The sequence below is a fragment of the Paenibacillus sp. FSL K6-1318 genome (assembly GCF_037976905.1).
GTDB lineage: Bacteria > Bacillota > Bacilli > Paenibacillales > Paenibacillaceae > Paenibacillus > Paenibacillus amylolyticus_A.
On the sequence record NZ_CP150270.1, the window covers coordinates 3948744 to 4179429 of the forward strand.

Genomic DNA, 230686 nt, shown 5'->3' on the forward strand with positions numbered 1-230686 from the left:
AAACCCGCCACGATGTGCCCGAGGATTATGTTCAACTTATAAGAAATCCATATTACCTTGAGGCGATAGAATTCATCAATGAAAATTCAAAAAATGTAGTAGACTTTGAATACATTAATTAGAAAAATATAAAAGAGCAGTGAGGTTATCCCTCCTGCTCTATTTTTGTACCCTAAACTCAAACCGATCACGGGAAATGTCTACTCCCTGCCAACGATAAGCTAGCAGGGCCTTTAGTTTCTTTGTACCCATAAGATATTACGAATCCTCAAGGACGTGTCAAACTGATACGTTGGATTGGGAGATAAAAATCCTATTTATATTTATAGTTACCGTATCTTCTAGACATGCTCTAACACCCTATTTAAGGAATGATTCATCTCTCACATGCAACTCCATCTACATCACGATCAAGTTTCCTACTGTACCCTGGTTCTCCCTCATAGATTGGATCTGCCCCAGCTGCTCTTACCGCAGTACAGTTCTTGTAGTATACCTCGGATGATGGTTTAGGGACAGTCTCCTTTTTCGGAGTCGATGTTGTTGATTTAGTCGTGCTGGAGCTACTACGGGATTCTGTTTTTTTGGTTATCGTTTCTTGCCTTTCAGCAGTGAATTTATTAGCTGCGGCCACATCAAATCCATCCTCTTGTACGTAATTCTCAATGCTCCAGATTCCAATCCTGATTTTGAGCTTTCACCTGGATCTTTTCAAACTGGTCTACATGCTTTACGTTAGGTGGATATATGTAAGCGACTCGGGCATAGTCTTTTTCCAACAACAGCTCATTTAACATCTTATCTCCTACCCAGGCATACACCAGAAGGCGGCCGTACTTGTCACGCTCAGATACATCTAGTTCCAAAGTGAGATTCCCTTTTTTCAATTGAGCCAATGTAAAATTAGATGCTTCTTTGGCGAACGGTTGAACTGGGGTTCCTTGTTTAACATTCTCAGGCGTGTCCACCAGTAGCAATCGTACCTTCTCTTCTTTACCATCAAGTAATACTTTGAAGGTGTCACCATCTGTACCTTCGATAAAGTTCACTGGAATTCGGTCTGTCTTTTTTTCCGGTATAAGTCTCTTCTTCAGACTTGTCATTAACATCAGCAGTAGTGGCTACTACCTCTTGGATTTCATTTAAAGTTGCGGATGGTACCGTATTGTTATCTTTTACAGCAGCACTTGACGCTGGTTCATTTTTTGCCATTTGATTCGGCTCATTTGGAGCAGACATAACTGCTACAAAGGTAATAGAAAGAAGCCAGATAATAAGAACAGTGCAATTGAACCTTTGCTAAGTTTATTTGACATTTTCTTTTTGGAACTAAACTTTCTGTAACCGAAATAAGCCAATATCAGAGCTAAAATAAGCGGAGCAAAGTCGCCTGTGATCTGAATGGCTGCCCCGAACAAAAATAACCCTAATAGGCTCCATAACACAATTTTCTTCATTTTATCCTCCCATGATTTTAGTAGCAGGATAAATATACCATGTAGTATTTTCTAATTCTATCACTATAGCTTACGTTAACTTGAATGTTATCTTAATCGGATGACATGCCAGCAGCAAGGATTTCCCTGAATACACGTGGCTGCCTAGAACAAGATCATCCGATTTGATCAAGCCTGATAGTTTGCTTTTACCTTCGTAATTCTCTTGCTTTGATTCTCATCATCTATAACCTCAACAAAGCGCACTAAATATTTCACTAGCATATTCGCCCCTCCAAAACAAGAACATTCATTTGCTTTTATCTATCAAATGCGAATGTAGGTTCGATATACCATGAAAAAAATACCCATTCGAAAAGACTAGGCATTGTAGTTTCTAAGACGAATATCGTCCAAAGAAAATTCATTACCTTTAATATCAATTAAAGTAAGTCGAGCTGAGTACGAATTAATCCTGTCGGTGACCTTAGAAAATTGGACATTAGATGGTATCTGGAATTTCAAATTAACTCTTTTTGCATCATTTTCTGATATCTTTAGTAAATCACCTTGACTTAATGTCTCCCAATCTCCAGAGACTCCTTGTATCCGGAAAGCTGTAAGTGCAAATCTTGAAAACTCTTCATCATTGATATATATCACTAAGCTTCCAGCTGTAACAATATTTAATCTTGAGCCTGTATTAATAATATTTATTAAGCCATTCCAAGAAGTTTCATGTCGACTTGACTGAGGCATTATTAGAAGAGTATCCCCGCCGACAAAAAGTTCTAGACGATAAGGAGGAATTACAATTTTTTCACGTTCAGCATACATTTGGTCAAGATCGTATTTGTCTGCGGCTCGTGTTCTGGTTCCTTTCCGGACAGGAATGAACATTTCTCTCTGCTTCTTGTCTTCTCTAAGCATGTGCGGCTTATTATAAGAATGAGGAATATGAACAACTATAATATTTTTGTTCTGCACCTGAATTTCAAAAAACTCTACCGTAAAAGGCTCTAATACTTTGCGGTTAATTATATTTGCTAAGTTTGCAAAATCAGTCGGAGCTATAGTGTGGTGTAACTCACCAGTTTGGCCATCGATCCCTACTATAATATTTCCAGCACCGTATTGTGAATTTGCCATAATAGTTAAATCTTTCGCAAACTCGACTTTACCATCGTCTGTCGATACATTCCAGAATTCACGCTTTAACTCTATTGTTGGGTTTTCATACTGTGCTCCAGATTGAATTTGTTGACTAATATTCTCAATTCTATCAGCACTAAAGCTTTGGTCTCTTTCAGACATATAGCAACTCCTAATTATAAATTTTCATTCAATTTATTATACACAATTACATTAAATGATTGCTGATCCTTTAAGTCACAGGCAATTAAGAGCAGAACACGTTGAGTAATTAAATTATATATAAACAAAACAGTCCTGATAACCTCATCGGTCATCAGGACTGTTCACCTCTTAACTTTGTTCGTCTGACTTTGTATTTGCACTCCCATTATTCTTAGAGTCAATTACATTTCTTGCTTCGGTGTATTCTTCATGTAATTGGTCAAACAGTTTTTTATATGACTCGTAATCCTCTAATTTTAACTCTTCATTCCCCTCCATATATAATCTAATGTCTCTTTCTAATTTGAATAGCTTATTAACATTTATCCTCTCGTGTATAGCCCTCTCACGATAAGTTTTAAAAGCTTCCCAAGTATTAATTGCCGTTAACAAGGCGCTTAATGCGATGGCTGCATTCTTTCCATAATCACCCAAAAAAACTCCAATCGCCTTTCATGTTTAATCTAAAAGGCGCGTTATTAAACGAAGATGCTCCAGCTGCAATGCCCTTAGTGTTGATTTGTACAATGTCCTCACCATTTCCGATTAACATGGAAACAAAGTTACCAAGTTGGCCTATAACCTGCTCCGCAACAACACCTCTAGCTGTTATAACAGCACGTATTGACTTCCAACCATCTGTAGATATCCCTATCCCTTTAGATGTCAGTCTGACTTGTTCCAGTGGATTTGTTTTCTCTTGAGCCAATATCCCGCCTTCTGGTGGATAGATGAGTTCAGTTTTTACTGTTGTTGATGTCAAAGACTGCTTGTTTTGCAAATGATTCAAAAACATCCGTCCGGATCTTCCCGTTTGAAAATAGGTTGTTCGTGATATTCTTATTCCGCTCAAGGTCACTGATAATATCATCGTAGTCCCTCAAGTTCAGATTGGAGATCGTTGGTTCAGCATGCTTGTCCAAACTGTATGGATACTCTGTCAGTTCAGTGATACGAGCTTTCAATCGGTTCATACCCATGTCCGGGTCGATACGCATGACATCATCACCTAAATGAGGTTTAGGTTCAGTGTGATCGATTTTGAACAAGTCTGCCGTGGATATAGTTGCCTCCAGAGAAACAACCTCTTGCTCAAGCAGCGTCTTACGTGTAGCCTTCAGCAAGTCCTCTGCTTCCTCAATATCCTGTTCGATGATCTCTCCATCGTAAAATGGAACCGAATCACTCGCCCAGTACTGTGCAAAAGTAGATATGAGATAATTGACCGCCAGCTTTCCATTCACAATTGCTCCAGGTACGCTCGATAGTAGACTGCGCTCCAGGTCAGTCAATAAGGATGCATCCATACCGATGAATGTCCGACCATCCTTCATTTGAGCATACATCCGGGTAACAAGGGACTCCCCTTTGTCCTTGAAGGAACTGGATACGATGTTTTTCTTGAACCTATACTGCAAGCCATTATCAGATCCGATTCTCTTCTTGAGGTTAATTGTCAGGTTCAACCTCACATTCGTACATCTCTACAATTCGGTTCAGGGCTTCAAGACAAGTTCCCCGTCCGAAATCCTTAACGTCATGTAAATCAAACGTATCGTGGATAACGAATGTGAATCTACCGCCTGTAGCTTTTGTAATTAACTCCGTTAGTTCGTTGAGATGTACGCCATAAGCTTCATCAATATATGACGAGTACGGAAACTTGAAGTCATTCAGTTTGAATATAATGTGGTTGCAATAGATTGAAGCCATCAGCTTCCGACCTTCACGTGACCGGCTCCTGGACTGAATGACATAAAATTGGCCACGCTCATCTTGAACGTGGCCTTTGATTGCTATTTTTTCGCGGTAATCATCTGAGGTCATTGGGACCATAAATGTTACCTCGTAGTCACTGTTAATGCGTCTTCTTCGTTGTATATCTGAACTATCAACCAACGTACCTACACGCCGGATGTTTTTATCAAACACTTTCATTGTCGGGTCAGGCATATCACACCTCAATTAATACAGGAATTTGTCTCTATGTGTAACACGGATCAGAACGTTTCTAACTGTTTCAGGATCTGTCCATGTGAGATTGTTTTCTCCAAGATTTAAGTCAAAGAAATCACCTTCAAGTAAATGTGAAGCATTCACTCCGTTTTTCGTGATTTTATACGTATTGGCATCAATTATAACTTGGTCACCTGGTTTGAATGGGCCGGTGAACTCAAGAAATTCCACGTGGTACCGACTCCCCTTAGCGACTGTCCCAAAACCAACTTCCATTACAGCCCGTTTGGTAATCCTCTCGAATGAAATCCGCCTTGGTGCCAGCAGCTACATCCATAACAGCCGCAAAAGAGATTTCACGAACAAAATCCCCTGCCGCTCCCGCATTGACATCCATAACCGCCGAACCCGTCATTTCCATCGTTGCCGCAGCGACAGCAGAACCAGATATGTCAGCAACTGCCCTGCCAAAGACGAATACGGATATTTGGCGGTTAAAGGTCATACGGTTAAAAGCTCCTCGGTTAAACACGACCTTAGCCCCTTTCATAAATCCATGGCATTAAAAAACACCTTCCAAAACGGAGCATGTTTTTTAGGAAGATATTTAGTTTTGATTCATCAATTTCAAAAGCCCACTTCCCTGGCTTAATACATTAATTCAAATGCAAGAAACCCTCGAATATCTTCGAGGGCTATTATCTCATTTTACTAGGGCGTGTCTTCAAACTCAAGCAAGCCACACCATAATGGATGCCAAGGCCAAAAAAGACTTAAATGTACACGCTAATTTATCATAACGAGTCGCTAAACGACGATAATTCTTTACTTTATTAAAAAAGCATTCCACCAAATGGCGCTCTTTGTAGACATCCCGATCATATTTTAGGGTCATTCGGCGATTTTTCTTTCCGGGAATCACCCGTATGGCCTGTTGTTCCTTCAAAAAGGCCCGAATGGCATTCGTATCATACGCTCGGTCGGCCAGGACTTGCTTCCGGGTCAGTTTCATGCTTTTAAGGATGTTGAAACCTTGGACGGAGTCATGCGCTTCGCCTCCGGTCAAGTCGAAGCGAAGTGGATTTCCTAACGCGTCAACTACCGCATGAATTTTCGTACTTAATCCACCTCGGGAACGTCCGATCGCTTGCTTGCTTTGCCCCCTTTTGCGCCTGATCCATGCTGGTGAACTCGCTCAATCGTGGCGTCAATCATTACACTTTCCTCGTCAGAATCTAGGGAAACATGTTTTAGTACTTCATCCCAAATACCCGCTTGCTGCCAGCGTCGAAAGCGGGTATAGACGGATTTCCAATTGGGGAAGTGGTCTGGTATATCACGCCAAGGGGCACCTGAACGAGCTACCCATAGCATTGCGTTTAACATGATCCGATTGTCCACTGCGGGACGTCCTCCTTGTGGTTTTCGTTCAGGTGGAAACAAATCTTGAATTAGCTGCCATTGTCTTTCGTGAATTTCGTATCGTGTATTCATTTAATATAATTAACCCATCTATTACCATTTAATCAGTTTGAAGACACGCCCTAGTATGCATCCAATATAAATGTATACTGACCTTGAGCGATGAATTCCGTAGAGTCAATTACAGCATAAACTGTTGCGCGCCTTCTGGAACATAAAGATTCTAATGTACGCGTATAATCTAGATGTTACAGTACCATCCTTATGAACCATTTCGATTTCCATTCTAAATTTTATATTTTGTCCTTGTCGTTGTAGATAACAAGTTTGAATCTGCCAGCTCTGGTGTTGGTCCAGTTATACCAATCTTTATCACTGATATCCGAAAGAAATAGACTATAATTACTTGGAATGTATTATAGGGCGTTCTCTCTAGTATCAGCGATCCCAGCACGGTAGGTCTAACATCCGAACCATCTGCAAATACTGAAGCAGAAATCGAAAACATTATAATAAGAGCGAGCAATGAAGTCAACGTCTTTTTTAAATTCATATTATTCCACCTTTACTGTCTTATAGAAATCAGTCGATTAGAGTAATTAAAAATATATAATTATATTAGGGATATATTGAAATATTGAATCTGTGCTGACTTAAACAATTGCTCTAAGCTTTCAAGAGTGCGTTGTCCTGCGCCAAAACTTCCACTTGTTTACTGAGCGCTGGACGGGTTCCAGCGGAGTCTCTGTATCTACTCGTTCAGGATAAGTAAGCAGCGGTTCCAGCGTGTCCAAATCAATCTGAGTAATAACCCCGCCCTCTGCATAATCTGCTGTAAATTCACCGTATTCCAGCTTAATCATACCAACCGTTTCTGGTACACTTTCCTTCAATTCGAAATATGCTGCGAAATCTTGTTCCTGTGTTGTCTCCACGACATCTCCAGTTCGTTCACCTGTGTTTAATATTACATTTCCTGTTTGTTTTTCGTAGTAAACCCTCATTCCAATCTGCATAATTATCCCCCTTATACTTTAAATGCTTCCCAACTTACATTTACCGAACTGCTGAATACGGGGAGTCTAAAGGAATTGTCTGTCATAGCAAACCCGGTAGATGGTAGGGTTGTTCCACTGAATTCATGGACACGAACGAAACCTCGGTTGGGCACTTCATTTACTTCTGCACCTACAGTAATATAATTGAAATTTGTACCTCCAACTGTCGGTGCACCATTCTTAGTAGCGTAATCATAAGTTCCCATGGAAACATAAATGAAATTACCAGAACCGTAAAAAAATTTAAGAATAACGCGATTAGGTCTGAATCCTAAACCTGTTACAGTAATATAAAAATAAGTATCTTGAAATCCAGTTATAGGATACATCCAAGAAGAGGATGAAGTAGAATTTCCAGAAGCGTATGAAGCACCTGCTGATAAAGTTATTGGAAAATCATATATACCAGGATTTAAATTTTGTGCTGCTCCGTTCGGGACGATAATTGTAGGCGATGTATTCCTTGTTATGAGTTTCCCGGTTAATAAGCCCGTGTCCGTTCCGATTGTCTTAGTTGACCTGACATCCCCTGCTACTGCAGTTCCATACTCCCCCCCTTCACCCTGTAAGATAAAATTTGTGCCATTGTAAACCAGCGAATATACCGAGTTCACCCGAAATGCATTGGAAGCAATGGCGCTACCGTTTGATTTAAGGACGCTTTTAGCACCAAGTCCGTTTACGTTAATGGTTACTGCACCAGTATTAGCAACGTTAATTTTGATCGTGATTCTAAGGCCATCTACATATGCTGTGGGTGCAGGAGTAAGAGTAACTAAATATGCATTTCCACTATTAGTGGTTGTTCCGTATCCATTACGATTATTGATGATCCCTTGCGCTGATTGAGCTGCCGTCATAACCTCTCCAAGTGCCTTTTCAGTTGGCGCTTCGGATTCGGATATTCCGTTTGTTTTGTTCGATAACTTCACTTTACCTTTCTGAGTTAACGATGCATCCGGAATGTCCAATTCATTTACTAATTCTAGTAATGTCCCAACTTCCTCGCGGGTAGCTACTCCCTCATCAATCTTCTCAAAGATGGCATTAATACCTACTCGACTTACACTTTCATTTCCCAAAGGCAACGGTAGTTTCAATTGGCATGTTTAATTCCTCCATTTTGTTATTATTATGTCTATACGATCTAGCTCATAAGTTGTTAAATGGTCTGAAATCAGACATAAAAATAGCGCTCCGATGTCGGAACGCCTGTTGCACGATTTTCCCGTTTTGCTCCATGTCTGCATTGCTTTCACCCAGATCATATTTTCAACTTCTTAAGGTTTGTAAACTTTTGAATCTGAGTTGCTACTTTCAGGCTAAAAATTTAGATATGTCGGAAGTCTCATTTTACTAGTCAATAATGTAAAATACACGATTTCTTAATCTTGATCTTAAATGTAAACACCAAAAAATAATTCTATCTCCCCATGTCATTATTGCGATAAGTGGGTAATATGTTTTAGACAACTAATTTTTGGAGGATGATACATAATGAAAAAATTAATTGCAGGTCTTACTATTGGAATGCTCATCGGCTCAGCAACTCTGGCTTCAGCAGCCACCGCACCTTCTATTAAGGCAACACTAACAAAATACAACATTGTTCTTGGCGGTCAAGTTCAACAACTTTCAGCTAACCAAATCATCTATAAAGGGAATACCTACATTCAATTGCGTGAAGCTGGTTCATTATTCGGATATAACGCTAGCTTCAAAAATAAAACTATAACCTTCACCACAAAAGATGGTAACCTTAACAACTGGATATCACTTGCTGACTTTTCTTCTAAAACCGGCTATGAAGTTGAACCCCAAGAAGAAAACGAGAATATTTACGACGTGATCAACAACAAAACTAAGTTATTCTCCGTGAATGCAACTGGACTAAAAGAACATGAACATAAATCTGTAGCCACTTCCAAAGGTAAGACAGTAACTTTCACTAAATATAAAGGTTCCATTTTACTGGATCGCGCTGAACTAATAGCTGCTGGCCTAATTAAGTAAAAATGGAAAGGGCTGAGATTCACCTCAGCCCTCTTTTTTGTTTAAATCAAGTCATTAAAACCTAAATTATTTTCTGGATCGCTTCTTCGGATCGCTTCTTTAACATCTATATTCTGATTCAATGCCTCAGATATAACCTCTCCAAACATTTCAATAAAATTATCTCGGGGTATAGCCATTACATATTCAGGACTAGTTTTAAGCAGTAACTCGTTTTGGTTTATTGTTTGAAAATTATTGTCTATCCACTCATCCATTCCATTTCAACTTACTTTCTTATGCTACTGATGTAGCAAAGAATCTGGATATCGTAGCAGATGAACCAGTATTATTTGGATGCTTCCATCTGCTGCAGATACTACCCAAGCCGCGTTAGACCATCCAGTAATTTTCTGTGCCATTATAGCGGATCGACCAACCACCTCCTGTATAACCGCCAAGGTTAGCAGATATTTGAGCGCACTGTTTTCCGTTTAGGTTAGCATACACTTTGGCTCCATTGCCCAATGAAACATTACTTGACTCTTGAACAGTCCTTCCGGCTTCGTAAGTCGATACAACCTTACCACTACCGTTATGATAACCCGCCGGGATTGTATAACTATCGTTTTGAAAGGTAAGATTTTTCGTTCCGATGCTACCCTGGTTTACCATCGTTCCAGAAACAATCCCTTCATCTGTACCGATCGTTTTTCCCGACAAAACATCGGACGCTACCGCCGTCCCATACTCACCCCCTTCACCCTGTAAGATAAAAGCCGTTCCGTTATAGACAAATGAATATACTGAGTTTGCCTGTAACGCATTGGCGGTCATGTCACTACCATTTGATTTCAGCACACTTTTGGCGCCAAGCCCGTTCACGTTTATGGACACTGGACCAGTATTCGCGGCGTTAATCTTAACCGTAATTCTTAGACCGTCCACATAAGCAACCGGTGCCGGAGTTAGTGCGACCGTATAGACATTTCCGCTATTCGTTGTTGTTCCGTAACCGTCTCTATTATTGATGATGGCTTGTGCAGCTAATCCAATATCATAAGCATTCTTAACAGCCTTTGGCGTTGCCACTTCTGTATCGCTACTTGATCCAGTAGCATTGGAGAGTTGCACAATCCCCTTTTGTGTTAGGGATGCATCCTGTGGCGCAGGGATGTTGCCCAAACGATTATCCAAGTCCTCAATGTTGGCCTTGAATGTGTTGTGATCATAAGCCGAGAAAAGTCGGGCAACCCTTGTCCCTGCTCCCCATGACTGAGCTACTCCTTCAAACGCTCTGGTTACACCTGTAAGCACATTCCCTGTCTTCTCGGTATACAGGTATTGTTTCTGCGTTTTCGTTAGCTGGATCAAGCACCAGTTGGTTAGGCGCAGGAGGTAATACCGAACCGTCCAGCACCGTGAAACTGGTCTGAGTATCGTCAATGTCTGTCGCCAGCTCCGTCTGCCTACTATTGACAGCTGCCGGATACATTGTTTCAATCATCGTTTATACCTCCTTAGTTCAACCGGATCTCCACTTAACCCGCCAGGAATTTAAAAATGTCGTTATTTAGAATGCTCCGTGGTGTTTCGAGCGTTCCGAAATATGCTTTCTTTCGATTCGGATTCTGTTTCCTGCTCACAAATTTATCACCACTTTCATGTAATTGAGTTGGAATTCCTATTTAAGGTCAGTAATAGTCAAACGTTACGAATCAAAATAAGCCTCCGTCTGAATCGCAGGCTGTTGCGCTGTGCTCATATCCACTAAATAATGTAAGTTGAGTGAAACATAAAGGTAATTCTGTTTCACTCATTTAGAGCATAAAAAACGTGTTTCTTCATCTAATATCCTCATCTCATTTAAATGAGTGCACTAAACGGTAATTTATGTTTCACTCATATCACCTTAATTTCAGAATTGCTCTGTCCATCATGTCCTGAGTTAACCCAATATAGTCTAAAGTCTCTCTTGGATCAATGTGTCCGAACATCTGCATTAGTAACGCTAAATTCTCTGGATCGTCCATATAAAGACGGTATGCCCAGGTCTTTCGTAGTGAGTGAACGCCTATATCTTTTAATTTGATTTCACGAGCCGCTTCGCTCAGGAAACGATATGCAGTGGTCCGATCAATCGGCTGTCTACGCATTCGACTTACTGTCTTAACTTGTCGACTGGGAAATAGACAATCATTGGAGAACATGTCGGCTGTGTAGTCATCCAGATCTGATCGAATACTTGGATGAATGATAAACGTTTTGGCATGCTTGTTCTTTTGCTCAACCATGCTTATGTGAGTTCCCTTGGTTTGCCACACCCTAAGACTCAGCAAGTCAGAAACGCGAAGCCCGCTGTATATACCCATGCAAAAAAATAAGTAATTGCGCATACTCCTTATATAGAAGTATTCCTTCATTCCATCAATAACACGTTCATCGCGGATCGGCTGTACCTTTCTCATTTAGTCACCTTCTCTGGATTATGATTCAACTTCCAGCAGCGCGGCACAATACACAACTGCACAACTCCTGTCCATGTTCCCAAGCAACAGCCCCGACATTGCTCTAGTTGTTTGTCAGAAACCCTCAGAATATCCGGTTCGTTTTTGCTGTAAAAATGGCCATCCATACTCTTCCCTCCAATACAAAAAGGCCGCTCAAAAGAGCGACCTTCTTATTTACGTTATTATATGGATTTAAGATAACATGTTTTTAATTCAGGATTACTTCGTTTTTCTGGACAAGGATAATTTAAGGAATAGTTTAATAACCACAATATGCTAGTCTCCCATTCTATTAACCACCATCCATCCCTCTATTCAAGCGTGCATTAAACCTTGGTTCAAATGTCATATCTCAGCCCTCAGAAATATTACCATTGTCCTACAATAAGTAATACGATAGAATTACAATTGGTAAATATTGAGTTAGGAGAGAGAAAATAATGAATAAAAAGATTTCAGGATCAAAAGGATTTATTGCAGGTTTTGTAGCAGCTGGAATGCTGTTTGGAGCGACTGCATTAGCTGCGAGTAATTCAGTAACAGTTGATATCGCAAACCTCAAGTTTATGTTTAACAATGTAGAAAAAAAACAGGCAGCAGGAGAAGTAAGTTTCATTTATAAGGGTACTACATATGTCCCTCTACGGTTTGTAAGTGAAGGTCTAGGTGAGAAAGTGGAGTATGACGGTAAAAACAAAGCTATATGGGTTGGTAAACGTGATGGCTATGGTATCAGTTTGACTTCCAAGGATTATGCACGTTTTGATGCCTATAGTGATCGTATGTGGTTCAATGAATCCGATAAAACGTTGACAGGGACGGAATACAGAAATAACATTCTCACAAGGGTTGACGCTGGATGGAAAGATGAGAAGGTTACATCGGTTGAGTACAACCTCGACGGAAAATATAAACGTCTGACGGCTTTCGCGGGAATTGAGGATAAATACAAAAATACTTCAGGAGAGTACACAGTTACTTTCTATGGTGACGGAGAAGTCATTAAGTCATATGAAGGTTTGAAGGGCGGAGATCATGCGGTACCTGTAGATATTAATCTGGAGGGTGTACTGAAACTGAAAATTGAGTTCAGTGCAAAGAGTGATTATGCAAACATTTTAATTGGTGAGCCGAAGTTGTATCAGTAATGATAAAACATCCAGTCAATGAACCGACTGGATGTATTTCTTTTTATCGACCCACTCAAGCAATCTCCATCCCAAGGATTTTCATCTCGGAATCAGTAAGCCTATTTCTCCTTCGTTATTCCGCCCTCTTCCATAGTCAATTGTTACAAAATCTAAGGTTCGATTGAATTTTAAACTGTTAGCTATATTAGCTATAGCTCTGCGCCTTTTATCTGCAAACTAGTAGCTGCAATTCCGTGAACGTCCTTGCGATATCCTTTTTCCATGTATTCTTGAGCTTTCAAATATTTCTTGCCTTCCAGGAAAAGCAGCCTCGCTGCTACACCTTCGTGTAGATCTTTTAAGTTATTTATAGCGAATCGGACGTTGTTGGAAATAAATACGTAAAGCTCATAGTTGGCGTGCCGCTTGTCCTTCATGATAACAGCATTTGCCTTTATATCAGCTGTCAGTTCATGGCCTGATTCGCGCTTCGCAACCGCCCCTTCCGCAGACAACAACTCATAAGCTGACATTCCGTTTTCAATTTGCTCTAGCGCGAATTCATAGTTTTGTATAATGTCCATCATGCCTACATATTTTCCGAGTAACCACTTGGTTTTGCGGATATCCACTTCATCCACGTCCGAGAAAAAGTTTAACTGAATGATCTTATTAGTATCATCAATATCTTTTTGCTTAGGAGCGGCAACTACTATTTCTTCTGTGCTCGTGCCGTTCCCTCCCGTGTTTCCCACTTCGCCTTCTCATTCATAAATTCCAAGCACCTATTCTGAAACCACTCAAGCAATCGTTTTGTTTCGTCCCGTTCAGCCGCAATACTTGCATTGATCTCTGTCATTTCTTTCATTGCTTGGTCACGTTCTTTAATGGCTTCAATCAAATCCTCTGGAGCTACGCCTTCCCACTAATTTATCAAACCAGCGATACGGTTGTTCATTCCACCACCAACTTCCCTATATCCCGCAGATCTGCTTTACTTTTGGCCCTTGTGAACGAGTTAAGATAGACAATCTTTTTCATGGCTTGTTTAGTCTCAAACATCACCTTTTTTCTTTCGCCTGGTGACAGGTCATGGCTGGACGCTTGGTAAAGTCTGCTCTGAGCCTTCAGCCCATCTAACAGTGACGCCTGGATAGCAACTGCATCGTCATATGTTAACCCAAACTGTCTCATTGCTTATCCGCTCCTTCCTCAACCAAAATTTCAGGGTTTTCGTAGATATTCCCGATCACTTCTCCGTCTTCTATATATCCCAAATGCAAGCCCATTAACGGCTCTTTTCCTCTAAATAACTGGAACATGCCGCCGTACAACCTCACGACTAGATTTTCGGGAAATCGGCCGCTGGTCGTTTGTCTTGAAGCGCTTAATGAGTCATTAAACGATATCGTCCATAGGCTATTCCTCTTTCTTTTTACGACCGTAGGTTTTCTTTTTGTCTTTTTTAGCGTCCCAAAACATTGCTTCCAAATGCAGGCAAATACGAAAGACAGGCAAATCAGTTTGCAATTAAGTTACTGACAGCTACAATCGAACCAGAACTTGGCAAAACGAAAGAACAGTTACTAAGACGCTGCTCTATTCCAGCCGAACTACATAGCTTTTTGTAATCTTGCGCTTCCACCGTTGCAAGACGGTTTAACATATATAAAAACAGAACATGCGTTCGCATTGAGGTAGAATTATGGAAAGTTTCAAGAAATTAAAAAGTGGCTGAAGATATCGGTTAAAGTACACCGATCCATTCACTCAACAACAAAAGGAAAAATCAGAGGCTGGTTTTCGAACTAAACCAGAAGCCGAGTTGGCTGCTGCAGAATATCTAAAACAGCTAAAGCAAGGGTTCGAACAGACAGACATTCCTCTGGTCGATTACATTCGGAATTGGATAGATAACTATAAGAAAGGTGTTGTAAGAAAGAATACGATAAAACTACATGAAAACAACCTAAACACCCATATCCAACCTTATTTTAAGCGTCTTATGCTTCAGGATTCGAAACCAGATATGTATCAAGTCTTTTTGGACTCTTTATTTAAAAAGGGACTCAGCAAGCGCACGGTCGAGATCATCAACTCCACTGTATACCCAGCCATAGAGCATGCGTTGATTCAAGGGAAAATATTACGAAATCCATGTAAAGGTTCAATTATTAAAGGAGAGCACAAAAAGAAGACGATCCAATTCATTGATTCAAAGGGCATTCCCAAATTTCTTCATACGGCTCGAGGTGATGCGTACATTTATTGGATTTTCTTCAAAGTGCTCATTGAAACGGGTTTACGAAAAGGCGAGGCTGCTGCTCTCAGGTGGTCGGATATCAATTTCAAAGAAAAGACGATCCGCGTGGATGAAACACTCGATTTTCAAGCCGCAGACGAGGATGAACTTTTCGGAGATACAAAAACCAAAAAATCTACACGCACCATTAGCGTAAGTAACGGCATCATAAATGACTTGAGGTACCATGCTTCATGGCAGAATCAAAATAAGATCAATTTAGGGGAGTAAATGTACAGACACGATTTAAATCTGGTCTTGTGCAGGAATGATGGTAGTCCGATGCCTAAATCTAGTTTATTTAATGCTTCGAAGAGAATTTTAAGAAAAGCTGGTTTAAGTGAGGATTTAACAATTCATTCTTTGAGACATACCTATGCCGTGATCATGCTTGAAGCTGGGGCTGATATAAAATTTGTACAAGAGCAGCTTGGGCATGGCAGTGTGCAAATTACATACGATGTGTATGCTCATATTTCTAAAAAGCTAGAAAAGCGGAACATTGATAAGTATGAAGAGTACACTTCCCGTATTTTTGGATCAGAAAATCAAAAACCGGGGACGTTTGGGGGACGCAACCTCAATAGAAGTGCAATTCCCTCAAAACGTCCCCCGGCTCATTCCTTCAAAACCCCGTAGTTACAAGGTTTTTTCGATTAATACAAAGTAATATATTGATCGCGTTCCCATTGGTGGACTTGTGTACGGTACATATCCCACTCAATTTCTTTCAGCTCATAGAAGTGAGCCAAGGCGTGGTCGCCGAGAGCATCACAGATGACTTCGCTGCGGATCAATTCATTCAATGCTTCTTTCAGGTCAGCTGGCAAGCTTGGAATGCCTTCTTCCACGCGCTCTTCTTCTGACATGATGTAGATGTTACGGTCAATTGGAGCTGGTAAGGAAAGCTCACGTTTGATTCCGTCCAGACCTGCTTTCAACAAAACAGCCAAAGCCAGGTAAGGGTTAGCAGCCGGATCCGGGTTACGAACTTCAACACGTGTACTTAGGCCACGGGAAGCTGGAATACGGATCATTGGGCTACGGTTACTAGCAGACCATGCTACATAGCAAGGCGCTTCATAACCAGGTACAAGACGTTTGTATGAGTTCACAGTTGGGTTAGTAATTGCTGCAAATGCACGCGCATGCTTGAGCGTTCCAGCCATAAAGTGACGTGCAGTTTTGCTCAGACCCAGCTCGTCCGACTCGTCAACGAATGCATTCTCATTGCCTTTGAACAAGGATTGGTTACAGTGCATACCGGATCCGTTCATACCAAACAGTGGTTTCGGCATAAAGGTAGCATGTAGACCATGCTGACGTGCAATCGTTTTAACAACGAGTTTGAACGTTTGGATCTGGTCTGCTGCTTTCAGAGCATCAGCATATTTAAAGTCGATCTCATGCTGACCCGGAGCTACCTCATGGTGGGAAGCTTCGATCTCAAAGCCCATTTCTTCAAGTGTGATAACGATGTCACGACGACAGTTTTCACCAAGATCCGTAGGCGCAAGGTCGAAATATCCACCTTGGTCATTCAGTTCGTTAGTCGGGTTTCCTTTTTCGTCTGTTTTGAACAAGAAGAACTCTGGTTCAGGACCGACGTTGAAGGAAGTGAATCCCATTTCTTCGGCTTCCTTCAGATTACGTTTCAAGATGCCACGCGGATCTCCTGGGAACGGATTACCATCCGGAAGATACACGTCACAAATCAGGCGTGCAACACGGTTCTCTGCAACCCATGGGAAAATAAGCCAAGAATCTAGATCTGGATAGAGGTACATGTCGGACTCTTCAATACGTACATAACCTTCAATGGAAGATCCATCGAACATCATTTTGTTATCCAGAGCCTTAGTCAACTGGCTCACAGGAATCTCAACGTTTTTGATAGCTCCAAGCAAATCAGTAAATTGCAATCGAATGAATCGTACGTTTTCTTCTTTCGAAATGCGGAGAATGTCTTCTTTTGTATAACTCACTATAACCTCTCCCTTTCTTATCTGCGTATTTGGCTTGCCTGTTATATTTGTACATTAGAAAGTTCCACGGGTCAAGGAGTCTCACACCAAAAGTGCATGTTTTCCCCTCACTCGCCAAGTTATGCGAATTTACTTTTTATTAAAGAATCGGGAAAGCTCTCCCTGAATGAGAGATACTTGTCCAGGTCTCTTACCTGATACCAGCTGCTGCTTCAGCAAGCGATGCAACTGCGTATCGGACAGCTCTCTGCGTTTGACTTCAGTATCTGGCGTGATAACTGTAGCTTCCTCAGATTCTTTCGAAACAGGATTCATCACTTGTTTGATCCCCGCGATGTTAACTCCTTTTTCAATCAAAGCCTTGATCTCTAGCAATCTCTCAACGTCATTAAAAGAGAACAAACGTTGATTACCTGACGTTCTCGCAGGAACGATCAAGCTGTGCTGCTCATAATAACGAATCTGACGTGCAGACAGATCCGTAAGTTTCATTACAATACCAATCGGGAATAAGGCCATATTTCTGCGAATTTCATCACCCATGTTCATCAACCTTCCAGTCATCTATTCTTCACCCTATTGTACATTTAGTTGTTACCAAGTGTCAATGATGTGTTAGATAAACTCACAATAATTTACGATCTTTCATGGTTTGTAACGCCATTAAAACGCCATATTTGACATGAGAGTACGTTAATCCGCCTTGCATATACCCGATATACGGCTCCCGAATAGGTGCATCGGCTGACAATTCCAGACTTCCGCCCTGAATAAACGTACCTGCCGCCATAATGACAGGATGCTCATAACCAGGCATGTCCCAAGGTTCAGGAACCACATGGCTATCTACAGCCGCTGCACGCTGAATCCCCTGCACGAAGGCGATCAGATGCTCGGCAGAGCTGAACTGCACAGCCTGGATCAGATCTGTGCGAGTTTCATTCCAAGCAGGTTTGGTTACAAATCCGGATTGAGCAAACATCGCGGCAGCAAACGTACTTCCTTTGATAGCTTGTCCTACAATTGTCGGAGCCATGTAAAGTCCTTGGTAGATGCCACGTGTTGTCCCCAGCATGGCTCCCACCTCTCCCCCAATTCCTGGGGCTGTCAGACGATAAGCTGCCAACTGTACGTACTGTTCCTTCCCACATATGTATCCACCGGTTTCCGCAATGCCTCCACCAGGATTCTTGATCAGTGACCCGGCCATCAGATCAACTCCGACTTCTGTCGGTTCACGTTCCTCTGTGAATTCACCGTAACAATTATCTACGAATACGATAACATCTTCTTTCAGCGCTTTAACACGTGTAACCATCTCAGCGATCTCAGCAACGCAGAAGGAGGAGCGCCAGTCATAACCGCGTGAACGTTGAATCCCAATGACTTTTGTAGCCGGTTTGATGCTCTTCTCAACTGCTGCCCAGTCCACTCCACCTTCTGCAGTTAAAGCCGTCTCACGGTAACCGATGCCAAAATCGCGTAACGAACCTGTACCATCGCCGGGTTTGCCAATTACTTTATGCAATGTGTCATAAGGCTTACCAGTGATGTACAATAATTCGTCACCTGGGCGCAACACGCCAAAGAGAGCTGTACTAATCGTATGTGTACCTGAAGCAAAATGAGGACGTACCAACGCGGCTTCCGCGCCGAACACATCAGCATATACTTCATCAAGCACTTCACGCCCACGATCGTTATACGCATAACCTGTTGAACCTGCAAAATGAAAATCGCTTACTTTTCGCTGTTGGAAAGCATTAATGACCTTCCATTGATTGTGATCTGTGATCCGATCAATCTGTTGAAGTTGTCCTTCAATCTGACGCTCCACTTGATGTTGAAGATCAGATATTTCTGAATCAAAACTTACCATCTTACTTCATTCCCCTTCATAGCACGAATCTGACGTTGAATATCTATTATTGTGTCAACTTATCACATCAATATGTCATGAATATTACAATTCAATGAATTCTTCAAGCATATAACCAAATTTCTCATATTCACCTTTTTGCAATTCAACTTCATAAATCACATCATTCTCTTCAAAGCTGGTATCCACGACATCACCAATTTTGTAAAGTACCGACGTAAGATCACCACGTTCTGCCGGAATACGGAAGCGCTTCGTGTCACCTGTCAGCTCTGTCTGAATTAATTCACGGATTTTAAGCAGATCTTCCGAGTCCAATGCGCTTACTTTAATATGGCCTTTATCCAATGGAAGCATCTCAAGCTGTTCAGGAGTACATGCATCTTTCTTGTTATAGAGCACTAACTGTGGCTTGTCCCCTGAACCAAGTTCTTGCAGAATCGTATTAACCGTCCGCATCTGATCTTCACGCATAGCTGATGAAGCATCCACAACATGCAGGATGAGATCTGCTTCATTCACTTCCTCAAGCGTTGCACGGAATGCTGCAATCAGATCATGCGGGAGATTTTGAATAAATCCTACCGTGTCGGTAAGTACGATTTCTTTACCACTTGGAAGTTCCATCGTGCGTGATGTTGGATCCAGTGTAGCGAATAGCTGATCTTGAATATACACATCTGCAGCAGTTAACTGCTTGAGCAAGGTTGATTTGCCAGCATTGGTATAACCAACAAGGGCCACCTGAACAATACCTGTCTTTTTGCGGCGTTCTCGATGCAACTTACGATGACGTGTCAGTTCTTCCAGATGACGTTTCAGATCATCGATGCGACCACGGATGTGACGACGGTCCGTCTCCAGCTTACTTTCACCCGGACCTCTTGTTCCGATTCCCCCGCCCAGTCTGGAAAGGTTCTTACCATGACCCGACAAACGTGGCAGCAAATAGCTATGCTGAGCCAATTCCACTTGAATGATACCTTCTCTGGTGTTGGCACGTTGTGCAAAGATGTCCAAGATCAATTGGGTACGGTCGATAATTTTGAGATCCAGCGTTTCTTCAAGATTACGAACTTGTGCACCTGACAATTCCTGATCAAAAATGGCTGTAGTTGCTCCGAGTTCCTCCGCGATCGCACGAAGTTCTTCCACCTTACCTTTACCAATGAACCATTTGGTATCACGCTTTTCCCTGTTCTGAGAAAGTACACTCAGCACTTCCACTCCAGCTGTTTCCGCAAGTTTTACCAGTTCCTCTAAAGAGTACTCCGGATTGATACCTGTACGTTTTACATCATCCGTAACAAGACTCACCAAAACGGCGCGATCTTTTTTGACCATATCTGTATCATGTGTGCCATTTGTCATGTATATGTTCACTCCCTCTTATTACTAATCCGTTGATTTGATCGTCATTGCCATGAATATGCCATGGCATGCCTTAAGCCGAACCGGTTGGCCCGGCCGGCTGGTGTAAAAACTATATTATCGCTTACTTTCGCTCAAAGTTCAAATCCTCTGTACGGATTGTCATCAGCTCCAGTTTACCTGGACTGCCTTCCGTATATTGTTCCAATAATCGAACCGCCTGATGCCTGATCGAACGCTCAATGGCATTACGAACGTATCTGGCGTTACTGAACGCATGCAGTGAATCATTTTTTTCCTGAAGCAAATGTTGCTTCAACTTGAGTATGGTCTGTGGCATTAGAATATAATCACGCTCTTTGGCCATAATCTCAGAGATTTGAATCAACTGATCAATGCTATAGTCTGGAAACTCTACCTGAATGGGAAAGCGGGAAGGTAACCCGGGATTCGTCTGGAGAAAAAAATCAATCTCTTCCGAGTAACCGGCAAGAATCAGTATAAACTGATTTTTATTGTCTTCCATGGACTTTACAAGCGTATCAATGGCTTCCTTGCCAAAATCCTTCTCACCACCGCGGGCCAAACTGTATGCTTCATCAATGAACAATATCCCACCGAGTGCCTTCTTAACCAGATCTCTTGTTTTCTGCGCCGTGTGACCGATATATTCTCCAACGAGATCCGCACGCTCTACTTCAATAAGATGTCCTTTACTCAACACACCCATCTTCTGAAAAAGTTTCGCAACAATTCTGGCTACAGTTGTCTTACCGGTCCCCGGATTACCTTTGAAGATCATATGATACACGTGCGCGCCACTAAGTAAGCCTGCTTCGGTACGCATTTGAGCAATCTGTAAGAAAGCATAGATTTCAAATACCAGATCTTTGATATTTTCAAGTCCAACCAGTTGCTCCAATTCACCCTGTATCTCCTGGAAGTGCGCATGTTTGGTTATACTCTTAGCCGCCTGTACTGCCGCTGCTTCGTCTTTGACCAACATCTGAGGTTCCTGGTTACGCAATACAATATTAATTTGTCTGGATGGTCTGCCTCCCGGTTGCTCTCCTGCAGCCATGACCCGTCCGTTCATTCGCCATCACCTCTATTTTATCGGGCTGAACTCTCCTGATTATTAATGTATTCTATCAGGTGCTCCAATATTAGAAGGATCATGAAGAATTCTAAGGCTAGGTACATGTCTTAAATCTGAATGTTTTTTCGAAACTCTCCGTTCTCAAACAAACTCTGCCTGTGCTTCAGCGATAACTGAAAGTACGGGAATACATGTGCATCAATGGCATGCAGCAGTTCCTTTGCCGTCTTGTTCGCCAAGTCATAATCACCTGTCGTAATATGCTTCCGTGAGAGTGCATCTTCAAGCTCATCTTCATCCAGCAAAAATACTTCTCCATCTTTCAACACAACGACATCCAGATACAGGTCATCAAACCAAGGAACACCTTGATCGGTTATGCCCTGACTACGGCATGTATCAATGTACCATTCCACAATCCGTTCCTGATCGTCGAACATCGCCGTAACTACAAAGTGTTCTCCCTTCGGATAGTATTGCAGCCAGGAATAACCTTTATCTGCGATACAGAAGGTACTGCCTCCATATGTTTTCCACAGAGGTTCTTTCAAATCCTGTATGGTGTACAACGTAATATAACCTGTGAAAATTTTGGATTGAACGAACCGGCATGTGAATTGTCGGTTCGTAATCCGGCGCCAGTTCGCGCGGTCCCCGAATTTCCGTTTCATACGAACCCCTCTTTGCCGACTACAGGCCCGTGACCTGCTCTCATATTGGTGAACAATGTAATAACGTCCGCATGATGGCTTCCAGCGCTCTGGACCCGCCTTGCACAACGTATTACGAATAGTTACAGCTTACCATATTTAAGGTATACACTCAAAATCAAGCTTTGTCCCATCGATTCATTAAATGAGCTTCTATTACAGATGGTTCCGTATCACACAAAAAAACTGCTTCACCGGGTTTCCGGGAAGCAGTTTTTTCAATGTAGCTTAATGTAGCTATTTAGTGATTCAATGGCTTAGCCGCCAGTTCCAGCTTGAGAATCTGCAGGTGCATCTGTGCCCCCAGTATCCCCACTCGTTCCGCTGTCCGGGGTTACAACTTCGCCAGGCGTCGTTACGGACCCATCATCGGAACCTTCACCGGTACTGCCTGGATCTGTTGTTCCCTGACCAGGTGGAGTCGTATTTCCTCCCCCAGGTTGACCGTTTCCTTGACCAGATCCGCCGTTATTACCATTGTTACCATTGTTTCCGTTATTGCCATTACCATTTCCGTTGTTGCCATTTTCATTACCGTTACCGTTATTGCCATTCGAGTTGCCATTATCCGGTGAACCATTGTCCGGATTCTCTGTACCAGGCTGCTCAGGGTCTATCTCTGTCCCAGGGTCTATGCCAGGATCAGGTTCCTCCGGTGGTACTTCCTGCGCTTCAATCATCAGAGAGATGGTGTTGGAAGGATCCGTCTCCATTCCTGATGCCGAGTCGTAGGCTGTCACATAGTACTCATAGGTCAGACCAGGCAACGCACTTAAATCTTGTGCACTGGTCGCGCCTACTGCATCTATGAGATGAGTAAACTGCGCTTCAGAGGTTTCTTTACGATACACCCGATATTGTGTGCTCCCGTCACCTGTTCCAGTCCAACTAAGTGAAACGGTTTGAGCAGTTGGATCATATGATCCACTCAGACCACTAACGGACAGAGCTGGCTGTTCTGGTTCTTCTACTGGCGGAGGTGCCTGCCCTCCAGCCGGTGTTTTGAATTGCTTCACGGGAACGCCTTTCATCGCATCTCCCATGACTTTGGCAAAGAAAGCTGCCGACAGCTTACTGCTGTTCTTAAGCATATGATTCGCATCCGGATTGTCATAGCCCATCCAGACTGCGGCGGTCCATTCCGGTGTGTATCCAACGAACCATACATCACGGTTGGCACTGTTGCCAGAGATGCCACTTTGAACAGTTCCTGTTTTACCCGCTACCGGACGATCCAGACGTGCTGAACGTCCCGTACCGTCATTAACAACGTTCTGTAGCATCTGTGTAAGCTGATACGCATTTTGCTCACTCATGACACGCGTTGTGTCCGAGTTATCGTGTTTGTACGTGGTTTTGCCTGCGCTATCCTTAATTTCCTTAATAGAATAGGCTGCTCGGTATTCTCCAAGGTTAGCAAATGCACTATAGGCTTGCGCCATTTCCAGTGTATTTGTACCTTTACTCAGACCACCGAGGGCAATCGCCAGGTTTTTGTCTTCATCTGTCAGCTGTATGCCTACACTCTTGGCAAAATTAATGCCTGTGTTAACACCTATTTTATCAAGTAGCCAAACCGCAGGAATATTTTCCGACTTCGTAATGGCTTCCGTCATACTGATCGTTGAAGAATATCCATGCAAGTTACCAGGACAATAGTTACCAAAACATTGTTTCGCATTACTCAGCGAGGAGTTCGCACTGTAATTTCCTGATTCTAGAGCCGGTGCATAAGACACAATCGGTTTAAAAGCTGAACCAGGTTGTCTTCGACTCTGCGTTACACGGCTATAACCTTTGGTCTGATAATCCCGTCCACCCAGGAGGGCAACGAGGCTACCATTCTCATGGTTCATGATAACCATGGAGCCTTGAACCTGTTGATCATCTTTGCTTGCCTCGAACAGACTATCATCCGTGAAGGCAGTTTCCATGGCTGTTTGAGCCTGAGCATCCATGGTTGTATAGATTTTGTATCCACCGATATTCAGATCATCTTCCGTTTTGCCTGTTACACGTTCAGCTTCACGGAGCACATAATCAATAAAGGCTTGATATTTCTGATCTTTTTCTGGTCGCTTGTAGTTATAGTTAATCTCTTTTGCTTCATCCATCTCCGCCTTGGTAATGTAGCCTTGTTCATACATCAGCTGCAATACTACACCTCGGCGTGCTTTTGAATCGTTTGGATTGCTCACCGGATTATAAGCAGAAGGACCTTTCGGCATAGCTGCTAATGTGGCAATTTGCCACAACTTCAATCTATTGAGATCGGTAACTCCAAAATAAAATTCAGATGCTGCTTTAATGCCGTAACGCTGATGGCCGAAGAATATCCGGTTCAGGTACATCGTCAGGATCTCGTCTTTTGTGTACTTGCGCTCTAATGCCATGGCAATCGATACTTCTGTTGCTTTACGGAAGAACGTCTTGTCACGGGACAAGAACATGTTCTTGGCAAGCTGTTGGGTTAGTGTACTACCACCTTCCACCATGGAACGGGCCATGACGTCCTTAACCGCGGCACGCCCTATGGACCAGATATCCACGCCTTGGTGATCGTAGAATCGTTTATCCTCCGTTGCGACAAAGGCTTGCTTCAACAGTTCAGGAATATCATCTTCTTTGACGGGTTCCAGCTTCTGAATGGACAGCTCCCCCATTAATTGGCCATTGCGATCATATACTTTTGAAGTTTCATTAATTGTGGTTTTGTCCTTGTTGGCTTTGAGCAGATTTTCGCCACTCACCATAATAAATAAATATCCGCCAAGTGCACAGAATATGGCGATTGCCATTGTGAAAAACAGTGTCCATCCAACGCGTTTACCCGTAATTTTTTTCTTTTTAGAGGTCTTTGGCTTCGCTTTTTTGGGTGACTTGTTATTGTTGTTGCGATTGTTAGACCTCGACAACGGATCGTTTGGCATGTTACCTCCTGACTCCCTTTCGGTTGCATAATTTCTATTCGTCTGTAGGCTCAGGCATATATTAAACATATTTTGCCCGGAATGAAAAGAACAACCCTTTATTCAGGTTGCTCTGTTTCAATACCTATACTTGTAGACGAAATGGTTGGTGAAAAGGTTTCGTAATTTTTTTAAGCTTCGCCGCTGTTATCTTGCTGCATCAGCGATACGCTGCGTTGCGGCGTGAACGTGGAGATGGCATGCTTGTAGACCATTTGCTGGCGTCCGTCGCTGTCAATGACGATCGTAAAATTGTCAAATGCCTTGATCGTCCCGCGGATTTGGAAGCCGTTGGTCAGATAGACCGTAGCAGGAATATTCTCTTTCCGCAGTTGGTTCAAGAACGTATCTTGGATGTTGATGGACTTGTTCATTAGCCGTACCCCCATTGGTTCATTTGAATTCGTGTTCAAGTAATATTCAATATCGCTGAGTAGCTTTCGTGCTATTATATCATGAACAGTTTCATATAATCCACAAAAACCCCTTGTCTGCTATTTTGCACCCATTCTTGGCGTGGTGTACAACTAGAAGACTTATCCATTATACACCGCTTGCCAGATTTGCAAAAGAGGGACAAAATCTTCGTTTTTAAGCATACTCCTTGCTTGTTTAGCGAAGCGTAAATCCATTCCATCTGTTCTAGTGATAAGCAAAAACCTCTATCTTTTTAAACTTCAAAAGGTAGAGGTTTACATTCGCTGATCTAATCCAGGCATATGAGATCAATACTAATCATTGCTCAAATCAGTCAAATTTTCGTGTAATCAAGTCACTTACCTGATTGTAGTTTCCTTCAAAGTCTTCGGTATCCGTCATGTCCACCCATTCAATATCCTTCATATGGCGGAACCAGGAAAGCTGACGTTTGGCAAAACGCCGCGTATCTCTCTTCAACCACTCAACCGCCGCTTCCCAGCTCACTTCTCCTTGCAGGAACGCTGCAATTTCCTTATAACCCAGTCCTTGCATGGAAATATGACCTCTCGCCACTCCACGCTCCAACAGGGATTTCACCTCATCGACCAAACCTTGTTCGATCATCAGGTCAATCCGCTCTTCTACCCGGGCATACAACTTCTGACGATCCATTGTCAAACCAACAATAAGGAGGTCATAAGGCGACTCTTTCTTCTGTACTGCCAGCTGATCAGACCACTTCTCGCCTGTGAGGTGATGGATCTCAAGCGCACGTACAATTCGCCGCTGATCATTCGGATGCAGACGATCCGCACTAACTGGATCAACTTCCCTCAAACGATCATGAAGAGCCTGTGCTCCATGTTGCTCCGCAAAGCTGAATTGTTGCTCTCTGAATGCTTCATCCGAACCACTATCGGAAAATTGGAAGCCGTAACATACCGATTCCACATACAGACCGGTGCCACCTACAATAAAGGGCATTTTACCGCGTTCATGGATTTCACTAATCAATCGTGTGCAACTCTCCTGAAACTCGGCCACAGAGTACGGATACTCCGGTTCATGGATATCAATAAGATGATGGGGTACACCTTTCATTTCTTCAGATGTAATCTTGGCTGTTCCGATATCCATCTCACGATATACCTGCATCGAATCCCCTGAAATAATCTCACAATTAAATGCTTGGGCAAGCTCGATGCTCAATCTCGTTTTTCCAACTGCTGTTGGTCCAACCAGCACAAGCAGTTTAGGTTTTGGTTTAACTTCCGCTTTCAACATTAATCACTCCGTACAGGGTTTTTGCATTCGCCCGATCAAGTATTTCAAATCCGAGCCTGTCAAACTCCGCGCTGCCGCGCTTTTCTTTCATAACGACACGTTTACGGGCAACCCGTCTCGCTTCCATAATGCTCTGTTCGTGCAACGCATGAGCGTTCGCATAATCTCGCAAGGGCTGTATAGCACTCGAATCCATCATCGGCTCACGGAACATAGGGTCAAAATAAACGGTGTCACAGCTTCGATCCGGCATGGAACGCAGCAACTCAAGATGATCCACATGCCGCAGATCTATGCGCCGGAAAGCTTCATCCACCAAGGGCTGATTGCTCTTATAATGAGACATGCCCTCCAGCAACAGGGTATAGAGCGGTTGAGAACTTTCACATGCGATGACCCGTCCACTCTTACCAGCTGCAACCGAAAATACCAGCGCATCTGAACCGAGTCCAGCGGTACAATCAATAATCGTGTCCCCTTCAATGACCAAACCAGCTTCCAGCATCGGGTCGGGTTCCCCTCTTAGCACACGTTTAGCGCGAACAAATCCCATACTGGGGTGAAACTCAAGCTCCGTTGCATCCTTGCGAAACAGGCGCGCTCTGCCATTGAGCACGACCAGTATTTCATCAATACCATAATGTTCAATTAGTCTGGGTAAAGACGTTCTTTTGCGCGGTACGTAGGTACCTCCAGTCGTTTCGGCGAGCTTACGTGCACGCTCCACCTGAGAGGCAATCTCCTTGTCACCGGTTGTAATGTACATAATGTCCCCCTAAATAGCTACATCACTCGTTTAAATAATTTCTCTAGATCATACGTTGAAAATGAAATCACTATCGGTCGCCCATGCGGACACGTGTAGGGCTGTCGACATGAACCCAGACGCTGAATCAGCACTTCTGCCTCCTGATCCGTCAGCTTCTGGTTGGCTTTGATTGACGCCTTGCAGGAGCACATAATGGATGCAGCTTCCCTCATCTTGGCCACATCTATGCTGCGTTCGCTAAGAACCCATTCGGACATTTCTTCAATAATGTCTTTCTCGTCCCCTTTGGGGAACCAGAACGGGTGGGAACGCACACGGAACGTCTGTCCACCAAAATGCTCCAAATATACACCCGCCTGTTCGAACCAGGCCAGTCTTGTTTTCAGCTTTTCCGTCTCCGAAGGTGTGAACTCCAGCGTAATCGGCAGCAGTAACTCTTGTGAGGCCTGGGCAGGGTTACCGAATTTCTCGTAATAGTACTCATAATTGACGCGTTCATGAGCGGCATGCTGATCAATCAAATATAAACCTTGGTCATTTTGCGCGATCAAATACGTACCATGATGCTGTCCGATCAGACTCAGCTCCGGAAATGCCGGCATGGATGCATCCGATTTAATGGCAGCGGCCAGTTTGGTGGCATCAGGCAAACCTGAAGTTTTCCACGTCCGTTCATTTCTCGCAATCGAAGACGGGTTATACGATGAACGTGCTTCCCTAACCGGTGAATATACAGAGTCGGAGCGATACGTAGCTGGTGTGCCTTCAGCCAGAGATTTCTCTGCTGCTCCACGATCTCCACCATCTTGAGAAGAGAGGTCAGATTTGGAAAAAGTTTTGGTAGAGCTTGTACTTGAACTTGTACTTGAACTTGTACTTACATCCTTAGTGCCTTCTTGCACGTTAACGGATGTCTGCTCCCCGTCATGACTAGCAATCTGCTGCAAGATATCCCCGTTCCAACTCTCTAACTGCTCAGGGGGGTGTGTAATCTCAGGTGGAGCTTCGGGCAAAGGCACCGACTGCCCCTGTTCAGATACTGGTTGTCCTGTGGTCACATCCGCCGGAGCATCCAAATCCAGATCATCATCTTCCGCAGTCAACTTTAGTGATGCACTAGCAAGCTTTCCGAGTGGACCTTGTTGCCCATATCCTTCTGCATCAGATGCATCTTTCAAAGGACCCCTTGGAAAGAGGAATTGTTCCTGGATAAAGGAACTATCGTCTCCGCGTCGAATCTGCTGCTTTTTGACCTGTGGAATCAATACCTCCTGCCGGAGAATCCCCCGCAAAGTCGTCTCTATAAATTCATATAGTTCTGGTTCCTTGCTGAAGCGAACCTCCAATTTGGCAGGATGCACGTTCACATCCACAAGGGATGGGTGCATCTCCAACTGCACCACGACAAGCGGGAAGCGATTAATGGGCAGCAAGGTATGGTAAGCTTTGAGAATCGCCTGATTGAGACCGTAATTGCGAACAAATCGCCCATTAACAATCGTCGACATCCCACCACGGTTCGCTCGTGTCCATTCTGGCAGGCTGATCAGCCCGCTTACCCGGTAATCCAGACTTTCTCCCTGAATGGGAAGCATCGCTTTCGCTGCACTTGTCCCATAGATCGCTGCAACCACTTGCAGCAGATCGCCGTTACCCAACGTCTGAAGTAACACATTTTCATTATGGCGCAGTCGGAACGAAATGTTTGGATGAGACATCGCCATCCGGTATAGGACATCTGAAATGTGTCCCAGTTCCGTCTGGATCGTTTTCATATATTTGAGTCTGGCTGGCGTATTGTAAAATAGTTCTCTCACTGCAAAATCTGTACCTTGGGGTGAGGTTGCATCTTCATGAGATATAAGGTTCCCGCCTTCAATTACGATGCGGCGCCCCCGCCCGTCATTATCACTTGCGGATAACACCTCTACCTTGGACACTGCGGCAATACTCGCCAGGGCTTCGCCACGGAATCCAAGGCTTGTGATCTGGAACAAATCTCGGCCGTGGGCTATTTTACTGGTCGCATGACGATAAAAGGCAGTCTCCATATCCTCTGGCTCAATACCTGAACCATTGTCTTTGACACGAATACTGAGGAGTCCACCCTCTTCCACCGTGACTTCAATCTTCGTGGCGCCTGCATCCACCGAATTTTCGAGCAACTCTTTGACGACTGAAGCAGGTCGTTCGACCACCTCACCCGCCGCGATCTGGTTGGCAATATGTTCATCAAGCACATGTATTTTCGCCACAGGTTTTCCCCTCCCTTATACTCAGGATAATTGCTGTGCCTTCAATTTGAGATCATTCAATATCTGCATTGCCTGAAGAGGCGTCATATTCATGACGTCGATATCTTTCATCGTACGGATGAATTCTCGCGCTGGTTTATCCACCGCAACTACATCCGCTTTCGTTGCCACACTCGGCTCATCATCTCCAAAGATGGACAGTTGAACCACATCCGATTGGCTCGTACTGGACTGTACTTTGCTGCTGTTTGATTTCTTGGCATGTTGCTTCCCAACCGAATCTTCAATAGAAGATGTGTAATCTGTACTTTCCACAGTCTCATGCTCCCGAATCAATGGTGCTGAATCCGTGTGCTGGAATTCTACACCTTTGACCTTCAGGCCTGCTTCCTGCTTATCATTACCAATATACTCACTACCCACTGCTACCTGCGCAGCGGCATGCTCGAAGCCATGCAACAATCCATTCGCCCGCTCAATAATGCTATCAGGCAGACCTGCAAGGCGTGCACAATAGATACCATAACTGCTGCTGGCTGCCCCGGCAATCAATTTGCGCAGGAAATTAACTTTGTCACCACTCTCCTGTACCGCCATCGAGTAGTTGGCCAGCTTGTCCAGACTCTCCTCCAGATGAGCAAGTTCATGGAAATGAGTTGATACAAGAGCTTTACAGCCGATAATATCATGTACATATTCAATAACAGACTGAGCAATCGCCATACCTTCGCTGGTTGACGTTCCCCGTCCCAATTCATCGATAATGATCAGACTGCGTGGTGTCGCTTTGTCCGTCATGACCTGAATATCCGCCATCTCCACCATGAATGTGCTCTGTCCGCCAATGAGATCATCCGCGGCACCAATCCGTGTGAAAATGCGATCCATGATCGGCACTTCTGCTTGACCCGCAGGCACAAAACAACCTACTTGCGCCAAAATGGAGATTAAAGCGACCTGTCGCATATACGTACTCTTACCAGCCATATTCGGACCGGTAATCAGCAGAATACGTGCCTCTTCCTTGGTCATTGCCGTGTGATTGGCAATAAATGCACCATCTCGCATGACCGCCTCAACGACCGGATGACGTCCTTCTTCTACAACCAGATCATAACCGTCGGTCAACGTAGGCCGTACAAAGTTTCGCTCAGCACTGATCACCGCAAAAGATTGATATACATCTATTTCGGCTACCTGTTCGGCCAGCTTCTGCAATCTTGCAACCTCTTTGTTCAGCCGCTCGCGCAATTCTGCGAACAGTCCATACTCAATATCAACCATTTTGTCCTGAGCTTCGAGAATCAGTGTCTCTTTCTCCTTCAACTCCGGCGTAATATATCGTTCTGCATTGGCAAGTGTCTGTTTACGTTCATAACGTCCCTCTGGCAACGAGGACAGATTGGACTTGGTGATCTCGATATAATAACCAAACACTTTGTTATATCCAATCTTCAGCGATCGAATGCCTGTCGCCTCACGCTCTCGCGCTTCCAGCTCCGCAATCCACTGTTTCCCGTTGACCGAAGCCTCACGCAATTCATCCAGACGTGCATGATACCCTTCACGAATCAGACCTCCGTCCCTTACCGATACCGGCGGCTCATCCACAATGGCTTGCCCGATCGCTTCACGCAGATCATTGCAATCATCCATCGTTTCGGCAATATGCTGCAGTGTTGCAGAGGAAGATCCAGCGCAATGCTGGCGTAGCCCTGGAATTTTCTCGAGCGATGACTTGAGCGCATTCAGATCACGACCATTTGCATTACCAAAAGCAATCCGGCCTACCAAGCGCTCAAGATCATAGATGTCTTTGAGTTCTGCCCGCAGGTCCTCACGCAATATAAACTGGTTGTACAGTGTATCCACGGCTTCCAGACGCTCATTAATCTTCCCTTTTTGCAACAATGGCTTATCGACCCACCGACGCAGCATTCTCGCACCCATGGACGTCTCGGTCCGATCAAGCAACCAGAGCAATGAACCTTTCTTAGAACGCTCACGAACAGTTTCCACTAATTCCAGGTTTCGGCGGGTAAATGGGTCTAAAATCATGTAATGATCGGGCTCATACGTTGAAATCTGTGTTAACTGCCCAAGAGAACGTTTCTGAGTCTCACTCAGATAGGAGAAAAGACGTGCAATACACGCTTGACGTTCAGGCTCCAATCTTGCCCACACAGCCTCGCCAAACTGCTGACGGACCAGATCTTCCTTATTCTTTGTCCACGACGTGTAGACCACAGGGCGACCGATTGGAGATGCCTCGGCTTCTACCGTTTCAAGCAACGCTGCATCCCCTACAAGCTCCGATGGTTCATAGATTCCGATTTCATCCTTGAGCCATTCCTTGGAATAGGGTACTGATGTCACATACAATTCACCTGTTGAAAGATCACAAGCTGCAAGCGCCAGCGTATTTTGATTACCTGTAAGACAGACCATGTAGTTGTTGGACTTGTCCCCTAGCGTCTTTCCCTCCATCACCGTTCCGGGTGTAACCACACGTACAATTTCACGTCGTACCATGCCTTTAGTTACACTTGCATCTTCCATCTGTTCGCATATCGCGACTTTATATCCTTTTTCAATCAGACGCTGTATGTAATTGTCAGCCGAATGATAAGGTACACCGCACATCGGAATTTTGTCATCCGTGCCCCCATTACGTGCGGTCAGCGTGATCTCAAGTTCACGGGAAGCATTAATTGCATCCTCGAAGAACAGTTCATAGAAGTCACCCAGTCTAAAAAATAGAAAAGCATCTTGTGCTTCGGCTTTCACTTGCAAATATTGTTGAATCATTGGCGTATACTGAGCCATGATGAATATCCTCCATCCCGTTCCTATAATGTCAGGAAGAAACGCGCCCTGGAAGGACAATAAGACGGTCAGGCACTGTGTTTGCGCCTCCGCCTTATGTTTTGGCTATTCGCCTTTTCCTTCAAAGGTTGCTGCTCCATATCTTCCGTAGTAGCTTAGTACTCATAAAAGACTTGTTTCTTATTATATCAAAAAAATGTCCGTTCTTCATGAACCTGCCCGAATATTCCAGAGTTTGCGAATATCTCGGCTCTCATCCCAGGTTCTTCCCAGTTTTAATTGAAGGAGTAACGGTGACGCATACCGTTCATAACGTGCATATCCATCCAACCTCTTCAGATCATCTACCAGAGCTGGAATGTGTTCCTTGATCACTTCGCGTTTTCCTTCATAAAAAGCGGTATGAACCTCAGCTTTGGCCAACGGACGCTGCCGTAATTGAGTATACCCGCTCGCGATCAGACCTGCCAAGGCCACAACGCCTTTCGCAACAAGGGGCGACACAAGGAAACTGGGTAACGTACGATACTCAAACCCACCGTAGGATTTCAGGCGAAAATCACCAAGCGCTCCATAACGTGGCCGTCTCCCCGATCCACGCGGGTCTTGAAGAAATGCCAGCGGCAATGCCAGATAATTGTCCAGTGCACGGAGCAGTTCCCCGGTAAGATTCACGCCACTAAAATGAATATGACCGCCCAGAGGTAACCCTCGCTGTGGCATCCCGCCTGCCTGCCAGATGAGTGAGTGATCACTGATGCTGCGAGAGGCCGCTGCGAATGCCCTCATAAGATGAGCCAGTAACTCACGCGGCTCAGAGCTGGGTGCGGGCCGCAATTCGGCAATTGGGTATATGCGCCGGCCACCAATCGTCACGGAATCACAGCCTGCCATTCCTGTGCGTTCGAGAAATCTGGAGGCGGGTACAATTTTGGATTCTGGCATCTGTACCAGAAGAAACTCGGGGTCCATTCCAAGTATGGGAACGGGTCTGTGATTCCACTCCTCATCCAGCAGTTCCTGCTGCTGCTTCCAGCTTTCCCTGTAGGTAGCCGCAAGGTTGGTCACACCTTTCCAGGGGCACGGATCAATTGAAATCACGGCACAACCGCCGTTCCCAGAGGATTCCATCCCAACAGCTCCATGATCCAGTCCTAGCGTATACAGCGTTTTGATCGCAAGCCGTTCAACACGCTTGAACAAGGTTGAACTCGCTTCACGCTCCAACAGACTTTCCTGTGTCCCTCCCATGCCGCTAGTATCCTTACGCTTGATCCGGATCGCCTGCAGGCAGCTTATCTCTACGTCGTAGCGTACACGCAAACCTGGTTCACGTTTGCGCCGATCCTGTAGTGACAATACTTCTATGCCTGCCTGTTTCAACCGTTCTGTCCGTTGAGCAGAGGTCATATTTTCATATCGGCGTAGCGCTTCCTCCGCTTGTTCCATCACATTCATGACGTCCCCCCTCCCAGATCATGCAACTAAAATAAAAATAACCCCGCAATGCGGAGCCTTCCCGTGAAAGGTATTCCAGGCACATTGCGAGGCTCGTTACCACCCATTTTTCAATATTTAAGAAGAAAGAGGGCTTACGCCCTCTTCACCGCGCCTTCTGGCGCATAGGATACCTTAGGTTATCAAATACAGGCGTCAAACTCACAGCTCATCGTCGAGCAGATCGGGGTCGAGATCGTCATAATCTCCATCGCCACTGCCAAAGTCATAATCCTTGTCTTCGTAATCACCGCAACCATCTGTGCAGACCTTCACACAAACTTTAGTCTCGGCAACGAGTTCCACAGCGAATTCCCGTTCTACCCGGATAATTACACTGCTTCCACCTGCTGATACTGTGGCTTCCACACAACTAGGTTCCTGCGTTGCATCCGCAGACACCTCTACTGTGGAAGTCCGGTGTTTCGGGTCCAAATAGGACAAAGGCACATGTTCTACATACGACACCGTTTCTTTGGCTACATCCGTCTGCGAATTCTTGTCATAGGAATACCAAATGTTGATATCGTAAGTACCAATAACTTCAATTCCGTCACCCGCTGATACGGCTTCATATTGGTGGTTGATAATCCAAGCCCCCAGAATACTTGTCGGACCATTTGGCGGAGTCACGGTATGTGTTACGGTAGAGAACTTACGACCTTTGCCGCAGATCGCCTTCGTGATAATCTCTCTACATTGATGTTTATGACTCAATGACATCTTTAAACCTCCTCCATACAATCATTCACTACAAGTGTATGCAGGGCATTCGTCTAGGGTGACAACTATTTTCTATTATTCGTTTGTAGATTGGGACCGGTCCGAGATTGGGGACGGCGCTTTGTCCTTCTTCGCGACTTTCAGATACAGCGCGAGTTCACGGCACAGCTGGAGAATTGCGGAGCGAATCTCGAATTCTTCCCTTGTATCCGGCAACTCCATACGTCTGAATTCTTCTTGCACATCCGCAAGAAGTTTTTCAGTTCGTCCGGTGTAAGATTCAGTAAGCACATCCTGACTAAGCTGATCGAACAGCTCCGATACCATTTCCGCATGTGGCATCTTCTCATAGATCTGGGACACCAGATGCATCATGTGCTGGATGGAGTCCAGCTGCGTTTTGCGCATATAGAAGTAGACACTCCATTCCTCATTCGGATGAATCACCTGATTCTCCAGAGAACGCTTCGCTGCTTCGATGCCGCCCAGAATCGCTTTATCTGCTTCAATCAATTCTCTCCCTGCCCATGCTTCATTAGGATTACGCAGCGTCGCCGCAAATTCTTTGAAGATCTTCGAGAAAAGTTCATCGATTCGTTTGCGGATGCGCAGCATTTGTGGATCGGCTGCCGGCATATAAGCCAAGTTAACTGCCATTGCTGAACCAAGACCAATCAGCAGCAAAGCAATTTGCACGAGAATGACATGAATGTCCATCTCCCCACCGCCAAACACCCGAAACACCACGACTGAACCTGTTACAATGCCTTCCTTGAAGCCTACCCGAACAATTACCGGGAATGCGATCAATATGTATACTGCCAGCACCCAATAATGGAAGCCTAGAAAGTGAAAAAGTACACTTGCAAATAGAAGTCCAACTACTGAAGCAAAGAACCGCGCCGATATGGTGCGAATACTTCGTTTTCTTGTCACATCCACGCCAAGAATGGCAAGCAATCCCGCTGATGTTGGTCCCGGCAGGCGGCACCAATCCGCAATCAATACGGCCATTAATGCGGCAATTGCGGTTTTAATTACCCTAAAACCCATTTAACATTCCATCTCCTCTAAGCTGCAAAAAAGTTCTTAGCCAACTCGTCGCCTCATTCATTTATCATAACTAGTATGACTCATCCAACCGTAAACTAGACGACATCAACCGACATGCGCATGCATGCCGGTCACAGCAACACGCCCCGAATGAGGGACGCTGGCAAGTTAGATCGTTGCGACAGAACCTCAAGGCCCTCTTCTCCAATCATCGCATTCATTCCGGATCTGCGCGGAATATTCATACTAAATATGGTACTTGATTTTACGGTATCGGGCAACGTGACACCCCTTGTGAAATTGTATACATATTATAAACGTTCATAATACGAATAAAACACGGCCAAATCACCTGCGCCCAGCCAGCAATTTGCGCTCTGCATAGACGACAAGTTGATACATGGCTGTTGCAACTGCAGCAATAATTAACAGACTCGATAATACGAGCGTGAAGTTGAACACCTGGAATCCGTAAATAATCAGATACCCAAGCCCCTGTTTGGCGACCAGAAACTCACCCACGATTACACCTACCCAGGCCATACCTACGTTAACTTTCAAGGTTGATACAATCGCCGGAAAAGAAGCTGGCAACACGACTTTCGTAAAAATCTCGGAACGGTCTCCACCAAACGTACGAATGACTTTAATATAATTGGGATCGACTTCATTAAAACTGTTATACACGACTAACGTCGTGATAATGACCGTAATGGACAACGTGGTCATGACAATCGCTGTAAAACCCGCGCCGAACATAACGATAAAGATCGGGCCGAGAGCTACCTTTGGCATACTGTTGAACACAACCATGTAGGGGTCCAGCACTTTGGACAAAAAAGGAGACCACCAAATTAATACCGCAAGCAAGGTTCCCACCAGTGTTCCCAGCAAAAAACCAACTGCCGTTTCCCCTACGGTAACTCCTACATGTGCCCACAACTGACCGCTGGCGATGTCTTTACCGATCTGAGCAAAAATTTTACTTGGATAACTGAATAACAGTACATCAATCCAACGGAGTCTGCCCGCCAGTTCCCACAGCAAAAACATAGATACCAGCATGGATAACTGTACAGCAAGCACTTGATGTCGCCATCTGGCCACCTGCTGAATATGATTCCGATGCAGCTGCCCCATCCACTCGTCACGCTTTTCCTGCTTCGGATTCGTTTGATTCACGCGTCTCTCTCACCTCCCCCGGACTGGTCCAGTTCGCTCCATAACGCCTGAAACAGCTCATTGAATCCTTCTTGCTCCCTGGCGTGAAACGGCTGAGATTTGCGAATTCCATCGGGAATGATAAATTCACGACGAATACGACCCGGATTGCGATCCAGTACAATGACGCGGTCGCTGACCGCAATGGCTTCAGACAAGTCATGTGTGACGAGTACAGAGGTTTTGCCAAACTCTTTTAACGTATCCGAAACCAGATCTTCCAGTTGCAGCTTGGTTTGATAATCGAGTGCCGAGAACGGTTCATCCAACAATAAAATTCCCGGATCGGTTGCCAGCGTACGCACCAGGGCCACCCGCTGTCTCATCCCCCCTGAAAGCTCTGAAGGGTACTGATTCTCTGTCCCAGCCAAGCCCATACTTATCAGCAGTTCCCGTACACGTTCACGGCTGCGCTCATCCAGTCTGCCTGTCAATTCAAGTCCGATCAATGCATTATCCAGAATGGTCCGCCACGGAAACAGATAGTCCTGTTGAAGCATATAACCAATCTGTGCGGAGGGGCCGCCTACGAGCTTGCCTTTAATCTTGACCTCTCCTTGAGTAGGTGTGAGCAGACCGGCGATGATCGACAACAGTGTCGTTTTACCGCATCCGCTCGGTCCAACCAGACTGACGAACTCCCCTTTTTGGATCTCAAGACTCAAATCTTCAATCACCAATGAAGCTTCCCGCTCGCTCACGTAGACTTGAGAGATCCCTTCCAGTCGGATCACACTTTCGGATTCAGGCATTCTGCTCACTTCCTTTCCTGAATACCCATTACTTTGATTTCGTAGCTTCATCCGCAAAGGCATTATCCACAATTGCATTCATATCCACGCGTTCTTTCAGCTCGCCAGCGGCACTCATGACATCAAGCAAATTGTTCCACTCTTCCTCATCAATGATCGGGTCCGTTGCATAGCTGCCCTGTTCCTTATAACGGTTCACACTGCTGACCAAAATGGCTGGATCGATGTCTTTGAAGAAAGGAGTAATGACTTCAGCAATCTCTTCAGCCGTATGGGAATCCACCCATGCTTGCGCTTTGTGCAGACCGTTCGTAAACTTCTGTACGATATCCTTATTGTCGTTAAGATAGCTCTGTTTCGTCATGAAGACGGTGTAAGGCAGAAGACCACTTTCTGTTCCAAAAGATGCAACAACCTTGCCCCGACCTTCTTGTTCAAAGATGGATGCCTGGGGTTCAAACAATTGAACATAATCTCCCGTGCCTGAGGCGAAAGCAGACGCAATGTTAGCAAAGTCCACATTCTGAATCAGCTCCAGATCACTTTGCGGATCAATGCCATGTTTGTTGAGTGCGAACTCCCCTGCCATTTGTGGCATGCCGCCTTTACGCTGGCCGAGAAATGTGGAATCCCTCAGTTGCTCCCAATCGAAGCTGCCTTCCGGGTTGCGTGCGAACAGGAAAGTACCATCCGTCTGGGTGAGCTGAGCAAAGTTAATGACTGGATCTTCCGCTCCCTGCTGATAAACGTATATGGACGTCTCTGCACCTACCAACGCAATGTCCACTGAACCGGCGAGCAATGCCGCCATCGTTTTGTCACCGCCAGCAGTCGTCTGAATCTCCACCTCAAGTCCCTGCTCCTCAAAAAAACCTTGAGCCACGGCCACATACTCCGGTGCGTAAAATACCGAACGAGTCACTTCGCCAATCGTAATCTTGGCTTCATTGTCTTCCTTATTACAGCTGGTGAGTGCCACAATGATAATCAGCAGAATAACGATGCCCCGGACGAACCATGGCGTGTATTTCATGTTGTTTCCCTCCTTCACTGGTTTCAGCAGTTTCTCTCTATTATGGATATGCTGATGCCCAACAAAAGGTTAAGAACTTGAATGCAAAAAAGAGCCGGGCAATGATGCCCGACTCTTCAGCTCTTCGAAATGCTATTGTAATACGCTGTTTAAGCGATATTACAGCTTGTAAATCTCCGCATATTTAGCTTCCAGATAATCGGCTAGATAATCCGGATTCAATTCTTCACCCGTTACGGCAACAATCAATTCGGAAGGTGTGCGACTTTTGCCATATCGATAGATTTTGTCTGTAAGCCATTCCTTAATCGGAATCAGATTCCCTTCGGTAATATGGGTATCAAACTCCGGCATTTCCTTGCGCAATGTATGTAGAATTTGAGCTGCATACATATTACCCAGAGAATACGATGCAAAGTAACCGAAGTCGCCACCGGACCAGTGAACATCCTGAAGAACACCGTCTCCATCATTTGTTGGCATAATACCGAGGTATTCCTTGTATTTTGCATTCCAGGTTTCCGGCAGGTCCTTCACTTCCAAGCCATCGTTGAACAACATTTTCTCGATCTCATAACGGATAATAATGTGCAGGTTATAGGTCAGTTCATCGGCTTCAATCCGAATAAGTGAACTCTCCACCCGGTTGATTGCACGATAGAAATCTTCCAGTGCAACCTCGCTCAGTTGCGGGAAATGCTGCTGCAAATCTTTGTAATAGCGTGTCCAGAACGGCAGACTGCGACCAATCATATTTTCCCAAAGACGGGACTGGGATTCATGAATACCCATGGACGTTCCTTCTGCAAGAAGGGTACCCGCCAGACTGTCATCAATATTTTGCTCATACAGGGCATGTCCGCCCTCATGCAGTGAACTGAAGACTGCGCTTGCTACATCATCCTGCAAATAATGTGTGGTGATCCGCACATCACCCGGGTTAAGGCCCGTTGCAAAAGGATGAACACTCTCGTCCAATCGTCCAGCTTCAAAGTCATAGCCCATCTGTTGCAGGATGAACAGACTGAACTTTTCCTGCTGTTCAGTGTCAAACAACTGATTCAGGAACTCTGTATTGGGCTTGTTTTCTGAAGCATTGATTTTCTCTTGCAGAGGCACCAAACGTGCTTTGAGGCGGGCAAATACAGCATCTACTTTCTCAACGGTCAGATCCGGCTCATACATATCAAGCAACGTATCATAACGCGTATCCTTCACACCCCAATAATCAATAAACTCCTGTTTGAGCTTAACGATATCTGTCAGATAAGGTGAGAAGCCTGCGAAATCGCTGTTATGCTTGGCATCTTCCCATGCTGTTTCGGACTTAGCCGTGAGCACGGTATACGCTTGTACTTTCTCAGGTGGTACGGACTGACTGCGATCATATTCTTTCTTGCAATCCTCAACCAAACGACGATCTATATCTTCGAGTTGTTCCAATACTGCTGGAGTAGTTAATGCATCCAGGTACGTCTTCATGTCAGCAGAAGTTTGCAGCTTGAATGCCTCGGTGGACAACATACCTAGCGTCTCTGATCGAGTTGGAACGCCTTTTTTCGGCGCACCTGTGCGCAGATCCCAGTGAAGCAAACCAATGGCTTCATGATAGCTCTTAATTTTACGAGCCAAATTACGGAAGGATTCCAAATGTTCTAGTGTTTGTTTATCCATTGTTATCGTTCACCTCTTCAAAAAAAATGTTATACCCTATTGATGATACTTTTCCCATTGCGTATAATCAACTTTTAACAGAGGCAATTTGCATTATTCTCCTAAAAAGGTTGGAGTAATGTGATTTGCTGACCGTGATATACTAATAAAGCAAAGGCGCGTAGGACAAGCTGCATCAAATGCAAGTGGCCGTGCTCGTCGTATTGGATAACAGGAGGCAATGGACATGAACAACATTCAAGAGATTTTGGCTTACAACAAATCATTTGTCGAGACTAAAGAATACGAAAAGTATACGGCTGGCAAGTTTCCAACCAAAAAGATGGTTATCATCACTTGTATGGATACACGTTTGGTGGAAATGCTGCCCAAGGCCATGAATCTGAAGAACGGTGATGTGAAAATCATCAAAAACGCTGGCGCGATTATCTCTCAGCCTTTCGGTAGTGTAATGCGTAGTGTGCTTGTCGCCATCTATGAACTGGGTGCAGATGAAGTTCTGGTTGTTGGACATACGGAATGTGGTATGGCTTCCCTTCACGCAGAGACCATGATTGGACATATGGTTGAGCGTGGTGTATCGGAAGAAGTCATGACAACCCTGGAGAATTCTGGAATCCGTTTACAAAAGTGGTTGCGCGGGTTTGACAGCGTCGAAGAAGGGGTAAAACATACTGTGGAAGTGATCAAGAAGCATCCTCTACTTCCTCCCAATGTACCCGTCCACGGCATGGTTATCGATTCTGCTACAGGTGAGCTTGATCTTGTCGCTGAGGGGTATGGACAACAGGCATCTCTCTAAATGGTTTGGAGTGCGGACCTTATGGTTCGCACTTTTTTTGTCTAAATTGAGGCAGTTGTTCTGTCAGGTTGTCAAACCATACAGTTTCAGTGTACACTTTTATGAAAGCGGTCAAAGAAAGCAAATTTGTTTATTTTCTCTGACCCAGCCCTAATATTAAGGAGACATGTGCATGAACATACTTTCCTACGGATTGCTCGGGCTGCTTACCCGCGAGGAGTCATCGGGCTATGATCTGATGCTGAAGATTCAGCCGCATTGGCAGGCGAAGCACAGCCAGATCTACCCGCTCCTGTCCAAGATGGAAAACGATGAGTTATTGGCCTCCCGCTGGGTACAGCAGTCTGACAAACCGGACAAGAAAATGTACGCAGTTACGGAAAAAGGCATTGAAAAGCTCTTGGAATGGATGATTACTCCTGTTACCGCGCCCGTTACACGCGATGAATTTAATTTGCGTATCTTGTGTGTTGGCATTGCGGAAGATGGAAGCATGAGACGCATTCTAAATGAGCGTAAAAGCTGGTTTATGGAACGCATTCGTTATTTCGAGGATTTGAAATCACGTATACCTCTGGATAATCTTCGTGTAGGCAACCGAGATTTTGGAAGCTACATCCTGGTACAAAAAGGGTTAATGCATGCGCAAACAGGCCTGGAATGGTGTCATTGGGTTACCCAATTGCTTGATGGCCAAGCTGCAATTCAAGACCCAAGTCCAAGCGTTTCAGAAATTTAATAAAATTTGAAACGTTCCTGCAAGTTGACCGTATTACATGAGTAAGGCCCATTTTTGGGCGATTCAAACAAATTAATCGGGGGGTTACGATCTTTACAATGAAGAAAAAATTTGGAGTTAAACATCTAATGATGGTATTTATGGCCTTTACATTATTGTTCGCAACAGTGGGAGTAACGAATCCGGATTCTGCGGATGCAAGACGTGGTGGCGGATTCAAATCCGGTACGAAAAGTTATACTAACACACCTAAGAAATCCGACTCCAACAGTAACGTGAATCAATCCAATTCCGGTACTAACTCCGGTACTGGTGCAGCTGCAACTCGTGGTGGTGGATTCTTCGGCGGTGGCGGCGGCTTCATGAAAGGCATGATGCTTGGTGGTCTTGCTGGTATGATGTTTGGTGGATTGTTCGGTGGCATGGGCGCCCTGGGTAACATCCTTGGATTGCTCGTAAACGTTGCCGCAATTATGTTGATTGTTATGCTGGCTATGGCACTCTTCAGAGCCATCTCCAACCGTCGTAAACCTGCAGCGGATGGCCGTTATGACCGTCGCAATGATGATCGTGATGATGACCGTAACAGAAACGGACGGTACTAATCTCTATGGTTCTGAGCATGGATGAAATTGTGAATGCAATCTGTATTCATATGGCAGAACGTAAGGGTGTACGTCCAACCGATGTGAACGTAGAACTGAGCTGGGAAGAAGATACAGGTTATTCCGCTGAAGTTTGGATTCAAGGCCGCAGTCAATATCTGGTGGAGTCCAATATGATTGAAGCGATTCTTCGCTACCTGCACAGTGAATACAACATTCGGGCGTACCGTGAGAACGTGCGACTTGATCTGGATGAAGAGATCACAGCCATCGTTAATCAATAATATAGGTCAAGCAATAACGTTATACAAAAGACCGTCTCCGCTCTGTCGCTTGACAGAGATGGAAGACGGTCTTTTTGCTTCTGTATACGTGTGTGGTGTAGTCTGAAACGTTTCCGTATTTCGTTCTAATACTCAGACACTATGATTGGAGTTTAACCAGGCTGTAGTTCTTTTTACCTTTACGGATAATGATGAATTTACCGCCAATGGCATGCTCTGCCGACACCGTGAATTCAAGCTCCGTGATTTTCTCACCATTCATGGAAATTGCACCTTTGGTGACATCCTCACGCGCCTGGCGCTTCGATGGCTCCAGACCCAGATCCACGAGCCAGTCCACGATATTTTTCGCTTCGCCATCCGTTTCAAATGTTGGCATTTCCTTGAAACCCTGCTCGATTTCATCTGCTGTCAGGGAACGGATATCACCACTGAACAGCGCCGCTGTAATACGCTTAGCCTGTTCGAGCATTTCTTCGCCGTGAACGAATTTTGTCATTTCTTCCGCGAGTGCCTTCTGTGCTTCACGTTTATGTGGCTCTGTCTCTACCTTTTCAGCCAAAGCTTCAATTTCTTCTTTGCTCAGGAAGGTAAAGTATTTCAAGTATTTAATGACATCACGGTCATCTGTATTAGCCCAGAACTGGTAGAACTCAAATGGTGTCGTTTTGTTCGGATCAAGCCAGATTGCGCCGCCAGCTGTTTTACCGAATTTGGTTCCATCGGATTTGAGCATCAGCGGAATGGTCAGACCGTACGCTTTCGCTTCAGATCCTTCTTTTTTGCGGATCAAGTCGAGACCGCTCGTGATATTACCCCATTGATCAGAACCGCCGATTTGAAGCTGTACATCCTCGTTCTGGAACAGGTGCAAGTAGTCGAGTGATTGAAGAATCTGGTAGGAAAACTCGGTGAACGAGATTCCGCCTTCCAGTCTGCTCGCAACGACATCCTTGGCCAGCATCGTGTTGAGGTTAAAGTTTTTGCCATAGTCACGCAAGAATTCGATGACATTGATTTTGTGTGTCCAATCGTAGTTGTTCACCATACGGACCTGATTATCACCTTCAGTTACGAAGAGTTTCTTCATCTGTGCTGTCAGTGCATCCACATTCTCCTGCACCTGCTCCATTGTTTGCAAAGAACGCTCTGCCTGGCGTCCACTTGGATCACCAATCGTACCTGTAGCTCCACCAATCAGAATGACTGGACGATGTCCTGCCAGTTGAAAACGTTTGAGCATCATGAATGGAATGAGATGTCCGATATGCATGCTATCCCCCGTAGGGTCAACGCCGCAGTACAAGGAAACGGATTTCGTTTCAGTCAACTCACGCAGTCCCTCTGCATCTGTCTGCTGGTTAATGGCGTCACGCCACTGTAGTTCATCAATAATATTCATTCGTATAACCCCTTTTCTATCCTCAAGATTCAGTCATGATCTACGTTAAATTACAAAATTACACGCTGGAACGGCTTTTTTGGACACAAAAAAATCGCCTCCTTGTCTTCATTAGACACAGGGACGATTATCATAACCGTGGTACCACCCAAATTGCATGGACAACACGTGACCTTAACACGCTATCCATACCACTTTTGGCAATATATCGTTTGCCCTTCCGCTTGGCATTACCCAAGTACTCCAGAGTGTAATTCGCAGCCCTTGTATGTATCAGGTTCCATCAACCCCTGACTTTCTGTAACAGGGACAAAGCCGCTACTGCGCTCTATCAACGTGATTCATGTATTCAATTTATAGCAAGTATAGCCGAACGTTTGAGTCATTGCAAGGCCAAGTATGCAATCTTTCAACAGAGCTATGGATGCATAGTTAAAACCAGCTTATATAGTCATCATGTTCAATTTTCCGTGATAATAACCATAGGCCTTCTCCGCGATCTGATCCTCATTGCTCCAAAATTGCTGATCCAACGTATCTAAATGCTGCTCTTGTTCCGGTGTCAGAAATTTAGGAATATCCCACAGTTCAGTAAGCCGTTCATCCTCTTCCAGGTGCTCAATGCAGCCGTATGCTGATGTTACAATCTCCAACACTTGAGTCGCACCAATGGTATGTAATGCCCGTAACGCGTAACGGTATACCTCTTCCCCCCAGTTACAGAAAAACTGAATAAAACCACCATTAAAGACATCCGCCTCTAACAGCCATAAAGCAGCAATGTCCTGCTCGTTCGAAGTCAACGAAGCCCAGCCCTGTTCAGATTCATTCTTTTTTTCGACAAATAACACAGCATAGTCATACCATACATCATTAATATCTTGCTCGCTCACGTAACACACCTCATTTTATTTATTTCATGCCCTCTAACTCCTGACGTTTACCCGTCTGATGCCAATGTAAATACGGATCACCGATCTGCTGGAAGGCTTCCTGAGCACCCCTGTTTAGTTCCGTCATCACTTCATTTGTGTCGTTCAAATGCGTCTGTTTATTATCCACGCCATATCTTTCCAACAACCCCACATGCGTCGCGGTGAAAATAATATCCTCCAGCAGCCAATAGATGACCTCATCTGGCTGTTTCACCCGTTTCTCTAACGAGACGAGACCACGTTCGTATATTCGAACGATATACGTATCTTTTCCACACTCTACATAGGGGACACCATCCGATTTAAAGTTCTCAAACATACGGTTAACATAGTTCTGCATCTGTTCCCTACGGAAAGCTGTTCGCTCTAACAACTCTAAAAGGATCTCTGCCAGTTGTTGTTTGCTTAACATGTTGGACATCACCACACCTGCCAATATCAGTAAATCACTTCTTCTCTAATTATTACATGACAATCTCCGAATTCAATGCCAATGTTGGATATTAACGTCGATAACAGTGTGAAAAAATGAAAAAGCTGCCCAAGGCAGCCTCTTCTTCTTCTTTCATACTGTTCAATCAGGTCCCACAAAAAGTCTGATACGAAGTATTACATTGTGCTGGTAGTTCAGCATATTCAGCCTGTTCAGGTGAATGCTTGAATGGATCTGAAAGAACAGCCAAAAGCTTCTCCATCACGCTAAGATCTCCATGATTCTCTGCTCGCTCAAGCGCTTCTTCGACCCGATGATTGCGAGGAATGACGGCTGGATTGCTTGTTCTCATCAACTGCTTAGAGACTTCCTTCTCCCCTTGCTGACTATCCAATCTTGATTGCCAACGCGCATGCCATTCAGCAAATTCTGTCGTGCCAGACAACGTTGTCCCTTCCAACGTATCAAAGGTCAATGCCAGGAACGTATTTGTATAATCTGCTCCATGCTTCTCCATGAGTTCAAGAAGGTCCTTGATCAGGGCTTCATCTTCGGCCTCTTCATCTAACAAGCCCAGTTTGGAACGCATGCCCTTGAGCCAATGATAATGGTACAATTCAGAAAATTGCGCGATAGCATCCTGAGCGATTTGCACGGCCTGTTCTTCGTCTTCATGCAGCAGAGGTATAAGTGTCTCGGCAAAACGTGCCAAATTCCATCCACCAATATATGGTTGATTCCCATAAGCATAACGACCTTGTTTGTCAATAGAGCTAAATACGGTTGAAGGATTATAAGCATCCATAAAGGCACATGGCCCGTAATCAATAGTTTCTCCACTAATCGCCATATTGTCCGTGTTCATCACGCCATGAATGAAACCAACACGCTGCCACTGAGCTACGAGTGCCGCCTGCCGCTTAATTACTTCCTGAAGGAGCAGAAGATAGCGATTTTCCGCTTGAGCGACATCAGGAAAATGTCGATGTAACGTGTAATCAGCCAACGCCCGAAGATCATCAATAGACCCCCATCTGGCTGCGTACTGAAAGGTTGCTACTCGGATGTGACTGGAAGCCACACGGGTCAAGATAGCCCCAGGCCGTTCTGTTTCGCGAATAATGTTTTCTCCTGTTGATACCACAGCCAGACTGCGTGTCGTTGGGATACCCAGTGCATACATTGCCTCACTAATGATGTACTCACGCAACATGGGTCCAACAGCAGCTCGTCCATCCCCTCCACGGGAGTACGGTGTTCTACCTGAACCTTTCAGCTGGATATCCACTCGCTCGCCTTGTGGCGTAATCTGTTCTCCCAGCAGCAAAGCCCGTCCATCACCAAGCATGTTAAAATTGCCGAATTGATGTCCTGCATAAGCCTGCGCCAGAGGCTCGGCTCCTTCCGGAATCGAATTACCTGCAAAAATTTTTGCTCCTTCATCACTGTCAAGAGACTCCACATCCAGTCCTAAGCTGGATGCAAGCAGTCTATTGAAAATGATCAGCTTCGGTGATTCAACCGGAACCGCACCCTGACTTGTAAAAAAGGGTTGCGGTAGCTGCGCATAACTATTGTCCAAATTCCAGCCTTTGTTCAATGTTTCTTGTTGCATGGTGATCACAACTCCTTTTCTGTACCCAAGGGATAAACCCCAGGTTTTATTTTAGCCTTGTGAACCAATGCTCATTTATGTAGTCGCATGGAAATTCAATGTAGAGAACATCTAAAATGTTCTTGATGAAACTTTAGCATATTTGCATTCCTTTTGCATTCCTCTTAAGTAGTAACTTTGATAAACTGCCCACCTATCGTTCTTTCCGCACAAAAAAATCCAAGAGGTTCTTTGCAAGTGGAGTCATTGAATCTCATTCCACTGCCCAGAAAAAACCCCTTGGATCTGTTCCCTTTACCTATGCAACGCCGGATAATACAAGAATTACGTGTGCGCTTCCTGTGCCTGTACAGGCTGTACTGGCAAGCTCTTATTTTTGAAACCGAGGTTAAAGAAGACATTAAGCAGGATGGCTGATAAACTTCCGGTGATAATACCATCGCTCACAATAATACGAATGCTTTGGGGAAGCTGTGCAAACAGATCCGGTACAGCGGTAACACCAAGTCCAAGTGAAACGGAGCAAGCCACGATCAACAGATTGGATTGTTTGGCGAAATCGACGTTTTGCAGCATTTTGATCCCGGATGAGACGACCATTCCGAACAATACGACAGTCGCTCCACCTAATACAGCACTCGGAATAATCGTTGCAAAAGCAGCAACCTTGGGAATAAGTCCGAGAAAGACCAGAATGCCTCCGGCTGCAACCACCACATTAGTCGTTTTTACCTTGGAGAGCTGAACCAAACCGACATTCTGAGCAAAAGTATTGTATGGAAAGGCATTGAATATGCCACCTAGAACAAACGCAAGACCTTCTGCGCGATATCCCCGTGCCAAATCTTTTTCGTTGATCGGTTGATCACAAATTTTACTCAAAGCCATAAACACACCTGTTGATTCGATAATAACTACCGTACCTACAATGATCATTGTAATAATGGGGCCGATTTCGAAGGTTGGCCATCCAAAGTAGAAGGGTTGGGGCAAATGGAACCAGGAGGCTTCCTGTACAGCGGCAAAGTTCACTTTTCCCATGAAAGCTGCGATGAGGGTCCCCACGATAATACCCAGGAGAACAGCCAGGGATTTAACAAAACCACGAGCATATCGATTCAGAATAAGAATAAAAAGTAATACGCCAAAGGAAAGAGCCAAATTATCCAAGCTTCCGAAATTCTCGCTGTTTGCTCCACCCGCCATGTTTTTAATACCGGTTGGGATCAGTGCAAGACCGATGATGGTTACCACTGTACCTATCACGACTGGTGGAAAAAATTTGACAATTTTGCTGAAAAATACGGCAAAGATGACGATAAATAACCCGGCTGCAATGATCGACCCATAAATGGCGGGAATTCCGTATTGCGATCCAATCGCAATCATGGGTGTGACCGCTACAAAAGAGCTTCCGAGCACCGCTGGCAAACCTATACCCAGATACTTCCCTTTTCGCGCCTGAAGCCATGTTGCAATCCCGCACGTTAACAGGTCAATGGATACCAGATACGCCAACTGCTCTGCAGTCAAATTTAGTGCTCTGCCCACAAGCAAAGGTACCAGAATTGCTCCCGCATACATCGCGAGTACGTGCTGAACCCCCAGTGAAAAAATTCTCATCTTTTTGGTTTCTTTCATCCCACGTTGCCCCCCTGAAATTAGAATCAACCGAACCGCTGCAAAATCATGTTATGTTGATTCACATTATATAAACTATTCAGGGAAGTTCCATGATTCATAACATAGAATTGTTATAAGAGATAAAGAGCCCAACTAAAATTGGGCGTGTTGTACAAAGGGTAATCTCAAATCGTTTATATCGCGTCATATTATCTAACACTTTATATATTCTCAGCTTGTCCAGTTGAGAGGCTTGATGTTAAAACGCTGCTCCATAACCTCTCCGTTCTGATGAACCCTCTCCGTGAAAAACACTTCTTCTCTGGTCATCAGGACAACGGATGAAGCTCTGGTTCCATAGTCAAATTTTTCACTCTTAACAAATATGGGAGAAAGCAAACGTTCCCATTCCAATGGAACACCTGTATGGGGTAGAAGTTCATCCACTGAAGAATCTGCAATTTGCAGCAAACCTAATATTTGTTCTGTCAGGGTACCTTCGTCCTCCCCGTTGATGATTTTCTCCAGCCCTTCTTTCCCGCGTCTAACCTTGGGCCAATCCGTATTGATCAAGTGATTACTAATCCCGTATATTCCGGGTGTCAACTTCATCACAACGTTGCCCATATTAGAGTAATAATAGAGGTTGTCAGGATCACCTACCAACAAATTGTAGCCAGGATAATCATTGCGAATTTGCTTCGCATGTTGCGTATATTGCTCAGGTGTGGACGTGCCCTTTAAAAAATCAGCAACCAGATCTCCTCTTGAACCCTTGGCATGTACATCTTCATTCGGATCACGATAATTCGTAACAGCAGCCAGTCGTCCCCCTGTGGTTACGCCCATCCAAGTTCCCATTTTCGATAAATCCCGACCTGCCAATATTTGAGGGTGATCTTCCCAATAATGTGCTTGAGCCGTAGGTCTGTGATAGAATTCATCCCTATTTGATCCCAGAATAAGCGGATACTTTGGATGCATTTTATAAGCAAATAAAATCAAACACATGGAAATCTTCAACTCCTATATTCGTTAAACCTCTGATATCAGGGCTTTATATCGCATAATCAACTACAATGACATCTTCCACCCAACCATCCAGGGAAGCTACAAATGCCTGATGCGCAGGATGTGGACCATAGGCGCGCAATGCGTCCTGATCTTCAAATGTCACTCTCAACCCAATCGTATAACCTTGAATACGGTCCGTTTCTTCCGTTGCATTGATCCCTGCGGTCAACGCGACAATTCCCGGGATTTGTTCCTTCAACGCGAGCAATTGAGCCACCCATTCCTGTTGCTTGGCTAATGTGATTTTATCGTTAAATTTAAAAACAACCAAATGTTCAAACATCTTGTTATTCCTCCCATGTCCATTCGAATAGTAAATGTAATTTCGTTAAATGAAGTTAATTCAACAATTCCAATCCGCCCATCATATAGGGGACCACTCTGTTGGCTAATTCAGCAGGGGATTCCTGCCCGCCTTCAATGTTCCATCGATAGGTCAATCCATAGATCGACCAGCTTAGCATGGTTGCCGTAATTTTCAGCGTTTTGGGATCTACATCCCCCGCTACTTTGCTCATTAATTCAAGAAGGAATTGCTCCAGTTGAGTCTTGATGTTCTCTTCAATAATTGGTGCAACCGTCTCATATTTTTTGATGCATCCATTACTTGAGACGTGATAGTCACATAATGAAAGTATAAGCTGCTGTATGGTTTCGGCTGATAACCGGGCATCCGGGTCCACCCTTTTCGTTACATATTCCATAAAAGCATCCGATAACAAGGCTTCAAGCAGTGCATATTTATCCTGAAAATGGGCGTAGAATGTAGCCCTGTTAATTGTGGCTTGTTCCGTAATGTTTTGAATCGTAATGCTGTTGAAATTTTTAAGATTCAATTGGTTTAAAAACGCATCAAGAATTAATTGACGCGTGCGAATCACACGCGGATCATTCGAGTTTGGAGACAATACACCAGACATGTACCAATCCTCCTTTGTACACAAAATATTTGGTTAGACTCCTTCATTATAGATAAGTGTTATTTGTTCAACAAGTGAAAGTAAGTACAAAGACACCATACAATAATCAGTGTCTTTCGCTTAAGCAACAAAATGCTCCGATTGTTGGTTGAGCATGCCTATAGACCTTGTTAAGATTGCACTCGTACCACTTGAAGGTGCACAATAATGGAGGTGCTTAGTTTGAGTAATCAACAACATAACGTTATTTCTACGGAGTTTCTGTTTCAACCATACACGGTTAAAAAATTAACCCTGTCCTCGCGCATCATCATGTCCCCCATGGCTCGTGCCTTTTCCCCGGATGGTGTCCCAGGCCCCGATGTAGCTGCATACTATCGCCGACGCGCCGAGCATGGTGTTGGACTCATTATTACAGAAGGTGCGACGATTGAGCATCCATCAGCATCAAGTGAGCCTAGAATCCCTCATATGTATGGAGAAGCAGCTCTTCAAGGCTGGGCTGAAGTGGTCAAGCAAGTCCATGAAGCCGGCGGCAAGATTTTCCCGCAAGTTCTACATATGGGCATTGTCCGTCCTTCAGGATCTCAACCGCACCCGGAAGCCGCGTCGCTTAGTCCATCAGGACTCGATATGGAGGGTACTCAGGTAAGTGCACCTATGACGGAGGAAGAGATCACAACAGTGATTCAAGCTTATGCCGATGCAGCGGCCAATGCGCAAAGCATTGGTTTTGACGGAATTGAGCTTCACGGTGCGCACGGTTTTCTAATCGATCAGTTTTTCTGGAAAACGACGAATAACAGAACAGACCGCTACGGTGGCAACCTTGAGAAACGAACTCAATTCGCGGTTGAACTTGTTAAGGCAGTCCGTGCTGCGGTAGGCCCTGATTTCCCTATTGCCATGCGGATCTCCCAATGGAAGATGAATGATTATCAAGCCAGACTGTTCGACACACCCGAACAACTGGAACAATTCCTTCGTTTGCTGGTTGACGCTGGTGTAGATATCTTCCACTGCTCCACACGACGCTTCTGGGAGCCCGAGTTCGAAGGATCTGAGCTTGGATTTGCAGGTTGGGTACGGAAGCTGAGTGGTCAAACCACCATTACCGTCGGTTCTGTGGGTATGCCCGATGAACCTGAAGCAGGAGCAGATAAAGCAACACATCCAGGTATGAGCGAACTTATGATACGTTTCGATCAACAGGAATTTGATCTGGTGGCTGTGGGACGTGCGCTTCTTGGTGATCCTGCATGGGCTGCCAAAATGCGTGAAGGCCGTATATCTGAAATTCAGTCTTTTTCACCTGAAGCACTGGCTACGTTACACTAAGGACAATTCCTTATTGTTCCTGACATTTTTTTGTCCCATATATATAGGTTTGAACTCATGAATCAACTATACTAAGCAAAGGGCTCGCTTTCCCTCCGGGATTGCGGGTATTCTGTTTTGGAGTAACCCTGTCCGATCAGACACTTCGAGCAATAGCAATATCGTTCAAGAAAAAGCCTTCTTTACCTCCTATAATGACGTTAACATACCAGAAAGAAGGTGCATCATGACTCGGGAAGTTCGGACTGTGGTATTTGATACCGATCTACAGCTAGAAGCTTATCAATTTGAAGGCATCATGCAGAAATTCCCCAATCATTTTCATGACTATTATGTCATTGGATTTATTGAGCAAGGCAAGCGACACCTCGTCTGCAACAACGAAGAATATATTTTGAATAGTGGAGATATCATAGTCTTTAATCCACAGGACCCTCATGCCTGCGAACAGATCGACGGAAGCACCTTCGACTATCGCTGTATTAACGTCCAGCCTGAGGTCATGCGAGAGTATGTGAGAGAAATTACCGGACAAGCTTACTTGCCCCGGTTTACATCCCCTGTTCTCTACCAGAGTGAACTTGTTGGTTCCCTGCATGAGCTGCATCAGATGATTCTAGAGGAGCAATCGGATTTCTATAAGGAAGAATTGTTACTCTTTTTGCTAGATCAATTGCTGCGAGATTATTCGGATGCGGAACCACCTGTTTCCACACAGGACGTTACTACAGAGATAAGGCGCATATGTGATTACATAGAATCTCATTATATGGAGAGCATCTCGTTGAACGAGTTAGCCGACTTGACGGAGATGAGCAAGTATCACCTGCTGCGTTTATTCACTCGCCAGAAAGGGATATCCCCTTACCGTTATCTGGAGACGATTCGCATTAATCAAGCCAAACGACTGTTGGAACAAGGCCAGCTTCCGATTGAAGTGGCAGCACAGACAGGGTTTAGCGATCAAAGCCACTTTACGAATTTTTTCAAAAAACTGATTGGCCTGACGCCCAAGCAATACAGACGTATCTTCAATCATGATGTCGAGCCGAAACGAACCATCAATCATATCGTATGACGAGTCATCATAATACCAAAGTTTCTACCGGACATTTGCTTGCCTTGTTTACCATCTTGATCTGGGGAACTACTTTTGTCTCGACGAAGGTTCTGTTGATTGACTTTACTCCAGTGGAAATTCTATTTTTCCGCTTTCTGATCGGGTATTTGGTACTGTTGCTGATCTATCCACGTTCACTGCGGATCGCCTCATTCAGAGAAGAATGGCTATTTATCGGAGCAGGTCTATGCGGGGTGACGTTATATTTTCTCATTGAAAATGTAGCACTGGTGTACACAACAGCTTCCAATGTGGGTGTTATTGTCTCTATTGCCCCATTCTTCACTGCCGTGCTCGCACATTTCTTCCTGGATGGTGAGAAGTTAACGCGCCGCTTTATCATCGGATTCGGGATTGCCTTGAGCGGCATCCTACTCATCGCCCTGAACGGCAGTTTCGTTCTGCAACTGAATCCGGTAGGTGATCTGCTTGCTTTCATAGCACCTGCGGTATGGGCGATATACTCTGTATTGATGCGAAAAATTGGCGAGCTTCCCTATCACACCATCGGTGCCACACGCAAAGTGTTCTTCTATGGCTTAGTCTTGATACTGCCAGCTTTGTTCCTGTCTGACTTCCATTTGGATCTTGGCCGTTTTAAGAATATGACCAATCTCTCCAATTTCCTCTACCTCGGTCTGGGTGCCTCGGCTTTGTGTTTCGTAACCTGGAACCGAACCGTGAGTCTTCTTGGAGCTATTAAAGCGAGTGTATATATCTATCTGGTACCTGTTATTACAGTGGTGTCATCTGCGATCATTCTTCGGGAACAGATAACCTGGGTCATCCTGCTCGGGGCGTTCTTAACCTTATTCGGTTCTTACATTTCAGAGCGAACAGGAAACAAGCTCAACAGCAAAAACACTAATCCGCGCAGCGGTTAGTGTTTGCTTCATTTTTTACTCATTTTATCTCATTCAATTGAGACAGCAGAATCTCCAGTTCCTCTTGCTCCAAATGACGCCATTGCCCACGCTCCAGTTGATCCAGCGTAATATTCATAATTCGCACGCGCTCCAGCTTTAACACTCGATACCCCAAGGCTTTGCACATTCTGCGAATCTGCAGGTTGAGACCCTGTGTCAAAATAATACGAAATACGTCTTCACTTTGCCTATACACTTCGCAGGGCTTGGTCACCACGTCCAGAATTTCAACCCCTTCGGACATGAACTTTATAAATTCGTCTGTTACGGGTTTGTCTACGGTCACTACATATTCTTTATCATGGTTGTGCTCCGAACGCATCATTTTGTTCACAATTCCCCCATCATTCGTAAGCAAAATCAACCCTTCAGATGCCTTATCCAGCCTGCCTATCGCAAATATGCGAGAAGGATAATTTATATATTGAATGATGTTCCCCTCCACATGTTCTGCTGCTGTGCAGACAATACCGATGGGTTTATTCAGAGCAATATAGACAGGTTCGCTGTCATCACGAGGTATCTCCTTGCCATCAATGAGGACCACATCGTGAGGTTCAACTTCGGCCCCTTTTTCACATACCCTGCCATTGATCGTTATGCGTCCAGCTGCAATTAATCGGTTCGTTTCCCTGCGGGAGCAGAATCCCGTTTCACTTATGTATTTGTTAATTAACATGTGTCACCGCTTCTCATCTATAGTATTGCCACTAGTTCATTAAGTGCTGGTACGTTCATTCACTTCGTCTAATGAGTTAGTACCTTGTACTGATTTTCATTCCACATCATCTCACTTATAATGTAACGAAGCAATGGATTGTTATCCAAAAGTACATCAATAAGGCAAAAAGATATTGAGCAACCCCAAAAAAGTACGTTCTACACTCTATTGTTACTATGACACGAAGCGCGACATTACGAGAAAAGAAGGAGTTTTCCATGTACAACGTGACTCAAATTACAGTTGATCCTGATCATCCGAACCAAAACGCTGGTATGTGGATTGGCGGAGAACAGGCATACATTCAAGAATGGCCCCTCAATCCGGAAGGACAGCCCTTGTTACATCTATTCTCCATTGATTGCAAGAAACTCTTGCAGCATGTTCATATCCCTACTTTGCCAGCAGACATGTACATCTCGGTCTTCTCTACCTATTCGGCTACAGAATACTTTCTGGATCAGGTGACATACACAGGAGATGAGCTGGAATGGAACGAAAATATACTGGCCGGATGTACCTATGTATCCGTAACTTCACAACCGCACACTACTGTAGGTCCCGCAGAGTGCATCCCTTTAAGTGGAGTGCGTTTCTCTGAAACGTCATTAGCGGAGCAGGATTTCCCTGCCTTTTCGTTCTTCACCTCAACTTTACCCAACGGAATCAATGGAATCGATCATTTGTTAACTCATTATCAACTAATATGCCAGGTTTATTCCGCAGATTTTCCCGAGCCCTATCAGGACATATTGGGACTCTCTGATGCCAACGGTTATTTATTTTTGCGAAAAGGTCCTGCCTCTGCTGAAGCACCATTGGATGGACTATTTTTCGTACAGGCTTCTTAGGATCTGCTCCGAATTGAAAAATAAACAACCCAAACGGCCTCAATTCGTTAGAATTGGAGCTGTTTGGGCTTTGCTTGCTGCAATGTTTTCACAAGAATGCATCCTTCTAATCTGTCTAAACTGAAATATCCAGACTGCTACCCAGATTAGGGTGAGGAGCAGGTACTGACTTCAACATTTCCGCCATCTGCTGACCTTGCTGCTGCGCCATGTCTTTCGTAATCGACATCACTTGCAAGCTTGCCGATTGTACTACTGAAGCTTGGCTCATTGCCATTGATAATGCTGCAATATCCATGTTCTGCACTCCTTTCGCTGTCTGATCACATAGATGTACTTATTATATATCGGATAGTGAGGAGTAAATGTTGAACAAAGCAGATCAAGCAAATAATTACCTGTTATGGCTGTTAGCTTCATGCTATAGTTTTAAGGTGAAAAAAATTAAAGGAGAGACTTGTAATGAAGAGTTTTAAGAAATTGATCTTTATTTTTATTAGTTTTAGTTTACTTTTCGTATTACTTCCACCCCACACGTTAGCGGCTGGTAATCCTCTAACTGAGTCCTACCGTGATATTGAATACACTATTTTTATTGATGGAAAGCTTGCGAGTTCCAAAGATCAAGCATATCTAGCAGATAATGGTACCATCTACATTCCCATCAAAATGTTCAAACAAATCGGTTCACTTATTGCTATAGGAAATGGATTTGAAGTCAAAACCAAACGAAAGAAAGAACAAGTAAGTAAGAAAGATACCATTTTGTACAAAGGAATAACCTACATATCGTACGAGAAGTTTCTAAAAGTTTCCGGCTACTCAGGTAGTAATGAAGATGATTTAATGGTTGCATTTATGTGGGGAGACGAGGATGGGGCAACACGGACTAAGAAATTAAAGAACGGAGTCCTTAGTGTCCCCAAAGCATATCGTTCAGTTTTTGGAGAAAAAGTATATTCTTATGCACTAGATCAACCTGGCTGGATCGTCGGCATGACGCAACTTTATCAACTCACGGAAGTAACTATACAATCAGCAAATGGAAAGACCGTTACAGAATACATATATAAAGACATTGGATTTTCTAATTTTTGTTATTATTTTGATTACGAACATTTCATACATATCGCTTTTAAGGGGGGCGAATATTGGGCTAACAAAAATAATTTACCCTCTTCAAATCCACTTTATCATTTAGAAAAAATAAAAATCATTTCCGTTGATATTAAAAAAAATAATGTTATTGTGAAAGCCAAAAGAGCTAGTGGGAAGTCAATTACGTTCAAGTTGCCTGTTACAGACGATCCAAATGATTTTATTAATGGGTTGTTCTATGACAATGATCCTAAAAAAGATTACCCAGACTGGTCTTCAAACGTCTGGAAACTTATTAGTCAACATAAGATCAAATTAGGGATGACGTATGATCAAGTGTTATTTTCTTGGGGGAACCCAAATAGAACCAGTAACTCTACTAGTTCATTAGGTTCTATTGATATTTGGGTCTACGGAAATACCTACGTAACCTTTTACAATGGACAAATATATTCATGGTCCGATTACTAAACTTCGAGAGCAACTAGGTTGCTCTCTTTTTATTAGCTGTTCATTAGTGAATCCTTTAAGCACTACCCCTCAATCAACCCATACTTCACAAAACTGTGATACAATCCATCTTCCTCAACTGTTCCAGTAATATCATCTGCAATGACTTTCAGACCAGGCTTCGCATTACCCATGGCAATTCCGACGTTACAAAATTCCAGCATCTCAGCATCATTCATGCCATCGCCAATGGCGAATGTATCTTGCTGTGACATGCCCAGATGTTCCAGCAGATCAGCGATCGCAATCGCTTTGTGAATACCAGGGATCATCAGCTCACCACTTCCTTCACCAAAGATCGGTACGGTGCACTGAATGACTTCGAATTTGCCTTCAAACTCCTGCTTGATTCGCTCAAACGGGATCACCGAGCTCTCAAGAAAACACACCTTGTTAACGTCATCTTTATACAGATCCGCTTCTCCATACGTCAATCCGGCAATAAACGGGTGCGGTTTCAGCTCCTTCTTCTCTCTGGCTACAGGGTCGTTCTCCACATCGCCATAGATACGGCGTTCCAGGTGAGGTTGAAGATTGCTACTTGCATACAGAGCCGAATTGGATTCAAGGTAGAAGTCAATGCCGTGTTCATTGAAGAAATCGACCATGTGTCGAACATCTTCCGCTGTCACCCTTTTGTGATAAAGCACGTCCTTACCAAATTCCACATAGCCCCCACCTGCACCAATCAGACCGTCGAATCCAACATCCCAGATGGAATCATAGATTTCTGCTTTGGATCGACCTGTACACAAATAGAGCAGATGCCCATTTTCACGTGCCTGTTTGCAAGCTTTCTGTGCTGACAACGGAATACTTCCGTCATCGTCAACCAATGTGCCATCAATATCAATAAAAACAATTTTTCGCTTCGTTTCGTTCATCTGTGTAGCCCCCATCATGTATGTTGTCTATGTCTAATCGAGCGAGTGTCGATAGGCATTTTCCTTGTACAAAATTACCAATGGTCACTTACCTACCAACTTGTCCATATGTACGGTTTGCCAGTCATCCTCCTGTTCAGCAATAACCGTAAACCCTTGGCGTTTCCAAAAATCTACGGCTCCTGGCAAGAAGCGATGTGTATGCAGATAAAGTGTCGTATAGTGCATATCCTTTACTGCATTCTCCAGTTCATTTACCAGCATCGAACCAATGCCATATCTGCGGTATGCAGGATCCACATAACATTTCACTATTTCAGCTGCAGACTGAGCTTCATATCGTCCTTCCACGGCTTCAATGCGTCCATCATATGGCAAAATCCCAATAGACCCGACGATGCCCGCATCCCCCATCTGTGCAACAAGAAAGATCGCATCATCTGAGTCCAGATAATGTTCTCTGAACTGCTCGAAGTCTATAGGCAATCTTGTATGATCCATCATGGGAAATACTTCTCTACGTACACGCATGGCAAAATCAATGGTATCATGAACCTGCTGTTCCTGAACAGCTACTACTGTCGGTATAATCTGAAGTTGTGTCAAAAATTCCACATTCCTTATCCTCTATATTAGGAGCTAAGAATCCGCTCTCTTCATTTCATCTTACCGAATTTGTCCCGCCCTATCAATCTATCTACACTACAAACCAAATTGAAAGAGTGCCCGCGCATTCTGATAGAGTTCGCATACGATAAGGCGTGTCACAAACTATATTAGAGGGGGAACGCTCATGTGGTTATGGTTAGGTGCTTTTGCTATCATTATGCTAGCAATCGGATTTGCATATCGTTATCTGGACCATCGTGCAGAGAGCAAGTTTCATCCTCATGCTCCCAAGAAACTCTTAGTCAAATTCAAGGAAGGTACGACCTCAGATGAAATGCACACCTTTCATAAAAAAGGAAAATGTAAGGTCGCCGAAACTTATGAGGATTTAGGATGGTACCGTGTGGAATCTCGCAAAAAAATGCACCGGATGCTGAAACATTACAAAGATCATGAGTTAATTGAACATGTAGAGCCCAATTACCTCGTTGAGGCCTCTTTCACCCCTAATGATCCTTTCTTTCCTTACCAGTATAACCTGCCAAAAATCAATGCACCTGCTGCATGGGATATTACTCAGAGCAACAGCTCTGTCAAAATCGCCATTATCGATACCGGTGTACAGCTGAACCACCCTGAATTGGCCTCCAAGCTCCTCCCCGGTTACGATTATGTTGATTATGATAACATCCCTGAGGACGGGAACGGTCACGGCACCCATGTAGCTGGGATCGCTGCCTCCGTTACCAACAATGGTGTGGGTATCGCAGGTGTTGCACCACTCGCATCCATCGTTCCGCTCCGGGTACTGGATAACAATGGGCAAGGAACGGTAGGGAATGTCGGAAATGGGCTTGTCTATGCTGCCAATAACGGTGTACAAGTAGTTAACCTGAGCCTCGGTGGTCCGATGGGAGATGCTTTCCTTCAAGCTGCGGTACAGTATGCTTGGGATCGGGGAGCTGTGATTATTGCTGCAGCAGGTAACGACAACACATCATTCCCGATTGTACCTGCATCGTATCCTAACGTGATCGCTGTTGCTTCAACTAACCCTTCCGATCTCAAATCCAATTTCTCCAACTACGGCTCCTGGGTTGATATGGCTGCACCGGGGGATACCATATTATCCACATATCTAGGCGGTTCCTATGCCTACCTTAGCGGAACATCTATGGCTGCACCGCATGTGGCTGGAGCGGCTGCATTGCTCGCTGCACAGGGTAAAACGAATGCCCAGATACGGGATGCACTCTGTTTCGCTTCCGATCCGGTATCAGGCTCTGGCATCTACTGGACGTACGGACGACTCAATGCCTATCAGAGCTTGCAGGTACCATAATACACCTACTATCGCTCATGATTGCTCAAGGCATTTCCTTTCCATTATCACGAATAAAAAAAGAAGGGGCATCTGTAAGTGAGATGCTCCTTCTTTTGGTTAGAAAGTATTCCTTGTTAAACTTTTGCTGCCCAAAGCTCTATTTCAATTTTAATTTCTGGTAGACCTAACTCCGTAATATATCCAATCGTCATTGCAGGATAATCCGTACTAAATAATTGTCCCCACTCGGCATATAAGAAATCCCAATCGATTTTCTCGGTTGCCCATACGTTAACTTTGATAATATGTTCAGCATCTAAATGCTCCGATTCGAGCACTGTTTTAATATTATTAAATGTATTAGTGACTTGCTCATTCAGACTCTCTGGAAAAAGTCCACTACGATCTGCTCCAATTTGACCCGAAGTCACAAATAATTCTGCATTCCTCGGGATTCTTGTAATATGCGTGTACTGACCTACAGGAGCTGGCATATTGGCTGGATTTTTTCTAGTGATTTTGTCAATATTCATTTGGATTACCTCGTCATTCCTAAGATTTTTCTGCATTATTTCCTAGTTTTCTTCCGATTTTGGGCAGACCTCACCCTTGGAATAGATTCTAGAAAAAGACAGCAGTGGAGTATCCATATCCCGAAGATATAAACGCAAGTGATTTTTTCTTCATGAGTGGATGCTCCTCCCTTCTTAAGTGACAAGATTCTCTTGATTTATTTATTATATCTAAAGGTCATATCATGGGTCAAATTCATCCCTCATAAACAAGGAGCAATCCCGTAGTAACGAGACTGCTCTTTGTTTATTCTATAGCGTCGAACACCTTGTATCAGAAATATTGTGCACCATTACTCGCAATGACATCTTTGTACCAGTGAAAACTCTTCTTTTTCACTCTGCGAAGTGTGCCCGTACCATCATTATTTCTGTCTACATAGATATAGCCATAACGTTTCTTCATCTCTCCGGTACCCGCACTCACCAGGTCGATCGGTCCCCAGCTCGTGTAACCCAGAAGTTCTACCCCATCTTGAATCGCTTCAGCCATCTCGGCAAAATGACTATTTAAATACTCGATGCGATAGTCATCTTCAACAGAGTCATTGTCTAGCAACACATCGGTTGCCCCAAGTCCATTTTCTACGATAAACAAAGGTTTGCCATAGCGATCATATAGCTGATTACATGTAATGCGGAGTCCCTTAGGATCAATGGTCCATCCCCACTCGGATGCTTGCAGATACGGGTTCTTCACTGAACCAAATACATTGCCTTCTGTCGAATCCTTCAATATCTCAGGGTCCGTACTTGTACACCGGCTCGCATAGTAGCTAAAACCGATATAGTCGACCGTATTCTGCATCAAGATATCTGCATCTTCGGGTTGCATTTCAATCCGAATGTCATTTTCCCTAAAAAATCTTTTTGTATATCCCGGATATGCTCCCTTCGACTGCACGTCGATGAAGAAGAATGACTCGCGATCTTTCTCCATGGCTTTCCACACGTCATCCGGGTTAGAGCTGTATGGATAGACCATTCCAGCGGCTAACATACAGCCGATCTGTGCACCAGGAATAATCTCATGACAAGCCTTAACAGCAAGTGAACTTGCTACCAACTCATGATGTGCTGCCTGATACAGAACCTGTTCTTTGTCTTCACCATCCTGCAGAACAATGCCCGCTCCAATGTACGGAAGATGCAGCAACATGTTGATCTCATTAAACGTCATCCAGTACTTCACTTTGTTCTTGTATCGATTGAATAGCGTTGTCGCATATTTCTCAAAGAAACCGACCATCTTGCGATTCTTCCAACCGCCGTAAGTCTCAACCAGATGTACAGGTACATCGAAATGACAGATCGTCACGACAGGTTCTATATTGTATTTCAATAACTCATCGAAGACATCATCATAAAATTGTAAACCTGCTTCGTTCGGCTCTGCTTCATCGCCATTAGGGAAGATCCGTGCCCAGGCAACGGAAAGCCTGAGGCACTTGAATCCCATTTCTGCAAATAACGCAATATCTTCCTTATATCGATGATAGAAGTCAATGGCTTCATGGGAAGGATAGAATTCTCCTGCTTTGGGTTCATACGAATCCAGGTTACCCAGAGCAATATTCCATCGATTGGCACCAATCGGAATCAGATCTACGGTTGTTAAACCTTTACCACCTTCCAGATAAGCGCCTTCCAATTGATTCGCTGCGGTTGCTCCTCCCCAGAGAAAATTCTCCGGGAAGGCTGTAAACTTTTCATTCATTGAGGAGTTCCTCCTAAGCCATCTGTAATTTTAATTAGCTTAATACCGTGATTAATTTATCTTTCTCATGAACGGATGCATCTTTCGTTCCTACAACGTCCAGATATTTTGAAGTATTAGTGACAATGATCGGTGTAACCGTCTCATACCCTGCATCCTTAATCGCTTGCAGATCAAACTCAACAATCAGGTCACCTGCGTTAACACGGTCTCCGTCTTTCACATGTGTTGTAAAATGTTGACCTTTCAGTTTTACCGTATCCTGTCCAATATGGATCAGCATCTCTACACCATCATCGCTTACAAGACCAATGGCATGTTTGGTACGATATACGGTTTGTACAATACCGGTGATTGGAGATACCACTCTACCGCTGGTTGGACGAATCGCAATCCCTTTACCCATGTGCTCTCCTGCAAATGTTATGTCATTAATTTCTTTCAGTGCAACGACTTCACCAGCCATTGGGCTTACGATTTCGTATCTGCTATTCGGATTTGGATCAAGTACAGGTGCTGGAGCTGGTGTAGCTTCTACTTTGTCTTTGAATCCAAACACGTACGTCAAGACAAAACCAACGATGAATGCTACCAATACTGCAACGATGGACATATAGAATCCGGAATCAGGACCTGCTTCTTTGTTGATAAAGCTTGGAATACCGAAGATACCCAGTCCACCAAAGACGTAAAGCTTTGAGCCTGCCCATCCTAAAATACCACCACCGACAGCACCACCAATACAACTCATGATAAACGGCTTTTTCAACGGAAGAGTTACACCATAGATTGCCGGCTCAGTTACACCGAATATACCGGAAATAAACGCTGGAATGCTTAATGATTTCAACTTCGAATTTTTTGTTTTGAGCAGAACTGCAAGTACTGCACCCGTTTGGGCAAAGGAAGCGCCGAAGGACATTGCAAGAACTGGATCAGCCCCCGATGTACTTAAGTTCAGAAGCATAACCGGTACAAGTCCCCAGTGAAGTCCAAACAGTACTAGCACTTGCCAGAATCCGCCCAGAACCAAACCTGTAATAATTGGACTCAATTCATAGATACTTGTTGTACCTGCACCAACTAATTGACCTGCCCAAGTGGCAATTGGACCAATTACAATGAAGGTTACCGGAACAATCACGAGCAAAGTGAAGAATGGAACCAAAAATGTGCTAACGACTTTAGGAATGATGTTTTTGAAGAATCTTTCAATCTTAACAGCGAAGAACGTAGCAATAATGATCGGGATAACCGATGTTGAATACGTCATCAATATTACCGGGATACCTAAGAACGTAATGTGAATTGGTGATTCAAACAATGTACCTGTGAACAAAGTGTATAGTGGATCTCCTGCAGTCAAACCGGACAGCGTAGGATACACTAACGAAGCACCTATCGCCATACCCAGGAACGGTGAACCCCCAAATTTCTTGATTGCCGTGTATCCAAGGAAGATCGGGAAGAAGTAGAACAGTGAATCACCAAGTGCATTCAGCAAATGGTATGTTCCTGATGTATTTTCGATCCATCCAAATGCTACAAACATGGCTGTGAAACCTTTGATCATACCTGTTGCAGCCAGCAAACCGAGCAGAGGTGTGAACACACCGGAGATCATGTCGATAAATCGACTGAACAATCCAACTTTCTTGCCTGAGTTGTCTGCTTCCTCTTCAAACTGACCTTCGCTCGGGAAATTCCCCGCTTTAACGACTGCTTTATATACATCCGGCACTTCATTGCCGATAACGACTTGATATTGTCCACCACTTTGCATAACGGTAATAACACCTGGCAGATTTTTAAGTTCTTCTGTTTTGGCTACGCTTTCATTTTTCAGTTTAAACCGCAGTCTTGTTACACAATGGAATACACTGTTTACATTCTCACGACCACCTACACGTGTCAGAATATCCTTAGCCAATTGATCGTAGTTGCTCATTGTAATTCTCCCTCTCTAAGTAAACTCCCCATGCTTTTGAAACAAAGAAAACCTGAACTACTGAACATACACAACGTACCGGAACATCCGGAAATCAGTCGTGTTATTCAGCAATTCAGGTTTTGCCCTTAACGGTTGCAACCCTGTAAGGCTGTACACATTGGTATTCAGTTACTTCATTAACTAAAGTAAGTTGCAATCAATCTTGAGACCATGGTGGTCGGAATTGCCTGATTGAACAGTTACAACCCGATTGATGTATGCGCTTACTTCTTGAACTCATCATAGTACATCTGAACTACATTTGCAACACTTATTTTTATGACATTACAAAATAAATTTAAGCTGTCGAAAACGAGAAAAAGGACAACTTCAAAAGCATCGAAGTTGTCCCTGTATTACATTCTATTCTCATATAATTGCGCACTGAAGTAGAATTAACCAATAACCGTAATCAATTTATCCTTCTCTTGCACTTTACGATCTGTCGTACCAACCACGTCCAAATAATCAGCCGTATTGGTTACAATAATCGGTGTTACCGTCTCGTATCCCGCGTCAATAATGGCCTGCAGATCGAATTCAACGATCAGATCGCCAACATTCACACGATCCCCGTCCTTCACATGTGCAGTGAAATGCTGACCTTTAAGCTGTACCGTATCCTGACCGATATGGATCAGAATCTCTACACCTTGATCATCTACAAGACCAATCGCATGTTTGGTACGGTAAATCGTCTGTACAACACCATTAATCGGGGATACAACTCTCCCACTGGTTGGGCGAATAGCAATACCTTTACCCATATGTTCACCAGCAAATGTAGCATCATTAATTTCTTGCAAAGGAACCACATCACCCGTCATCGGGCTGGCAATTTCGTAACGATTATTGGGATTAGGCTCAAGTGCAGCCTTCTCTTCTTTTACCGGTTCCGGAGTCTGTTTGGCAGTTTCCGGATTAGCAGGATCTTTGAATCCTACGAAATAAACGAGAACAAAGCTGAGTACAAAAGCAATAACTGTGGCAATCATAGCCATCCAGAATTCATAGTTAATGCCTGCTGTCGGACTAATCAGCGCTGGAACACCGAAGATGCCTGAAGCAAACACAAACATTTTGGAACCAGCGAATCCAATAATACCACCAGCTACTGCAGAAGAAATACAACTCATAATAAATGGTTTTTTCAGTGGCAAAGTAAGACCATAGATAGCAGGCTCAGTTACACCGAAAATCCCGGACACAAAGGCAGGAACACCCAGTGATTTGAGTTTGGTATTTTTCGTTTTAAGCATGACGCCAAGAACAGCACCAATCTGAGCAAAGGAAGCTGCAAACATCATAGCCAGAATCGGATCTGCTTTCAGTGTGGACAGATTGAGCAGCATGATTGGTACGATACCCCAGTGTAACCCGAAGATAACCAATACTTGCCACAATCCACCAACAACAATACCTGTTACCAACGGACTCAAGTCATAGATGCCCGATACGCCCGCACCAATCAGCTGACTTGCCCATGTTGCAATTGGACCAATCAAGAGGAATGTTACTGGAACAACAATCAGAATCGTAAAGAATGGCGTGAGGAACGTTCTTACAACAGATGGGATGATCTTTTTGAAGAACGCTTCTACTTTTGCTCCAAAATAAGCTGCAATAATAATCGGAATTACAGATGAGGAATAACTCATCAAGATAACGGGAATGCCCAGGAACGTGATATGAATCGGTGATTCAAACAATGTGCCTGTAAATAGCGTATACAACGGTTCTCCACCGCTAAGACCGGATAAGGTCGGATATACAAGTGATGCTCCAATGGCCATCCCGAGGAATGGAGATCCACCGAATTTTTTCATTGCTGTGTAACCCAGGAAGATTGGGAAGAAGTAGAACAGACAGTCACCTGCAGCATTCAACAACTGATATGTCCCTGAAGCCGGGTCCAGCCATTCGAGAGAAGTAAACATGGACAGGAAACCTTTGATCATCCCTGTTGCAGCTAGCAAGCCGAGAATTGGTGTAAATACACCTGAGATCAAGTCGATAAACCGACCCAGAAGACTTTCTTTTTTACCGTAAGATTCAGACTCATCACTTGAGACCGGTTCATCCGCATTCATATTACCAACCTGTAGCAAGGCTTTATACACATCAGACACTTCGTTACCTACAACAACCTGATATTGTCCCCCGCTTTGCATTACCGTTATGACTCCGGGCAGATTTTTGAGATCGTCTGTTTTGGCATTACCGTCATTTTTTAATTTGAAACGAAGTCTGGTCGCACAGTGCACCACGCTGTTAATGTTCTGTTTACCACCAACGCCAGACAGAATGTCTTTAGCTAATTGCTCGTGTTTCATGAAGTTGTTTTCTTCCTTTCTGATTAAACACGGATTCGAAGCATATTGGAGAGAATAAAAAAACCTGAACATCTGAATGTATGGAACATCCGGTTAACGGTATGTTCTGTCATTCAATCGTTCAGGTTTTGCCCTAGTGGTTGCAACCCTGCAAGCTGATCTATGGGATTATTCAGAAGTTGCATTCACAACTCTCTCAATATGAATCGTTAAGTACATCATTTCTTCGTCAGTTAGTTGATACGTGTAGTTGCTTTCAATGAATTTCTTGATTTTTTCCGAGCACTTGTGTGCTGCCGGATATTTCTTCTGAATCATCAGGAACAATTCATCATCGTTGTTGCTCTTGTAATGTTTTCCCTTCACCAAACGTTGGGCGAAAAACTTCAAATGCGTCACAAAGCGATAGAATGTCAGTGAGTTCTCATCAAAATCAATCTTGAAATGATACTTGATGATCGTCAAGATTTCCTGCATGACCTGCGTCATACTCTTGATGTTGGGCATTTCCTCGTTCAAAGCTGCATTCACAAAGTGAAGTGCCATAAAACCGGCTTCGTCCTCGGGCAAGATCACACCAAACTGATCACAGATCATGTTGAGCGCTTCCATTCCGACTTCATATTCCTCTTTGTATAACTGCTTTGTCTCCCAGATTAAACCGTTGCGTATGGGCAGATTTTTGCGATACCGCTCAATGGCAAAGTGAATATGATCTGTGAGATGCAAGTAGATGCTCTCATTCAGTTTTTTGCCAAGTTTTAATTTGGCGTAAGCGATGATTTCCTCAGATACTTTCATGTATTCCAGCGGAATGCTTGAGATTAATGCCTTGAAGTTTTCCTGAATATCTTCATTCTGTAAAGTAAATATCTTGTCGATATGCTGCTCGGAAACCATATCACCCGCCCGCTTCTGATAAGCAATCCCCCGGCCAATGATAATAACTTCCTGCTCGTCATTCATTGCAACTACAGCATTATTGTTCAGCACCTTCTCGATTTTCACTTTATCACTCCAATATACAGAAAAAGACAAACCAATCCCTTTTCTCAAGGTATACGGCTTTGCCTGATTCAACAGTTACAACCCGATATGTTGTACGCGCTTCCCTCATAATATTACAAAATTCTACACAGTGCAACAAAAAGTTAATATCGAATTAGCATGACTCCCGATCTAGGTAAATATACTCACAGGAGTGATCAAAACAAGAATTATTTTACAGGAATTTATGTTTTATTGTTTTTGTTGTCTTTCTCCAGCTCCGCTTCAATTCTTCGGTTAATAATATCCATTTCTTCTGAACTCAAACGATCGACATCTTTAAATTGCTTATCCATCTCGTACTCTTTCGCCTCACCTGTATTCATTAGCCCCAGATGATTTTTGATGTCTCGGATATCTTCACGCATATGCATCGTCTGACGGTAATGATCTATGACAAGTGCGAAAACAATGCCCCCAGCCAAAATCGGACCGAATGGAATCAGATAACATAGAACAAGTCCTATGAGCAAAAATATTACAAAATACATGCGTAGTGCCCCTTTTATATAAAGCAACTAATCTGCTAAGTTAGACGTTTCTCCAATTACAAATTAAAGCGTTCCTGGATTAACTGTGCCACTTCATCCGGGCTCTTGTGCGTGTTATCAATCCTTATGTAGTGCTCATACATGATTTCTCCCGGTTCCGAGTTCAATCGATATTTCTTCATCGTATCAAGTAAATCTCGCTCAGACCACGCGACGTCACGTTTTGTTGGCTTATGTAACAGGCGATGCGGACTTTTATTGCGCTCTAGTCTTTCTGATGCATCAGCCTCCAGTTCCACATAACAGACCTGACCTCCATGAGATGCAAACAATTCGCTGATTTGACGAATATACTCTCCGTCTTGCTTCAGGTCAAAAGCCCATACAAATGTGAAAATCAGACCCGGCAGGTCGCTCTTCGCCACTTCTTCAAAAATCTCATGACGGAATAAATTCACCAGTCTTTTGCCTTGTGGTGTACCATAACTGAAATAAGGAGACACCAGTTCAATGGTCATATGGTTATGAAACAATTTTAGCTTCGTTATCTTCTCCAGTTCTTGCCCAACCGTCATTTTGCCCACAGCCTGTGGACCAAAAATAATCACCAATTTCATTCGATCACTCCTGACAAGGTAGTGTTCATTCCATTAATTCAATTTTATGGACATTAAACTCCATGATACCTTCTTTAGGGCAAATAAAAAAGAGGTTTCAAGTGATTCCCTCAACGCGTGAGGGCTTGAAATCTCTTATCTTAAATTACATATGTTTATTTATACTTACCGTCCGATCAGTACCCATCCCCACTTCATCCGGCGCAATCCCATCGCACAGATCCATGAGATCAGGAGTGCCACAATATAAGATAGAAGGATGCCCATGCTGAAGTGCCGAGCCAGCTCATCTGTGAATTCACGTCTCCAGAAGAGCAGTACGAGTGGATGCATTAAAAATACACCGAACGCCACTGTACCCAAAGAGTCCAGAACACGTGTAGCTTTACGAACCTCGGTATGTTTTCCAGTGCCGATTCGTTCACTGAAGATCAGCAGGAGCAAGCAGGCAGACAGCGTAAACAGATTTCGGAACAGGAACAGCACGGTATAGGCAACCACCGGGTATGCAGCGAAAGCGGTTTTGATATAAGCATTACCATAGATAAAAATGGCACCTCCGCTCAACAATGCAGCTATAAGCACATAACGGTGTGTATGCAGTTTCTTCAATGCCCACTCAAAGTTCAACCCAACCCATGCACCAAATCCGATCACGATCAGATAACTCGGTAGCAAACTGCCTGTTCGTTCGAAGTGAAACTGTAAATGCAACGCATAGAATATGGCCTGGGCAGCAATAAAGAATAATGGCAAGTACCGTTTAAACAGACGCTGGCGTGCAAGCGACAAAAGCCATGGAAACACGATATAGAACTGAAGAATAATCAGAAAAAAGTATAAGTGCGTATGAGCCGTTCCCATTACTAATTGTTTGGCAAATTGAACACCATGAGTCAAAGGTTCTTTGCCCGCAAGCAGCTGTTTAATGGCAAAATAGATAAGGGACCACACCACATAGGGTACAAATACATTAAATAAACGCTTCTTATAAAAAGCGAGCATCCAACCCTTCTCATTCACCTTGGAACTGTAGTTGTAGAATAAGACCAGGGATGACAGGAACAGAAACGCTGGAACGGCAAATTGTAAAAACGTGTTCCAGAAGTAATATACATCATGATCTAATGTATGCTTGGGGTAATGCGCAACTGCTGTTGAAGTAGCGTGGATAGCTACAACTGCCATGATCGCAAAAGCACGATAGAGATCCAGATACTCAATACGCCGGGGCCGATTAACCGGTTGATTCATAAGATAACCTCACTTGTGCCTGAAATGGGATGATAGTTTCCGGCCGCAATCCAGATTCTAGCTTCATTTTAATCAGCACGCGAGGGTAATACAATCATAATCCATATTATTTTCGTTAAATTACATCATTATTCTGCATTATTCGACATTCTCTATCCAGAATCGTTCAACAACGTTACCATTAGACTCCACATAGTCCACATCCTTGATGCCACCATTTCGAAGGATAACCCTTCTGGAGGGCTCATTAATCGCGTCGCATACGACTAATACTTTGGTGATTCCGAGTTCTCTCGTTTTCTCCAAAGACAACCTGAGAATTTCGGAACCATAGCCATTGTGCCGCTCCCCCGGACGAATGCCATAACCAATATGTCCTCCGCTATTGTATAGTCTGTCATTAAGCTCATGCCTTATATTCACGGCACCCACAATTTGATGACTCTCCGTTACCAGCCAGTATGTACTGTCTTTGACCCAGCCTTCCGGGATGTCGAGGCCTTGTTCATTACGCTGCAAAAATGCCAACATCTCGTCAAACGCATAGGGTTCTTTGGAAATGACCCAAGGTACCATCAATTCTCCACTTCTTACCCAGTCCTCATAAAATGCCAAATATGCTTCCTTATATGCTCGTGATGGTTTAATTAATCTAACGTGTTCTTTCCCCATGATCACTACATCCTCTCAACAGATATTGATACTGCCACGTTCTTTCCTCCTGAACACGCCGCTCTTGATCTTCGATCAAACAAGTTCGAAAAAGGACCTGCGTGTGTGCAGATCCTCTTCAAGTGTACATCTTACCGCTTATTCTATTATTATACGGACTCTGTCAATGTAGCCTCCTGAAAACCTTGTTCCCTCTTTGCAACCGTGTCCTTGTACGTGAATTGGTAACTTCCAGATCCCAGTGTGATTTCAACATCGTCTCCAATGCTGCGAATAACCTGAACTTCACTCACCTGATCCAACGGTTTCCCTTGCTCCAGAACGATCTGTGCACCTGCTCCAGGAAGACGTACCGTACCTCTTGTATTGGCAGGAATATGCACCCGTATCTCCATTTCCCCCGCCGCCAGCCTGTGCCAGCTTGAAGCAACTTGACCATACATCGTCTCCAAACTCGCTTCCACCCAATCCAGTCCTGGTCCGGGTTGCGGCTCGATATGAACCATTCGGAATCCTGGCTGATGTTCATCGGACCGAATGCCGGCAACATAACGATACAACCATTCCCCAATCGCACCGTACGCATAGTGGTTAAATGAGTTCATATCAGCACTCCAGAGACCGCCATCCTCTTTGATCCCATCCCAATGTTCCCAGACTGTCGTTGCGCCTTGAGTTACCTGATACAGCCAGGACGGGTAATCCTCTTGAAAAAGCAAGGTATAAGCCAGTTCGTGAAGTCCCACATCACTCAGTACCGGATTCAGATAAGGTGTGCCCACGAATCCTGTGGTAAGATGATTCCCCGCCTCTTTCACGAGTTTCGCCAATTGTTCCACTGCACGAGTTCGGGCAGTGACGTCCAGCAGGTCAAACTGGAGTGCAAGAACATGCGCTGTTTGCGTTGGAACAGCAATTTTCCCAGCTGGAGTCACGAATTCATTTCGAAACGCATGAACAATGTTCGTATGCAACTGCTTGTAATATTCAGCATCGTCAGTCTTTCCAAGTACCTCAGCCGCTTTTTGAGTTAACGAAACCGAATAGGCATAGAATGCAGTCGCCACATAGTCTGTGTCCGTTGCGCCGACATAACTATCAGGCTTGGAGTCCAGTCCCAGCCAATCGCCAAAGTGGAATCCCGTGTTCCACAGATACGGATTGTCACCCTGCCCGTGAATGTATTCAATCCATCGTTGCATGCTCCCATATTGCTCAGCCAGCAATCTAGCATCCCCATACATCTCATAGATGGTCCATGGACAGATGACGGCTGCATCACCCCAAGCGGCGGAGGAATGACTGGTGTCACCCCATCCTTCTGACGTGGAACTTCTCAGATCCGGAACGAAGAATGGGATACCTCCATCTGCTCCCTGGTCCGCTTCCAGATCTCGCAACCATTTGGTGAAGAAGGGAGCCGTGTTCATCAGGTAGGAGGACGTGCGGACAAACATCTGCGCATCACCCGTCCATCCGAGCCGTTCATCCCTCTGTGGACAGTCTGTCGGCACATCCAGGAAATTCCCCTTTTGCCCCCACAATATATTGTGATGCAGTTGGTTCACCAGTGGACTGGAGCATGAGAACTGACCTGTTGGCTCCATATTCGAGTGAAGTACTATTCCGGTGAATTCATCCAGACGAACGTGTTCCGGGAAGCCAACCAGCTTTACATAGCGAAAGCCTTGGAATGTAAAATGCGGTTCAAATGTTTCCACGCCATCCCCCTTGCACGTGTAGCGAATACACTGCTTGGCGGCGCGAAGATTATCGGTGTAGAAGTTGCCTTCATGATCCAAGATTTCAGCATGGTGAAGCTCAACCGTCTGACCCTCTTTACCTTGAATGCTGAATTTCACCCATCCCACCATATTCTGCCCCATGTCTAGTACACGATCTCCCTGTGGAGTTGTCAGCAAGGCAATTGGCTGTAGCTGTTCGACTTGGGTGACGGGTACGTTCTCCTGCGCAACGATGATATCTTTGGGATGCTCCAGTACGTTCACGGGTGACCAACTCACCTGAGAGGAATCCGACCAATCGGACTCCATTCGCGCATCATACGTCTCCCCCATATAGATGTCCGACATGCGAATGGCACTTGGAGCTGCCGTCCAATTCCCGTTAGATAAAATAGATTCCTCCGAACCATCTGCGTATTTTATCTGCAATTCCAGCAGCAATGCGGATGTTGCACCGAATATTTCCCGTTCTTTGTTCCAGCCAAGATATCCTCGGTACCAGCCATCTCCCAGATTAGCACCTAAAGTATTCTGTCCATGTTGGAGCATGTGAGTAACATCATAGGTTTGATATTGTAATCGCTTACGATAAGAGGTCCAGCCAGGTGTAAAATAATCTTCTCCTACTCTTGTGCTGTTCAGATGCAACTCGTATAATCCAAGTGCTGTTACATATATTCTGGCAGACGTAATCGATTTTTTCACATTAAACTGCTTGCGCATACGCGGGCATGACGTATCTCCATCAGCTGATGGTTGAGCTGTGATCCATTCTGCTCGCCACTTGTTATGACTATCCATAAGTCCCATCTCGAAATAAGCCGTTTCGGACCAACCGGAATCACTTCCTGCATCATCCCATGCCCGAATCCGGTAGTAATATCGCGTTCGCGGAGAAGGCTGAAAATGGTTTAATTCCACATGTATGGATTGATCCGTGCTTATCTCGCCAGAATCCCATCCAATCCCATCAAAATCTTCCGTCAAAGACAGCTGAATCTGGTAAGCGGATTGCATGCAGTTCCGACGATCGGACTGCAACTGCCAGCTTATTCTCGGTGATTTTACATCAAGGCCAATCGGATTAATTTTATACTCACAGCGAAGGTGACTAACGTTGAACATTAGCAAATCGTCCTTTCCATCTTGGCTTCCCATTCGGGGTTACGATATAATTATATCGAGCCTGTTGCCGTAAATACCCGGTAATCAGGACTATTTCATCCGGTATTTCAGCCATCTGTACGAGGAGGTTGCTTGTGAATTCATCTGTACAACTCATGAAAAGTGAGTACTTCCTGCATAATCATCTGCAGCTTTTCGTCAATCGTTGCTCTGAAGATTTTGTGCTTCCTTTTCACGCACATGATTTTATTGAGTATAGCTATGTTGCCGAAGGAAAGGGCTTTCATCATATCGGTGAAGATGTCATTCCGGTGACGAAGGGCATGCTGTTTGTCATTCCCGTCGGCGTTCCTCATGTTTTCCGTCCTGTGAGCACCAACGTAACCGAGCATCCGTTAATTCTATATAACTGCCTATTTAATGCTGAATTGATCCACACCCTGACATCCGTCATTCAGGAAAAAGAAATCATTCATCATCTGTTGGATCTGGCACAAAATCAAGTTCCTTATATATCCGTTGTGGATCACAACGACCGGATTGAAGAACTAATGGTGAAGCTGTACCGTGAATCCTCCGTTCCGGGAATCGGTTCGTCTACCATGTTATACACCCTGGTGAGCCAATTGGTATTGATGACCTACCGACAACTTTATCAAGAGGTTCAGGAAGAAGCGATTCATTCCACTGATTTTGAGTACATTCTTCACTATCTCAAACAACACGTGAGCGACCGAATCCGAATATCTGATCTGGTACGTGTATCAGGCTGGAGCGAAAAGCAAATTGGACGAATGTTTCTTCGGCATACCGGACAGACCTTTAGCGCCCACCTGCAACATCTCCGTATACAAAAAAGCTGTGAACTGCTTAAGAGTTCACGGCACAAAGTCAGCCTGATTGCCGAACTGGTCGGATATCGGGATATGGATTCATTTTATGCTGCATTCAAAAAAATAACAGGCGAAACACCTCTCGCCTATCGCAAAAAATCCAGAGCACAGCACTCTGGACAATAAGATTTACTTTCAGACACCAACAACCTGTAATACTTCATCTATGTAGGCCTTGGCCTCTTTCCATGAAGACATCAACGGAAAATTGTATCGTTCACGCTCCTGTATATTCCATGGATGCGGGATACATATGACTTTCTTGCCATCCTCATGCGCCGGAATCAAATTATGTGCTCCATCATCAATGAGCAGATCGAAACTGAGCAGATTTTTTCTTTTGCATGTAATAAACTGTTCTGCGGTTATAAAAGGCATATGCTGCTGAAGCCAGTTCCACTTCTCAACGACTGTTCTTGGTTCTGCTGCCGTAACGACAATGACATCATAAGCATCGTTCAGCTTTCGCATCTCATCTACTACATACTCGTCGAATAATTCCAATTCCTCGAACAGACCCGGCCGACCATAAAATACATCGTGCGTGCTCTCTGGATGACGCAAATGAGATGTATCCCAATGAATCATATCCTCATAGCGCAACGGATGGGTCGGGAAGCTGAGGTTGTTGTGATAAATAGCCCGCTTGACCAGATGACATATCGTGTCATCCATATCTACAGCAATAATAGGCTTCTTCATGGTTATCCCTCCCCTAATACGATCACAGTATACCATCCAGAATGTTATGAAGTCATCCTTTTTACATTACAGTGCAATAGTGTTGATGAATTCCTGCGAGATTATAGTAAAAAGGCGCCCCGGCGCCTCAATACCAGCTGCGCCTGGGGTGCCTATATAGTTGATCTATTCCAAGTTTTCGCCATTGGAGGCAATGACTTTTTGGTACCAGCCAAAGCTTTTTTTCTTATACCGATTCAATGTGCCTTGTCCGTTGTCATCCTGATCCACATAGATCACGCCATATCGCTTGGACATTTCCGAAGTGGATGCACTGATGATATCAATTGCTCCCCAGTTGGTATATCCCATCAGGTCCACACCATCCATAACGGCTTCTTTCATTTGTGTAATATGTTTTCTCAGATAATCAATCCGGTAATCATCGTTGATGGAACCGTCTGCTTCAACGGTATCTTTGGCACCAAGGCCGTTCTCCACCACAAACAATGGCAATTGATAACGGTCATACAGCTCTTTCAATGCAACGCGCAGACCGATCGGATCAAGCTGCCAGCCCCATTCCGTACGCTCCAGATTTGGGTTCTTGATCGTACTATACAGGTTGCCTCCAGTCACTCCATATTCCTCTGGATTAACTGCGGATACCAAGGATGTGTAATAACTGAACGAGATAAAATCAACTGTATGCTCACGCAGGATCTGCTCATCTCCTGGTTCCATGGCAATCGTAATCCCGTTCTCTGCCCAGTACCGAGCCATGAACGTTGGATAACTACCACGAACTTGTACATCCGTATGCAGCAGATTCAGCTGGTTATCGATCTGTGCTTGTAACACATCCTCTGGCTTCGACGTCGCCGGGTAGTGAATCATGCGCGCAAGCATACATCCGATCTGGAAGTTCGGGTTAATCTGACGCGCTTTTTCTGTTACTAGGCTACTAGCTATAAATTGATGATGAAGTGCCTGATAAGAAGCCTGCATCGTGTTCTCAACTCGGTCTTCAATAATACCGCCACCTGTGAACGGTTCAATAATCGTTGTGTTAATCTCATTAAACGTCAACCAGTATTTTACTTTGTCCTTGTATCGGTTCATCACTGTCTCGGCATATCTTACAAAATGTCCAATCACTTCGCGGCCAGCCCAGCCGTTATATTTCAGGACAAGCGCCATAGGCATCTCATAATGTGAGAGTGTTACAAGCGGTTCAATATCGTATTTACGGAGTTCATCGAACACTTCGTCATAGAAACGCAATCCTTCTTCATTCGGCTCGGCATCATAACCATTCGGGAAAATACGCGGCCAGTTGATGGACAGACGGAATGTCTTGAAGCCCAGCTCGGCGAACAGCGCAATATCCTCTTTGAAACGGTGGTAAAAATCAATCCCGTAACGTTTCGGATAACCTTCTGCACTGTGATGTGCCATGGCTTTCTCAACCGTTGCACTTGTAACATGCATCAGTTCTCTAAGGTTGGTGTAATCCTTTTTCTCAAAATATGGAACCATATCAGCCGTCGACCATCCTTTGCCGCCAGCGTCGAATCCACCTTCAGCCTGATTGGCGGCAATAGCGCCGCCCCATAGAAAACCTTCCGGAAACCCTTGTCGATTAATCATGCGAATCTCTCCTTCTTTTGTTGATATTGTTAGTCCTAAGACAGACTGTTTAGATTTCAGCTTTCAATACGTTTTCACCCATCGTGATTTCACCCAATTTCACAGGTAAAACCTCCTTGTAATCAGCCGTATTGGTAACAACCATAGCAGTTGTAATGTCGTATTCTTTTGCAATCTCGTCCAGTTCAAAAGTAAGTAACTTGTCTCCAGCCTGTACACGTGCTCCTGTAGCAACATGTGCATCGAAATACTGTCCACGCAGCTTCACCGTGTTAATTCCAACATGAATCAGCAATTCCATTCCGTTATCACTGCGGACAACGATCGCATGTTTCGTTTTGAACACATTCATGATGGTACCTGTCACTGGAGAAATCAATTCGCCTACCGTTGGAATAAATGCTACACCTTTACCCATCAATTCATCACCGAATGTTGGATCGTTGACTTCTTTGAGTGGAATCGATTTACCTGTCATCGGGGCAACGGCTACCGCATCACTTGTTGGTTCTGGAGCGCCCATGTCGTCCACGTTCACACTTGCAGCATCGCTGGAAGCTACTTTCGCTGGTGCTGTAGAAGCACCCGGTGAGAATTGAGCCAACGCCTCAGCGTCTCCTTCTTCTTCCTTGATACCGAATATTGTAGACATGATTGCACCCACCACAAAGGCCAAAATCATACCCCCAAAGGAATACCAGAAGGTTTGTCCGATCAGGGAAGGAAGTCCTGGGAGACCACCGTTACCCGCAAGCACATATGCTTTCGCACCAAAAGCAAGAGCAAATCCTCCACCCACTGCACTACCAATCATCGCTGCGGCAAATGGTTTTTTGTATTTCATGTTAACCCCGTACATAGCCGGCTCCGTTACACCCATGAGTGCGGTGAAGCTCGTTGACAATGCCACGGTTTTAAGTTTTTTATCTTTTGCCCGGAAGAATACGCCGAGTGTTGCACCAGCCTGACCCATATTGGAGATAAAGGTCAACGGCAAGAATTTATCAAAGCCCAGTGTAGCGATATTACTCAGGATAATCGGCACAAGTGCATAGTGCATTCCTGTCATAATAATGAGCGCCATCGCGCCGCCCAGAACAATACCTGCAATCAATCCGCCTTCATTCAGCAGCCAGTTGATGCCGCCGGACAATCCGCTACCAACAAATGTACCCAATGGCCCGATCGCAATCAGCGTTACCGGAACCATAACAAGCAAGGTAATCAGTGGCACAAGCAATAGCTTGAGCGCAGCAGGGATAACGCGGTCAACCCATTTCTCAACATAGGACATCAACCATACAGCAAGAAGAATCGGGATAACCGATGAAGCATAACTTACAGCCGTAACCGGGATTCCCAAAAATCCAACCGATTCACCGCTAGATAGCAATGCTGTCATGTCTGGATACATCAGTGCCGTACCTAGTGCAATCGCAACAAACGGGTTACTTCCGAATTTACGAGCAGCGCTGACTGCAATCAGTAAAGGCAGGTAGTGGAATACGCCGTCACCAATGGCTGAAAGAATACGATACGTATCCGTTCCGGCTGACATCCAACTCAAGGACACGAACAGGGCCAGTAATCCTTTGAGCATACCTGCCGCGGTAATCGCTGGAAGCATTGGAGCAAAGACGCCCGCGATTGTTTCAAAAATCTTCAGCACGACATTTTGTTTTTTATCCGACTTTGGCTCTTTATTTTCTGTAGTTTGCTGGATTGCCGGATGTTCCTTCACCATGGCATCGAATACTTTTGCCACGTCATTACCGATAATGACTTGGAATTGATCGCCGGAAATATTCGTTCCCATGACCTTATCCAATTTCTTGAGTGAGCCATTATCGACTTTATCGTTATTCTTCAAATCAAAGCGTAGTCGAGTAACGCAGTGATACACCGAGTTAATATTGTTTGTTCCCCCAACGGCTTTGATGATTTCCTGTGCCGTTTCCTGATGTTTCATGATGTTTTCCTCCTCATTTTTCCAATAAAAAATACCCGAACGAATATAGCGCACATTGATGGCGCCATCTCATTCGGGTATTGCCTGATTGAACAGTAACAAGCCCATAGGATATCCAGTTGTGATTTCATTCTATTGCGTGGACTTTATACGTCCCGCTTGGTTTTCATCAGACGTTCCAGATGGAGCGTTAGATATAACTGCTCAGAGTGAGTCATGTCATACTGATAGTTCTTATGGATAAAAGTCTCGATCTTGCCAATACATTTGAATGTCTCCGGATAGTTTTTCCGAACCACTTCATATAAATACTCCTCGGCATCATCATGTGAAGAATGGGTAATGACACGCTGACAGAAATATTTCAAATGGGTAATGAAGCGGAAATAGTTGACGCTATCTTCATCCAATTCGACGTTGAAGTGATATTTGATGATATTCATAATCTCCTGCAACAGCTGCATCAGATGAGTGACATCGTTCATGGAATCATTGACTTCCGCATTGATGAAATGCAAAGCAATATTACAGATTTCATCTTTGGGGAACTCAATATCCAGTCTTTCCTTCAGCAAGGTCAGTGCTTCTCTGGCCACATCGTACTCCGCCTTATAGAAGTGCTGAACTTCCCAAGAAAGTGGATTACGAGTAATCATTCCTTTTTCCAAGCGTTGAACGGCAAAGTGAATGTGATCAGATAGCGAGACATAGATCCCGTCACTGATGGTTTTGTTCAGTTGCGTTCGTGCCAGTGTCACAATATCATCTGTTGCCTGCAGAATCTCAATAGGCACTTCAGCTACGATGGATTTAAATTTCTCATAGATCGATGCATCCTGAAGACGGAATACCTTCTCAATCCGCTCTTCATCAATCTCATCGCCTGCTTTGAACTTAAATCCGATACCCCGGCCGAGGATCAGCAGTTCCTGATTTTTGTCATCCACGGTACTGACAATATTGTTATTAAATATCTGTTTAATAATCATTCTGGACCCACCTGGTTTTTTTTGAGGATTAAAAAAGGGCAAAACCAAAACAGAAATAATAAAATCATTTCCATAGTGGTTTTGCCCGCATTACCGGTAACAAGCCTCGGATCTAATTTATCATAACCTGAAAACGGTGTCAACCAAAATTACTGCTAATGCTATTCCACTTCGTTCCCTTACATGCGTCATTTTCCTAAGCTTCCACGTTTCAGGGCACATATGTTTTAATATTCACATGTTGATGCAGTTTCAAACGGCGTCATCCAACAACTCATCACTTGCTTTGAACAAAAAAAGGCCCTTCTATCGAAGGGCCCTCTCTATTATTGTTGGAACGTCACATTAATCTGTACAATCTCCGAACGACTGCTTGTGCGAATCGGAGGTCCCCAGAAGCCAAATCCCGACGTTACGATGGAGTGCATGGAGCCTTTTTGCAGATAACCCCAATCATTCTCGTAAATAGCCTGTGTGATGAACTGGGCCGGTGCGATCTGACCACGGTGGGTGTGACCAGATACGACCAGATCTACATTGTTTTGCTCCGCAATATCCAGATCATACGGCTGGTGATCCATCATAAGTACTGGTTGGCTCAAGTCCGTATTTTGCATTAATGTGGCTACTTCTGCACGATCCTTCTCTGTGCGATCTTTCCGTCCAATGAGGGTAATCTTGTCATCCAGGACAATCTTGTCATCGTACAAAACTTGCATGTTGCTCTTCTCCAGCGCAGCAATCAGATCTTCAATCGGACCATCGAACTTATCGTGATTTCCGAGTGAAGCATAGACGCCGTATGGAGCCTGAATATCACTGATAATGTCGGCAATTCCGCTATTGAGGTACATATCCAGATTGTCATCAATGATATCTCCAGGATACAGCACCAGATCCGGCTTCAGAGCATTAATCTCCTCCACCATTCGTTTGGCATGGGCAGGCCCAGACAGTAGTCCGAAGTGCATATCGGCAGCCATGACAATGTTAAGCTTGTCCACACCTTCTACTTTTTTATCAATCTGAATGTTATACGTTCTCACAACCGGGCTGTAGGCGTTGAAAATTCCATAACCCATTGTGGACACCAACAGCACCAGAGTAACAACTCCTGCCCACTTCTGTGTATGATGTCTAGGAATACGGGTTAATCTCAACAGCCACATCGTCAGATGAACGATTGGCAGGATCAGCAATAACAACGAGAAGATCGCCAGCCAGTAAGAACCGATGATACTAAGAAACGAAATGCTTCCAAATACTCGTGCCAGAATGAAGGAAACGGCAAGGAACACAAGCGCTATGATATAAAACCACCGGAATCTGGCGGACACGACAGGTTTCATCCAACTCCACCCGCTCCAGCCTATGTAGAACACTAATAAACCGTATACGACCAAAAACAATATACCCGCTAATACAAACATGCCCGGTCTAACCTCCACGTCAATAAGTTGTATTCTGAATTTTCATAACGGATGTAGGTCCGTCTGAACAAGTATAACGTAGTTGAAGGGTCAGATCATCTGTTTGCCAAACCCAGATTCGTACATTTTATTACAATTTGATAATATTCAAATTCGAACCATTAACGAGAAAAAGCACCCTTGCAGGTACCATGAAGTTAAATTCATGAATGACTGCAAGAATGCTATATATTCGGAACTGATATTACTCGTTAGTGTCCATCCACTGGAAGTGGAATGAACCTTCTTTGTCCACACGTTTGAATGTGTGAGCACCGAAGTAGTCACGTTGTGCTTGCAGCAAGTTCGCTGGCAAACGCTCTGTACGGTAGCTGTCGTAGTAAGACAGTGCGCTGGAGAATCCAGGTACCGGAATACCTTGTTTTACAGCAGCCGCTACAACTTCACGCCATGCACCTTGATATGACTCAACGATGTTTTGGAAGTATGGATCCAAGAGCAGGTTTTTCAGTGCTGCATCTTTGTCATACGCTTCTTTGATGTTTTGCAGGAACTGCGAACGGATGATGCAGCCGCCGCGGAAGATCATGGCAATGTTGCCGTATTTCAGATCCCAACCATACTCATCGGAAGCTGCACGCATTTGTGCGAATCCTTGAGCGTAGGATACGATTTTACTTGCAAATAGCGCTTTACGAACGTTCTCGATGAACGCTTTTTTGTCGCCAGAGAATGCTTCAGTTGCTGGTCCATTAAGGATTTTGCTAGCTGCTACACGCTCGTCCTTCATGGCAGACAGGAAACGGGAGAATACGGATTCCGTGATCATGGACAATGGTACGCCGAGATCCAGCGCGCTTTGGCTTGTCCATTTACCTGTTCCTTTTTGTCCAGCCGCGTCCAGAATAACGTCAACCATTGGTTTACCCGTTTCAGGATCGTATTTGGAGAAGATATCTGCCGTGATTTCGATCAGGTAGCTGTCCAGCTCCCCTTGATTCCACTCGGTGAAGATCTCATGCAACTCTTCAACGGAAACGTTCAATACGGATTTGAGCAGGTGGTAAGCTTCACCAATCAACTGCATATCTCCGTATTCGATACCGTTATGCACCATTTTTACATAGTGTCCGGCACCGTCTGGTCCGATATATGTGCTGCAAGCGTCATCGCCAACTTTGGCGGAGATCGCTGTCAGGATCGGTTCTACCAACTGATAAGCACTTTCCTGACCGCCTGGCATGATAGCTGGGCCTTTCAGTGCGCCTTCTTCACCACCGGATACACCTGCGCCGATGAAGCGGAAACCTTTTTCTTCCAGCTCTTTACTGCGACGTTGTGTGTCAGGGAAGTAAGCATTACCTCCGTCGATAATGATGTCCCCTTGATCCAGATGAGGAAGCAGTTGCTCGATGGTTGCATCTGTCGCTTTACCCGCTTGCACCATAATCAAAATTTTACGCGGAGACTCCAGGGACTCTACGAATTCTTCAATGGTGAACGCGCCTGTCAGGTTTTTACCTTCTGCTTCTTTCAGAAGATCGTTCGTTTTCTCCGGGGAACGGTTAAATACCGCTACCGAGAAACCTTTGCTTTCAATATTCAAAGCCAAGTTTTTACCCATTACTGCCAAACCAATAACACCAATCTGTTGTTTACTCATTATGTCCTCCCAATACTCCATTATTTATATAGTAAGTTGAAACGAATGAATGGTTATAGATTATTGTACTGTTTTTTTCCAGTCCGCTGCAAATTTGTCCATACCTTGATCTGTCAGTGGGTGTTTGGAGATTTGTTCAATGACGGAGAATGGAACAGTAGCGATATGTGCTCCCGCCATTGCTACACGTGTAACGTGATCCGGATGTCTTACAGAAGCCGCAATAATCTGTGCATCCAGGTTATGTGTACGGAACAATTCAGCAATTTTGGTAACCAATTGTACGCCATCTTCGGAGATATCATCAAGACGTCCCAGGAATGGAGATACATATGTTGCACCAGCACGAGCAGCCAGAAGCGCCTGGTTCACAGTGAAGATCAACGTTACATTGGTTTTCACACCTTTTTTGGTCAAGTAACGACAAGCTTCGAGGCCTGCAAGTGTCATTGGCAGTTTGATCGTAATGTTTTTGTCGCTGTTGTTGATTTTGATCAATTCATCTGCTTGCGCAATCATCTCTTCAGCAGTAAGGGCATCTGGTGTTACTTCCGCAGAAACGGACTCCACTTCAGGTACCAAACGCAAGATTTCTTCGATACGATCTTCGAATTTCACACCTTCTTTGGCTACCAGAGAAGGGTTCGTCGTTACGCCAGACAATACGCCGATTTTGTATGCTTTTTGGATATCTTCCACGTTAGCTGTATCGATAAAAAATTTCATGATTGAATTACCTCCAGATATTTTTATTATGGTTTAGAGATTGGCATTAACCGCCAAAGGTGTGCTACTTGCAACAACAGACTGCTGATCCGCCGGCTCATCAAACCACCAGTGGTGGCCTTCTGCTTCAAGCATAGCATCCGATTCAGCAGGTCCATAGCTGCCCGCAGGATACAGGTGAAGTGGCAACAGATTTTCCTGGAATGCGTCCAGAATTGGTTGCACCCAAGCCCAGGACAATTCTACTTCATCCCAGTGGGCAAAGAATGTTGGATCACCCAGCAAAGCATCACGAATCAGATTCTCGTAAGCTTCCGCGAGGTCACCTTTATCCGGAGAAAGATCGATATGAACCGGTTTGAATTCACCTTTATTCTCAGGATCACTTGCATTCAGTTGCAATGTCATGCTCTGATCCGGACTCATCTCAATGACGAGCAGGTTTGGCTTGGAACCTTTGTTTTTCAGGACATTCGTCTGGCCTGAAGGTTCTTTGAATTCAATCACAATACGTGTTGATTTCTCCTTCATTCTTTTACCCGTGCGAATGTAAAACGGAACACCACGCCAGAAGAAATCATCAATTTGCAATTTGGCAGCAATGAACGTGTCATTCATCGTATTCTCCGCTACACCCGGTTCAGCAGCATAAGCATTAACCGGTTGGCCTTGAATATTGCCTGCTGCATACTGTCCACGGATGATGTTTGCACCCACAGTCTGCTTTTGCAATGGCTGGATCGATTCCATAATGTGCTTTTTCTTCAATCCAACTTTTTCGGAAGTACTGTTGTATGGAAGCTGAATCGCCATCATCATGAGCAATTGCAACATATGATTCTGGAACATGTCTCGCACTGCACCTACATGATCATAATAGGATGCACGTTCTTCGACACCTACAGTCTCATTCGCCGTAATTTGCACGTTGGAGATGTAACGGTTGTTCCATAACGCCTTCATGATTGGGTTACTCTGATGCAACGTCTCCAGACGTTGTACCATCGGTTTGCCCAAGTAATGGTCAATCCGATAAATCTCTTCTTCCGTGAAGGATTCGCTTAATTTGCGATTAAGGTCTCTTGCGGACTGTAGATCGTGACCAAATGGCTTCTCGATAACAAGACGTTTCCAGCCCTCTGTGGAACCCAGCCCACTTTCTTGAATATTCTCGGCAATCGGTTCGAAGAATTCCGGACCAACCGAGAGATAGAACAAGCGATTGGACGGAATGCCAAGCTCAGCTTCTCTTTGTTCAACTAATCCCAACAGCTTTATATAATCTTCCTTATGGCTTATATTCAATACACTGTAGCGGAAAGCTTTCACAAATGACTTCACAACTTCAGGATCAGCCTGGCGTCTGGAAAATTCATTTAATGATTTTTCTACTTGTGCCTGAAAGAATTCATCAGACCACTCTCTACGCCCCAGACCAATCAATGAGAAGGTTTCCGGAAGCTTCTGCTCAAGATATAAGTTATATAAGGCAGGATATATTTTTCTTTTGGCTAAATCGCCAGTAGCACCAAATAAAACAATGGTAGTTGGTTCCATCTCACCGTTCTCCTTCCAAGTAACTCTGGTTTCTTTGTTGTAGTTACACTATAATACGTTTTATAGCTATACAAGTAATTAATATATTTCACAGGAGCTATAGACCACATCTATGACTACAAATTACGAACTATATAAAGTCTTTTATTGGGCCGCCAAAACGGGCAGTTTGACACAGGCTGCGAAAGCACTGTATATCACTCAACCCAGCGTCAGTCATGCCATCAAGCAGTTGGAAGAGAGCTTTGGTCTTACTTTGTTTTATCGAAATTCCAAGGGTGTAGCGTTGACACAGGAAGGTGTCAGTCTATACTCCTATATTGAACAATCCCAGATTCTGATCTCGCTTGCGGAAGAAAAAATGGCCGCACTGAAGAACCTCGACAATGGTGAATTGAGGATCGGTGGCAGTGACTCCTTATTTAAGCATTACATGTTGGCGTATCTGGAGGAATTCCATACCTTATACCCTAACATCAAGCTGCATCTGAGCCACGGAACCACGCCCGAAGTCATTACGTTTCTGAAAGAAGGCAAGATCGATCTTGGCGTTGTTCGCATGCCCATTGTTGATCCGCAGCTGGAAGTCAGAGAAAGCATTCAGTTGAAAGACTGCTTTGTAGCTGGGGAACGTTATGCTCAGTTGAAAGGTAAGGTCATGACGCTTGAGATGCTTCTTGAGCATCAACTGATTCTCTTCTCCCGGAACAGCCGGGTTCGGATGGCTATAACCGAGTTGTTTAACAGCTATAATTACACGTTGAAGCCTGAGATTGAGGTCGGTAGCGTTGATCTGCTGATTGAATTTGCACGTCGGGGACTGGGTATTTCCTATGTTACACGTGAATTTATCTCCAAAGAGCTGGAGGAAGGTTCTCTCTTCGAGATTCAGCTTGATGTCCCACTTCCCCCTTCCCATGTGGGGATTATGACCAAACGCAATATGCCGATTTCTCTGGCAGCCAACCGTTTTATGGATCTCATTTTCAAAGCCTAAGTGGCCACCCTGTCAAAAGGTACAACGAAGAGCCCCACCATCCAGTTATGGATGATGAGGCTCTTTGGCCTGCATAATGCTTATCCTAACGATTAATGACTCACCAGATAGGAAGCGTCCAATATCAAGGCAACCTTGCCATTACCCAGAATCGTTGCGCCAGACAGATGATTCATCGCACCCAGATACGTACCCAGCGTTTTAATCACAACTTCCTGATTCCCAATGATCTCATCTACTGCGTATGCTGCAATTTTGTCCACGGAACGCACGATCACGAGTGGAATGGTTTTAGATTTGCGGTCCGTTCGTGGATAATTCAATTTATCACACAGTCTGTGAAAGGGTACAATACGACCATGATTCAGAATCGCTTGTTGCCCTTGGATCATCTGAATATCTTCAGGTGAAATTCGAACAATCTCTGCGACGTTGTACATCGGCAAGATCAGAACACGACCCGATACTTTGACTAACAGACCTTTAATAATCGCCAAAGTAAGCGGTAGACGAATCGTAAACGTGGTGCCCACACCAACCTCCGTATCAATATCAATGATACCGTTGAGTCGTCCGATCTGACTACGCACGATGTCCATTCCAACGCCGCGTCCTGATACTTCACTGACAGAAGAAGCTGTTGAGAAACCAGGCTCAAATATGAGATGCACAGCTTCCTGTGTTGTTAGGCGCGCAGCCTGTTCCTCACTAATAATACCTTTGCCCAAAGCGGAAGCCTTGATCTTCTCACCATCGATGCCTTTGCCATCATCTGAATAACGAATGACGACATGATTTTCTTCGTGAAATGAGGTTAAGGTAATACGGCCTTTGGACGGCTTGCCGTGCTCTGCTCGAACCTCTACACTTTCAATGCCATGATCAGCACTGTTGCGGATGAGATGGATCAGTGGGTCACTCAACTCTTCAATAATCATCCGGTCAAGCTCCGTCTCTCCACCTTGAATGACCAGTTCCAGATCTTTACCCAGTTTCTGCGAAAGATCACGAACCAATCTCGGGAAACGGCTGAATAGTTGATCAATGGGTAACATACGTGTCTTCATGACACCTTCTTGAAGCTCTTTGATCACCCTGCCCATATGATCAGATACACCACTTATGCTCTGGATGAGTGAGGAAGGTTCCTTACGTGCTCCCGATCCACTAAGATCTGCAAGAGATGTCTGATCAATTAAAAGCTCTCCAACCAGGTTCATCAAATGGTCCAGACGTTCAACACTCACACGAACGGTAGGTTGAGCCGTTTTTACTTTCTCTTCCGGACCAGATGTAGCTGCGGTAGTGACGCTTGCTTTCGTTTGCTCTGTTTCCGAGATTAATTCAACTGGCGCAGAAGTCGCTGCAACCTCATTGGATTCCAGCATATAGGGATCAATCTCCAGCACATGAATATCCGAGTCTGAAGACAGCTCTGTCTTAAGCTGCTGTGGGTCCTTTGAAGTAGCCACGATGATGATGAACTGACCATAATGATCGTCTTCATTCTCCGCGCCCGGTTGGCTCTCCATGAGCGAAGTAGTGACAACCTTACCACAGATGTCCTCAATGCGTTGTCGCAAAATATGATATCTCGCCGCTTTCATCATGCACTTCTGCTCCAGCACAATGTGAATGGACAATAACTGCTTGCCTGAGACGACAGCCACCTGTGCCACAATCGATTCTGCTGGTTGCAATTGAGGAACTTTAAGTTTCCCGACTACTGCCGGGGTCTGAATTAAATCCTTTATTTCTCGTACTACCGCCCGAAAGTCTGCATAGGCTTCCCCACGGATGTACTGATCCCGAAGCACCTTCATCGCGTCCAAAGAGCGGAACAATGTATCAATTAGCTCCGAAGTGATTTCCGGTTTTTTCTCCCGGACCCATTCAAGGGCATACTCCACTTCATGCGTGAGGTCGCTTAATTCACGGAAATCCATTGTGGATGCCGATCCCTTGATGGTATGGGCTGCGCGAAACAATGTCTGAACCAGCTCTACAGAAGGAGAAAGCTCCAATGCCAGCAAAGACTGATCCATACGTTCCAGTTGATCATTCAGTTCTTCGATAAAGATGTCACGGTAGGCAGACAAATCCATCATTCGTGTATTCCTCCCTAACCGCCCAATATTTCGTCCAGTTTCAAAATGCCCACAAGCTTATCTTCCTGTTGACCGACACCATGGAAAAAGCCTTCACGGTTACGACCATAACCTCCGGTTGGCGGATGTATTTCCGAATATGTGGTTACCTTGTTCACGCGATCCACGATCAAACCAATATATTCATCCTGATGTCGAACTACGATAATACGAGTCGCTCTGGTGTCCGGTTCATCCGGCATACCCAGCAGATTACGAAGGCTCATCACACATACAACCTTGCCACGCAGATTGACTACCCCTTTGATCTCTGGACGGCTAAATGGGATATCTGTGATGCTCAGCATTTTAATAATTTCGTGAATTTCTTCGATTCGAATGGCGCAAGTCTCTGCACCTACAGACAGTTCAATATATTGTTCCTTCTGAAGTGAAGACATCGATTCACCCTCAATTCAAGTGGTTTATTGGGTTTTGAAGGCAGCTGCAGAATTCGCCAGCTCTTCCGCCAGATGTGCCAGAGACTGGCATGTTGCCGCTGTCTCTTCCGACGCTGCTGCGGATTCCTCACTGGAAGCCGAGATGGATTCAACTGAACTCATAACCTCTGCGGCTTGAGCAGCTTCTTCTTCACATGCAGCTGCAATTTCATTTACTTTCTGTGAGGAGTTATTGACCATATCAATGATCTGATCAAACGCCTGTCCAGTCATGGAAGACTGCTCAACACTAGCTGCTACGGCCTGTACGCTTTGTCTCGTGTTTTCCTGCATCGCTTTGATGATGGCTGTAATTTCTTTGGTCGCCTCACCGCTTCGCTCTGCAAGCTTCCGGACTTCATCTGCTACTACGGCGAATCCTCGCCCTTGCTCTCCCGCACGTGCCGCTTCAATGGCTGCATTCAGCGCAAGCAGATTGGTCTGTTCAGCGATATCGTCAATCACTTCAATGATGTCACCGATTTTCCGGGAATCATCTTCAAGCTTGGTCATTTTCGTATTAACAGCTTGCATGCCTTCCAATGAAGTCTGTACAACAAGTCCACCTTCACGAGCAGTCTTCACGGTATCATTGGACAATTCAGCAGCTTCTTCCGCACTTGCAGCAACGGAGTTAATAGCCAGTGAAAGCTCCTTGAACAATTCGGAGATGTTTCCTGCCTCGCTGGATTGGCTTGTACTGGTACTTGCAATTTCCTGCGTGCTGGCTGAGATCTGTTCCGAAGAAGCGGCAACACTTTGAGAGTTCATCACAATGTTATTAATTAACTCTCTCAGATTGTCTACCATACGGTTCAATGCGGCAGCGAGTTGACCTACTTCATCTTTGCTGGTGATGTCTGACTTGAGGGTCAGATTTCCGCCGGCAACTTCCGTAGCCAGACCCAACATAGCCATGAGCGGCTTCGAAATGGAGCGAGAGATGATATACCCAATGAGGATACTGAAGAGTACAGACAGAACCACAAGGATAATGGTTACTTTAAATGCCTGTGAATACGCAGCCTGGGACTGTATATTCGCCTGATCAGCCAAACTTTCGTTAAGGTCGATCAATTCGGTAAGGAGCCCTACAATTTTATCTCCTTGTGGTTTAAGCTCAGTTTTAAGGTAGGTATTAAAGGCAATTTGATCATCTGCGACAGCCAGGTTAGTTGCTCGTTCAAACATTGTTAAATATCCTGGATATTCCGCATCAAAATTACGGAGTAATTCTACTTCTTCAGGGGTTGTTGCAAGAGGACGATAGATGGCCAAACGATCATTCACACTCTGACGGATCGAAGCGATGTTCTCCGTGATCCGAGTTTTTTCTGTATCGACGGTTTCGAAGCTCAGGTCACGCACATTCACACGCATTCTTTGATATTCAATCTGAGCAGAGGATAATTCTTTCACAGAGATCAGATTGTTGTTGTACATCTCTTGCATTCGTTCGTTCGTACTTCTTAATGTAACCACTGAGTAGATTCCAAGGGCCGCAAGGATCATCGACACAATTAAAAACGCTGAGATAATCTTTGTTGCTGTTTTCAAATTTCCAAACCACTTCATGTAATCTCCTCCTAGGCATCGTAGTGTCCAGTTATGTATATAACGCTTGGTAAACCCTTCTCTAGGTCGCGCTCTAGACAACTTACGATTTATTTCGACAGAAATATATCAAAACTGAATAGGGAATTTTTAATTCTATAAATTTGCACTATTACGAATTTTTATTTTAGATATTAAGTTTCTACTATTTTATTAAGTAACTAACTAATTACCTGTTTATTAAAATCAAAATTTTCATATATACGAAATCTAGATATTTTTCAATCATATTACATATGATTTATTAGACATAACACTAGCAAAGTGTACAACTTCATTTTTATGATTTATTAAGATACACTCATGTAGTTCTTGGGTCTAACGACGATTACAATTTGTTTATAATTCATGTCTTAATTTCACATAAGTACTGTTCAACCCATGACTTAAGTCTAATGTTTTGCAACTTTAACTAATGCCTTTGTCATACAAAAAAATCAAACCCACATAAGGTGAGTTTGATTAAATATATATCAATTCTATGGATTTTAATGAATAAAACTACGTGTTGTACAACTGTTCCAATTCGATTAAGCGATCGTTAATCCGCTGTGGGATAATGCCAAACAACTGGTCCCAAGTCATGAACATCTCCGGTTTCAACAGATACTCATCGAACTCCATGGAAGGCACAAAGGCCTTGGTCTGCAGATAACTCGTTACTTGGGCATCAATCTGCTCATTCGTTTCAAAATACCCACGAAATAAATCATTCACGAGTAACCCATCACATCCAGCTTTGGTACCTGCGGCACTATATAAGTCTGGCAATAATTCAAACACAACTGGCAGCGGTGAGAAAGCGTGCTTGCCAGGCTGTGAATACAGACACACATGACGTCCAACCACATTAACTCGATCCTTCAGCAACCCCCGCAGCACTTTACCATGAAAGCTGGCTTCACAGTCCACAACTTCACCGTCATGACCCACATATATCCACACATGTTCCATCTCATACAGATGACCAATCTCATAATCCCACCAGATCGCAAACTCAATTACATATTGAACTGCTTCAGCCGGGAATTGAATATCCCTCTTGAACGAAGGCGAAGGTCCTGAACGATCCAGCACAGAAACGCCAACAAAATCCGGATAGAAGGGTTCGTTCCGGTCAAACATCAATACAGGTGCATAACTCATTGCAGTTTCAAGCATTTCTGTTTCGGACATTGCCATGGTCGGTATCCCCCATTTTCATCGATGTTACAACTATATTAACAGAGAATTGTATAGGTGTTAACGCATAGAATAAGCCCACAACCGGATAAGTTCCAGTTGCAGGCTTGAATGGTTCTATTTTATTAGAGAGGAATTGCCCCTAATCTTTAGATCCTTTGGTTGGTTTGGATGCATTGGATGGTTGGGTAGACAGGTCGGAAACAGCAGTATCACACCCTATTGGAGGGCCCAGAATGGCATCATTTTTAATGGATGCAACGGCTCTGGCATACGCCTCTTCATCCAAACAGTACGCGCGGTGAGCCACCTCCGGCGGTGTAGCTGCCAAGAAATCCGCTCCAAACACAATATCAGGCGTTGGTTGATCAAAGATAGTTAATACATATACATCATCTGTCTCAGCCACAAACCAGTGAAACCAGCCTTTCGGAAATACCACAACCTGACCTGGTTTCAGACGGTATGTCAATCGTTCACGCGTAAACGGGTTGAAGACAGACGCTGTAATTTCACCGGTGATGACCACAACCATCTCCGTGACATTGGTATGCCAATGAGGTTGAACAATAATTCCTTTGCTTAAGTACACGTTGAAGAAACCATTTGCAATGGTCGGCAGCTGTTCTCCAAACAACTGGGTTATATAGTTGCGTGAATCCCTCTGATAATTGACAACCGCATTAGAATCGGCAGCTAACGGAACATTCGGAGCTTGCAAAATCGGATCAATCATACAGTTATTTCTCCTCCTTGGGCATACATCTCATTGTTGTACTGTATGCCGAGGAAATGCGGCTCATACCTGTGTCCGTAGACATCGTTCATTTTAATAAAAATATTCAAGCAAGTGAGACTCTATCCCAAAATGGTAGTCTCTGAATGACTTTGATATAATTCATCTATTATTAGTTCTATAGAATACTTGGTTTACAAGTAGCTCAGCATCGAATGTTGCAGAACGAAAGGAGCATAACATGATCCCCCATGTTGGAGATGTGTACTGCGTGTACGTCGAAAAATTACAACAATATACCGCCTGCCAGGTCATTGGGCTGAAAGAAACGGAAGGTAAAGCTTCCGACACGCTGGCCTCTGTTCTTCAGTTGGATTGGACTGGTGATCAACTGCCTAATGAAATGCTGCTTCATCAGATGAAGCCATTGATCTGTAATTTTTACTTCTGGAATGATCGAGTTGACCATAGTTTCGTGAGTGCTACTGTTCCTTCACAGTATGTGCTTGTAGGCAACATACCTCCTCTCTACACCAAGGAAACAAATACGTATGGCGGAGGCTGGCCGATCGGAGAAAAGCTCTATCTCCAGCGTGAATGGGAAGGTATCGATGCGATCCGAAGAGCAGAGTTCAAACAAGCTGTGGATGATGACGAAGAAGTCATGATTGGCGAGCGTGTAATGCGGCGCAGTACGAGTACACTCCGTGATTTCAACCCTAAGTCTGAGGAAGATGTCACCGAACTCGCAAAGCTGCCTTGTCTAACACATATTGAAATGAATGGATATACGGAATCGATCTTTCCATTTATAGAGGACAACCCGTTTATTAATGAACTTCATATCATAAATCATGGCCAAACGATTCTGGATATCAGCAAGAGCCACCTGACCAAACTTATTGTGGATGTCAGCGGGTTGAGGGAGTTAATTTTGAACACGAAGATGACTAGTCTGAATTTCACAGGTGAGCTGTCTCCTGATCTGCGTATCGTGGCTCATGAAGACGGTAAATGCATCACTCTGAATGTTCCATCGAGCCTGCCACAGGTTACGGGTATCTGCCGACTTGAAGGTCTGTATATCCGAGATATCACCGAACTTAATCTGGAGCCACTTGTGCAGTACTATCCAGAGCTTTCAGAATTGCGATTGTGGGGTAAACCCGGCAATGTATCCAATATAGAAACGATTCAGCATTTGGCGAATTTGCAAACCTTCACTATATATGATCTGTTCGGCTTCAATGGTGAACAATTCCCTGATCCAGAGCAACTTCCAGAATTGACTACGCTATGGCTTACCAGTCTGCCTGCCGATGCAGCCAAGTCGATCAAAACAAAATATAAAAAATTTGCTGCTGCCGGATTTGATGTGGAGATCACCAAAGGACGCAAACCGGAATGGCTTGCGGAGAACCTGAACAATCCGTTTCGGGATTGGGATGGACGGGACCACATCAAGGCAGCACACGCGAAAAAAGCAGCTCAATTGTACAAGCAGTGCTTGAAGGAAATCCGTCAATTAAGTCAAGATTGCAACAATCAGGAAGCTATGCACAAACAGCTCGTCTCCATGGTTGAGAACTACACACAGACCTTCAACAAGATGGATGCCAAGACCGGCTTTATTGAAACTGTTGAGCGGGAAGAGATTTATGTTGTTCTTGAGGGGTTGCTAGATCAGTTGAATGAGCAATCGGAACTGCATCAAGATGATTCAGTTAAGGTTAATCACGAGGAATTATTTGAGGTATTTGATCGTTTGAGGGACTTCTAGGTTACATGTTTCGATTCGTTCAGTCACTAGGGCGGCAATATTTCATCCAAAAAATCAGCTATTTACGCAATAGAGGGTTCTGTAATGAATTTTGCAGGATCCTCTTTTTATGAATACATTTTCTTCTACTATATTTATCCCTTTACGTATAATTTAATATAACATCAACGAGTATAAGCAGGGCTAAGGTGAAGATTCTCAATGTATTCTGTTTCACGGTATGTGTAGTTGTTCTTATTTTAACCGCCATTTTCATAGATATAAGCTACCTATGACAACTTACCAACCTCATGAATTCGACATCTTCTGTCTCTAAAAACTGAAGTTACTATTCCTCCCCCTTCCTTAAGAAAGAATTTGTTTTATTTATCTTTTTTTCTCGAATGCGATCCATGAATAATACGATACCCAGAATAGTAACGGAAATATCGCTACTGCAATATAGCGTTTATCATGAGGGAGCGTAAAGATAGTAACAATGGCGATCGGTAAAATAATGGCAAGTAGAATTAAATATTTGCCCCAATGTCTTTTTAATATCTCCAACCCCTCCTTAATCGATTTTTTTTTACTTGATAAAGATACGACGAACATCTTTTTTTGTATTAAATTAACAGAGCATGTACTATATTAACAAGCGTTTAATAGGAGGTATATATTCAATGGAGGTTACATTATGTAAAGCAGATTTAAAAGATGCAGCGACTATTCATGAAATGAAAGTCAAAGCATTTATGCCTTTGTTGGAAAAATATCAGGATTTTGAAACAAGCCCCGCCAATGAAACCGTAGAAAGAATTGTTACTCAACTCAATCAATCTTGTACAGATTATTTTATAATTCTTCATCTTGAAGTTGCTATTGGTGGAATTAGAATCGTGAGAAAAGATAATCAAATCTACAGTGTTAGCCCCATTTTTATACTGCCAGAACATCAAGGAAAAGGAATTGCTCAAAAAGTCTTTATAATGGTTGAGCAGATTTATGATGAGGCGAAATCATGGAAATTGGGTACCATCTTACAAGAGAAAGGAAACTGTTATTTGTATGAAAAGATTGGCTATAAAAAAACGGGTGCAACAAAAGTGATTAACGACAAAATGACAATGGTATTTTATGAAAAGCATTTATAGATGAATAACCATTGGATTAAGTTAACTACCTTACGGTGGACGGTTAACGTTTATATGAAATTCAACAATCAATTTTAACATAGCTGATCACTGTGTTGCCTTCTTAAGTTTTATTAAGCTAAGGCTTCGATAAATAAGCATTGAGCAATCATACTGTTAGTCCAAGCTTATTAATGAGTAGATCACCTTGTTCGATTTTCAATGTGTTCTTTTCTTGTTTGAATTCCCAACCAATTTCATTTGCATGCCTTATTAAAAGTTTGCAATTCCTAGGTCTGTGCGGGTTAAAGTACCAACTACCTTCCCATGTAAATAAGGCTTCAAAATATGTGGTTTTAGATGAATAAACCTTAAAATTAACAAACTTATTACTAGGAATCTCATTGATAACACAATGAAATTGATAACCATTTACCATTATCTTTTTAGCTCTCTTACTGAATGCCTTTCCCATACATATGAACTTCCTGAAACACAATAGTTTTTCAAGCATGATGAGTCATACCTTAGTCCGAAATTACATATTGGAACTATACTGCCCGTTAGCTTAATCTTGAACTTATTCGAATAACTCTCTGAGCATCCTATCCTTATTATTCACAAACTCTTTCATAATCATAAAATGGTCGGTTTCTTCCAATAATTGAACCTCGATACCATCTGGCTTTAGATTGTAAATAATCGAATCTGGATATGCCATAAGGATTGGGGAATGGGTCGCAATAATAAATTGAGAGTTTTGCAAAACAAGGTCATGGATTCGTGTCAGCATCGCCATTTGGCGAAGGGGAGACAATGCAGCCTCAGGCTCATCCAGTATATATAATCCATTCTCCCCGAATCGATGAATGAACGTGGAAAAGAACGACTCTCCATGCGATTGCTCATGCAAGGACTTGCCACCGTACGAATCTTTAATAGGGCGACCGAATGAAGGTTGGCTGTCCAACTCATCGATCGTCGTGGCTAAATTATAATAACTTTCTGCCCGGAAAAAGAAGCCATCCCTCGGGCGTCGCGGACCTCTGACTAATTGTATATATTCATATAAGCTCGAGTGGGTAGCCTGGGTTGAGAAGGAAAAGTTGATCGTCCCACCCTCCGGGTTAAAACCCCATGCGACAGCAATGGACTCCATCAGTGTTGATTTACCCATCCCATTTTCACCTACGATATAGGTTACCTTGGGGTGGAAATCAAGAGTATTCAGGCTTCGAATGACTGCCAAATTAAAGGGGTAACGATTATAAGTGGGTACTTGGTGCTTCTTAAGCTGAATTTGTCGTAAATAGGAATGCTGTACATTCAATATAGTTCACTCCCTTTAGTTCACTCCATCAATCAAATAATACCACATACCGAAACTACCCTGCCCGTTAGTTCAATAAGATAGATGAACAGTATCATCCGGGTCTGAACCAGCTGATCCCCATACTTCCCCTTCAGGATTTACGGAAAAAGGTTGCTGTACCGTTGCGCCTCCAGAAACAATATAGTGAGAGGGTTTGCTCTCATGTTCGCTTAAAGAATTGGTATGGGTTGTACTTTCGGACTTGCTTGATAATACACCAGATTTTGGAGTAGGCATATTCTCTTGAGTTGAACTTGTTGAATCACAGGCAGTTGCTGTCGCTGCTGTTAAGGCTAATGATACAACAGTAAAAAATAGTCTCTTTTTCTTCAATACTTCATCCCTCGTATTCTTTTTCATTTATTTATTCTAAAACCTATAAGAAGTTCCTCGTTATTAACAACACTATCAATCAATAAAAGTTACACTTGTAATTCGCAAGATGGCATTGAGTTAACCTGCCGTTTCTGCAACAAAAGCAGCAGATCACATTGATCAGCTGCTTTCTTCGTATTATTGAGCTATGTTTCCTCTTAGCTTAACCAATTTTAGTTTCGAACGAATTCAGCAGAAACAACAGTTTTGTTCCATTCCACATGGATGGTGTATGAGCCGGGCTCCAGATTCGAAAATGTCTTTATATCTGTATAGTCCTGACCAGACTCCAAATCAATATAGTCTTTTGTTGGTACAACACCTTCGTCTACTACTTTGTTGTTTTTTATCAACTTATACCTTGCTCCGCCAATAACATTCACTATTTTTTCACTTTGATTTTTGAAAGTATACATTATTTTAGTATCTGATCCTACGTTTTCTACCTTAAGGGAACCGACTAACTTAGATTGATTTGTATTTCTGTTTGGCCCGTATGGTTCCTTTTTAAAAATATCTGTGGCTACTGGTTCAGTGTGTATTGGTTCTGACTTAGTATTTTCCTTTGTACAGCCTACCAAAATCATGCACACTACTAAAACTAACATTATGATGGAGCTATTCATCTTCGTCATTCATATCATCTCCGTATAATTAGACGAAACTTTCTTGAATAGGTTGCTTAGTTGAACAAGAAACTTTCTCCTTTAGAATATTTCATAAAATAATGTTGAATAACTGATGGAAGACTAGTAGCCAAAGATTGTTGTTCGTTTGGATTTAAAGAATGAAATGCAAAAGTCCTTATTATTGACCATATAAAGAAAGCTTCTAATAACTCTATATAATTTTCTTGTAGTTGATTTACTTTATTATATGATTTAATGAATATTTTCCTGTTTTCAACTGAAAGATGCAGAAATGTTTCTGCCATATCAAATAAATAAAAGCCATAACCACAATTCGAAAAATCTATGGGTCGAGGAATATCTTCATAAAACACATAATTACTCTCGTGAAGATCGGAATGAATGATTCCCCAATTACACTGCTCTCCTGTATGTCCTTGTATCATTTTTGCTATTGTATGTGCTGACTCTTCCACATAAGCAAATGCTTCACTTGACATAAGTTCTAAATTTACCAACTGTTTTAATTGATTAAGTGAAGAATATAAATGATCGGTATTGTATATTGGTCTATTAAAGCCGTCAGGTGCATTCCACCTCATAGAATGTTTATGTAAATCCGCCATTAAAAGAGCCAAATTGGCAGTTTCATTACTTGTTGGCTCTCTATTAAGCACCTTACCATTAACCCACTGGTGAACAGTCACAAGGAAGTTATTATCATTATGATCAGTTGATATAACTGTGACCAGATCTCCTTCAAGATTCCTTATAGGATTAGGTACAACAAGACCTGTATCTTCATCCAAGGCTTCAAGCCACATGAGTTCTGATTCGATATTTTCCTTTGAGTAATTGGAACTCTTCGAAATATGGATTTTGATAAGAAACTTCGGATTATCGTATTTTGTATGAACTCGGAATGTAACATTATCACTTTCCCCGAGGTATACAATTTCACTAAAAATTATCGGGTATTGAATTAAGGCTTCTTTCGCTACCTTCGTATAATCCTCTTCAGAAAACATAACATACACCCCAGTTGTTTCCATTTTTATAAAATGATTATATCAGGAATATTTATGTTATGAGGACCAAGATTGATTATAAACAAACTCTACTGTCCATCAGTTTGAAAAGATGCGCGTTGCACAGTATCGTCTGGATGCAACAGAAAAAGACCAAAAATTAATTAATATGTTGGCGACTTAGGTAATTCCTTATCAACTATCGTCTCCCGTTAGTTCAATATCCTAGCATAAGTAGTCGTAAAAGGTTAAAAGAAAATTAACGTTAATAATCTAATATCTTAACGATCTTATTTCCTGCCTCTAAAGTACTTTTCGTCAGCCTCATGCGTGCAGGTTGGTTTAACGGTCTAGCGATTTACATTGGAAATATTTACTCATTAAACTGTCTTCTCATCTTTGTTAAAGTGGATAAGCATTATGAAGACAAAGACAGGAGCTTTTATTGACATGAATGTACTTACCAAATCCATCATTGGTCTGCTTTGCGCGACGACATTCGCGGGCGCGTATTTCAGTTATACGGAGCATCAAACTAATCGACAATGGGAGCAGCAGCAACAGCGTAATAAGCAATACTGGTCGCATATACAATCAATCCACTTGCGCAATTTCGACTATGCACTCGCGGAGTCCCTTGCGGCAGCTTCGTTTTCAGATCGGCAAGCAGCCCTTCAATCTGCGATTGAAAATGTCAATCTTATAGTGCAATTTGTAAGTAGTGCTTCTGCTACAACAAACTCTCAATCTTGGCCAGTGTACGAATCGTTTATCACGAACGGGAGCCGCTATTTGGCCTACCCCGCCAGCGAGAAGGAAATTTCGCTCAACCCGAATCAATTAGAACAAATTCAGCGTCTGAGAAAGTTCGCGAGGACCGCCCTACCGTATTTTGATCTGATGAGAGAGAAAGGTGATCGGACCACTTTATCGGATATAGAACGGATCTCGGCCGAAATGGAAGAGGCCTTGTCTCAACTCGATTCGGTCTACACATATGGAAATAAAGCTTTTAACGAGTTCCTGTACAATCAGAATCCTTACATACCTCCGAAGCCAGGAACCGTTTTCGCCGGTGAAACCACTTATAATGCTACGGAGCTTGCGGCAAAAGCAAAAATATTCATGGGCGAAGCCTGGAATACAGGAGCAGGTAAGCAAATCGTTAACATGGTCTCCGGCGGGAGCAGCCCCCAATTAGGAGAATTCATGGATTTCAAGTTATCGGACACTACTGGAAAACCAACCAGCTCCTATATTGCAACACTGAGTAAAAGCGGACACGTGCTTCAAGTGACACGCGACGGCTCGATCTCCGAAGAAGGAGTTGTAGAGCAATCTATGGACTTAAAGCAGGCTATCGCGGCTGCGGACACCTGGATGGCGCGCTGGTCTGACGAACGTCTGGCCATAGTAGCAAAAGAAATAAAAGATACCTCAATTTATCTCACGTATATTCCGGTTCGGAAACAAGTTTCCATTCCGCAGATGCAAGTCGTATGGCAATTTAATCGCCGTACCGGTGCGTTGAAGAGTTTTGATGCGTATAGTTATTTTTACAATTACAATAAAACCTTCCCACTTCACCCGAAACTGACAGCGGAGCAAGCCTCTGAGAAGCTAAGCTCAAAAGTAACCGTCTCGGGTAAGCCAAAGCTGGAGATCCACAACAGCAAGCTTGTATACGCATTTTCCGTCACTGGGATCGAAGGCGTCTCTCGCGTATACGTAAACGCCCTCACAGGCGCTGACGAAGGCATCGATTACAACCTGTAACTACAACAAAACTAAGCAACCCCACGAACACCTCGCTGCAGGAAGTCTAGATTTTTGCCTGCCGATGTAGGGCCACCACTTCAAACAAAAAGCAGCTGATCACGTTGGTCAGCTGCTTACTTGTTTTATTAAGCTATGGTTTCCCGTTAGCTTAATAATGTCGCCTTGGTGCGGTCCCTATTAATCATTATGGAGACCCATTTCCAAACAACTCTTGAATTTTTATTGTCAATTCCTCGTTGTGCATGTTATAGAGTAGCAACAGTTTTATCTCAAACCCAAATTTGTTACATCTGAGATAATTTTGTTCCCCGAAGTACCAAATGATATAATTGGATAGCGTTTATGATCGTTTACCCAACTATTCCTTCTCTAGCCTAGATCTGTTTTCTGCAATTACCCTTAAAAGCTACTCTGCATCACTATTTTGACAGCCTGTATACAGGCCACAGTGCCAACTTCAAAATTTTGCTACCCCAAAAAGCCAAAACAGTCGTACCTGTCCATGAACTCCGCTTATTCTGGCTGTACTGGTCATTGATAATATAGGTTCGGGTGGAAGTAGGGCTTTTCAGACCGAGCTTTTCCCACTCTGCAGGATCATTTGAACCTCCAAGCTTTAAAAGCATATTCGTAGACTCCTTATTGATTTTATCCGGAATTTGCTCGTAGGCCTGGGTAATTTTCGTATGGAATTCGTCGATTGGATTCCGGCTAGCAATGCTCTCCAAATGGATGCTTTCGCGAAGGTAAGAAACATATGCCAGATGTTCAGCCCAGAACTCATCGATATAAAAAAGCCGTACCCGCTGCTCTGAAGGGCTCATTGGCAGCTCGCCTTTTAAAATTCTGAGTCGCTCAGCGTGTAGAATTCGCCTCTGATCCTCCACCATATCGGAATAACTGTTCAGTTCCTGATGGATATCGAAGTTTTGGCCCATAATAACGCGCTGAACATGCTCGATTTTACTGCGGAGCATCGACTCCTCGAGAGCCTCCTCCTGCCGAGGAGCGCGAACCACTTTGTGGATTCCGAACTGAAGCATTAACTCGTCCTCTAAGCTGACGAAAAATACGGAAGCTCCCGGGTCGCCCTGGCGGCCGGAACGCCCGCGTAGCTGATCGTCAATCCGCACGCTTTCGTTCACATATGTACCTATCACGTATAATCCTCCCAGCTTGGCGACAACTTCTGCCTTCTCCGGGTTGCCGCCGCCGAGCCTAATGTCAACGCCGCGTCCTGCCATATTTGTAGACACCGTTACGGCGCCGATTTCTCCTGCTTTAGCTATGATTTTGGCTTCTATTGCGTCGTTTTTTGCATTCAGAACATGGCATTGTACATTGGCGCTCACCAGCGCCTCCGCCAGCTTGTCAGACTCCTCAACGCTAGACGTACCAATGAGAATCGGACGTCCCGTCGCATGGATGGATGAAATTTCTTGTACAAGCGCCTTTAGTTTGGCTTCTTTATGAGTGAAAATTCGGTGCGGGTGATCGATCCGTATGTTTGGCTGATTCGGCGGAATTTTCACAACCTGCAGCGCATAAATGTTCTCAAATTCCATTGCTGCAGCCTGCGCCGTAGCCGTCATTCCGCAAATTCCTGGATACAGACTAATGAAGTGTTGAATGGTAATCGTCCCGAGAATTTTCCCTCCCGCCTTCCATTCCAGTCCTTCTTTAGCCACAAGCGCAGCTTGCAGTCCATCCGGCAAATACCTGTTCTCTGCTACACGACCGGTATATTCATCAATTAATTGGATTTGACCATCTCTCACGATGTAATTGACATCTTTCTTTAATAAGGTTTCCACATGCAGCGCACAGTTCAAGGACGTTAAGAAATGACTATTATGGCTATCGTACAAGTTGCCGCTTCCGAGCAGCGACTCCACCTTCGCAGCGCCAGCTTCATTCAAATAAACGTTCCGCTGAAACTCGTCGAATTCGTAATGCTCTACTTCGTCGAGCTGCCGAGCCACTTCTGCAAAACGAAGGTCGTCTCTCTTGGAAGAGCTCGACTCGCCGCTGATGACTAGCGGCACCCGCGCTTCGTCAAGAAGCAATGAATCCGCTTCGTCGACGATGACGTAGTGGAATGGACGATGCACCGTATCAGCTTCGTTTAAGGAGATTGTGTCGCGTAAATAATCAAATCCCGCTTCTTTAGCCGTCACATAGGTTATATCGTTGGCGTATGCTTCCTGTTTCTCGCAAAGGCTCATACCAGCTTGAACTGAGTTTACACTTAATCCGAGAAAACGATAGATCGGACCCATCCACTCGGCATCTCGACTTGCCAAATAATCGTTAAACGTCAGCACATGAACGCCTTGGCCAGTCAGCGCATTTAGGTAAGCAGGCATAACAGCAGAGAGTGTTTTTCCTTCGCCCGTATGCTGCTCGATTAAAAATCTCTCATGCAAAGCTATGGCAGCCATGATCTGCTCATTGTAAGGCTGTAATCCGAGCTTTCTCTTCCCTACCTCGCAGACCAGCGCATAGGCGTCGACAAGTAGTTCATCTAAAGGTGTTCCCCACTTTGCTTCCTTTTTCAAGCGGAGAGATTCCTCTTGGAGCCGCTGATCGTCCCAAGCCTCCAAATTCCGTTTTCTGATGAGTTCCACCTTGCCTCGATAGCCTTTTAACTGTTGCCGGGTATCGCGGTCTTTGAATCTCCGCATCAAGTTGACGACTATACTCACTGGTTTATTCCCTCCTCGGTCATGATGCTGCTTTCTTTCAGAAAGCTTGTCCTATTAAATTGCATTCTCGTTCCGTCAAAGGCTGCCTAAGCGTAAGATATGACTTTACATACGTACTCACTTGGTGTAAGTTTCCATAAAATCTCAAAATATTGAATTAAATGATTTGGTATATTCGTGAGATATCCATCTTAAGGTAGTCGATCAATACACCAGTAACTCAAATACTTATATTGATTTCCTATTTGCTTTGACTTAAAAATTCCAGAAGCATTTAAATAACCTACTCTTTAGCTTAATGATAATTCGTTAAATTAGTTGTTTGACTGATTTAGGTACAGGTAAACAGAATCCCGAGTCTGTCCGATTAACATGCGCAATCACTATAGTTTGCCAACGGGTTCATTTCGTTTTTGAAACGCCTGTATCACACTTGAACCTCTAGACATCTTCACCAACAGCAGGTTCCATGTTCTCATTCCTTATTTTTCGTTTTGCCTGCCTTTTCCACGATCGTTCCAAACCCATAAATTCGCTTGTCATACGGGGTCAACTTTCTCTACGAGCCCAAACATGGTCTTATGGAGGTAGTGGGAGAACTGTTTTTGTTACGAGGTCATAGCCCTAAGCCGCCATATTCTCCCGGCTCCCCCATCGTAAAACGACTACAAAAAAAGGCCAACCAGTAATTACGGCTAACCTGATCATACGAAATACTACCTTTTTCATTAAAAACCTCATGTATACTGACTAATAGCTTCCAATCATTATTTTATAAAACAGTAAAAGTTGAACAATTAACCTATTAACTCTCTACCTGCTTATTATAGGAATAATTACATTTGATCAAAAAAATCTGCAATTTGTTTAGCCGGATCTGCCAAGAACTCTTCAAATGTAGCTAAAGTTCCATGTTCTTGATGCTCAATGTCTGCATATCCAATCATTTTTTTGCTCGGATTCCAGACAATCAGGATATGTGAGTATTGATCGATGTCCGAGGAAATACGCAGTAGCTTCTGTCTGCCCATTTTCATCTCCACGGTATCAATTAGATGAAAGAATTCTATATATCGGATGCCTGATTCACTATCTGGCAAGTCTATTCTTCGGGTACCACTAGTTAGAAAATTAATAAGTTGCTGCGGAAGTTTATAAGACTTCAATGCATGCAATTTGTTGCTCATATCATGAAATTCTTGAGGTTCATGCCCCTTTAGAAATTCGGCCATTTCTTCATTTTTCTGACTCACTGCAATCGTGTACGCCCTCTCTCCATCCTTCTCCTGAATAGTCACATCTGCTCCTTGGTCCACCAGATATCGAACCATTTTCATGTTATTAAGTCGTGCAGCTACGGTAAGAGGTGTCGCCTTATACGGGTATACCATATCTGGTTCATTGTAATTGACGTCTACCCCTTCATCCAGCAAATACTGGACTGTCTTCATATCGTGATCAGCTACAGCCTTGCGTAACGTTTTGCCTCCATATTTACGAATATCCAACCCCAGCTCGTTCAGCACGGTTATATTTTTTTTGTTACCATAGTAGGCTTCATCATATGCACTGGATTTGACCCGATTAAGTCCATTTAACTTGGCACCTTGCTGGTACAGGTATCGCACCATTTCTTCTCCACAATATCTAACTGCTTTAAGGATCGCCGGATTATTTTTGACATTCAGTTTAACTCCGTGCTCGAACAACAATTTAACCACTTCCAGTTGATTGCAGATTAAGGCAAGGTCTAGCGGCGTTAATGCTATGTATTTGCTGAGTGTGATCTCTTCTTCGAGACCCAGGCCCTGCTTAATGAATTGTTCTACAGCACCGGTGTCTCCCTCATATATTGCCCTAGCTTGATCAGGAAGCGTTTCGAACGATCCTTGATTTCCGATTTTGAACAAAGGTGTACCCTCCTACTACTAATCAATTTTATATTTAGTTGAATATATGAATGGGATATAATATAAAATAGGTTTATTATTATAACCTATCACTAATTTAAGAGAATTGTCGAACACTCATATTAGGATTATAAATTTATAATTTAAATATTCTAAAAATACATATTCTTAGGAGAAAACTATGACCAAGGATGTTCAGAATTTTTTTAAAGAAAATCTAGATATGTATCCTCATTTACAAAAAATACGAGATAGATTGTGGTCAGATGATGGAAAAAGTAGGGTTACTGTAATGATTGGGGCTGGATTTAGTTTAAATGCTAAAAAGATTGAAGATTCTTTTAATGGCATGGCTCTCTGGGATGATATAAAAAACGAACTTACGAAAAGCTTGAGTCACAAAGGAATCCTTGACAATGTAGATGTATTAGATATTGGTCAAATGTATGTTAAAGAGTATGGTAGAACCCATCTCGATGAAGCTCTCAAAAATGCTATCCCCGATAACAATTACGAGCCTGATAAACTCCATTTTGATTTGTTAAGACTACCCTGGAGCGATATTTATACAACTAATTACGACACTCTTTTAGAACGCTCTAAGAGCTATGTTCATGAGAGAAATTATCAGACTATCTATGATATAAGTGACATTCCAAATTCAGTTCAACCTCGCATTATTAAACTACATGGTAGCTTCCCTGCAAATAGGCCTTTTATTTTCACGAAATCGGATTATAACAATTATCCTGTGAAATTTAGTCCATTTGTAAATATGGTTCAACAATCAATTATGGAGACAACTTTTGTGTTAATTGGTTTTTCAGGAGATGATCCTAACTTTAGTAACTGGACATCATGGGTATCAGATAATTTAGGGGAACACATGCCAAAGATATATATGCTGGGTTATAATCAAAAGCATCGAGAAGTTGAATTAGAGAAGAAAGGAATCACATTAATTGATTTTACAGAATTGTATTCGAAAGAATCAAACCCATTTAATCACATGTATACAGAAGTATTCAGTTTCCTTATGAACGAATCAAAAGAGAAAAAAAACGAATGGCCACATCGTGATTATAATGAAAGTATCGAAAGCTTCATTTACAATCGTAAAACTTATCCTGGATGGGTATTACTACCAGATAAAATACGAAGATCACACGCTATTAATTTGCACATACTCAGCAATGATTATTTCAACAGTCTTGATAGTAATATAAACAAAGAACAAATTAATTTAATAAATGAATTTCTCTGGTGTTTCAGCACATTTTCAATTCCACTTGATTTTAACAAACAACAAGTTCTTGAAAAAATTTTAGAGGAACTTCTACCACTTAAAGATCAAAATATCAAGTTAAATGATATAGTTCTTGTTCTCCTTAGAGAAGCTAGACTTGATTTAGATGAAGACAAATTCAACAAATATTCTATTATCTTTAAGAATTGTAACTTAAATTCGGAAGAAAAACACTTCCTGCAATACGAAACGATTCTCTATTTATTATCTTTAAATAAAGTTAGTGATGTATTAATTCAGCTAAGTCATTGGTTGATAAATAATAATGATTATGAATGGAACATTAAAAAAGCCATCATTTATTCTAATATAGATCAGATGCAAGTTGCAGAAAATTTATTGGAGTTAAGTTTAGTAAAAATCAAGAAATTATTAACTATCGAAAATGAAAATTATAGATTACTATCTCTGGAAAGTGTAATACTTCATAATTTAGAACGAATAACAAATAAACGTGGATATTACTCAAAGAGATTGCGTGAAATCAATTCTCATAACTGTAACTCGAACAGTGAACTCGAACAAACATGGCTATCTGTTACCGAATATGTCTATGACTTAGGTAATAAAGAGACACCTGGCTTTGATCCCAGAACTAAAAAAACTAGTTCTAAGTTAGGTGACTTTATGCGTCAAGAAATATTAGACTCATATGCCGCTTTAATTTTACAAGAGAAATTTGGACTTTACTTTATACGTGCTAGGCTCGAGATTGCCCATAAAAATATTAGTGTCACTCTTCCAAACTTTTCACTGATAAAGCAAATATATTACTCAAAAAGAAAAAACATTGAAGATATTTTCACAAGGCAATTTGTTTACCACCTTAAGGCTCCTCAATTAAAAATAATTGAATCTATATTAAGTAATGCCATTTTAGAACCTTCTCCACTAGTCCCATTTGAACATGCCATTGAAATTTTATCACGTGTGTACTTTGCTTTCTCTCCAGAAAAACAAAGTATTTTTGATCAAATGGTACTTGAAATAATTGAAAACAAAAATATATATATTAGAACTGAAATTCCTCTATTTGCAAACTTGTTCCAAAGAATAACTTTCTCTAAAACATATCAACAAAGAACAACTTTTTTTGAAGAATTATTAATGGCAATGGATAATCATTTCATTGATAGCTCAAATAATTTCTTTGATCCTTTTCTTGAAATTTTATCACTTAATGACATTCGGCCGATAAAACTAGAAATAAAAGAAGAAATTAAAATAAATTTACTTAAAAATGTAAATAAAGAAAGCGCACTAATAAGATTAGTTTTTCTTTATCAAACAAATAACCTGACAACAGAACAAGAACAGCGGTTAGCAGTAACTATTAAATCCTTACCAGCTATTCGTTCTTTTGGTATTAGTAACTTCTTATTTCAAAGTACCTTCGAATTTATTGTTGACTCTATTAATCTAAAACAACAAACATCACCATTTCAGATTATTCAAAATTATATAATTAATAAAGAGATACCTAAGATTAAAAATAACGGAGTGATAACTGACGGTTCAGCATTTGATAATTATTTTAGAGAATTTTGTCTAATTATTAGAGAAACTACAACAAAATATAAAGAGATTCCAATAGAAATATATGCTGAGTGGCTAGATAAATTCCTGCACTGGTGGGATTCAGAAAAGGAATTTCTGCTAGAAGCAGATAATGAAAGTATCTGGTTATTTCGTTCACCAGATTATTTATTAAAATTAGTTCACTACCTCAGATATACTATTCTGAAAATAATTCCTTTAAATCATTTTGATAATAATTTTAAGAGAAAATTAAGTTCAATGATTAATGAAATATATCATAAGAAACTATATTGTTTTATTCACCTTCTTCCACAAGCAAAAAGGTTAAATTTAGATTTGGATTTGACCACAAATTTTACTGATTTGATATGGGAATTTACCGATGATACAATCAAACATGCTATAAGTGCAATATCTAGCTATTTAGAGTTAATTGCTGAAAATCATATCGATGAAAAACCTGCTCCCCTATTAAATCAATTGTTTGCAATAATAAAGTATGGATCACATGATAACAAACTAGCAACTTGCGATACTATTCATCTAACTATTAAATTGCATCCAATAATCTTTTCGAAAGAAGATTGTGAATTTTTAATTAAATTTTCCAACAAATATTTCTATTCAATTATTGAGAACTCTGATTTAATAATGTCTCAAGATGAATTCGAGCTCCTAGCAAGTATTTCAACATTGGTTACTCAATTAATCATAAACATTAATGACAATGTAGGTAACCAACTGGATCATTGGATAGAATTTATTAAGAATAATCATTTACCGGAGATTCGAATAAACTCTGATCACTTTATTCAAAAAAGTTGATCCCATAAAAGCCTACTCTATGTGAGTAGGCTTTTTTTATAAGTATTGATTTCTACCTCTTTCTAACCTACTCTCGTTGAAAAACTTCGTTAGTAACTAGTGTCCCTATTCTAAATCCTGTCACAAATGCCTCACAAGAATTAGTGGAATTAATATTATCTATCATATCTAAAAGTTCCTCAAACTGTTTAAAGTCATCCTCCGAAAGTTTTTTCTGAAATTTTTCGATATTAGCTGTAATCTCCTTATTAATAGATCGATACTCCGAATTTTTAGGAACAATATTTTCTTCTGGTCTCAGATTACCATAATAAATTTCTTCTAATATACTTTTCATTTCTATCCCTCCCTAATAATCTTTTCACAGTAAAAACTCTCTAATTAGCTTGGTTTAATTTTATGCGAAAACCGCATAAATATCAATATGCAGTTTCCGCATAGAGTAAGCTGATTTAGGGTGATACTTATGTATAAAAGAATTCGTGATTTAAGAGAAGATAAAGATTTGACTCAACAGCAATTGGCTAAAATGTTGAACATTACTCAAACGACCTATTCTAGATATGAAACTGGCGTTTTAGATGTTCCAAGTGTAGTTCTAATCAAGCTATCTGAATTTCATAATGTTAGTATCGATTATATATTGGGACAAACGGATAATCCCAAACGTTTAAACGATTAGGCTGTATGCCCTAAATATGAATCATTAAAATCAACCGCACAGAAAGGACACTATGAATCCTTCATCACTGTCATCCAAGTTGCAACATATCATTCCGCCGCTGGATCTGCGAAGCTGCCTCGTCAGCGTACGCGGTGAGATCATATACGAACACTACCGCAACCAAGAGGCTGCGACCGATATTGCAAAAGTCAATTCTTGTACCAAGAGTGTGCTGTCCGCACTCATCTGTATAGCGATAGATAAAGGTTTGTTGCCAGAGGCATCAACCCCAATCTCTACCTTTTTCCCGCAGTTGAATACCGACCCGGACCCGCGTAAACCAGCGATCACCCTGGAACAACTGCTCACCATGACAGCCGGATTCAACTGGGATGAGTTCGGGGGGCAAAATTCATTTCCTCGCATGACCCGCACCGATCATTGGGTGGATTTTGCATTGGAACAGCGCTTAAGTCATGAACCGGGTACATACATGGAATACAATTCAGGAGTCTCACAGATCCTATCCGCCATCCTGATGCAAAATGCAGGTATGAACGTAGCCGAGTTCGCAGAACGTTATCTTTTTGAGCCGCTGGAAATTAAGGACTATGAATGGGAAAGCGACCCTCAAGGTGTGCATACTGGCGGATTCGGTCTTAAAATGTTACCCGTAGATCTGCTGAAATTCGGTCAGTTGTTTCTACAGCAAGGTATGTGGGAGGGTGAGTCTCTCATTTCAAGTGATCTCGTATCCCGTTCGACGCAGCCTTTCATTACAGTCACTCCACCAAATCACGGCAGCTATGCTTGGCATTGGTGGGTGGATACCTATCCGAATGAAAGGTCTGTTGCCGAAGATATTGCTGCTGAAGAAGACAAACCCAATCTCCATTATTATTACGCACGAGGGTTTGGTGGGCAGTATGTATACATTGTCCCAGAACTGGAACTTGTTACGGTGTTAACCAATGACAAACGAAAGAAAGAGAAACCTCCGCTGGATGTTTTCCCTCGTTTAATCGCCCCCGAGCTATGGAAAATGTTATAAACGCAGGCTGTCCTTCTATCCTGTCCGACCAATGAACCCCCAACCTTATGGCCTTAACCTGCCCATAGGCTGAGGGTTTATTTGTCATGCCAAAGCTTCTTCGACGGCAATCGTTATTGGATTCGGACCAGACTCTTGATTAGAAACCACAACCAGTTGTAGACCATAGTCCGGATACACGGAAGACATGAACGACACCCCTGGATCAAACCCCATGACATGAAATTTGAAAATGTCTTCCTCCTTGCGGTCAATCCAGATACCCTGCCCATAATACTCTTCATCCTCTTGATGAGCATGTGGAGTTAATAACTGCTGTGAAGTCTCTTCTTTCAACAATTGGTGACCCAGCAAAGCGTCCCAGAATCGAATCATATCCGGTGCCGTAACATAGGCTCCACCATCTGATCCACCTTTGACAGGAATGGAGAACATATTGGTGTTCCAGGAGCCGTCTTCATGATCGATATACCCTAAAGCTGTGTTGCGCGGAAGCTGATCTGTTACGAAATAACCGGAGTCCTTCATGCCACAACTTTTGAAAATATGCTCTTCCACATAATCTGTAAACGACAGTCCTGAATGTTGTTCCACGATAAGCCCCAGCACAATGAAACCCGCATTATTGTAATGAAAACGTTCACCCGGAGCAAACTTCATTGGCAGATGCTGAAACATGGGCAGAAAGTCACTTAATCGCCGCATCGCGTAGACGGGTCTGTCTTTCCACAATTCTGAAAAGTCATCCATCACTTCTTCATCGAAATAATCCGGAATGCCTGACGTGTGGGTTAACAACTGCTGGATGGTGATCCCTTCGTCCCACAGTGGAAACTTCACATCCAACACATCGTTCAGCTTGGAATCAGCAGACAACTTGCCCGCTTCAATGAGTTGGCATATACTCACTGCCGTGAAGATCTTACATCCTGATGCAATGCCAAAGCGTGTATCCACCTGATTGGCCAGCTCTTCACTACGATTCGCATAACCACGTTTCATATTCAAAAGGGTTTTCCCGGCTTGCTGGAGTAATACAACACCCGAAAAATTCACGCGTTCCATGACTTCTTCTACTTTTGTTGTCAGCTCTACTGCATTTAACATTTTGTTGTTCACCTACTTGTCTATGTATTCATCACATTACATTCTCATTCTTAATTCTTCGTCATATCCTGCATACCTGCCAAATTTTCATAAAAAGAAGGATTACCCCCTTATAAAAGGAAATAACCCTTCTTCAGACAACGTAAGATTAAGTTAGACAAAGCATGCTCAAATGCTGTTCAATCACTTGTTCCACTCGTTTTACCGTAAGTCTATCTGGCTGCATTAGGATATGAATGGCGAGTCCATCCACAAGAGCATATAATTTCTCTGTCTCCATCTCGGCATCCAGATCAGGATGTGTCATACCTTGCTTCTGCAACTCCTGTATTACCCACTGAACAGACCGATACATCCCTTCATGCATCTGATCACTTAACTTTTTTAATTCGGGGTACACCAATAATTTGGCTGTAAACGAAAACCAGACCTCCATTTCCATCATTCTATCTTCGTCCAACGGGAGAAATTGCAAGAGCAGATTCTTCATATCCTGCAGTACAGATCCACTCATCTGTAACGCCTCCACCCTTTTCTGTACCCGCTCTGCAAAAAGATTCATACAAAAGGTGAACAATTCGGCCTGTGTGGCAAAATAATGACGCATGGAGCCTACAGATAGTCCCGCTTCCTTCGCTATATTCCGAACTGTAGCATGCTCCAGTCCGTGCTCTTGTATGACCCGGATTGCTGCATCAGCAACGATTTTCCTTTGAGCTTCATGATCTACGATTTTTGGCATGACAACATTATACAACAAACTTCTCTTTTTGTAATACACTGTGCTATAATCTTTTTAATACATTGTACTAAAATATAAAAACAGCTGTAGGAGAGGAATTCATAAGATCATGCATACAACTACCCCAGCCTCAACACGCAAGAAATTCAGAGTTTTCACCTTCATAGTAAGATTATTCTGCACAATGCTACTACTGATAGGTGCCGCATTCCTCTATGAGTGGTTTGCTTCGTCGCAGGCCAAAAAGGACTTTCCACCTCCAGGTACGTTAGTTCAAGTCGGCGGTTACCAACTACACATTCATAAACAAGGCAATGGTTCACCGACCATACTTATGGAGGCTGGAAGTGGTGAGACCAGTTTGTCGTGGAGGGACATTCCTGCGGAACTAGCCCAACATGCAACGGTGGTCACGTATGATCGCGCTGGATATGCCTGGAGTGAATATGCACCTACAGAACGTACAGGTGCAAATATCGTCAAAGATTTACATGCGGCTCTGGAGAAGGAGAGTATCCGTGGTCCTTACGTTATGGTAGGTCATTCCCTCGGTGGTATGTATGCTAGACTCTTTGCACAGACCTATTCAAATGAGGTTCAGAGCCTTGTCCTCATTGATGCGAGACCTGAGGATGATGAACGGAACACAAAGGCTTTGTTGGAACAGGCTCAGTTTCAGGGAAACCCGCCTGCCTCCTTATTATCTTTACTGAAGGTATCTGGAGCTTTCAGATTATTTCCAGACTTTATGCTTAATGGTCTGGTTGCCAAGCAAGATCGGGATACTTTTGTTAATGTGATCGCTACCCCTTCCTATTTTCACGCCAAAGAAGAAGAAGCCCTCCACGCCCATTCAACAGAAGATGCCATTCGTGGCCAAAGTCTTGGATCAATCCCTGTACGTATCATTGCACGCGGACGTCCTCAAGACTATGCTAGCGCAGGGATTCCAGTTGAAATTGGGCAGAAGCTCGAATCTGTATGGCAATCGGGACAACGTAATATGTTGAATATATCGAAGGATAGTCAGCTCATTGTTGCCACCCGCAGTGGTCATATGATTATTCACGATGAACCTGAACTGGTTGTGAAGACAATCCTTGAGCTAATCTCTGATAAGTAGAGGTATTTTTCTTTAGAACATCCTGCGCTCGATCCAATGTTAAAGGGCTGTTCCAATAGCCATGTGCATGACTTGGAACAGCCCTTTAAGCAATATACATTAAGATTAGATCCAATGATTTCGGCCTTAAAAAACATACGTTAGCGTAACGCTTGCAGGTCCGCCTCAGGACTTCCTGCACTCTTCTTCGTTTCACGGGGAGACCTCGTATTGATCAGATAATACAATGTGGCATAGATTGTAGTGATAAACGTGCCAAAAAACAGGCAAAACGCCAGAGACGGGCGACTTACACTTTCGTGCATCAGCTCAATCAGCGTCTCGCGATTCGTCAGTGCATCCCAACTATTTAGTCGATATACACGTCCAAGCAATACCCCATAACTCCCCAAAGCACAGCCAGCCAGTACAAAGATCCAGGATGCCCAGCGTCCAATTCGGTGATAGATCACTTCCTGAAGCTGATACATCGATAGGAATCCAAGTAGGAGTCCAGTCCAGACAAACATTAATACAACACTCAAGTCGTACCAATACGTGTAGTCCACTCCGTTCCCACCATAATAACGGGTACTTCTCGCTGTCAGATGAACCAAATCCGTTACAATATAAGAAGAGTTCGGGAAAAATAACAACCACATCATCCCACTTGCGACTGCTAGCCATGCGGCACCTTTCCATTTCACATCACTTAGAAGATAGGCTGCATATGAGAACACAAAAGGAATCCAACCCAGGAACAGGTTCCAGATCAGGAAGCGGAAATAACGCTGATCCAGCCAATCTGCGGCTACATAGTACAAGCCGAGCGTTACTATAGTGACCACACTAAGGAAAATAAATATGCGAATATAATTCAGTTTTCTCAATGATTCTGACCTCACTTGATAAAATTCAATTAATTTTGAAAATATCGGATGATTTCTTCCTTATTCTTTTCCACACGCAAATTCAATCCACGTTTATCCTTTAATCCATACTGCTGTAATTCATGACCTGGATCTAGCACCAACGGTTTAGTCGCCACATCAACCAGCAAGTCCATCGTCAATTGATAGGTTTCCCGTAACTTGTCCATCGGCAGAGAGGATTCATACCGTTTAATCAGCTCAATCAGTCGTTCAGCATATACGAGACGCACCATACTGTCCGCACTCTTCAATTGTCTCGAAGCAAATGCAGTAATTGCCGTAATAATTGATGGTTCTGTCCGATGTTTGGCGATCAACGAAAGTTCATCCACCGCATCCCAATTCATGATAGACAGCTCGGAACTTAATTGTTGAATCCGCTCCCCTATCCATTGTTCCTCTAATTCTTGGGGTACATCGCAGCGCTTATAGTCGCTATACAAGCCTTCTCGATGCATCTGTATTGCGCTCCCGTAATGTTTGACGAACAAATCTTTTGCTACACTCCAATCGGTCTCTTCCATCTTTAACCACCACCATACCTATTCCTATTTGTGCGAATACTCCTAACATATTACATAAGTTTACTACTTTCCAAGCATACTATAGAAGTTGAACTATACATTTTCACGAGAACGCAGAGGACAGAAACAAACTAAAGAAGCGAAGCGTTCGCTAAAAGCTTTCTACAAGAAAGCTACTTCGGAAGCATAAGCTTATCACCGGATTTTCACCTTTGTAAAATTGAATTAAAAATCTGGGGATAACAGCGATCGGAAGGTTGTTCTGTCATCGGAGTGGCAAGTGTAAATATTCTTTCGTTCAACTTAAATAGAATCATACCATTTACCAAAGGAGAATCAAATTTACAATGAATCCGAATTCGATGCACCCTCAAAATTTAGTACAACCCACTTTGAATGCAAATCCAAATGTTACTCCTAACATGAATCATGGCGGCCATGAGATGTTCGATGTGCATGAGATTCTGTCTTCCACCATTAACGTGCTGGATCAATATATGATCTTTCGTACATTCGTGCAGAGCCAGGAACTGATTGGCATTCTGGACCGGCAGTACAATTTCATTTTATCCCAGTACAATCTTACAGCAGAGTGTTTTGCATCCGGACAGAAGCCTCATCAAGAAACGGCAACCTATATGATTCCCAACATCGTACCACCGATATATGGCCTTAAGCCCTCGGCACCGAAAAAGCCAAACCAGAGCTTGGCTGATGTAAAGGATGCCGGGATTAGCGGTCACATGCTGGGACTGATCAAGTCACATGCGAGTCTGCTCGGTATGTCTTGCAGCGAGATCACCAATGGAACGGTTCGCCGAGTCATTGCTTCGCAGATCCAGCATTTTATCGAGATGGCCTATGAAATTTTCATGTTCCAGAATAAAAACGCGTATTATCAAGTACCTCAACTCACTCCAAGTGATACACAACAGATGCTTCAGGCATACATTCCAGCAACCGGAGCACCTCAGATGCCTATTAGCAATAAACCACTTCATTAATTAGAAAATAAAGTGCGATTTCCCAGAACAGTCTCTTCAACCCACCAGGGGTATAAGGGGCTGTTTTTTTTGATTATTTGCAATCATTTTCCTACTGATGACACTTGTTTCGGTTACCAGAAACTGGTTTAATCAAAGACAAACCCGTACATAGTCAACGTATGGATCATACCTATAAAATACGGTGAAATGCGGTTATACGAGAATTCAAATGGCTTTTTCTTCATTATGGGGAGGTATACAAATGAGATGGAAGCAACCTGCTAAACTTGGTTTACTTGCTATGGCTCTAGGCTGTACTGCCATTGGCGCAACAATCACACCTTCAACGACACTCGCTGCACCTGTTCCCGCTTCCAAAACGGTGTATCATCAATTCCAAACCTATCGAACAGAAGCAGTAAAGTCCACAGAAAGTCTGGTTAAAGCACGTAAATACCTGATGAATCATATCGATAAAGTCGGTCCTTGGCAGGCCACACTAATGACGCTGCAACTGGAGAACATGCAGAACGTGAAGCTCGCTGATATGGATCAGAAAATGTATACGGAACAATTTCAACAAGCCTTGTCTCAGGCCCATGAACAACTTGGTTACGAACAAAAGCTTACATATAGTCGTCTGCTCAAAGAAATTAAAGATCCGAACGTGAAGAAGCTTCTGCAGGAAGCATCAGATCTCGGGTTCAAACTGGAAACCAGTGAAGGCTTGTATTACCCCATCATCAATTATGAGATATATCAAAAGTTCAAACCTTTTGTTAAGGCTGATATTGCTGCGTACATTGATATTATGGCTACCGAGTCCAACCAAATGACGACTTCAGATGGTGGCATTATCATCTCTTGGAACGAATTAATCCAGCGTGCATTGGAGAAAGAAGCCTTTTTGAACAAATTCCCGAATTCCAATCGCACATCAGCAGTGAAGCAGTGGATATTTGTGGATTACCTGTTTTACGGAAGTGACAACACGCCTGCATATGACTGGTACACGGACGAAGAAATCCGCACCATCGACCCTGAGGTGAAACAGGCTTACGAGAAAGCTTTGGCTAAGCGGGAGCCCAATACGGAGAGTGTTCTTCTGGACACTCTGGAAAAGATTTTACTGGTTCTCAATCAGAACAATGATGAGCTTACACCTGAAATCAGAGCAATCATTGAAACTGTTCAACAACAATTTGCCCGTGAATAATCGGATGCTGAATAGCAAAATGTGAATACCAAAAAAAGCGGCAGTCCTCGTGAGAGAGGTTGCCGCTTTTAAATTTACATATCAATTTCCTTACGTTTGGATCAAAGAGTTGAAGTGCCTATTGATGTAAGTTTGTTCGGATTAACGACTAGATACACGCCCTCAATCCGCTCTCCGGAAGCGTCCAACTCCAAACAGAGTACCTCGGATAACTGCCCTTCTTTCATCAACGCAAGTTGAAGCTCGCCATTGATCCACATGGGTACCCACTCTCTTTCACGCAATCGAGTAAGGACTCGCCGTGAAGTCAAGAGGGCAAGCACGCCTTTATGAACGTTCATCGTTCTCATAACGGTATGAACAACACCACCGCCATCTGCTGTAAATACAGGCTGATCCGCCAGTAACTCGAGCATCGCAGAGACATCATAACGAAGGAAAGCCGTTGTAAAACGGCTCAGCAATTCGCCTTTGGCTATCATGTCCGCATCACTCTGCTCGATCGGCGGAAGTCTTTCGGGCAGATTTCGTCTGGCGCGGCTAAAGATTTGACGGCAGTTACTCTCCGATTTGCCCAGCCAATCCGCTATTTCGGAATAATCATATTGGAACGCTTCACGAAGGACAAAAACAGCCCGTTCCATGGGTGATAGACGCTCCAACATGACCAGATAGGCGTAGGAGATCAGCTCTTTCTTTTGCACCGTTTCCTCTGGCATATTTTCCACTTCACTGTCACCCAGCGGCTCAGGCAGCCACTCACCAACATAACTTTCCCGCTGGTTGCGGGCAGAGTTTAGCAGATTCAGGCTTCGGTTCACAACCAGTCTGGCGATGTAGGACTTGGGGTTACGAATATCCTGAGCAGACATACTCTGAATTCCCGCAAAACAATCCTGTACAATATCTTCAGCTTCTACCACACTGCCGAGCATGCGGTAAGCTATTGAAAATGCATATTTTTTATAACGTATATACAGCTCACCAACATCCAGAGAAGACACTTCTGGCTCATTGGCGTGGAGATTGGAATTCATGAGAATGGCCTCCTCTGGCATGGTGCATTTAGTTTTAGTTAAAGCAGCCCGGATACATCCCTGTTGTAATTGCAATCCGGTTCCAGTTGTTAATCGTGTTAATGGCCAGGATCAGATCCACCAGTTCGGATTCACTGAAATGTTCACGGACCTTATCGTACAAAGTAAGTGGTACACCGTGTTCCGAGATTCGAGTCACCGCTTCAGCCAGCTCCAGCATAACACGTTCTTGATCCGTGAAGAAAGGCACTTCACGCCACACACTTAGCAAAAGAATATGATCCGCGTAATCTCCCAGTTTCATCAGATCTTTGGCATGCATATCGAGACAAAAGGCACAGCCATTGATCTGGGACACACGGATTTTCAACAACTCGTATAACACTTTATCCTCAAATTGCCCGGATATATATTGCTCCATCGCCATCATCGCTTTAAAAGCACCTGGACTCACTGCTCTGTAGTTCGTTCTTAAATTCATTTCTCATTCGCCTCCGTCATTTGGTCTACATACTGAAGACAAACGACCGCAGGGATCTGTGACATTCTTTGCGAAAATTTTTCACTATTAACATCTGACGTAAGAAAAATCCGGGTTTTTCCGTATCCATGTACGGTTTTTACTGAGCCGTTTGTGATTTCAACCAAAAGTAGGTTGGATATATTGATATATCGACCAAAAGAGTAGTAACATACGGCTAATCAAGTTAACTTTTCTAACATTAAAAGAGAATCGTTTATTCATATCAGCAAGGAGTGTTTCATATGATAACTTCCAACGCAAACCATAATGTGACATCCGAATTACCTAGAGGCTGTACGTTCACCGCTGAAGACTGGCATGTATTATCCCAATATTGGTATCCGGTAGCACAAGCAACCGAAGTAACCGACAAACCACTGGCTGCTCAATTGCTCGATGTGAAGCTGGTTCTTTATCGCAGTAATGATCAGGTTGTGGTAGCCAAAGATCTTTGTTTTCACCGCGGGGCGCCACTTAGCAAAGGTTGGGTAGAAAATGGTGAGATTGTCTGTCCTTATCACGGTTTCCGATACAATTGTGAAGGAAAATGTACCGCAGTACCTGCGCACCCAAGTTCCAAAATCTCACCTAAGCTCAAACTCATTGTGTACCCGGCTGTCGAACGTTATGGCTTAATATGGACTTCACTGGCGGGAACGGAAGAACAGATTCCATCCTTCCCTGGATGGGATGATCCGGATTATATCAATATTTTAATACCCAACTTTGATATTGCGGGTTCCTCTGGACGACAAATGGAGGGATTCCTGGATGTATCCCATTTTGCCTATGTGCATACCGAAACATTTGGTGATCGAAACAACACAGAAGTACCTAAATATAAAGTGAAACGCGAGGGAAATGAGTTGCTGGCCGAATATTGGAGTACCGTGAGTAACTATGGCAAAGGGCAAGATCTCGTTGCACCTGAAGGTTTCCAATGGCTGCGCGAGTTTCGGGTGTTCCCACCCTTTGCGGCTTCTCTGACGGTACATTTCCCAGGAGACGACAAGCTGAATATTCTGAATTGTGCTTCACCAATCTCTGCTCGTTACACACGTCTATTCTGTCCCATCACACGCAACTTTGATAAAGATGCTCCCATTGAAGACACGATCAAGTTCAACTTGCAAGTATTCGAAGAAGATCGCGAGATGGTCGAGTCACAGAAACCGGAGGATCTGCCCCTTGATCTGCATGCCGAGGCCCATATTCCCGCGGACCGTACATCAATTGCCTATCGTCAATTATTAACGGAAATTGGTTTGGGACGAAATTACACATCGTAAATGAATATAAAAGAAGCGTTCCGTTGCGGACGCTTCTTTTTCTATATCTAATTCAACTGGAGTACCTAGTGTGTATTAGAAAGACCTTGCCCACTAAGCCTTCATTCGTCATTTTTCCTCTTGATTAGTCGTATTCACAGGAAGCTCTCTATAATACGGACAGCCCGGCTCATGAATAATACGTGGATCAACCCAAGTGCCCCAGTACGGAAGACGGTTTACGTAAGGTTGCATGTTTGGTTGGTTGTTGGGCTGCATGTTTGGCTGTGTATTGGGTTGAATATTTGGCTGTACGTTAGGTTGTACGTTAGGCATCACGTAAGGCTGATGATTCACATTTGGAGCACTGTTAGAGACAGGAGAAGTTGAATTCGGGCAATCTGCCGGCGGGCCAATAATCACTGTTTTTTGGATAGGAGCCAGCGCTTCTTGAACTTTTTTCTCATCCAGACAGTACGTATAAGCTAAAAGTTTTGCAGGTGTAAGACGTAAAGTGTCTGAGCCAAATATCGCTTCAGGAACAGGAGCATCAAAGACTGCCAGTAAGTGTGTATGATCCACAGTAGCCACTTCATAGTGCCACCAGCCTTGAGGTACATTAGCTACTTGCCCTGGAGTAATCGGGAAATGAAGCAACTCGTTGGTAAACGGATTAATGAGGGACACAACTGCCGAACCACTGATGCAGTATACCAACTCGGTTGCATTCGGATGCGTATGTGGCTCAACTACATTGCCTGTGCTGAGGAAAATATCCAATAAAGACGTATTACCCAGTGTGTTTAACTGTTTGATGGAAAGGGAGTTAATATAGTTATTCTCATCCTTCTTAAATAACGGGTTATTGCTCAAATCGTAAGTAAATTCGGTGGTTGGTAAAGTGTAATCCATGGTTGAAGTTGCCAAAATAAAACGCCTGCCCTTCGCTCTCGGTTTAGGTCATAACCTATATGCCAGCTTATGCCCAGTGCCCAGATGCGTGAGCCCATTTCCGCTATGTTTGCGGCGCATGACAAATATCCCTGACTCGGATATCCCAAGCAGGGCTCATTTGATATTAAGATTCTTCCTCGCCCAAGATGTGCTGCAAACTAATTCCTAATGGAGTACTGTTCAGATCCACGCCCTGAAGCCAGGTCATTCGCTTCACCATATCCGGCGTTTTCTCAATTAAACCATTAGTTACACTCAAATAACGTAGCTTCTTCAGTTGCTCCAGTTCAGGCGGAAGCTCGCGAATGCCCGAGTATCCTATATCCAGAGTCACCAGTTCACTCAACTCGCCAATCTCGGCAGGAATATACTTCAGACCAAGATCCGACTTCTCCTTCGGCTTCCAACCGATAGGAACATGATATGAACTGCCGCAATAAATTCTCAGCTCTCGAAGTTGTTTCAATTTTCTAATGTCTTGGTGAATACCTTCCAAATCCGCCGTCATAATCTCCAATTCTTCCAATGATGTCAGTTCAAAAAGGGCTGGAGGAAGCGTATAAACATCCTGCTCAAAAATCGTCAAACGTTTCAAGTGCTTTAATTCCCGAATACGTTCCGGAATCTCTTTCAAGTAATGTGAACTAATATTCAGCACATCCGTCTGATGTCTAATCGCATCGTCCAGTAAGCAATGAATGTCCTGATGCCGATCTAATCTAAAAAATAACCCAGTGATTCGCTCCATTAGCTCAATTGCTTCTTCTTGTGTAATATGCATGCCATACATATTCTCATGAGCAACAGTGTAGAAGTAGTCACTTCCATCCTCGTTCAAAAAACAAAGATCATCTGGCATTGAGGGATATAACCAATCATGAAAGCGGTTGGCTTCCTCCTTAAGGATCTGCCCTGATTCCGGCGTGCAACGATATATGTAATAAATCCCCTCTGAATACATGGCACCACTTTTCATCATCATTTCTTCCATCGTACTGCTTTCAATCAAATACGGATCCAATCTCCGTAACACTGTGGTAACTCTTTCAGGTGTAGCTTCCTCAGCATATTTTCTATCAACCAGCATGAAACGATCTGTCTTCTCGATCAATTCGTCAATCAACAGTTCATAGGCAGTTCCTCTTGGATCGGTGTGAAAAGCTACGGCTACCATAGGTTCCCCCTCGTTACTCTATATTCACTAATCTTCAATCTGCTGTATCACCTGAAACCACTGTGGCATAGGCTGATATCATCAATCCAGTCATTGGAGGCTTGTTACATGGCATACGGCCCTGGTTCAGTGTCATCCCCGCAACCTGCGGGTTATCCTTACCCTTATTATCCACCACCCCCACCGTACCCTTACCCTTATCCCTATCCATACCCGCCCATTGTTCCTTTCCCACTGCCATTTCCAATCGGCGGTCCTTGGTGGCATGGTGGCTACCCCGGAGGTGGTTACCCAGGCGGGCACCATGGTCCTTTCCCAGGAGGCGGCTATCCCGGCGGACCTCACCATGGAGGTGGGCCTGGCGGTCCGGGTGGCCCAGGTGGGCACGGAGGTCCTCCAGGCGGAGGATTTCACGGACATCGCTTCTTTCAGTGGTAATCGTACTCATTAGACTTATCCAAAGTCCAGGTTCAGATCAAATGAAGGAGCTGCTTCGGCAGCTTCTTTATTATTAAAAGCTATTGTCTAAGCGTTCAGGATTTAATATGTAATCTCATCCATCATCTTCAGATTACGGTTCGACATGCTGAGCAGATCTGTAAAGGTAGGTGTTAGATAATAGACAAAGTCCGGATCGTGCACATACATAATAATCTGCCCAGACGTGCCTTCCTCCGTTGGATCAAAATCGAGCATCAGATACAGTGAACCTCCCGCAATTGTTGCAAAAGGAATCCATGGTTTATGGAACAGATATGGTTTGATCTCCGGGTCCAGCTGACTGATCTCTTCGGCAGAATAATACTCTTCGAGCTTCTCATCTACTTCACAAAAGTATTGTTTGGTTTCTCGAATCTCTTCCAATGACATCAGATAAAAGGGGGTACAACGCCCACCCTCGGCATCACCGGGGTACAGCACATGCAGCCCGTAACCACTGCCATCTTTGATTTGGTAAAAGGTACGAAAATCGCCAGGCAGCCGGACGCCATACTCCTTTTCAAATAGATCCAGACTTTCCTCGGATGCACCTTTCCGTTGTTGATATTCTTCGAACAATTGCCGAATCTCTTGATCCTGTATTCTCTCATCTAACAAGCGACTCAGCTCGTCCATTAGCACGTTTAATGATACATTCGGCTCCAATCTCACCCACCTCCATATCTCAGTTCTTCTCTTCTTGTAGATATTGATGATATTCCCAAAACGCTTCTTTCTCTCCGCCGCCTTCAATCAGAATCATGACTGCATAAGATAACAAATTAAGCCATTGTTCCATCAACGCCACCTGTTCATCCGAAATGAGGTTGTTGCTGCGAAGCATACCCTCAGGTTCAACGGCCCAGGCACGTGCCATATGAGAAATTCCCCATAGACATGCCATGACTTCCCGATCCAGTGAAGGCCGTGCAAGTTCGGACGCCAGAACACGCAGTATCCCCATCAACTCATGAAAATTCTCCTCAAGCAATTCTCCACGGAAAGGACGCAGACTGCCAATAAAACCGTTCTCCATCTTGGGATGACTCAGATCATCATAGGAAAAAGCATGACATTTTAATAACATTACTGCCTCTTCACGTTCCATTCCTTCACCCCTAACTAGGTCAAAATGCTGACTCACCAGCGTAGAGGCGCTTCTCCACGCCACAACACATACCGCTCATGCTCACGAAGAGTGCCTGTACCGATCCCATATTCATCCATCTCGTTCGAATGAAGATCCAGCACATGCAGCATACCTCCATAGGTACCCACTGCCAGCTTGGACTGCTTAGGGGATACGGCGAGAGAATAGATGGTACTACCCACAAAATGGCGCCATACTTCTTTTCCCTCGTTATTCACGCAATATAGATAACCGTATGCATCCCCAAGTACCATGCCCGCCTCTATTTCCACTGCTGCATACACACGTGCATTCTCATCCATCACTGGCCAATCTTCCTTCGTTTCGTTACCTGCGATTGAGTTCAGCGGAACCTGTATTGTGACTCCATTATAGAAATGACATGCGTTAAACCAGACGTTCTGGTTATCACTGGTGAATGCCGCATAATGAGGATAGCTCGATTCCGGATAGAGGGAGTATGTCTTGTTCAGCTGACGGTCCATCACCATATGATTGCTCCCTTGGCTACCGTAGGCAATCCATCGACCATCTTGTGATACAGCTGCATGTCCCATATCTATCTGTGTATCCTCTAGCTCATACTCTTCGATCTCTGCCAGATCGGGATGAAGCAAGGTCACCTCAGCTTGCGTTACCAGATATATCCCGTATCGTGAATGTATAAGTAGTGCTCTGCCTTCGTCCATAGGTATAAGTCCTTCAAGTGTCCGTTCGGGATGCTCACAATCCGCAAGTGATTCAATCCGAGGTAAGGACGACTGTATCCGGGCTTGAATATCCTCCCAACAATATGTCGCTATCTCCTGTCCTTCCAACCTGCGATCAGGCTGATGGATAACACGAATACCTTCCGGTCCTGCAAGCGCATAGTCCAATCCGTCTGATGAGCAACCTGCAAAACTATACGAAGAAATCAACTGCCATCCATGCTGATCCATCGTATATATCTGACCATTCTCCGTGAAGATGCCCGTATTACATACACACGTCTCTTCGTTCAGATAACCTACAACTTTGACCGCCTGCATGGAAGCCTGAAACGCCTCGCTCAATGGCCACGTCGATGCTGGCAGCTCACGTCGGAGCATCTCCAAGTCACCTTGGAGATTGGCCTGTCTCACCATATGTAAAACTTCAGTACTCATACCGCTTCTGGAGTCTCCCTCCAGCTCGGATTCATCTGGTTGCTCTCCCTGCATGCCTCTCCGTACAAATGCATTGACATCCCTTGCATAACGCTTACCCTCATTGCGCCATTGTTCCGCGATGTCTTCCTTTAACCAACTCATGAGTTGTCCTCCACTCTGCCCCTATTCATATGCCGTACAATGTTGTGCTTGCAAAAACAGACTGATTTCGTTATCCGTTGCCTCCTCCGCACCGTTCTTTTCTTCATAGAACAGGGCAACCTCTCTCCCATTCGCATAGTTAAAACGTACATATCCTCCCATCGAAGCCATAAACAGCTTACACGTGTACTCATTCTCCAACACTGCGTCCCACTTAAATTCCGTCTTGCACTTATCTGCGAGTTCCTTCATGGAGCTTCCCTGTTCCGTCCCCGTAAAGTGATAAAACCTATGCTTCCGCAGCTCATTCCACGGTTCATAGTATAGTGGCGATATCGGTTTATCCTGACGGTAATACCCGCAATAGATCCGGTTCAGCGTTTCGCCAAATTCAGTCTCCGAGCATGTCCACAAGGTAATATGCTCATCATGGCGCGGTAGCCACAATAGCCCCTCAACTTCCGGATGAACAGCAAGGAAATCTCCATCTACAGAACTGCCGATGGAGATGCACTGCTCAAGTTGATGCTGACTTATAGGCGAATCGTCCGTATGTATCCAAAAATCATATTCCACAAAAGGCTTCAGCACTTCCGGGTCCGGTCTCTGCACATTCATCCAGCCCGTGTACGTACCTTCTCCGTATTGTTCAATCCAGGTACGGTATGACAAAGGTAGCGAGATGGCGTGCTGTTGTTCAAAGCGATCCAGTTCCTCTGCTGGAACCGGCTTAAGTGCACGGGATACGATATACATTTGTTGACATCTCCCATCTCAGTTTGATTCATTCGTTTACAGATCTAAGCCAGTTCTTCCTGTACAATGTCAGTCCATATCCCTTTACGATTCAGAATACGAATGGCAAAGGCATCATATCCATCACGCTTGACCTGATTAAAATCCATGCGTTCTCCCGTAATCAATTCATACGTACCATGCTCATCCACATCTTCGCCGAACTCTTCATCCCAAGGCACATTATAATAGGCCGTCAACTCTACCTCAAAGATGTCCTCTCCTTCAACATCCAGATAAGGACGAAGGGGTCTGTCATGTAGTACTTCTTCCGAATAGGTCTCACATAACATGGCATCATATCCGTGCTTGGCGGAATCAATGAGCAGATAGCGCTCACCCGTGACCGTATGCTCCGCATATACAAGAAGCGGTGTCGAATCATGCCAGGCAATCAGATCATCTTCCGTCAAGTCACCATAATAATAAATATGGAATTTATCGTGTCCATCACTCATTTGAAGTTTGCCTTTCCACTCCACTTCATCGGACTCGACGACTTCTTCCCTCCTTGTTAATCCTTCCAGATAAGCCGGTCCGTGTTGCACACCATACTCATTCATGATCTCGCCTCCGATTTGTTCATTCGAATAGTAACCACTTTATGTTCCTCATCCACCGTCAATTTCACATCGATGTTTAGCTTGTCGCGAAATAACGCCGTAATATTGATATATGGATCGCGCACGGCTTCACCCCCACCACCATTCGTAGAACGGCTCATCCCCTGATGAATAATGGATTCTACCAGCTGTTTATCTCCCTTGCCGGTGTTATTGTAGGTGTAGATCACCTGCCCATCCTGATCATACAGGTTCAAAACCGTTGTGAAATCATTGGCGTTCTCATACTGTCTCTCGGTCTGCACATAGTTGTGATCTGTACGTTGATAGTTTACAGTACCAGCCAGATACGGATTGTCCCCGCCGGGTTTCACATCATACTCCTGATAGGCCAGATTAAACAGGTATTGGATGTGATTCATATCAATCCGGTAATAAAACTGACGGTTATCTTCCTCTTTGTCCATTGCTGCAAAACTGTTAATAAGCGGCCAGGCTTCATAGGACTTCCCATTAACATCAACGGCGAGAGCATAGTCAGATAATACTGTCTCTTTTTGAAATACACCAAATGCCTGTAAAATAAAATAAGCCGGAATCATCAACACACCCAGAATGACTGCAAAAATAGTAAGTTTAACTCGTAGTTTCATATCTTCTCTCCTTGCGGCTTTAACGCTTCATCTTCAATTCCGTTCTCATCCAGTCTTATGCTGAAGCTTCGACAGTGTACGCACAACCACATCCCTGTTCTTCGCATCCTTGATATAAGCCGGAATACTATGCGAAGCCGTTCGTATAGGCATATTTGCATGTTTTACACGCAGATCTGCGGAAACATAAGCGATGAGATAATTCAGGTGCTCCCGATTAACAGCCCATATGATTTTTCCTCTGAAATCATCCATGAAGTATAATGCCAGCCCGAACACAGGATCTTTCCCTGCACGAATCTCGGAAAAATACCTTTGGTATGTCGGCTTGGCATGTAATTCAACCTGATTAACAGAACTACAATGCGGACATTCCACATGCGTCGATCGGTGAGACGTCTTCTTCTCGTCTGTGACTTCCACGTTGAACCAGCGTTCACATACAGCACAATTCTCCTTGGCTTTATATTGATATACTGGTTCTTCAGAAGCTTGAGCATAACATTCGAAACACTTCCATCCCATTTGACCATTCCGTTGTTCAATCGAAGCGTGCCCACCGCATTTGGGACATTTCACATCAATCCGTTCTCCCCGTCGAAGTACCGAATAGAAACTATACTTATAGGCACCTTCATCTTCGAAACGTTTCATTCCGCATCTCCCCTCTCCTGAAACTACGACACACACAGCGTCATAATACTCAACATTTACCAATCCATCTCTCTAAAATTATATGAAACTCCGTTCTTCAGCACAAGAATTGCAGGCAGATTGTTGAAAATGCCTCTAATACGACATACCCAAGTGTGTGCCTCATCACACCCGTCTCCTCCTCAATAACGTAATCTATAACTAAATAACTACTGAAATGAAAGAATACCTGCTTTTTAGCTTGTGAAAAACATCACTTGAGTAAAGGTTGTGTACCTATGCTTTCCTTAATGAATGTATATAAATGGTCCCTCGTATTCGCTATATTCACAGCAACTCTCTCTCACTGTAGTTCAACCAATACGGTTAAACCAGTTCACCACGATGAAGTCTCCTCCTCTGCGGTCAGTCAACCTCCGGTGGACCCGATCATTCGCAGAGAAGGTACTACGGTATATATTGAAATGACGGCCCAAGTTACAGATGTCGAAATCTCCGAAGGTGTGATCTATAACGCTTGGACATTTAATGGCACCGTTCCCGGACCGGTACTTCGTGTGACAGAGGGAGATACTTTGGTGTTCACATTAAAAAATAAAGATTCCAGCTTGCCTCACTCCATGGATTTTCATGCTGTACATGCTGCTCCCAGCAGCAAATTTATTGATGTTATGCCAGGCGAGGAAGGCACGTTCACCTATCCCACCTCCTCACCCGGTGTATTCATGTATCACTGCGGAACCAAGCCGGTTCTTGCCCATATCGCGAACGGTATGTACGGCATGATTATTGTTGAACCCAAGGCAGGATACCCTTCCGATCACTTGGTTGATCGTGAGTATACCCTTGTTCAGAGTGAATGGTATAAAGAACATGATTACGAAGCTTTTTTGAACGGGGAGCCGGATTATGTCGTATTTAACGGCAATGATTATGGATTAGTAAATTATCCCCTGTTAGCCAAAGTAGGAGATACGGTTCGGATTTATGTCAGTAATGCCGGACCCAATGAAGTCTCATCCTTCCACGTTGTGGGTACCATTATGGACCGCGTGTATACCGACGGGAATCCACGCAACATCCAGTATGGAATACAGACGGTTATGCTTCCCGCAAGTGGTGGAGCTGTTGTAGAGTTCACCGTGACCGAAGAAGGCGATTATGCGATTGTAACCCATCAGTTTAACCATGTAGCCAAAGGCGCTTCCGCTGTTCTGCGCGTGACCAAGGATGGTACTGATCATGGTGGACCCGCCATGTCTCACTGAGACATGACAATAGATAATGGATATACCCATCCTGAATAATTCGAGGTGATTGAACGATGATCTGTGCGCACGAAGCGAAGGAAGCCTGTTTCTCCAAAGTATCTCTGTTCCAGCATCTTGATCCATCCGAAGCTGCATTGCTGACCGCCCTTTTGCATACCCGCAAATATAACAAAGGCGAAGTTGTCGTCCAGGAGGGAGAACGCTCTGATACGCTTTACGTGGTTCATCAGGGATGTGTGAAGTTATCCAAATACAATGAAAATGGCAAGGAACATATTATCCGGTTTCTGTTTCCCGGAGATTTCTTCGGACAAGATTCCCTGTTACATCAAAAACCACATGCCACGAACGCCGAAGTTCTGGAGCCTTCGGCCATCTGCTCTATCAGCAAGCATGACTTTGACCAGTTACTTGAACATGATCCGAAGCTTGCTTATCATTTCCTGCTTGCTATTTCCAATCTACTCCGTGAAACAGATGAATGGAACAGCTCGCTCAGTGCGATGACAACGGAACAGAAGATTGCCAAGTTGCTTTTGTATTTTCATACCCGAAATCATGCAAAGCATGAGATCCGCTTGCCTGTTTTCAAAAAAGATATGGCTCTGTTACTCGGGATCACACCCGAAACACTTAGTCGCAAACTTGCCATAATGCAAACTCAGGGACTGCTTCAGGTTACAGGGAACTGTATCCTTATTCTGCAATTGGAGCAGCTCAGGGAAATGGTTCCATCCTGAACTAAAGATTATTTGCACGAACACCACGAGGGCAGAATGACCTTCCCCTCACTGTTAACGTGTGAATGATTAATTCAGCTTATATAGCTTTGGGACAAGTATTATATTTCACATTGGATGTGAGTATCGTCACAGTGTGACCTAGCGTTACAGTATACAGTTAAGAAAAGATCTTCAGGAGGTTTATGCAATGAATACGGTTGTTAAATTGGACAAACAGATCATTATGCACAAAATGCAAGAGCTCTGTTCACTGCTGCTACAGGATGAAGGCTACAAAGAGATGCGGGACATGATTGATCAATTTGCTGCAGATGAGCAAGCTACGACTCAGTATGAGAAATTTATGGAGAAACATCAGGCACTGGAAGAAAAAGAATGGCAGAATATTGAATTGCTTGCATCTGAAATTCAGGTGTATGAAGAGGAAGAACGCGCACTCTATGATCATCCGCTCATTCGTCGGTTCATCTATGCACAACGGGAGTTCAGCCAGCTACATCAGCAGCTTAGTCACTATTTCACGAAATCCGTGGAATTGAACCGCCTGCCCGAAACTAGTGAACTAGGTAAGGAAGCTTGCGGGTGCGGAGGAAGCTGTTCCGGCAGCCATTAATATCATCCTTCGTTTTAATAATAAAAAAGAGTATCCGATCAGAAATCACGCTGTTCGGATACTCTTTTTATATAAATTTAACTAATATTTACACAAAAACGGAGAGGACATTGATCGGAAGCTTATTCTGTCATCTACAGATCCAACAACAGCGATACGAGCAATCCCATAGATGCAATCAAACCCACAACTGGCCCACCCTCTTCAAAGGCTTCCGGCATCATCGTTGAGCAGATCATGGCAATGATTCCACCACCTGCAAATGCACCAATCGCTGCACCCATCTCCTCTGGAAGCTGCTCCAGAAACAGATATCCACCCAAAGCCGCAAGCGCGGAGATCAATAGTACACTCAGCCACATCAGCATGATTTTTGCACGACTGTACTTGCTGCCCTGCAGTCCAACCGTGCTGGACAGACCTTCAGGGATGTTGCTGACAAAGATCGATACCACCAGCACCACACTGACACCGTTGCCAGCCAGCAAGCTGGCGCCAAGCATGATGGATTCCGGGATAGCGTCCATTACCGTGCCTGCAAAGATCCCAAGTCCGCTTTGATTCGAGTCTCCTGACCTTCCCGAGCGTTTACGTCCTGCCCCACCCTTTGCAGAAACGAGCAGGTCAAACAGGGTATACACGACGGCACCCGCCGTAAATCCAATGGCTGTGGGTATAATCCCCCCATCATTCAGCGCATCTCCGAGAAGTTCAAAGGTCGCTGCACCGATTAATGTTCCTGTCCCAAAAGCCATGATCCAGCCTATCACTCGTTTGGGTATCTTCAGAAACAATGCTGCCAGTGCGCCTATGACAACCGCTGAGGCAGAGATGCCGCCCCACATGAATGCAGTCCACATCCGGGCCGACCCCTCTCTTGTTCAATCATGTTCTATCCTCTATCATTCCATTAACCCTCGCCGACCAATCAAAAACAATCCTGTAACGTTGTGATCTATATCACCTGTTGTGTTCAAAAATCACGCTATGATGAAATGATGCGGTTACAACAGAATAGACCAGAGCAGGAACTGCACGGCTCCAATGATTTCAATCATACCGACCTTCATGGGGCGCAGTGTTCTGCCTGCATATATGAAGGTGCGCACAGCAGAATAGACATAGGCCAAAGACATCCATGGGTATCCGATCATCATCGGTATGAAGATTAGAAGGATATGTACCAGGCGAGTTAGCATCAGCCAACGCTTATTCGTTCGCTCTCGAAAGACCGATTTCACAAAGAACGTACTTCCTGTAAAATGTAAGAAAGAAAACAAAACTACGATTGCCATTCGATAGTCCCAGTGCCCGCCTCCAATGAGATAAGCAGCCGCTCCCCCTAGTGAGAACATCAGCATGGCACACAGATCATTGGTAAGCGAGCGTTCTACTTTGTGTCTTACATGCCAGATGTTCACAAGTAACAGTCCGCCCAGAACCGGGCCAAAGAATAGTAGTGAGGTCTGACCAAGAACGGGTGGGATTAGACAGATTAGAGCCACTGTACCGTAGATTGCAGCCCACTTGTATAAGCGATGTCGATTGGCATTTCTTTTTAAAGACTGCAGTAACGGATACGCGGTTAGATATAGTCCAAGCCAGGCTACAAATAAGGGCAGATGTAACCACTGCGGCCCACTTGCAATCATACCTACCAGAAAAGGCACACTAACCATGGCCCAGCCGCCATGTTCATGAGGGATAACGATTGTATGCGTATTGGTTTTCACTTCACAGTTAACCTCCTAGAATTGAGTGATATCGTAATTCTGAAATATGAACACAGAGAGGAAAGATTCTCATGAGCAGGGTAAACAAAGATACAGCAGCGGAGTTTCTACAACAGTTCCCCATCTTCCAGGACCTTAGCCCCGAGGAATTAAAGCAGGTCGAAGATATCGCCATTTCCAGAAGCATTCACAAGAAAACGGTTATTTTCAGCGAAGGTAGCGAAAAAGAAGCTGTTTTTTTCATTCGTACCGGGATTGTAAAAGCCTATAAAACGGATGAGAATGGACATGAACAGATTGTCTCTTTCCTCAAAACAGGGGATATGTTCCCGCACACCGGCTTTTTTAACGCACACCCCTACCCGGCTACCGCTGAAGCGATTACCCCTACCGAATTACTGGCCATTCCTGTCAGATTATTCGAACGATTAATGCTCAGCACACCATCGATTGCGATCAAAATTATGCGTGTACTCGGAGACAAAATACGTGAACTACAGGACAAATTACAGGTGCTCTCTGGTCAGGATGTGCGTAATCGTGTGCTCTCCTTCCTTCTCATGCTCGCAGAGCAGCACGGGCAGAAGCATGGAGATCAAATTGTCATCAACCTGCCCATGACACATCAGGAGTTCGCCAATTCCATCGGAACTACAAGGGAAACAGCGAACCGGCTTCTAAACCAGCTTACGAAAGAGCATTTGCTCGAAGTGGATCGTAGCCGGATTATCATTCTTGATTTACAAGCATTGAAGCAACAAAGGGATGCTTAACCACCCAGCTCCACTGCTGGTTCCCCCCCCACGCCCCTTACACCAATCTCTGTGTGCAAAAAGAGACCTTAACGCCTGCAATCGATGTTAAGGTCTCTTGCTGTATGCACAATTACCGACACATGCATCAGGCTATTGTGAGCTCTGGCCTGCCCATGTCACTGAACATGCCCGCATAATATTTGACTTCGCCGGCTTCATTACGGATCGCTGTAATACTCAGCCATTCCTGATAGACTTCTCCGTTTTTCTTCCGATTCCAGATCTCGCCCTGCCAATATCCTTTCTCACGTAATTCCAACCATAATTGGTCATAGAAACGTTTATCTTGCTTGCCGGATTTCAACAGACTTGGTTTCTGTCCAACCGCCTCTTCAGCGCTATAACCAGTGACTGCAGTAAAGGCCGGGTTCACGGAAGTAATAACACTGTTCGTATCCGTGATCAGAATCGCTTCAATTGTATTCTCCAGAATGCTGGCAGATAACTGAAGCTTCTCTTGGTAGAACATCCAGATCACAAGTACCAAGCTAACCAGCGCAATCTGTGACAACGCCATGAAACCAATGGCATAATGCCCCGTCATGCTATACAGCAAAGTCAACATCAACGGTGGGAAGAATCCGCCCAGACCACCCATAGCCGAGATCATCCCATTCGCTACACCTGGTTGTTTAACGAAATACATTGGCACTAATTTGAAAATAGTCCCGTTACCTGTCCCTGCGCATAAGGCCACAGTCAGGCACCCAAAGGTGTAGATATAGAATGACGGCGCGAAGGATAATACAATCGCTGCAATCGTTAATCCGCCGAAGACAAACATTAATATTTTGAACGGATTAAATCGATCTCCAAGCCAGCCTCCAACAGGTCGCATGATGGTAGCAACGAGAATGAACCCCGCTGTACGAATACCTGCATCGACTTTGTCCATCTGGAAGTGACTGACTAAGAAGTTTGGCAAATATACCGTAAACGCCACGAACGAGCCAAATGTCAGAAAATAAAACAAGCAGAGCAACCATAGTTTATTGTTGCGTGATATGGCTTTCAGTTGTTGCATGAGCGGAACATTAACACGAGTTTCCTTTTTGTCCCCTAGAGCAAAATTCAGCGCTGCCATCCCTAGTAGCAGAATACTGTAGAGCAGAACCGTCGTAGACCATCCCATACGATCAGCGATCAGCGGGGCTCCGAATGCAGACAGTGCTGTACCCAGGTTACCAATTCCGTAGATCCCGTTAACAAATCCATGTCGCTCTTTCGGATAATATTTGGGTAGTGAAGTTACACCGACGGAGAAGACAGCTCCCCCAATACCGAGGAAGAGACCACCAATCACCAGATCACTGAACGATGTCGCACGGCTAATCCACCATACAGGAGCCAGCAACAGGACAAAGCTAATCATAAAAATATTACGTGCTCCATATCGATTCGTCCAATAACCAATCGGAATACGGGCAATCGATCCGATCAATACGGGAATCGCTGTCGCCCATGCAAGCTGAGAAGACGTAAGCGCAATATCCTCTTTAATAAATGGCATCAGAGATGACAGGATAACCCATACCATGAAACCAAGAACCAGACTTGCGGTTTGTAAGGGCAGTTGAACTTTTCCTTTATGTTGCATTTACATCGCCCTTTCCTTTTTTTGTTCCTGATTCGGATACACAGCTCCATCTCTTCTGCGATACAACACATAACTGCGTTTCAGATAACCCAGTGGCATACTTAGCATGTGAACCAGACGAGTAAATGGAAATACGCAGTACAGTACAAAGGTAAGCAGAATGTGTACTTTGAAGTTCAGCGGTACCGTCTGCATCAGAACCGGATCAGGCTGGAATACGATCAGACCGCGCAACCAAGGATTAATTGTTGTTCGATAGTCGAAACCTGTGTGATTCACCGCATTGGCCGAGGTCGCCAGTATGCCGGTGACAATGACAATGATCAACATGGCAAGGGCCAGCCAGTCCCCGATGCTGCTTGTGGCCCGTACTCTCCGAGCAACATAACGGCGAACCAACAAAATGACTGCACCTGCAAATGCAATGATCCCCGCAGGCAGTCCTCCTGCGATAGCCATCAAGTGATATCCTTCATCACTCAGGCCGATCCAGCGATAGAACTCCACCGGAACAAGCAAACCGGCAATATGTCCGCAGATTACGGCGAATATTCCAATATGAAAGAGTAAGCTACCCCATTTCAACATGCGTTTCTCCAGCATCTCACTGGACTTGGACGTCCAACTGAAGGGATTCGTCACATATCTCCAGATTGTCGCCGTAATACAGAAAACAATGACCATATAGGGAAGAGCGCCCCATAACAACAGTTCCAGTGTACTCACCGATTCCCCCTCCTCATCTGAGCCGCGATCTGCATGAGATCTTCAGGTTGTTGGTTAGCTGCTTCTTCTTGTTTGGGTACATCAGGAGCTGGGGGCTCAGGAATGACCTGTAACATCAGACTGAGCAATGGTCCATATGGGCTGTTCTGTCCCGTAATGCTTTCGGTCATCGTGACCAGAGCCTTATGGCAACTGGAGAGTACACCCAAGGCATCTTCCTCGGGAGCCTCAGCTACAAATTCAAGCACCATAGGCAGATAATCCGGCAACTCACTTACTTCCATATAAAATCCCGCAGCTTCATATCTGCGCTTCAATTCAATCAAAGCAGGGCCCCGATCCCTTTCATCGCCATGAAGAGCATAGGTGAGATGGAGGTTACACTTTTTATCAAAATCGAATGTTCGAACATAGGCATCCTGCCACTCAATCGAGCTAACAGCCTGTGCTTCATCTACAAATGTCAGCAGGATCTGGTTCATCGTCTCATCCGAAATGGACTGTATAGCTTCATTAACGCCTTGCAATCCTTCTCTCCACGCTGTATCGGGATATTGCAACAGATAAGAGATCAGTTTACAGACCATTCTTCTCGTATACGTATCGTAAACCAGAGCCTGACTTGTACTTTCATTGGTATCGATCATCATCGGTGTCCTTGTCTCCTCTCCCATCAGAATACCCCGCAAGAACCTGGACCACCTGCAAAATCTAGTCCACAGCTGCCCTGTTCGCTGAAGAGATCTTCCACTTCCTCACGGTGAGCTGGCGGGATGACAAAACGGTCGTTGTATTTCGCAATGGCGAGCAGTCGGTACATATCCTCCACTTCCTGAGCATCCATGCCTACTCTTTCAAGCAAAGCCGATTCACTGGTCTTACCCGTCTGCTGGTTACGCATGTGAATGCGCATAACTGCCATTTTCCGCAGTACTTCACGGATTCGATCCGTATCTCCTGCCGTAAGCAGATTGGCCAAATATTCCACTGGAATACGCATGTTATCAATCGCCGGGAAAATATCATTGGCCTCCAGCGAACTTCCCTGTCCCTCTACCCGATTGGTAATTGGGCTAAGCGGTGGAATGTACCATACCATGGGCATGGTGCGGTATTCTGGGTGAAGCGGGAGCGCAATTTTCCAGTCGATAACCATTTTATAAATAGGGGACTGCTGCGCTGCAATAATCCAATCCTCTGGAATTCCGGCCTTGCGCGCTTCGCGAATCACCTCAGGGTCATTCGGATCAAGGAAAATATCCATCTGGGATTCGTAGAGATCCTGATCATTTTCAACGGAAGCAGCGGCTTCAACACGGTCTGCATCATACAGCATCAGGCCGATATAACGGATACGTCCCACACAAGTTTCGGAACAGATCGTTGGCAAGCCTGCTTCAATCCGAGGGAAACAAAGGGTACATTTCTCGGCTTTGTTCGTCTGCCAGTTGAAATAGACCTTTTTGTAAGGGCAACTGGATACACAGAATCTCCATGCGCGGCATGCATTCTGGTCAACCAGTACAATTCCGTCCTCTTCCCTTTTGTACATCGCTCCGGAAGGACAGGAGGACACACAGGCCGGGTTAAGACAGTGTTCACAGATCCGTGGCAGGTACATCATAAAAACCTGTTCAAAATCCATTTTGATTGAGTCTTCGACACCCTTCATATTGGGATCTTCCATCCCCGTTACATGGGCACCTGCCAGATCGTCTTCCCAGTTCGGACCCCACTCCAGATTCATATATTCACCAGTAATCTGGGATTTCGGTCTTGCTACAGGCTGATGTTTTTTCTCCGGACTGTTCGTCAGTTTCTCATACTCGTATGTCCATGGCTCGTAATAATCATCAATGGTAGGCTGATCCGGATTATGGAAAATGTTAAGCAAGCGTCTTGCCCTTGTGCCGGACTTCAATTCCAGTTTGCCATTCTTCATCTCCCAGCCACCGCGATAACGCTCCTGGTCTTCCCATTGTTTCGGATAACCGACCCCTGGCTTGGTCTCCACATTGTTCCAGTACATATATTCTGCACCTGGACGATTGGTCCAGGTGTTTTTGCAGGTTACGCTACATGTATGGCACCCAATACATTTGTCCAGATTCATGACCATACTGACTTGTGCTTTAATCTTCAAGCCAATCCACCTCCTGCAGTTTTCTTATGATGACGTTGAGGTCACGCTGGTTGCCTGTCGGGCCATAGTAGTTGAAGCCATAACTTAACTGGGCATAACCACCGATCATATGTGTTGGCTTCACATGAATACGTGTCGGACTGTTATGCGTACCCCCACGTGTTTGTGATATTTTGGTACCCGGAACGTTAATGTGACGGTCCTGAGCGTGATACATGAAAGCCATGCCGCGAGGAATACGATGTGTTACTACGGCTCTGGCAACGACTACCCCGTTACGGTTGAAGCATTCGATCCAGTCATTGTCGACCAGTCCGGCTTCTTCTGCATCTTCGTAGTTCATCCAGATTGTCGGGCCGCCTCGGAACAAGGTCAACATCGGCAGCGCATCATAGTACATACTGTGAATCGACCACTTGTTATGTGGTGTCAGATAATTCAGGACAATTTCCTTGCCACCTTCAATCGGACGTTTGCTTTTCGGATGGAACGGCGTATGCTTCAACACAGGTTTAAATGTAGCTAATGTCTCTCCGAATTCGCGTAGCATCGCATGATCAATGTAGAACTGTTGTCTACCCGTCAATGTACGCCATGGAATCAGGCGCTCCACATTGGTGGTGAATGGCGAATATCGGCGTCCGCCTTTTTCCGATCCGCTGAAGGCAGGCGAGGTAATGACCGTTTTCGGTTTGGAAGTGATCTCGTCAAATGTAAAACATTCCTCAGACCGTTCCTCAGCCAAATCTTTCAAATGAAGTGCCGTTTTCTGTTCCAGCGCTTCCCACGCACGTACCGCCATCTTGCCGTTCGTTGTACTAGACAAGGTCAGAATAGCCTCCGCAACATTCCGGTCTGTGCTCAGATCCGGACATCCTTGTCCAACGCCATCTTTACGGTGTACGCCCAGAATACCACTGAGTTTTTCATACTCTTCACTGGCAGACCAGGATATGCCTTTGGTACCGATTGGTTTATCCTTCACCACAGGCCCTAGACTGATCATTTTGTTATATACGGCAGCATAATCACGTTCCACGACCTGAATATGCGGCATCGTTTTCCCCGGGATCGCTTCACATTCTCCTGCGCTCCAGTCTTTGATCTCTCCGTACGGTTGAGCAAGCTCATCCGGTGAATCATGCAAGAGCGGAGTAGCAACGATCTCCTTCTGCGGCCCATCGAATTGCTGCTCAGCCATCTCGGAGAATACACGTGCGATTTCCTTGAAGGTATCCCAGTCGGAACGGGATTCCCATTGCGTGGCTACCGCCGGGTTGAATGGATGAACGAACGGGTGCATATCCGTACTGCTCAGATCACTTTTCTCATACCAGGTCGCTGCTGGCAGCACAATATCGGAATACATCGCTGTACCTGCCATACGGAAATCCATGTTAATCATCAGGTCTAGCTTGCCTTCCGGTGCTTCATCCACCCACTCTACATGCTCTGGGCGCAGGCCATGATCGTCATCGTTAAGCAATCCGTTCGTTGCACCGAGCAGATGTTTCAGGAAATACTCATGTCCTTTGCCGGAACTTGAGATCAGATTCGCTCTCCAGACAAACAGTACACGCGGGAAGTTCGCCGGATCATCCGGTTGCTCGATCGAGAACTTCAGATTTTTGTTCTGCAATTCAGAGGCCACATAAGCACCGATCTCATCCTTCGTCGTTGCTCCCGCCTGCAGTGCATCCTGATGCAGATCAATCGAGTTACGATTGAATTGTGGATAGGATGGAAGCCAGCCCATACGCGCAGCCATCACATTATAATCAGCCACATGCTGGAACCGTGGTTTACCCTCAAGCGCTGAGGTCAACTCTCCGACTTGGGTCTCCTCGTATCTCCATTGATCTGTTGCAAAGTAGAAGAAGGAGGTTCCGTTCTGCAGACGTGCAGGTCCAGTCCAGTCACGAGCAAAGGCAATCGTCTGCCAGCCTTCAGCCGGACGCAGTTTTTCTTGACCGACATAGTGGGCCCAGCCTCCGCCGTTTACACCCTGACACCCTGTCATCAGAATTAAGTTAATAATGGCGCGATAGATGACGTCGGAGTTGTACCAGTGATTAATACCGGCTCCCATGATGATCATGGAACGACCTTGGGTATCGATCGCATTCTGTGCGAACTCGCGTGCAATCTGTACGACAGTCTCTTGGTCCACACCAGTGATTTTCTCTTGCCACTTTGGAGTGAATGGTTTTACCTGTGTTGCATGCAAGATGTCGTCTCCATGGTTAACACGTACACTCAATTGCTCCACACCAGTGACCACTTCTGCTGAATCCGCAGAACGTGTCATTTCACGTTCAATTCCGTATTTTGCAAGTACCAGATCGTATACGGCTGTTACTGTAATCCATCTGTCCCCTAACCAAATCTGACGTACAGGAATCTGCCGCTCCATGACATGTTTCTCCTCATCATCAAAGTAAGGCAGTTGAATCGTTACAAGATCATGATGGACGCCAAGCATGGATAGTCTTGGATCAATCGGCTCACCGTTCTCTACCTGTTCCATTTTGAGATTCCATGTGCCTTCTTCACCCCAACGGAAGCCCAAACTTCCTTTTGGCATCGCATAAGTTCCACTGTTTTCATCGTAAACGAGCGTTTTCCAAGCCATGTTATTACCTGTAATGCCCAGATCTTCCCCGACGAGAAATCTGCCTGCTGTGTGTACGCCGTCCTTTTCTTCCACAATCAGCAGATTTGGAAAGTCCGTATACTGTTTGGCATATTGCATGAAATAGTCCGTAGGCTTTTCAATATAAAACTCTTTCAGGATGACATGGCCCATAGCCATTGCCAGAGCGCCGTCCGTTCCTTGTTTTACCGACATCCACGTATCTGCAAATTTCACGTACTCCGCATAATCCGGGCTGATCGACACCACTTTTGTTCCCCGATAACGTGCTTCAGCCAAGAAGTGGGCATCCGGTGTCCGCGTCATTGGCAGATTAGAGCCCCATACCAGAATGTATCCCGAGTTGTACCAGTCACTGCTCTCCGGCACATCCGTTTGATCGCCCCAGATTTGAGGTGAAGCCGGCGGCAGATCCGCATACCAGTCGTAAAAACTAAGCAATGGTGATCCCATCAAGGATAAGAACCGTGATCCTGCTGCATAACTGACCATCGACATGGCAGGAATCGGAGAGAAACCAATAATCCGGTCTGGCCCGTATTCTTTAATTGTATGAATTAGCGAAGCGGCGATAATCTGTGTCACTTCACCCCATGACGCGCGAATTAATCCACCTTTACCCCGCACCGATTTGTATCTTTTCACTTTGGCCGGATCATCAGCAATGCTGGACCATGCTTGAACCGGGTCACCATGCGTCTGAAGCGCATCACGCCACATGTCCAGCAACGCACCACGTACGTAAGGATGTTTGACACGCAGCGGGCTATAGAGATACCATGAGAAGCTCGCTCCACGTGGACATCCCCGTGGCTCAAATTCCGGCATATCCGGTCCAGTTGAAGGATAGTCGGTAGCCTGCGTTTCCCAAGTGACAATGCCGTCTTTCACATAGATCTGCCAGCTGCATGATCCGGTACAATTGACTCCGTGTGTGGAACGCACCACTTTGTCATGCTGCCAGCGGCGACGGTAGACATCTTCCCAATCTCGGTTGACCGGGGACATCTCGCTCCATCCTTCCGCACTTTTTTCACGTTTGGCAAAATATTTGAGTTTGCCCATCCAGGGCATGCTTTTGTTACTCATTGTTGTCCTCCCACATATATGACCTGTTGATGCAAGTTGAATCCTGGACTGCTGTTGCTAACCTCCGATTTGCGACATATGTCGCAGCGTTGGCGTGCCGTCGATCTGTTGCCCGTTTAAGGCTTTTAACATGTCATGTGTTTCGGGTTTGGCTCCGAGAGCCTTGTAAAATAAATCCCGCACCGCCTTGTCATCACCTACGAGTGGACGAACATTGAACTCATCCGACCAGTAGAGACAAGGTTTGATATTTCCATCTGCCGTCAGCCTGAGCCGGTTGCAATTTCCGCAAAAATGGCTGCTCACCGGGTGAATCAGACCAAACGTTCCGGCAGCTCCCACAATGCGATAACTGTCTGCAGGACCATTCCCGTAAATCTCTCCACAGCTTTCGTAATCCCATCGTGCTCCACATGTTTCCAGCACATGTTCGAGAGGCATATACCCTGACCTCCAACCATCTCCACTTTCACCAATAGGCATGTACTCAATAAAACGAATATGAATGGGTTCATCCCGGGTCATCCGCAGAAAATCTTCCACCTCATCGTCGTTCACGCCTTTCATCAACACCACGTTCAGCTTGATCGGATAAAATCCGGCCTTTTGGCTGGCCTTAATTCCATCCAGCACACGCTGCACCTTGCCGCCTCGAGTAATGCTTGCGAATCGTTCTGGCTTCAAAGAATCCAGGCTTATGTTCACCCGGGTTAACCCCGCAGTCTTCAGCAGATCCGCATAAGCTGCCAAATAGATACCATTGGTTGTCAATGCGATGTCCTCAATTCCTGGAATAGCGGATAACATTGCAATCAGTTGATCCAGCCCCTTGCGAACAAGAGGCTCCCCTCCGGTCAAACGCAATTTCCGAATGCCCAGTGGAGCAAGCGCCTTAACGATGGACGTGATTTCTTCATAGGACAGGATGCGTTCTGTCGGTTCAAACTGCATTCCTTCCTCCGGCATGCAATACACACAACGGAGATTACAGCGATCCGTCACCGAAATTCTCAAATAATTATGCACTCTTCCAAACGGGTCCATTAATGTTGAGTCCATACACGTACCTCCCTTCTCTAGGGTGCTGTCTTAACATCAGTCGAAGGAGGAACCTATTCTTCCTCTCATCCAGTGTCATCTTGACGCTAAATATAGGGATGTCTCGATCAGCGAACTGTGCAAAATATCACAAGAAGTGAAACATAGCGCACAGTTGCACATTTATATATGCTCTGCAACCCTTTACCAAACAGGATTTTGGTCTAAATAAGGCAAAATTATGGCAAAAGAAAATATGTGAGCAGGCTCACACAGACCCCTCTTCACCTTTTCTATAATCAAATTGCAACACCACACTATCCCTATCTGGAGGAATGACACATGAACACATACGCAGCAACCATTAATGCCACGGAGTATCCACCGCATTTGAAACATAAAGTTATTTTCGAAACGTTTGATCAATTGCAACCACAGGAATCCATGCTGCTCATTAACGATCACGATCCTAAGCCCCTTCGATTCCAGTTCCAATCCACACATCCCGATGGCTTCAACTGGGAGTATATTGAGCAGGGTCCCACAACCTTCCAGGTCAAAATCAGCAAATTATAGATTGGAGCTGAACCGCTATGGCGCACGTTGAAATTATTGACGATACTACACTCCGCATCACGCTGCGGCTGGAAGACGCCACAAACATGATTCAAATGGCACAGCGTGAGCAAACAGAATATGCGCAAGAGATTATCACCATTTACGAAAAAATGCCTGTATTCGAATATACTCATTTCTGTTTTTACGCCTATGACAGTGCAAGACTTTTTGAGCGTGTGCTCGGCATGGACCCCAAAGCCTATCTGTCCTTCTCCCTCGATGCGCCGGAGTCATTCTTCTATGCGCTGTACGGTGGAATGGCTGCCCTGTATGAATCATCTCTACAGTTGGTAAATCAGGCGGATGTAGCCAGTGCAGGATCGGATGTGAACACACATGTCTCCATCTGATGTCCATATTGTTGAATTGGATGTGCGTCCTCATCTGAGTAAAAAGCTGGAGCCGTTCCAGCTGATCATGGACACGGTCAAAGGCCTTCAGCATGAAGATGTCTTTGTACTACATGCTCCATTCAAACCAACGCCTCTGCTCGGTATTCTCAAGATGAAAGGATACTCCAGCACATCGGAACGAAAGGGTTCGGATCACTGGGTTACCACGTTTGTACACAAAAAAAATAAAACCGGTGCAAAAGCATGTTCTGCAATGGTTTTATCTGGATCAGAAGCTGATTCTGATCCAGACTCCGACGAAGAATCAGCTTCATGTAAAGGACATCCGGAGGAGCAAGCTGTTGCGATTGAAAAATTTGAATCTCTACAGGCGCCCACCGTTATACTGGACAATCGCGGATTGGAACCGCCACAACCCATGATGCGAACACTTGCCGCACTGGAACGTTGCAAACCTGGGGAAGTCGTGCTGATTCATAATGACCGTGTGCCAGTCTTCTTGATTGAGGAGTTGAATAATCTCGGTTGCCCCTACACCGTTGAGGATCAAGCCGATGGTACGGCCAAAGTGAGAATTGAAAAAGGGTAAGGAGGCGAAAGCCATGTCCAGGTTGCCGTTTCTTTTTATCATCACGGGCATCTTTGGATTTGTAATGTATCACGCATTCTCCCTGCTCTCACTGACAGGCTGGCTTGGTGATGAACTCAGAGGACCCGAAGGCTGGTTTCATGCCCATCTGTTTGTGCTCGGTTGGGCAACCATGTTGGCTATGGGTGCCGTTTATCAGTTGATACATGTTATTTTGCAATCCAATATCTACAGTCTGTTTCTTGGTTATTGTCATTATTTCTTGTTCAGTATCGGAATCGGGGGCATGTTATACGGCTTCATTCGTGCAGATGTCATCTGGATTGCCGGTTCTGCTACACTCGCGCTTTCAGGCATTCTATTGTTCGGATGGAATATGAGCGTTACCCTTTTCCGTGCCTCACAGTGGAATCCGGTGACGATCAGTGCAGCTTGTTCCTGTATTTATCTGGTTCTAACCGGGCTGTCCGGTATGCTTATGGGTCTGAATTTTGCCTTTGGTGATTGGAACGGTCTGCATGAACGCTTATTCGGTGCACATATCTGGATGGGAACACTCGGCTGGTTTGGCATGTTAATTACCGGCTTCAGTTACAAAATGCTGCCCATGTTCTACCTGTCGCACAATTATTCCATCCGATTGCAGAAAGTGGTCCTGGTTCTGTGGAACGCAGCTGTAATCACAGGCGTTGTCGCATTTCTGACTGGGTTCAAGGGAGGATTGCTCTGGCTTGCGCTCTTACTTCTAACCGCATCCCTTCTCTTCTATGTGTATCACTTGGAGCAAATTCAGGAGAAACGGCACAAAAGTAACCCCGGTCCGGGCATTCGCTGGTCTGTGTATGTAAGCCGTGCGTTTGCTGTATATGCTGTTGCCCTACTGATCTATTCCTCGCAAGGCACTGAACTGCTGCTCCATCCACGTGTTGTTCTGCTGTCTGGATGGGTATATCTCGGGGGTTGGGTGTCTCTCACCATACTTGGCTATGCCTCCAAAATCGTGCCTTTTCTATGGTGGACCCACAAATATGGCAAGCAGGCAGGCAGACCCGGAACACCGCTGATGGCAGGTATGCTGAGTGAACGGTATGTCAATTGGGGTATGCTCGCTATGGTCGCTGGAAGCCTTTTGCTTGTCAGTGGAATTCTAATTAATCTGGCAGAGGTCATGATGGTTGGAGGGACGATCCTGTCTCTTGTCTCCATTGTTTATATAACAAATATTGCTTTGGTATTCAGACGTTAACATAACTAAGGTGGACTGGAGAGTGAACATGATGGAACAAACCACGCATTTGCTGGAATGTCTGAAGGAAGTGTATGACCCTGAATTAGGTGTCAATATTGTTGACCTGGGTCTGGTGTATGAAGTAAGGGAAGAACCTGAACGGGTACATGTACGGATGACGCTGACTACGCCAGGTTGTCCGTTGCATGATACGATTGTCGGTGCGGTGAAATGGGTTTTGCAGGAAAATACGAATAAAACCGATATTGATGTACAAGTGGTGTGGGAGCCACAATGGTCTCCACAGCTGATGTCGAATGAAGCCAAAGAAATGCTGGGATACTTCTAGGCAGAATGAACAGTGACCGGATGAATGAACAAATTGCTGCCGGAATACGAAAAAGCGTACTTAAGATCTGATACTCTCAGACATAGGTATGCTTTTTGTTTTGCGATGGGAACATACTCTTGATCAAGGTATTCTTGAATAAAAAAATAAATAAGGAAACTCCAGAATAGAGTTTCCCTTATGCTAAGTGCCGATCAGTGAATCAGTTTATTGATTCCTTAATATTAGATATTAATGTTAGATGTCTTTTGCATACGATGCTGCTGGCACTTTATTTAACACCACGAACAAGCGAACCTCCTGCTCTCCTGTATTATGGAATGCGAACTCGACCTCACCGCCGCAATGAATCACATCCTCTTGTTTCACCACTTGTTCTTTTCCATCCAGAATAAGTGTACCTGTGCCTTCGACCACCAGTAAAATAACGTCTGTGCCCGGATGTTTATGAACAGGAAGCTGCTGACCTGGCAGAAAATGAAGGACAAAGGTCACTCCACCACCCTGTTGGAATAAAACCCTTTTTGTAAAACGGTCCTCACTGAATGCTTTGACTTCTTGCAACGACGTAATACTCATGATAATCGTCCTCCTCGATATTATAATCTGTGAATACATTCATCTTAACGCAGGAAAGCCCGCGTTTCCTTGATCTGAATCAAGAAAATGCGAGCAATGAACAGATCATGAACGGTTAAATATGATCATTTGTTTCCTGGATGTCTAAACCATCATTTTGCGCAGAGAAGATATATATCTGGAACGGATAACAAAGAAATAAAACGTCTGTGCAAGGACAAACGCCCCAAATACAGTCAACACCGGAACCGTATAATTGGTAATACCGAATTCAGTCAGGAATGGCTTAACCACGACCAACGTTTCAATGATGGCTACTCCGATCGGTAAGAAGAACAGAATAGCAATCTGAACGGTGGATGATCGTTTCATCTCCTGGAAACTGAGACCCATTTTCGAAAGAGAATGCACCATTTTCCCATCTGCTTCAAGATCGGTATGCAGTCTGAAATACAGAAAGCTTGCGGAAGAGATGGAGAAGATTAATCCGATAAATATGCCAAGAAAGGTGAAGAGTGCTGTGCCCTGTCTGTATCTCTCAAAATCTCCATATCGAGTGGTCAGAAACCCGGAGTAATTCTCATCCGAAGAAACATTATCGCTTCGAATGGTATCTGCGGACGAAAGTAGCTGATCGCTAACCATGGCTTCCGAGGAGTGCCTGTCCGGTACAGCATGACCCCATGCAGGAATGTGATACAGAACTTTGCCAGATAACCTGTTTCCTATGAGCTGTTGTGTGATCTCTTCATACTGCTCATCCGGAAGAACGACTACACCTGTAGAATAGATCAAGGTTGCGAACCGTGGCTCTACATCCGTAGCTGTAACTCTTCCTTGCAATGAGCCATCCTCCATATTTAGCGTCAAAGTGTCTCCTTCCGCATAATCACGAAACCTGTTTCGATCAATCTGATCCTGATCCTTCTCATTACGCGAATCTACGAATAATGCTGAACCTGATTTCAATTGGAATGTCTTTTTTCCTAGGATTGTATTGAATCGGTTGTAATGACTGAGCGGCATAACCGAGACAGCACTCTGATCCGCATCAGACCAGAAGTACTCCAGGTACACTTGCTGATAATCCAAGCCTGCGGCTTCAAGTCTCGAATCAATCGAGCTCATATCCATTTGATCTGAAGGTGTGTACACATTGTATTGGACTGGAAAATCATTATTGGTAAACTGCTCCCGATTCTCTTGATCTAGTGACAAAATTACAACAGCACTCATTGAAGCAATCGCAATCACCACGGTCACCATAAACAGCATGCGAGCATTATCTTTCATTTTGTAACTTATCTCTGAGATCCATAACAGACGTGTACCATGCCATACCGTTTTCCGATTACGCTTCAATAAACGGATGATGAGCACGGAAAGCTGTGAATAGAAAAAATACGTTCCCGCTATGCCTGTAACTGCTGCAAGCATGATCGTTCCGCCATTCAACTCACTGCGCAGTACCACAAAGCCGACGGTAAGTAATGCCAATCCCAGAAGTGAGAAGAACCACGAAGCTTTGGGCTCTTTTTTAGGTTTGCTCGTACCCGTCAATAGCTCTAACGTCCGTTTGTTCCCGATAAATAGCAGTGTGAAGAGCGAAATACAGAAAAATAATAACAGAAAGGCTGCTACCGTAATCAGAATCGCTTTGATTGGAAAATAAAAAGGCAGATCATCCATTCCGATAAAACGAGTGGTTAACATCAGAAACAGCTTCGACAACAACATGCCTCCGCCTATACCAGCAATAATGGATAAGCAGCCGATCAACATGTTTTCCAAAATGACCAATCTCCGAATCTGTGCGGGCTCTGCACCAAGTATGGTCAGAATGCCAAACTCCTTGTTCCGTGATTTGAGAAAAGCACTGATGGAATACATGACAAAGAAAAATGCAAACACATATACAATGATCGAAGCCACCTGCATCCCCGTAGCAGTTGTGTCACCCATCGGCAACTCTGTCACATACGGATGATAAATGAACACCGCATAAGCGAAGAAAATCATGACCATAAACACACTACTTAGAAAAAAAGCAATATACGCTCGCCCATTTCGACGAATATTGTTAAACGCGAACTGAGGAAAGCTCATGTGAATTCCCTCCCCAGAAGGATAAGGTGTCGATGATCCGCTGAAAGAACGTCTGTCGATTATCTCCGCGGTGTACTTCGGCTGCCAGTTTTCCGTCCTTGATGAACACAATTCGGTTACAATAACTTGCAGCAAGGGGATCGTGTGTAACCAGCATAATGGTCGTTTTCTCCTGCTGGTTCATCTGTTCAAGCGACTCCATGACCGCCTGAGATGAGGTAGAATCCAGCGCGCCGGTTGGTTCATCCGCCAATACAATTGAAGGCATATTGATCATGGATCTCGCAATGGCTGTGCGCTGTCGCTGTCCGCCCGAGATTTCGTAGACTCGTTTATCCAGAATGTGATCAATCCCGAGCTTGGCTGTAATGCGTTGTAGTCTGCTCTCCATCTCCTTCAGTTTGAACTTGTCCAGTGTCAATGGAAGTACAATATTCTCAGCAACAGTCAGCGTGTCCAACAGATTGAAATCCTGAAAGACAAATCCGAGTTCCCGACGTCGGAACATGGCAAGTTCTTTCTTTTTCATATCAAACGGATTCATGCCATTAATCAGCACTTTGCCCGAGCTGGGTTCATCAATGGTCGAGACCATGTTTAATAACGTGGTTTTGCCACTGCCCGAAGGGCCCATAATGCCCACAAACTCACCTTGCTTGATTGTCAGATGAATATCACTAAGGGCTTGAGTTTGCACTTTGCCCTGATACACTTTGTTGAGTGCCGATACCTGTAACATTTCCATGTGTAATTCCCTCCTGGTCCATCATTCTATATACGTTTATTTCTATTCTTATCCTAACTGACCTCCTGTAACGGTGCTATCGAATTACCTTAAACTTCTCTTACAACCCGTTTAAGGTTTTGTTCCCCTGTTTTCTCGATTACACTTCTGTGCATTAAAAAAAGCACCTCGCCCATGGGCAAAGCACTCTTTACTTCGGATATTTCGTATGAACCCAGCTGAATCTGACTAACGTTCCCTCATTCGGCTCCGAAAACAATTCCACACGATTATCCAGTCGGGCACTGATCTCACGAACCAGATATAACCCCATCCCTGTGGATTCGTGGTATTGCCTGCCCCGTTCGCCTGTAAAATAGGGATTAAACACGCGATGAATGTCCTCGGACGAGATGCCGATTCCCTCATCCTGAATGTCCAGGATTGTACGATCTTCCTGCTTATAGCCAGTAATGATCACTTTTTTGCCTGATTTGCTATCGGAATAGTTCACGGCATTGGTTAAAATCTGGGTGAACATGAACCGCAGCCACTTGGAATCACTGTATATCTGAAGGTCGCCCTCCATCCGGATATCCGGTGTAATGCCTCTGCGAATAAATAAACGTCGGTTCTCGGCTATACTGCTCCGAAGTACTTCTTGCAAAGACAACAACTCCACACGAAAATCCCCTTCGAACTGTTCAAGCCGTGATGAATGCAAGACCATTTCAAGTCCTTTGCGCAGCTTATCCAGCTCATCCTGAATACTGCCAGCCGTCTCATCGTCCACATCCTCCAAGGTCAGTTGAATGATGGACAACGGTGTCTTCATCTGATGAACCCAGCGATTCATGAATACCACCTGCTGTTCCTTGCTCGTACGTAACTGACCCATCTCATTCTGCCGATTACGCTCCAGTTCATGTAACAATTCCTGGATGGCTTCCGCCACGACCGAATTTCCAAGGGCTTGGAAAGGCTCGTTTACCCGTTTACGTGGTTGTTGAAGTAGACGATAACACGCTCGCAACTGGAAGTAACGTATGACCAGATAGATCATCAGCACCACCGTACTAATCAGCATGCCATAGAAGACAATTTTCATTGGGCGATCCTCACCAGAAAGCCAATACACACACGGAACCAGCAGCATCTGCAGCACATAAAATCCGACTAACATCTGGTGGTCTTTCAGAAAAAGTCTCATATCCCTTTCCCCTGTGCGGATGAACCCAGATCCAACACGCGATAACCCGCTCCGCGAACCGTCTCCAAAATCTCTTCCGCACCCAGCTCCTTCAACTTCCGACGAACACGTGTAATATAGACATTTAACGTATTGTCGTCAATAAAATGCTGATCTTCCCACATCTGTTCAAGCAATTTGTCCCGGCTGACAACCCGCCCTGCCTTCGCCATTAGTGCTTCCACCAATATGGCTTCCTTTTGTGTTAGCTCTGTAGAACGTTCATCATATTCCAGTACAAATCGCTCAGGATAGAGGATCATGGGACCATTCTTCACCTTCACTTCCTGCTGGACAGCAGCGTAAGAACCATAGGCTCTGCGCAGCTGACTGCGGACTTTGGCAAGAACGACTTCATATTGAAAAGGTTTTGTAATATAATCATCCGCTCCATGTTCCAACGCCATAATCTGATCCATACCATTGTCACGAGCGGATATGAATAAAATAGGACATATGGAATGTGTGCGTATCTGTCTGCACCAATAATATCCATCATATTGAGGCAAGTTCACATCCATCAGCACAAGATCCGGTTCCATTTTCACAAATTCATCCAGTACAAGACGAAAATCTTCTGTGATCTGTACCTGAAATCCATTTCGGGTCAGATAAGCCGCCAGCAAGCCCGCAAGCTTGGCATCATCTTCAACCAACAATATCGACTGCATCGTTAACCCTCTTTCCGTTTCCTGACGTCAGTGTATCACATCTAGTTACCCATTTTAGTCGGAAACAGCTTGGAAATAAAGGGTCAGACCACGAGGCGTCCTCTCTTCTCTGCCAAACCAATGATAGCTTCAACCCCTGAGTTAAACTCAAGAAAGTCCTGCTCGACCCCATCACTGAAAATAACACCATCCTCTGGCATCTGGGATACAATGTGCAATGGTTGCTTCGAATGGATCTGTCCGAAGACCAGGTTGGCCGCTGTCGTCCGGCTTGGGAACGGTTCACGTACTGAAAAATATAAGTACGGCGCATCCCAGTTAAAATGATTCAGCTCCTGCCTGCTTCCATAAATGGATGCGGATGCTGTAGCGACCTCAGCTTCGGAATTCATGTTCTGCCATGCTTCTGATCCTACAATTCCGGTAGCTCCGGCCAGCACACTTTTGAACCAGCCCGTTGATCCCATGCCTGTGGATACAATGATACCACTGGAGGATTGTTGTTCTGCGGATGTACCCAGACGCACTTCATAACGAGCCGATACATGCGTCTTCCGACCAATGAACAGATCGTTCACACCATATAGATACTGCCCATCATTGAGTTCCACTTTGGCGAGGGTGACTTCTTTCAAGGATCGTTGTTTTCGAATGACATCCGGGACAATGAAGCTGAGATCCTCCACGGTAAAAGGTAATAATACCCCGTCCCAGCGCATCGGGTCCGGGTTCACACCAATGAGCGGCTGCTCGGTTACGTATTTGAGGGTGTTGGCTACAAGCCCATCCTGTCCAACCACAACCACGATATCCTGCTCTCCAAAGATAAAATTGGGCACATGTTCTCGATCAATCGTCTGGACCCGTCCCAATTGACCCAGTTGCTGCTGTGCCTGCTGTACGGATAACCGATAACGACGGTCTTCCTCCATATAATCACTGAAATCTGCGCCCAGACGTTCAATATAGAACTGAGCTTGCTGCACCGTGTTATATCGAACCACCAACTCTTCCAGTCGGGTACGACGCTTAACGAGAATGAGCTTGTGTTCACTCATTCGATCGTCCGGCGTAGCCTGATGACGTACTGATTTCCCTGCTTGCTCTGTCTGCTCTCTTCTTCCTAATCTCATCGCCCTCTACCTCCCTGATCTCTGCCCGGCGCGGGAGACATCAACCCCTGCAACAGATCTGGCGAGATATTAAGCTGTCCGATCTTGCCTGCATTTTCAGCCAGTTCCTGGAATGCAAGTGCAATCAGCTTATCGGAATTCATGCCCATGTTTGCCATCGCTTGCAGTACATTGGGCTGTACATGTTGCAACGAATTCATCACGGCAGCGATCTCATATGCTTTGGCATCGGCTTCCGCATTGTGATTGGCAATGGTTAACTCAATCAGTTGCTGCTTACGTTCCTCCATCGCTGTATTGAACTGAAGCTGCTCCTGCTCCATCTCATTTTGTTTCTGTTTCACCGAGCGTTCTGCCTGCAATTGGGTCTCACGAATTTGCTGTTTCTTTGTCTCTACGGCAATTTCGGTGTTCAGTTCGTTCTCTTTAACTCGTCTTTCCTGTTCAATGGAAGCATTGCGACGTACATAGAGCGCTTCATCAGCCTGACGCAAAATCTCTTCCCGCGCTTGTGCTTCCAATGCACGCATCGTCTCTTTGTTAGGCAGAATGGCCAGGATGGATAGACTCATCAGCTCAACGCCCAGTTTCTCCAACTCTTCACTTTGAACTACTTCGCGTTTCATGCTGCTCGCCAGCCGTTCACTGGATTGAATGGCCTCCTTCAGCGGCATTTGCTCCAGATGTTTCTTGGTTAATACTTTCGCTGTGGTGATCACCCGTTGGTCCAGCTTGCCGGGGTCGTCGGAAATATACCGATTTTTGCGCAAATTGTACGTGTAATTCAGGCTCTGTGTTATTTTCAAATAATCCACTATGCGATAGCTTAGCTGCCCTTGCACAGTAACGGTCTGATAGTCAGCCGTAATCTCTTCGAACATGAACGGTACATCTACCGAGGACACGGGTAGAACGACTACGGATGTGGTTGGCTCATAATAATAGAAGGATAATCCCACACCTTGACGCTGTACCTCACCATTTTTCACCTTCATTACATATTCACTGGGTTGAAACTTCGCAAATCGAAATCCAAACATGGCTCATTCCCCATTTCTTAATATTGTCGTTTTGATATTATCGAAATGATAACAAATGAAATTGATATTGTCAATACGACATTAACAAAATGTTTAGATGCCTATTTAAAGAAAGCGGGTCCGTTCTATATAAGTTGAACTAAAGATTATTTACACTGACACTCCGATGACAGAATAACCTTCTAATCGCTGTTATTCCCAGATTTTTTTCTAAAGGGAAAATCCGGTGATAGCATATGCTTCCGATGTAGCTTTCTTTCAGAAAGCTTTTAGGCGAACGCTTCGCTTTTTCAGTTTTTTCTGTCCTCTCCGTTATCGTGTAAATCAATAGTTAAACTTATATAATCTCTTTTCACAAAAAAATAAAGAGACCGAATCCTATGATCCGATCTCTTTAGCTACTTCGTTATTTTCTATTCATGAGTGTTGATAATGCCATCAAGCATCACCCTTCATAATCAAAAGCGGGCTTTTTGAACTACCTCTAATACAGTTGTTCCATCAGCCTGGCGACTGCAACAGCTCCCTGTGCACGGTTCGCTGTTTCTTTCGGAGCAAACGTGCCATCAGGCATGCCATTTAGCAGTCCAAGTTGTTGCATCGAAGTTACAGCTTCTTTCGCATATCCGGCGATCTCGGCGTTGTCTACAAACACCGTATTTCCTTGTGCAGCATTGTTCGCATCCTGATCACGTTGTAAAACCTGCAGCGCTCGATTCAGCATAACAGCCATATCTTCTCGTGAAATACGTTCATTGGCTCCAAAGCTTCCATCTGCTCGGCCTTGAATAATGTTCATTTCAATTCCGAGTCGTACTGAATCGGCATACCACTGCCCTTCCTTCACATCTGTTGGGAATGCGATAGATGGATCGAGCTGACGTGTATCACCAATACCTTTAATAATCATTTGCAAAAATTGTGCTCTGGTCAGTTCACCTTGCGGGGCGAAACGAGTTGTGCTCATCCCCGCAATAATTCCCTTACCGTAGAGGTTCTGCACTTCTTGGAGAGCCCAGTTGTAATTTTGCAGATCATGTAATGGTACTTCAACTTCTGTAATGACATAACTGCCGGATTCCAGCGGTTTGAACGCCATCGTCTTCGTTTTGTCATCGTACTTGGAGTACGTAACAGGTTTCATTTCCCCACTTGAAGATATGGAATGTACGACCATAACCACATCATTCTTCTTAGGTTGCTCCACACTGGATAGCACAACTTCAACTGCTCTGTTTGTCCATGGCAATGGCTTATTGTTCATTAACAAATTCACATCAACAATCGTATGATGACCGATCGCTGCTTTTTGAGATGTGGACAGTGTATCTGTTGATCCTTTTGCCACTACTATGTCGAACGTTCCCTCAGTCTCCGTAATGGTTAGCGGGAGTGATTCTAGAGGAACACGAACGGTAGTCGGTCCTACGACTACATCCAAAGATTGCACTTTCTCGGAACGAACCCATGCTGCCAGTTGACTTGCAGCCAATTGGAATGTGACTGTCTTGGCTGTGTCAGGCACATCTGCAATCAGTTTCAACGTACGATTTCCTGCATCCATGGATTGCAGTGCCTGAGTTAATAGGGATACATCTGGACGAATCGAATACTTGTCATCCCCGGTTGCTGTTCCTTTTACCGTTATCAGACCATTAACTGGCGGATTACCAGGTTCAACTGGTGGTGTTACAGCCGGATTCCCCGTTGAAGGAGCTGTTCCCGGGTTGGAAGGTTGTGAAGGTACACTTGGTTCTGATGGCTGGCCAGGGCCAGGTGTTACATCTTGACGCACAAGCTTACTCATAGCATCTTGTAACGATTGATCCGCATTGCTTACATCTTGCGTTGAAGATTCAACATCCAGAATGAATGCCTTCGCTTCAGAAAGTGCCTTACTAAATACATTCCAGCTTGATGTGGTGTATTCGGTTTGTTTTAATTTCTCAGCGGCATCTACCGTAGCTTGCAGTGCAGATTTGTCCGCCGGGAACGTACCGTATGCTTCAAAATCCATAAACCCTACCCATTCTGGACCTTCTGTAATCGTTACAAGAATATAACGCGCTTCTGTATTGTTCGAGAACACGTGTCTTGGCGCTGTTGAAACGACAACGTCGCTCGTGGTATCGACCACTTTCACAAAATTTTTGTTATCATTAGACACTTCGATCTTATATTTGATTCCGCCACTCCACATCGACATTTCGATCTTGCGCAGGTTTGCGACTTGTCCCAAATCCACTTGCCACCAGCTACCTTTACTCTGGTCTGTTCCCCATGAACTATTGGGATTGCTGTCAATTGCACCTTCTGGGGAGTTGGGTTGATTGTCCCCTGTACCTGCACTTGTTGAAGCCGTCGCCGTCTTACCTGTAGTTAATGCTTGCAACTGAACGAGACTCTGATTCGCTTGTTGCAGTACTTCATGCGCTTGATTTACCTCAGCTTGTACTGCATTTTGATTATCTCTCACTGTGATAGCATGCTCTAATGCATCCATTAGTGTTTGCCAGCTACGATGAGTATATGAAGATTCATTTTGCTGTTGCGTCTCACCAATAAGCAGAGCCAATTTTGTTTTATCTACATCGGATAATCCGTTTATCGCATCCTGCAACCGTTTCTCTGCAGCATTCACTTCAGTCTGGGTTGCTCTAGGATCTGTCATAACCTTATCTGCATTAGCAAGAGCCTTGGCAAAAATATCCCAAGTTAAGGCTGACCAATCCGACTCCTTGTAAGTCTGAGCATCAGTCAGCTTAGATTGGAGGGAATCCCTCTTCGCAGGGATCACGTTCATTTGCAACATAACTTGTTCAAGCGCAGCTGTTGCATAATTGGTGTCCGATTGCGTCACTCCAGTTGATGTATACGCTTGGTTGTACACATCCTGCGCTGCCTTAATCGCAGGAGCAAGTGAGTTCCAGCTCGTTTCTTCAAAATCCGGAGCTACCAAACCTTCGGCACGTGTAATTGCAGCCGCTAAATGCTGACGATCCGCAGGTACATTTTCTAGCCCCCGCTTGTAAACATCCAGTGATGGCAAGGCACGTCCTTCGTAGGAGTATCCACCATTCCCAGGAAATTCATCATAATCGAACATCGCATGATTCTCCCAAGCATCGCCTTCGGAAGCAATCCAGCCCACATTCGCCGCTATCCATGCAGGCTCCCAATAGAAGAACCCGGCTCCACGGTTGGCAGGTACGTCAGCAATCATATCCATTATGCCAGCGATTGCATCATATTGACCTTGAACTGTTGCAGGGAATGTTGCTCCCCCAACATGTAGCGCTTCATCCGATCCAATGATATTGCCATGAGCATCCCCATTTTTATAGGAAAATGGATAGGAAGTCTCGGCAATAATCACGTCTTTTTCGAACTTCTCCGATACTTCATTCATCGTCTTTTGCACATCGGCAAATGTGCCATGCCAGAACGGATAATAGGAAAGTCCGATGATATCATAATCAAGCCCACGACTCTCTAGTTCACTAAAGTAATCCTTAAACATTTGTGCTTTACCACCCTCAGCCAGATGGATCATAATCTGAACATGCTGGTCCTCTTCTTGGAGGGCACGCACAGCATCAACACCTCGTTGTAACAATTCATAATTTTCCTGAGGGTTTACCCTGCTGTTGAATCCATTCAGTACACCACTGTTAATCTCGTTACCGATCTGCACCATATCAGGCATGGCGCCCCTTGCTTTCATTTCACTCACAACTTCAAACGTATAATCATATACAGCTTGTTTCAATTGATCGAAAGTATAATTTTCCCAAGCTTTAGGACGAAGTTGCTGTCCCGGATGAGCCCACTCGTCTGAATAATGGAAATCAAGCAGCACTTTCATTCCTTTTGCTTTCACCCGTGCGGCTAGCTCAATTACATCTTTCTTATCGTTATAGCCCCCTGATTTCTGCGGATCATTCCACAGACGAAGACGTACATAATTGACACCGCGATCCTTGAGAATATCAAGCAAATCACGCTCTGTACCGTTGCTGTCCACGTATTTGCCACCTTTGCCCTCAATGGCAGTCAACGTGGAAATATCGACACCTCTCACATAGTCTGCACGGTATCCCTCAACGATCACTTTGGCTTTAAGCTGAGGCTCTGGAGGCGCACCATATACAACTCCTGTTACCGTAAATTCGCCTGCAGAGGCGTATTCCATAGGATCGATATGATCCCATGCCACAGGTACCATTCCCGATTTTCCATTCTGGAACTGTGCTTTTACCTCGTTGGGCAGAATTGGTGCACTTCTGGTCACCGTTCTCACTTCGATTTCATCATATCCTTTAATATTGGCTGGTTCAGTTCCTTCTGCTTCTCCCCACACTTTGAACTCCAATATTTCTGGCCAGACTCCCTCACCCTTGTAAAAGGAGATGTTCAATCTGATGTATCGCACATCATTCTGCTCAAACGTCAGATCAGCGATCTGTTTAGGATCGGCATTTTCACCTTGATCAACAACTTTGGTCCATGCCTGCTGGTCAGCAGAGGTTTCTACCATATATTTCACAACCGTGTTTTCTCTCCATGTTATTTCCGCTCCGGACAGATTGTAGTCTTCACCCAGATCAATCATGACCCACTGTGGTTGTTCCGTTGTCACTCCCGCCGTAGCAGTCCAATGCGTGTCACTTTTACCATCAACCAAATGGTCTTTGTTACTTCCCCATTCCTTATATTCCGAACTTACCGTAACCGCCTTGTTAAGTGCCACGTTGACTTTTGCATCTTCTGCAGCCGCTGGACGAACCATCAACCCCAGATCACAGAACAGCATTAGTAATACCAGACACCCGCTTATGTACCTTTTGTTCACTCTTGATCTCCCCCTTTTTGTGTTTGATTGTGCATGGATCAATGAATGTTATGAATCTTCCTCATTGTAAGCGCTTAATAGTGATAGGGGACACGGCATAATCCAAAGGAAACAGCAGTTATTTTAACAATATGATCCTGTGACAGTTACATTTGAGCTATATCGATCACGCTATTTTGCAAGAGAAAGCAAAAAAATCTGTCCGTCCACCCTAAGGCAGAACAGAACAGATTTTTAAGTATATGATCATTGTTACACTTATTTGGAAAGTTTCAATTCAAGTTGTACCTGGATATCGTTTTCAGTCGAGAGCACCACGGAGTGTGGATTTTCCATTCCGAAATCTTCGAACGTTACCATGGATGTTGCCGACAACAATACTTCGTTATTCTCATAAGCGGCTTTTGCATCGAATGTCACTTCTTTTTCAATACCTTTAACCGTAATGGTACCATTCATTTTGATATCAACCGTTTGACCGACAGGCCATTCCGCAGGCACACCTTCAAATGAAGTCGCTGTAAATGTTGCTTGTGGATACGTAGCAATATCGAAGAAGTCGGCTTGCTTCACGTGACCGTCCCGTTGTCCATTTCCGGAATCAATTCCGTCCATCTCGATCTGTCCTTCTGCTTTCATCTGAGCAGCATCGTCTACATTAATTGTCCAATTGCCTGTTACCTGCTCGTCCACAAAGTTAACGGTCTCCTGTGAAGTGGTTACGGAGAAGTATACTTTGGACCCTTCACTGATGCTCCAGTCTCCATTCAACTGCTCTGCTGTCGCTGTTTCATTAGCAACAACCGCTCCTGTGCTATCAACTGCTGTTGTGGAAGTCGCTGTGCTTGCAGGCAGTACCTGTTCGATCTCAACGTTGTTCCCCAAGTAACTATTAGTGAGATAGTAACCACCGCCACCGATTACGGCAACCGCCGCCACACCTGTAATAAGCCATGCTTTCGCTTTCTTGTTCATCTGTATGTTTCCTCCAGTATATTATTGTTTAGATTGCTTGTTGATATGGATATTACCAGTCGAATGTGTCAGGAAGAAGTCAAGAAAAGACAAGTCCCTCATTTTTTTGTAATCCGTAATACAGGATTGGCTTTATGCTCTTGCTCATGTAAAATCAGTACAAGCTTATGAAATGAAAGGAGATCGCTTTTCTTGAAATCCATACTCATCGTCGAGGATGAGCAAGCTATTGCACGCGTACTGGCTGCTTATCTGAGAAAAGCAGAATTTGAAGTTCATCATGCAGCAGATGGACCGACTGCACTTACCCTTTTTGATTCCGTAACGCCTTCCCTTGTATTACTCGATGTAATGCTGCCAGGAATGGACGGTTGGGATCTGCTGCGGATTATTCGTGAAAAAAGTGCTTGTCCCGTGATCATGCTAACCGCACTGGATGACATTTCAGACCGTCTCAACGGCTTGAATGCCGGTGCTGACGATTATATGAGCAAACCTTTTGTACCAGAAGAAGTCGTCGCCAGAGTTAATGCTGTGCTGCGCCGTAATCCACATTGGACCTCAGGTGGTGAAGAGAAGCGTTCCTTTGGTAATCTCGTCATTGATCTTGCTGCCAAGCAGGTGCTGTTGAACGGTGCAGAGGTTGCACTCACACCTCGTGACCTGTCGCTACTGTTATTCCTGTCCGATTATCCGAACCGTACTTTCACCAGGGATCATCTTATTGAACAGGTATGGGGAATGGATTATGACGGCAGTGACCGTGCTGTGGATCTATCGATTAAACGACTTCGTCAAGCACTCTCCCACTGGTTACCCGAAACAGGAGAAATTCGGACGTTGCGAGGAATGGGGTATCAATTTTGGATCGCCAACTGAAACAGAAGAAACCCAAACGATCGATATCTATTCTGTCACACTGGACACTGCGATATTTTCTAATTTTGTGCATCGGTTTCACCATTATTGTGGCAGGGGCGCTCTACTGGATTCGAACAACCTCAATTGAGAAAAGCCTCAAAACCGCAGAACTGCTTGGACTGGAGATTGCAGATCGAGTGACCAGTGAAAATAATGTGCTTCAGGTTCCACCCGATTTGGACAGAATGGTAACCAAGCGAGAGAAACTATTCAATACAGATCATTATTTTTGTGTCATGATCTTGGACAACAATAATCAATTGATCTTTTCCCAGCCTAAAATGGAGCAAAAAGATGTGCATTATCGACTGTCAGACGACTATCGTGAACCGCGCAATAACAAATATGCAGGTGTAACGGTCAACATATCCGAAGGTGATCAAACCATGGGTAAAGTGTGGGTCATGCAGTCGAAACAATCCATTACATTTGGTCCAGAGACCATATGGCTCGTTGCTCTAATCCTCGGAGGACTCATTCTCTGTGGATGGTTTACGATCTATCTCCTGTCCAGTAAGTTATCCAGACCTATTCGTCAGGTTGCCTATGCCGCTGAGCAGATTCGAGGTGGTAATTATGATGTGAGTCTTGATTTGAATACACGAGAGCGTGAGATCAACGAACTTGTAAACTCATTCCGCGATATGGCCACTCGTTTGCAACAACTCGAAGAATGGCGCACAATTTCGCTGGCAGGGGTAAGCCATGAACTCAAGACACCGGTAACTTCCATTAAGGGACTCGTTATGGCAGTACGTGACGATGTCGTGAGTCCACAGGAAGGAAAAGAATTTTTGGATATCGCTTTGAAGGAATCCGAACGTATGGAGCGGATGGTGGCAGATCTGCTTGACTATAACGCAATGGCTGCAGGAAGTGTTGCTGTTCGCAAGGAACGAACGGATCTGAAGCTATTGGTCGGTGAGATCATCTATCAGTGGAAGATTGCGTACGAGGATAAAATGCCAGAGGTTCAGCTGCACTCCCCTCCAGTTACGTTCTTTACGATGGGAGATGCTCTCCGCATTCAGCAGATCATTGTCAATTTGCTCAATAATGCACTTCATGCCACAGCTCCTGAACAAAAGGCTGTCTTCGATATTTATCTACGCGCAGAAAAACAGATGCTGTACGTTGACGTCAAGGACAACGGCACAGGCATCCCGGCAGAAGATCAACCCAAAATCTTCGAACGGTTCTATCGTGGAGAACTCAAAAAACGTCGTAACCGCGGCCTGGGACTAGGATTAACATATAGTCGCTTACTCGCTCAGGAACAGGGCGGTGAACTGACACTTGTCTCCAGCAGCCCGGAAGGGAGCATGTTCAGATTAAGCCTGCCACGCTGGACTGCAACGCAAGAAGCCATCACTACAGAAAAGGCATACGGAGCAGCCGTTAAAGTGTAACGCACCACGCTAACATGCCAATTAGCCCAGGACTCCATTCAGGAGACTGGGCTAATTCATCGTTGTTCCTTTCTTCTTTATCCAAAAAGAAAAGCACTCAACACTCTAATACACGTGGCCTGTATTCATCGTAAGCATCCGAGACCAATTGCTTATGAAGTGCACTGCTGGCAATTATCGCTTTCCGCTTTGCTTTCAGAACAATCTGCTCGACATCTGCATAACTGCACCCTGCCAAGCGTTCACATATGTAATCTTCCAGCTGGCTTTCCTGTTCAAATGCCCCCACCAACTTGGTGATATACAATCTGCGACTTGTATCATCAGGCATACCATAGGTCATCTTGGTATCAAAACGCCGCCATATGGCGTGATCCAGTTGGGTTTCCAGATTCGTCGCAGCCACCAGAATACTGTCCCCATCGAATTCGTCCAGACATTGCAACAATGTATTGACGACACGAGCCATCTCTTTCACTTCATCATTACTCTCACGTGTACGGCCTATGGCATCAAATTCATCCAGAAATAACACACAGGGATTCATTCGTGCATATTCGAATAACTTCCGCACGTTACTCCCTGTCTCCCCAAGGTGGCTATGAATGATTGCATCTAATCTCACGAGTACCAATGGTAAATCAAGGCGCTCAGCCAGATGCGATGCCGTTAATGTTTTTCCCGTGCCCGGAGGCCCAAACATGACCATTTTGTTGGGGATCGATACATCATGCTCTCTGAACTTCTCTTTCATGGCTAGAATGGTGATGAATTCATTAATGATCCGTTCATTTTCAGCGGAAAATACAATATGCTGGGCTTTGCGCCTACACTCTTTCGGCGTGTAAAAAGCCGCCATATCGATCCCTTTCGCGCGTGGAATCCGATTCATATGATTTATTTTGCTCATGTATACACATGCTCCTTCATTTACGGTTTTAATTTTAATCGTAATTATTACTATTAAATAATAGCACATTACTGCCTTTTTGCAAATATAACCACAGCACGTCCACTATTTTGCCACAGAAGGGGGGCATTTGGTTGCAAGCATCAAGAAAATTTGCTATTCTAAGTATGCATCGTTGTGTATAACGCAAAAAAAGCCCTCTAAATTTCATGAGAGCAACAAATTTTTCCAGATTCGCAAGCGGCAACTTGCTATATCCGGATTCTTTATACCAACGAATGTAATCCAATCAAAGTGAGGTTAACAATCATGGCAAAAGACGTATTGTGTGAAGTTAATTCCTGTCGTCACTGGGCTCAAGAAAACAAATGTAACGCTTCTTCGATCTACATCGTGAGCCACACTTCCAAAGATGAAGTTCGTCAGTCTGCTGAAACAGACTGCAAAACTTTCGAAGTGAAATAAGAAATTGCATATGATCCACTTAAAGGAGCCCTTACCGGTTCCTTTTTTCTTTGTCTATTGTAACAAGAATGATAATTATTATCAAGCCCTAATCTGCAAAAATCCCGCTCACCTCTTAAATGCACATTGGACAGATTACCTACGTACACTACGTAAGAAGTTAGTCTGCCTATGAACGATTAGAACCAAGAGGTGAAAAACAATGCCTGTTAAAAGTGGCACACAGTATCTGGAACGGATTAATGCCCAGTCCGTCCCCTGCTGGTACAAAGGTAAGCTTGTTACTGGAAAGCGCTCGGAACATGTCGCATTCTCTGGTTTGATGGAGACTCAGAAGTACATGTATGATCTGCAATCTGATCCTCAATTTGCGGAAACGATGACGTATGCCTCCCCTGCTGATGGCAAACCTGTGGGCATATCCTTCCTGCCTCCGACCAGTGTCGACGACCTCCGTAAACGCCGGGAGGGGATGAATATCTGGGCGAATGTGCATCATGGTTTTCTTGGTCGCTCACCGGATTATATGAATACAGCCATTATGGCCTTTTACACAGGTGCGGATCTCCTGAACGAATTATCTACTCAATATGCAGAAAATCTCAAGAATTATTATGCGTACTGCCGTGACCATGATATCACATTATCCCATGCTTTCATTCAGCCACATGCCAGCAAAATATCGGGTCAAATGGATGCTACTGAGGATGCTATTGCCGCAAAGGTCGTAGATCGCACCGAGGAAGGCCTCATAATTAGCGGTGCATTCATGATGGCTACGCAAGCTGCAACTTCGGATGAGATTTTTGTCTACCCTTCACCTTCTCCTGCTCCCTTTGATGATGAGAATCCATTTGCATTCTCCTTTGCTGTCCCGAATGATCTACCAGGAATCAGTCTGGTTTGCAGGGATACCTATGCAGCCGAGTCTCACGCCAACTATCCCCTGAGTTCCAGATATGAAGAAATGGACAATATCGTCATCTTTGATCAGGTACTTGTTCCTCATGAACGAATATTTTTTGCAGGAAGTGAGGAGATGTCCTCCCGTCTCTTCAGTGGCAGTCATTTTCATATTCACGCCGGTCATCAGGTATTATGTCGTTATATTGCAAAGACGGAATTTGTTCTCGGTACACTCCAGCTTCTCACGGATACCCTGGATCTGAATACGGAAGCACATGTAATAGAAAAAACAGCACGTGTACTCGCGGGTCTTGAATCGTTAAAAGCGTTGGCCTTGGCCGCGGAAGCAGGTGCCATCCCCGATGGACGGGGATTTGTATTACCTGCACCCAAACCATTGATGGCAGCCAATCTCCTTTTTCCGAAACTCTATCCTGAGATGATTGAAATATTGCAACTCTTGGGTTCAAGCGGGGTGATTATGGTGCCTCAGGAAGAAGAGTTTCAATCCAATATCGCTCCTTCACTCAATATATATCTTAAAGGAAACGATATGGCTTCTCACGAACGCAACGCGCTGTTCCGTCTGATCTGGGAACTCGGGGCGGGATCATTCGGGGGTAGACAGACTCAGTTCGAACGATTCTTTTTTGGCAATACCATTACGGTATCGAGTCGATTGTTCTCGGCCTGCAACAAGGATCAGACGAATCGTCAGCTCGTGCGTAATTTTCTAGCCAACACCAGCAAATAAGAGAACTAACGGATCATTTTTTTATACCAAATGGTCATAGACCGTCATCAGTTCAGAGGCTGGTCTGCTTGCATCCATATCCCGCATTGCAGGCTGGTCTCCGTAACCGATATGAAATACACCGAGCACCTTCTCTTCACTAGTCAAGCCCATCAGATTCATAAAGACAGGATGTTGTTGATAATCATTGATTTTCCAGACGGCGTTCAAACCCTGTTCCGCAGCCAGAATACTAAAGCGTTTGCTCCAGGCTTTAGCGGGTAGAAGATCATCCTCACGGGCATTGGTAGGCGCCACGACAACCAGATGGGCAGGGATCGCTTCCGTGTATTGATATGTAGCCCAGTCGCCGTAGCGATCGGCCAGATGGGGTGGATAGCTCTGTCTGACCGCTTCCAGATAAAGCTGACGTCCTTCGCCTGCGAACAACATAAACCGCCAGGGTTCTGAACTCATTACATATAATGAAGGATCTGCTTCATCAAGCAACTTTCGTATAACCGACTGTGGTACGGGCAACGGACTGAATTCGCAAGCTCCTATACGTCTCTTGCCGCTGCTTATATCCTGACTTAGACCGGTAGACATGGCAATATCCCCTCCTCTATCTGCATGATATATGGTTATCCTTCAACCCTCTTCACATCAACCATGTTTTCTTCGGTTCGGCAGCTTCTGTTCTCCAGCGATCTACCTCTTCGTGTATCCGTGCTTTATCACGGGTTGTAAACCGCTCTGACTCCACCACTTCTGCTTGCGGCATACTATCACGGATCAAGCGAATATAATCCATGGAACGGACCAGCGATTGGCGTCCAGGGATGTATCTGATTTTGCGTCCTTCCAGCAGGCAATAAACTTCGATCATACCAGGTAATTTACCGAAGGCTTCCCAGCAGAAAGCACTGACCATATGCTGAAATGCCTCAACCACGTTCGGATCATGGACAACCATATATTTCTGAACAAGCAGCGAATCCCAGCCTTCTGGTTGCCAGGCCGCCTGAAATATCATCGATAAATGCATGGATAATGAAGGTAACTCCGTTCTCCACTGTTCAAAAAGAATGGCTGGATGCTTCAGATCATCGTTCATTGCAATAGCGAGCGACAATTCATCCGTAATCTTGTTCTTCACATCCCAGTAATGGAGGACAGATTCGAAACCAGTTGTCTTCTTGGGCCACCACTTCTCAAGTAAATACTGTATGGGTACCTCTTTTCTAACATCGGGGTCGAGACTGTAAAAGGCATTGACTGCATGGCTGACCGCATACTGTACACGGTGCCTCCATTGCAGAGGAGAACGTTGCTCAGACACCGGTTCAGGGCGGATGAATCGGTGTGGGCTGCGCAGCATCTCTTCCAATCTGTAATCTTCAAGCAGACGTTCAGGAAGGTCATTCCTTCCGACCGGCATCGCTGCCTGAACATTATGTCTTAACATGACTCTTAGGACACCTGTAATCCGGCAGCAGCGAAGCGTTTGCCAAAGTCACGGCATGTATCCTTCTCCTGCTCAAGCGGACTGTATTCAATCTTTAACATCTCTGGAGATACCTCCGCCCCACGCTCTTGCAGCTTGGCAGCCGCGAGATCAACTGCACCGCAGAACTGCTCATACGAGGTGTCACCACTACCGAACACCGCAGCTCTCTTTCCACTCAGATCAAGCTCATCCAGCTCCTCATAGAAATCCAGAAATTCATCTGGCAACTCCCCATCTCCCCAAGTGTAGACGCCGATCATGAATCCGTCATAGTCCAATACATCAGCTGCATTACAATCCGTTACGGATTTCAGGTCTGCCTCGTGGCCTCCCTGCGTAATTCCTTCCACAATCAGTTCTGCAATTTCTTCTGTATTTCCCGTCATACTCGCATAAGCCACTAACAATTTAGCCATCTATTTTTCCCTCACTTTAGTTTGATCATGTTATATTCTCTCTATGAAGAAAGAATGAATTTTGAATTAACAAAATCATATGTGATAATGATTATCATTGTCAAATTAAATTTTTGGTTATCTTTGTTTTTCAGTATATGGTGCACATTGAATTTCAACACAGCTAAAAATACTTCCCCCTTTCAGGTCAGATTCGTTTGCTTCCTTCAATCGCCCGTTCCCCAACTGGCGTCCAAGCCCTTTTTTGTTGTACAATAGTATCCAAATGACTTTTGAAGGATGGATATATTATTATGTACGTAGCTAAGAATTGGAAGGACTATGAAGTAATCGATACAGGAGGCGGCGAGAAACTGGAGCGTTGGGGAGATGTGATTTTACGCAGACCCGATCCTCAAATTATCTGGCCCCTTGAGCAAGAAACGAATGAATGGCGTCAGGCGCATGGTCACTACCATCGTAGCTCCTCCGGTGGCGGTAACTGGGATATGAAAAAGCCCATTCCCGAGCGCTGGACGATCGGATACGAAAACCTGAAATTCCATATTAAACCGACCAGCTTCAAACATACCGGCCTGTTCCCTGAACAAGCAGCTAACTGGAGCTGGATGATGGATAAAATCTCCAATGCAGGTCGCCCAATTTCGGTTCTGAACCTGTTTGCATATACAGGCGGAGCTACGGTAGCTGCTGCTTATGCAGGCGCTTCTGTAGTACACGTGGATGCAGCTAAAGGCATGGTTCAATGGGCCAAGGAAAATGTTCAATTATCCGGACTGGCTGATCGTCCAGTTCGTTTTATTACAGATGATGTATTCAAATTCGTACAACGGGAACAACGGCGCGGAAATCGTTATGACGCCATTATTATGGACCCTCCTTCTTATGGCCGCGGTCCGAATGGAGAGACATGGAAGCTGGAAGAGAACCTTTATCCTTTCCTGAAGTCATGTATGACGATTTTGTCGGATAATCCATTATTCATGCTGGTTAACTCCTACACCACAGGCATCTCCTCCACGGTTTTGCGCAACATGCTGACCATGACGATGTCTTCCCAGTACGGTGGTCAAATTACTGCAGGTGAAATTGGTCTGCCGATCACACGCAGTGGTCTTGATCTGCCTTGTGGTATTCTGGGCCGTTGGGAGTCCTAATCATGTCAGAACATCGGCATGATCACGATGCGATTCCGATTTTGTTTGAAGACAACCATTTATTAGGTATTACGAAGCCGGTCAATGTACCTACTCAGGAAGATGCATCAGGCGATCCGGATTTGCTTACATTGCTGAAGCAGGATCTGAAAGAGCGATATAACAAACCCGGCAATGTCTATCTCGGGTTAGTGCACCGACTTGACCGTCCTGTTGGAGGGGCAATGATCTTCGCCAAAACATCCAAAGCAGCTTCGAGATTGTCCGAGACTGTGCGGGGACGTCATTTCCGTAAAATATATGCGGCTGTTGTTCATGGCAAGTTGCCTGCACAGCAGGGAACGTTAAAGCACACGCTGCTGAAAGATGCACGCACAAATACCGTTACGGTTGTGCCTAAGGGTACGGCTGGGGGTAAAGATGCCGTTCTGGATTACAGGGTTATTGGGGAGACAGACCGATATAGCCTCGTTCATATCGAACTGCACACCGGCAGATCTCATCAAATTCGGGTGCAAATGAAAGAAATCGGCTGTCCTCTCTACGGAGATCAGAAATACGGTGCAAGCGTGAATAAACCGGGGCAACAGATTGCTCTATGGTCTGTGATTGCAGCTTTTCCCCATCCGGTTACCAAGGAAGAAGTTATTTTGCAATCCTTGCCTGCAAGAGAATTTCCTTGGGCAGAATGGCCAGCTGCTGTGTACCAAAAAGCTTTTGGACAACCTATATAAATACGTGTTCAAAAAGACTGGTTTTCAGTACCGAGAAGATGGGATGAAGCTAGAAATGGTGTTTTTGAACAACCTCTATAAATGCACAGGATCAGGTTAGATCTGTCCATATCACGTGTCGTTCAGATCCTGTATCTGAACGACACGTTTTTTAATATTTTCAGCTACCTAAGCTATAGAGAGGAGACATACTAATGACCCCGTTTACCAAACAAGTCATTGCGATCATCGCGGCGATTCCCGAAGGTAAAGTGATGACTTACGGTCAGATTGCAGCCCATGCTGGAAGTCCAAGAGCTGCGAGACAAGTCGTACGTATTCTGCACTCGATGAGCCGCAAGGAACGTCTGCCCTGGCACCGTGTCGTCAACGCAAAAGGCGAAATCTCCATACCGGACGAACACTCGCGCATGATGCAGGAAACAGAACTGATTAGCGAGGGTGTAGAGTTTCAACTGAACGGAGCCATCAACCTCAAACAGTTCGGACATGAGCCCGATCCTGTATTTCTTCTCGATCCAACGATCCAGCCCGAATAATAAGAGTACTCTCCTCATATCACGCACACAAAAAAAAGAGAACTCAGGCAGTTAGGGTCACCCCTTTTCAACTGCTAGAGTTCTCTTTTTTGGTTTTTACTGATATTCGTTATGCAGTAGCCGTCGCTTTTTCCTGTTCTACAGTAACAGGCTCAACAGCTGGTTTTGTTTTCCGAATAAAGAACGCCATGATCAAAGCAACCACGGTCATTCCGGTAGCCACGATGAATGCATAGTTAACACCGTAAATCGTTGCATCTGCCGTAGCAGCTAACATCGCTGTCTTATCACTAGGGTCAACCTGGCCAGCAGCCACTGCATCCGCCAGATGTGTTTTGAGCTTACTGCTCATGATAGTAACCAGAATGGCTGTACCGATCGCACCAGCAACTGTACGCAATGTGTTGGACATCGCTGTACCATGCGCGTTCAGACGCTGAGGCAGTTGATTCAGACCTGCTGTCTGGATCGGCATCATCAGCATGGACATACCGAACATACGAGCCGTGTAGATAAACATCATGTAGCCATAAGTAGTATCAATTGCGAGGCGACTCAGTCCAAAAGTTGTAATTGCCGTAATGGCAAGACCTGCAACCGAAAGCCAGCGTGCGCCCACTTTATCAAATATGCGACCTGTAATTGGAGACATAATCCCCATCAATATCGCACCCGGCATCATCAGAAGTCCTGATTCAATCGGTGAGAAATTACGAATATTTTGCAGGAAAATAGGAAGCAGGATCATACCTGCAAACATCGCCATCGTCACGAGCATATTGATAATCGTTGTTAATGTATACATGTTGTACTTGAAAATACGGAACTCAAGGAGCGGATGATCTGTTGTCAGTTGACGAATAACGAACAGAATCAGGGATATCGCACCTACGACGAGGCATCCAATGACAATTGCACTCCCCCATCCATCAGTACCCGCATCACTAAATCCGTAAAGCAAACTACCAAAACCAAGTGTGGATAAAATAACGCCTGGATAATCCAGTTTAGGTCTGGATTGACGTGTTACGTTTTTGACAAAAGCAATACCGATTGCCGTTGCAATAATAGAAAATGGCAAAATGATGTAGAACAACAATCTCCAGGAGTAATGCTCAACCACATAACCTGAAAGTGTAGGCCCAATCGCAGGAGCCAGAATCATCGCGATCCCCATGGTTCCCATCGCCTGACCACGTTTCTCAATTGGGAAGATGGTCAAGAATACAACGGTCATCAGAGGCATCAGGATACCTGCACCAGCAGCTTGAATAACACGACCTACCATCAGAATGGTGAAGGTTGGACTAAGACCACAGACTAACGTACCTATGGTAAAGAGAGTCATGGCTGTAATGAAAATTTGACGCGTTGAGAATTTCGCAATCAGATATGCCGTAACCGGAATCAGTACACCGTTGACGAGCATATAACCTGTGGTTAACCATTGGGCTTTGTTTGCATTGATAGCGAGGTCTTCCATGATTTTAGGAAGCGCTACGTTCATCAGGGTTTGGTTCAGGAATGCCACAAAGGCACCAATTAACAATGCCGCTACAATTGGGCCTTTCTTGATGTTGTCCATCGCAGAGGATGGAGCTGCAGCAGTAGTCGTACTCATATGTTGTTCATCTCTCTTCCTTGTAACTTTTCAATCATTTGACTATGAATTCTAAGTAGGTGCTCAAGGTCTTCCTTCGAAATATCCAGAATGGGTGACACTCTTTCCATCCACAAATGGTGCGTTTCCTGTTGGGCCTGCTCCCCTTTGTCCGTGATCTGAAGTTTAACGGATCGGCGGTCAGCATCTGAGCGTGTCCGAACGATATACTCGCCCTTGACCAGCCGTTCCACAACAGCGCTCATGGAACTGCTGCCCATATGGCATAGCTCAGCCACTTCATTGATGCCGATGGAAGGACGCTCCCTCAGGATGGATAACACCATAAACTGGATCGAAGTCAGCTCGATCTCCTTGTTTTCATTCCAAAATGCTCGAAAAAGCATTTGATTCACTTGGCGGAACGAATTGATAATATAGAATACTTCATACGTATCAGTCATTGTTTCACCCTTTTACTTTTGGAATATAATATTTCGTACACGAAATATCAGGGGAACAATTACTTATTATAACAAAAATATTTACATAGTCAACTCTTTACATATGATTTCATTAAAATAATATTAGGACATACTAAATGACATATATTCATGCCTTTAATCAACTAACTTGGACACAGTCTGTATCATATGTATTTTTCAAATAAAATAACCACAGGACTCCTGCATGAAACGAGCAGGCACACCTGTGGTTGTTCAAAAAAATCAACATGGTATCATACCGAAGTCGATAATGCAGGCTCTTTGGTCTTGGGCGTTGTCATTTTGCCTAACAGATATACCAGCAATTGTTGATTGTGCATCGAAATGTTACTGAGAACGGAATTCATGAATTCATTGCGGATGGTGATGCCCCGCTCTGTCTCCATTCTCCCTTTGTCGGATAGAGATACCCATACAATGCGCCGATCCTGATTATCCCGATTCCTGCGAATCAGATCATTCTTCTCCATACGATCGAGCAGCATCGTTACGGCAGCTGGCGTCGTCGCCAGAAAAGGGATGAGATCTGAAGGTTTCATCTTCTGATGATCCTCAAGCACCTCCAAAACAGCCAGCTGAGCCTCCGTCAATGAGGGTGCCAGCTCTTGATCCATATGCAGTTTATAATCTTTGGTTAGTCTGGACCAGCACTTGGCAAAATCGGAATTATACATCTTACATCGCTCCTCTCTGCAACCGGTTATCACTTCACCTGCTTAAGTTTTCGCGCTCCAAAGCCGCATTCCTGCTGCCTTTTTTCAATTTCCTAGCGATCGACCGTAATCGACGAAGGTTGTTAAACTTCGCATGAATGCCCTCTTCTAATCCGCCTTTGAACAACAAAAAAAGACTCTTCGCATGACAGGATTAGCTGCTCTGCGAAAAGTCTCGTTTTTTTGTTTTTATGAAGATGATGCTGGTTGATTCTCATTAAAGTCCCTTAGAAGTTCAACGATCTCGTCCTGTTTGTCCACATGAACGAGCAGCTTGCCAATATGTTTGCGCTCGGTGATCGGAACACTTTCCGATGATATCGGAGCCACTTGGCCTTCCTTGGTCATGACGGTAATATTACGTTGCTCTTTACAATAAAACGCGCCAACAATGCGGCTACCATTCGGTTTCACGCGTTTGCCTTCCTTGAACTCAAATGTAGCAAGCCCCTTGCCTCCACGGCTCTGTATAGCGTAATCCAGAAGTAAGGATCGTTTACCATATCCCAGATCGGATAACACGGCAACTTCACCTTCATCTCCATCTACCCATAGAGCCGATACAACTTCATCTGTATCTCTTAACTGAATACCACGAACACCACCTGATACACGTCCCATTGGATTGACTTCATCCTCTCGGAAACGAATTGCCATGGCTTCTTTCGTGATCAGCATAATATCTTGACCACCTGTACTTAGATGTACAGATAACACCTCATCGTCCTTGCCCACTTTACAAGCCGCAACTGCACCGGAACGCTTGGTAACGTAATCCTTCAGCTCCGTTCGTTTCACCTGTCCTCTTCGCGTGACGAAGACGAGACTGTGATTCGGCTCCTCAAAGGATTTCACAGCAAGCACACTAGCAATACGGTCATCTTTCGCAAGTGGAATCACGTTCACAATTGCTGTGCCCGGGTCTTTCCACTTGAATTCAGGTACCTGGTGAACAGGTAACAGGAAATACTGACCTTTCCTCGTAAAGACAAGCAAGTTCTCAAGCGTATTAACTTCGAGAACCTGAGCGATATAATCGCCGTCTTTCACACCACTTCCGCTCCGTTCACCACCAGAACGTGTAAAGGACTGCATGCCTGTACGTTTCACGTATCCCTCTTTGGATAACGTAACAAATACATCTTCCGCATTCACAAGTACTTCGAGATTAACCTTGAGTTCTTCCACTTCACCCTGGATCGCAGAACGACGGTCTATGCCGTATTTCTCACGAATCTCCATCAATTCTTTGCGGATGACTCCGATGAGCTTGCGGTCACTATCCAGAATGGAACGTAATTGCGCAATCTTTTTCATCAGTTCACCGAGTTCCTTCTCCAGAGAATTAATCTCCAGATTCGTCAAACGGTACAATTGCAAAGTAAGGATGGAATCCGCTTGGCGTTCCGTGAAGCCAAACATCCACATCAGGTTGTTTTGAGCATCCTGACGGTTCTTCGACGCTTTGATCGCTGCAATGACCTCGTCGAGGATGTTAAGAGCTTTTACCAAGCCCTCTAACACATGTGCACGGTCTTCCGCTTTCTCCAGCTCAAACCGGGTACGGAATGTTACAACTTCCCGCTGATGGGCAATGTAAGCCTCCAGGATTGATTTCAATCCCAATTGCTGAGGTGCTTTATTCACAATCGCAACCATATTGAAGTTATAAGTGACCTGCAGATCGGTTTTCTTCAGCAAATAAGCCAAAATACCTTGTGCGTCCGCTTCTTTTTTTAGCTCAACCACGATTCGCAGACCTTCACGTCCACTCTCATCACGCACTTCGGCAATACCTTCAACCTTCTTCTCAAGTCGGATGTTCTCCATCGCTGTAACCAGACGGGATTTCACGACCTGATAAGGGATCTCGGTAATGACGATTTGCTGTTTGCCACCGCGCATGTTTTCAATCTCGGTTTTGGAACGGATATAGATCCGTCCTTTACCTGTGCGATAAGCATCCAGAATACCGTCGCCGCCCATAATCAATCCGCCTGTCGGAAAGTCAGGACCCTTCATGAACATCATGATCTCGTCCAGCTCAATGGACGGTTTCTCCATCACAGCGATGGAAGCATCAATGACTTCACGCAAATTGTGCGGAGGAATCTCCGTTGCAAATCCCGAGGAAATTCCGCTGACGCCATTAACCAGCAAGTTCGGATAACGGGATGGCAATACAACCGGTTCTTTGGCCGTATTATCAAAATTATCCTTAAACAGAACGGTCCGTTTCTCGATATCGCGAAGCATCTCCATCGCGATGGGCGACAAACGGGCCTCCGTATACCGCATCGCCGCTGCCGGGTCATCATCCTGTGATCCCCAGTTACCATGACCGTCCACGAGCATATGGCCCATTTTCCATGGCTGTGCCATCCGCACCATACCCTCATAGATCGAGGAGTCACCATGAGGATGATAATTACCCATTACGTCCCCAACGGTTTTGGCAGACTTGCGGTAAGTCTTGTCAGGCGTATTACCTGAATCGTACATGGCGTACAGAATACGCCGTTGTACAGGCTTCAACCCATCCCGTACGTCGGGAATGGCTCGATCCTGAATAATATATTTGGAGTAGCGACCGAAACGGTCCCCTACGACCTCTTCGAGAAAGGCCGGCATAAATTGTTCTGATGGACTCATTCCAAGCACCTTCTATTCTTCGTACTCTGTAAAGTCGACGTTCTCTACAATCCAGCGTTTACGCGGATCAACCTTATCACCCATGAGCGTAGATACACGACGTTCTGCTTTGGCTGCATCAACAATCTGTACCTTCAGCATTGCACGAGTTTCCGGATTCATCGTTGTCTCCCATAGTTGATCCGGATTCATCTCACCAAGCCCTTTATAACGTTGAAGCTCAACATTATTACCGAATTCCTTCATATAATTCGCCAGTTCTTCATCCGTCCATGCATATCGAACGCTCGCAAGCTTACCAGACTTACGAGTAAGTTTGTACAGTGGCGGCTGAGCGATATATACTTTGCCTGCATCAATTAATGGCTTCATATAACGATAAAAGAAGGTTAACAACAGCACCTGAATATGAGCACCGTCCGTATCAGCATCGGTCATAATGATAATTTTGGAATAATTGCTGTCTTCAACTGCGAATTCGGTTCCAATGCCCGCCCCGATCGCCGCTGTAATCGCACGGTATTCTTCATTTTTGAGAATATCGGCCAGCTTCGATTTTTCCGGATTGAGCGGTTTTCCCTTGAGGGGCAAAATAGCCTGAATCTTCGAGTCGCGTCCCTGTTTGGCAGAACCACCTGCGGAATCACCTTCGACAATAAATAACTCATTTCGGGTAAAATCCTTCGATTGTGCCGGTGTCAGCTTGCCGTTCAAGTTGGAACTCTCGCTGCGTTTCTTGCCTGTACGCATATCATCACGTGCTTTGCGGGCTGCTTCTCTGGCTCTGGAGGCTTGAACCGCTTTACGAATTAACGTCTGCGCTACCTGCGGGTTTTCTTCCAGGAACCTTTGAATATTCTCGGACACGACCGAATCCACTGCACTTCGAGCGGAAGCGCTACCGAGCTGATCCTTCGTCTGACCTACGAACTCAACCTCAGACATTTTAACACTGATGACGGCCATCATGCCTTCACGCAAATCATTGCCTTCGAGGTTTTTATCTTTTTCCTTGATCATGCTGGTACGCCGAGCGTAGTCATTCATTACACGGGTATACGCAGCCCTGAATCCGGTCTCATGAGTACCGCCACCCCGAGTAGGGATCGAGTTCACGAACGAAGCCAGCGTTTCGGTATAACCTGCGTTATACTGGATCGCCACTTCGACTTCAATGTCATCCTTCTCCGCATAGAAGTGAATGACGTCATGCAGCACGTCTTTATTTTCGTTAAGAAAAGCAACAAACTGGCTTGCTCCGCCTTCATACATGTATTCATCCTGATTGCCCGAACGTTCGTCCTTGAGCACAATTCTCAGACCCGAATTCAGAAAAGCAATCTCCTGAAGACGTTCTGCCAGTGTATCATAATTGAATTGAATGCCGTTCTGGAACACCCGAATATCCGGTTTGAATGTAACTTTAGTACCTGTCCGATTGGTATTGCCCAACACTTCGAGACCGGATACCGGTTCTCCGACATGTTCAATCCCTTTTTTGTCCTGCCAATACTCGAATCGCTGACGATGAATCTTGCCATCACGGAAAATCTCGACTTCAAGCCATTCGGACAATGCGTTTGTAACTGACGCACCTACACCGTGCAAACCGCCGGATTTTTTGTATCCTGATCCACCGAACTTTCCGCCTGCGTGCAAAATCGTAAACACGACCTGGGGAGTAGGAATCCCTGTTTTATGTATACCTGTCGGAATTCCCCTTCCGTTATCCTGAACCGTAATAGAACCGTCCTTATGCAGCGTGATATCGATTTTGGAGCAGAATTTGGCGAGATGTTCGTCGACAGCGTTGTCCACTATTTCCCATACCAAATGATGTAGACCTGAAGTGCTGGTGCTGCCGATGTACATCCCCGGCCGTTTCCGTACCGCTACCAACCCTTCAAGTACTTGAATGTCGTCCGCGTCGTAGCCTGAAGACCCCTGTCCTCCGCCTGTCGAACCTGCCGACATATCGATTTGCTCGACCATTCATGCTCCCCCTTCTTAACTTGCAACTAAAAAAATGCCTAAAATGCAAACAGATGTTTTCTTATCCTTGTCCATTTTAATTCAAGATATCCCGTTTCGTAAAGACAAGGAATGACACAATGAGTGAAGCAACGCCCCAAACACTAAGCACAATAAGGGAAAAACCTAAATTCATACCCTCAATTGGCGGTAATCCACCAGACAAATAATTAGGAAGTTCAAGGTTAACCATGAACAGATACTTCGCTGTCTGCCAGGATGCAGCCATGCTGGTCAAGATTGTTCCTGCAATCAGAGCGGCCATCATGATAACGATACTTGCAGCAGTACTGCGCACAAGCACAGAGACCATAAATGCAAGCATAGCCACAATTACACTCACAAACCAGATCAGTCCTGCCTGCATAAGCATATACAACCACTGGTCTACAGCATGCACTGCCGACATATCGACATCAGTTCCCACAACCTTGAATCCTGTGAAGATTGGCATGTTGAAGCCTTTGTAGCCAAAGACAGCACCCGATATGACATAACATATAATGTAGGCTGATACCACTATGATGGAAACAAACATAATCAGCGTAATTAATTTGCTCAGAAGCACTTTCCAGCGTCTAACCGGACGCGTTAAAAGCATTTTAATCGTGCCTGTCGTACGTTCACCTGAAACAAGATCCGAAGCAATAGCCATGATTAACAGTGGAATAAACAATCCAACTGCATTGTTCATGAACTCCCGCGTAAAGGTAACACCACCCGGTTCTTTGGGATTGATGTCATTTTCGAGATAGTACTGCATCTGCTGGATATACACTGTTCTATATTTCTTATATTCTTCAGGTACCCGATCGCTACCGAGCGAGTTTTGGTTGTCTGTGATGGCCTGTTGCAGTTCAAGCCGCCAATCGCCGCCAAACTTGTCCCGATTATTCTCCGCAGATTTCATCTGGGCATACGTAAACATCGGTACGAGGATCGCAAGTACAATAAATATAATATAAAGCCGTTTTTTCTTCACCATCTTAATCGTTTCATTGCGAATCAGCGGCATGATATTATTCAATGGATTCACCTTCTGTCATTTTTAAGAATAGTTGTTCGAGCGTAGGCTGAATCCGCTGTACCCCTTCAACCTGTACACCAGCTTGAACCATCTGTTGCACCATATCAGGAATTCGATCTTCATGCATCTCGGCAACCACAGCGTTGGGACCAAGGCCCGCAACAATGGTATCATCCATTACATCCGCTGGTCGACCTACCAGAGAAATTCCTGCATCCTGCAACATCTTTTTGCCTTGGTCCAGTGGTGAAACGTGCCAGATAGCCAACTTGGAATGATCTTCAATCAACTCACTAACGCCTCCAACGGCAAGCACACGTCCAGCACTGATAATAGCTACTCTGTCACATAGAAGCTGGATCTCACTTAACAGGTGACTGCTGACAAATACAGCCATACCTTCACTGGCAAGTTGCTTAATAAAGACACGAAGTTCCTTAATACCTTTCGGATCAAGACCATTCGTCGGTTCATCCAGAATAAGCAGACGCGGACGCCCAAGCAATGCTTGCGCAATACCGAGCCGTTGACGCATACCCAGTGAGTATGTTCTGACTTTATCATGAATGCGCTGATCCAATCGTACAATATCCACGACTTCCTGAATCCGCTCGTTGTCCACACCTGGTTGCATACGTGCAAAATGCTCCAGGTTCTCCCACCCGGTCAGATATGTATATACCTCCGGATTCTCAACAATGGAGCCTACATACTTCAAAGCACGTTCAGGGTCCCGATTTACATCATAACCACAGACTTTAATTTTACCTTCTGTCGGTTTGATCAGATCGACCAGCATCCGTATCGTAGTTGTTTTTCCGGCACCATTGGGACCGAGAAATCCGAAGATTTCACCAGGTTTTACGTCAAATGTAACGTCCTTAATAATCCACTTGCGTCCGATCCGCTTTTTCAGATTCTGTACCGATAGGACGGAATCATATTGCTGCTCTGCCATTTAATTTCCGCTCCCTTCTGCCGGTGTATCCGCCTGGAATTCCTGTGCAATCCGAACTGCAATTTGCTCATAACCTTGTCCGTTGGGATGGAAATGATCTGAAGAGAGATACTCCCCCAGATGATTTTCAAATAAATCGAATGTAGGGACCAGTGTCATCTTGTCCTCATTGTTCAAAATAGCCAGTGCAGCATCGTTCCATGCAGCAACAACTGCATTACCCGGTTTCTCCAGTTCCTTCACATCACCAAACGGATTGTACAACCCTATGTACGCAATCTGTGCATCAGGATTGATTTCTTTTACTTTCTTCAATATCTCTTGAAGGCGTTTCGACGTTTCCGGCAAAGCCGCTGCCAATTGCTCTGCTGTTGGCGGATCTTCCCCCTGTAGAACTTGCCCTCCCTGGAACAGATCATTCGCGCCGATCGAGAGTAAAATAAAATTGGATTGCTGTAGTACGTAACGCACACCTTGCTCATCCAGTTTTGTCAATAAAGCGTCTGTTCTCAAACCATTAACACCCAGATTATTAAGAACCTGAACGTCATATCCTTTATCCTTGAGCAGATTCCCTGCACGTCTCACGAAGCCAAGTCCTTCATCATCCCCTGTACCTCTTGCAAGGGAATCGCCGATGACGGCCATCCGAATCTTGCCATCTTCCACGACAGCGGTCTGCCCCTTAGGTGGTGCAGTTGTCTCCTGACCTGTAGTTAACGCAGAATCTCCCTCGGGAAAAATGACGTCTTTTATGGCGTATCCAAATCCAAATAACAACAACAAGGTTGCCAAGATGGATACTGTACTGACAGTTCTCCAGATCCATGGTGCTGAATCAAGGCTTTTTTTCTTTTTCATCATCACATCTCCGCTCATGTACACCAGTCCGGGTGCTTTATAATTTATAATGACTTTACATTAAGGCGTGTCTGAAAATCCGCTTCCTTCGGAGTTTTCAGACACGCCTTAATGATGCTATTTCTAAATAACATAAATGTTCTGTCGTTAATTTGCAAATTTTGGCGCCACATTCGCAAAATTCATTTTGTATATGTCATTTTACGGAAAAAAGGTTATGCCACACACAGATTTCAACTGTGTTGGCATAACCTTTTGCAAAACAAATCTTCATTTACTTCATTATAAAGTGCTTATTTACCGATAAACTCTTGAGCCCAGTATCCATTGAAGTAACCTACACCGATATGCGTAAAGTTTTTGCTCAGAATATTGGCACGGTGGCCTTCACTATTCATCCAAGCTGTAACAACTTCCTGCGGTGTTTTTTGTCCTTTGGCAATGTTCTCACCTGCATAGCTATAAGTTACTCCGAATTGTTTCATCATATCAAACGGAGAACCATACGTTGGTGACTGGTGATCAAAATAGTTATTGTTGCTCATATCTTTTACTTTGGCTACAGCTACTTTGTCCAGAAGGGCATCCGAAGACAAGGCGCTCAGACCTGCTTTGGCACGCTCAGCGTTCACAAGCTTTACAACTTGAGTTGCAAAGTCAGATTGTGTGCTTTCGCTACCGCTATTACTTGTATTGTTACCTGTATTACCAGTGTTACCTGTGTTCGAAGGATCTTTAGCCGGTGTAGTTGCCGGTTTTTCTTCTTGAGTTGGTTGTGCTGGTTTAGTCGGTTGCTCAGGCTTAGTTGTTGGCTCAGCAGGTTTTGTTGTTGGCTGAGATGGTTTCGTTGTCGGTTGAGTTGGTTTTGTTGTCGGCTCAGCAGGTTTAGTAGTCTGATCAGGCTGCGTAGCAGGCTTTTCTACAATTTGCCCGTCGGATACGGTGTATCCATTTTGTGTGAGCCATTTCTCAATATAAGCTTTCAAGCTGTCTGTACTTGTAATTTTGTACGTTGTGATAGTCTTATATGTTGAATCTGCAGCAGACGCGGAAGCAGGAAGCATAACCCCTACGGCCAGTACGGCTGTCAGACTACTCGTTACGACAGTTTTCATCCATTTCTTTTTCAAATTCATTCATCTCCTTAAGATTAGTTATTACAACTTTGTAATTAATACTCTAGCAGTATATCAATTCAACAGGAGGTTGTGAACCCGTAAAATATGGAAAAGTAACTTTTTTGTCATTTTTAAAATGTTTCAAACACGCCCTGATGGCTTATTCTGCATGACTCTATCTGCCTACAAAAGCATAAAAAAAAGACATTCAGACTAAAATTGCTAGTCGAATGCCACTTCACCATCTATTTATCATTCACGACACCAGAAGGTGCAGATCAGGATATAATGAGAATTTTCATGCTATAAAAGAACCTTTTTATACTATAGAAGAACTTTACTGAACCGATAGCCTCTCTTCTGAAAACCAATGTGCTCATAAAAAGAGTACGTTGTTGAAGTCACTTCACGGTTTGCACCCGTGACAAACAGTTGTTTACCACCTTGCTGTCTGCCCCAATCTTCAGCACGAGCCATCAGACGACGGCCAATTCCACCACCACGATGTTCCTGACCTACGATTAGAGAAGTAATTTGTGCGGCAGGTTCTGGATAGGCATGATTTTGCACACATTGCAAGCCAATCACACCAATAATTTGTTCATCCACTTCGGCAACAAGCATGCACGCATTTGGATTGGTTTCCAAACATTCAATGCGTTCTTTCATGACATTGGCTGTTGTCGGATAGCTGACCTCTCGCATCAATCCCGTTACCGCTTCAGCATCTCGCAGTTCACACTCTCGGATCATCAGTACAGGGGCCTCAACATTATTGGACATGATTTACCTCCACTTTCAGCATATTAGCGGCTTGCACCGCTGTTTTACGAGCTTCTTCCACATCTTGGCCAGCACTTAGGGCTACAGCCATTCGGCGTCCTACTTTGGTCTCAGGTTTGCCAAATACACGAATCTGAGTACGAGGAAGAGCCAGTGCTTCTTCAATCCCGCCTACAGTAAAGTCAGATGTTTCATCATTAGCCTTCAGCGTTGCTGAAGCTCCCGGTGTCAACAGATGTACACCTGTGACCGGAAAACCAAGAATTGCACGTACATGCAGCGCAAACTCGGAACTGTCTTGCGTCACCATTGTAACCATGCCTGTGTCATGCGGACGAGGAGATACCTCGCTAAACACAACACCATCCGGAGTCAGGAATAATTCCACTCCAAACAGTCCATAACCGCCAAGTTCATCCGTAACGGATTTGGCAATATGACAAGCCTGCTCCCATTGTTCAGGAGTCATTGCATGAGGTTGCCAGGATTCGACATAATCCCCATCCTTCTGAATATGGCCGATCGGAGGACAGAATACGGTGCCTGATACAGACCTAACGGTAAGTAATGTAATCTCACTGTCAAATTGCACAAAGCTCTCCACGATAACACGAACGGATTTGCCACGAGCCCCCGAAAGAGCAATGTTCCAGCAATCCTCCACGTCGCCCGGTGTTCGGCATACACTCTGCCCTTTGCCGGAAGAACTCATCAATGGTTTAATGACACAAGGTGTGCCAAGCTCACGTACGGCTTCCTGAAGTTGTTCCAGGTTGTCCGCAAAAAGGTAGTCAGCTGTCGGAAGTTTCAATTGTTCGGCTGCAAGACGACGGATGCCTTCGCGATCCATCGTTAAACGTGCAGCTCGAGCAGTAGGCACTACACAAAATCCCTCTTCCTCAAGCTCCAGTAAAGCTTCTGTTGCAATAGCTTCAATCTCAGGTACGATGTAATGAGGTTTTTCTTTACGGATCAATTGTTTCAAAGCATCAGCATCCAGCATGTCGATGCAGTAAGACCGGTGCGCGACCTGCATCGCAGGTGCGTTCTCATAACGATCAACAGCGATCGTCTCTACTCCCAGTCGTTGGGCCTCAATAACGACCTCTTTTCCCAATTCTCCACTGCCTAGTAGCAGCATTTTTTTGGCTTGAGCCGTAAAAGGAGCACCCCACATGTTCTTTCCAATCCTCCCAAAGAGAAATCTTCTATATCTGTCTCTCTATTTTCGGGGTTTTGGTTAAAGATTGCAAGAGTGCTCCCTATTTTTCTTGTGAATTTTACAAGATTTTTTGTGTTTTTTCGATCAAATTTTACAATTACCGCTCACAGATTCGATACTCCTTCCATTCCTCCCAAAATTAAGGAAATGTTAAAAGAGCAGACTTTAATACGCAAGCGAATCGAAATACGCAAACAAATCCCAAGTTTAAAGACTTGGGATTTGTCGATTTTTTTCTCTGAAGATTTCATTATGGGAAGAAACATAAGCCATCTTGGGTGCGTCTGGCGTCATATATTGTTTGGCACTATTGACTGCCACGATCGCATCATTGAAGGCTCCTGCAATGAGTCTAACTTTGCTCTCGTGGGTCGCACAGTCCCCTGCTGCAAAAACACCCGGAAGACTCGTCTGTGCATGGTGGCTCATTAGAACCATTCCATCGTTCATTTCTAAGCCACAACTGGCAAGATCACTTAGATTGCTTTTATATCCGTGACTAATGACGACTTCATCCACTTCTAACACTACATTGTCCTGACTTTCCATATGCGTAATCACAACCTGCTGGATTCGCTTACCATGATTATGAAGCTGCGTGATGCTGTATGGTGTTCTCACATCTGTTATGTTGTTCATCTCACTGACATTCCGTTCCATTGCACGAAACTCATTATTCCGGTGGATTACGACTACACTGCGAGCAAGTTGAGCAAGTTCAATGGCCCAGTCTACAGCACTGTTGCCTCCACCCGAAATGAGTACACGCTTCCCAGCGAAATGTTCTGGATTTTGCACGGTGTAATGAAGATTCTCTTGCTCATGTTCAATCGGCTCCTGAAGCTCCAGCTTCTGAATCTCTGCAATACCGCGACCTACAGCAACAATGATCGTACGTGTATAATGGATCTCGCCTCCAGCAGTGTACATACTCCATATTCCGTTATCCAGTCGAGTGAACCTTTCCACCCTGCAATTCAATACAACCGTTGGATTAAACGTATTCGCTTGCTGAACAAGCCATTCGATCAACTTCGAACATTTCATAGGCGGCAGGCCACCTACATCCCAAATTGTTTTTTCCGAATAGGTATGTAGAAAACCACCAAGTCGGTCTTTACCATCAATGATTTTGACTTTCATATCACGCATCCCTGCATAAAAAGCTGCATACATGCCGGCAGGGCCGCCTCCAATGATGGTTACATCATAGATATCTTCTTCATTCATTGTAAACACCCCCTGTTAATTGAGTTATGAATAAGAGATTCATCTAACAGATGCAGATGCTTTATTTATTTTTTTCTTCAAAAGAACTCACAATATCGTCAATAACATATTCGTCGGCAAGCGGAGACATTCCCAGATTGAACCATTCCTTACCACCCACCATGTAAACATGGTCCTGTTTAACAGCTTTCAGATTTTTCCATAACGATGTCGATAACATATCTTCAAATTTCTTTTTAATTTCCGGATTGGTCTCATCATCCAACTGAACAATCAGATGATCTGCATCGTATTCAGGTAATACTTCCAAGGATACGGACATGGCAGTTTGATCTTTCGGGAAATTAGGAAGTGGCTTCATTCCCAATCGTTTGTGGACAAAGTTTCCCCGGTCAAGATTCTCCCCATGAAGTACGATTTCTTTTTCCATCACTCTAATGTAGAGAACCGTCTCCTCACCAATCAGATTGTGCAATTTGTCAGCAGCTACCTTCTCCTTTGCTACCAAATCCTGAATTACCGTTTCTGCCTGTTCTTCTTTGTTCAAAATTTTGGCCATATCCCGCAGTTCATCGCGCCAATCATCACGCTGTGGCAAAAGTACGGTAGGTGCTATCAGAGTAAGTTGATCATAATCCTTTTTAGACCACCAGTCAGGAGCGATAATTAAATCCGGATCTGCCTCCATGAGGGCTTCAAAGTTAGGCGTTCTTCCTATTCCCATTTTCATCGTGTTTGCAAATGGCTCTTGCAAGTAAGAAGGAAAATCCTCATGGTAGTTCTGTACGGCAATGGGTACGATGCCAAGTGAATATAAAAACTCTGGATATACAACGGACAAACCAACTATTTTTTGTGGATTCACCGGAATTTCAACTTCTCCCATTTCCGTGTTCACTTTCTTCACCTGACTTGTTTCTGTTGTTGAAGAATTGGCGGTACCCGCTTCTTGTCCCTCGCTCGGGGATGCTTCTTTGCCTGCTGCCCCACAAGCCGCAATAACGAGCATCAACATCATTGTGCATATTACGGTTAACCATCTGAATCTCATTCTGTATGTACCCCCTATAGGTCATTCATATATGACAATGTTTAATCAATAATAATTATCATTATCACTAAGATATAGGAGTAGTATAATAAAATATGATCTGGCATGATATTGACTATTCAGACTTTTTGCTATGGACGATCTTGCCATAGCTTTAATATTTCATCCAACATAAGCTCATGGGTAAACGCAGTGTAGTCCAGCAGGACGCTAGACAAAAGGATGTCCATTCTGCCATTCTGTACCGCCATCAACTTTAGCCACTCTTCCGACTTCCGCACATCCGTCCATGTCTGCCTGGATGTCTCGTCATCACCCACAATCAATAATATTCTTTCAACGTTGAGAACAGACAGCTCTTTCATGGTCACTGTGCCCCGTTCCCAATAAGTCTCAATTCCTTCGGGACCCTCCATTTGCATATCAATGTAAAAAACGGAAGCAATGCTCCTTGGACCTAACATCAGCAATTCTTCGCCATATACTTTGAGGACAACCAGACTGTCTTTTCGTATGAAATCCGCAAGCTGGTTCTTAATGGTTTTTGCCTTCTCTTCATATCTTTGAAGCCATACCTCTGCAATATCCGACCTGTCCAAAAAGCTTGCAACATATCTCAAATGTTCTCTCCAATCGCCTTTTTCCCACGGGAGGTCACACACAGGAGCAATGGAATGAAGCTGACTTTGCAGAGCCTCAGACTCCTTGCCAGCAGTAATAATATAATCTGGTTTAACTAATCGAAGCTGTTCCAGCCAGACGGTCTCCCCCTCTGCGAGTGGCATAACTTTGTCCGTTTCATATTTACGTCTGTAATAATACGTCCACGGATGACTTGCCCGCGCGGCACAGGGAATGATCTGCAATGCAAGCAGTATGCCAATGCTCACAGAATGAACCGCAGCAATTTTTTGTTTGCTATTACGTATAAACGCTGCCGGTGGAATACCGGAGATTTGCTTGAATTTACGCCGAAAATACGTCTCATCCTGATAACCCACGTACGATGCCACATCCTTGAGTCGATAACTATGATCATTTCTCATTAAGATCTGGGCTTGTTTGATTCGATAAAAAGTCAAATAGTCCACTGGACTACAGCCATATCTTTTTTTGAATAAACGCATGAAATGTCGCGGACTCATTCGTGCAACAATTGCTAATTCCTCGATGGTTAATCTCTTCGCATAATTTTGCTCCATATAGGCTTTAACATGTTCAATCGGTGAAGTCAGATCCGTCTTTTCTGCATAGGCTTCGTCGTAAAACATGGTATACAACAGTTCCTGAAAACGAATCTGACCATAGTACCGTTGCAAGCCATCCTTCTTCAATGTATGGTGGTAAATCATCTGACAGATCACGCCAACAGCAACGGGTGAAGATGAGCTGACCTCGCCATTCACTTCATTACGCATGAGTTGTTTCATTATATCCAGGGCTGTTTCACCCTCCTGCTCCAGTGCGTACATGACATCAAAGTTCATGTGATACACGCCTCGTTCATCCAACGAATACACATTCGCCTCAACCAGCTGCCCTGGGAAGCCTACGTACAGTCCGCCCGCCTTTAATTCGATGAAACTCCCATCGATCTTTAACCATCCTTGTCCACTGGCTACAAATAACAACATGTATGTTTCAATGAAGTGTTTCCTCAGAAGCCACTCCTTCGCAGGACCACTCGTATAATTTACATTAATGAGCCTAAAGTTCATATGATCCAGGTGATCAAAATGCTCTGATTTTATTTCGTTGTTGTACATCTGCATTGATCTCCCTCCAGCCATGAACGATTGTATTGATTTCATTCTTCAAAAATATAACATACCACACTAACGAATAAAAAAAACACTCCAGCTATCCTATAACCTGTCTTCAATGAATAAGATGCACTTATTATTGAAGGATCAGGCTATGGAACGCCAGAGTGTTATAAGTTCATATGTGTTCAGACGCTGCACGAGCGTCCAAGGAGTTCATTACAAAAATCGGTATTGAGCTTCTATCAATCCATTATAAACGCCTTGTTTTTGAATAAGCTGCTCATGGTTGCCTTCTTCTTTAATTTCACCATGATCCAGGACGATAATGTTATCTGCATTCCGGATAGTTGAGAGACGGTGAGCGACCATAAAGGACGTTCTTCCCTGCAACAGTACCTTCAACGCTTCCTGAATTTTCAGCTCTGTTTCGGTGTCAATGCTGGCTGTAGCTTCATCCAGAATCAATATGCGCGGATTAGCAAGGAGCGCACGGGCAAAGGATAACAATTGCCGTTGTCCCATGGATAATACGTTTCCGCGTTCCTCTACTTCAGTATCATATCCGCCAGGCAGCTTCATGATGAACTCATGCGCATTGACTGCTTTTGCCGCGTCCTCCACCTCTTCATTCGTTGCATCCAATCGTCCAAATCGAATATTGTCACGAATAGTACCCGAGAAAATGAAGGTATCCTGCAATACAATGCTGATCTGGCTGCGTAAACTCTCTACCGTTACATCCCGCACATCCTGTCCGTCAATGGTGAGACGTCCGCCGGATATATCATAGAAACGGCTGATCAGATTGATGATCGTACTTTTACCTGAGCCCGTATGACCAACAAGCGCAATCGATTGTCCCGCAGCCGCCGAGAAGCTGATTCCTTTCAGCGCCTGTCTGCCCTTCTCGTATTCGAACACAACATTTTCGAAGGCGATATCTCCTTTAATAGAAGGAAGTGGCTTGGCACCTGGTTTATCTGCGATACTTGGCTTTTCATCCATGAATTCGAAGATACGCTCCGATGACGCCATGGCAACCAATAGCTGATTGTACATCTGTCCCAGACGGTTGATTGGGTCCCAGAAGTTGCCGACATAGTTGGCAAAAGCGACAAGTAACCCCACAGTCAACTGACCTTCTTGAATCAGATAGGCACCAAACCAGAAGAGAATTAATGTACCGAAACCGCCGGTAATCTCAATCAGCGGTCCGAAGCCCTGGTTCATCGCTGATGCTTTATCCCATGACTTTTTGCTGGACAGGTTCATGTTGTCAAAGTATTTCATGTTCTCTTTTTCCTGTGTATAAGCCTGAGTCACTCGAATCCCCTGAATGGATTCATTCAAATGGGAGTTAATCCGGGAGTTCTTCATGCGCACATCCTGCCAAGCACGGCGGATCAGCACCCGCAGTTTGGTCGAAATGATAAACATGATTGGCACCGTAATAATTACGGCAAGACCCAGTTTCCAGTTAATCAACAGCAAGATCACAATGATCCCGAGCAGCTGTACGCAGTCGATCATGACGTTAACTGCACCGTTCGTAAACAGATCTTGAAGGGAGTTAATATCATTCGTAACCCGTACCAGTACGGAACCTGCCGGTCTTTTGTCAAAAAAGTTAAAGGACAGCTTCTGGATATGCTTGAACAGATCCGAGCGCAGATCATAAATAACGCGCTGCCCGATAATGTTGGTCAGTTTAATCCGGTACGTATTGGCAGCCCATTGAATGAGATACAACACGAATATGGAGCCTGCAATAAGATAAAGCATAGTCATACTCGGCAACCCATTTGCCGGTGCGATGGCCCGGTCAATCGCCAGACTGATCAGAAACGGTACGGACAATTTCGTAATTGTGCCCAGAATCATCATTAGAATAACGAGTGGTAACAGTTGTTTCGCATAAGGTTTCATGTATGCAAACAAACGTCCGAATTCTTTCCAGTTAAACGGTTTTTCAATGATTTCATCGTCCTGATATACAAATCGTTCATTCAATTTCTTCTCAGAGGCCCCTTTGGCCTCGCGCCTGTCTGCTATCGTTTCGGCACTCATGAATTCACCTGCTCCCCAGCCTCCCGCTTACCGCGGGCAATATAATCTGCATATTGAATTTTATAAACATCCTGGTACGGTCCAGGCACTTCAATGAGTTCGGTATGTTTGCCACGTTGTACCACGCGACCTTCATCCAGCACCAAAATCTCGTCTGCGTGCCGCAGAGAAGAAATCCGGTGTGCAATAATAAATGTCGTTCTGCCGCGCATGACTTCCTGGAAACCGGATTGAATCTCATGTTCCGTCTCCATATCCACGGCGCTGGTTGCATCATCAAGTACCAGGATTTTAGGATTTTTCAGCAAAGCCCTCGCGATCGCAATCCGCTGTTTCTGTCCACCTGATAATCCCATGCCGCGTTCACCAACCACCGTGTCATATCCGTCCGGGAACTCCATAATGAAGTCATGAGCCTTGGCCAGTTTGGCTGCACGGATAATCTCATCCGTGGTGACGTTCTTGAGTCCGTAGGAAATATTATTGCGAATACTGGATGAGAACAGGAATGTTTCCTGGAAAACAGAAGCGATCTGACTCCGCAAACTCCGGATGCCTATGTCTTTGATGTTTTTGCCATCCAGCTTGATCGTTCCCGAGTTGACGTTATATGCACGCATCAGAAGCTGAATGATGGTCGATTTACCTGATCCTGTTCCCCCGAGGAAACCGATTACAGAACCGGGTGCAGCATCAAAATTAATATCGGTTACCGCTGGCATTTTGTTGCCGTAGGCAAAGGTAACGGATTCAAACGTTACATGGCCGTTCACCTGGTCTGCCTCCACAATGACCGGATCTTGCGTTTCTTCCACATCCACTGGCGTATTGAGCAGTTCGAGCACCCGTTCACCTGACGCTTTGGATTGCGTATAGTTGTTGATATGGAACCCAAGGTTCCACATTGGACCGATTATGTACCAGATCAAACTGAAAAATGCAACGAGTTCACCGAGTGTCAGCGTCTTCTGTATAACCATTCTTCCACCGATCACCAGCAACAGCACGATACTCACCGAAGCAAGAATCTCCATGATCGGAAAATAGCGACTCCACAAGGTTGCGGCATGAATCTGATTCGTCTTGTAACGTTCATTGCGTGTGGAGAATTTCTCCACTTCATAAGGCTCACGTGCAAAGGATTTTACAGTACGTACTCCAGTGATATTCTCCTGTACCGCTGTCGTCAGTGAACTGAGCGCCAGCCGCATCTCCTGAAACGCAGGGTGAATTTTGGATTCGAATCTCAGCGCAACGAAGGCAAGTAATGGGATGCATATGAGCGTGAACAGCGTAAGCTGCCAACTCATGGTCATCATCATGATTGCGCCGAATACGACCATCAAAACCATGTTGAGAATCTGGGCGAAACCAAATCCGATAAAGTTACGGATGGCTTCCAAATCTCCCGTGAGGCGGGACATCAGATCACCTGTCTTGGCCGTATCATAATAACGGAAGGATAAAAATTGAAGCTTTTCATAACATGCGTTACGAAGTCTGTACGCCAGGAAGTTACCCAAGCGTCCTCCAAAAAAGCCATGTAAAAATTGCATTCCCGCTTTCAAAATAACTACACCTAACACAGTCAAGGCAATTATGGGAACGTCTTCAAAAGTGCGCGGAACAATAATGTCATCAATCAGTATCCTCAGCATGTACGGATACACCAACCCAAGTGCGGTCGCTAAGGCGAGGAACAAGATTGATACAAATAAATACGTTCGCTTTTCCCAAAAAAAGGTTTGCAGTTGCCTAAGAACATCCATGTTTCTCCTCCTCTTATGTCGTTCAAAAATACTATGAACATTTATGAAGTTTATCACCGTACCCCATTCGCGGCAAAGCGAATAACAGACCATATTCTGCCTGCTTTCAGCTTATTGACGCATTAGCGAAGGTAAATGCCCACCTTTCAATCAAATGTTTGAATATTCTCTTTATTTCAGGTTGTTCGTACCAAAAAAAGGCTCCCTGTATGCCTTTTCGGCAGGAGCCTTTTTGGGTTGGTTTACGCAACATTTTCAATGTGTTGCTGTATCATTCATTTTGTTTTACAAAGACTTCCAGAGATTAAGCGTTATACTGCGAATTCAACTACGTTCAATCTGTTCCAGTTGTACAGACAAGCTTGACCATTGCTCGGCAGGAATTCCGCTCTCCAGCGTATCTTGAATTCCGCTCACCGCCTCGTCCAGACGTTCTTCCAACTGAGAGGATTGGTGTTGCAAGGATTGACGAAGCTGGTTGTCATAAAACTGAATCAGCTTGTCTTGCGCAGCAGGAAGAACTTCAATGATCATCTGTTTGAGGACAGGATCAAGTGCCTCTTGAAGCCGTTGACGTCCATCCCCTTCGAAGAACTGTTTCGGATTGCGGAAGTAATTTAAATAGCTTTTCCATCCGGACGGTTCTTCCAGGCGAACTTCTTCAAGCACAGGTGTAGTCCAACGTTCGTTCAGTGGCAATGACACATCCACGCCTCCGGATAACTCTCTCACCTCATCTATACATTCCGTAACTTGCTTCATCAGCCAGGTCTGCCCTGCCTGTTCGAGTCTGAGGGTTGTGGCGAGCAGTTCCTGCTCCAGTTCAATCGCAATCATGCGCAACAGTTCACGTCCACAGGCTGCAAAAGCCGTCTTCAGATTGCCCCGATCCTCCCGAAGTACGGATGGATGGAATGCTTCTGCCATAAATAGACCAAGGCGATAGGCAAGTCGCTGCCGCACATGGAACAGCAATTCTGCTGTTTCCTGTGACAATTCTTCCTTCATGGATCGCTCTGCAAGTCGCTGTATGCGCTGGCGTGACTGTCCCTGAATGGTCTCCAGTTCATCCCGCCGCTGCTGCAATGCTTCCTCACCCTGAGCTGCATCCTCGGCACGCTTCTTCAACCGCTGAATGACACGTGCCATCTCTTCTGAAGCGCCACCGACGGCAAGATCGGCTAATTCTCTGCCTGCAAATTGGTTGAACTCTTCCTCAAACCGGATAAATCCGGATTGCTCCAGCAGCTTCGAATCTCCGGCCATCTTGCCTTCCATCGCCAGTATACTGGATACCGGGAAGAGTCGTGGTGCCCGAATTCCATTACTGCGCAGTTGAGTGCTCACATGATCGAGAACCTGCTCCAGTTCTTCCTCGGAGGAAGACAAATCACTGGCATTCACAACAAAGAACATCTGATCCATGGCAGAACTATCTTTGACACGTCCCAACTGGTTCAGGAACTGGCGATCTCCTTGGGAGAACGCATGGTTGTAATACGTTACGAAAATGAGTGCATCCGCATTCTTCATATAATTAAAGGTTACACCCGTATGACGAGCATTCACAGAGTCTGCTCCTGGTGTGTCCACCAACACAATGCCTTGTTCAGTTACATCACAGCTGTAATACAGATCGATACTGTCCACAAAACAGGACTTCTTCTCGTTCGCGACAAAGTTACGATAACCCTCCAGATCCACCAGCACATCCTGACCCAGCTGGTCCGCTGTCTCTTCCCAACCGGATGCTGCCGCTTGTAAAAAGCTGTAGTGCGGGCGCCCCGCCGGATGCACATCCTGTGGCGAGAGAGATTTAACTCGCTTCTGCCACTCGGTTCCCGGTTCACCCAGTCCGAGCAGTCGGAAGGAATAGCCGAGATCTTCCTGGAAGGCGTCCCGGGTCTTCATCCGGACCCGGGCTGTACCATGCTCCGCGCCCCCGGCAGGAGCCATGATCCGGTTAATCGCCGCTGTCGTTGGATGCGGCGAGACGGGTAGTACTGCTTCGCCCAGCAACGCGTTGGCGAAGGAGGATTTGCCGGCGCTGAATGCTCCGAACAGCGCCAGAGTGAACGTGCCGCCCGCAAGCGAAGCCGCGCGTGCACGCAGATCCCGTACCGCCGACCCCATGGCAGGGTACGGCTCCACCAGCACAGCAGCGGCTTCAAGCCGTGCCGCTGCTGCGTCCAGGCGTCGGCGGCGTTCAGCGCCAGCCGCCGCCGATGGCCCAGGCACCGCCGCCGCCGCGCTGGCGGTGCCTCTGCCGTCTGTGGCGCGCGCGCCACAGACGTTGACGTGCCCGCATGCGAACCGGGAGCTTCGCCCGGTTCAGGCACCGCGGGCACGTGCGGGCCCTTCACCTCCGGCAATAGCCCGGAGGGGAGAGGGCCCGCTTGGGGCAGCAGGCTGCGCAGCCCTGCTGCCTCGGCGGCGGCGCTGCGCTGGAGCGCCGTGTAGCGCGCCGCCGCCGCGGATTGCGCCAGCAGCGCTGCGCGGCTGGCGTCCAGCGCCTGGAGCGCCGCTTCGCCTCGCGCGCCCAGCGCCTCCAGCATGCGGTCGGCCAGCATCATGGCCGACCTGCGATAGCGGGCCTCAATCTCGCCCCGCACATCTTTGCTGAACTGGATCACATACTCAGGTGACACCTCTGCACTGGCACTGCGTTTCATCTCCAATAGTGCTTCATCTACAGCAGGCAGTTCCGTATTGAGCGCCTGCTCCCACTCCGCCCCCCATAGCTGATGAGATTCACCAAGCTGCCTGAGCATCGTGCGAATATGTACCTCCACTTGTCCGGAAGCCTGATCCTGTAGCAGTCTGACCAGTTCAGAAGCACGGCGTTGTTTCTCCTGCTCGGTTTTGCCACCTGAGAATAATAAACCCACGCGGAAACCCGGTTTGCGGCTCTCCAAATAGGCAGCAGCAGACGTACGAATATCCGCAGGTGTAAGATTCGCATTCGCCAGAAGAGGTTCCAGTTCTGCCCTGAATTTCTCACGCACTCGCGAAGGGCCGGTACGAATATCTGTTGCTTGCTGATCGAGAAGCTCCAGCTCCCGTTCCAAACGTTCAATTCCTTCCTTGCCACCGATTTCATCCAGCAGGGAATTCTCTTCGTCTTCACGTTTCTCTGCTTGTCTTGTCAAATGTTGCTCCGTTACATGACTGGCCGAACTTGCCAAACTGTGCGTGATTAATGCTTCCTTCTCTTGCATCATGTGTCCAATGAGTTCCGGAATCACATCCCACTGGTTATAGCGATGCTCCTTGTCACGAAGGGAAGTAAACAACAGTCCGTCATATCTGACTTCCCAGGCCGCAAATATAGCTTCCACACCTTCGGTATATTGTTCAAAAGAAAGCTCCCGCTCCCGATGCTTGTCGATCTGGTTCACGATCAGAAACAACGGTTTGCCCCAATCCGACAGACTCTTGGCAAATGAAAGATTTGTCTCGGACTGAACATGATTATAGTCCATGACATAGAACACCACATCCGCCAGATGCAGTGCAGAATGGGTCGCGAGACTGTGCCCGCGATCTGTTGAGTCCACACCTGGTGTATCCAGCAGAACAGCATCATCTTTCAGCAGCGGAATATCATCCCATACCTCAATCGAGCTGTACGCTCCGCCATTTTTGCAATACGTCTCCAATTCATCTGGAGAGACTTCAAGTGTTCCTGCACTATTGTCAGCGCTTACGTTTGCAGATGTATAAATAAGCGCTCTCGGCTTACCATTACGTATGGACACCACATTCGCACTTGTTGGCACGGGGCTTGAAGGCAACACCCGCTTACCGCATAAACTGTTGATGAGACTCGATTTGCCTGCAGAGAAGTGACCACAGAACGCAATCGTCAGATGTTTCATTTCCGCCTTGCTGATTAAATCCGTTAAAGCCTGTACAGCCGTATGGTCCCCTGTCTGCTCCATTGCTTCACGCAGCGGAAGCAGAGGTTTAGCCATTTCTTTTGGGTAATCTGTTCTGGACATGACTGGCCTTCCCCCTGGCTCCTCTAATTTGACATCCGTTTCGACGTCTATCTCTTTTACAACATTTATTTTAACATTATCAAGTTTGAATTTGAACGGTTGGAATTGAATATACATAAATGAACGTATAAATTCTATAATCTAAAAAAAATAAAACCGACCAAGTCGGTTTTATCTGTAATACGTTCTATATTCAGCATATAGCAAAATGCTTACGCCAAGTGTCTGTTGCATGAATATCGATGCGATCACCTTAAGCTCAATGACTCTCATGACATTAATGCAACAGAACGAATTGTTTAATCATTTCTTAAGAAACTGCATTCTCCATGGAAGGCAGCAGAATTTCAAATACTTGTCCATGTTGAAGAATTGTGATGTCTCTGCCTTTGTCTCTCATAACAACAACTTCTGGTTTAACGGACATACGCTCCAGATAATGTTCAGGCACGTCGCCAGAATGGCTTACTGTGATGCCTTCTACTTCTTTTTCTTCATTTTCAGCCATTTCCTGTTCAACGATTTGTTCAAAAATATCGGAGAAGGCCTCAAAATTGTCAGTGTACACGGAAATGCATTTCATGATTATTCATCCTTTTCTGCTCATTAATTTATTTTGCGTTTTCGGGTGGTGACACGTTCCTTATCTTTCCTGATTTGGGACGTTTTCATACGTTTTTTCCCTTCCCTGCATATATCCAGCAATGGACATATATGACAAGCAGGGTTCTGTGCCTTGCAATGGTAGCGTCCAAAAAATATAAACCGGTGGTGAGTTAAAGTCCACTCATCCCGGGGTACGCGCTTCATTAGTTTCTTTTCGACTTCAAGTACGGAGTCATCCCAACCTGCAAGCGCCAGCCGCTTGGATACTCGTTCAACATGAGTATCTACTGCAATTGCCGGTACTCCAAACGCATTAGAAACAACTACATTCGCGGTTTTCCGACCAACACCTGGTAGCGTCACAAGCTGATCATGTTCCTGCGGTACATCACCGCCATACTGCTCTATTAAAATTCGGCACATGTTCTGAATATGCTTAGCCTTGTTCCGATACAAACCAATTCGCCGAATATCCTGTTCCAACTCTTCGAGAGGAACCGCCAGATAATCTGCTGGGCTTCTGTATTTCTGAAACAAATCTGCGGTTACCTTGTTCACCGTTTCATCGGTGCACTGGGCAGACAAAAGGACAGCTACCGTCAATTCAAATGCATTGCTGTGATTTAATTCGCAATGTGCATCAGGAAACATTGCTTCCATAGTTTCGAGTATATGTCTAACCGTCGCTGCATTCATGAAGAGCTACCTCCCACAAAATGACTCCATGCTGAGGAGCCTTACTTCGAAGCTTCATCCAAGTACTTTGCGGGGACCTCAAAAAGCTTGCAAAAAAAACGTCTTGATGCGGGAAAGATCCCGTATCAAGACGGTCATTCTTTTGATCCTCGAAAAGAAACGATTACTGTTTTTGAATCTCCAGAATAACATTGTTCAGGAGATACAATACAATATTATCATTATCTCTGAGAGATTGCACGCTTAAAGTATTGTCACCCTGGTGAACAAATACACTTGATCCGAGTGCAAAACGATAGTTTGTGTCAGCTGTCGTTTCCCGTTTAACCAGAATCTGGTTGCCCACGCCATCATAAGACCAGAATTGTTTGCTCATGACAGTCAGCACTCTGAAGCGTGTGGAATTATCCGTATCTTTTGTCATTTCGACACGATCTCCAACCGTAAGACTCGTCAGTGAAGTTAATGTAGAGCCAGATTTAACGACTTTAACCGAACCGCTAACAGGCACCGTTTCAGTCTGACCGTTAAACTGCTTGAGCGTTACGGATGAAGCATCCACTGCTGTAACTTCAGCCAGCGTACGCTTCACGACTTGAACTGCTTTTGGCGTAGCTCCTTCAAACGTTACATTAATCAGGTTGCCTGCTGTCAGTTGTGAAGGCGTGATCGTCTGACCACTCTCTCCAGTCAGTACCGCTTGATCCACGTAGAACTGACTTGTCAACAGATCCGATTTCACTCGAATACGACCATTCGCTTCCAGGGCAACCACTTCAAATTGAGCCACAGTGTTCAGCGCAACCTTCTGCACCACATCCTGATTTGCTCCAAGTGTTACAGTAACGTTGTCACCGATCTTCAAATCTCCCAGACTTGCGCCCGATTTATTATAGATTTCAACCGTAGGAGCGGTAGTATAAGGTACTGTGATCGTCTGATTACCAGACAGCAAACTGATTTTTTTGCCAGAAGTATCAATGTTGCTGATCGTACCTTCGTACTTGTAAATCACCTTAACGGACAACGCACGTGTTCCCACATAAGTCAGATCCAATTTGCGACCATCATTTAAAAGCGACTCCAGACCAGCGAGTGTAGGTTTCGTCGTATTGTAATCCAGTTTGGTTTTCTCATCCAATGTAAATACAAACGGCTTCTTGTTGTTGTCCAGTACAGTAAGTACCTTTGTTTTACTGTTGTAAGATACAACCGTTACCCCGTTCATAGGTTCCATTTGACGTCCAATGACCTGAATACGCGTTACCTGATCGTCAGAGTTCAATGTCAGCTCCACCTGATCCCCGTTCGTTGCATCCGTGATCAGATCATTCAACGTTGCATCCTGAATGCCATTGATAATGACTTCCGGCTTTTCAGTCAGCAGTTTCGCTTCAAGGGAACCCCCTTCACGTTTGAACGTTAACGTGGACTGGTTGCCACCGATCTCAACCAATGTTCCGCGTACAGATTGCTCCACACCTTGAGACAATGCGATGGTTTGCAGAACACTATCCTTTACGGTGTATTTCACGGCACTGCCGGCTTTGAGATCAGCCACTGACAAAATACGGTTTTGATATGTGATAATCAGATTGTCATTGTATGCAAACTGTTCTGTAGCACCCGCTGCATTAACAAGCTTGATCGTTTTGCCAGAAGTAGACACTTCAGCAATGACACCATTGTCACTCTTGTTCACAATGCCGGATTTCACACGAATAACGACTGTTTTTTTGTCAGCCGAGAACGTCTCCCGCTGTACTTCGATGATGCTATCTGCTGTAATATCGGACAGTTTGATTGCATTACCATTCTGATCAATGAATGCAGTTGCCTCATCATAACTGTACGTTTCGTAATTTTCGCCTACAAAGATACCAATTTTATTTCCTGACAATGAACGCGCAAAAGTCCCCTCAACGCTTTCCACCTGCGGTGTAGCATCAACGACTTCCACATAGGAAGCCACACCTGTAGAACCTACAATCTGAACTTTTGTATACAGCTTCACATCGGTGGATGAAGCACGAGTTTCACTGTCTTTCGTAAAGTAAGGCGTACTGCTGTTCACTGCGAAGTTAACGGCTTTGCCGTCCACAACCAGCGTGATCTGCCCATCTTTCAATCCAGTCACATAACCCGTGGATGTGTTGGGATACGCTGTATCCGTCAACGATTCGCCACGACTGAAGAATGTAGCGAGTTGAGCACGGGTTACGGAACCGGTTGGATTGAATTTGTTGCCTTCTACACCTTTGGCCAGATCCAGGCTAACAGCCAGATTGACATAACCTTTACCACTTTCGGAGATATCTGCATTATCAGCAAATCCGGTAGATTGATTGTTTTGAGCCTTGGCTTCAGCATCCTTGTCCAATGAACGGATTAACAATTTCGTAATCCATTCCCGTGAAGCCGGTTTTTGACCCCAGGATGTCTTGGATACATCCACCGTTGATTCTTCCGTCTTATCAATCAGTCCCAGTTGAAGCGCCAGCGCGACATATGGCTTGAAATAATTTCCCACTTCCATGTTTGTCGGTAATGCCGCAGCCGTGTCGGTATTCAACTGGCCCTCTTGATTCATAAAACGGATTGCCATCGTTACAGCTTCTTGCTGTGTTACCGCGTCTCCTGGACGGAACAGGCCGTTATTACCGAGAAGAATACCTTGATATGCCAGTTTGTACACATGTTTCTCAGCCCAGTATCCGACCTTGATGTCACTGAACAAACCAGTTGGTGCAGCCGTATTCGTTATTGCAGCAGTCTGACCCTGCCCCGTTTCTGTTGATTCTGCTGCCATGGCAGCTCCGCCGGCGCTAAGGGCCATCATGCCTGCAAGCACGGCTGATACTACTTTTTTAGAGTGTGATGGATGGTTATATTTAAAAGTCACCTATGATTCCCCTCTCTCATGTAAAACGACCTATATTCCGTGGCTTCACGGTACGACAGCATGCTGTACAGCCTATTCGGATCTTGTCATTGGATGTTCAAGATCCACATGGCCCATCAGACTCTCGGACTGCTGACCGTCCACCAGTAAGTCAAGTGATTTAACTTCATCAAACTGGAAGAATGTTTGTTTTAGAGCATCCAGCGCATAGGATTCTCCACCTGCACCAAGACGTGCCGTATCCGGCAAATGAATATCCAGCGTAAGGGCTCCATCCTTGAACTGAACAGATTTCAATTCAATTTCTTTCGCCCACAGTGGAACAAGTTTAGCGTCTTTGCTCTGTTGCAGTGATTCAAAGGCAGCCTTGTATTTGGCATCATCCGATGCATATGAAATCTCTGCCGAAGCTTTGTGCAACTCCAGTTCTTCTTCATCCGTATAGAATACAGTGATTGTTTTCTTTTGATTACTTTCAGAAGTTACTGGCGTCTCCGTAGACGTTTCGCTTGGCGGAGTAGTTGTAGTCGTTCCCTCCGAGCTGCCTTCTGTCGATTCTGTAGGTGTTGTGTTCTCTTCAGGTTCAGCGGTTACCGGTTCGGTAATTGTTTCGCCTTCAACCTCGGTCACATTGGTCTCGGTTCCTGCGCCTTGCGACTGATTCGGAGCAGCTGTTGGCTTGCTTCCACATCCAGCAGCAACTGCCATAACTGTTACCAGCAAGGCTGCAATCCATATTTTCTTGTTCATTCTAACTCCGCCTCCTCAACATAAGGGCTTGTCCCTTATTTAATTCCCAGATACTCCTTGATTCCTGCAACAATGCCTTTGGCAACGCTGTTCTGGAAACTCTCTGTGAACAGGGCTGCTTCATCACTCTTGTTGCTAAGGAATCCACCTTCCAGCAGAACTGCTGGCATTGTCGTTTCACGGGTTACATGGAGACTTGCCGTTTTCACTCCACGATCTTTCAGTCCGGAAGACTGCAAAAGATACTTGTGCATCACTGTAGCAAGTGCTTTGCTGTTGGAGCGTGTATAGAATGTCTCTACACCGTTCGCAGCAGCAGGGCCACTATTAGCATGAATGGAGATGAAGATATCCGCTTTTATGTCTTGTGCAATCTTCACACGTTCTTTTAATGCCAAAAATGTATCATCGCTGCGCGTTAACACAACGTCAATTTTGGATTCTTTTTTCAACAAGGCTTCCACTTTCAGTGCCATTGCCAGATTGAAGTCTTTTTCACGTTTGCCTGTTACACCGATTGCCCCAGGATCCTGATCTCCATGACCTGCATCAATAACGACAACTTTTTTGCCATTATCACCAACTGGAGGAGCAGGTGTACCACTTTGATTATTGAGGTCAACCATGATTAGTCCGGAATCATTTTGCACACTGTACCCTTTTGAACTGGACAGATCGATCACAAAACGAAGTGTAGATGGACTGTTGCTGTATAACGAGTAACGAATCTTAGACACATCCGGATAGCCGCTAACGACGAGTTGTCCATTCTGGTTGCTGTCTAGAGCCTGTCCTTCACTGAATGAATCAGCAAATGCGGTATTCGGCAAGTCTATTACGATTCGATCCGGTCCTGTCATCGTGAAGACGTTCGGCTTCGTACTTCCGCTTGTTGCAATCATGAAGCGGTTGTCGCTGAAGCTGATGCCGTTCACCAGTACAAGACCTTCCTGATCCGATCCTCCGCCTTCATTGCCAGAGTTCGGAGGTGTGGTTGTCCCGTTTCCGGAACCTGAATTCTGGGTAACTAATGTTACCGTCTTCGTGGTATTGTTCCAACCCACCTTAAGACCCATTTCCTCACCAATAAATCGGAGAGGCACGAGTGTAGTACCATTTTTCACGAGTGGCGGGGCATCCAGGTTTACGTTACTGCCGTTCACCGTTGCCGTCTTCTGTCCAACAATCATCTGCATGGCAGTGTTGTCTTTGCTAATAGTCACCGTTTGCGTTTGTTGCTTCCACTCCACGCTATACCCAAGATTTTCAGACACAACCCGGATCGGAACCATCACCTTGCTGTTGATAATTTCCGCCTTCGTATCCGATGGCTGTACGATTTCTTTTCCGTCTAGGATAATTTTCGTGTCTGTTGCTGCATGACTATAGCCCGGGAAAACGAGCCCAAAGACAAATAACAGTACCAAAAAACCGAACTTCTTCATCCTTCACCCCTACCATTCTCATATTTTTTTGCCGCATGTTGTCATTTTCCAACTCCGACTGACCGCTTGGGCATTACCAGACACCTATTAGACGCCCTTCGCTCTCAAAAGTTGCGAATATATTCCAACATAACAGAAAAAAAACGTTGTCAGATCAAGCTTTTTTTACATTTTAATGTCTGTTTTTTTCCTTATTTATCAAATATACATCTCTAAACAACGTACTACCCTAACCTTCATATTTGCGCACAATCTACTTTACAGTCCCAAAAATTCAACAATTCCGTCTACAATCGCCTGTGCACATTTGTCCTGGTATTCTTCGGTGAGCATAACTGCTTCATCCGTTGGGTTGCTTAAAAAACCAAGTTCAAGTAACACAGCAGGCATGGTTGTTTCCCGGGTCACATGCAGACTCGCCGTTTTAACGCCACGATCCTTGAGTCCTGTTACCGGCAAGACATATTTGTGAAGAGTGTCAGCCAAAGTCTTGCTTTCTTTGCGGCTATAAAGCGTTTCAATGCCGTTTGGTACGGGTGTGGTGAATTTGTTTCCATGAATGGACACAAAAACATCTGCCTTATTCAATTCAGCAATATCTACGCGCTGTTTAAGCGAAAGCTCTGTATCATCCTGGCGTGTAATGACCGTCTGAATATCTTGGTATTGTTGAAGAAGTGCCTGCACCTTCAGCCCTACAGCCAGATTGAAATCTTTCTCATAAGCTCCTGACAAACTCACTGCCCCAGATTGGCGACCACCATGTCCCGGATCAATGACCACAATCGTTTTGCCATCATTCGTAGGTACTGCCGGTTGGCTTTTAGGTTCTCCACTCGTGGCTGTCAGGTCAACGAGCAAGACATTGTTATCTCCAACAGACCATTTGGCTGTGGCCGTCTGACTTAGATCCAGAACGACACGAACGGTGGAAGGCGTCTTGCTGAACATGGCATACCGAACTTTGGAAACGAGGGGTGAGTCCGTAACGAGAATTTGTCCACTGCCATCCGCGTTAGAGGCTTGTCCCTGAATGAATTCCTGAGAAAATGTCGCTGCAGGCAGATCAACAATGATGCGGTCTGGCCCACCAAGACTGGATACTTTGGGGCTAATATTGCCGTTTGTCGCTACAATCAAGCGATCTCCGCTGAAGCTGATGCCTTGAAGTTCTGTCAGACCGTCCGGGACAGGCGTCTCGACGGGGTCACTGTCACCTTCCGTTCCAACGACGGGAGGAATACTAAATAGGCTTACTGTCTTGGTTCCATTGTCCCAGCCCACACGCAGCCCCATCCCTTCCCCGACAAAGCGTAAAGGAACAAGTGTTGTTCCCTGTTTGATTAGTGGGGGCGAATCCAGGTTCACCACGGTTCCATTCACTGTAGCTGCATCCTTGCCAGCCGTCATTCGAATCATGCTGTTTCCTTTTTGAACCTGGACTGACTTGGTTGCCTTCTCCCACTTCACCTCATAACCCAGGTTCTCGGATACAATTCGAATCGGAACCATGACCGTCTTTCCGATATTTTCTGCAGGTGCTCCCGTCTGCTGATTAATGGTTACACCGTCGAGCACAATCGAGGGCGTGGTGTCTGCATGGGCCATGACTGGAAATAAACATAGGAACAGAAGAAAAACGACTGCTGCCGACCATTTTTTCATACCTCATCCACCATTCTTTTGTCTTTTTAACATCCGACCTGATTCTCTGCAGCGTAACATCAATGACGCTATGTAACCTTCCATAATCTACTAATCAGTTTATCAGATATTTCCCCTTCATCCGGTTACAACGTTGTCATATTCAGTCGGAAATAAGATGAAAAAAGAAGATCACATTCAAGCAAAAGATCACTTTTCACATGAATGTATATCGATATCGTTTCAAGGATGTCATATATTGACGATATTCCCTCTATTAATGTAACTTTAAAGTATACATATATTGGCACAGGAATCTGCTAAAAAAAGAGATTTATTAGATGAAAAATACGGCTAGGAGGGAAATGAATGCTCACCCTATATAAGAAAGAAACAAATGGCAAGATACTTTATGCGGAATACTGGATTGAAGAAGGACAGGTTGTGGAACATCTCGGTACAGTTGGAACTTATGGCACAACGACCAGAACAGACTGGCCTGGTTCGTATCGTGATGAGGCTGAATACAAAAGTGATTTTCTAACGCGCTTCACAGATCAGGGCTATGAGGAAGCGTCCAATCAGTACGGTTACGTATTGCTTATCCAATATCCCATGAAGAGTATGTCAGGAAGTAAACGTAATCTGTGGCTCAAGGATAAGGCTAGTGAGGCACTGATCAGTGAGTTGGGCTGGAAAGGGCTGGGCGTTGTCGATGGGCACGATATGGGCAAGACAGCAAATCCAGTCACGGCGTTCGCATTGAATATATACTGCTATGTTGTGGATGAAAAACTCGGGATTCAAGCCATTAAGCGTGTGCTTAAAGAAATGCGACTGGACTACACACGGATCAAAATTGCATCCAGAGAACTGGAGAATGACGGGGAGTACCTGTTGAAGTATTCGGCCAAGAAGGATCAGGAGTTCTACGTATAGATGACTCATTAATATAAATTAGCTTCTGAAATCACAAAAAGCTTCTGCTTCACCCGTAGGAACAAGGTTCCTTTGGGGAGGCAGAAGCTTTTTACTTGTCTGATACTTTAACGATTAACCGAACAGTTTTGCCGCGTGGCGCTGTTCATACGCAGCGATCTCATCATCATGTTGAAGGGTGAGACCGATATCGTCCAGTCCTTGCAACAGGAATTGACGACGATGCTCATCCAGATCAAAATCGATATGCAGTCCGTATGCATCAGTAATCGTTTTGTTTTCCAGATTCACATTCATCTCATAGCCTTCATGTTTAGCTGTACGTTGGAACAAGTCTTCAACTTGCTCTTCTGACAGCTTGATTGGCAAGATTCCGTTCTTAAAGCAGTTATTATAGAAGATATCCGCATAAGACGGAGCGATAACACAACGGAATCCATAGTCCATAATCGCCCATGGCGCATGCTCACGGGAAGACCCACAGCCAAAGTTGGCACGAGAGATCAGGATGGATGCCCCTTCATAACGAGGTTTGTTCATTTCGAAGGAAGCATTGTTGTTGCCCTCTTCATCAAAACGCCATTCATAGAACAAAAATTGTCCAAATCCGGTACGCTCAATCCGTTTCAGAAACTGTTTTGGAATGATTGCATCTGTATCTACATTGACCCGGTCTACCGGTGCAACGATGCCTTGTAATGTTTTGAATTCTTCCATATTAAACGTTCTCCCTTCTGTCTGTTATAGATTAGATCGCTGCTTCCGTTTTGAAATTCCAGTCCCGTACGTCCACAAAGTGGCCCTTAACCGCTGCTGCGGCTGCCATTGCCGGAGATACCAGATGCGTACGTCCTCCGCGTCCTTGACGTCCTTCAAAGTTACGGTTGGAAGTCGAAGCACAACGTTGTCCTGGCTTCAATACATCCGGGTTCATCGCCAGACACATGCTGCATCCCGCATCACGCCATTCAAATCCGGCTTCCGTAAAGATTTTATCCAAACCTTCTTTTTCAGCCTGGATTTTAACACGTCCTGAGCCTGGTACAACAATCGCTGTAACCTGACTGGATACTGTGTGGCCTTTAGCCACTTGTGCTGCTGCACGCAGATCTTCGATCCGTCCATTGGTGCAAGAACCGATAAATACATAATCAATTGGAATCTCGGCGATTGGTGTTCCCGGTTCAAGTCCCATATATTCAAGCGCTTTTTCAGCCGCTTTACGTTCGTTTTCAGTAGGCAGTTCAGCCGGAACAGGAACTTTCGAAGAAATGTCGGTTCCCATACCTGGGCTTGTTCCCCAAGTTACTTGCGGAATCAATGTTTCCACATCAATTTCAACCACATGGTCGAACTCCGCACCCTCATCTGTTACAAGCTGTTTCCAACCTGCTACAGCTTCATCGAACTTGGCATCCGCTGGTACATATTCACGTCCACGCAGATATTCGAATGTTGTTTCATCCGGCGCGATCAATCCTGCTCTTGCTCCACCTTCGATGGACATGTTGCAGACCGTCATACGCTCTTCCATGCTCAACTCACGGATGGATTCGCCTGTGTACTCAATAACATAACCTGTTGCAAAGTCTGTACCGTATTTGGCGATGACTGCGAGGATCATATCCTTCGCGGTTACACCCGGGTTACGTTTGCCGACGAAACGAACTTCCATCGTTTTGGCTTTTGCTTGTTGCAAACATTGGGTTGCCATAACGTGCTCAACTTCACTTGTTCCGATTCCGAATGCCAGTGCGCCAAACGCACCGTGTGTGGACGTATGACTGTCACCACATACAATCGTTTTGCCCGGGTGAGTCAGACCCAGTTCAGGTCCCATAACGTGCACAACGCCTTGATCAATCGTGTCCAGATCATACAATTTCACGCCGAAATCACGACAGTTTTGTGAAAGTGTATCAATTTGTTGTTTGGAGATTGGATCTGTAATGTTGAAACGGTCTTTCGTTGGAACGTTGTGATCCATTGTTGCAAATGTCAGCTCAGGGCGACGAACTTTACGTCCACTCAGACGAAGTCCTTCAAATGCCTGCGGAGAAGTTACTTCATGCACCAGATGCAGATCGATATACAGAATGCTTGGTTTGCCTTCTTCTTGATGAATTACGTGATTTTCCCAAATTTTCTCAAACATCGTTTTTTTACTCATCATTTTCACCTCATCATAAGTTCGGTCCTTGGAAGAGCCTCGTGTTTTCCTTTAAAAAGTGAAGCTCTTGAATGACATAAATATATCACCCTGTCCTTCATTGTTCCAAGATATAATATCTATAGATGTAATAGGTTTAACCTATAATGAGGGAAAGACAAATAAACCACTGCTCATAGCAGAGGTTTCAATTGATAACAATTATCATTATCATATAAGTCTTATACTACGTTCCCGTCTCTACGCTGTCAATGCTTTTTATCTAGAACAAGAAAAAAACAGCCCTGAATCCAGAGCTGCTTTGCTAGTTTCTGTTATGAAATGAAAATTATCATATCAACATCTTCTATAGAGAGTACTTGTCCGACTACTGTATTACAAACCGTTATTCGCAATCACATCTTTGTACCAATAGAAACTCTTCTTGCGTTTTCTCTCCAGTGTTCCATTGCCGTCATTATCCTGATCTACATAAATAAAGCCATATCGTTTCTCCATCTCTGAAGAAGAATAACTAATCAGATCAATCACTCCCCAACTGGTATAGCCCATCAGTTCAACACCGTCCAGAATCGCTTCATGCATCTGTTCAATGTGAGAACGGAAATAATCAATACGATACTCATCCTGAATGCTACCATCAGCTTCGATCGTATCTACCGCTCCAATTCCATTTTCGACGATAAACAAAGGCACCTCGTAACGGCTGTACAGTTCATTCAGTGAGATGCGCAGACCTACCGGGTCAATCTGCCAGCCCCAATCATTTGTTTGGAGATACGGGTTCTTCACCCCTCCAGTTGTATTGCCACTCACCTGCTCCAATCGGTCGCCATCCACACTTGATACCAGGGACATATAATAACTGAATGAGATAAAGTCCACAGTGTGTACTTTCAGAATCTCTTCATCCCCCTCAAGCATATCCAGGATTATCCCTTTTTCGGCAAAAAATCTCTTCGTAAAATATGGATACGCTCCCCGCACCTGCACGTCCGTAAACATAAGATTGAATTGATTATCCCGGGAAGCAACGAGTACGTCTTCGGGATTACATGTATGAGCGTATGTTGTCAGTTTGGTAAGCATACATCCAATCTGAGAGCCAGGAATGATCTCATGACAGTATTTGACTGCGAGCGCACTTGCTACAAATTGATGGTGCAACCCCTGATATACGGCCTGCTCCACATTCTCAAAACGTTCCGGAACAATGCCGCCACTGGTAAACGGATGACGAACAATGCTGTCAATTTCATTAAATGTAATCCAATACTTCACTTTATCCTTATACCGAGTGAACACGGTTTTGCAAAAGTGAACAAAATAATCGACGACTTTCCGATCCGTCCATCCACCATGGTGATTCACTAGATACATCGGCATCTCGTAATGCGACAACGTTATCAGAGGTTCCATTCCTTGTTTCAGCATGCCATCAATAACGCGGTCATAGAACTGCAAACCGTCTTCATTCGGCTCTGTTTCGTTGCCATTTGGGAAAATTCGAGTCCACGCAATAGATAGACGCAACGTTTTGAGACCCATCTCCCCAAACAGGGCCAGATCCTCCTCGTAGCGGTGGTAGAAATCAATGCCTCTGCGCTTCGGATATTCTCTGTCCGAGGTAGACTCCATCGCAGCCTTGATCTGTTCTTCATTGATCGCATTATGTTTTTTATACTCACTCTTGGCTACACCTTTTCGATAGATGGCAATGTCGGCTGTAGATAGACCTTTGCCACCCAGATTCCACGCTCCTTCTGCCTGATTGGCTGCAATCGCTCCTCCCCATAGAAAATCTTCTGGAAACGTTCTTGTTGTATTGGTCATTGTGTATTCCTCCTTGGATTATCTCTTTGACTCTTTCATTCTTGCTTAATTACGACTCATGACTCGATTAATATGAATAATTAGATACATCATTTCCTCATTGGAAATCGTATGTTCAAACCGGGCTTCAATATATTCCTTGATTAGAAGTACGCAGGCTTCTTCCTGCGGGTATTTATTCGCAATCTGCTCAAAGAGCTCATGATCCTGCGTGTTTAACGTTTTATGCTCAAAAAGCCGTTGAATGAAGAACTGCAAATGGGTCAAAAAGCGTGAATAGTTGATGCTGTGTGTATCCAGCTCCACTTGATAGTGAATCTTGATAATATTGAGTACATCCTTGACTGTATTGGTCATCATCATGACCTGATTCATATTGTCATCATTCTGCTGGGCATTAACGAGATGAAAGGCGATATTCGCCGCTTCCTCTTCAGGCAGAGAGAGACCAAGCTGTTTTTGAATGAGAGACAGGCCATGCAACCCGATACTGAACTCCTGCGGATAGAACTTTTTCACTTCCCACAGCATTCGGTTCTGGATCGTCATATTGTCCTTGAATCGCTTCATAGCCATATACAAGTGATCCGTTAATGCGACATAGAGATGATCACTCAGATGGCGGGACAATGTATGTTTGGCATAGGAGATGATTTCGTCAGCCAGAATCAGATATTCTTTTGGCGTTTCCTTCATCAGGGCGGTGAGATCTGAAGAGATCGTTTCATTTTCAAGGACATAGATCTTCTCGATCTCATCCTCACTCACGACATCTCCCGGTTTGCTCCTGTAGCCAATGCCCTTTCCCATCACAATAATTTCCTTGTCGTCCTCACCACGTCTGGCGAGAACAATGCTCGAATTCAGTATTTTTACGACTTCCATATCAGGCTGCCTGCCTTTCATTCATATTTCAGCGGGTTATAACACCGTAATTAATGGTTTTCCCGGTCCTGTCAGCGCCGTAGATTCATTACCCAATACCTCCAGATAATCCGAGGAATTCGTCACAATGACAGGGGTTGTGGTGTCGTAACCTGCGGCCTGTATAGCTTCAAGATCAAATTCGATCAGGAGCTGACCATGGGAGATCTGTTCTCCCTCGTTCACTTTTACATCAAAATGCTGGCCTTTCAGTTTCACCGTATCCAATCCGACATGAATTAGAAGTTCAACCCCTTCTACCGATCTCAGACCGATGGAATGTTTGGTTCGGAACACCGTCTCAACGGTACCATCAAACGGGGCAAACACCTTGCCAACACTTGGCTGAATGGCCATACCTTGTCCCATGGCTTCCTGTGAGAAGGCCTCGTCCTTCACCTCTCTTAATGGCAGGACTTTACCTTCCAAAGGAGCAAAAACCACTTTTTTGGATTTCACGCCGGAATTTGAAGTTTGCGACTGAGAATCCATGCGGATTGGAGAAACTGTCTCACCTGATGGCTTACTCGCATTGGCAGGCTCCAGGCTTGATGCGGTATCCTGAAATCCGATCAGAAATACCCCTACAAAGGCAATAACGGAAGAAATCGCAACCGTAATCAGCGCATATAAAATATTATTGGGATCATCGCTGACAAAGATCGGCAATGTAGCAAGACCAGGACCAACAGCTGTGTATGCCTTCAGATTGACAATGCCCGCAAACATTCCCGCTGCTCCAGCCCCGATGATGCAAGCCCAAAATGTCTTCTTCAGTCGGAGATGCACGCCGTAGATTGCTGGTTCAGTAATCCCGAACATACCGGAAATTCCGGCAGAAAGAGCGATCTGTTTCATTTTTGGGTCTTTCGATTTGAAAGCTACTGCCAGTGCGCCTCCCCCTTGTGCCATGTTGGCAGCAAGCATTGAGACGAGGAACAGCGTCTCATAACCGGGTGAAGCAATTGCTCCAAAGATTACAGGATAAAACACCTTGTGCATCCCAAACATCACGATAAATGGCATTAACATCGACATAATAACGACCGTTACCCAGCCCACTTTATCCTGTATCCAGAAGACACCCTCTGACATTCCCGTACCGATATATGTGCCCAATGGACCAAGTGCAATTAGCGAAACCGGGGCAACAATCAGGATCACAATGAGCGGCTTCAAAAATATTTTTACAGGTCCGGGTGATACTTTGTCAGCGAAGCGTTCGATATACGACATCAGCCAAACTGTCAAAATAATCGGGATGACGGAAGTTGCATAAGCAACATTCGGTACGTTCATACCAAGGAAATACACCGGTTCCTCTCCACCCAGAAGACCAATCATGTTCGGATGAAGCAAGACGCCTCCCAGTAATACAGCTATATATGGATTAGCCTTGAACTTGTTTGCACTTGAGAAGGCAAGCAGCATGGGCAGGAAATAAAAGCCTGCATCCGCGATCGCGTTCAAAAATACGTAAGCCTGATCTTCCTTAGCCATAATCCCGAAAACGGTAGCCAGCAACAGCAGAGCTTTGAGCATCCCAGAAGCTGCGATAGCCGGAATAATCGGTTGGAAGATGCCTGCGACGATATTGGCAAAGGCATTAAACAGACCCTTGGGACTGTAATCCCGCTGAGGCTTAACCTCATCACCAGAAGTGTCCATGCTTACTAACGGAGCCAGTTCGTTATATACATAACTCACATCATTACCAATGATGACCTGATATTGCCCGCCACTATCCACGGCTCCTATGACTCCATCCAACCGTTTGATCTCTTCTGTATTGGCAAGCTTTGAATTTTTAAGTGTAAAACGTAATCTCGTTGAACAATGAATTACTTGATTGATGTTATTATTTCCACCTACATGCTCCAAAATTTCCTGAGCCAGCTTTTTGGAATTCATAACGACACCTCCGCCATTTCTTCTTGATGGGAACAAAAAAAGACCTAAAAAGGGTAGGAAAAAGAAATTCTTCCCACCCAATCTAGGTCTTGCCTGCCGAACAGTAACACGCCATCGTTGGATGAATGTTATTCAGTTATATAAACGAAAAAGAATATGAACATTTGAAATGTATTCGTACTAAAGCTTGAAGCTGTCACATATGAAAACGTTGATTTTGTTTTACCCGGGTAAGTAGTTCTCTTAAGCGTTTTCAAAATCAGTATAGCAACTCTTCTGATGTAGTGCAAGCGGTTAAGCGAAATTAATGATTTCTTCATATGTAGTGATATAATGATGGCATAACGAAAGGAATGACCAATGACGATGGAATTCAGACAACTTCAATATACGCTGCAAATCGCGGCCGAACGCAATTTCTCTCGGGCAGCAGAGAAGCTGCATATTGCCCAACCTTCATTAAGCCAGCAATTATCCAAATTGGAAAAAGAATTGGGTGTACTGCTGTTTCAGCGTAATACAAGTACCGTGGAGTTAACCCATGCGGGTGTTACGTTTGTCGAGCAAGCCCAGAAGATCGTAGATGCCGTGGAGCTATTGCGTCAGGAAATGTCCGATATCTCACAGCTTCGCAAAGGTAAAGTCGTTGTAGGCAGCATGCCGATCACGGGCTCACACTTGCTCCCACATGTGCTTCCAGCGTTTCAACAAGCGTATCCCGAGATTGAAGTCACCTTGTTGGAAGACTCGGGGCTTACGCTTGAGAAATTGACAGCAAGCGGCAAAGCTGATCTCAGTCTGCTATCTCTTCCTTTACAAGAGCCAAGCTTGTCTTATGTAACCATTGGAGAAGAACGGATTGATCTGGCAGTTCCCCCGAATCACCCTTTGGCATGCAGGGCAGATCCGGAACATCCGCTTCCTGTGCGAATTGAAGAGCTTCGGGATGAACCCTTTGTTGTATTAAAAAAAGGACAGGGATTCCGCAAACTTACATTTGACCTCTGTGAGCAGGCCGGTTTTGATCCCCAAGTTGTGTTTGAAAGCACCAATATTGAAACCGTTCAGTCGCTGGTCGCCACGGGTATGGGTATCACCCTGGTTCCACGCTTTATCGCCCGTGCCCCGCGCAGTGAATTCGTGCCTGTGTACGTGCCGCTTGCTGAGCCGACACCCAGCAGAACGCTTGTTGTGGCTTATCGTCAAGGCAGAGTACTGTCGAAGGCAGCCGAAGCATTCATCCATACGTTTCAACAAACCGTTGCTGATCTGTCCCAAGGGGACTAATGAATTCCCCCTGTGGCTATGGAGACATAGGGTACTGAACCAAAACAAAGGCTTGGCCCATATGGGCCAAGCCTTTGTCATATACTCGTTTCCCGCATCCGCAGGATAAAGTTCTTACCATTGCAATCACAGTAACTGGTTACAGTACAATGTTGCTTGTTAAATTGTTTAGCTTCAATGCTAATTTATAATGTTAACGTAGAAACGTACATAAGAAAACTTCATGTTTGGCGGTTTATTTACGCAAATTACGATCGCTTGTCAGCCTGTTTTGCTGATTCATGACACGGCCTTCGTCCTGAACAGTTGAATCAGGGGGTGATAGCCCTCCTGCTCCATTCTCTAAGAATGCCCTTAAGTGATCTTCCCTTGTGTTATCCTGTTCCAGTCTCCTGAGCGTATCTTTCACATGGTTGTCCATTGATTGATCATCCTCCTTGGTGACGGGATAGTTATCATTACCCGCCTCCTGGAAGAATAAACACTTTACTGAAGAATTTTATTTCCGTTTTTATTTTTCCCCAAAATAAACACCAGGTCGACGGTCTTCAAATACGGGAATCCGTCCGCGAACCTCATCTACCAGGGACGGACGAATAATTCCGGTCACGATCTCTTCCCCTTCGCCACCTTCAGCCACAATCTCACCCCAAGGATCAATGATGAGAGAATGGCCGAAAAATTCGGTCTCTCCCCCTTTACCTACACGGTTACACGCGATCACATACATCTGATTCTCAATCGCTCGTGCCGTAAGCAACGTACGCCAGTGGTGCAGACGAGGGTTCGGCCATTCGGCCGGTACGATCAATGCCTTGGCACCATTCAAAGCAAGTGTGCGGGCAAGTTCCGGAAACCGGATATCATAACAGATCGAAGCACCCGCTGTAAGACCGTTCTCCAATTCAAAAATTTCTGGTTCCGCACCAGGCTGTAGATACTTCTCCTCATCCATCAGACGGAACAAATGTAATTTATCGTATCGTGTTACCTGTTTTCCTTCACGATTATAAGCGTACATTGTATTGTATATTTGACCATCCCGTTTCTCGGCGATTGAACCGCCAACGATGGAAATTTGATGTTTTTGGGCAAAAGCAGACAGCCACTCCCGAGATTTCTGGCCTTCCGGGTCAGCGAGTTCATGAATTTGCGTCAAAGCGTATCCGGTATTCCACATCTCAGGTAACACAGCCAGCCCCAGATCCGGATATTGTTCTACCGCACGTTCAAGCAACGTCTGCATATGTTTATGATTGGCCTCAGGGTCTCCGAGTTGAATATCGCCCTGAATCAGGGCTACACGCATTTCTCCCTGTTGTTTTTCTGTCATGACAAGCACTCCTCTGAACCGTAATACCTGCTATCATAGCTTGATCCTCTTAAGGACTGCAAGCCTGTTTTCGTTATGAACTTCCACATAACAACTCAGGCAGCAGAGTCAGCAATCGATCACTCGTGAGCGCGTCACCCACATTCCAGATCGACTCCTCGACAGGGTACACCCGTCCATTCTGCACAGCCGAAAGGGCCTTCCAACTGGGACTTTTCATCAGCATCTCTGTAGCCTGCCGGGCTACAATTTCCTCAGGCAGCATGACAAATACATGATCTCCCGCATACTGACGTACCGCTTCAGCCGAAATTTCCTTATAGGCTCTGCCCGCCGTAAGTGCTTCCTTCACTTTGTTAACTGGCCTGAATCCCAACGGATGGTATAACAATGGCGCCAGACCGATATTGCCCATAACAAATAATCGTGCACCCCGATGGTATGTAAATACGGATGCCGTTTCCCCTGCTTCAATCGCTGTATGGATCTTCGCCCACATCTGCTCAGTACGCTCCCCATAGGAGGTTAGCCATTGTTCAGCCTGAGATTGTCTGCCAAACCAATTGCCCAAACTGCGCATTCGCTCGTCCAACATGGCATGTGAGTTATAAGCGAGTGTTGGTGCAATGCGAGAAAGTTGTTCATATTGCTGTTCGTTGTTGCTATCAAAGATGATCAAATCCGGCTTCATGATAACAGCTGCTTCCACATTAACCGGAGCAACCGCGTCATAGGTCTGATCTCCCAATATCGGAATGCCCAACATCAGCAGATCTCCAGCTGAATCTCCGTAAAACATAATTCGCTCCGGGTTTACTGGAATATTCACATCATGACCCAACCAATCTTGTACCAACGTTTGCTGCTGAATAGATCTGTCATATTGACGAGGAGACAATCCGGTAATTTGGCGAAAACGCCTGCTGAAATAATACTCATCCTTAAACCCAACGCGGCTCGCTATATCCCGAAGCGGTTCATCCGATTTGCGAAGCCATTCCTTGGCATGTTTGATACGTATATGATTCACATAATCAAGCGGCTTGTGACCCGTGAGTTGTCTGAACAGGGTCGTATACTGTGCAGGTCTGATCTCCGCGAGACGTGCCAGTTTCTGTACAGTGATTTCTTCAGCATAGTGGTCGTCTACATACTGAATCGTACTGTGTAGTCTGGCTTCCATACTCTGTTCCGTCTTCGGAGAGGTGTACCGGGTAATGATCATCTCCATCCATTTTTGGAACTGTGCATTCAGATGACTGTATTCGGCATCTGTTTTATAATCCCGAATGACATACATCTGCTCCAGCAGCCCACTTAATGGAGCATAGGGATAACCATTCAATTGGTTTCTGTGTTCAAATACAGTGCGTGTAAAGAGCTCCGGATCACCCGTCAATACATGAATGACATCAAAAGCCACCATGATGTATTTCAATTCCGAGTCATTACGATGTTCAATCTGGTACCCTTCTCCCGGAGAGAGCGGATAAACACATCCCGTAGTAAACGGAAACTGTTCATGTCCAATATATAAACGTCCATCCCCTTCTTCACAGATCAGGAAGGCATGTTTCTCGCAAGCAACTTCCAGCATCACCTGTTCAGGTGCTTCAATTCGTCGTACCAGATGATCCAGCCGAAACATGAATGCTGAAAAGAACAACGCTCCCCCATCGGCATCCAAAGCCTGCATGTCGGTTCACCTCGTTTTTCTAAAATGAGAATAATTATCAATCTTTCTGTATGATCTGATTATAAGCGAGCAATTATTAATAATCCAGATATGAGTTTAATCAGCAAAAAGAGCGTTCAACGAAAGGTTGAAGGCTCCTTTTACTTTTTTATAACTGCATACTCAAAGGTATTACTGGTGCCTTACTAGCTCATCATAATTTATTGGATCATCTGTTTCGGAAGCTCTTGTAGCAGCCACTCCCTGGAGAGCGCATCACTTGAAGCTTTGACGATATCAAAACGATATACTTTTCCTTCCTTCACCGCAGGCAGGTTCTTCCAGATTGAACTATCCAGTAATTCCTTGGTGGATTGCTTGGCATCGTCGGTTACAGGATCCAGAATAAATATCCGATCACCGGCAAAATCAGATAATTTTTCAGTTGAAATCTCTACAAATCCCATGTCTTCATCCAATACTTTCTGGATTTCCGCGGTTGGCTTCAGCCCGTCTTTTCCATATAACAACTGTGGCAATCCTGCACCCGCCATAACAAACAGACGATTCCCGGGATACATGGTGAATACCGAAGCCGTCTCTCCTTCTTTCAATCCGTTCTCATGAAGTTGCGTCCACATCTCTTCTGTCGCTTTTTGATGAGCTGTGATCCAGTCCTCTGCCTCTTGCTTCTTGTTTAACAAGTCGCCAAGGATGCGCATGCGATCTTCTATTGACCCGAACGAATCAAATGTAACCGTTGGTGCAACTTTCGAGATCTGATCGTATTGTGCCTCATCACTGTTCGAGAAAATGATCAGATCGGGATTTAAGGCTAGCGCCTTTTCCACACTGATTGGAAATCCTACATCCTCTGCCTGAGCAACCTGATCATCGTATACGGTCCCATCCTGACGAAGTATGCCTACAGGAACAACACCAAGCGCGAGCAGATCCCCGGTAACTTCTCCATGATAGATGACACGTTTCGGTGTTACAGGGACCTCTACTTCATGACCTGTCCAATCTTTGAATACTCGGGTTTCGGCCTCGTTCGTCTCTTCCGTTGCGGTTTGGGTCTCCGTGGTTTCTGTGGCTGCTTTGGAATCATCTGCTCCAGCAGCAGGTGTTGTAGCCTGATTTCCACAAGCCAGCAACAGAATGGATAACCACGTAACCGTAAATAATACTGCTGTATTTCGAATGCCCTTTTTCATTTCTATTTCTCCCCCTATATCATGTGCGTTGTGCAAGGAATTAATGATATTGATTATCATTATCGGATATTATCATAAATCAGGGTCTCTCCCATCTCAATGGACAAAACTAAATGAGCAATTTCAGTTTTGTACAATACGCCGCTCTGGACTGCCATTTACTGCATAAGCAAGTGGATTTCCCTCTATACAGCTCGGGATTGACGTGATAAATTAATGAGAACTATTTGCCATTTTTAATAACCGGAGTGATGAATATAATGACCAATTCAGATCATACATCTGCTCGTTCAGCTTTTAAGATACCAACTTCTGATGTGATGACACAGCTGCCAACGCAATTTTTTGCTACCCTTGTTCAAAATGTAAATCGTGAAATCGCAAGTGGACATGACGTGATCAACCTGGGTCAGGGGAACCCGGATACACCTACACCACCTCATATTGTGAAAACACTGCAAGAATCGGCTGAAAATCCCCTCTATCACAAATATTCACCCTTTAGAGGATACTCTTTCCTGAAGAAAGCTGTAGCCAAACGTTATAAGGAAGATTACAACGTTGATCTGGATCCCGAGACTGAAGTTGCCATTTTGTTCGGGGGCAAAACAGGTCTGGTTCAGTTACCACAGGTCCTGCTTAACCCCGGCGACACCGTTCTCGTTCCCGATCCGGGCTACCCGGATTACTGGTCTGGTGTTGCACTCGCCAAAGCAAACATGTCATTTATGCCTTTGCTCGAGTCCAATGCATTCCTACCGGATTACGAAGCTGTTACAGCCGAAGATCGGGAGAAGGCCAAGCTGATGTTCCTCAACTATCCCAACAATCCAACGTCGGCAACGGCTCCACTTTCGTTCTACGAAGATACGGTTGAGTTTGCCCTTCAGAATCAAATTGTCGTTGCCAGCGACTTTGCCTACGGTGCGATTGGATTTGACGGCCATCGTCCAGTGAGTTTCCTACAAGCCCCTGGTGCCAAAGAAGTGGGCATCGAGTTCTATACGTTATCCAAAACATACAATATGGCTGGATGGCGTGTTGGATTCGCCCTTGGTAATGCAGAGATTGTCTCTAAAATCAATCTGCTTCAGGATCATATCTATGTCAGTCTCTTCGGTGGGATTCAGGCTGCGGCAACGGAAGCACTCACTGGATCTCAGGAATGTGTTACTTCGCTGGTTTCACGTTATGAATCCCGTCGCAATGCGTTTTATGACGCTCTTTCCTCTATTGGCTGGCAAGCTTCGAAACCCGCAGGTTCATTCTTCAGCTGGTTGCCTGTACCTGCAGGTTATACCTCCGCTTCATTTGCAGACTTGTTACTGCGAGAGGCCAAGGTGGCCGTAGCACCAGGTATTGGTTTTGGTTCGCATGGTGAAGGCTATGTACGCGCAGGACTGCTAAGTGATGAAAACCGATTACGCGAAGCTGTGGAGCGGATTGGCAAGCTGAATTTATTCAAGTAATTTACAGGACCATAACCCCTTTGCATATGCCAAGTTTCCATGGTATGTTATAAGAAATATTGAACGAAACGTGATGACGGGACCAGTAAGAGAATATCAGTCGCGCCCAGAGAGTAAATTCCACCCTGCTGAAAGAATTTACCGCGACTCTTCTCTGAAACCTACCCCTGAGCGGCCTGTTACGTACAGGACAGTGCCTTCTGTTACAGGGCATGAAGCCGGATGATCTAATCATCAATAAAGGTGGTACCGCGGAAGTAACGAACTTTCGTCCTTTTTAACTAAAGGGCGGGAGTTTTTTTTGTACCCGCTAAAGCCTGCTCAGAAGCACTTATTAATTATGTTTAAGGAAGTGAAACCATGACTTCACGTATTGTAGTTAAGATTGGAAGCAGCTCGCTTACAACGGAAGAAGGCGGTCTGGATCGCAGTTCGATCACTTTCTTTGCCGGAGAAATTGCAGCATTGGCTGATCAGGGTCATGAAGTACTTCTGGTCACCTCTGGAGCGGTAGCGGCCGGATTCCGGGAGATCGGTTACCCTCAACGCCCCAAACTGCTGCATGAGAAACAAGCGGCAGCGGCCGTTGGGCAGGCATTACTCATGCAGGCATATCAACAGGCTTTTGCAGCGCACCGCGTTACTACGGCGCAAATTTTGTTAACCCGCACAGACTTTCACAGTCGTAAGCGCATGGGGAATGCAGGTATGACTGTAGAAGAGCTGCTCAAACAGCGAGTGATACCGATTTTTAATGAGAATGATACGGTATCGGTGGATGAATTGAAGTTTGGTGATAACGATCTGTTGTCCGCATTGGTTGCAAACCTGGTGAAGGCACAGCATCTGATCATTCTTACCGATACTAACGGGCTGTACACCGCAGATCCGCGTAAAGATCCTTCTGCCGTACGTTACGACCGGATCCCCGAAATCACGGCTGAGATCTACGCGTTTGCCGGTGGTTCAGGATCATCGGTTGGCACAGGTGGCATGCGATCCAAAGTCGATGCAGCCAAGGTTGCTACGCGTGGAGGGGTACCCGTATTTGTGGGAAGCGTGAAAGAACCTGGAGATATGCGGCAGGCGGTTGAGGGCACGGGCAAAGGAACTTACTTTGAGACACGACTCGCTTCGCTATCCCGTAAAAAGCAGTGGCTCGGCTTTATGTCTACTCCGCTGGGTACAGTCGTGGTGGATGATGGTGCTGAAGAAGCACTTGTCCATGGGGGCCACAGTCTTCTACCTGTAGGAGTCAAGCGGGTACTCGGAACGTTCCACGCCGGAGACGTTGTAGAGGTCATTGGAATGGATGAAACCTTGCTCGGTCGCGGTATTGTCAATTATGATGATGACCAGCTTCGACTCATTGCCGGACTTCCCAGTGGCGAAGTGATGAAACAACTCGCTAGCATCCACCGACTCGAGGTTATTCATAGAGACGAGTGGATTACGTTAAAATAAACATGAAGCAATAGTGGTCAAAATACTCAACTTTTATATATATGAGGAGGAATTAAGATGAGTGAAGTCAGAGAAAAAGCCAGCAAAGCTCAAGCCACGGTTCCACAGCTGAACCGTTTGAATACAGAACAGAAAAATACAGCCCTGCGTGTCATGGCAGATGCATTGATTACGGAGACGGATTCCATCATTACGGCAAATGCCGAAGATCTGGTACGAGGCAGAGAACAAGGCACGCCGGAATCCATGCTGGATCGACTCGCCCTTAATAAGGAGCGCATTGCTGGCATCGCTGAAGGATTACGTCAGATTGCGGATCTGCCTGATCCAGTCGGTGAAGTATTGGAGACATTTACCCGTCCTAACGGATTGCATGTTGAAAAATTAAGAGTGCCGATTGGCCTGATTGGCATTATCTATGAAGCTCGTCCTAATGTAACTGTAGACGCAGCTGGCTTATGTCTGAAAACAGGCAATGCGGTGCTTCTGCGCGGCGGCTCCTCTGCCCTGTCCTCCAATCGTAAAATTGTGGAGGTGCTGCATCAGGCACTGGCAACGACAAATATGCCAGCTGATGCGCTGCAACTGGTTGAGGATGCAGATCGTGCTTCCGTCGATGAAATGCTCAAGTTGAACGGCCTGCTGGACGTCATCATTCCACGCGGCGGGGCCTCACTCATTCGTAATGTGGTTGCCAATGCAACCGTACCTGTTATTGAAACCGGGGCAGGCATCTGTCATACCTATGTGGATGAATCAGCTGATCCGATCATGGCAGCCGAAATCGCCATCAATGCGAAGGCACAACGTCCATCTGTATGTAACTCCATGGAAACGTTGCTGCTGCATGCCGCATACGCGGAAGAGCACCTGTCTGCTCTTGCCGAGCAATTCCGTGAAGCCAGTGTGGTCTTGAAAGGTTGCGATACGGTGCGCCGTCTTGTTCCTTCTGCCCTTGAGGTAACCGAGGAAGACTATGCGACCGAGTACAACGACTACATTTTAAATATCCGGGTGGTCGAGAACCTGGACGAAGCGATGCAGCACATCGCACATTACGGAACCAAACATTCCGAGTGTATCGTAACCCGGGATACAGCCCATGCAGAACGCTTCATGCATGATGTGGATGCAGCAGCCGTCTATCACAATGCTTCCACGCGTTTCACCGACGGATTTGAATTTGGCTATGGAGCCGAAATCGGAATCAGTACCCAGAAACTGCATGCACGTGGACCGATGGGACTACCAGCACTGACGTCAACCAAATATCGTATTACAGGCAATGGACAGATTCGTCAATAATATTCCAGCACCAGTTATATAGGAGGAACGATAAATATGAGTCAAGAGCAACAGACGTTACTACAACAAAAGATTACTTTCCACGGAGCAGGCGCGATGGCTGAAGCCATCGTGCGCGGACTGATCTCCCGCCTAGTCGTTCGTCCTCAGGATATTACGATGCTGAACCGCAGCAACCAGAAACGTCAGGAGGAGCTCAGCACCCGTTATGCTGTACATACCGGAACTGCCTCACAATCTCTGGATCATCTTGCCTCCACTCCGGTCATTGTACTCTGTATGAAACCCAAAGATGCTGCCGCAGCGCTGCGCGAACTGGGTCCGCTGTTATCACCTGATCAACTGATCGTGTCTGTCATTGCCGGATTATCGATCCGCACGATGCAGTCCTTGCTCGGTCGTAAACAGCCGATTGCCAGAACCATGCCGAATACATCCAGTACCATTGGACTCGGCGCTACCGGGCTTGCCTTCTCTGCGGAGATTACGGATGAGCAGCGCAGTACGGTGATGACCATGTTTGAAGCCGTTGGTATCGTGACCATCGTGCCTGAAGATAAACTCGAAGTGCTCACAGGGATTTCCGGAAGCGGCCCTGCTTATGTATACTATTTAATGGAGGCCATGATTGCCGCAGGTATTCGTGGTGGTTTATCCAGCCAGCAATCTCGTGACCTCACTGTTCAGACAGTGCTGGGCGCGTCACGTATGGTACAACAAACCGGTTTGGAACCGATGAAGCTTCGTAGTGATGTGACATCCCCGGGAGGGGCAACGCAGGCAGCACTGAAGACGCTGGACGAAGGAGATTTCTTTGAAAATGTAATCGCAGCCGTCAACCGCTGTGCAGAGCGCTCACGGGAGATGGGAGCTGCTTTGGAAGGGGATTTAAAATGAATAACATGTGTACAGCCACATATCGTCTGCATGATGATCATGCAGACTTTCGCAAGAAGGCTCAGTCCATCGCGATCGGCATGACCGTGGGTAGCTGGACGGAGTTGCCACAAGCCCAACGCGAAGCGATGCAGAAGCATCTGGGCGAAGTAATCAGTGTAGAAGTACATGAAGCTGATGGCATGGCTGCGGGCGAGCGTTACGCCGATATTACCATCGGATATCCTGATGTTAACTTCAGCCGTGATATCCCTGCCCTGCTCGTGACGGTCTTTGGCAAAATCTCAATGGATGGCCGGATCAAATTGACAAAGCTTGGTTTCTCGGATGGCTTCCTGAGTGCATTCCCGGGACCCAAGTTTGGACTGAATGGTGTTCGTGACCTACTTGGTGTACATGACCGTCCACTGTTAATGAGTATCTTCAAATCGGTTATTGGACTGGATGCAGATGAACTGCGTGAACAATTTATTCGTCAGGCTCTTGGTGGCGTTGATCTGATCAAGGACGATGAAATTCTATTCGAAAACAAATTGACACCCATCGAAAAAAGAGTCGAGGTCTGCATGAAAGCTGCCGAACAGGCACGCCAGGAGACGGGCAAGAAGCTACTGTATGCAACCAATCTCACAGGACCTACATCTCGTCTGAAAGAGCAAGCTGAACGCGCCATTGGTGCAGGAGCCAATGCCCTGTTGTTCAACGTATTGTCTTACGGATATGATGTGCTGCATGAACTCAGCAGTGATCCTGATATCAATGTGCCGATTATGGCTCACCCTGCGCTTGCAGGAGCACTGTACCCTTCGCCACATTACGGCATGTCGGCTTCGGTTGTACTTGGCCAGTTGATGCGACTTGCGGGTGCCGATCTGGTGCTCTTCCCTTCTCCTTATGGTTCGGTAACGATGCCGAAGGAAGAAAATATGGCGATTACGGAGCAATTACTGACAGCCGATCTGCCTGTACGAACCAGTATGCCAGTGCCTTCCGCCGGTATCCATCCAGGCCTTGTACCGCTTATTTTGCGCGACTTTGGCACAGATGTCATCGTTAATGCTGGTGGCGGTATTCACGGACATCCTATGGGCACTGAGGCAGGCGGACGTGCATTCCTGCAAGCCATTGAGGCAGCTCAGCGCTCCATTCCACTCGCGCAGTATGCAACCGAACATCCAGAGCTGAAAAGCGCATTGGATCTGTGGGGTGGCGAACGATGAGAAGTGATAAGAAAACAGTCATTTTCTGTGACTTTGACGGTACGATTACGCTCTCAGACAATATTGTCGCAATTATGAAACATTTCAAGCCTGAGGGCATTGAAGCGATTATGAAAGATACAATCGAGCAAAACATCTCGCTGCGTGAAGGTGTTGGAGCCATGTTCGCTCTGTTGCCTTCATCGCAGAAAGATGAAATTGTGGAATTCGTGCTTGGACAAGCGGGCATCCGTGAAGGATTCAGCGAGTTTCTTGAGTACGTTCGTAACGAAGGTATCGAATTTAATGTGACCAGCGGTGGCATGGACTTCTTTATCGAGCCTTTACTCGCACCATTCCATATCCCACAGGATCATGTCTATTGCAACGGAGCTGACTTCTCGGGTGAAACCATTCGGATTGAATGGCCGAACCCTTGCCAACCTCCTTGTGAGAACGGCTGCGGCATGTGCAAAACAACCGTGATTCGTACCTTCCCGGAAGAACAATATAATCGCATCCTTATTGGAGACAGTTTGACGGATTTTGAAGGTGCCAAAATTGCCGATCTCGTCTATTCCCGCTCCATTTTGACGGATAAGTGTATTGAACTTGGTGTGGACCATGTGCCATTCGCTACCTTTTACGATATCATCGAAGATATGAAACAGAAGCAAACACAAGGAGTGCTGTAAACGATGGGCTTTGAAAAGATTACATTGGAACACAAACGTCAGGTCCTTGAAGAACTGGCTGATATTAAAGCGTTGTTCGCCAGCCGTAACTGGTTCCCTGGAACAAGTGGCAACCTTTCAATGCGTGTAGGAGATTTTGATCCGGAGCAATTTTATTTTGCAGTTACTGCCTCAGGTAAAGACAAATCTCTTCGCACACCGGAAGACTTCCTTTTTGTAGACAAGCATGGCAAAGCAATTGAAACAACAACGTTGAAACCAAGTGCCGAAACGTTGATTCACTGCGAAATCTATCGTTTGACGGGTTGTGGCGCTGTATTCCACGTGCATACCGTGTTTAACAACCTGATTAGCGAATTTTTTGGCGCAGAGGGTCAGGTGCCGATTCAAGGCATCGAGTTGATCAAGGCTTTCAACATCTGGGAAGAAAATGCGGAGATTCGTGTACCCGTCCTGCCAAACTTTGCGGACATTCCATCCATTGCTGAATTGGTACCGGATGTTCTGGATGCTAAAGTGCCAGGGATCTTACTTCGTAATCACGGCATATATGCGTGGGGCAAGGATGCTTTTGAAGCGAAACGTCATCTCGAAGCTTTCGAATTCCTGTTCGAAGTGATGTACCGGCAACTTCTGCTGAAGGGCGCTACGAAATAGCAATCATTTATTCGAAATCAAAGCAGCATAACCAAAAACACGCCAGAGGCTGGTATACATAGCCCTTGGCGTGTTTTTTTGTTTGTGGGATAACAGCGATTGAAAGGTTGCTCTGTCATTGTAGTGTCAGTGTAACCATTCTTTAAGTCACCCTACAGTCGATCATCCCGATCCTTGAATAAAAAGAGACTGTCTGCTCCCTCATCATTTCGATGAGCAGCACTTTGGATACCTGTCCCCCGCTGCTTTCCAAACAGCAGCTTCAAGCCGCCAAAAATGAGCAGCAAGGATACAATGACGGTGTTCAAATAGGAACGGATCTCGTATGTCATAAATGCATCAGGGAACAGCTCATTCAGCTGTGGAATGACAAGTCGGATCGTCAGATAGTATAGACCCAGCGCTGCAATTCCGAATCCAATCAGGCGTTGATGGCGGGCCCAGTCCTTGAAGATCGGCTGATCAACCAATGGTTCGCGTCCATAACGACTGGAGCACTGTAGCCCATCAAAGAAGCTGTAGAACCAGACCAGTGGAATCATGAACAGAAACACCGATAAGTGAAGCAAGTCCAGAACATAGATGCTGCCCAGGAACAGGAACATCAATTGCATGCCTCTTTTTTGCATTCCCAGATATAGATGACCCGCACCCGGGAAGGCTGATAACAGGGTTGCCAGCACTTTGCTTCGCCGTCCAGAGGCCCTGCCCATCTCCAGCTCCTCGAACAACGTACGATCCTGCAATACCTCACCGGCCTGCCTGCGATGCACATGCTGAACCGCATCGAACATACAGTACACCCAAATAACAGGCAGAATGAGCAAGAACATCAGAAATACGGATTCATTCGTAATAGAAGCTACAAAAACCATCATGGCAAATGAACCGAAGAAAGCGATCAGGAATGATAAACCGCGATGCAACAGTCCGAGATGAAGATGTCCCAGACCTGGAACAAAAGAAAGCAAAATCGTAAAAAACCGTTCGCTTTCACTGCCTTTTCGATACATGGGTTGACTATAAGGACCCGAAGGCACGCCATATTCATCACCTCGATGCTGATGATGCATCTCATCTTCATTCATATGCTCCAAGGGATCTCCCTGACCAGCGAATGGTCCTTGTTGATAGGCTGCTCCTTGATGTTGAGTTCCGTAATGTGCCCCATAACCTTGGTATCGAGCATCACGTGGAGATGATGTTCGGAGCAGAAGTATACTGATATCCAGCATACTGACTCCCCAGAAGAACATGGCACATAGTGCACCAAAAATCATCAAGTCCTGTTGGCCAAACGCCCACGCCAGCATGAATGAGCCAACAGCTGTTCCGAAGAAAAGCAATGGATAGATCACAGCCCTTGCGGCTCGACCCCAATACATAAAACCAAGACCGGGTATCAGGTTTAATAGAAATGCGAGTAATTTATTACGATCTGAGTGCACAGTCGTCATCCTTTCTTTTCAGGCAATGCGAAACCATTTATGGTTTAGGCTTGAAGTTATCCAGCCATGAGGTGGCTGCCTCCGTCCATTTTTCCGTAAAAGACCCTCTGTGGTCGCCATCCTGGAACTTGTGATAAGGTGCTACCTTGTCAAAAAGTCCTGACGAGAGGAAGATCAATGTCAAACAGGCCGCTACCGCATAATGAAACACTTTATGTTCAAGCCAGCGTCGGTTTCGTCCAGCGCGGGATTTGCGCTGTGATTGGGTTGGCTGAATACCCTCAATCCGATGCATGACTGAATCCGCAAACCCTGCCGGGTCATGTAGCGGAGGCAGCTCCCCATGGATACCGAGCGCTTCCAGATAGCTGTCCATCGCATCTGCGTCTTCCATCAGAAGCTGTTCCATCCGGTTCGCTTGAGTTTCACTCATATGCCCTTCAATATAATCAGTCCATTGTGCAACGGTATACTTCTCCTGTTTACTCACGCCATTCATCCTCCTTCCAATGATTCCGAATCCACTGCCGGGCACGATACAAGCGGGACTCCACAGTCTTCACAGCCACCTGTGCATCACTGGCAATCTGCTCATAATTTTTTTCACTTAGATAATACGCAGTGATAATGTCACGGTGCTGAGCAGGCAACTGATTAATTCGTTCGCGAAGTTTATCCTGACGTTCTTCACGAACGAGACGGGCAAGAACGTCTTCATCCCGTCCGGGCATGTTTATTATTTTTTCTTCTCCACCCAGATCCTCAGCACTTCGTCTGCCCAGCTTGCGTTTGGCATCAATCGCTTTGTGAAAGGCAATTCGGGTTAACCACGTTTTGAAACCTTCGGAACGGTAGTCGGGGAGAGACTTATACATCTGTATGAACGCCTCCTGAGCTGCATCCTGTGCTTCCTGATCGTTCCTGAGTACGGAATAGGCCACATGGTACACATGCTGGCTATACTTATCAATCAGAATACGCATCTGGGATGTATCTCCTTGACGGATTTGTTCGATTACGCGCGCTTCATCAATAACTCTCCCCTCCTCTCCAATACAATAGACGACAGCTTGTGTGGTAACCCCTGCGTGATCCATCAAATTTTTCAAAACAAAGTGAATTCATTGCCTGAAAGGTTGGTGCCGCTGATAACTCATCAACTTATAATCCCAAAAAAAACAGGCACAGAATGACTTCTGGCCTGTTTCTTGTTCTTGCCTACGCTTGAATCAACGTCCACCATTACGAAACCGCTGCGTGTACGCCTTCGCGTCTTGAACGGTCTTGACACGATTGCGGCTCCACTCAAGCAGAATTCGATCGATATACCGGAAATGAACTTTGCCTGCAAAAACCGCTTCCTTCAGAGCCATGAGAATCAGTTCCTCTTGATAACGATCCTGATCCAACCAGCTGGATATCGTCTCACACTCCATTGGAGATAGTGGACGGCCGAATTCTTTTTCAAAGATGGAGAACATGTTTCGTTCTTCCTCTTCTTTTTGAACACTGTTCGAATCTTGACGTGCTGTACTGCTGCTCAGCTGCTCCGCACGGTATGCGGCTACTTCTTCGGCAGTGCACGCTGCAAGCTTGGCATATAATCCATGTAAATCATATCGCTCGTACTGGATGTCACGTTCCTCGTCACGATGTTCGTCAATCGCAATATATCCATCCCTCATCAGACGTTGCAACATTCTGGCAATGCCTTCAGGTGCAAGTCCCATGCGTCCCGCAAGCTCTTCAAGCGTGGGAAACTCATTGAACTCTGCCTGACGAAACCCTAGCAGTTGAATCAGAAGAAGCACTTCTGCATCTGATAGGCCAAGCTGGTGATAATAACGTAACAAAGCATACGGCAGGTGAGCTGTACCCGAAGTCATGCCATAAGCTGCTCCATCCAACCACGCTTTGGATGTGGTGTCTTCCATAGACGCTCCTCGGTTAAGCATTAAGGGTACAGACGATAGAGCATACGTGGGAATGCGATTGTTTCACGTACATGATCCAATCCACAGATCCATGCTACCGTCCGCTCCAATCCCAGACCGAAACCGGAGTGAGGAACCGATCCGTATTTACGTAGATCCAGATACCATTGGTAAGCTTCATCCGAAAGGTTGTGCTCCTCAAAGCGTTGTTGCATCAATTCCGGATCATCAATACGCTGCGAACCACCAATAATCTCTCCATAGCCTTCTGGTGCAATCATATCCGCACAGAGAACAACTTCAGGACGATTCGGATCTGGTTTCATGTAGAAAGCTTTGATTCCGGCAGGGTAATGCGTAATAAAGACGGGTGTATTGTACTTCTCAGCAATCGCTGTTTCGTGTGGTGCACCAAAGTCTTCTCCCCAAGGAATATCGAAGCCTTGTCCATGCAGGAATTCAATCGCTTCATCATACGTAATACGCGGGAATGGAGCTACGATGCCTTCCAGTTTGGATACGTCACGACCGATGGATTCCAATTCTGCACGGCAGTTTTTCACCACGGATTGAACGACATGAGCAATAAATTTCTCTTGCACGCGCAGGCTTTCCTCGTGATCTACAAATGCCATTTCCGGCTCAATCATCCAGAACTCAATCAAGTGACGACGTGTTTTGGACTTCTCAGCGCGGAATGTTGGACCAAATGAATATACTTTGCCTAGCGCCATCGCTGCGGCTTCCATATACAATTGACCACTTTGCGTCAGATAAGCATCTTCATCAAAGTATTTGATGTGGAACAAGTTAGTAGTTCCTTCCGCAGACGATGGTGTCAAAATCGGAGGGTCCACTTGCGTGAATCCGTTACCATCAAAGAACTGCTGAACAGCGCGAATGATCTCTGCACGAATCACCATAACTGCACGTTGCTTCGTAGAACGGAGCCACAGATGACGATGGTCCATCAAGAAATCAACACCATGTTCTTTAGGCGTAATTGGATAGTTTTCAGTCAGGTGAATGATCTCTACCCCAGTAACAGTCATCTCGTAACCGGACGCACTGCGAGGTTCTTCACGGATAATACCCGTAACATACAAAGAGCTTTCTTGAGTCAGGCTCTTGGCATTGTTCCAGATCTCTTCACTAACTTCACTTTTCACAACAACCCCTTGAATATATCCGGTTCCATCACGCAGCTGCAAAAACTGAATTTTACCGCTGGAACGTTTGTTGTTAATCCAGGCACCGATTGTCACGGTTTCGCCCACATGCTCGTTCACATTACGAATTACACAATTCGTATTCATGCCATATCTCCCCTTGGTTCCTGAATTTGAAAATGCAGCGGGCAGGCTTATGCCTGTCCTCTGCACTTCCTTGTCATTCTATATTTACTTTACAGTTAGATTACTGAGAATTCAATACGATTCGGTGTGTATCGCGTGCAATAACCAATTCTTCGTTTGTTGGCACAACGAGAACTTCCACTTTGGAATTTGCTGTTGTGATCCGGCGTGGTTCGCCAGAACGAATGGCATTCAGCGCTTCATCCAGTTCAACACCCAGATAAGTGAGCTGCTCACATACTTTTTGGCGAAGAACAACGGAGTTCTCACCTACACCAGCCGTAAATACAATCACGTCTACACCGTTCATTGCAGCTGCATATGAACCGATGTATTTACGCAAACGGTATTCGTACATTTCAAAAGCAAGCGTGGAATTGGCATCGCCATTCTCCATACCTTCCGTAATCTCACGCATGTCACTGCTGATTCCGGAGATTGCAAGCAATCCACTGTGTTTGTTCAACATGGAGTTCACTTCGCTTACGCTCAGTTCTTCCTTGTTCATTACATAAGGTACGATAGCTGGGTCAAGGTCACCAGAACGTGTTCCCATCATCAGACCTTCAAGCGGAGTCATACCCATTGAAGTATCCACGGATACGCCACCCTTAACTGCTGTTACACTACCGCCGTTACCCACGTGACAAGTAATGATTTTCAGATCTTCCACTGGACGATCGAGATACTCAGCAGCTGCCTTGCTTACGTAATCATGGGAAGTACCATGCGCGCCGTAGCGACGTACTTTATATTTTTTGTAAAGTACGCGCGGAATAGCATACAGATATGCTTTTTCCGGCATCGTTTGATGGAACGCCGTATCGAAGACCATAACCTGTGGAACACCAGGCATATTGGCTTCAGCCGCACGGATACCCATCATTGCTGCCGGGTTGTGGAGTGGAGCCAAGTCGAACAAACGACGAATTTCAGCTTTGGCAGCATCATCTACCAATGCAGATTCTTTAAATGCTTCACCACCGTGAACAACACGGTGTCCAACAGCTTGAATTTCACTTACAGAATCCAATACACCATTTTCTTTGTGAGTCAAAATATCAATGACTTTACGGATTGCTGTTGTATGTTCCAGAATTTCGCTAACTTCTGTAACATCCTCACGGCCTGTCGGTTTGTGCGTCAGAATGGAGGAATCCATTCCGATCCGCTCTACCAGACCTTTAGCCAGTACAGATTCGTCAGTCATATTATACAGTTGATATTTGAGCGAGGAACTCCCCGCATTAATTACGAGTACTTTCACAGTCGGTCACCATCCTTGTCGTACTTGAAGAATCCTTCGCCTGTTTTAACACCCAGGTGTCCTGCACGCACCATTTTCTTCAGGACTGTAGAAGGACGATATTTCAATTCTCCGAATTCACGGAACATTCTTTCGAGTGCAGCTTCAACAGAATCCAATCCGAAACGGTCAGCCATTTCGAGTGGTCCATGTTGGAAGTTGTATCCGATACGCATTGCATCATCGATATCTTCAGCAGATGCAACACCTTCTTGCAATACATGCAATGCTTCGTTAATCAGCAGGCAGATCAGACGGGAAGTTACGAATCCAGGGGATTCATAAATCATGACTCCTTTTTTGTCCGCTACTTCTTCTACGAAACGTCTGGTCTCTTCAAATGTGGTATCCGAAGTTTTCAGTCCACGAATAATCTCTACAAGATCAACCCGGGATACCGGGTGAATAAAGTGCATACCAATAACACGCTCTGGATATTTGGTCGAGCTTGCAAGCTCGGTCAAACTCAGCGTGGATGTGTTACTTGCCAGAATGACATTGCTTGGGCAAACTTGGTCCAGTTGGCTGAATACTGCTTTTTTCGCATCCAGATCCTCTGAAATCGTCTCAATGACCATATCGCAAGTTCCAAGTTCAGCCAAATGAGCTACCTTGGTAATACGGGAAAGAATCAATTTCTTCTCCGCTTTTGTAATCGCCCATTTCTCCAGTTGTTTATCCAGGTTCGTTTCGATCATGTCATATGCATGATCCAGCTTTTGTGTTGTATGCTCCACGAGAAGCACATCAAGTCCTTTGGCTGCGAGCATCTGGGAAATACCTTGTCCCATCGTACCGCCACCGACAACTCCTATTTTTTTGAAAAACATGGTTCTGCTCCATCCTTTCGGTTCTCTATTTCTCTATTGTACCCTGTTCGCCGAAAATTACAAATTTCGACCCAACATATAATAATATCTTAGCACGAGTGAAATGTAAAAAAAAATAACCAGCATAAATAAATTATGCTGGTAAAAGGGCACTGTCACGAAATTGACAACGAAATTGCTCCCCAGACAATACTTCCTCACGAATCAGGATGTCGAGGGAATTGTCGAAAATTGTCCGTTGTTCTTCAAGCAACCGTTTTGTCTGCTCCATAAGTTCTTGCAAAATCAATTTATTCTCCCGCATGAGCTCCTCAGTTGTGACCATATCCATGTTCACAATACCAAGTGAAGTCAATCCGGAAGCCATCATCGTCTGCACCACATTGGTCGCCTGATCAAAGTCATTGCGTGACCCAGTTGAACGTCCACCGTAGTACATTTCCTCCGCAGCCGCTCCTCCGAGTGCAATCATGATCTGCTCTTCCAGGAAGCGCTTCGTATAGAGGAACTGTTCCTGTTGCGGGTTATGACGTACATATCCCAGAGCCTGCCCACGTGGACTGAGTGCCACCTGGCTTACACTGCCTGGACGAACGAGTTCAGCCATAATGGCATGTCCCAATTCATGGATGGCGACCCTTTTCTTCTCTTCCACACTGGATTCACGGTCTGTCTTCTCACCCATCATGACTTTATCAATTGCCAGGGACAAGTGCCGCTGTTCAATGTTTAACAACCCGTCCCGCATGGCGTATATTGCCGCTTCGTTCATAACACTTTCGAGCTGTGCACCGGAGAAACCATACGATTCTTCCGCTGTTTTCTCAAGGCTGACCCCTTCCAAAAGAGGTTTATTGACTGCATGCAGCTCCAGTATGTGTTTTCTGCCTTTCT

General features: G+C 44.9%; 211 protein-coding genes, 2 pseudogenes and 2 other annotated features (2 of these 215 only partly in view). Of the genes and pseudogenes, 52 read left to right on the top strand and 161 right to left on the bottom strand.

All coding sequences use genetic code 11. The features are described from left to right. Positions 1-122, top strand: the 3' portion of a protein-coding gene (locus NYE45_RS17310; RefSeq protein ID WP_340013375.1) for a hypothetical protein. It extends 223 nt beyond the left edge of the window; only the last 122 of its 345 coding nucleotides appear in the window; its start codon lies off the left edge, out of view; its stop codon occupies positions 120-122. Between the two features lie 254 nt (positions 123-376). Here NYE45_RS17310 and NYE45_RS17315 read toward each other — a convergent pair. From NYE45_RS17315 to NYE45_RS17380, 14 genes and pseudogenes are all read right to left on the bottom strand, one after another. Continuing rightward, positions 377-505: pseudogene (locus NYE45_RS17315) on the bottom strand (excalibur calcium-binding domain-containing protein); the annotation flags it as partial. A gap of 157 nt (positions 506-662) precedes the next feature. Next, a complete protein-coding gene (locus NYE45_RS17320) occupies positions 663-1103 on the bottom strand; it encodes a thermonuclease family protein (RefSeq protein ID WP_340013376.1) in 441 nt (146 codons plus the stop codon). Positions 1104-1244: 141 nt separating this feature from the next. Next, on the bottom strand, positions 1245-1457 hold the full coding sequence (locus NYE45_RS17325) for a hypothetical protein (RefSeq protein WP_340013377.1): 213 nt from the start codon (positions 1455-1457) through the stop codon (positions 1245-1247). Between the two features lie 360 nt (positions 1458-1817). After that, a complete protein-coding gene (locus NYE45_RS17330) occupies positions 1818-2750 on the bottom strand; it encodes an ATP-binding protein (protein ID WP_340013378.1) in 933 nt (310 codons plus the stop codon). Positions 2751-2921: 171 nt separating this feature from the next. Continuing rightward, a complete protein-coding gene (locus NYE45_RS17335; protein ID WP_340013379.1) occupies positions 2922-3227 on the bottom strand; it encodes a hypothetical protein in 306 nt (101 codons plus the stop codon). Then, entirely contained in the window at positions 3220-3588 is a 369-nt protein-coding gene (locus NYE45_RS17340) for a hypothetical protein (RefSeq protein ID WP_340017455.1), read from the bottom strand. Before NYE45_RS17340 ends, NYE45_RS17335 begins: the two co-directional genes overlap by 8 nt. Further along, positions 3530-4210, bottom strand: coding sequence for a phage tail protein (locus tag NYE45_RS17345; protein WP_340013380.1), 681 nt, complete (start codon positions 4208-4210; stop codon positions 3530-3532). The genes NYE45_RS17340 and NYE45_RS17345 overlap by 59 nt, the downstream gene beginning before the upstream one ends. A gap of 31 nt (positions 4211-4241) precedes the next feature. After that, positions 4242-4745, bottom strand: a complete 504-nt coding sequence (locus NYE45_RS17350; protein ID WP_340013381.1) for a hypothetical protein — start codon at positions 4743-4745, stop codon at positions 4242-4244. 12 nt (positions 4746-4757) lie between these two features. After that, positions 4758-4979, bottom strand: a complete 222-nt coding sequence (locus tag NYE45_RS17355; protein WP_340013382.1) for a hypothetical protein — start codon at positions 4977-4979, stop codon at positions 4758-4760. Between the two features lie 16 nt (positions 4980-4995). After that, entirely contained in the window at positions 4996-5253 is a 258-nt protein-coding gene (locus NYE45_RS17360; protein ID WP_340013383.1) for a hypothetical protein, read from the bottom strand. 225 nt (positions 5254-5478) lie between these two features. Beyond that, complete coding sequence (locus NYE45_RS17365) at positions 5479-5925, bottom strand: IS5 family transposase (RefSeq protein WP_340017394.1); 447 nt, start codon at positions 5923-5925, stop codon at positions 5479-5481. Further along, positions 5868-6242: an IS5 family transposase gene (locus NYE45_RS17370; RefSeq protein ID WP_340013384.1), complete on the bottom strand. Its 375-nt coding sequence runs from the start codon at positions 6240-6242 to the stop codon at positions 5868-5870. Before NYE45_RS17370 ends, NYE45_RS17365 begins: the two co-directional genes overlap by 58 nt. A 602-nt stretch (positions 6243-6844) precedes the next feature. Beyond that, the gene (locus NYE45_RS17375) at positions 6845-7186 is read right to left on the bottom strand and encodes a hypothetical protein (RefSeq protein ID WP_340013385.1); all 342 of its coding nucleotides are present in this window, start codon (positions 7184-7186) and stop codon (positions 6845-6847) included. Positions 7187-7197: 11 nt separating this feature from the next. Then, positions 7198-8328 carry a phage tail protein gene (locus NYE45_RS17380; protein ID WP_340013386.1) on the bottom strand — a complete coding sequence of 377 codons (1131 nt, stop codon included), beginning with the start codon at positions 8326-8328 and terminating at the stop codon, positions 7198-7200. A 397-nt stretch (positions 8329-8725) separates the two neighbouring features. Between NYE45_RS17380 and NYE45_RS17385 the strand changes: the two genes are divergently transcribed. Next, positions 8726-9241, top strand: a complete 516-nt coding sequence (locus tag NYE45_RS17385; protein WP_340013387.1) for a hypothetical protein — start codon at positions 8726-8728, stop codon at positions 9239-9241. Positions 9242-9282: 41 nt separating this feature from the next. On the opposite strand, the gene NYE45_RS17390 is transcribed toward NYE45_RS17385, so the two are convergent. The 4 genes from NYE45_RS17390 to NYE45_RS17405 form a co-directional block, all read right to left on the bottom strand. Continuing rightward, entirely contained in the window at positions 9283-9498 is a 216-nt protein-coding gene (locus NYE45_RS17390) for a hypothetical protein (RefSeq protein ID WP_340013388.1), read from the bottom strand. Between the two features lie 115 nt (positions 9499-9613). Continuing rightward, on the bottom strand, positions 9614-10594 hold the full coding sequence (locus NYE45_RS17395) for a phage tail protein (RefSeq protein ID WP_340013389.1): 981 nt from the start codon (positions 10592-10594) through the stop codon (positions 9614-9616). Then, positions 10509-10727, bottom strand: coding sequence for a hypothetical protein (locus NYE45_RS17400; protein ID WP_340013390.1), 219 nt, complete (start codon positions 10725-10727; stop codon positions 10509-10511). The genes NYE45_RS17395 and NYE45_RS17400 overlap by 86 nt, the downstream gene beginning before the upstream one ends. A 400-nt stretch (positions 10728-11127) precedes the next feature. Further along, on the bottom strand, positions 11128-11688 hold the full coding sequence (locus tag NYE45_RS17405; protein ID WP_340013391.1) for a tyrosine-type recombinase/integrase: 561 nt from the start codon (positions 11686-11688) through the stop codon (positions 11128-11130). A 482-nt stretch (positions 11689-12170) separates the two neighbouring features. Between NYE45_RS17405 and NYE45_RS17410 the strand changes: the two genes are divergently transcribed. Then, entirely contained in the window at positions 12171-12878 is a 708-nt protein-coding gene (locus NYE45_RS17410; protein ID WP_340013393.1) for an NPCBM/NEW2 domain-containing protein, read from the top strand. A gap of 191 nt (positions 12879-13069) precedes the next feature. Here NYE45_RS17410 and NYE45_RS17415 read toward each other — a convergent pair whose 3' ends face one another. The 4 genes from NYE45_RS17415 to NYE45_RS17430 are packed head-to-tail and all read right to left on the bottom strand — an operon-like array spanning position 13070 to position 14200. Further along, complete coding sequence (locus NYE45_RS17415) at positions 13070-13615, bottom strand: hypothetical protein (protein WP_340013395.1); 546 nt, start codon at positions 13613-13615, stop codon at positions 13070-13072. Then, positions 13573-13761 (bottom strand): hypothetical protein, encoded by a 189-nt coding sequence (locus tag NYE45_RS17420; RefSeq protein WP_340013396.1) that lies wholly within the window; start codon positions 13759-13761, stop codon positions 13573-13575. Before NYE45_RS17420 ends, NYE45_RS17415 begins: the two co-directional genes overlap by 43 nt. Positions 13762-13814: 53 nt before the next feature. Then, the gene (locus NYE45_RS17425; RefSeq protein ID WP_340013397.1) at positions 13815-14054 is read right to left on the bottom strand and encodes a hypothetical protein; all 240 of its coding nucleotides are present in this window, start codon (positions 14052-14054) and stop codon (positions 13815-13817) included. Further along, positions 14051-14200 (bottom strand): YopX family protein, encoded by a 150-nt coding sequence (locus NYE45_RS17430; protein WP_340013398.1) that lies wholly within the window; start codon positions 14198-14200, stop codon positions 14051-14053. Before NYE45_RS17430 ends, NYE45_RS17425 begins: the two co-directional genes overlap by 4 nt. Positions 14201-14565: 365 nt before the next feature. Between NYE45_RS17430 and NYE45_RS17435 the strand changes: the two are divergent. Further along, positions 14566-15749: pseudogene (locus NYE45_RS17435) on the top strand (site-specific integrase). 69 nt (positions 15750-15818) lie between these two features. On the opposite strand, the gene glnA reads toward NYE45_RS17435, so the two are convergent. From glnA to NYE45_RS17530, 19 genes are all read right to left on the bottom strand, one after another. After that, positions 15819-17147, bottom strand: coding sequence for a type I glutamate--ammonia ligase (gene glnA / locus NYE45_RS17440; RefSeq protein ID WP_062834996.1), 1329 nt, complete (start codon positions 17145-17147; stop codon positions 15819-15821). A 129-nt stretch (positions 17148-17276) separates the two neighbouring features. Continuing rightward, positions 17277-17690: a MerR family transcriptional regulator gene (locus NYE45_RS17445; RefSeq protein ID WP_056689944.1), complete on the bottom strand. Its 414-nt coding sequence runs from the start codon at positions 17688-17690 to the stop codon at positions 17277-17279. A gap of 82 nt (positions 17691-17772) precedes the next feature. Then, entirely contained in the window at positions 17773-19026 is a 1254-nt protein-coding gene (locus NYE45_RS17450) for a methionine gamma-lyase family protein (RefSeq protein ID WP_340013399.1), read from the bottom strand. Positions 19027-19110: 84 nt separating this feature from the next. Continuing rightward, the gene (hflX, locus tag NYE45_RS17455) at positions 19111-20397 is read right to left on the bottom strand and encodes a GTPase HflX (RefSeq protein ID WP_076331536.1); all 1287 of its coding nucleotides are present in this window, start codon (positions 20395-20397) and stop codon (positions 19111-19113) included. Between the two features lie 124 nt (positions 20398-20521). Further along, positions 20522-21493 (bottom strand): AAA family ATPase, encoded by a 972-nt coding sequence (locus tag NYE45_RS17460; protein ID WP_091011956.1) that lies wholly within the window; start codon positions 21491-21493, stop codon positions 20522-20524. A 110-nt stretch (positions 21494-21603) separates the two neighbouring features. Continuing rightward, positions 21604-22167, bottom strand: a complete 564-nt coding sequence (locus NYE45_RS17465) for a DUF402 domain-containing protein (protein ID WP_062835000.1) — start codon at positions 22165-22167, stop codon at positions 21604-21606. Between the two features lie 296 nt (positions 22168-22463). Next, positions 22464-25136, bottom strand: a complete 2673-nt coding sequence (locus NYE45_RS17470; RefSeq protein WP_340013401.1) for a PBP1A family penicillin-binding protein — start codon at positions 25134-25136, stop codon at positions 22464-22466. Between the two features lie 170 nt (positions 25137-25306). Continuing rightward, on the bottom strand, positions 25307-25549 hold the full coding sequence (hfq, locus tag NYE45_RS17475; RefSeq protein ID WP_017687918.1) for an RNA chaperone Hfq: 243 nt from the start codon (positions 25547-25549) through the stop codon (positions 25307-25309). A 373-nt stretch (positions 25550-25922) separates the two neighbouring features. Next, complete coding sequence (miaA, locus tag NYE45_RS17480) at positions 25923-26879, bottom strand: tRNA (adenosine(37)-N6)-dimethylallyltransferase MiaA (protein ID WP_340013402.1); 957 nt, start codon at positions 26877-26879, stop codon at positions 25923-25925. Further along, on the bottom strand, positions 26860-27645 hold the full coding sequence (locus NYE45_RS17485) for a class I SAM-dependent methyltransferase (protein WP_340013403.1): 786 nt from the start codon (positions 27643-27645) through the stop codon (positions 26860-26862). The genes miaA and NYE45_RS17485 overlap by 20 nt, the downstream gene beginning before the upstream one ends. A 17-nt stretch (positions 27646-27662) precedes the next feature. After that, positions 27663-29903, bottom strand: coding sequence for a DNA mismatch repair endonuclease MutL (gene mutL, locus NYE45_RS17490; protein ID WP_340013406.1), 2241 nt, complete (start codon positions 29901-29903; stop codon positions 27663-27665). Positions 29904-29924: 21 nt separating this feature from the next. Continuing rightward, a complete protein-coding gene (gene mutS / locus NYE45_RS17495) occupies positions 29925-32729 on the bottom strand; it encodes a DNA mismatch repair protein MutS (RefSeq protein WP_340013407.1) in 2805 nt (934 codons plus the stop codon). Between the two features lie 207 nt (positions 32730-32936). Continuing rightward, entirely contained in the window at positions 32937-34187 is a 1251-nt protein-coding gene (locus tag NYE45_RS17500; protein ID WP_340013408.1) for a hypothetical protein, read from the bottom strand. A 201-nt stretch (positions 34188-34388) separates the two neighbouring features. Continuing rightward, on the bottom strand, positions 34389-34949 hold the full coding sequence (locus tag NYE45_RS17505; protein WP_062835006.1) for an outer spore coat protein CotE: 561 nt from the start codon (positions 34947-34949) through the stop codon (positions 34389-34391). Positions 34950-35024: 75 nt separating this feature from the next. Beyond that, positions 35025-36002, bottom strand: a complete 978-nt coding sequence (locus tag NYE45_RS17510) for an aromatic acid exporter family protein (RefSeq protein ID WP_062835007.1) — start codon at positions 36000-36002, stop codon at positions 35025-35027. Positions 36003-36350: 348 nt separating this feature from the next. Next, positions 36351-37142 (bottom strand): ABC transporter permease, encoded by a 792-nt coding sequence (locus tag NYE45_RS17515; RefSeq protein WP_264928801.1) that lies wholly within the window; start codon positions 37140-37142, stop codon positions 36351-36353. 38 nt (positions 37143-37180) lie between these two features. Next, positions 37181-37975 carry an ABC transporter ATP-binding protein gene (locus tag NYE45_RS17520; RefSeq protein WP_062835008.1) on the bottom strand — a complete coding sequence of 265 codons (795 nt, stop codon included), beginning with the start codon at positions 37973-37975 and terminating at the stop codon, positions 37181-37183. Between the two features lie 28 nt (positions 37976-38003). After that, on the bottom strand, positions 38004-39008 hold the full coding sequence (locus tag NYE45_RS17525; RefSeq protein WP_340013411.1) for an ABC transporter substrate-binding protein: 1005 nt from the start codon (positions 39006-39008) through the stop codon (positions 38004-38006). A 159-nt stretch (positions 39009-39167) separates the two neighbouring features. After that, a complete protein-coding gene (locus NYE45_RS17530) occupies positions 39168-40682 on the bottom strand; it encodes a carboxypeptidase M32 (RefSeq protein WP_340013413.1) in 1515 nt (504 codons plus the stop codon). A gap of 226 nt (positions 40683-40908) precedes the next feature. Here NYE45_RS17530 and NYE45_RS17535 point away from each other — a divergent pair, with 226 nt between their 5' ends. From NYE45_RS17535 to NYE45_RS17550, 4 genes are all read left to right on the top strand, one after another. Beyond that, the gene (locus tag NYE45_RS17535) at positions 40909-41484 is read left to right on the top strand and encodes a carbonic anhydrase (protein WP_062835011.1); all 576 of its coding nucleotides are present in this window, start codon (positions 40909-40911) and stop codon (positions 41482-41484) included. A 172-nt stretch (positions 41485-41656) separates the two neighbouring features. Next, positions 41657-42223, top strand: coding sequence for a PadR family transcriptional regulator (locus NYE45_RS17540; protein WP_253437997.1), 567 nt, complete (start codon positions 41657-41659; stop codon positions 42221-42223). A 98-nt stretch (positions 42224-42321) separates the two neighbouring features. Further along, positions 42322-42828: a hypothetical protein gene (locus tag NYE45_RS17545; RefSeq protein ID WP_340013414.1), complete on the top strand. Its 507-nt coding sequence runs from the start codon at positions 42322-42324 to the stop codon at positions 42826-42828. Between the two features lie 5 nt (positions 42829-42833). Next, a complete protein-coding gene (locus NYE45_RS17550) occupies positions 42834-43112 on the top strand; it encodes a YxcD family protein (RefSeq protein WP_017687903.1) in 279 nt (92 codons plus the stop codon). 139 nt (positions 43113-43251) lie between these two features. On the opposite strand, the gene tyrS is transcribed toward NYE45_RS17550, so the two are convergent. The 8 genes from tyrS to NYE45_RS17590 form a co-directional block, all read right to left on the bottom strand. After that, the gene (gene tyrS / locus NYE45_RS17555) at positions 43252-44514 is read right to left on the bottom strand and encodes a tyrosine--tRNA ligase (protein WP_340013416.1); all 1263 of its coding nucleotides are present in this window, start codon (positions 44512-44514) and stop codon (positions 43252-43254) included. Positions 44515-44630: 116 nt separating this feature from the next. Beyond that, positions 44631-44858: a binding site (T-box leader), on the bottom strand. A 99-nt stretch (positions 44859-44957) separates the two neighbouring features. Continuing rightward, on the bottom strand, positions 44958-45407 hold the full coding sequence (locus NYE45_RS17560; protein ID WP_340013417.1) for a DUF4375 domain-containing protein: 450 nt from the start codon (positions 45405-45407) through the stop codon (positions 44958-44960). A gap of 19 nt (positions 45408-45426) precedes the next feature. Continuing rightward, positions 45427-45870 carry an Imm63 family immunity protein gene (locus NYE45_RS17565; protein ID WP_340013418.1) on the bottom strand — a complete coding sequence of 148 codons (444 nt, stop codon included), beginning with the start codon at positions 45868-45870 and terminating at the stop codon, positions 45427-45429. 157 nt (positions 45871-46027) lie between these two features. Further along, on the bottom strand, positions 46028-47497 hold the full coding sequence (locus tag NYE45_RS17570; protein WP_340013419.1) for a YdiU family protein: 1470 nt from the start codon (positions 47495-47497) through the stop codon (positions 46028-46030). A 324-nt stretch (positions 47498-47821) separates the two neighbouring features. Beyond that, a complete protein-coding gene (locus NYE45_RS17575) occupies positions 47822-49138 on the bottom strand; it encodes a nucleobase:cation symporter-2 family protein (RefSeq protein WP_340013420.1) in 1317 nt (438 codons plus the stop codon). Between the two features lie 213 nt (positions 49139-49351). Beyond that, positions 49352-50131, bottom strand: a complete 780-nt coding sequence (locus NYE45_RS17580; protein ID WP_340013421.1) for an NRDE family protein — start codon at positions 50129-50131, stop codon at positions 49352-49354. Positions 50132-50177: 46 nt separating this feature from the next. After that, complete coding sequence (locus NYE45_RS17585; RefSeq protein ID WP_145148595.1) at positions 50178-50477, bottom strand: Dabb family protein; 300 nt, start codon at positions 50475-50477, stop codon at positions 50178-50180. Positions 50478-50532: 55 nt separating this feature from the next. Beyond that, the gene (locus NYE45_RS17590) at positions 50533-51114 is read right to left on the bottom strand and encodes a TetR/AcrR family transcriptional regulator (protein ID WP_340013422.1); all 582 of its coding nucleotides are present in this window, start codon (positions 51112-51114) and stop codon (positions 50533-50535) included. Between the two features lie 222 nt (positions 51115-51336). On the opposite strand from NYE45_RS17590, the gene NYE45_RS17595 reads away from it, so the two are divergent. The 3 genes from NYE45_RS17595 to NYE45_RS17605 all read left to right on the top strand — a co-directional run bounded on the left by NYE45_RS17595 (position 51337) and on the right by NYE45_RS17605 (position 54456). Further along, positions 51337-52452: an NADH:flavin oxidoreductase gene (locus NYE45_RS17595; protein ID WP_340013423.1), complete on the top strand. Its 1116-nt coding sequence runs from the start codon at positions 51337-51339 to the stop codon at positions 52450-52452. Positions 52453-52678: 226 nt separating this feature from the next. Beyond that, positions 52679-53530, top strand: coding sequence for an AraC family transcriptional regulator (locus NYE45_RS17600; RefSeq protein WP_340013424.1), 852 nt, complete (start codon positions 52679-52681; stop codon positions 53528-53530). Further along, the gene (locus tag NYE45_RS17605) at positions 53527-54456 is read left to right on the top strand and encodes a DMT family transporter (protein WP_340013426.1); all 930 of its coding nucleotides are present in this window, start codon (positions 53527-53529) and stop codon (positions 54454-54456) included. The genes NYE45_RS17600 and NYE45_RS17605 overlap by 4 nt, the downstream gene beginning before the upstream one ends. Before the next feature lie 19 nt (positions 54457-54475). On the opposite strand, the gene NYE45_RS17610 is transcribed toward NYE45_RS17605, so the two are convergent. Beyond that, positions 54476-55177, bottom strand: coding sequence for a pseudouridine synthase (locus tag NYE45_RS17610; RefSeq protein ID WP_340013427.1), 702 nt, complete (start codon positions 55175-55177; stop codon positions 54476-54478). 260 nt (positions 55178-55437) lie between these two features. On the opposite strand from NYE45_RS17610, the gene NYE45_RS17615 reads away from it, so the two are divergent. Further along, on the top strand, positions 55438-56070 hold the full coding sequence (locus NYE45_RS17615; protein ID WP_340013429.1) for a DUF1963 domain-containing protein: 633 nt from the start codon (positions 55438-55440) through the stop codon (positions 56068-56070). A 115-nt stretch (positions 56071-56185) separates the two neighbouring features. Here the strand turns inward: NYE45_RS17615 and NYE45_RS17620 are convergent, their stop codons facing one another. Then, positions 56186-56368, bottom strand: coding sequence for a YjfB family protein (locus NYE45_RS17620; protein ID WP_076331518.1), 183 nt, complete (start codon positions 56366-56368; stop codon positions 56186-56188). Positions 56369-56532: 164 nt separating this feature from the next. On the opposite strand from NYE45_RS17620, the gene NYE45_RS17625 reads away from it, so the two are divergent. Beyond that, the gene (locus NYE45_RS17625) at positions 56533-57639 is read left to right on the top strand and encodes a hypothetical protein (RefSeq protein ID WP_340013431.1); all 1107 of its coding nucleotides are present in this window, start codon (positions 56533-56535) and stop codon (positions 57637-57639) included. Positions 57640-57701: 62 nt separating this feature from the next. On the opposite strand, the gene NYE45_RS17630 is transcribed toward NYE45_RS17625, so the two are convergent. Then, entirely contained in the window at positions 57702-58562 is an 861-nt protein-coding gene (locus NYE45_RS17630; RefSeq protein ID WP_062835027.1) for a Cof-type HAD-IIB family hydrolase, read from the bottom strand. 84 nt (positions 58563-58646) lie between these two features. Continuing rightward, entirely contained in the window at positions 58647-59177 is a 531-nt protein-coding gene (locus NYE45_RS17635) for a GNAT family N-acetyltransferase (RefSeq protein ID WP_340013432.1), read from the bottom strand. Positions 59178-59355: 178 nt separating this feature from the next. On the opposite strand from NYE45_RS17635, the gene NYE45_RS17640 reads away from it, so the two are divergent. Continuing rightward, complete coding sequence (locus tag NYE45_RS17640; RefSeq protein ID WP_340013434.1) at positions 59356-60513, top strand: S8 family peptidase; 1158 nt, start codon at positions 59356-59358, stop codon at positions 60511-60513. Positions 60514-60629: 116 nt separating this feature from the next. Here the strand turns inward: NYE45_RS17640 and NYE45_RS17645 are convergent, their stop codons facing one another. The 10 genes from NYE45_RS17645 to NYE45_RS17690 all read right to left on the bottom strand — a co-directional run bounded on the left by NYE45_RS17645 (position 60630) and on the right by NYE45_RS17690 (position 74058). Continuing rightward, a complete protein-coding gene (locus NYE45_RS17645) occupies positions 60630-61028 on the bottom strand; it encodes a RidA family protein (RefSeq protein WP_076331772.1) in 399 nt (132 codons plus the stop codon). Between the two features lie 313 nt (positions 61029-61341). Further along, positions 61342-62784: a 6-phospho-beta-glucosidase gene (locus NYE45_RS17650; RefSeq protein WP_340013435.1), complete on the bottom strand. Its 1443-nt coding sequence runs from the start codon at positions 62782-62784 to the stop codon at positions 61342-61344. Between the two features lie 34 nt (positions 62785-62818). Next, positions 62819-64732 (bottom strand): beta-glucoside-specific PTS transporter subunit IIABC, encoded by a 1914-nt coding sequence (locus NYE45_RS17655; RefSeq protein ID WP_340013436.1) that lies wholly within the window; start codon positions 64730-64732, stop codon positions 62819-62821. A gap of 437 nt (positions 64733-65169) precedes the next feature. Next, complete coding sequence (locus NYE45_RS17660; protein ID WP_340013438.1) at positions 65170-67107, bottom strand: beta-glucoside-specific PTS transporter subunit IIABC; 1938 nt, start codon at positions 67105-67107, stop codon at positions 65170-65172. 168 nt (positions 67108-67275) lie between these two features. Continuing rightward, positions 67276-68115 carry a PRD domain-containing protein gene (locus NYE45_RS17665; protein WP_091034839.1) on the bottom strand — a complete coding sequence of 280 codons (840 nt, stop codon included), beginning with the start codon at positions 68113-68115 and terminating at the stop codon, positions 67276-67278. A gap of 224 nt (positions 68116-68339) precedes the next feature. After that, entirely contained in the window at positions 68340-68645 is a 306-nt protein-coding gene (locus NYE45_RS17670; protein WP_340013440.1) for a hypothetical protein, read from the bottom strand. A 56-nt stretch (positions 68646-68701) separates the two neighbouring features. Next, on the bottom strand, positions 68702-69262 hold the full coding sequence (locus NYE45_RS17675) for an AAA family ATPase (protein WP_340013442.1): 561 nt from the start codon (positions 69260-69262) through the stop codon (positions 68702-68704). 165 nt (positions 69263-69427) lie between these two features. Next, positions 69428-70516: an acyltransferase gene (locus NYE45_RS17680; RefSeq protein WP_340013444.1), complete on the bottom strand. Its 1089-nt coding sequence runs from the start codon at positions 70514-70516 to the stop codon at positions 69428-69430. A 138-nt stretch (positions 70517-70654) separates the two neighbouring features. Beyond that, positions 70655-71188 carry a GNAT family N-acetyltransferase gene (locus NYE45_RS17685; protein WP_340013446.1) on the bottom strand — a complete coding sequence of 178 codons (534 nt, stop codon included), beginning with the start codon at positions 71186-71188 and terminating at the stop codon, positions 70655-70657. A gap of 149 nt (positions 71189-71337) precedes the next feature. After that, complete coding sequence (locus NYE45_RS17690) at positions 71338-74058, bottom strand: family 78 glycoside hydrolase catalytic domain (RefSeq protein ID WP_340013448.1); 2721 nt, start codon at positions 74056-74058, stop codon at positions 71338-71340. 134 nt (positions 74059-74192) lie between these two features. On the opposite strand from NYE45_RS17690, the gene NYE45_RS17695 reads away from it, so the two are divergent. Next, positions 74193-75077: an AraC family transcriptional regulator gene (locus NYE45_RS17695; protein WP_340013449.1), complete on the top strand. Its 885-nt coding sequence runs from the start codon at positions 74193-74195 to the stop codon at positions 75075-75077. Between the two features lie 9 nt (positions 75078-75086). On the opposite strand, the gene NYE45_RS17700 is transcribed toward NYE45_RS17695, so the two are convergent. The 8 genes from NYE45_RS17700 to zwf all read right to left on the bottom strand — a co-directional run bounded on the left by NYE45_RS17700 (position 75087) and on the right by zwf (position 85616). Further along, the gene (locus NYE45_RS17700) at positions 75087-75653 is read right to left on the bottom strand and encodes a hypothetical protein (RefSeq protein WP_340013450.1); all 567 of its coding nucleotides are present in this window, start codon (positions 75651-75653) and stop codon (positions 75087-75089) included. Between the two features lie 165 nt (positions 75654-75818). After that, positions 75819-77282, bottom strand: coding sequence for a 6-phospho-beta-glucosidase (ascB, locus tag NYE45_RS17705; RefSeq protein WP_340013452.1), 1464 nt, complete (start codon positions 77280-77282; stop codon positions 75819-75821). A gap of 49 nt (positions 77283-77331) precedes the next feature. Beyond that, positions 77332-79251 (bottom strand): beta-glucoside-specific PTS transporter subunit IIABC, encoded by a 1920-nt coding sequence (locus tag NYE45_RS17710; protein ID WP_340013453.1) that lies wholly within the window; start codon positions 79249-79251, stop codon positions 77332-77334. 146 nt (positions 79252-79397) lie between these two features. Further along, positions 79398-80240 carry a PRD domain-containing protein gene (locus NYE45_RS17715; protein ID WP_047843461.1) on the bottom strand — a complete coding sequence of 281 codons (843 nt, stop codon included), beginning with the start codon at positions 80238-80240 and terminating at the stop codon, positions 79398-79400. A 326-nt stretch (positions 80241-80566) separates the two neighbouring features. Beyond that, a complete protein-coding gene (locus tag NYE45_RS17720) occupies positions 80567-81670 on the bottom strand; it encodes a metallophosphoesterase (protein ID WP_340013454.1) in 1104 nt (367 codons plus the stop codon). 244 nt (positions 81671-81914) lie between these two features. Next, complete coding sequence (gene gndA, locus NYE45_RS17725) at positions 81915-83333, bottom strand: NADP-dependent phosphogluconate dehydrogenase (RefSeq protein WP_062835042.1); 1419 nt, start codon at positions 83331-83333, stop codon at positions 81915-81917. 60 nt (positions 83334-83393) lie between these two features. Next, a complete protein-coding gene (fsa, locus tag NYE45_RS17730) occupies positions 83394-84059 on the bottom strand; it encodes a fructose-6-phosphate aldolase (RefSeq protein ID WP_036613461.1) in 666 nt (221 codons plus the stop codon). A gap of 33 nt (positions 84060-84092) precedes the next feature. Then, entirely contained in the window at positions 84093-85616 is a 1524-nt protein-coding gene (zwf, locus tag NYE45_RS17735) for a glucose-6-phosphate dehydrogenase (RefSeq protein ID WP_340013456.1), read from the bottom strand. 112 nt (positions 85617-85728) lie between these two features. Here zwf and NYE45_RS17740 point away from each other — a divergent pair, with 112 nt between their 5' ends. Next, on the top strand, positions 85729-86613 hold the full coding sequence (locus tag NYE45_RS17740) for a LysR family transcriptional regulator (protein ID WP_062835045.1): 885 nt from the start codon (positions 85729-85731) through the stop codon (positions 86611-86613). Positions 86614-86705: 92 nt separating this feature from the next. On the opposite strand, the gene NYE45_RS17745 is transcribed toward NYE45_RS17740, so the two are convergent. The 5 genes from NYE45_RS17745 to NYE45_RS17765 all read right to left on the bottom strand — a co-directional run bounded on the left by NYE45_RS17745 (position 86706) and on the right by NYE45_RS17765 (position 92732). Next, the gene (locus tag NYE45_RS17745; protein ID WP_340013457.1) at positions 86706-88721 is read right to left on the bottom strand and encodes a chemotaxis protein CheA; all 2016 of its coding nucleotides are present in this window, start codon (positions 88719-88721) and stop codon (positions 86706-86708) included. A 14-nt stretch (positions 88722-88735) separates the two neighbouring features. Next, on the bottom strand, positions 88736-89161 hold the full coding sequence (locus NYE45_RS17750) for a chemotaxis protein CheW (protein ID WP_062835047.1): 426 nt from the start codon (positions 89159-89161) through the stop codon (positions 88736-88738). A gap of 24 nt (positions 89162-89185) precedes the next feature. Beyond that, positions 89186-90775, bottom strand: a complete 1590-nt coding sequence (locus NYE45_RS17755) for a methyl-accepting chemotaxis protein (RefSeq protein ID WP_340013459.1) — start codon at positions 90773-90775, stop codon at positions 89186-89188. A 540-nt stretch (positions 90776-91315) separates the two neighbouring features. Further along, the gene (locus NYE45_RS17760; protein ID WP_340013461.1) at positions 91316-91996 is read right to left on the bottom strand and encodes a hypothetical protein; all 681 of its coding nucleotides are present in this window, start codon (positions 91994-91996) and stop codon (positions 91316-91318) included. A 142-nt stretch (positions 91997-92138) separates the two neighbouring features. Continuing rightward, positions 92139-92732 carry a cupin domain-containing protein gene (locus tag NYE45_RS17765; RefSeq protein ID WP_062835050.1) on the bottom strand — a complete coding sequence of 198 codons (594 nt, stop codon included), beginning with the start codon at positions 92730-92732 and terminating at the stop codon, positions 92139-92141. A 241-nt stretch (positions 92733-92973) separates the two neighbouring features. Between NYE45_RS17765 and NYE45_RS17770 the strand changes: the two genes are divergently transcribed. Next, complete coding sequence (locus NYE45_RS17770; RefSeq protein ID WP_340013463.1) at positions 92974-94512, top strand: hypothetical protein; 1539 nt, start codon at positions 92974-92976, stop codon at positions 94510-94512. A gap of 662 nt (positions 94513-95174) precedes the next feature. Beyond that, positions 95175-95645, top strand: coding sequence for a GNAT family N-acetyltransferase (locus tag NYE45_RS17775; protein ID WP_340013464.1), 471 nt, complete (start codon positions 95175-95177; stop codon positions 95643-95645). 148 nt (positions 95646-95793) lie between these two features. Here the strand turns inward: NYE45_RS17775 and NYE45_RS17780 are convergent, their stop codons facing one another. The 5 genes from NYE45_RS17780 to NYE45_RS17800 form a co-directional block, all read right to left on the bottom strand. Continuing rightward, on the bottom strand, positions 95794-96099 hold the full coding sequence (locus NYE45_RS17780; RefSeq protein WP_340013465.1) for a hypothetical protein: 306 nt from the start codon (positions 96097-96099) through the stop codon (positions 95794-95796). Between the two features lie 105 nt (positions 96100-96204). Next, positions 96205-96954, bottom strand: a complete 750-nt coding sequence (locus tag NYE45_RS17785) for an AAA family ATPase (RefSeq protein ID WP_340013466.1) — start codon at positions 96952-96954, stop codon at positions 96205-96207. A 72-nt stretch (positions 96955-97026) separates the two neighbouring features. Further along, positions 97027-97356 (bottom strand): hypothetical protein, encoded by a 330-nt coding sequence (locus NYE45_RS17790; protein ID WP_340013467.1) that lies wholly within the window; start codon positions 97354-97356, stop codon positions 97027-97029. A 188-nt stretch (positions 97357-97544) separates the two neighbouring features. Further along, complete coding sequence (locus tag NYE45_RS17795; RefSeq protein WP_340013468.1) at positions 97545-98006, bottom strand: hypothetical protein; 462 nt, start codon at positions 98004-98006, stop codon at positions 97545-97547. A gap of 47 nt (positions 98007-98053) precedes the next feature. Continuing rightward, complete coding sequence (locus NYE45_RS17800) at positions 98054-99028, bottom strand: phosphotransferase (RefSeq protein ID WP_340013469.1); 975 nt, start codon at positions 99026-99028, stop codon at positions 98054-98056. Positions 99029-99427: 399 nt separating this feature from the next. Here NYE45_RS17800 and NYE45_RS17805 point away from each other — a divergent pair, with 399 nt between their 5' ends. Then, complete coding sequence (locus tag NYE45_RS17805; protein ID WP_340013470.1) at positions 99428-100804, top strand: PepSY domain-containing protein; 1377 nt, start codon at positions 99428-99430, stop codon at positions 100802-100804. A 422-nt stretch (positions 100805-101226) separates the two neighbouring features. Here NYE45_RS17805 and secA2 read toward each other — a convergent pair whose 3' ends face one another. Together secA2 and NYE45_RS17815 are read right to left on the bottom strand one after the other, a co-directional pair. Further along, complete coding sequence (gene secA2 / locus NYE45_RS17810) at positions 101227-103512, bottom strand: accessory Sec system translocase SecA2 (RefSeq protein ID WP_340013471.1); 2286 nt, start codon at positions 103510-103512, stop codon at positions 101227-101229. A gap of 836 nt (positions 103513-104348) precedes the next feature. Continuing rightward, complete coding sequence (locus tag NYE45_RS17815) at positions 104349-105422, bottom strand: ankyrin repeat domain-containing protein (protein ID WP_340013472.1); 1074 nt, start codon at positions 105420-105422, stop codon at positions 104349-104351. 181 nt (positions 105423-105603) lie between these two features. Between NYE45_RS17815 and NYE45_RS17820 the strand changes: the two genes are divergently transcribed. Further along, positions 105604-109092 (top strand): SIR2 family protein, encoded by a 3489-nt coding sequence (locus NYE45_RS17820; RefSeq protein ID WP_340013473.1) that lies wholly within the window; start codon positions 105604-105606, stop codon positions 109090-109092. A 67-nt stretch (positions 109093-109159) separates the two neighbouring features. Here the strand turns inward: NYE45_RS17820 and NYE45_RS17825 are convergent, their stop codons facing one another. Further along, positions 109160-109429, bottom strand: a complete 270-nt coding sequence (locus NYE45_RS17825; protein ID WP_340013474.1) for a DUF6809 family protein — start codon at positions 109427-109429, stop codon at positions 109160-109162. 129 nt (positions 109430-109558) lie between these two features. On the opposite strand from NYE45_RS17825, the gene NYE45_RS17830 reads away from it, so the two are divergent. Both NYE45_RS17830 and NYE45_RS17835 read left to right on the top strand, forming a co-directional pair. Then, positions 109559-109774, top strand: a complete 216-nt coding sequence (locus NYE45_RS17830) for a helix-turn-helix transcriptional regulator (RefSeq protein ID WP_340013475.1) — start codon at positions 109559-109561, stop codon at positions 109772-109774. A gap of 52 nt (positions 109775-109826) precedes the next feature. Continuing rightward, entirely contained in the window at positions 109827-110807 is a 981-nt protein-coding gene (locus NYE45_RS17835) for a serine hydrolase (protein WP_340013476.1), read from the top strand. An 84-nt stretch (positions 110808-110891) separates the two neighbouring features. On the opposite strand, the gene NYE45_RS17840 is transcribed toward NYE45_RS17835, so the two are convergent. Both NYE45_RS17840 and NYE45_RS17845 read right to left on the bottom strand, forming a co-directional pair. Then, a complete protein-coding gene (locus NYE45_RS17840; protein ID WP_340017395.1) occupies positions 110892-111914 on the bottom strand; it encodes a serine hydrolase in 1023 nt (340 codons plus the stop codon). Positions 111915-112062: 148 nt separating this feature from the next. After that, entirely contained in the window at positions 112063-112656 is a 594-nt protein-coding gene (locus tag NYE45_RS17845; RefSeq protein ID WP_340013477.1) for a TetR/AcrR family transcriptional regulator, read from the bottom strand. Positions 112657-112840: 184 nt separating this feature from the next. On the opposite strand from NYE45_RS17845, the gene NYE45_RS17850 reads away from it, so the two are divergent. Beyond that, positions 112841-113779 (top strand): alpha/beta hydrolase, encoded by a 939-nt coding sequence (locus NYE45_RS17850; protein ID WP_340013478.1) that lies wholly within the window; start codon positions 112841-112843, stop codon positions 113777-113779. Positions 113780-113919: 140 nt separating this feature from the next. On the opposite strand, the gene NYE45_RS17855 is transcribed toward NYE45_RS17850, so the two are convergent. Further along, positions 113920-114648, bottom strand: a complete 729-nt coding sequence (locus NYE45_RS17855; RefSeq protein WP_340013479.1) for a DUF1361 domain-containing protein — start codon at positions 114646-114648, stop codon at positions 113920-113922. A 29-nt stretch (positions 114649-114677) separates the two neighbouring features. Continuing rightward, positions 114678-115214: a hypothetical protein gene (locus tag NYE45_RS17860; protein WP_340013480.1), complete on the bottom strand. Its 537-nt coding sequence runs from the start codon at positions 115212-115214 to the stop codon at positions 114678-114680. A gap of 422 nt (positions 115215-115636) precedes the next feature. Here NYE45_RS17860 and NYE45_RS17865 point away from each other — a divergent pair, with 422 nt between their 5' ends. Both NYE45_RS17865 and NYE45_RS17870 read left to right on the top strand, forming a co-directional pair. Further along, on the top strand, positions 115637-116218 hold the full coding sequence (locus NYE45_RS17865) for a spore coat protein (RefSeq protein WP_340013481.1): 582 nt from the start codon (positions 115637-115639) through the stop codon (positions 116216-116218). A gap of 244 nt (positions 116219-116462) precedes the next feature. Beyond that, the gene (locus tag NYE45_RS17870; RefSeq protein ID WP_340013482.1) at positions 116463-117416 is read left to right on the top strand and encodes a hypothetical protein; all 954 of its coding nucleotides are present in this window, start codon (positions 116463-116465) and stop codon (positions 117414-117416) included. Positions 117417-117517: 101 nt separating this feature from the next. Here the strand turns inward: NYE45_RS17870 and NYE45_RS17875 are convergent, their stop codons facing one another. Together NYE45_RS17875 and NYE45_RS17880 are read right to left on the bottom strand one after the other, a co-directional pair. Continuing rightward, a complete protein-coding gene (locus tag NYE45_RS17875) occupies positions 117518-118453 on the bottom strand; it encodes a sigma-70 family RNA polymerase sigma factor (RefSeq protein ID WP_340013483.1) in 936 nt (311 codons plus the stop codon). Between the two features lie 34 nt (positions 118454-118487). After that, positions 118488-118934 (bottom strand): carboxymuconolactone decarboxylase family protein, encoded by a 447-nt coding sequence (locus NYE45_RS17880; protein ID WP_062835074.1) that lies wholly within the window; start codon positions 118932-118934, stop codon positions 118488-118490. Between the two features lie 284 nt (positions 118935-119218). Here NYE45_RS17880 and NYE45_RS17885 point away from each other — a divergent pair, with 284 nt between their 5' ends. Then, positions 119219-120265 carry an aromatic ring-hydroxylating dioxygenase subunit alpha gene (locus NYE45_RS17885; RefSeq protein ID WP_340013484.1) on the top strand — a complete coding sequence of 349 codons (1047 nt, stop codon included), beginning with the start codon at positions 119219-119221 and terminating at the stop codon, positions 120263-120265. Positions 120266-120373: 108 nt separating this feature from the next. On the opposite strand, the gene NYE45_RS17890 is transcribed toward NYE45_RS17885, so the two are convergent. Both NYE45_RS17890 and NYE45_RS17895 read right to left on the bottom strand, forming a co-directional pair. After that, positions 120374-121171 (bottom strand): cupin domain-containing protein, encoded by a 798-nt coding sequence (locus tag NYE45_RS17890; protein WP_340013485.1) that lies wholly within the window; start codon positions 121169-121171, stop codon positions 120374-120376. Between the two features lie 151 nt (positions 121172-121322). Further along, on the bottom strand, positions 121323-122372 hold the full coding sequence (locus NYE45_RS17895) for a leucine-rich repeat domain-containing protein (RefSeq protein WP_340013486.1): 1050 nt from the start codon (positions 122370-122372) through the stop codon (positions 121323-121325). A 108-nt stretch (positions 122373-122480) separates the two neighbouring features. Here NYE45_RS17895 and NYE45_RS17900 point away from each other — a divergent pair, with 108 nt between their 5' ends. Beyond that, positions 122481-122810, top strand: coding sequence for a hypothetical protein (locus NYE45_RS17900; RefSeq protein WP_340013487.1), 330 nt, complete (start codon positions 122481-122483; stop codon positions 122808-122810). 102 nt (positions 122811-122912) lie between these two features. On the opposite strand, the gene NYE45_RS17905 is transcribed toward NYE45_RS17900, so the two are convergent. The 7 genes from NYE45_RS17905 to NYE45_RS17935 are packed head-to-tail and all read right to left on the bottom strand — an operon-like array spanning position 122913 to position 127959. Then, positions 122913-123518, bottom strand: coding sequence for an SMI1/KNR4 family protein (locus tag NYE45_RS17905; RefSeq protein WP_340013488.1), 606 nt, complete (start codon positions 123516-123518; stop codon positions 122913-122915). Between the two features lie 19 nt (positions 123519-123537). Beyond that, a complete protein-coding gene (locus tag NYE45_RS17910; protein ID WP_340013489.1) occupies positions 123538-123960 on the bottom strand; it encodes a hypothetical protein in 423 nt (140 codons plus the stop codon). Between the two features lie 32 nt (positions 123961-123992). Continuing rightward, entirely contained in the window at positions 123993-125294 is a 1302-nt protein-coding gene (locus tag NYE45_RS17915; protein ID WP_340013490.1) for a hypothetical protein, read from the bottom strand. A gap of 21 nt (positions 125295-125315) precedes the next feature. Continuing rightward, complete coding sequence (locus NYE45_RS17920) at positions 125316-126050, bottom strand: SMI1/KNR4 family protein (protein ID WP_340013491.1); 735 nt, start codon at positions 126048-126050, stop codon at positions 125316-125318. Between the two features lie 44 nt (positions 126051-126094). Then, complete coding sequence (locus NYE45_RS17925) at positions 126095-126652, bottom strand: hypothetical protein (protein WP_340013492.1); 558 nt, start codon at positions 126650-126652, stop codon at positions 126095-126097. Further along, the gene (locus NYE45_RS17930) at positions 126649-127305 is read right to left on the bottom strand and encodes a hypothetical protein (protein ID WP_340013493.1); all 657 of its coding nucleotides are present in this window, start codon (positions 127303-127305) and stop codon (positions 126649-126651) included. The genes NYE45_RS17925 and NYE45_RS17930 overlap by 4 nt, the downstream gene beginning before the upstream one ends. A 45-nt stretch (positions 127306-127350) precedes the next feature. Continuing rightward, on the bottom strand, positions 127351-127959 hold the full coding sequence (locus tag NYE45_RS17935; RefSeq protein WP_340013494.1) for a hypothetical protein: 609 nt from the start codon (positions 127957-127959) through the stop codon (positions 127351-127353). Positions 127960-128249: 290 nt separating this feature from the next. On the opposite strand from NYE45_RS17935, the gene NYE45_RS17940 reads away from it, so the two are divergent. The 3 genes from NYE45_RS17940 (at position 128250) to NYE45_RS17950 (ending at position 130586) form a co-directional block, all read left to right on the top strand. Beyond that, a complete protein-coding gene (locus NYE45_RS17940) occupies positions 128250-129227 on the top strand; it encodes a multicopper oxidase domain-containing protein (protein ID WP_340013495.1) in 978 nt (325 codons plus the stop codon). Positions 129228-129283: 56 nt separating this feature from the next. After that, positions 129284-129970 (top strand): Crp/Fnr family transcriptional regulator, encoded by a 687-nt coding sequence (locus NYE45_RS17945; protein WP_340013496.1) that lies wholly within the window; start codon positions 129284-129286, stop codon positions 129968-129970. Positions 129971-130160: 190 nt separating this feature from the next. After that, on the top strand, positions 130161-130586 hold the full coding sequence (locus tag NYE45_RS17950; protein WP_340013497.1) for a YlbF family regulator: 426 nt from the start codon (positions 130161-130163) through the stop codon (positions 130584-130586). Positions 130587-130720: 134 nt separating this feature from the next. On the opposite strand, the gene NYE45_RS17955 is transcribed toward NYE45_RS17950, so the two are convergent. Next, positions 130721-131446: a ZIP family metal transporter gene (locus NYE45_RS17955; RefSeq protein ID WP_340013499.1), complete on the bottom strand. Its 726-nt coding sequence runs from the start codon at positions 131444-131446 to the stop codon at positions 130721-130723. A gap of 144 nt (positions 131447-131590) precedes the next feature. Further along, entirely contained in the window at positions 131591-132319 is a 729-nt protein-coding gene (locus tag NYE45_RS17960; RefSeq protein WP_340013500.1) for a YwiC-like family protein, read from the bottom strand. 71 nt (positions 132320-132390) lie between these two features. Here NYE45_RS17960 and NYE45_RS17965 point away from each other — a divergent pair, with 71 nt between their 5' ends. Further along, positions 132391-133092, top strand: coding sequence for a Crp/Fnr family transcriptional regulator (locus tag NYE45_RS17965; protein WP_340013501.1), 702 nt, complete (start codon positions 132391-132393; stop codon positions 133090-133092). A gap of 127 nt (positions 133093-133219) precedes the next feature. Here NYE45_RS17965 and NYE45_RS17970 read toward each other — a convergent pair whose 3' ends face one another. The 6 genes from NYE45_RS17970 to moaA are packed head-to-tail and all read right to left on the bottom strand — an operon-like array spanning position 133220 to position 142401. Then, positions 133220-134731: an MFS transporter gene (locus tag NYE45_RS17970; protein WP_340013502.1), complete on the bottom strand. Its 1512-nt coding sequence runs from the start codon at positions 134729-134731 to the stop codon at positions 133220-133222. Then, on the bottom strand, positions 134732-135457 hold the full coding sequence (gene narI / locus NYE45_RS17975) for a respiratory nitrate reductase subunit gamma (protein ID WP_169481142.1): 726 nt from the start codon (positions 135455-135457) through the stop codon (positions 134732-134734). It lies immediately after the preceding gene. Then, positions 135454-136146 (bottom strand): nitrate reductase molybdenum cofactor assembly chaperone, encoded by a 693-nt coding sequence (gene narJ, locus NYE45_RS17980; RefSeq protein ID WP_340013503.1) that lies wholly within the window; start codon positions 136144-136146, stop codon positions 135454-135456. The genes narI and narJ overlap by 4 nt, the downstream gene beginning before the upstream one ends. Further along, positions 136131-137600, bottom strand: a complete 1470-nt coding sequence (gene narH, locus NYE45_RS17985; protein ID WP_340013504.1) for a nitrate reductase subunit beta — start codon at positions 137598-137600, stop codon at positions 136131-136133. Before narH ends, narJ begins: the two co-directional genes overlap by 16 nt. Beyond that, positions 137590-141342 (bottom strand): nitrate reductase subunit alpha, encoded by a 3753-nt coding sequence (locus NYE45_RS17990; RefSeq protein WP_340013505.1) that lies wholly within the window; start codon positions 141340-141342, stop codon positions 137590-137592. The genes narH and NYE45_RS17990 overlap by 11 nt, the downstream gene beginning before the upstream one ends. A gap of 57 nt (positions 141343-141399) precedes the next feature. Next, a complete protein-coding gene (moaA, locus tag NYE45_RS17995; protein WP_340013506.1) occupies positions 141400-142401 on the bottom strand; it encodes a GTP 3',8-cyclase MoaA in 1002 nt (333 codons plus the stop codon). A 321-nt stretch (positions 142402-142722) separates the two neighbouring features. Between moaA and NYE45_RS18000 the strand changes: the two genes are divergently transcribed. The 5 genes from NYE45_RS18000 to NYE45_RS18020 are packed head-to-tail and all read left to right on the top strand — an operon-like array spanning position 142723 to position 145517. Next, a complete protein-coding gene (locus NYE45_RS18000; protein WP_036613358.1) occupies positions 142723-142956 on the top strand; it encodes a DUF2249 domain-containing protein in 234 nt (77 codons plus the stop codon). Between the two features lie 17 nt (positions 142957-142973). Continuing rightward, positions 142974-143348 carry a hypothetical protein gene (locus tag NYE45_RS18005; RefSeq protein ID WP_340013507.1) on the top strand — a complete coding sequence of 125 codons (375 nt, stop codon included), beginning with the start codon at positions 142974-142976 and terminating at the stop codon, positions 143346-143348. Beyond that, entirely contained in the window at positions 143335-143940 is a 606-nt protein-coding gene (locus tag NYE45_RS18010; protein WP_340013508.1) for a DUF2249 domain-containing protein, read from the top strand. The genes NYE45_RS18005 and NYE45_RS18010 overlap by 14 nt, the downstream gene beginning before the upstream one ends. 13 nt (positions 143941-143953) lie before the next feature. Further along, positions 143954-145186: a hypothetical protein gene (locus NYE45_RS18015; RefSeq protein ID WP_340013509.1), complete on the top strand. Its 1233-nt coding sequence runs from the start codon at positions 143954-143956 to the stop codon at positions 145184-145186. A gap of 28 nt (positions 145187-145214) precedes the next feature. Next, positions 145215-145517 (top strand): metal-sulfur cluster assembly factor, encoded by a 303-nt coding sequence (locus NYE45_RS18020; RefSeq protein WP_197997654.1) that lies wholly within the window; start codon positions 145215-145217, stop codon positions 145515-145517. Positions 145518-145754: 237 nt separating this feature from the next. Here NYE45_RS18020 and NYE45_RS18025 read toward each other — a convergent pair whose 3' ends face one another. From NYE45_RS18025 to NYE45_RS18065, 9 genes are all read right to left on the bottom strand, one after another. Beyond that, the gene (locus NYE45_RS18025) at positions 145755-146096 is read right to left on the bottom strand and encodes a cupin domain-containing protein (protein ID WP_340013510.1); all 342 of its coding nucleotides are present in this window, start codon (positions 146094-146096) and stop codon (positions 145755-145757) included. Between the two features lie 144 nt (positions 146097-146240). After that, the gene (locus NYE45_RS18030) at positions 146241-148202 is read right to left on the bottom strand and encodes an ABC transporter permease (RefSeq protein WP_340013511.1); all 1962 of its coding nucleotides are present in this window, start codon (positions 148200-148202) and stop codon (positions 146241-146243) included. Then, positions 148177-148947 carry an ABC transporter ATP-binding protein gene (locus NYE45_RS18035; protein WP_340013512.1) on the bottom strand — a complete coding sequence of 257 codons (771 nt, stop codon included), beginning with the start codon at positions 148945-148947 and terminating at the stop codon, positions 148177-148179. The genes NYE45_RS18030 and NYE45_RS18035 overlap by 26 nt, the downstream gene beginning before the upstream one ends. Before the next feature lie 190 nt (positions 148948-149137). After that, a complete protein-coding gene (locus NYE45_RS18040; RefSeq protein ID WP_340013513.1) occupies positions 149138-150136 on the bottom strand; it encodes a sensor histidine kinase in 999 nt (332 codons plus the stop codon). After that, entirely contained in the window at positions 150133-150846 is a 714-nt protein-coding gene (locus NYE45_RS18045) for a response regulator transcription factor (RefSeq protein WP_340013514.1), read from the bottom strand. The genes NYE45_RS18040 and NYE45_RS18045 overlap by 4 nt, the downstream gene beginning before the upstream one ends. A gap of 83 nt (positions 150847-150929) precedes the next feature. Beyond that, the gene (locus NYE45_RS18050) at positions 150930-151904 is read right to left on the bottom strand and encodes a sugar kinase (protein ID WP_340017396.1); all 975 of its coding nucleotides are present in this window, start codon (positions 151902-151904) and stop codon (positions 150930-150932) included. A gap of 71 nt (positions 151905-151975) precedes the next feature. After that, on the bottom strand, positions 151976-153019 hold the full coding sequence (locus tag NYE45_RS18055) for an SPFH domain-containing protein (RefSeq protein WP_340013515.1): 1044 nt from the start codon (positions 153017-153019) through the stop codon (positions 151976-151978). Positions 153020-153503: 484 nt separating this feature from the next. Further along, a complete protein-coding gene (locus tag NYE45_RS18060) occupies positions 153504-157871 on the bottom strand; it encodes a glycosyl hydrolase 53 family protein (protein WP_340013516.1) in 4368 nt (1455 codons plus the stop codon). Positions 157872-158129: 258 nt separating this feature from the next. Beyond that, positions 158130-158846, bottom strand: coding sequence for a YceI family protein (locus tag NYE45_RS18065; RefSeq protein ID WP_076331452.1), 717 nt, complete (start codon positions 158844-158846; stop codon positions 158130-158132). 192 nt (positions 158847-159038) lie between these two features. On the opposite strand from NYE45_RS18065, the gene NYE45_RS18070 reads away from it, so the two are divergent. Next, positions 159039-159725: a response regulator transcription factor gene (locus NYE45_RS18070; protein ID WP_062835107.1), complete on the top strand. Its 687-nt coding sequence runs from the start codon at positions 159039-159041 to the stop codon at positions 159723-159725. Next, complete coding sequence (locus tag NYE45_RS18075; RefSeq protein ID WP_340013517.1) at positions 159710-161176, top strand: HAMP domain-containing sensor histidine kinase; 1467 nt, start codon at positions 159710-159712, stop codon at positions 161174-161176. The genes NYE45_RS18070 and NYE45_RS18075 overlap by 16 nt, the downstream gene beginning before the upstream one ends. A 97-nt stretch (positions 161177-161273) precedes the next feature. Here NYE45_RS18075 and NYE45_RS18080 read toward each other — a convergent pair whose 3' ends face one another. Continuing rightward, complete coding sequence (locus tag NYE45_RS18080) at positions 161274-162086, bottom strand: ATP-binding protein (protein ID WP_340013518.1); 813 nt, start codon at positions 162084-162086, stop codon at positions 161274-161276. A gap of 309 nt (positions 162087-162395) precedes the next feature. Between NYE45_RS18080 and NYE45_RS18085 the strand changes: the two genes are divergently transcribed. Both NYE45_RS18085 and NYE45_RS18090 read left to right on the top strand, forming a co-directional pair. Then, a complete protein-coding gene (locus NYE45_RS18085; protein WP_076331448.1) occupies positions 162396-162551 on the top strand; it encodes a DUF1540 domain-containing protein in 156 nt (51 codons plus the stop codon). A 202-nt stretch (positions 162552-162753) separates the two neighbouring features. Beyond that, positions 162754-164211: a 4-hydroxyphenylacetate 3-hydroxylase N-terminal domain-containing protein gene (locus NYE45_RS18090; protein ID WP_340013519.1), complete on the top strand. Its 1458-nt coding sequence runs from the start codon at positions 162754-162756 to the stop codon at positions 164209-164211. A gap of 21 nt (positions 164212-164232) precedes the next feature. On the opposite strand, the gene NYE45_RS18095 is transcribed toward NYE45_RS18090, so the two are convergent. The 3 genes from NYE45_RS18095 to NYE45_RS18105 are packed head-to-tail and all read right to left on the bottom strand — an operon-like array spanning position 164233 to position 166116. Beyond that, positions 164233-164799, bottom strand: a complete 567-nt coding sequence (locus NYE45_RS18095; protein WP_340013520.1) for a nitroreductase family protein — start codon at positions 164797-164799, stop codon at positions 164233-164235. A 52-nt stretch (positions 164800-164851) separates the two neighbouring features. Continuing rightward, complete coding sequence (locus NYE45_RS18100; protein WP_340013521.1) at positions 164852-165658, bottom strand: hypothetical protein; 807 nt, start codon at positions 165656-165658, stop codon at positions 164852-164854. 5 nt (positions 165659-165663) lie between these two features. Then, entirely contained in the window at positions 165664-166116 is a 453-nt protein-coding gene (locus NYE45_RS18105) for a flavodoxin (protein WP_062835113.1), read from the bottom strand. Between the two features lie 293 nt (positions 166117-166409). Between NYE45_RS18105 and NYE45_RS18110 the strand changes: the two genes are divergently transcribed. From NYE45_RS18110 to NYE45_RS18120, 3 genes are all read left to right on the top strand, one after another. Further along, on the top strand, positions 166410-167273 hold the full coding sequence (locus NYE45_RS18110; RefSeq protein WP_062835114.1) for a class I SAM-dependent methyltransferase: 864 nt from the start codon (positions 166410-166412) through the stop codon (positions 167271-167273). Positions 167274-167275: 2 nt separating this feature from the next. Then, the gene (locus NYE45_RS18115) at positions 167276-168007 is read left to right on the top strand and encodes an RNA pseudouridine synthase (RefSeq protein ID WP_340013522.1); all 732 of its coding nucleotides are present in this window, start codon (positions 167276-167278) and stop codon (positions 168005-168007) included. Positions 168008-168201: 194 nt separating this feature from the next. Continuing rightward, positions 168202-168546 carry an MGMT family protein gene (locus tag NYE45_RS18120; protein WP_340013523.1) on the top strand — a complete coding sequence of 115 codons (345 nt, stop codon included), beginning with the start codon at positions 168202-168204 and terminating at the stop codon, positions 168544-168546. A 109-nt stretch (positions 168547-168655) separates the two neighbouring features. On the opposite strand, the gene NYE45_RS18125 is transcribed toward NYE45_RS18120, so the two are convergent. From NYE45_RS18125 to NYE45_RS18240, 24 genes are all read right to left on the bottom strand, one after another. Further along, the gene (locus tag NYE45_RS18125; protein ID WP_340013524.1) at positions 168656-170167 is read right to left on the bottom strand and encodes a DHA2 family efflux MFS transporter permease subunit; all 1512 of its coding nucleotides are present in this window, start codon (positions 170165-170167) and stop codon (positions 168656-168658) included. Then, entirely contained in the window at positions 170164-170610 is a 447-nt protein-coding gene (locus NYE45_RS18130; RefSeq protein WP_062835118.1) for a MarR family transcriptional regulator, read from the bottom strand. The genes NYE45_RS18125 and NYE45_RS18130 overlap by 4 nt, the downstream gene beginning before the upstream one ends. Before the next feature lie 275 nt (positions 170611-170885). Beyond that, a complete protein-coding gene (locus tag NYE45_RS18135; protein ID WP_062835119.1) occupies positions 170886-171326 on the bottom strand; it encodes a MarR family winged helix-turn-helix transcriptional regulator in 441 nt (146 codons plus the stop codon). Positions 171327-171554: 228 nt separating this feature from the next. Further along, positions 171555-174017, bottom strand: coding sequence for a DNA gyrase subunit A (gyrA, locus tag NYE45_RS18140; RefSeq protein ID WP_340013525.1), 2463 nt, complete (start codon positions 174015-174017; stop codon positions 171555-171557). A gap of 12 nt (positions 174018-174029) precedes the next feature. After that, positions 174030-176009, bottom strand: coding sequence for a DNA topoisomerase IV subunit B (gene parE, locus NYE45_RS18145; RefSeq protein WP_062835121.1), 1980 nt, complete (start codon positions 176007-176009; stop codon positions 174030-174032). Between the two features lie 76 nt (positions 176010-176085). Further along, positions 176086-177075 (bottom strand): ABC transporter permease, encoded by a 990-nt coding sequence (locus NYE45_RS18150; RefSeq protein ID WP_062835122.1) that lies wholly within the window; start codon positions 177073-177075, stop codon positions 176086-176088. After that, the gene (locus NYE45_RS18155; RefSeq protein WP_340013526.1) at positions 177068-178033 is read right to left on the bottom strand and encodes an ABC transporter ATP-binding protein; all 966 of its coding nucleotides are present in this window, start codon (positions 178031-178033) and stop codon (positions 177068-177070) included. Before NYE45_RS18155 ends, NYE45_RS18150 begins: the two co-directional genes overlap by 8 nt. After that, on the bottom strand, positions 178034-178894 hold the full coding sequence (locus tag NYE45_RS18160) for a GDSL-type esterase/lipase family protein (RefSeq protein ID WP_340013527.1): 861 nt from the start codon (positions 178892-178894) through the stop codon (positions 178034-178036). A 293-nt stretch (positions 178895-179187) separates the two neighbouring features. Next, positions 179188-180009 carry a CAP domain-containing protein gene (locus NYE45_RS18165; RefSeq protein ID WP_340013528.1) on the bottom strand — a complete coding sequence of 274 codons (822 nt, stop codon included), beginning with the start codon at positions 180007-180009 and terminating at the stop codon, positions 179188-179190. A 327-nt stretch (positions 180010-180336) separates the two neighbouring features. Further along, positions 180337-180795, bottom strand: a complete 459-nt coding sequence (locus NYE45_RS18170; RefSeq protein ID WP_062835126.1) for a GNAT family N-acetyltransferase — start codon at positions 180793-180795, stop codon at positions 180337-180339. Next, on the bottom strand, positions 180785-181972 hold the full coding sequence (purT, locus tag NYE45_RS18175; RefSeq protein WP_340013529.1) for a formate-dependent phosphoribosylglycinamide formyltransferase: 1188 nt from the start codon (positions 181970-181972) through the stop codon (positions 180785-180787). The genes NYE45_RS18170 and purT overlap by 11 nt, the downstream gene beginning before the upstream one ends. A 252-nt stretch (positions 181973-182224) precedes the next feature. Then, positions 182225-183247, bottom strand: coding sequence for an NAD(P)/FAD-dependent oxidoreductase (locus NYE45_RS18180; RefSeq protein WP_340013530.1), 1023 nt, complete (start codon positions 183245-183247; stop codon positions 182225-182227). Between the two features lie 61 nt (positions 183248-183308). After that, complete coding sequence (locus tag NYE45_RS18185; RefSeq protein WP_340013531.1) at positions 183309-184298, bottom strand: ABC transporter substrate-binding protein; 990 nt, start codon at positions 184296-184298, stop codon at positions 183309-183311. A 131-nt stretch (positions 184299-184429) separates the two neighbouring features. After that, a complete protein-coding gene (locus tag NYE45_RS18190; protein ID WP_340013532.1) occupies positions 184430-186070 on the bottom strand; it encodes an AraC family transcriptional regulator in 1641 nt (546 codons plus the stop codon). 210 nt (positions 186071-186280) lie between these two features. Further along, positions 186281-188131, bottom strand: a complete 1851-nt coding sequence (locus NYE45_RS18195) for an ABC transporter ATP-binding protein (RefSeq protein WP_062835131.1) — start codon at positions 188129-188131, stop codon at positions 186281-186283. Continuing rightward, positions 188128-189900 carry an ABC transporter ATP-binding protein gene (locus tag NYE45_RS18200; protein WP_076331432.1) on the bottom strand — a complete coding sequence of 591 codons (1773 nt, stop codon included), beginning with the start codon at positions 189898-189900 and terminating at the stop codon, positions 188128-188130. Before NYE45_RS18200 ends, NYE45_RS18195 begins: the two co-directional genes overlap by 4 nt. A 324-nt stretch (positions 189901-190224) precedes the next feature. Continuing rightward, positions 190225-191919, bottom strand: coding sequence for a dynamin family protein (locus NYE45_RS18205; protein WP_340017397.1), 1695 nt, complete (start codon positions 191917-191919; stop codon positions 190225-190227). Continuing rightward, positions 191808-193901, bottom strand: a complete 2094-nt coding sequence (locus NYE45_RS18210; RefSeq protein WP_340013533.1) for a dynamin family protein — start codon at positions 193899-193901, stop codon at positions 191808-191810. Before NYE45_RS18210 ends, NYE45_RS18205 begins: the two co-directional genes overlap by 112 nt. Before the next feature lie 310 nt (positions 193902-194211). Further along, a complete protein-coding gene (locus NYE45_RS18215) occupies positions 194212-194484 on the bottom strand; it encodes a hypothetical protein (RefSeq protein ID WP_017687779.1) in 273 nt (90 codons plus the stop codon). Between the two features lie 23 nt (positions 194485-194507). Beyond that, positions 194508-195203, bottom strand: coding sequence for an endonuclease III (gene nth / locus NYE45_RS18220; protein ID WP_036607558.1), 696 nt, complete (start codon positions 195201-195203; stop codon positions 194508-194510). Positions 195204-195366: 163 nt separating this feature from the next. Further along, on the bottom strand, positions 195367-198105 hold the full coding sequence (locus NYE45_RS18225; protein WP_340013534.1) for an S-layer homology domain-containing protein: 2739 nt from the start codon (positions 198103-198105) through the stop codon (positions 195367-195369). 72 nt (positions 198106-198177) lie between these two features. Continuing rightward, positions 198178-198855: a GerMN domain-containing protein gene (locus tag NYE45_RS18230; protein ID WP_340013535.1), complete on the bottom strand. Its 678-nt coding sequence runs from the start codon at positions 198853-198855 to the stop codon at positions 198178-198180. 35 nt (positions 198856-198890) lie between these two features. After that, positions 198891-200300 (bottom strand): N-acetylmuramoyl-L-alanine amidase family protein, encoded by a 1410-nt coding sequence (locus NYE45_RS18235; protein ID WP_145148756.1) that lies wholly within the window; start codon positions 200298-200300, stop codon positions 198891-198893. Between the two features lie 258 nt (positions 200301-200558). Continuing rightward, positions 200559-201965 carry an N-acetylmuramoyl-L-alanine amidase family protein gene (locus NYE45_RS18240; protein ID WP_340013536.1) on the bottom strand — a complete coding sequence of 469 codons (1407 nt, stop codon included), beginning with the start codon at positions 201963-201965 and terminating at the stop codon, positions 200559-200561. 348 nt (positions 201966-202313) lie between these two features. Between NYE45_RS18240 and NYE45_RS18245 the strand changes: the two genes are divergently transcribed. After that, positions 202314-202883 (top strand): hypothetical protein, encoded by a 570-nt coding sequence (locus NYE45_RS18245; protein WP_340013537.1) that lies wholly within the window; start codon positions 202314-202316, stop codon positions 202881-202883. 114 nt (positions 202884-202997) lie between these two features. On the opposite strand, the gene leuD is transcribed toward NYE45_RS18245, so the two are convergent. The 5 genes from leuD to NYE45_RS18270 all read right to left on the bottom strand — a co-directional run bounded on the left by leuD (position 202998) and on the right by NYE45_RS18270 (position 209721). After that, positions 202998-203600, bottom strand: coding sequence for a 3-isopropylmalate dehydratase small subunit (gene leuD, locus NYE45_RS18250; RefSeq protein ID WP_076331427.1), 603 nt, complete (start codon positions 203598-203600; stop codon positions 202998-203000). Positions 203601-203631: 31 nt separating this feature from the next. Next, entirely contained in the window at positions 203632-205053 is a 1422-nt protein-coding gene (gene leuC, locus NYE45_RS18255; RefSeq protein ID WP_340013538.1) for a 3-isopropylmalate dehydratase large subunit, read from the bottom strand. Between the two features lie 375 nt (positions 205054-205428). Then, positions 205429-206886 carry a family 1 glycosylhydrolase gene (locus tag NYE45_RS18260; protein WP_340013539.1) on the bottom strand — a complete coding sequence of 486 codons (1458 nt, stop codon included), beginning with the start codon at positions 206884-206886 and terminating at the stop codon, positions 205429-205431. Positions 206887-206931: 45 nt separating this feature from the next. Further along, a complete protein-coding gene (locus NYE45_RS18265) occupies positions 206932-207771 on the bottom strand; it encodes a PRD domain-containing protein (RefSeq protein WP_340013540.1) in 840 nt (279 codons plus the stop codon). Between the two features lie 36 nt (positions 207772-207807). Further along, positions 207808-209721, bottom strand: a complete 1914-nt coding sequence (locus NYE45_RS18270; RefSeq protein WP_340013541.1) for a beta-glucoside-specific PTS transporter subunit IIABC — start codon at positions 209719-209721, stop codon at positions 207808-207810. A gap of 366 nt (positions 209722-210087) precedes the next feature. Here NYE45_RS18270 and NYE45_RS18275 point away from each other — a divergent pair, with 366 nt between their 5' ends. Further along, positions 210088-211008 carry a LysR family transcriptional regulator gene (locus NYE45_RS18275; RefSeq protein WP_340013542.1) on the top strand — a complete coding sequence of 307 codons (921 nt, stop codon included), beginning with the start codon at positions 210088-210090 and terminating at the stop codon, positions 211006-211008. A gap of 235 nt (positions 211009-211243) precedes the next feature. On the opposite strand, the gene NYE45_RS18280 is transcribed toward NYE45_RS18275, so the two are convergent. From NYE45_RS18280 to NYE45_RS18295, 4 genes are all read right to left on the bottom strand, one after another. Further along, positions 211244-211429: a hypothetical protein gene (locus NYE45_RS18280; RefSeq protein ID WP_017687767.1), complete on the bottom strand. Its 186-nt coding sequence runs from the start codon at positions 211427-211429 to the stop codon at positions 211244-211246. A 90-nt stretch (positions 211430-211519) separates the two neighbouring features. After that, positions 211520-212341 carry a carbon-nitrogen family hydrolase gene (locus NYE45_RS18285; protein ID WP_340013543.1) on the bottom strand — a complete coding sequence of 274 codons (822 nt, stop codon included), beginning with the start codon at positions 212339-212341 and terminating at the stop codon, positions 211520-211522. Positions 212342-212414: 73 nt separating this feature from the next. After that, on the bottom strand, positions 212415-214037 hold the full coding sequence (locus tag NYE45_RS18290; RefSeq protein ID WP_340013544.1) for an AraC family transcriptional regulator: 1623 nt from the start codon (positions 214035-214037) through the stop codon (positions 212415-212417). A 200-nt stretch (positions 214038-214237) separates the two neighbouring features. Beyond that, a complete protein-coding gene (locus NYE45_RS18295) occupies positions 214238-215233 on the bottom strand; it encodes an ABC transporter substrate-binding protein (protein ID WP_340013545.1) in 996 nt (331 codons plus the stop codon). A 260-nt stretch (positions 215234-215493) separates the two neighbouring features. On the opposite strand from NYE45_RS18295, the gene NYE45_RS18300 reads away from it, so the two are divergent. From NYE45_RS18300 to NYE45_RS18330, 7 genes are all read left to right on the top strand, one after another. Next, a complete protein-coding gene (locus NYE45_RS18300; RefSeq protein WP_340013546.1) occupies positions 215494-216702 on the top strand; it encodes a pyridoxal phosphate-dependent aminotransferase in 1209 nt (402 codons plus the stop codon). A 64-nt stretch (positions 216703-216766) separates the two neighbouring features. Then, positions 216767-216981, top strand: a binding site (T-box leader). An 81-nt stretch (positions 216982-217062) separates the two neighbouring features. Further along, a complete protein-coding gene (gene proB / locus NYE45_RS18305) occupies positions 217063-218166 on the top strand; it encodes a glutamate 5-kinase (protein ID WP_340013547.1) in 1104 nt (367 codons plus the stop codon). Positions 218167-218223: 57 nt separating this feature from the next. Beyond that, positions 218224-219471 (top strand): glutamate-5-semialdehyde dehydrogenase, encoded by a 1248-nt coding sequence (locus NYE45_RS18310; RefSeq protein ID WP_340013548.1) that lies wholly within the window; start codon positions 218224-218226, stop codon positions 219469-219471. A 36-nt stretch (positions 219472-219507) separates the two neighbouring features. After that, entirely contained in the window at positions 219508-220368 is an 861-nt protein-coding gene (gene proC / locus NYE45_RS18315; protein WP_036671976.1) for a pyrroline-5-carboxylate reductase, read from the top strand. Then, positions 220365-221588 (top strand): 2,3-diketo-5-methylthiopentyl-1-phosphate enolase, encoded by a 1224-nt coding sequence (locus NYE45_RS18320; protein WP_176872585.1) that lies wholly within the window; start codon positions 220365-220367, stop codon positions 221586-221588. The genes proC and NYE45_RS18320 overlap by 4 nt, the downstream gene beginning before the upstream one ends. Further along, positions 221585-222262 (top strand): 2-hydroxy-3-keto-5-methylthiopentenyl-1-phosphate phosphatase, encoded by a 678-nt coding sequence (locus tag NYE45_RS18325; RefSeq protein WP_340013549.1) that lies wholly within the window; start codon positions 221585-221587, stop codon positions 222260-222262. Before NYE45_RS18320 ends, NYE45_RS18325 begins: the two co-directional genes overlap by 4 nt. Before the next feature lie 3 nt (positions 222263-222265). Then, positions 222266-222919 (top strand): methylthioribulose 1-phosphate dehydratase, encoded by a 654-nt coding sequence (locus NYE45_RS18330; protein WP_264927388.1) that lies wholly within the window; start codon positions 222266-222268, stop codon positions 222917-222919. A 152-nt stretch (positions 222920-223071) separates the two neighbouring features. Here NYE45_RS18330 and NYE45_RS18335 read toward each other — a convergent pair whose 3' ends face one another. From NYE45_RS18335 to NYE45_RS18370, 8 genes are all read right to left on the bottom strand, one after another. Further along, a complete protein-coding gene (locus tag NYE45_RS18335) occupies positions 223072-224367 on the bottom strand; it encodes a multi-tm2 domain protein (RefSeq protein WP_340013550.1) in 1296 nt (431 codons plus the stop codon). Positions 224368-224404: 37 nt separating this feature from the next. After that, positions 224405-224857 carry a hypothetical protein gene (locus NYE45_RS18340; protein ID WP_340013551.1) on the bottom strand — a complete coding sequence of 151 codons (453 nt, stop codon included), beginning with the start codon at positions 224855-224857 and terminating at the stop codon, positions 224405-224407. Beyond that, the gene (locus tag NYE45_RS18345; RefSeq protein WP_340013552.1) at positions 224850-225476 is read right to left on the bottom strand and encodes a sigma-70 family RNA polymerase sigma factor; all 627 of its coding nucleotides are present in this window, start codon (positions 225474-225476) and stop codon (positions 224850-224852) included. The genes NYE45_RS18340 and NYE45_RS18345 overlap by 8 nt, the downstream gene beginning before the upstream one ends. A gap of 120 nt (positions 225477-225596) precedes the next feature. Then, positions 225597-226301, bottom strand: coding sequence for a DnaD domain-containing protein (locus NYE45_RS18350; protein WP_082762797.1), 705 nt, complete (start codon positions 226299-226301; stop codon positions 225597-225599). A gap of 20 nt (positions 226302-226321) precedes the next feature. Further along, the gene (asnS, locus tag NYE45_RS18355) at positions 226322-227617 is read right to left on the bottom strand and encodes an asparagine--tRNA ligase (RefSeq protein WP_017687752.1); all 1296 of its coding nucleotides are present in this window, start codon (positions 227615-227617) and stop codon (positions 226322-226324) included. Between the two features lie 100 nt (positions 227618-227717). Then, the gene (locus NYE45_RS18360) at positions 227718-228923 is read right to left on the bottom strand and encodes an acetate kinase (protein WP_340013553.1); all 1206 of its coding nucleotides are present in this window, start codon (positions 228921-228923) and stop codon (positions 227718-227720) included. Next, entirely contained in the window at positions 228920-229792 is an 873-nt protein-coding gene (locus NYE45_RS18365) for a 3-hydroxyacyl-CoA dehydrogenase NAD-binding domain-containing protein (protein ID WP_062835158.1), read from the bottom strand. Before NYE45_RS18365 ends, NYE45_RS18360 begins: the two co-directional genes overlap by 4 nt. A 133-nt stretch (positions 229793-229925) precedes the next feature. Beyond that, positions 229926-230686: the 3' portion of an AAA family ATPase gene (locus NYE45_RS18370; protein ID WP_264927401.1), read on the bottom strand. The gene runs 742 nt beyond the window's last position; the window shows 761 of its 1503 coding nt (coding positions 743-1503); the start codon falls outside the window, past its right edge; it ends in the stop codon at positions 229926-229928.

Excerpts from the sequence above, each read along its gene's own strand:
- NYE45_RS17925 (WP_340013492.1), bottom strand. The coding sequence starts at position 126,652 with ATGAATGAGTATGGTGTGCAACACGGACCGGCTTATCTGGAAGGATTA.
- NYE45_RS17760 (WP_340013461.1), bottom strand. The coding sequence starts at position 91,996 with ATGGCAATGTCCGAAACAGAAATGCTTGAAACTGCAATGAGTTATGCA.
- NYE45_RS17505 (WP_062835006.1), bottom strand. The coding sequence starts at position 34,949 with ATGTCATTGAGTCATAAACATCAATGTAGAGAGATTATCACGAAGGCG.
- NYE45_RS17520 (WP_062835008.1), bottom strand. The coding sequence starts at position 37,975 with ATGCCTGAATCCGAAAGTGTGATCCGACTGGAAGGGATCTCTCAAGTC.
- NYE45_RS17670 (WP_340013440.1), bottom strand. The coding sequence starts at position 68,645 with ATGTATTTTGTAATATTTTTGCTCATAGGACTTGTTCTATGTTATCTG.
- leuC (WP_340013538.1), bottom strand. The coding sequence starts at position 205,053 with ATGAGTAAAAAAACGATGTTTGAGAAAATTTGGGAAAATCACGTAATT.
- NYE45_RS17570 (WP_340013419.1), bottom strand. The coding sequence starts at position 47,497 with ATGCAACAAGAAACATTGAACAAAGGCTGGAATTTGGACAATAGTTAT.
- NYE45_RS17630 (WP_062835027.1), bottom strand. The coding sequence starts at position 58,562 with ATGAACGAAACGAAGCGAAAAATTGTTTTTATTGATATTGATGGCACA.
- NYE45_RS18190 (WP_340013532.1), bottom strand. The coding sequence starts at position 186,070 with ATGCAGATGTACAACAACGAAATAAAATCAGAGCATTTTGATCACCTG.
- NYE45_RS18200 (WP_076331432.1), bottom strand. The coding sequence starts at position 189,900 with ATGGATGTTCTTAGGCAACTGCAAACCTTTTTTTGGGAAAAGCGAACG.
- NYE45_RS17410 (WP_340013393.1), top strand. The coding sequence starts at position 12,171 with ATGAATAAAAAGATTTCAGGATCAAAAGGATTTATTGCAGGTTTTGTA.
- NYE45_RS17650 (WP_340013435.1), bottom strand. The coding sequence starts at position 62,784 with ATGAATGAAAAGTTTACAGCCTTCCCGGAGAATTTTCTCTGGGGAGGA.
- NYE45_RS17320 (WP_340013376.1), bottom strand. The coding sequence starts at position 1,103 with ATGACAAGTCTGAAGAAGAGACTTATACCGGAAAAAAAGACAGACCGA.
- NYE45_RS18260 (WP_340013539.1), bottom strand. The coding sequence starts at position 206,886 with ATGACCAATACAACAAGAACGTTTCCAGAAGATTTTCTATGGGGAGGA.
- NYE45_RS17765 (WP_062835050.1), bottom strand. The coding sequence starts at position 92,732 with ATGATTGATCCGATTTTGCAAGCTCCGAATGTTCCGTTAGCTGCCGAT.
- NYE45_RS17740 (WP_062835045.1), top strand. The coding sequence starts at position 85,729 with ATGACTACAAATTACGAACTATATAAAGTCTTTTATTGGGCCGCCAAA.
- NYE45_RS17545 (WP_340013414.1), top strand. The coding sequence starts at position 42,322 with ATGAAGAAAAAATTTGGAGTTAAACATCTAATGATGGTATTTATGGCC.
- NYE45_RS17945 (WP_340013496.1), top strand. The coding sequence starts at position 129,284 with ATGATCTGTGCGCACGAAGCGAAGGAAGCCTGTTTCTCCAAAGTATCT.
- NYE45_RS17900 (WP_340013487.1), top strand. The coding sequence starts at position 122,481 with ATGGCATACGGCCCTGGTTCAGTGTCATCCCCGCAACCTGCGGGTTAT.
- NYE45_RS17470 (WP_340013401.1), bottom strand. The coding sequence starts at position 25,136 with ATGCCAAACGATCCGTTGTCGAGGTCTAACAATCGCAACAACAATAAC.
- NYE45_RS18275 (WP_340013542.1), top strand. The coding sequence starts at position 210,088 with ATGGAATTCAGACAACTTCAATATACGCTGCAAATCGCGGCCGAACGC.
- NYE45_RS18300 (WP_340013546.1), top strand. The coding sequence starts at position 215,494 with ATGACCAATTCAGATCATACATCTGCTCGTTCAGCTTTTAAGATACCA.
- NYE45_RS18245 (WP_340013537.1), top strand. The coding sequence starts at position 202,314 with ATGCTCACCCTATATAAGAAAGAAACAAATGGCAAGATACTTTATGCG.
- NYE45_RS17800 (WP_340013469.1), bottom strand. The coding sequence starts at position 99,028 with ATGTTTTCTGAAGAGGATTATACGAAGGTAGCGAAAGAAGCCTTAATT.
- NYE45_RS17615 (WP_340013429.1), top strand. The coding sequence starts at position 55,438 with ATGTACAACGTGACTCAAATTACAGTTGATCCTGATCATCCGAACCAA.
- NYE45_RS17895 (WP_340013486.1), bottom strand. The coding sequence starts at position 122,372 with ATGGTAGCCGTAGCTTTTCACACCGATCCAAGAGGAACTGCCTATGAA.
- NYE45_RS17915 (WP_340013490.1), bottom strand. The coding sequence starts at position 125,294 with ATGAGTTGGTTAAAGGAAGACATCGCGGAACAATGGCGCAATGAGGGT.
- zwf (WP_340013456.1), bottom strand. The coding sequence starts at position 85,616 with ATGGAACCAACTACCATTGTTTTATTTGGTGCTACTGGCGATTTAGCC.
- NYE45_RS18010 (WP_340013508.1), top strand. The coding sequence starts at position 143,335 with ATGTCTCCATCTGATGTCCATATTGTTGAATTGGATGTGCGTCCTCAT.
- NYE45_RS17515 (WP_264928801.1), bottom strand. The coding sequence starts at position 37,142 with ATGGGGCAGCTGCATCGGAATCATATTCAGCAGGTGGCCAGATGGCGA.
- NYE45_RS17340 (WP_340017455.1), bottom strand. The coding sequence starts at position 3,588 with ATGTTTTTGAATCATTTGCAAAACAAGCAGTCTTTGACATCAACAACA.
- NYE45_RS17565 (WP_340013418.1), bottom strand. The coding sequence starts at position 45,870 with ATGTCCAACATGTTAAGCAAACAACAACTGGCAGAGATCCTTTTAGAG.
- NYE45_RS17920 (WP_340013491.1), bottom strand. The coding sequence starts at position 126,050 with ATGTATATCGTATCCCGTGCACTTAAGCCGGTTCCAGCAGAGGAACTG.
- NYE45_RS17690 (WP_340013448.1), bottom strand. The coding sequence starts at position 74,058 with ATGTTCAACGTTAGTCACCTTCGCTGTGAGTATAAAATTAATCCGATT.
- NYE45_RS18165 (WP_340013528.1), bottom strand. The coding sequence starts at position 180,009 with ATGAAAACTGTCGTAACGAGTAGTCTGACAGCCGTACTGGCCGTAGGG.
- NYE45_RS17550 (WP_017687903.1), top strand. The coding sequence starts at position 42,834 with ATGGTTCTGAGCATGGATGAAATTGTGAATGCAATCTGTATTCATATG.
- NYE45_RS18115 (WP_340013522.1), top strand. The coding sequence starts at position 167,276 with ATGTCAGAACATCGGCATGATCACGATGCGATTCCGATTTTGTTTGAA.
- NYE45_RS17930 (WP_340013493.1), bottom strand. The coding sequence starts at position 127,305 with ATGAAACTACGAGTTAAACTTACTATTTTTGCAGTCATTCTGGGTGTG.
- NYE45_RS18325 (WP_340013549.1), top strand. The coding sequence starts at position 221,585 with ATGAGAAGTGATAAGAAAACAGTCATTTTCTGTGACTTTGACGGTACG.
- NYE45_RS17620 (WP_076331518.1), bottom strand. The coding sequence starts at position 56,368 with ATGGATATTGCAGCATTATCAATGGCAATGAGCCAAGCTTCAGTAGTA.
- hfq (WP_017687918.1), bottom strand. The coding sequence starts at position 25,549 with ATGAACAAGTCCATCAACATCCAAGATACGTTCTTGAACCAACTGCGG.
- leuD (WP_076331427.1), bottom strand. The coding sequence starts at position 203,600 with ATGGAAGAATTCAAAACATTACAAGGCATCGTTGCACCGGTAGACCGG.
- NYE45_RS18035 (WP_340013512.1), bottom strand. The coding sequence starts at position 148,947 with ATGGAAATGTTACAGGTATCGGCACTCAACAAAGTGTATCAGGGCAAA.
- NYE45_RS18065 (WP_076331452.1), bottom strand. The coding sequence starts at position 158,846 with ATGAACAAGAAAGCGAAAGCATGGCTTATTACAGGTGTGGCGGCGGTT.
- NYE45_RS18295 (WP_340013545.1), bottom strand. The coding sequence starts at position 215,233 with ATGAAAAAGGGCATTCGAAATACAGCAGTATTATTTACGGTTACGTGG.
- NYE45_RS18095 (WP_340013520.1), bottom strand. The coding sequence starts at position 164,799 with ATGTCTACCGGTCTAAGTCAGGATATAAGCAGCGGCAAGAGACGTATA.
- NYE45_RS18285 (WP_340013543.1), bottom strand. The coding sequence starts at position 212,341 with ATGACAGAAAAACAACAGGGAGAAATGCGTGTAGCCCTGATTCAGGGC.
- NYE45_RS18280 (WP_017687767.1), bottom strand. The coding sequence starts at position 211,429 with ATGGACAACCATGTGAAAGATACGCTCAGGAGACTGGAACAGGATAAC.
- NYE45_RS18020 (WP_197997654.1), top strand. The coding sequence starts at position 145,215 with ATGATGGAACAAACCACGCATTTGCTGGAATGTCTGAAGGAAGTGTAT.
- NYE45_RS17795 (WP_340013468.1), bottom strand. The coding sequence starts at position 98,006 with ATGACGAAGATGAATAGCTCCATCATAATGTTAGTTTTAGTAGTGTGC.
- NYE45_RS17830 (WP_340013475.1), top strand. The coding sequence starts at position 109,559 with ATGTATAAAAGAATTCGTGATTTAAGAGAAGATAAAGATTTGACTCAA.
- NYE45_RS17350 (WP_340013381.1), bottom strand. The coding sequence starts at position 4,745 with ATGCCTGACCCGACAATGAAAGTGTTTGATAAAAACATCCGGCGTGTA.
- NYE45_RS18160 (WP_340013527.1), bottom strand. The coding sequence starts at position 178,894 with ATGAAAAAGAAAAAAAGCCTTGATTCAGCACCATGGATCTGGAGAACT.
- NYE45_RS18215 (WP_017687779.1), bottom strand. The coding sequence starts at position 194,484 with ATGAAATGCATTTCCGTGTACACTGACAATTTTGAGGCCTTCTCCGAT.
- NYE45_RS17990 (WP_340013505.1), bottom strand. The coding sequence starts at position 141,342 with ATGAGTAACAAAAGCATGCCCTGGATGGGCAAACTCAAATATTTTGCC.
- NYE45_RS17820 (WP_340013473.1), top strand. The coding sequence starts at position 105,604 with ATGACCAAGGATGTTCAGAATTTTTTTAAAGAAAATCTAGATATGTAT.
- NYE45_RS18090 (WP_340013519.1), top strand. The coding sequence starts at position 162,754 with ATGCCTGTTAAAAGTGGCACACAGTATCTGGAACGGATTAATGCCCAG.
- NYE45_RS17625 (WP_340013431.1), top strand. The coding sequence starts at position 56,533 with ATGAAGAGTTTTAAGAAATTGATCTTTATTTTTATTAGTTTTAGTTTA.
- NYE45_RS17645 (WP_076331772.1), bottom strand. The coding sequence starts at position 61,028 with ATGAATATTGACAAAATCACTAGAAAAAATCCAGCCAATATGCCAGCT.
- NYE45_RS18270 (WP_340013541.1), bottom strand. The coding sequence starts at position 209,721 with ATGAATTCCAAAAAGCTGGCTCAGGAAATTTTGGAGCATGTAGGTGGA.
- NYE45_RS18350 (WP_082762797.1), bottom strand. The coding sequence starts at position 226,301 with ATGGAAGACACCACATCCAAAGCGTGGTTGGATGGAGCAGCTTATGGC.
- NYE45_RS17610 (WP_340013427.1), bottom strand. The coding sequence starts at position 55,177 with ATGTTAATTAACAAATACATAAGTGAAACGGGATTCTGCTCCCGCAGG.
- NYE45_RS18180 (WP_340013530.1), bottom strand. The coding sequence starts at position 183,247 with ATGAATGAAGAAGATATCTATGATGTAACCATCATTGGAGGCGGCCCT.
- NYE45_RS17780 (WP_340013465.1), bottom strand. The coding sequence starts at position 96,099 with ATGGGAAAGGCATTCAGTAAGAGAGCTAAAAAGATAATGGTAAATGGT.
- NYE45_RS17540 (WP_253437997.1), top strand. The coding sequence starts at position 41,657 with ATGAACATACTTTCCTACGGATTGCTCGGGCTGCTTACCCGCGAGGAG.
- NYE45_RS18085 (WP_076331448.1), top strand. The coding sequence starts at position 162,396 with ATGGCAAAAGACGTATTGTGTGAAGTTAATTCCTGTCGTCACTGGGCT.
- proC (WP_036671976.1), top strand. The coding sequence starts at position 219,508 with ATGAGTCAAGAGCAACAGACGTTACTACAACAAAAGATTACTTTCCAC.
- NYE45_RS17770 (WP_340013463.1), top strand. The coding sequence starts at position 92,974 with ATGATCCCCCATGTTGGAGATGTGTACTGCGTGTACGTCGAAAAATTA.
- NYE45_RS18195 (WP_062835131.1), bottom strand. The coding sequence starts at position 188,131 with ATGAGTGCCGAAACGATAGCAGACAGGCGCGAGGCCAAAGGGGCCTCT.
- NYE45_RS17460 (WP_091011956.1), bottom strand. The coding sequence starts at position 21,493 with ATGAACGGACGGGTCATGGCTGCAGGAGAGCAACCGGGAGGCAGACCA.
- NYE45_RS17530 (WP_340013413.1), bottom strand. The coding sequence starts at position 40,682 with ATGGATAAACAAACACTAGAACATTTGGAATCCTTCCGTAATTTGGCT.
- NYE45_RS17385 (WP_340013387.1), top strand. The coding sequence starts at position 8,726 with ATGAAAAAATTAATTGCAGGTCTTACTATTGGAATGCTCATCGGCTCA.
- NYE45_RS18185 (WP_340013531.1), bottom strand. The coding sequence starts at position 184,298 with ATGAGATTCAGATGGTTAACCGTAATATGCACAATGATGTTGATGCTC.
- NYE45_RS18100 (WP_340013521.1), bottom strand. The coding sequence starts at position 165,658 with ATGTTAAGACATAATGTTCAGGCAGCGATGCCGGTCGGAAGGAATGAC.
- NYE45_RS17590 (WP_340013422.1), bottom strand. The coding sequence starts at position 51,114 with ATGTCTGGTGTATTGTCTCCAAACTCGAATGATCCGCGTGTGATTCGC.
- NYE45_RS18110 (WP_062835114.1), top strand. The coding sequence starts at position 166,410 with ATGTACGTAGCTAAGAATTGGAAGGACTATGAAGTAATCGATACAGGA.
- NYE45_RS17370 (WP_340013384.1), bottom strand. The coding sequence starts at position 6,242 with ATGAATACACGATACGAAATTCACGAAAGACAATGGCAGCTAATTCAA.
- NYE45_RS18050 (WP_340017396.1), bottom strand. The coding sequence starts at position 151,904 with ATGAGTGAACACAAGCTCATTCTCGTTAAGCGTCGTACCCGACTGGAA.
- NYE45_RS17680 (WP_340013444.1), bottom strand. The coding sequence starts at position 70,516 with ATGAATCAACCGGTTAATCGGCCCCGGCGTATTGAGTATCTGGATCTC.
- NYE45_RS18135 (WP_062835119.1), bottom strand. The coding sequence starts at position 171,326 with ATGTATAATTCCGATTTTGCCAAGTGCTGGTCCAGACTAACCAAAGAT.
- NYE45_RS17850 (WP_340013478.1), top strand. The coding sequence starts at position 112,841 with ATGCTACTACTGATAGGTGCCGCATTCCTCTATGAGTGGTTTGCTTCG.
- NYE45_RS17700 (WP_340013450.1), bottom strand. The coding sequence starts at position 75,653 with ATGAAGAAGCCTATTATTGCTGTAGATATGGATGACACGATATGTCAT.
- NYE45_RS18040 (WP_340013513.1), bottom strand. The coding sequence starts at position 150,136 with ATGAGACTTTTTCTGAAAGACCACCAGATGTTAGTCGGATTTTATGTG.
- NYE45_RS18125 (WP_340013524.1), bottom strand. The coding sequence starts at position 170,167 with ATGAGTACGACTACTGCTGCAGCTCCATCCTCTGCGATGGACAACATC.
- NYE45_RS17575 (WP_340013420.1), bottom strand. The coding sequence starts at position 49,138 with ATGAAAGAAACCAAAAAGATGAGAATTTTTTCACTGGGGGTTCAGCAC.
- NYE45_RS17950 (WP_340013497.1), top strand. The coding sequence starts at position 130,161 with ATGAATACGGTTGTTAAATTGGACAAACAGATCATTATGCACAAAATG.
- moaA (WP_340013506.1), bottom strand. The coding sequence starts at position 142,401 with ATGGACTCAACATTAATGGACCCGTTTGGAAGAGTGCATAATTATTTG.
- mutS (WP_340013407.1), bottom strand. The coding sequence starts at position 32,729 with ATGGCTCAGTATACGCCAATGATTCAACAATATTTGCAAGTGAAAGCC.
- NYE45_RS17715 (WP_047843461.1), bottom strand. The coding sequence starts at position 80,240 with ATGATTATTAAACAGATATTTAATAACAATATTGTCAGTACCGTGGAT.
- NYE45_RS17910 (WP_340013489.1), bottom strand. The coding sequence starts at position 123,960 with ATGGAACGTGAAGAGGCAGTAATGTTATTAAAATGTCATGCTTTTTCC.
- NYE45_RS18320 (WP_176872585.1), top strand. The coding sequence starts at position 220,365 with ATGAATAACATGTGTACAGCCACATATCGTCTGCATGATGATCATGCA.
- NYE45_RS18130 (WP_062835118.1), bottom strand. The coding sequence starts at position 170,610 with ATGACTGATACGTATGAAGTATTCTATATTATCAATTCGTTCCGCCAA.
- NYE45_RS17585 (WP_145148595.1), bottom strand. The coding sequence starts at position 50,477 with ATGTTTGAACATTTGGTTGTTTTTAAATTTAACGATAAAATCACATTA.
- purT (WP_340013529.1), bottom strand. The coding sequence starts at position 181,972 with ATGTGGGGTGCTCCTTTTACGGCTCAAGCCAAAAAAATGCTGCTACTA.
- NYE45_RS18015 (WP_340013509.1), top strand. The coding sequence starts at position 143,954 with ATGTCCAGGTTGCCGTTTCTTTTTATCATCACGGGCATCTTTGGATTT.
- gndA (WP_062835042.1), bottom strand. The coding sequence starts at position 83,333 with ATGAGTAAACAACAGATTGGTGTTATTGGTTTGGCAGTAATGGGTAAA.
- NYE45_RS18365 (WP_062835158.1), bottom strand. The coding sequence starts at position 229,792 with ATGTTTTTCAAAAAAATAGGAGTTGTCGGTGGCGGTACGATGGGACAA.
- NYE45_RS18230 (WP_340013535.1), bottom strand. The coding sequence starts at position 198,855 with ATGAACAAGAAAATATGGATTGCAGCCTTGCTGGTAACAGTTATGGCA.
- NYE45_RS18005 (WP_340013507.1), top strand. The coding sequence starts at position 142,974 with ATGGCGCACGTTGAAATTATTGACGATACTACACTCCGCATCACGCTG.
- NYE45_RS18330 (WP_264927388.1), top strand. The coding sequence starts at position 222,266 with ATGGGCTTTGAAAAGATTACATTGGAACACAAACGTCAGGTCCTTGAA.
- parE (WP_062835121.1), bottom strand. The coding sequence starts at position 176,009 with ATGGTCGAGCAAATCGATATGTCGGCAGGTTCGACAGGCGGAGGACAG.
- NYE45_RS17425 (WP_340013397.1), bottom strand. The coding sequence starts at position 14,054 with ATGAGACAGTTTGGGTTAACATATGACGATGCAGTTGCTATCCAGGCG.
- NYE45_RS18000 (WP_036613358.1), top strand. The coding sequence starts at position 142,723 with ATGAACACATACGCAGCAACCATTAATGCCACGGAGTATCCACCGCAT.
- NYE45_RS17835 (WP_340013476.1), top strand. The coding sequence starts at position 109,827 with ATGAATCCTTCATCACTGTCATCCAAGTTGCAACATATCATTCCGCCG.
- hflX (WP_076331536.1), bottom strand. The coding sequence starts at position 20,397 with ATGACAAATGGCACACATGATACAGATATGGTCAAAAAAGATCGCGCC.
- NYE45_RS18045 (WP_340013514.1), bottom strand. The coding sequence starts at position 150,846 with ATGCAGTCGATATTGTTGGTTGAAGATGATGCCAAGCTTGCGGGCTTG.
- NYE45_RS17880 (WP_062835074.1), bottom strand. The coding sequence starts at position 118,934 with ATGAATTTAAGAACGAACTACAGAGCAGTGAGTCCAGGTGCTTTTAAA.
- nth (WP_036607558.1), bottom strand. The coding sequence starts at position 195,203 with ATGAATGCAGCGACGGTTAGACATATACTCGAAACTATGGAAGCAATG.
- NYE45_RS17465 (WP_062835000.1), bottom strand. The coding sequence starts at position 22,167 with ATGAAACGGAAATTCGGGGACCGCGCGAACTGGCGCCGGATTACGAAC.
- NYE45_RS17640 (WP_340013434.1), top strand. The coding sequence starts at position 59,356 with ATGTGGTTATGGTTAGGTGCTTTTGCTATCATTATGCTAGCAATCGGA.
- NYE45_RS17825 (WP_340013474.1), bottom strand. The coding sequence starts at position 109,429 with ATGAAAAGTATATTAGAAGAAATTTATTATGGTAATCTGAGACCAGAA.
- NYE45_RS17405 (WP_340013391.1), bottom strand. The coding sequence starts at position 11,688 with ATGAGAAAGGTACAGCCGATCCGCGATGAACGTGTTATTGATGGAATG.
- NYE45_RS17605 (WP_340013426.1), top strand. The coding sequence starts at position 53,527 with ATGACGAGTCATCATAATACCAAAGTTTCTACCGGACATTTGCTTGCC.
- NYE45_RS17875 (WP_340013483.1), bottom strand. The coding sequence starts at position 118,453 with ATGAATTCCAATCTCCACGCCAATGAGCCAGAAGTGTCTTCTCTGGAT.
- NYE45_RS18030 (WP_340013511.1), bottom strand. The coding sequence starts at position 148,202 with ATGAGCTTTCCTCAGTTCGCGTTTAACAATATTCGTCGAAATGGGCGA.
- NYE45_RS17720 (WP_340013454.1), bottom strand. The coding sequence starts at position 81,670 with ATGTTTGTATTAGCGGGTATATTGTTTTTGGTCGTATACGGTTTATTA.
- NYE45_RS17865 (WP_340013481.1), top strand. The coding sequence starts at position 115,637 with ATGAATCATGGCGGCCATGAGATGTTCGATGTGCATGAGATTCTGTCT.
- NYE45_RS17535 (WP_062835011.1), top strand. The coding sequence starts at position 40,909 with ATGAACAACATTCAAGAGATTTTGGCTTACAACAAATCATTTGTCGAG.
- asnS (WP_017687752.1), bottom strand. The coding sequence starts at position 227,617 with ATGAATACGAATTGTGTAATTCGTAATGTGAACGAGCATGTGGGCGAA.
- NYE45_RS17775 (WP_340013464.1), top strand. The coding sequence starts at position 95,175 with ATGGAGGTTACATTATGTAAAGCAGATTTAAAAGATGCAGCGACTATT.
- NYE45_RS17935 (WP_340013494.1), bottom strand. The coding sequence starts at position 127,959 with ATGAAACGTTTCGAAGATGAAGGTGCCTATAAGTATAGTTTCTATTCG.
- NYE45_RS17860 (WP_340013480.1), bottom strand. The coding sequence starts at position 115,214 with ATGGAAGAGACCGATTGGAGTGTAGCAAAAGATTTGTTCGTCAAACAT.
- NYE45_RS18170 (WP_062835126.1), bottom strand. The coding sequence starts at position 180,795 with ATGTCCAATAATGTTGAGGCCCCTGTACTGATGATCCGAGAGTGTGAA.
- NYE45_RS18055 (WP_340013515.1), bottom strand. The coding sequence starts at position 153,019 with ATGTTTGGATTTCGATTTGCGAAGTTTCAACCCAGTGAATATGTAATG.
- NYE45_RS17660 (WP_340013438.1), bottom strand. The coding sequence starts at position 67,107 with ATGAAACACGAGCAATTAGCTAAAGACATTCTGTCTGGCGTTGGTGGT.
- NYE45_RS17755 (WP_340013459.1), bottom strand. The coding sequence starts at position 90,775 with ATGAAGTGGTTTGGAAATTTGAAAACAGCAACAAAGATTATCTCAGCG.
- NYE45_RS17750 (WP_062835047.1), bottom strand. The coding sequence starts at position 89,161 with ATGTCTTCACTTCAGAAGGAACAATATATTGAACTGTCTGTAGGTGCA.
- NYE45_RS17885 (WP_340013484.1), top strand. The coding sequence starts at position 119,219 with ATGATAACTTCCAACGCAAACCATAATGTGACATCCGAATTACCTAGA.
- NYE45_RS17790 (WP_340013467.1), bottom strand. The coding sequence starts at position 97,356 with ATGAAAAAGAATACGAGGGATGAAGTATTGAAGAAAAAGAGACTATTT.
- NYE45_RS17845 (WP_340013477.1), bottom strand. The coding sequence starts at position 112,656 with ATGCCAAAAATCGTAGATCATGAAGCTCAAAGGAAAATCGTTGCTGAT.
- NYE45_RS18155 (WP_340013526.1), bottom strand. The coding sequence starts at position 178,033 with ATGGCAGAGCAGCAATATGATTCCGTCCTATCGGTACAGAATCTGAAA.
- ascB (WP_340013452.1), bottom strand. The coding sequence starts at position 77,282 with ATGATTAATCGACAAGGGTTTCCGGAAGGTTTTCTATGGGGCGGCGCT.
- gyrA (WP_340013525.1), bottom strand. The coding sequence starts at position 174,017 with ATGAGTCCATCAGAACAATTTATGCCGGCCTTTCTCGAAGAGGTCGTA.
- NYE45_RS18105 (WP_062835113.1), bottom strand. The coding sequence starts at position 166,116 with ATGGCTAAATTGTTAGTGGCTTATGCGAGTATGACGGGAAATACAGAA.
- NYE45_RS18210 (WP_340013533.1), bottom strand. The coding sequence starts at position 193,901 with ATGTCCAGAACAGATTACCCAAAAGAAATGGCTAAACCTCTGCTTCCG.
- NYE45_RS18240 (WP_340013536.1), bottom strand. The coding sequence starts at position 201,965 with ATGAAAAAATGGTCGGCAGCAGTCGTTTTTCTTCTGTTCCTATGTTTA.
- NYE45_RS17870 (WP_340013482.1), top strand. The coding sequence starts at position 116,463 with ATGAGATGGAAGCAACCTGCTAAACTTGGTTTACTTGCTATGGCTCTA.
- NYE45_RS17500 (WP_340013408.1), bottom strand. The coding sequence starts at position 34,187 with ATGAATGTGATGGAACAAGCGGAGGAAGCGCTACGCCGATATGAAAAT.
- NYE45_RS18290 (WP_340013544.1), bottom strand. The coding sequence starts at position 214,037 with ATGCAGGCTTTGGATGCCGATGGGGGAGCGTTGTTCTTTTCAGCATTC.
- NYE45_RS17965 (WP_340013501.1), top strand. The coding sequence starts at position 132,391 with ATGAGCAGGGTAAACAAAGATACAGCAGCGGAGTTTCTACAACAGTTC.
- NYE45_RS17580 (WP_340013421.1), bottom strand. The coding sequence starts at position 50,131 with ATGTGTTTGATTTTATTTGCTTATAAAATGCATCCAAAGTATCCGCTT.
- NYE45_RS17485 (WP_340013403.1), bottom strand. The coding sequence starts at position 27,645 with ATGTACATTACAACCGGTGACAAGGAGATTGCCTCTCAGGTGGAGCGT.
- NYE45_RS17745 (WP_340013457.1), bottom strand. The coding sequence starts at position 88,721 with ATGATGGATTTGTCTGCCTACCGTGACATCTTTATCGAAGAACTGAAT.
- NYE45_RS17390 (WP_340013388.1), bottom strand. The coding sequence starts at position 9,498 with ATGGATGAGTGGATAGACAATAATTTTCAAACAATAAACCAAAACGAG.
- NYE45_RS17330 (WP_340013378.1), bottom strand. The coding sequence starts at position 2,750 with ATGTCTGAAAGAGACCAAAGCTTTAGTGCTGATAGAATTGAGAATATT.
- NYE45_RS18120 (WP_340013523.1), top strand. The coding sequence starts at position 168,202 with ATGACCCCGTTTACCAAACAAGTCATTGCGATCATCGCGGCGATTCCC.
- NYE45_RS17400 (WP_340013390.1), bottom strand. The coding sequence starts at position 10,727 with ATGATTGAAACAATGTATCCGGCAGCTGTCAATAGTAGGCAGACGGAG.
- NYE45_RS18310 (WP_340013548.1), top strand. The coding sequence starts at position 218,224 with ATGAGTGAAGTCAGAGAAAAAGCCAGCAAAGCTCAAGCCACGGTTCCA.
- NYE45_RS17970 (WP_340013502.1), bottom strand. The coding sequence starts at position 134,731 with ATGCAACATAAAGGAAAAGTTCAACTGCCCTTACAAACCGCAAGTCTG.
- fsa (WP_036613461.1), bottom strand. The coding sequence starts at position 84,059 with ATGAAATTTTTTATCGATACAGCTAACGTGGAAGATATCCAAAAAGCA.
- NYE45_RS17955 (WP_340013499.1), bottom strand. The coding sequence starts at position 131,446 with ATGTGGACTGCATTCATGTGGGGCGGCATCTCTGCCTCAGCGGTTGTC.
- NYE45_RS18235 (WP_145148756.1), bottom strand. The coding sequence starts at position 200,300 with ATGAAGAAGTTCGGTTTTTTGGTACTGTTATTTGTCTTTGGGCTCGTT.
- miaA (WP_340013402.1), bottom strand. The coding sequence starts at position 26,879 with ATGTTGAAAGCGGAAGTTAAACCAAAACCTAAACTGCTTGTGCTGGTT.
- NYE45_RS17450 (WP_340013399.1), bottom strand. The coding sequence starts at position 19,026 with ATGGTAAGTTTTGATTCAGAAATATCTGATCTTCAACATCAAGTGGAG.
- NYE45_RS17525 (WP_340013411.1), bottom strand. The coding sequence starts at position 39,008 with ATGAAATACACGCCATGGTTCGTCCGGGGCATCGTTATTCTGCTGATT.
- NYE45_RS17445 (WP_056689944.1), bottom strand. The coding sequence starts at position 17,690 with ATGGGTGATGAAATTCGCAGAAATATGGCCTTATTCCCGATTGGTATT.
- NYE45_RS17685 (WP_340013446.1), bottom strand. The coding sequence starts at position 71,188 with ATGGGGAAAGAACACGTTAGATTAATTAAACCATCACGAGCATATAAG.
- NYE45_RS17325 (WP_340013377.1), bottom strand. The coding sequence starts at position 1,457 with ATGAAGAAAATTGTGTTATGGAGCCTATTAGGGTTATTTTTGTTCGGG.
- NYE45_RS17510 (WP_062835007.1), bottom strand. The coding sequence starts at position 36,002 with ATGGGTTTTAGGGTAATTAAAACCGCAATTGCCGCATTAATGGCCGTA.
- NYE45_RS17600 (WP_340013424.1), top strand. The coding sequence starts at position 52,679 with ATGACTCGGGAAGTTCGGACTGTGGTATTTGATACCGATCTACAGCTA.
- NYE45_RS17710 (WP_340013453.1), bottom strand. The coding sequence starts at position 79,251 with ATGAAACATCAGGAAACGGCACAGGAAATCATCAAAGCCGTTGGGGGA.
- proB (WP_340013547.1), top strand. The coding sequence starts at position 217,063 with ATGACTTCACGTATTGTAGTTAAGATTGGAAGCAGCTCGCTTACAACG.
- NYE45_RS18265 (WP_340013540.1), bottom strand. The coding sequence starts at position 207,771 with ATGGAAGTCGTAAAAATACTGAATTCGAGCATTGTTCTCGCCAGACGT.
- NYE45_RS17675 (WP_340013442.1), bottom strand. The coding sequence starts at position 69,262 with ATGAAATTGGTGATTATTTTTGGTCCACAGGCTGTGGGCAAAATGACG.
- NYE45_RS18025 (WP_340013510.1), bottom strand. The coding sequence starts at position 146,096 with ATGAGTATTACGTCGTTGCAAGAAGTCAAAGCATTCAGTGAGGACCGT.
- NYE45_RS18080 (WP_340013518.1), bottom strand. The coding sequence starts at position 162,086 with ATGAGCAAAATAAATCATATGAATCGGATTCCACGCGCGAAAGGGATC.
- tyrS (WP_340013416.1), bottom strand. The coding sequence starts at position 44,514 with ATGAATATTATTGATGAACTACAGTGGCGTGACGCCATTAACCAGCAG.
- NYE45_RS17655 (WP_340013436.1), bottom strand. The coding sequence starts at position 64,732 with ATGAGCAACTACGATCAATTGGCTAAGGATATTCTGACACGTGTAGGT.
- NYE45_RS17360 (WP_340013383.1), bottom strand. The coding sequence starts at position 5,253 with ATGACCTTTAACCGCCAAATATCCGTATTCGTCTTTGGCAGGGCAGTT.
- NYE45_RS17375 (WP_340013385.1), bottom strand. The coding sequence starts at position 7,186 with ATGCAGATTGGAATGAGGGTTTACTACGAAAAACAAACAGGAAATGTA.
- NYE45_RS17840 (WP_340017395.1), bottom strand. The coding sequence starts at position 111,914 with ATGTTAAATGCAGTAGAGCTGACAACAAAAGTAGAAGAAGTCATGGAA.
- NYE45_RS17940 (WP_340013495.1), top strand. The coding sequence starts at position 128,250 with ATGAATGTATATAAATGGTCCCTCGTATTCGCTATATTCACAGCAACT.